This window comes from Streptomyces corchorusii, from assembly GCF_001514055.1.
GTDB lineage: Bacteria > Actinomycetota > Actinomycetes > Streptomycetales > Streptomycetaceae > Streptomyces > Streptomyces olivaceoviridis.
Genome location: NZ_KQ948354.1, coordinates 338,773 through 528,618 on the forward strand (window position 1 = coordinate 338,773; position 189,846 = coordinate 528,618).

170 protein-coding genes, 4 tRNA genes and 1 pseudogene are annotated in these 189,846 nt (G+C 71.9%); 39 read left to right on the forward strand and 136 right to left on the reverse strand.

Annotated elements, in window-relative coordinates; genetic code table 11:
• Window positions 1–2,039, reverse strand: a 2,039-nt coding sequence (locus AQJ11_RS11520) for a condensation domain-containing protein (protein ID WP_159061650.1), incomplete at its 3' end; no start/stop codon positions are given.
• 45 nt (window positions 2,040–2,084) lie between these two features.
• Window positions 2,085–3,134: a 2,3-diaminopropionate biosynthesis protein SbnA gene (sbnA, locus tag AQJ11_RS11525; RefSeq protein ID WP_059262960.1), complete on the reverse strand. Its 1,050-nt coding sequence runs from the start codon at window positions 3,132–3,134 to the stop codon at window positions 2,085–2,087.
• A gap of 230 nt (window positions 3,135–3,364) precedes the next feature.
• On the opposite strand from sbnA, the gene AQJ11_RS11530 reads away from it, so the two are divergent.
• Window positions 3,365–10,573 (forward strand): amino acid adenylation domain-containing protein, encoded by a 7,209-nt coding sequence (locus AQJ11_RS11530; protein ID WP_059262961.1) that lies wholly within the window; start codon window positions 3,365–3,367, stop codon window positions 10,571–10,573.
• A gap of 80 nt (window positions 10,574–10,653) precedes the next feature.
• On the opposite strand, the gene AQJ11_RS11535 is transcribed toward AQJ11_RS11530, so the two are convergent.
• From AQJ11_RS11535 to purN, 13 genes are all read right to left on the reverse strand, one after another.
• On the reverse strand, window positions 10,654–11,334 hold the full coding sequence (locus tag AQJ11_RS11535) for an AfsR/SARP family transcriptional regulator (RefSeq protein ID WP_014674488.1): 681 nt from the start codon (window positions 11,332–11,334) through the stop codon (window positions 10,654–10,656).
• A 212-nt stretch (window positions 11,335–11,546) separates the two neighbouring features.
• On the reverse strand, window positions 11,547–11,837 hold the full coding sequence (locus AQJ11_RS11540; protein ID WP_051009715.1) for a helix-turn-helix domain-containing protein: 291 nt from the start codon (window positions 11,835–11,837) through the stop codon (window positions 11,547–11,549).
• A 245-nt stretch (window positions 11,838–12,082) separates the two neighbouring features.
• Window positions 12,083–14,278, reverse strand: a complete 2,196-nt coding sequence (locus AQJ11_RS11545; protein ID WP_059262962.1) for an MMPL family transporter — start codon at window positions 14,276–14,278, stop codon at window positions 12,083–12,085.
• A gap of 159 nt (window positions 14,279–14,437) precedes the next feature.
• Entirely contained in the window at window positions 14,438–15,244 is an 807-nt protein-coding gene (locus tag AQJ11_RS11550; RefSeq protein ID WP_059262963.1) for a 4'-phosphopantetheinyl transferase family protein, read from the reverse strand.
• 2 nt (window positions 15,245–15,246) lie between these two features.
• Window positions 15,247–16,407, reverse strand: a complete 1,161-nt coding sequence (locus tag AQJ11_RS11555) for an acyl-CoA dehydrogenase family protein (protein ID WP_059262964.1) — start codon at window positions 16,405–16,407, stop codon at window positions 15,247–15,249.
• Window positions 16,404–17,132: a hypothetical protein gene (locus AQJ11_RS11560; RefSeq protein ID WP_059262965.1), complete on the reverse strand. Its 729-nt coding sequence runs from the start codon at window positions 17,130–17,132 to the stop codon at window positions 16,404–16,406. Before AQJ11_RS11560 ends, AQJ11_RS11555 begins: the two co-directional genes overlap by 4 nt.
• Before the next feature lie 7 nt (window positions 17,133–17,139).
• Complete coding sequence (locus AQJ11_RS11565) at window positions 17,140–18,018, reverse strand: hypothetical protein (protein ID WP_059262966.1); 879 nt, start codon at window positions 18,016–18,018, stop codon at window positions 17,140–17,142.
• Window positions 18,019–18,020: 2 nt separating this feature from the next.
• A complete protein-coding gene (locus AQJ11_RS11570) occupies window positions 18,021–18,290 on the reverse strand; it encodes an acyl carrier protein (RefSeq protein WP_014674481.1) in 270 nt (89 codons plus the stop codon).
• Window positions 18,291–18,317: 27 nt separating this feature from the next.
• Window positions 18,318–19,601, reverse strand: coding sequence for a type III PLP-dependent enzyme (locus tag AQJ11_RS11575; RefSeq protein ID WP_059262967.1), 1,284 nt, complete (start codon window positions 19,599–19,601; stop codon window positions 18,318–18,320).
• 2 nt (window positions 19,602–19,603) lie between these two features.
• The gene (locus AQJ11_RS11580; protein ID WP_059262968.1) at window positions 19,604–21,004 is read right to left on the reverse strand and encodes a preATP grasp domain-containing protein; all 1,401 of its coding nucleotides are present in this window, start codon (window positions 21,002–21,004) and stop codon (window positions 19,604–19,606) included.
• An 80-nt stretch (window positions 21,005–21,084) separates the two neighbouring features.
• Window positions 21,085–22,026: a 3-oxoacyl-[acyl-carrier-protein] synthase III C-terminal domain-containing protein gene (locus AQJ11_RS11585; RefSeq protein WP_014674478.1), complete on the reverse strand. Its 942-nt coding sequence runs from the start codon at window positions 22,024–22,026 to the stop codon at window positions 21,085–21,087.
• Window positions 22,027–22,172: 146 nt separating this feature from the next.
• Window positions 22,173–23,735: a bifunctional phosphoribosylaminoimidazolecarboxamide formyltransferase/IMP cyclohydrolase gene (purH, locus tag AQJ11_RS11590; RefSeq protein ID WP_014674477.1), complete on the reverse strand. Its 1,563-nt coding sequence runs from the start codon at window positions 23,733–23,735 to the stop codon at window positions 22,173–22,175.
• Window positions 23,732–24,370 carry a phosphoribosylglycinamide formyltransferase gene (gene purN / locus AQJ11_RS11595; RefSeq protein WP_014674476.1) on the reverse strand — a complete coding sequence of 213 codons (639 nt, stop codon included), beginning with the start codon at window positions 24,368–24,370 and terminating at the stop codon, window positions 23,732–23,734. Before purN ends, purH begins: the two co-directional genes overlap by 4 nt.
• A gap of 295 nt (window positions 24,371–24,665) precedes the next feature.
• Here purN and AQJ11_RS45615 point away from each other — a divergent pair, with 295 nt between their 5' ends.
• Window positions 24,666–25,637: a hypothetical protein gene (locus AQJ11_RS45615; protein WP_079082278.1), complete on the forward strand. Its 972-nt coding sequence runs from the start codon at window positions 24,666–24,668 to the stop codon at window positions 25,635–25,637.
• A gap of 6 nt (window positions 25,638–25,643) precedes the next feature.
• Here the strand turns inward: AQJ11_RS45615 and AQJ11_RS52375 are convergent, their stop codons facing one another.
• Window positions 25,644–27,797 (reverse strand): cell division protein PerM, encoded by a 2,154-nt coding sequence (locus tag AQJ11_RS52375; RefSeq protein WP_341846278.1) that lies wholly within the window; start codon window positions 27,795–27,797, stop codon window positions 25,644–25,646.
• Window positions 27,798–27,893: 96 nt separating this feature from the next.
• Between AQJ11_RS52375 and AQJ11_RS11615 the strand changes: the two genes are divergently transcribed.
• Window positions 27,894–28,769 carry a SigE family RNA polymerase sigma factor gene (locus AQJ11_RS11615; RefSeq protein WP_059262971.1) on the forward strand — a complete coding sequence of 292 codons (876 nt, stop codon included), beginning with the start codon at window positions 27,894–27,896 and terminating at the stop codon, window positions 28,767–28,769.
• 76 nt (window positions 28,770–28,845) lie between these two features.
• On the opposite strand, the gene sucD is transcribed toward AQJ11_RS11615, so the two are convergent.
• The 5 genes from sucD to AQJ11_RS11640 all read right to left on the reverse strand — a co-directional run bounded on the left by sucD (window position 28,846) and on the right by AQJ11_RS11640 (window position 36,458).
• Window positions 28,846–29,730, reverse strand: a complete 885-nt coding sequence (gene sucD, locus AQJ11_RS11620) for a succinate--CoA ligase subunit alpha (protein WP_014674472.1) — start codon at window positions 29,728–29,730, stop codon at window positions 28,846–28,848.
• A 26-nt stretch (window positions 29,731–29,756) separates the two neighbouring features.
• Window positions 29,757–30,935, reverse strand: a complete 1,179-nt coding sequence (gene sucC, locus AQJ11_RS11625; RefSeq protein ID WP_014674471.1) for an ADP-forming succinate--CoA ligase subunit beta — start codon at window positions 30,933–30,935, stop codon at window positions 29,757–29,759.
• Window positions 30,936–31,405: 470 nt separating this feature from the next.
• Window positions 31,406–32,518 (reverse strand): VWA domain-containing protein, encoded by a 1,113-nt coding sequence (locus tag AQJ11_RS11630; RefSeq protein WP_059263097.1) that lies wholly within the window; start codon window positions 32,516–32,518, stop codon window positions 31,406–31,408.
• A 170-nt stretch (window positions 32,519–32,688) separates the two neighbouring features.
• On the reverse strand, window positions 32,689–35,331 hold the full coding sequence (locus AQJ11_RS11635; RefSeq protein ID WP_059262972.1) for a DUF5682 family protein: 2,643 nt from the start codon (window positions 35,329–35,331) through the stop codon (window positions 32,689–32,691).
• Window positions 35,328–36,458 carry an ATP-binding protein gene (locus AQJ11_RS11640; RefSeq protein WP_059262973.1) on the reverse strand — a complete coding sequence of 377 codons (1,131 nt, stop codon included), beginning with the start codon at window positions 36,456–36,458 and terminating at the stop codon, window positions 35,328–35,330. Before AQJ11_RS11640 ends, AQJ11_RS11635 begins: the two co-directional genes overlap by 4 nt.
• A 132-nt stretch (window positions 36,459–36,590) precedes the next feature.
• Here AQJ11_RS11640 and AQJ11_RS11645 point away from each other — a divergent pair, with 132 nt between their 5' ends.
• Window positions 36,591–37,946, forward strand: coding sequence for an SWIM zinc finger family protein (locus tag AQJ11_RS11645; protein WP_059262974.1), 1,356 nt, complete (start codon window positions 36,591–36,593; stop codon window positions 37,944–37,946).
• A gap of 77 nt (window positions 37,947–38,023) precedes the next feature.
• The gene (locus AQJ11_RS11650; RefSeq protein WP_398780747.1) at window positions 38,024–39,817 is read left to right on the forward strand and encodes a DUF5691 domain-containing protein; all 1,794 of its coding nucleotides are present in this window, start codon (window positions 38,024–38,026) and stop codon (window positions 39,815–39,817) included.
• A gap of 419 nt (window positions 39,818–40,236) precedes the next feature.
• Here the strand turns inward: AQJ11_RS11650 and icmB are convergent, their stop codons facing one another.
• Window positions 40,237–40,659, reverse strand: a complete 423-nt coding sequence (gene icmB, locus AQJ11_RS11655) for a coenzyme B12-dependent isobutyryl CoA mutase small subunit (RefSeq protein ID WP_059262976.1) — start codon at window positions 40,657–40,659, stop codon at window positions 40,237–40,239.
• A gap of 220 nt (window positions 40,660–40,879) precedes the next feature.
• Between icmB and AQJ11_RS11660 the strand changes: the two genes are divergently transcribed.
• The gene (locus AQJ11_RS11660; RefSeq protein WP_058081608.1) at window positions 40,880–41,731 is read left to right on the forward strand and encodes an alpha/beta fold hydrolase; all 852 of its coding nucleotides are present in this window, start codon (window positions 40,880–40,882) and stop codon (window positions 41,729–41,731) included.
• A 321-nt stretch (window positions 41,732–42,052) separates the two neighbouring features.
• Entirely contained in the window at window positions 42,053–43,585 is a 1,533-nt protein-coding gene (locus AQJ11_RS11665; protein ID WP_059262977.1) for a M23 family metallopeptidase, read from the forward strand.
• Window positions 43,586–43,654: 69 nt separating this feature from the next.
• Here the strand turns inward: AQJ11_RS11665 and pcrA are convergent, their stop codons facing one another.
• A complete protein-coding gene (gene pcrA, locus AQJ11_RS11670) occupies window positions 43,655–46,135 on the reverse strand; it encodes a DNA helicase PcrA (RefSeq protein WP_058081606.1) in 2,481 nt (826 codons plus the stop codon).
• 1,085 nt (window positions 46,136–47,220) lie between these two features.
• Here pcrA and AQJ11_RS52645 point away from each other — a divergent pair.
• Window positions 47,221–48,141 carry a C40 family peptidase gene (locus tag AQJ11_RS52645; protein ID WP_059263098.1) on the forward strand — a complete coding sequence of 307 codons (921 nt, stop codon included), beginning with the start codon at window positions 47,221–47,223 and terminating at the stop codon, window positions 48,139–48,141.
• 54 nt (window positions 48,142–48,195) lie between these two features.
• On the opposite strand, the gene AQJ11_RS11680 is transcribed toward AQJ11_RS52645, so the two are convergent.
• Window positions 48,196–48,549 (reverse strand): hypothetical protein, encoded by a 354-nt coding sequence (locus AQJ11_RS11680; protein WP_014674457.1) that lies wholly within the window; start codon window positions 48,547–48,549, stop codon window positions 48,196–48,198.
• Window positions 48,550–49,042: 493 nt separating this feature from the next.
• Between AQJ11_RS11680 and AQJ11_RS11685 the strand changes: the two genes are divergently transcribed.
• The gene (locus tag AQJ11_RS11685) at window positions 49,043–50,107 is read left to right on the forward strand and encodes a C40 family peptidase (RefSeq protein WP_208616492.1); all 1,065 of its coding nucleotides are present in this window, start codon (window positions 49,043–49,045) and stop codon (window positions 50,105–50,107) included.
• 44 nt (window positions 50,108–50,151) lie between these two features.
• On the opposite strand, the gene AQJ11_RS11690 is transcribed toward AQJ11_RS11685, so the two are convergent.
• Window positions 50,152–50,895, reverse strand: coding sequence for a LuxR C-terminal-related transcriptional regulator (locus tag AQJ11_RS11690; protein ID WP_058081603.1), 744 nt, complete (start codon window positions 50,893–50,895; stop codon window positions 50,152–50,154).
• A complete protein-coding gene (locus AQJ11_RS11695; protein ID WP_058081602.1) occupies window positions 50,892–52,181 on the reverse strand; it encodes an ATP-binding protein in 1,290 nt (429 codons plus the stop codon). The genes AQJ11_RS11690 and AQJ11_RS11695 overlap by 4 nt, the downstream gene beginning before the upstream one ends.
• Before the next feature lie 221 nt (window positions 52,182–52,402).
• Here AQJ11_RS11695 and AQJ11_RS11700 point away from each other — a divergent pair, with 221 nt between their 5' ends.
• Together AQJ11_RS11700 and AQJ11_RS11705 are read left to right on the forward strand one after the other, a co-directional pair.
• Window positions 52,403–53,848, forward strand: a complete 1,446-nt coding sequence (locus tag AQJ11_RS11700) for a PspC domain-containing protein (protein WP_208616481.1) — start codon at window positions 52,403–52,405, stop codon at window positions 53,846–53,848.
• Window positions 53,835–54,050, forward strand: coding sequence for a hypothetical protein (locus AQJ11_RS11705; RefSeq protein WP_014674452.1), 216 nt, complete (start codon window positions 53,835–53,837; stop codon window positions 54,048–54,050). The genes AQJ11_RS11700 and AQJ11_RS11705 overlap by 14 nt, the downstream gene beginning before the upstream one ends.
• Here the strand turns inward: AQJ11_RS11705 and AQJ11_RS11710 are convergent.
• The 6 genes from AQJ11_RS11710 to AQJ11_RS11735 all read right to left on the reverse strand — a co-directional run bounded on the left by AQJ11_RS11710 (window position 54,041) and on the right by AQJ11_RS11735 (window position 61,535).
• On the reverse strand, window positions 54,041–54,568 hold the full coding sequence (locus AQJ11_RS11710) for a DoxX family protein (RefSeq protein WP_175252240.1): 528 nt from the start codon (window positions 54,566–54,568) through the stop codon (window positions 54,041–54,043). The two genes, AQJ11_RS11705 and AQJ11_RS11710, sit on opposite strands and share 10 nt — an antisense overlap.
• Before the next feature lie 153 nt (window positions 54,569–54,721).
• The gene (locus tag AQJ11_RS11715) at window positions 54,722–55,630 is read right to left on the reverse strand and encodes a hypothetical protein (RefSeq protein ID WP_059262979.1); all 909 of its coding nucleotides are present in this window, start codon (window positions 55,628–55,630) and stop codon (window positions 54,722–54,724) included.
• Window positions 55,631–55,633: 3 nt separating this feature from the next.
• Window positions 55,634–55,999, reverse strand: a complete 366-nt coding sequence (locus AQJ11_RS11720) for a hypothetical protein (RefSeq protein WP_014674449.1) — start codon at window positions 55,997–55,999, stop codon at window positions 55,634–55,636.
• 11 nt (window positions 56,000–56,010) lie between these two features.
• The gene (locus AQJ11_RS11725; protein WP_244218195.1) at window positions 56,011–59,019 is read right to left on the reverse strand and encodes a CHAT domain-containing protein; all 3,009 of its coding nucleotides are present in this window, start codon (window positions 59,017–59,019) and stop codon (window positions 56,011–56,013) included.
• 232 nt (window positions 59,020–59,251) lie between these two features.
• Window positions 59,252–60,532 (reverse strand): hypothetical protein, encoded by a 1,281-nt coding sequence (locus tag AQJ11_RS11730; RefSeq protein ID WP_059262981.1) that lies wholly within the window; start codon window positions 60,530–60,532, stop codon window positions 59,252–59,254.
• Window positions 60,533–60,740: 208 nt separating this feature from the next.
• Window positions 60,741–61,535, reverse strand: coding sequence for a class II aldolase/adducin family protein (locus tag AQJ11_RS11735; RefSeq protein ID WP_014674445.1), 795 nt, complete (start codon window positions 61,533–61,535; stop codon window positions 60,741–60,743).
• Window positions 61,536–61,668: 133 nt separating this feature from the next.
• Between AQJ11_RS11735 and AQJ11_RS11740 the strand changes: the two genes are divergently transcribed.
• Window positions 61,669–62,136 carry a pyridoxamine 5'-phosphate oxidase family protein gene (locus tag AQJ11_RS11740; RefSeq protein WP_059262982.1) on the forward strand — a complete coding sequence of 156 codons (468 nt, stop codon included), beginning with the start codon at window positions 61,669–61,671 and terminating at the stop codon, window positions 62,134–62,136.
• 3 nt (window positions 62,137–62,139) lie between these two features.
• Here AQJ11_RS11740 and guaA read toward each other — a convergent pair whose 3' ends face one another.
• Window positions 62,140–63,720, reverse strand: a complete 1,581-nt coding sequence (gene guaA / locus AQJ11_RS11745) for a glutamine-hydrolyzing GMP synthase (protein ID WP_014674443.1) — start codon at window positions 63,718–63,720, stop codon at window positions 62,140–62,142.
• A 280-nt stretch (window positions 63,721–64,000) separates the two neighbouring features.
• Between guaA and AQJ11_RS11750 the strand changes: the two genes are divergently transcribed.
• Entirely contained in the window at window positions 64,001–64,291 is a 291-nt protein-coding gene (locus AQJ11_RS11750) for a chorismate mutase (RefSeq protein WP_014674442.1), read from the forward strand.
• A gap of 561 nt (window positions 64,292–64,852) precedes the next feature.
• Here the strand turns inward: AQJ11_RS11750 and AQJ11_RS11755 are convergent.
• The 4 genes from AQJ11_RS11755 to AQJ11_RS11770 form a co-directional block, all read right to left on the reverse strand.
• Window positions 64,853–66,631 (reverse strand): GMC oxidoreductase, encoded by a 1,779-nt coding sequence (locus AQJ11_RS11755; protein ID WP_058081597.1) that lies wholly within the window; start codon window positions 66,629–66,631, stop codon window positions 64,853–64,855.
• A 70-nt stretch (window positions 66,632–66,701) separates the two neighbouring features.
• Window positions 66,702–68,315 carry a succinic semialdehyde dehydrogenase gene (locus AQJ11_RS11760; RefSeq protein ID WP_059262983.1) on the reverse strand — a complete coding sequence of 538 codons (1,614 nt, stop codon included), beginning with the start codon at window positions 68,313–68,315 and terminating at the stop codon, window positions 66,702–66,704.
• Between the two features lie 137 nt (window positions 68,316–68,452).
• Window positions 68,453–69,403 carry a serine/threonine-protein kinase gene (locus AQJ11_RS11765; RefSeq protein ID WP_059262984.1) on the reverse strand — a complete coding sequence of 317 codons (951 nt, stop codon included), beginning with the start codon at window positions 69,401–69,403 and terminating at the stop codon, window positions 68,453–68,455.
• A 78-nt stretch (window positions 69,404–69,481) separates the two neighbouring features.
• On the reverse strand, window positions 69,482–69,706 hold the full coding sequence (locus tag AQJ11_RS11770) for an MBL fold metallo-hydrolase (protein WP_059262985.1): 225 nt from the start codon (window positions 69,704–69,706) through the stop codon (window positions 69,482–69,484).
• 27 nt (window positions 69,707–69,733) lie between these two features.
• Here AQJ11_RS11770 and AQJ11_RS11775 point away from each other — a divergent pair.
• Window positions 69,734–69,877: pseudogene (locus tag AQJ11_RS11775) on the forward strand (helix-turn-helix domain-containing protein); the annotation flags it as partial.
• A 45-nt stretch (window positions 69,878–69,922) separates the two neighbouring features.
• Here AQJ11_RS11775 and AQJ11_RS11780 read toward each other — a convergent pair.
• From AQJ11_RS11780 to AQJ11_RS11800, 5 genes are all read right to left on the reverse strand, one after another.
• Entirely contained in the window at window positions 69,923–71,638 is a 1,716-nt protein-coding gene (locus AQJ11_RS11780; RefSeq protein WP_059262986.1) for a protein kinase domain-containing protein, read from the reverse strand.
• A gap of 106 nt (window positions 71,639–71,744) precedes the next feature.
• Complete coding sequence (locus tag AQJ11_RS11785; RefSeq protein ID WP_059262987.1) at window positions 71,745–73,568, reverse strand: serine/threonine-protein kinase; 1,824 nt, start codon at window positions 73,566–73,568, stop codon at window positions 71,745–71,747.
• 162 nt (window positions 73,569–73,730) lie between these two features.
• Window positions 73,731–76,463: a protein kinase gene (locus tag AQJ11_RS11790; protein WP_059262988.1), complete on the reverse strand. Its 2,733-nt coding sequence runs from the start codon at window positions 76,461–76,463 to the stop codon at window positions 73,731–73,733.
• 163 nt (window positions 76,464–76,626) lie between these two features.
• Window positions 76,627–78,684: a serine/threonine-protein kinase gene (locus AQJ11_RS11795; protein WP_107120808.1), complete on the reverse strand. Its 2,058-nt coding sequence runs from the start codon at window positions 78,682–78,684 to the stop codon at window positions 76,627–76,629.
• A 480-nt stretch (window positions 78,685–79,164) separates the two neighbouring features.
• On the reverse strand, window positions 79,165–80,871 hold the full coding sequence (locus tag AQJ11_RS11800) for a glycerol-3-phosphate dehydrogenase/oxidase (RefSeq protein ID WP_041665445.1): 1,707 nt from the start codon (window positions 80,869–80,871) through the stop codon (window positions 79,165–79,167).
• 281 nt (window positions 80,872–81,152) lie between these two features.
• On the opposite strand from AQJ11_RS11800, the gene AQJ11_RS11805 reads away from it, so the two are divergent.
• Window positions 81,153–82,361: a nucleotide sugar dehydrogenase gene (locus AQJ11_RS11805; RefSeq protein WP_059262989.1), complete on the forward strand. Its 1,209-nt coding sequence runs from the start codon at window positions 81,153–81,155 to the stop codon at window positions 82,359–82,361.
• 210 nt (window positions 82,362–82,571) lie between these two features.
• On the opposite strand, the gene AQJ11_RS11810 is transcribed toward AQJ11_RS11805, so the two are convergent.
• The 4 genes from AQJ11_RS11810 to AQJ11_RS11825 all read right to left on the reverse strand — a co-directional run bounded on the left by AQJ11_RS11810 (window position 82,572) and on the right by AQJ11_RS11825 (window position 87,576).
• On the reverse strand, window positions 82,572–83,696 hold the full coding sequence (locus tag AQJ11_RS11810) for a GuaB3 family IMP dehydrogenase-related protein (RefSeq protein WP_014674429.1): 1,125 nt from the start codon (window positions 83,694–83,696) through the stop codon (window positions 82,572–82,574).
• A 136-nt stretch (window positions 83,697–83,832) separates the two neighbouring features.
• Window positions 83,833–85,338, reverse strand: coding sequence for an IMP dehydrogenase (gene guaB, locus AQJ11_RS11815; protein ID WP_059262990.1), 1,506 nt, complete (start codon window positions 85,336–85,338; stop codon window positions 83,833–83,835).
• A gap of 164 nt (window positions 85,339–85,502) precedes the next feature.
• Window positions 85,503–86,090 carry a sigma-70 family RNA polymerase sigma factor gene (locus AQJ11_RS11820; RefSeq protein ID WP_014674427.1) on the reverse strand — a complete coding sequence of 196 codons (588 nt, stop codon included), beginning with the start codon at window positions 86,088–86,090 and terminating at the stop codon, window positions 85,503–85,505.
• A gap of 874 nt (window positions 86,091–86,964) precedes the next feature.
• Window positions 86,965–87,576 (reverse strand): response regulator transcription factor, encoded by a 612-nt coding sequence (locus tag AQJ11_RS11825; RefSeq protein WP_003948568.1) that lies wholly within the window; start codon window positions 87,574–87,576, stop codon window positions 86,965–86,967.
• 381 nt (window positions 87,577–87,957) lie between these two features.
• Between AQJ11_RS11825 and AQJ11_RS11830 the strand changes: the two genes are divergently transcribed.
• Complete coding sequence (locus tag AQJ11_RS11830; protein ID WP_015493322.1) at window positions 87,958–88,287, forward strand: WhiB family transcriptional regulator; 330 nt, start codon at window positions 87,958–87,960, stop codon at window positions 88,285–88,287.
• Between the two features lie 152 nt (window positions 88,288–88,439).
• Here the strand turns inward: AQJ11_RS11830 and AQJ11_RS11835 are convergent, their stop codons facing one another.
• Window positions 88,440–89,354: a LysR family transcriptional regulator gene (locus AQJ11_RS11835; RefSeq protein WP_059262991.1), complete on the reverse strand. Its 915-nt coding sequence runs from the start codon at window positions 89,352–89,354 to the stop codon at window positions 88,440–88,442.
• Window positions 89,355–89,434: 80 nt separating this feature from the next.
• On the opposite strand from AQJ11_RS11835, the gene AQJ11_RS11840 reads away from it, so the two are divergent.
• The 3 genes from AQJ11_RS11840 (at window position 89,435) to AQJ11_RS11850 (ending at window position 91,732) form a co-directional block, all read left to right on the forward strand.
• On the forward strand, window positions 89,435–90,106 hold the full coding sequence (locus AQJ11_RS11840) for an MOSC domain-containing protein (protein WP_014674423.1): 672 nt from the start codon (window positions 89,435–89,437) through the stop codon (window positions 90,104–90,106).
• Window positions 90,107–90,176: 70 nt separating this feature from the next.
• Window positions 90,177–90,950 (forward strand): SDR family NAD(P)-dependent oxidoreductase, encoded by a 774-nt coding sequence (locus tag AQJ11_RS11845; protein ID WP_059262992.1) that lies wholly within the window; start codon window positions 90,177–90,179, stop codon window positions 90,948–90,950.
• Between the two features lie 74 nt (window positions 90,951–91,024).
• Entirely contained in the window at window positions 91,025–91,732 is a 708-nt protein-coding gene (locus AQJ11_RS11850; protein ID WP_014674421.1) for an ester cyclase, read from the forward strand.
• Window positions 91,733–91,826: 94 nt separating this feature from the next.
• Here the strand turns inward: AQJ11_RS11850 and groL are convergent, their stop codons facing one another.
• From groL to AQJ11_RS11870, 4 genes are all read right to left on the reverse strand, one after another.
• Window positions 91,827–93,455, reverse strand: coding sequence for a chaperonin GroEL (gene groL / locus AQJ11_RS11855; protein ID WP_014674420.1), 1,629 nt, complete (start codon window positions 93,453–93,455; stop codon window positions 91,827–91,829).
• Window positions 93,456–93,573: 118 nt separating this feature from the next.
• The gene (gene groES, locus AQJ11_RS11860) at window positions 93,574–93,882 is read right to left on the reverse strand and encodes a co-chaperone GroES (RefSeq protein ID WP_004955293.1); all 309 of its coding nucleotides are present in this window, start codon (window positions 93,880–93,882) and stop codon (window positions 93,574–93,576) included.
• A gap of 219 nt (window positions 93,883–94,101) precedes the next feature.
• Complete coding sequence (locus AQJ11_RS11865; RefSeq protein WP_059262993.1) at window positions 94,102–94,914, reverse strand: polysaccharide deacetylase family protein; 813 nt, start codon at window positions 94,912–94,914, stop codon at window positions 94,102–94,104.
• Window positions 94,911–95,822, reverse strand: coding sequence for a polysaccharide deacetylase family protein (locus tag AQJ11_RS11870; RefSeq protein ID WP_078611981.1), 912 nt, complete (start codon window positions 95,820–95,822; stop codon window positions 94,911–94,913). The genes AQJ11_RS11865 and AQJ11_RS11870 overlap by 4 nt, the downstream gene beginning before the upstream one ends.
• Window positions 95,823–95,912: 90 nt before the next feature.
• Between AQJ11_RS11870 and AQJ11_RS11875 the strand changes: the two genes are divergently transcribed.
• Window positions 95,913–97,133 (forward strand): class I SAM-dependent methyltransferase, encoded by a 1,221-nt coding sequence (locus AQJ11_RS11875; protein ID WP_059262994.1) that lies wholly within the window; start codon window positions 95,913–95,915, stop codon window positions 97,131–97,133.
• Between the two features lie 3 nt (window positions 97,134–97,136).
• On the opposite strand, the gene AQJ11_RS11880 is transcribed toward AQJ11_RS11875, so the two are convergent.
• The 8 genes from AQJ11_RS11880 to tsaB all read right to left on the reverse strand — a co-directional run bounded on the left by AQJ11_RS11880 (window position 97,137) and on the right by tsaB (window position 103,985).
• The gene (locus AQJ11_RS11880; protein WP_014674416.1) at window positions 97,137–98,393 is read right to left on the reverse strand and encodes an RNA polymerase sigma factor; all 1,257 of its coding nucleotides are present in this window, start codon (window positions 98,391–98,393) and stop codon (window positions 97,137–97,139) included.
• 43 nt (window positions 98,394–98,436) lie between these two features.
• A complete protein-coding gene (locus AQJ11_RS11885; protein ID WP_014674415.1) occupies window positions 98,437–98,793 on the reverse strand; it encodes a YciI family protein in 357 nt (118 codons plus the stop codon).
• Window positions 98,794–98,906: 113 nt separating this feature from the next.
• Window positions 98,907–99,962: an LCP family protein gene (locus AQJ11_RS11890; RefSeq protein ID WP_208616482.1), complete on the reverse strand. Its 1,056-nt coding sequence runs from the start codon at window positions 99,960–99,962 to the stop codon at window positions 98,907–98,909.
• A gap of 158 nt (window positions 99,963–100,120) precedes the next feature.
• Complete coding sequence (locus AQJ11_RS11895; RefSeq protein WP_058081569.1) at window positions 100,121–101,152, reverse strand: LacI family DNA-binding transcriptional regulator; 1,032 nt, start codon at window positions 101,150–101,152, stop codon at window positions 100,121–100,123.
• 299 nt (window positions 101,153–101,451) lie between these two features.
• On the reverse strand, window positions 101,452–101,709 hold the full coding sequence (locus AQJ11_RS11905; protein ID WP_059262996.1) for a hypothetical protein: 258 nt from the start codon (window positions 101,707–101,709) through the stop codon (window positions 101,452–101,454).
• Window positions 101,706–102,806 (reverse strand): tRNA (adenosine(37)-N6)-threonylcarbamoyltransferase complex transferase subunit TsaD, encoded by a 1,101-nt coding sequence (gene tsaD, locus AQJ11_RS11910; protein ID WP_014674411.1) that lies wholly within the window; start codon window positions 102,804–102,806, stop codon window positions 101,706–101,708. Before tsaD ends, AQJ11_RS11905 begins: the two co-directional genes overlap by 4 nt.
• Window positions 102,799–103,299, reverse strand: coding sequence for a ribosomal protein S18-alanine N-acetyltransferase (gene rimI / locus AQJ11_RS11915; RefSeq protein WP_014674410.1), 501 nt, complete (start codon window positions 103,297–103,299; stop codon window positions 102,799–102,801). Before rimI ends, tsaD begins: the two co-directional genes overlap by 8 nt.
• A 29-nt stretch (window positions 103,300–103,328) precedes the next feature.
• Window positions 103,329–103,985 (reverse strand): tRNA (adenosine(37)-N6)-threonylcarbamoyltransferase complex dimerization subunit type 1 TsaB, encoded by a 657-nt coding sequence (gene tsaB, locus AQJ11_RS11920; RefSeq protein WP_059262997.1) that lies wholly within the window; start codon window positions 103,983–103,985, stop codon window positions 103,329–103,331.
• A 124-nt stretch (window positions 103,986–104,109) separates the two neighbouring features.
• On the opposite strand from tsaB, the gene AQJ11_RS11925 reads away from it, so the two are divergent.
• Window positions 104,110–104,664: a hypothetical protein gene (locus AQJ11_RS11925; protein ID WP_059263101.1), complete on the forward strand. Its 555-nt coding sequence runs from the start codon at window positions 104,110–104,112 to the stop codon at window positions 104,662–104,664.
• Here AQJ11_RS11925 and AQJ11_RS11930 read toward each other — a convergent pair.
• The 6 genes from AQJ11_RS11930 to AQJ11_RS11955 form a co-directional block, all read right to left on the reverse strand.
• Window positions 104,661–104,858, reverse strand: a complete 198-nt coding sequence (locus AQJ11_RS11930) for a hypothetical protein (protein ID WP_059262998.1) — start codon at window positions 104,856–104,858, stop codon at window positions 104,661–104,663. The genes AQJ11_RS11925 and AQJ11_RS11930 overlap by 4 nt on opposite strands.
• Before the next feature lie 129 nt (window positions 104,859–104,987).
• Window positions 104,988–105,500, reverse strand: coding sequence for a tRNA (adenosine(37)-N6)-threonylcarbamoyltransferase complex ATPase subunit type 1 TsaE (gene tsaE, locus AQJ11_RS11935; RefSeq protein ID WP_014674406.1), 513 nt, complete (start codon window positions 105,498–105,500; stop codon window positions 104,988–104,990).
• Window positions 105,466–106,725, reverse strand: coding sequence for an alpha/beta fold hydrolase (locus AQJ11_RS11940; protein ID WP_014674405.1), 1,260 nt, complete (start codon window positions 106,723–106,725; stop codon window positions 105,466–105,468). The genes tsaE and AQJ11_RS11940 overlap by 35 nt, the downstream gene beginning before the upstream one ends.
• A gap of 118 nt (window positions 106,726–106,843) precedes the next feature.
• Window positions 106,844–108,007: an alanine racemase gene (alr, locus tag AQJ11_RS11945; protein ID WP_059262999.1), complete on the reverse strand. Its 1,164-nt coding sequence runs from the start codon at window positions 108,005–108,007 to the stop codon at window positions 106,844–106,846.
• A gap of 395 nt (window positions 108,008–108,402) precedes the next feature.
• Window positions 108,403–109,842, reverse strand: coding sequence for an NAD(P)H-hydrate dehydratase (locus AQJ11_RS11950; RefSeq protein WP_107120810.1), 1,440 nt, complete (start codon window positions 109,840–109,842; stop codon window positions 108,403–108,405).
• Window positions 109,843–109,894: 52 nt separating this feature from the next.
• Entirely contained in the window at window positions 109,895–110,266 is a 372-nt protein-coding gene (locus AQJ11_RS11955) for a holo-ACP synthase (RefSeq protein WP_041665442.1), read from the reverse strand.
• A gap of 99 nt (window positions 110,267–110,365) precedes the next feature.
• Between AQJ11_RS11955 and AQJ11_RS11960 the strand changes: the two genes are divergently transcribed.
• Window positions 110,366–111,148, forward strand: a complete 783-nt coding sequence (locus AQJ11_RS11960; protein WP_059263000.1) for an SDR family NAD(P)-dependent oxidoreductase — start codon at window positions 110,366–110,368, stop codon at window positions 111,146–111,148.
• Window positions 111,149–111,223: 75 nt separating this feature from the next.
• Here AQJ11_RS11960 and glmS read toward each other — a convergent pair whose 3' ends face one another.
• Window positions 111,224–113,071 carry a glutamine--fructose-6-phosphate transaminase (isomerizing) gene (gene glmS, locus AQJ11_RS11965; protein ID WP_014674400.1) on the reverse strand — a complete coding sequence of 616 codons (1,848 nt, stop codon included), beginning with the start codon at window positions 113,069–113,071 and terminating at the stop codon, window positions 111,224–111,226.
• A gap of 175 nt (window positions 113,072–113,246) precedes the next feature.
• On the opposite strand from glmS, the gene coaA reads away from it, so the two are divergent.
• Together coaA and AQJ11_RS11975 are read left to right on the forward strand one after the other, a co-directional pair.
• Window positions 113,247–114,215 (forward strand): type I pantothenate kinase, encoded by a 969-nt coding sequence (gene coaA / locus AQJ11_RS11970; RefSeq protein ID WP_041665440.1) that lies wholly within the window; start codon window positions 113,247–113,249, stop codon window positions 114,213–114,215.
• Window positions 114,216–114,236: 21 nt separating this feature from the next.
• Window positions 114,237–115,169, forward strand: coding sequence for a DUF389 domain-containing protein (locus AQJ11_RS11975; RefSeq protein WP_059263001.1), 933 nt, complete (start codon window positions 114,237–114,239; stop codon window positions 115,167–115,169).
• Between the two features lie 17 nt (window positions 115,170–115,186).
• On the opposite strand, the gene glmM is transcribed toward AQJ11_RS11975, so the two are convergent.
• The 3 genes from glmM to rplM form a co-directional block, all read right to left on the reverse strand.
• Complete coding sequence (glmM, locus tag AQJ11_RS11980; protein ID WP_059263002.1) at window positions 115,187–116,545, reverse strand: phosphoglucosamine mutase; 1,359 nt, start codon at window positions 116,543–116,545, stop codon at window positions 115,187–115,189.
• A 178-nt stretch (window positions 116,546–116,723) separates the two neighbouring features.
• On the reverse strand, window positions 116,724–117,236 hold the full coding sequence (gene rpsI, locus AQJ11_RS11985; RefSeq protein WP_014674396.1) for a 30S ribosomal protein S9: 513 nt from the start codon (window positions 117,234–117,236) through the stop codon (window positions 116,724–116,726).
• 42 nt (window positions 117,237–117,278) lie between these two features.
• Entirely contained in the window at window positions 117,279–117,722 is a 444-nt protein-coding gene (rplM, locus tag AQJ11_RS11990; protein ID WP_014674395.1) for a 50S ribosomal protein L13, read from the reverse strand.
• Window positions 117,723–117,991: 269 nt separating this feature from the next.
• Here rplM and AQJ11_RS11995 point away from each other — a divergent pair, with 269 nt between their 5' ends.
• A complete protein-coding gene (locus AQJ11_RS11995) occupies window positions 117,992–118,864 on the forward strand; it encodes a hypothetical protein (RefSeq protein ID WP_059263003.1) in 873 nt (290 codons plus the stop codon).
• A gap of 12 nt (window positions 118,865–118,876) precedes the next feature.
• Here the strand turns inward: AQJ11_RS11995 and AQJ11_RS12000 are convergent, their stop codons facing one another.
• The 42 genes from AQJ11_RS12000 to rpsL all read right to left on the reverse strand — a co-directional run bounded on the left by AQJ11_RS12000 (window position 118,877) and on the right by rpsL (window position 151,745).
• Complete coding sequence (locus AQJ11_RS12000) at window positions 118,877–119,620, reverse strand: polyprenol monophosphomannose synthase (protein ID WP_014674393.1); 744 nt, start codon at window positions 119,618–119,620, stop codon at window positions 118,877–118,879.
• The gene (locus tag AQJ11_RS12005; protein ID WP_059263004.1) at window positions 119,620–120,924 is read right to left on the reverse strand and encodes a UDP-glucose dehydrogenase family protein; all 1,305 of its coding nucleotides are present in this window, start codon (window positions 120,922–120,924) and stop codon (window positions 119,620–119,622) included. Before AQJ11_RS12005 ends, AQJ11_RS12000 begins: the two co-directional genes overlap by 1 nt.
• A gap of 37 nt (window positions 120,925–120,961) precedes the next feature.
• Entirely contained in the window at window positions 120,962–122,821 is a 1,860-nt protein-coding gene (locus AQJ11_RS12010) for a glycosyltransferase family 39 protein (RefSeq protein ID WP_059263005.1), read from the reverse strand.
• Complete coding sequence (locus AQJ11_RS12015; protein ID WP_059263006.1) at window positions 122,818–123,837, reverse strand: glycoside hydrolase family 26 protein; 1,020 nt, start codon at window positions 123,835–123,837, stop codon at window positions 122,818–122,820. The genes AQJ11_RS12010 and AQJ11_RS12015 overlap by 4 nt, the downstream gene beginning before the upstream one ends.
• On the reverse strand, window positions 123,837–125,255 hold the full coding sequence (locus AQJ11_RS12020) for a glycosyltransferase family 2 protein (protein WP_059263103.1): 1,419 nt from the start codon (window positions 125,253–125,255) through the stop codon (window positions 123,837–123,839). The genes AQJ11_RS12015 and AQJ11_RS12020 overlap by 1 nt, the downstream gene beginning before the upstream one ends.
• Window positions 125,256–125,641: 386 nt before the next feature.
• Window positions 125,642–126,505 (reverse strand): tRNA pseudouridine(38-40) synthase TruA, encoded by an 864-nt coding sequence (gene truA, locus AQJ11_RS12025; RefSeq protein WP_059263007.1) that lies wholly within the window; start codon window positions 126,503–126,505, stop codon window positions 125,642–125,644.
• A gap of 74 nt (window positions 126,506–126,579) precedes the next feature.
• Window positions 126,580–127,071: a 50S ribosomal protein L17 gene (gene rplQ / locus AQJ11_RS12030; RefSeq protein ID WP_014674387.1), complete on the reverse strand. Its 492-nt coding sequence runs from the start codon at window positions 127,069–127,071 to the stop codon at window positions 126,580–126,582.
• 160 nt (window positions 127,072–127,231) lie between these two features.
• Window positions 127,232–128,254: a DNA-directed RNA polymerase subunit alpha gene (locus tag AQJ11_RS12035; protein ID WP_003966937.1), complete on the reverse strand. Its 1,023-nt coding sequence runs from the start codon at window positions 128,252–128,254 to the stop codon at window positions 127,232–127,234.
• Window positions 128,255–128,397: 143 nt separating this feature from the next.
• Entirely contained in the window at window positions 128,398–128,802 is a 405-nt protein-coding gene (rpsK, locus tag AQJ11_RS12040) for a 30S ribosomal protein S11 (protein WP_003956432.1), read from the reverse strand.
• Window positions 128,803–128,868: 66 nt separating this feature from the next.
• Complete coding sequence (gene rpsM / locus AQJ11_RS12045; protein WP_014674386.1) at window positions 128,869–129,249, reverse strand: 30S ribosomal protein S13; 381 nt, start codon at window positions 129,247–129,249, stop codon at window positions 128,869–128,871.
• A gap of 193 nt (window positions 129,250–129,442) precedes the next feature.
• Window positions 129,443–129,556: a 50S ribosomal protein L36 gene (gene rpmJ / locus AQJ11_RS12050; RefSeq protein ID WP_003998809.1), complete on the reverse strand. Its 114-nt coding sequence runs from the start codon at window positions 129,554–129,556 to the stop codon at window positions 129,443–129,445.
• 60 nt (window positions 129,557–129,616) lie between these two features.
• Window positions 129,617–129,838, reverse strand: a complete 222-nt coding sequence (gene infA, locus AQJ11_RS12055; protein WP_003948620.1) for a translation initiation factor IF-1 — start codon at window positions 129,836–129,838, stop codon at window positions 129,617–129,619.
• A gap of 162 nt (window positions 129,839–130,000) precedes the next feature.
• Entirely contained in the window at window positions 130,001–130,837 is an 837-nt protein-coding gene (gene map / locus AQJ11_RS12060) for a type I methionyl aminopeptidase (protein ID WP_014674385.1), read from the reverse strand.
• Window positions 130,838–130,939: 102 nt separating this feature from the next.
• Window positions 130,940–131,602 (reverse strand): adenylate kinase, encoded by a 663-nt coding sequence (locus AQJ11_RS12065; RefSeq protein WP_014674384.1) that lies wholly within the window; start codon window positions 131,600–131,602, stop codon window positions 130,940–130,942.
• Window positions 131,602–132,915 (reverse strand): preprotein translocase subunit SecY, encoded by a 1,314-nt coding sequence (gene secY / locus AQJ11_RS12070; protein ID WP_014674383.1) that lies wholly within the window; start codon window positions 132,913–132,915, stop codon window positions 131,602–131,604. The genes AQJ11_RS12065 and secY overlap by 1 nt, the downstream gene beginning before the upstream one ends.
• Before the next feature lie 188 nt (window positions 132,916–133,103).
• Complete coding sequence (rplO, locus tag AQJ11_RS12075; protein WP_014674382.1) at window positions 133,104–133,559, reverse strand: 50S ribosomal protein L15; 456 nt, start codon at window positions 133,557–133,559, stop codon at window positions 133,104–133,106.
• 2 nt (window positions 133,560–133,561) lie between these two features.
• A complete protein-coding gene (gene rpmD, locus AQJ11_RS12080; RefSeq protein ID WP_003998814.1) occupies window positions 133,562–133,744 on the reverse strand; it encodes a 50S ribosomal protein L30 in 183 nt (60 codons plus the stop codon).
• A 2-nt stretch (window positions 133,745–133,746) separates the two neighbouring features.
• Window positions 133,747–134,352, reverse strand: a complete 606-nt coding sequence (gene rpsE, locus AQJ11_RS12085) for a 30S ribosomal protein S5 (protein WP_014674381.1) — start codon at window positions 134,350–134,352, stop codon at window positions 133,747–133,749.
• Between the two features lie 36 nt (window positions 134,353–134,388).
• Window positions 134,389–134,772 (reverse strand): 50S ribosomal protein L18, encoded by a 384-nt coding sequence (gene rplR / locus AQJ11_RS12090; protein ID WP_014674380.1) that lies wholly within the window; start codon window positions 134,770–134,772, stop codon window positions 134,389–134,391.
• A gap of 3 nt (window positions 134,773–134,775) precedes the next feature.
• The gene (gene rplF, locus AQJ11_RS12095; RefSeq protein ID WP_014674379.1) at window positions 134,776–135,315 is read right to left on the reverse strand and encodes a 50S ribosomal protein L6; all 540 of its coding nucleotides are present in this window, start codon (window positions 135,313–135,315) and stop codon (window positions 134,776–134,778) included.
• Window positions 135,316–135,339: 24 nt separating this feature from the next.
• Entirely contained in the window at window positions 135,340–135,738 is a 399-nt protein-coding gene (gene rpsH / locus AQJ11_RS12100) for a 30S ribosomal protein S8 (protein ID WP_014674378.1), read from the reverse strand.
• A 211-nt stretch (window positions 135,739–135,949) separates the two neighbouring features.
• Window positions 135,950–136,135: a type Z 30S ribosomal protein S14 gene (locus tag AQJ11_RS12105; protein ID WP_003948630.1), complete on the reverse strand. Its 186-nt coding sequence runs from the start codon at window positions 136,133–136,135 to the stop codon at window positions 135,950–135,952.
• A gap of 5 nt (window positions 136,136–136,140) precedes the next feature.
• Window positions 136,141–136,698, reverse strand: a complete 558-nt coding sequence (gene rplE / locus AQJ11_RS12110) for a 50S ribosomal protein L5 (protein ID WP_014674377.1) — start codon at window positions 136,696–136,698, stop codon at window positions 136,141–136,143.
• Window positions 136,698–137,021 (reverse strand): 50S ribosomal protein L24, encoded by a 324-nt coding sequence (gene rplX / locus AQJ11_RS12115; protein ID WP_014674376.1) that lies wholly within the window; start codon window positions 137,019–137,021, stop codon window positions 136,698–136,700. The genes rplE and rplX overlap by 1 nt, the downstream gene beginning before the upstream one ends.
• Window positions 137,022–137,023: 2 nt before the next feature.
• On the reverse strand, window positions 137,024–137,392 hold the full coding sequence (gene rplN, locus AQJ11_RS12120; RefSeq protein ID WP_003998823.1) for a 50S ribosomal protein L14: 369 nt from the start codon (window positions 137,390–137,392) through the stop codon (window positions 137,024–137,026).
• 104 nt (window positions 137,393–137,496) lie between these two features.
• Entirely contained in the window at window positions 137,497–137,781 is a 285-nt protein-coding gene (rpsQ, locus tag AQJ11_RS12125; RefSeq protein ID WP_014674375.1) for a 30S ribosomal protein S17, read from the reverse strand.
• Window positions 137,781–138,005 carry a 50S ribosomal protein L29 gene (rpmC, locus tag AQJ11_RS12130; RefSeq protein WP_003974259.1) on the reverse strand — a complete coding sequence of 75 codons (225 nt, stop codon included), beginning with the start codon at window positions 138,003–138,005 and terminating at the stop codon, window positions 137,781–137,783. Before rpmC ends, rpsQ begins: the two co-directional genes overlap by 1 nt.
• Window positions 138,005–138,424, reverse strand: coding sequence for a 50S ribosomal protein L16 (gene rplP, locus AQJ11_RS12135; protein WP_009190136.1), 420 nt, complete (start codon window positions 138,422–138,424; stop codon window positions 138,005–138,007). Before rplP ends, rpmC begins: the two co-directional genes overlap by 1 nt.
• Window positions 138,425–138,429: 5 nt before the next feature.
• On the reverse strand, window positions 138,430–139,251 hold the full coding sequence (rpsC, locus tag AQJ11_RS12140) for a 30S ribosomal protein S3 (protein ID WP_014674374.1): 822 nt from the start codon (window positions 139,249–139,251) through the stop codon (window positions 138,430–138,432).
• On the reverse strand, window positions 139,251–139,598 hold the full coding sequence (gene rplV, locus AQJ11_RS12145; RefSeq protein ID WP_006130776.1) for a 50S ribosomal protein L22: 348 nt from the start codon (window positions 139,596–139,598) through the stop codon (window positions 139,251–139,253). Before rplV ends, rpsC begins: the two co-directional genes overlap by 1 nt.
• A gap of 43 nt (window positions 139,599–139,641) precedes the next feature.
• Window positions 139,642–139,923, reverse strand: coding sequence for a 30S ribosomal protein S19 (gene rpsS, locus AQJ11_RS12150; protein WP_041665437.1), 282 nt, complete (start codon window positions 139,921–139,923; stop codon window positions 139,642–139,644).
• A gap of 12 nt (window positions 139,924–139,935) precedes the next feature.
• A complete protein-coding gene (rplB, locus tag AQJ11_RS12155; protein ID WP_041665436.1) occupies window positions 139,936–140,772 on the reverse strand; it encodes a 50S ribosomal protein L2 in 837 nt (278 codons plus the stop codon).
• 38 nt (window positions 140,773–140,810) lie between these two features.
• Window positions 140,811–141,230 carry a 50S ribosomal protein L23 gene (rplW, locus tag AQJ11_RS12160; RefSeq protein WP_030345427.1) on the reverse strand — a complete coding sequence of 140 codons (420 nt, stop codon included), beginning with the start codon at window positions 141,228–141,230 and terminating at the stop codon, window positions 140,811–140,813.
• Window positions 141,230–141,883 carry a 50S ribosomal protein L4 gene (gene rplD / locus AQJ11_RS12165; RefSeq protein ID WP_014674370.1) on the reverse strand — a complete coding sequence of 218 codons (654 nt, stop codon included), beginning with the start codon at window positions 141,881–141,883 and terminating at the stop codon, window positions 141,230–141,232. The genes rplW and rplD overlap by 1 nt, the downstream gene beginning before the upstream one ends.
• 8 nt (window positions 141,884–141,891) lie before the next feature.
• Complete coding sequence (rplC, locus tag AQJ11_RS12170) at window positions 141,892–142,536, reverse strand: 50S ribosomal protein L3 (RefSeq protein ID WP_014674369.1); 645 nt, start codon at window positions 142,534–142,536, stop codon at window positions 141,892–141,894.
• Window positions 142,537–142,552: 16 nt separating this feature from the next.
• On the reverse strand, window positions 142,553–142,861 hold the full coding sequence (rpsJ, locus tag AQJ11_RS12175; protein WP_003948644.1) for a 30S ribosomal protein S10: 309 nt from the start codon (window positions 142,859–142,861) through the stop codon (window positions 142,553–142,555).
• A gap of 446 nt (window positions 142,862–143,307) precedes the next feature.
• The gene (locus AQJ11_RS12180; RefSeq protein WP_398780730.1) at window positions 143,308–146,364 is read right to left on the reverse strand and encodes a glycosyl hydrolase 115 family protein; all 3,057 of its coding nucleotides are present in this window, start codon (window positions 146,362–146,364) and stop codon (window positions 143,308–143,310) included.
• Window positions 146,365–146,475: 111 nt separating this feature from the next.
• Window positions 146,476–147,228, reverse strand: a complete 753-nt coding sequence (locus AQJ11_RS12185) for a hypothetical protein (RefSeq protein WP_279616946.1) — start codon at window positions 147,226–147,228, stop codon at window positions 146,476–146,478.
• Between the two features lie 156 nt (window positions 147,229–147,384).
• A complete protein-coding gene (gene tuf / locus AQJ11_RS12190) occupies window positions 147,385–148,578 on the reverse strand; it encodes an elongation factor Tu (protein ID WP_014674366.1) in 1,194 nt (397 codons plus the stop codon).
• Window positions 148,579–148,734: 156 nt separating this feature from the next.
• Complete coding sequence (fusA, locus tag AQJ11_RS12195) at window positions 148,735–150,861, reverse strand: elongation factor G (protein WP_014674365.1); 2,127 nt, start codon at window positions 150,859–150,861, stop codon at window positions 148,735–148,737.
• 39 nt (window positions 150,862–150,900) lie between these two features.
• Complete coding sequence (gene rpsG / locus AQJ11_RS12200; protein WP_014674364.1) at window positions 150,901–151,371, reverse strand: 30S ribosomal protein S7; 471 nt, start codon at window positions 151,369–151,371, stop codon at window positions 150,901–150,903.
• A gap of 2 nt (window positions 151,372–151,373) precedes the next feature.
• A complete protein-coding gene (rpsL, locus tag AQJ11_RS12205; RefSeq protein ID WP_003948652.1) occupies window positions 151,374–151,745 on the reverse strand; it encodes a 30S ribosomal protein S12 in 372 nt (123 codons plus the stop codon).
• Between the two features lie 425 nt (window positions 151,746–152,170).
• Between rpsL and AQJ11_RS12210 the strand changes: the two genes are divergently transcribed.
• From AQJ11_RS12210 to AQJ11_RS12235, 6 genes are all read left to right on the forward strand, one after another.
• Window positions 152,171–152,887 carry a Crp/Fnr family transcriptional regulator gene (locus AQJ11_RS12210; protein WP_059263009.1) on the forward strand — a complete coding sequence of 239 codons (717 nt, stop codon included), beginning with the start codon at window positions 152,171–152,173 and terminating at the stop codon, window positions 152,885–152,887.
• Between the two features lie 140 nt (window positions 152,888–153,027).
• Window positions 153,028–153,759: a hypothetical protein gene (locus tag AQJ11_RS12215; RefSeq protein ID WP_059263010.1), complete on the forward strand. Its 732-nt coding sequence runs from the start codon at window positions 153,028–153,030 to the stop codon at window positions 153,757–153,759.
• On the forward strand, window positions 153,756–155,873 hold the full coding sequence (locus tag AQJ11_RS12220) for a hypothetical protein (protein ID WP_059263011.1): 2,118 nt from the start codon (window positions 153,756–153,758) through the stop codon (window positions 155,871–155,873). Before AQJ11_RS12215 ends, AQJ11_RS12220 begins: the two co-directional genes overlap by 4 nt.
• Before the next feature lie 26 nt (window positions 155,874–155,899).
• A complete protein-coding gene (locus tag AQJ11_RS12225; RefSeq protein ID WP_059263012.1) occupies window positions 155,900–156,952 on the forward strand; it encodes a hypothetical protein in 1,053 nt (350 codons plus the stop codon).
• On the forward strand, window positions 156,949–157,458 hold the full coding sequence (locus AQJ11_RS12230) for a Pycsar system effector family protein (protein ID WP_014674359.1): 510 nt from the start codon (window positions 156,949–156,951) through the stop codon (window positions 157,456–157,458). The genes AQJ11_RS12225 and AQJ11_RS12230 overlap by 4 nt, the downstream gene beginning before the upstream one ends.
• A gap of 72 nt (window positions 157,459–157,530) precedes the next feature.
• Window positions 157,531–158,523, forward strand: coding sequence for a M48 family metalloprotease (locus tag AQJ11_RS12235; protein WP_059263105.1), 993 nt, complete (start codon window positions 157,531–157,533; stop codon window positions 158,521–158,523).
• A 60-nt stretch (window positions 158,524–158,583) separates the two neighbouring features.
• Here AQJ11_RS12235 and AQJ11_RS12240 read toward each other — a convergent pair whose 3' ends face one another.
• From AQJ11_RS12240 to AQJ11_RS12285, 10 genes are all read right to left on the reverse strand, one after another.
• Window positions 158,584–162,483: a DNA-directed RNA polymerase subunit beta' gene (locus AQJ11_RS12240; RefSeq protein WP_014674357.1), complete on the reverse strand. Its 3,900-nt coding sequence runs from the start codon at window positions 162,481–162,483 to the stop codon at window positions 158,584–158,586.
• Window positions 162,484–162,582: 99 nt separating this feature from the next.
• Window positions 162,583–166,068 carry a DNA-directed RNA polymerase subunit beta gene (gene rpoB / locus AQJ11_RS12245; protein WP_014674356.1) on the reverse strand — a complete coding sequence of 1,162 codons (3,486 nt, stop codon included), beginning with the start codon at window positions 166,066–166,068 and terminating at the stop codon, window positions 162,583–162,585.
• 549 nt (window positions 166,069–166,617) lie between these two features.
• Window positions 166,618–167,007 carry a 50S ribosomal protein L7/L12 gene (rplL, locus tag AQJ11_RS12250; RefSeq protein WP_014674355.1) on the reverse strand — a complete coding sequence of 130 codons (390 nt, stop codon included), beginning with the start codon at window positions 167,005–167,007 and terminating at the stop codon, window positions 166,618–166,620.
• 111 nt (window positions 167,008–167,118) lie between these two features.
• A complete protein-coding gene (gene rplJ, locus AQJ11_RS12255) occupies window positions 167,119–167,649 on the reverse strand; it encodes a 50S ribosomal protein L10 (protein ID WP_014674354.1) in 531 nt (176 codons plus the stop codon).
• 408 nt (window positions 167,650–168,057) lie between these two features.
• Entirely contained in the window at window positions 168,058–168,978 is a 921-nt protein-coding gene (locus tag AQJ11_RS12260) for an SCO4651 family lipoprotein (protein ID WP_014674353.1), read from the reverse strand.
• 167 nt (window positions 168,979–169,145) lie between these two features.
• Entirely contained in the window at window positions 169,146–169,871 is a 726-nt protein-coding gene (gene rplA / locus AQJ11_RS12265; protein ID WP_014674352.1) for a 50S ribosomal protein L1, read from the reverse strand.
• A gap of 100 nt (window positions 169,872–169,971) precedes the next feature.
• Window positions 169,972–170,406 carry a 50S ribosomal protein L11 gene (gene rplK / locus AQJ11_RS12270; RefSeq protein ID WP_014674351.1) on the reverse strand — a complete coding sequence of 145 codons (435 nt, stop codon included), beginning with the start codon at window positions 170,404–170,406 and terminating at the stop codon, window positions 169,972–169,974.
• Window positions 170,407–170,575: 169 nt separating this feature from the next.
• Complete coding sequence (gene nusG, locus AQJ11_RS12275) at window positions 170,576–171,439, reverse strand: transcription termination/antitermination protein NusG (RefSeq protein WP_014674350.1); 864 nt, start codon at window positions 171,437–171,439, stop codon at window positions 170,576–170,578.
• A gap of 80 nt (window positions 171,440–171,519) precedes the next feature.
• A complete protein-coding gene (gene secE / locus AQJ11_RS12280) occupies window positions 171,520–171,807 on the reverse strand; it encodes a preprotein translocase subunit SecE (protein ID WP_014674349.1) in 288 nt (95 codons plus the stop codon).
• 106 nt (window positions 171,808–171,913) lie between these two features.
• Window positions 171,914–171,986 (reverse strand) — tRNA-Trp (locus AQJ11_RS12285).
• A 260-nt stretch (window positions 171,987–172,246) separates the two neighbouring features.
• Here AQJ11_RS12285 and AQJ11_RS12290 point away from each other — a divergent pair.
• Window positions 172,247–173,473, forward strand: coding sequence for a pyridoxal phosphate-dependent aminotransferase (locus AQJ11_RS12290; protein ID WP_014674348.1), 1,227 nt, complete (start codon window positions 172,247–172,249; stop codon window positions 173,471–173,473).
• 124 nt (window positions 173,474–173,597) lie between these two features.
• Complete coding sequence (locus AQJ11_RS12295) at window positions 173,598–174,638, forward strand: adenosine deaminase (RefSeq protein ID WP_014674347.1); 1,041 nt, start codon at window positions 173,598–173,600, stop codon at window positions 174,636–174,638.
• 429 nt (window positions 174,639–175,067) lie between these two features.
• Here the strand turns inward: AQJ11_RS12295 and AQJ11_RS12300 are convergent, their stop codons facing one another.
• Window positions 175,068–175,691 carry a TetR/AcrR family transcriptional regulator gene (locus AQJ11_RS12300; RefSeq protein WP_014674345.1) on the reverse strand — a complete coding sequence of 208 codons (624 nt, stop codon included), beginning with the start codon at window positions 175,689–175,691 and terminating at the stop codon, window positions 175,068–175,070.
• A 114-nt stretch (window positions 175,692–175,805) separates the two neighbouring features.
• Here AQJ11_RS12300 and AQJ11_RS12305 point away from each other — a divergent pair, with 114 nt between their 5' ends.
• The gene (locus tag AQJ11_RS12305) at window positions 175,806–176,438 is read left to right on the forward strand and encodes an NAD(P)-dependent oxidoreductase (RefSeq protein ID WP_059263013.1); all 633 of its coding nucleotides are present in this window, start codon (window positions 175,806–175,808) and stop codon (window positions 176,436–176,438) included.
• Window positions 176,439–176,493: 55 nt separating this feature from the next.
• On the opposite strand, the gene AQJ11_RS12310 is transcribed toward AQJ11_RS12305, so the two are convergent.
• The 9 genes from AQJ11_RS12310 to AQJ11_RS12350 form a co-directional block, all read right to left on the reverse strand.
• Entirely contained in the window at window positions 176,494–177,549 is a 1,056-nt protein-coding gene (locus tag AQJ11_RS12310; RefSeq protein ID WP_059263014.1) for a UDP-N-acetylmuramate dehydrogenase, read from the reverse strand.
• A 208-nt stretch (window positions 177,550–177,757) separates the two neighbouring features.
• On the reverse strand, window positions 177,758–178,138 hold the full coding sequence (locus AQJ11_RS12315; protein ID WP_059263015.1) for a DUF3291 domain-containing protein: 381 nt from the start codon (window positions 178,136–178,138) through the stop codon (window positions 177,758–177,760).
• A gap of 29 nt (window positions 178,139–178,167) precedes the next feature.
• On the reverse strand, window positions 178,168–179,619 hold the full coding sequence (locus AQJ11_RS12320; RefSeq protein WP_078611800.1) for an MFS transporter: 1,452 nt from the start codon (window positions 179,617–179,619) through the stop codon (window positions 178,168–178,170).
• Window positions 179,620–179,702: 83 nt separating this feature from the next.
• The gene (locus tag AQJ11_RS12325; RefSeq protein WP_175252239.1) at window positions 179,703–180,272 is read right to left on the reverse strand and encodes a TetR/AcrR family transcriptional regulator; all 570 of its coding nucleotides are present in this window, start codon (window positions 180,270–180,272) and stop codon (window positions 179,703–179,705) included.
• 167 nt (window positions 180,273–180,439) lie between these two features.
• Entirely contained in the window at window positions 180,440–180,868 is a 429-nt protein-coding gene (locus AQJ11_RS12330) for a MaoC family dehydratase (protein WP_014674339.1), read from the reverse strand.
• A 7-nt stretch (window positions 180,869–180,875) separates the two neighbouring features.
• The gene (locus AQJ11_RS12335; RefSeq protein ID WP_059263016.1) at window positions 180,876–181,328 is read right to left on the reverse strand and encodes a MaoC family dehydratase N-terminal domain-containing protein; all 453 of its coding nucleotides are present in this window, start codon (window positions 181,326–181,328) and stop codon (window positions 180,876–180,878) included.
• A 171-nt stretch (window positions 181,329–181,499) separates the two neighbouring features.
• Window positions 181,500–181,664: a 50S ribosomal protein L33 gene (gene rpmG / locus AQJ11_RS12340; RefSeq protein ID WP_003948671.1), complete on the reverse strand. Its 165-nt coding sequence runs from the start codon at window positions 181,662–181,664 to the stop codon at window positions 181,500–181,502.
• Between the two features lie 90 nt (window positions 181,665–181,754).
• A tRNA-Met gene (locus AQJ11_RS12345) sits at window positions 181,755–181,827 on the reverse strand.
• 46 nt (window positions 181,828–181,873) lie between these two features.
• Window positions 181,874–181,946 (reverse strand) — tRNA-Thr (locus tag AQJ11_RS12350).
• A 335-nt stretch (window positions 181,947–182,281) separates the two neighbouring features.
• Here AQJ11_RS12350 and AQJ11_RS12355 point away from each other — a divergent pair.
• Both AQJ11_RS12355 and AQJ11_RS12360 read left to right on the forward strand, forming a co-directional pair.
• On the forward strand, window positions 182,282–183,547 hold the full coding sequence (locus AQJ11_RS12355; protein WP_059263017.1) for an amidohydrolase family protein: 1,266 nt from the start codon (window positions 182,282–182,284) through the stop codon (window positions 183,545–183,547).
• 497 nt (window positions 183,548–184,044) lie between these two features.
• Complete coding sequence (locus AQJ11_RS12360) at window positions 184,045–184,701, forward strand: NAD(P)H-binding protein (protein ID WP_059263018.1); 657 nt, start codon at window positions 184,045–184,047, stop codon at window positions 184,699–184,701.
• A 117-nt stretch (window positions 184,702–184,818) separates the two neighbouring features.
• Here AQJ11_RS12360 and AQJ11_RS12365 read toward each other — a convergent pair whose 3' ends face one another.
• The 4 genes from AQJ11_RS12365 to AQJ11_RS12380 form a co-directional block, all read right to left on the reverse strand.
• A complete protein-coding gene (locus tag AQJ11_RS12365; protein WP_041665432.1) occupies window positions 184,819–185,031 on the reverse strand; it encodes a hypothetical protein in 213 nt (70 codons plus the stop codon).
• A 61-nt stretch (window positions 185,032–185,092) separates the two neighbouring features.
• Complete coding sequence (locus AQJ11_RS12370; protein WP_030641125.1) at window positions 185,093–185,317, reverse strand: hypothetical protein; 225 nt, start codon at window positions 185,315–185,317, stop codon at window positions 185,093–185,095.
• A gap of 44 nt (window positions 185,318–185,361) precedes the next feature.
• Window positions 185,362–185,718, reverse strand: coding sequence for a DUF6233 domain-containing protein (locus tag AQJ11_RS12375; RefSeq protein ID WP_014674333.1), 357 nt, complete (start codon window positions 185,716–185,718; stop codon window positions 185,362–185,364).
• Window positions 185,719–185,846: 128 nt separating this feature from the next.
• Window positions 185,847–185,928, reverse strand: a tRNA-Tyr gene (locus AQJ11_RS12380).
• A 228-nt stretch (window positions 185,929–186,156) separates the two neighbouring features.
• Between AQJ11_RS12380 and AQJ11_RS12385 the strand changes: the two genes are divergently transcribed.
• Window positions 186,157–186,645, forward strand: coding sequence for a YajQ family cyclic di-GMP-binding protein (locus tag AQJ11_RS12385; protein WP_014674332.1), 489 nt, complete (start codon window positions 186,157–186,159; stop codon window positions 186,643–186,645).
• Between the two features lie 153 nt (window positions 186,646–186,798).
• On the opposite strand, the gene AQJ11_RS12390 is transcribed toward AQJ11_RS12385, so the two are convergent.
• Window positions 186,799–187,065, reverse strand: coding sequence for a GlsB/YeaQ/YmgE family stress response membrane protein (locus tag AQJ11_RS12390; protein WP_014674331.1), 267 nt, complete (start codon window positions 187,063–187,065; stop codon window positions 186,799–186,801).
• Between the two features lie 156 nt (window positions 187,066–187,221).
• On the opposite strand from AQJ11_RS12390, the gene AQJ11_RS12395 reads away from it, so the two are divergent.
• On the forward strand, window positions 187,222–188,475 hold the full coding sequence (locus AQJ11_RS12395) for an APC family permease (RefSeq protein WP_059263019.1): 1,254 nt from the start codon (window positions 187,222–187,224) through the stop codon (window positions 188,473–188,475).
• Window positions 188,476–188,666: 191 nt separating this feature from the next.
• A complete protein-coding gene (locus tag AQJ11_RS12400; protein WP_014674329.1) occupies window positions 188,667–189,068 on the forward strand; it encodes a YccF domain-containing protein in 402 nt (133 codons plus the stop codon).
• Window positions 189,069–189,846: the final 778 nt, after the last annotated feature.

Below are 189,846 nucleotides of genomic sequence, written 5' to 3' on the forward strand. Positions count from 1 at the left end.
AGCTCCCCCGCCACCCGCACCGTGCCACCGACCAGCAGCGGGGCCAGCATCTGCCACACCGAGACGTCGAACGTCAGCGGCGCGTTCTGCACCACCGACTCCCCCGCCACCAACTCCAGATCCCCGACCTTGGCCCACAGGTGGTTCACCATCCCCGAGCGCTGCACCATCGCCCCCTTCGGCCGGCCCGTGGACCCGGACGTGAACATCACGTACGCCAGATCCAGGCCCCCGCCGACGCAGGGGAGTTCGGTGGTGCGGGTGGTGTCGGAGGGGTCGGCGAGCGGCAGGGCGGTCAGACCGGGGTGGTCCGGGGCGTCGTACGCGCCGCCGGTGAGGAGGTGGCGGGCGCCGCTGTCGGCGAGCAGGGACGCGTTGCGGGCCGCCGGAGCCGCCGGGTCCAGCGGCAGATACGCCCCGCCCGCGGCGAGTACGCCGAGCACACCGGCCACGAACGGCACCCCGGGGTCGGCGAGCATCGCCGCCACCGAGCCGGGACGGAACCCGGCGGCGGTCAGACGGGCGGCGACACCGGCGGCCCGGGTCAGCAGCTCCCGGTAGGTGACGCCGGCCGTGCCGTCGGTGACGGCGACGGCGTCCGGGGTGCGGGCGGCCACCGCGCGCACCCGCTCGACCAGGCCCTCGTACCCGGCACGCTCGGCCTCCGGGTCCCAGGTGCCCAGCAGGCCGACCGGCTCGCCGGGCGCGCGCAGGCCGACGCGGGCGAGGGGCTGGTCGGCGGGGAGCGCGGCGAGGTCGGCCAGGAACGCCTCGAACCGGGCCAGGTGGGCGGCGAGTTCGGCGTCGGTGTACAGCTCCGGGTTGCCGTCGAGGTGGATCTCCATCGTGCCGTCGACGGTGTTGAGGACGGTCACGATGAGGTCGTTGACGATGCCGGTGGACAGGTTGACGACCGTGCCCGGGCAGTCGCCGAAGGCCAGCGCCGGGTCCTGGTTGAGGACGTTGATGAAGGGGCCGAAGACGCGCCGGTCGTCGGTGCGCAGGCCGATGTCGCGGCGGATGCGGTCCCCGCGGTACCGCTGGTGCTTCAGGGCGCCGGACACCTCGGTCCAGGCCCGCCGCAGCAGTTGCCGGGCCGTCAGTTCGGGGCGGACGCGCACGGCGAGCGGCAGGTAGTTGGCGAGCATGCCGGGGATCTCGCGGGCGACCGCGCCGGTACGGCCGGTGACCGGGAGGGTGAGCAGCGGCTCGGCGGCTCCGGTGACCCGTTGGGTGTAGGCGGCCATGGCGCCGACCATGAGGACGGGCAGGGTGACCTTGCCGGTCCGGGCGAGGTCCCGCAGCGCCTCGGTGGCCTCGGGGCCGAGCCGGGTGGTGTGGCGCAGGGCGCTGCGGCCGGGGGCCGGGTCGCGGTCGGAGAGCGAGACGAGTTCGGGTGCCGGGCCGTCGCCGGAGGCGGTGAGGCGGCCGGTCCAGTAGGCGCGGTCTCGGTCGACGTGCCGGGACTCCAGGTAGCGGCGTTCGCCGTCCAGCAACCGGTGGAAGGCGGGGATGGCGTCGGCGTCCAGGGCCGCGTCGTCCTCGCCGGCGGCCAGCCGCGTGTAGAGGGCGGCGAGCTTCGGGTAGAGCAGGGCGCGGCTGAAGCCGTCGGCCAGGATGTGGTGCATGCACAGGTAGAGCAGGTGGTGCTCGGGGCCGAGGGTGAGCAGCGCGCCCCGGAACAGCGGGAAGTCGGTGATCCGGAGCGGGTCGGCGTGGTCGGCGCGCATCCAGCGCCCGGCGGCGCCGAGCGGGTCGGGTTCGCCGCTGAAGTCGAGTGTCCGCAGCGGGAGCCGGGCGAGCGGCCGGATGATCTGGCCGGGGGCGCCGGCCTCCTCCACGAACTGCACGCGCAGTCCCTCGGCCTCGTGTCCCAGGCGGTGCAGCGCCCGCTCCAGCAGCCCGGTGTCGAGCGGCCCGCGCAGGTCGATGTAGTCGGCCATGTTGTAGCCGAGCGGTCCGGTGGCGAACTGCTCGTCGAACCAGATCTCGGCCTGCGCCGCGGTGAGCGGGAGGACGGCGCCTCGGTTTGTCGTCATCTCTTTGCTCTCCGTCATTCTCGAAGTCAGCCCCGGCCGGCCCGTTCAGTCCGCGGCGGCGGCAGCGGCGGCCGGCGTGAGCTCGCCCGTGCCGTCCCGGCCGGCCCGGTCCGCCGCCGGCCCGGTCAGCGGGCCGGGGCCGAAGGCACCGCGCACCCACTCGTCGTGGTAGACGGTCTCCATGTAGCGGTCGCCCAGGTCGGGCGAGATGGTGACCGCGGTGATCTGCTCGCGGACTCCGCCGGCCCCGTCGCCGTAGTGCTCCTCCAGCCAGCGCAGGGCGCCGGTCACCGCGGTCCCGGTGGAGCCGCCGACGGGGAAGCCGTGCCGCATCAGCGTCCGGCAGGTCCGCACGGTGGCCGCCTCGGGCACGTGCACCACGGCGTCGACCAGGCTCTCGTCGAGCAGCGCCGGCCGCACGCTGGTGCCGAGGCCGGGGATGTGCCGGGTGCCGGCCGGTCCGCCGAAGGTGACGGAGCCGATGCTGTCGACGGCCACCACCCGCACCGAGGGCCGGCGTTCCCGGAACCAGCGGGCGCAGCCCATCAGGGTGCCGGTGGTGCCGGCGCCGACGAACAGCACGTTCAGGTCGGGGAACTGGCGGGCGATGGCGGGGGCGGTGGTGCGGTAGTGGGCCATCCAGTTGCCGGGGCTGAGGTACTGGTTCAGCCACACCCGGGAGTCGTCGGCGGCGAGCAGTGCCTTGACGTGGCGGATCCGCGCGCCGAGGAAGCCCTCGGTCTCGTGCGGTTCGGTGACGACGTGGACCTCGGCGCCGAGGGACTCCATGGTGCGCCGGGTCACCGCGTTGCAGCGGGTGTCGGTCACGCACAGGAAGCGGTAGCCGCGGCTCGCCGCGAGCAGGGCGAGCGCGACGCCCATGTTGCCGGACGAGGACTCCACGAGGGTGGAACCCGGGCGGAGCCGGCCTGCGGCCTCCGCCTGGGCGACCATCTCGCGGGCGGCCTTGAGTTTGATGGATCCGGCGAAGTTGAATCCCTCGATCTTCAGGAACAGGCGGCGCCCGAACAGCGGCTGAAGATTCACGAAGAGGTCGCTGACATCGAATTCGTGCGACGCGGTGATGACCGGCACTGGCACTCCTGGCCTTCGGCGGCGAATGGGCCTCGCCGGCAAGCCTGTCGACGTGCACTGACCGTGGACTGACGGTTTGCTGACGGTTTCCGGCCATGTCGGCGCGCCCGCGAGGTGTCAGCTGGCGGTCAGTTGTTCGTCAGCGTGCTCGTGAAATCGTCGTCCGGTTGGAATCGTGCGGGCCGGAAATGTTCCCGCGCTCATCCCCGCTCTTCCGTGAGGAGCACGGCTTGAACCGGCAATCCGCCATCAGTGAAGTCCTCCCGCTGTCGCCGCTGCAACAGGGGCTGCTGTTCCTGTCCGCGTACGACCGGGACGCCACGGACGTGTACGCGCTGCAACTGGTGCTCGACCTCGCGGACGTGACCGACGCGGACGCGGAGGCGCTGCGGGGCGCCTCGGGCGCGCTGCTCGACCGGTACCCGAATCTGGCGGCGTGCTTCCGGCACCGCAAGAGCGGCGAGGCCGTCCAGGTGCTGCCCCGGTCGGTGGAGCTGCCGTGGGCCGAGCGGCGGCTGCCCGCCGCCGGGTTCGACCGGGCGACCGGCGAGGAGCGGCTGCGCCGCTTCGACCTGGCCCGGCCACCGCTGCACCGCTTCCTGCTGCTGCGGGCGGACGACGGACGGGCCCGGCTGCTGTGGACGGTCCACCACATCCTGGTGGACGGCTGGTCGATGGCCACGCTCACCCGGGAACTCGCCGAGGCCTTCGTGCGGTTCCGGGACGGCGGCACGCTGCCGGACCGGCCGGCGGCCCCGCCGTACCAGGCCTACCTCGCCTGGCTGGGCACGCAGGACAAGGAGGCGGCCCGAACGGCGTGGCGCCGGGCCCTGGAGGGGGTGACGGAGCCGACGCGGCTGGTGCCGGGGGGCGGGGACACCGGCGGGGCCGCGGCCGCGGGGGCCGGCGGGAGTACCGGGCTGCCGCGGCGGATCACCGTCGACGTGCCGCCCGGGGTCTCCTCCGCGCTGGCCGGCTTCGCCCGGTCCCGGGGGCTGACCGTCGGCGCGGTGGTGCAGGGCTGCTGGGCGCTGCTGCTGTCCCGGCTGACCGGGCAGGACACGGTGGTGTTCGGAACTGTCGCCTCCGGCAGGCCCGCGCAGTTGCCGGACGTCGAGCGGATGGTGGGCCTGTTCGCCAACACGCTGCCGGTACGCGCCGACGTGACCGCCCGGCTGACCCCGGCGGAGCTGTTCGAGCGGGTGCAGCGGGCGCGGACGGGGCTGCTGGCGCACGAGCACCTGCCGCTGGCGGAGATCCAGCAGGGGACGGCGGTGCGCGGTGAGCTGTTCGACACGGTGCTGCTGTTCCAGAACTATCCGATGGGCGGGCCGGATGCCGAACCGGCCCTGTCGGGACCCCGGGTGACCGGCGTGGACATCCGCTCCGCCACCCACTACCCGCTGACCGTGACGGTGTTCCCCGGTGAGCCGTTCGAGCTGGCCGTCGACCATCTGCCGGCGCTCGTCCCGGAGGCCGAGGCGCGCCGTGTCGGACGGTGTCTCGTCCGGCTGCTGGAGGAGACGGTGCGCCGGCCGGACGAGCCGTGCGGCCGGCTGGACCTGCTGGACGCGGGGGAGGCGGGCCGCGTCCTGACGGACCGCAACCGCACGCAGGAGCCGGTGCCGGGGCCGGGGCTGGCACCGCTGCTGGAGCGGTGGGCCGCGCGCACGCCCGACGCCCCGGCGCTGCGCTGCGGCACCGAGCGGCTGACGTACCGGGAGCTGCACGAGCGGGCGGACCGGCTGGCGGCGGCGCTGCGGGCGGCGGGCGCCGGTCCGGAGCGGCTGGTCGGGCTGGCCCTGGACCGGTCGGCCGATCTGGTGGTGGCGGCGCTGGCCGTGCTGAAGGCGGGCGCGGCCTACCTGCCGCTCGACCCGGACCACCCGGCGGAGCGCCTGCGCCTCATGCTGGCGGACGCCACGCCGGTGGTCACCCTCACCCACCACCGGATCCGCCCCTTGCTGGACACGATGGGCACGCCGCTCACGGGGCCCTTGTGGGTGCTGGACGAGGACCCACTGCCCGCCCTCCCGGCCCACCGGTCGAGCCCCGAGACACCCCCCGCCCCCCTCCCGGCCACCCCACCGCCGTCAGCCACCACCGCACCGGCCGCACACCCGGCGCCCCCCGCGGCCCCGGCCCCGGCCACTCCCCCTCCCCCCGCCTCTCCCGCCGGCCCCGCGGACACCGCGCCCCTCCCTCCCCATGCCGACCACCCGGCCTACGTCATCCACACCTCCGGCTCGACCGGCCGGCCGAAGGGTGTCGTCGTTCCGCACGGCGCGCTCGTGAACCTCGTCGCGGACATGGGCCGGCGCTGTGCGGTGACGGCGGCGGACCGGTTCCTCGCGGTGACGACGTTCGGGTTCGACATCGCCAACCTGGAGCTGTTCGTGCCGCTCGCGGCGGGCGCCGAACTGGTCGTCGCCGACCGGGAGACGGTCCGCGACCCGGCCGCCCTGGCGACGCTGATCGGGGACTGCGGTGCCACCCTGCTCCAGGCCACGCCGAGCCTGTGGCAGGCCCTCGCCGGCTCGCACGCCCAGGCCCTCGCCGGCCTGCGGGCCCTCGTCGGCGGCGAGGCGCTGCCCGAACCCCTGGCCCGGTCGCTGACCGCGCACTGCGCGTCGGTCACCAATGTGTACGGCCCGACGGAGACGACGATCTGGTCGACGGCGGCGCCCCTGCCCCCGGTGCCGTCCGGCCCGCCGCCCATCGGCCGCCCCATCGCCAACACCCGGGCCTACGTCCTGGACGCGGCGCTGCGCCCGGTGCCCGACGGCTGCTTCGGCGAGCTGTACCTCGCCGGCGCCGGTCTCGCCCGCGGCTACCTGGGCCGTCCGGGCCTGACCGCCGAGCGGTTCACGGCCGATCCGTTCGGGCCGCCCGGCACCCGCATGTACCGCACCGGGGACGTGGTGCGCTGGTCGCCGGACGGCACGGCCCTGGAGTACGGGGGCCGCACCGACCACCAGGTGAAGATCCGCGGGCACCGCATCGAGCTCGGCGAGATCGAATCCGTGCTGGGAGCACAGCCCGGCGTCGAGCGGGCGGTCGTCACCGCCCGCACCGACCGGAGCGGGGACACCCGCCTGGTCGCCCATGTCGTACCGGCAGGGACCGACCGCGACCGGCTGCGGGAGCGCGCGTCCGCGGTGTTGCCCACGCACATGGTCCCTGCCGTGTACGTCTTCCTGGACGAGCTGCCGCTGACGCCCAACGGCAAGGTCGACCGCAAGGCACTGCCCGCCCCGGCCGAGCGGCGGGCGGGCACGGGCCGGCCGCCGTCCGGAGCGCGCGAGGAACTGCTGTGCGCGGTCTTCGCCGAGGTGCTGGGTCTGGACCGGGTGGGGGCCGACGACGACTTCTTCGCGCTCGGCGGCCACTCGCTGTCCGCGATCCGGGTCGTCAACCGGCTGCGGGCCGAACTGGGCACGGAGGTCCCGCTGCGCACCCTGTTCGACGCCCGCTCGGCCGAGGCGCTGGCACGCGCCCTGGCCGGGGAGCCGGACGGGACCTCGCCGCCGGTCCGGCCCGCGCTGCGCGCGGCGGCGCGCCCGGAGGCGCCGGACGTCCTGTCGTACGCGCAGGAGCGCCTGTGGTTCCTGGACCGGATGGGCGCGGGGGCCGGCTACAACATCCCGCTGGCGGTACGGCTGTCCGGCCCGCTCGACACGGGGGCGCTGGGCGCGGCGGTGGCCGATGTGGTCGCCCGGCACGAGACGCTGCGCACGCTGTTCGTGGCGGCCGGCGCCGGGGCGGCGCCGCTGGTGCTCGCCCCGGAGGAGGCGGACGCCCGCCTTGAGGTCGTACCGGTGCCGGACGAGGACGCCCTGGCCGGGGCGCTGGCCGCCGAGGCGGCCGAGCCGTTCGACCTGGCCGCCCGGATCCCGGTGCGCTCTCGCCTGTTCGCGCTCGGCGACGACACGCACGTACTGGCCCTGACGCTTCATCACATAGCCGCCGACGGGTGGTCGTTCGGGCCGCTCGCCCGCGACCTCACCACCGCCTACGCGGCCCGTCGGGCCGGTCGCGCCCCGAACTGGCCGCCGCTGCCCGTGCGGTACGCCGACCACGCCCGCTGGCAGCGCGCGCTGCTCGGCGCCAAGGACGACCCGGACAGTCTGCTGTCCGCCGAACTCGGGCACTGGACGAAGGCGTTGGCGGGCATGCCGCAGGAGCTGGAGCTGCCGGCCGACTTCCCCCGGCCGGCCCGGTCCTCGCAGCGCGGCGCCGCGGTCACCCGTACGCTGCCCGCCGACGCCCACGCCCGGCTCGCCGAGCTGGCCCGGGACGCCGGTGCAAGCCTGTTCATGGCCGTCCAGGCGGGTCTCGCGGCCGTCCTGACCCGGCTCGGCGCGGGCACCGACATCCCGCTGGGCAGCCCGGTCGCCGGGCGGACCGACGAGGCGGTGCGCGACCTGGTCGGCTGCTTCGTCAACACGCTGGTGCTGCGCACCGACACCTCCGGCGACCCGTCGTTCGCGGCGCTGCTGGAGCGGGTGCGGGAGACGGACCTGACGGCGTACGCGCACGCCGAGCTGCCGTTCGAGCATCTCGTCGACGAGCTGAAGCCGCAGCGGTCGCTGGCCCGGCACCCGCTGGTGCAGGTGGTGCTCTCGGTCACCCCGGGCGACGACCCGCTGCCCGCGCTGCCGGAACTGACGGCCACCGTGGAGCCGGTGCCCTCCCGCACGGCCAAGTTCGACCTGGCCTTCGAGGTGACGGAGCGCCGTGGCGCCGACGGCGGCCCCGCCGGGCTCGACATCCGCCTGGAGTACAGCACGGACCTGTTCACCGGGGCCACGGCGGACCGCCTCGCCGGTGCCCTGGCCGTGCTCCTCGCCGACGCGGCCCGCACCCCGGGCGCGCCGATCGGCGCCCTCGCCCTGCTCACCCCGGACGAGCGCCGCGCCTCGCTGGCCGCGGGGCACGGCCCGTCCCGGCCCCGCCCAAAGGCGACGCTCCCGGCGCTGTTCGAGGCGCACGCGGCGGCGGCACCGGACCGCGCGGCGCTGGCGGTGCCCGGCGGGGCGGAGGTGTCGTACGGGCGGCTGAACGCGGACGCCAACCGGCTCGCCCGGCTGCTGCTCGGCCACGGGGCCGGCCCGGGTGCCGTGGTCGCGCTGATCCTGCCCCGCTCCCCGCTCACCGTGACGGCGCTGCTGGCGGTGCTGAAGACCGGCGCGGCCTATCTGCCCGTCGACCCGGACTACCCGGCCGAGCGCATCGCGTACATGCTCGGCGACGCGGCCCCGGCCGCCGTCCTCACCGTCCGGGAGTCCGCCGGCCGGGTGCCGGACGGCACGGCCCGGGTGGTGCTGGACGACCCGGCCACCACGGACCTCGTCGCCGGCCTGTCCGGCGCCGACGTCACCGACGCCGAGCGGACGCGCCCGCTGTCGGCGCGGGACACCGCGTACGTCATCTACACGTCCGGGTCGACCGGCCGGCCCAAGGGGGTGGCGGTGCCGCACGCGGGCGCGGCCCACCTGGTCGCCCACCACCGGGAGGAGCTGGGGACCGGGCCGGACACCCGGGTGCTCCAGTTCGCCTCGTTCAGTTTCGACGCGACCGTGTGGGAGCTGGCCGCCTCGCTGTTCTCCGGCGGCACCCTGGTGCCGGCCACCGCCGAGAGCCGGCTGTCCGCTCCGCTGCTCGCCGGCCTGCTCAGCGAGGAGCGGATCACCCACGCGCTGCTGCCGCCGACCGTCGTCGGCCGCTTCCCGGACCCGGCCGCCCTGCCCGCGGACCTGTGCCTGATGGTCGGCGGCGAGGCCTGCCCGCCCGCCGTGGTGGAGCGCACGGCGGCCCGCGTGACGCTGCGCAACGCCTACGGCCCGACCGAGATCACGGTGGCCGCCACCCTCAGCGCCCCGCTCGCCCCGGACGGCGGCCGGCCGCCGATCGGCCGGCCCCTGCCCAACGTCCGGGTGTACGTCCTGGACACGGCTCTCGCGCCGGTGCCGGACGGGATCACCGGCGAGCTCTACATCGCGGGCGCGGGTCTGGCCCTGGGCTACCGGGGCCGCCCGGCCACCACGGCGGAACGGTTCGTCGCCGACCCCTACGGGCCGCCCGGCACCCGCATGTACCGCACCGGGGACCTGGTGCGCCGGCGCGCGGACGGCGAGCTGGACTACGTGGGCCGCGCCGACCAGCAGATCAAGCTGCGCGGCTTCCGGATCGAGCCGGGGGAGATCGAGGCCGCGCTCACCCGGCACCCGGTGATCGCGCAGGCCGCCGTGGTGCTGACCCCGGCGGACGGCGGCGGCCGGCTGACCGGGTACGTGGTGCCGGTAGCGGGCGTGGCCGCCGTCGACGTGCCCGTGCTGAGCGCGTACCTCGCCGAGTCGCTGCCCTCGCACATGGTGCCCACCGCGCTGGTGTCGCTGCCCGCGCTGCCGCTGACCGCGAACGGCAAGCTCGACGTCCGGGCCCTGCCCGCGCCCGGCGCCCCGGCGCCCGCGGCCACCGGGCGGGCCCCGCGCACCCCGGCCGAGCGGGCGCTCGCGGAGGTGTTCTGCGAGGTGCTGGGGCTGGACGAGGTCGGTGCCGACGGGGACTTCTTCGCGCTGGGCGGGGACAGTCTGCGGTCGGTGGAGGTGGTCGGCCGGGCCGCCAAGGCCGGGCTGACGCTCGCCCTGTCCGATGTCTTCGCGCACCGCACGGTGGCGGCCCTGGCGGCGGCCGCGACCCCGGCCGGGGCCCGGGAGGCGGTCGCCGTACCGCTGCTGGAGATCCGGCCGCAGGGCACGGCCGCGCCGTTGTTCTGCGTGCACGGCGGGGTCGGCTTCGGGCTGCCGTTCGCGGAGCTGGCCGCGCGTCTCGACCCGGACCGGCCGGTGTACGCGCTCCAGTCCGACGGTGTCGCGGCGCAGCCGGGCGCCTGGGACCGGCCGGCAAACGTGCGGGAGCTGGCGGCGACGTATGTGGAACGGGTGCGGCGGGTCCGGCCGCACGGGCCCTACCACCTGCTGGGCTGGTCGTTCGGCGGGCTGGTCGCGCACGAGATGGCCGTCCTGCTCCAGGCGGCGGGCGAGCGGGTGGCGTTCCTGGCGGCCCTCGACGCCTTCCCGGTGGCGCCCGGCGATCCGAACCCCACCGACGAGGAGATCCGGTCGGCCTTCCTCGCCCACCACGCACGCGGCACGACGGTCGCGGACCGGGACCTGGACCGGCTGATGACGGTGATGCGCCACCACACCGACATCGCGCGGGGGTTCACCCCCGGACGGTTCGCCGGTCCGCTGACGCTGCTCGTGGCGACGCACGGGCAGCCGGCTCCCACCGGCGAACTGGCGGCGCGTTGGCGGCCGTACGTGGACGGCCCGCTCACCGTGCACGAGGTCGCGTGCGGACACGAGGAGATGCTGGGCGGTGCGGCGGTACGGCAGATCGGCGCGCTCACCGACAGCGCGCTGCGGGAGGCGTGAACGCGGGCACGGGAAAGCGCCGGCGGCCTGGGTGGCGCCGGCGCTCCGTCCGTCCGTTCAGCCGATCACCGCTCGTCCGGTCACAGCAGCGAGGGGTCCTGCATCAGGATCGCCTGGTACAGGGTGTGCAGCCGCTTGCTCGGCTTGAGGCCCAGTTCGTCGTCGAGCCACTTGCGGGTGCGGTGGAAGATGTCGACGGCCTCGGACTGGCGTCCGCACCGGTAGAGCGCGATCATCAACTGCTCGCTGAACCGCTCCCGTTCGGGATACTGCGCCAGGAGCTGCTTCAGCTCGGCAACGACGACCCCCGCCTCGCCGGCCTGCAGTTGCGCCTGGATCAGATCCTCCCGCGCGGTCTTGCGCTGTTCGTCCAGCCGCAGGGCCACGGCCCGGCAGCGCGGTCCGTCGCTCACGTCGAGCAGGGCGGGCCCGCGCCACATGGCGAGGGATTCCCGCAGCAGCCGGACGGACTCGTGCGGCTCCCGGGCGACCAGGGTGGCGCCCTGTTCGGCCAGCCGCAGGAAGCGGTAGGCGTCGAGGGCCTCCTGCGGCACGTCGAGCATGTAGCCGTTGTCGACGGTGCGGATCAGCCCCTCCTCCCCGTCCGGGAAGCCGAGTTCGGCCAGCGACTTCCGCATGCGCCGCACATTCGCCTGCAAGGCGTTCCGCGTGTTCTTCAGCGGGGCCTCGCCCCAGAGTTCGTCGATCAGTTCATCGAAACCGACGACTTGACCAGGATTCAGCGCGAGCATGGTCAGCATCACGCGAATCTTCTTCGCCCGCACGCCGATGGTTCTTTGACCATCCCCGATCAGCAGCGGACCCAATATGGAGATGTGCACCAAATTCCCGTCCCTACTCATAAAAACCGGTCACAAGCCCCCACCTCGCGACCCACGGGGCGGCCACGGAACCGTGGGTGGGCGCAATCAGCGGCGCCCGACACAGGGAAACGTCCGAGAGTCAGAACTGATCAATTATCAGTCATATCTGGCCGGTTAGGCACTGTACCTTCGTACATGAGCAGGTGAGCCTGTGCCACGAGACCCACCTGAAGACGGGATTCCACTTTCAGCTTCGCCAGGATGCTCGCCACATGGGCCTTCACCGTGCGTTCCGTCACACGCAACCTGACCGCGATCGCGCGATTCGATAACCCCGCTCCGAGCAACGAGAAGACCTGCCTCTCGCGCTCCGAGAGCGACTCCACCTGGGTGAGCTGATACTGCCAACGAGTCGACGGCAGGCCGTCGTCACCGTGCATAAGGGCCACTCCCCGTGATCGCCCCGCTTCCCCCGTCAGCGTCCGCCGGAAACACTTGGTCGGCTTGTTTCCGTCGAACGCGGGACCGAGTGTAGCGCCCTGGCAACCGAAGTCGCAGACAAAGAACTCCACCGCCGGAATTCACAGGCGAGCCCGGCCCGGACCACGTGAAACGGCCGGGGAGACGGAGTCACCCGTCTCCCCGGCCGTCCCGGGCCGTGGCGCTCACCGCCGAGCGCCCGGCCTCACGACACCGTGGCCCGCCCCGCCACCGTGGCCGGAACGCGCACCGGCCGTGTCTCGTCCTGGCGGGCCAGGCGCGAGGGCCACCAGGTCTTCCAGCCGAGCAGCGTCACCACCGACGGCAGGACGACGATCCGGATGAGCGTGGCGTCCAGCAGCACCGCGCAGGCCATGCCCACGCCCAGCTGCTTCATCTCGATGAAGTTGAGCGAGGCCAGCAGGGCGAACACGCAGACCATCACCACGGCCGCGCTCGTCACCACGCCGGCCGTGCGGGTGATGCCCTGCTCCACCGCCTCCCGGATGCCGAGCCCGCCGCGCGCCGCCTCCCTGATCCGGCTGATCACGAACACGTGGTAGTCCATCGACAGCCCCAGCAGGATCACGAACAGCAGCAACGGCAGCCAGGCCACCACCCGTCCGGTCGACTCGAAGCCCAGCAGACCCTCCGCCCAGGTCCGCTGGAAGATCAGCGCGAGCACCCCGAAGGAGGCCACGGCGGACAGCACGTTCAGCACCACGGTGATCGCGGCCAGCATCAGCGAGCGGAACGCCGCCGCCATCACCAGGAAGGTGAACACCAGCGCCACCAGCAGCACCCAGGGCATCTTGTCGACGACGTTCGCCCGGTAGTCCACGTCGTAGGCGACGTCGCTGCCGCCCACCGCGTACCGGGCGCCCTCGATCCGGCCCACCGTGGCCGGGGCGATGTCGTCGCGCAGCCGGAACAGGGACTCCTGCGCCTGCCGCGAACTGCTGTCGAAGCGCGTGCCGACGGCGATCGTCGCCACCCGCCCGTCCCGCGAGGTGCGCACCTCGGGGGCCGGGGTGTGCACGAACAGACCGTCGTGCCCGACGCGCGTGACGAGCGCGTCGATCCCCTCGGCCAGCTCCGCGCGGTGCCCCGCGGGCACCCGGACGACGACCGTGTGCGTGTCCGCCTGGCTCGGGAAGGACCGCGTCAGCCGCTCGTTGGCCTGCATCGCGGGGATCGACCGGGGCAGGTCGTCGATGCCGGTGGCCTTCAGCCGCAGGTCCAGGGCGGGCACGGACAGGGCGAGCAGCGCGCCGACGGAGAGGACCAGCGCCAGCGCCGGGTGGCGCAGGGCCGGCTTCAGCATCGCCGACCACAGCCGCGGCTTGACGCCGCCCTTCTGGGTGAGCCGCCACACCAGCGGCACCCGCGGCTTGTCCAGGTAGCGGCCGAACTTGGAGAGCATGGCCGGCAGCACGGTCAGCGAGGCGAGCATCGCGATGGCCACCACCAGCACCGCGCCCGTGGCCATCGACTCGAAGGCGATGTGCCCGGCGAGGTAGAGCGCGCCCATGGACGCCATCACGACCAGGCCCGAGATCATCACCGAGTGCCCGGAGGTGGCGGCGGCGATCTCGATGGCGTCGATGTGGTCGGCGCCCAACGCCCGTTCCTCGCGCTGCCGTTTGAGGTAGAAGAGCGAGTAGTCGACGCCGATGGCCATGCCCATCAGGACGATGATGTGGGTCACCGGACCGGGGTCGGGCACCAGCTGCGAGGCCACGCCCCACAGGCCGAGCCCGGCGAGCACCGAGGAGATGCCGAGCAGCACCGGGACGCTGGCGGCGACGATCGCCCCGAACACGAACACCATCACGACCAGCGTCACCGGCAGGCTCAGCACGGTGGCCTTGCCCAGGTCCCGGTCGAGCATGTCGTTCAGGCCCGCCTTGATGGAGCCGGCGCCGACGAGTTCGACGCGTACGTCGGTGTGCGCGTCGCGGACCTTCGCCACCTTCTGGAGCAGCGGCCCCACCCGGTCGGCCGCGGTCTCGGGGTCACCGGCCAGGGTCACGGGCACGAGCAGCGCCGACCCGTCCGGGGCGAAGACGGGCCGGCCGACGGCGGCGACGCCCTCGACGCCCTTCAGGGCGCTGACGGCCTCGCCCGAGGCGCGCTCGGCGGCAGCCTTGTCCAGGCTGCCCCGGTAGGGCGTGACCAGGATGTTCTCCACCGCGCGGCTCTCCAGGCCGCCGCTGCGCGCCAGGGCGGCGGCCCGCCCGGACTGCCCGATGGCCAGATCCGAGTCGGTGGCGGACCGGGTCCCCGTCATACCGCCGACCGCCAGGGCACCGAGCACGAACACCACCCAGAGCGTCATCGCCCACCACGGGTGGACGGCGCTCCACCGGGCGGCCCTGGTGATCAGGTTCCTGCCTGCCACGTCTGCTCTCCCCTCCTGGAAAGAAATACCCGGATCACGGGAAACGGCCGGGGTGTGGGCACCGCCCGGTACATTGGCGCGCTCCTCACTGACAGAAAACTAGTGAGGGCCCGGAGCGCGATCACGGGTACAAGTACTCCGATGTGGGGGGAGTTTCTTCTACTTGACACCCAACGTGTTCCACACGGAGCCGGATTGTTCCGGCGGGATGTGATACCACATCCGGAGTGAAACGGAAAAGGGACCGTCGCCGAGCAGGGCGACGGCCCCCGCATACGCACCGGTGAGCGGTACGTCCTGCACGCGCCAGGTCCCGGGAAGAGATCCCGTGGGATCGCGGACGGCGGCCTGCCCGGAGAACCGTCCCACGGGCAGCGCCATTCCCTGGGCGAGCCGTCCGCCGGCCGCTTTGACGCACGCCTCTTTCCTCGTCCACAACCGGGCGAAGGCACGCCGGCCGTCGCGTGCCACCCAGGCGCTCTCCTCGGCCGGGAAGAACCGCTCGGCCAGGCGCGCCGGGTCCAGTCCGGCACGCGGCCGTTCCACGTCGACGCCCACCGGCCGCGGCGCGAGGGCGAGCAGGGCCAGTTCACCGGAGTGGGACAGGCTGAAGTGCGGCCCGTCGCCCTGCGCGAGCCGCGGCTTTCCCCAGCGGCCCCGGGTGAGGCGCACCGATTCCGGGGCCCGGCCCAGCCGTTCCCCGAGGATGATCCGCAGGGCGGCGTGCGCGATGACGAAACGCCGCCGCATTCCCGGTTCCGTGCCCCGCCGGGCGCGTTCCTTCTCGGCGTCGTCCAGGATGTCCTCAAGTTCCGGCGGATATCCTTCCGGATCCGGCCAGGAGTCCAGCGGAATCCGCCAGATCTCCACCTCGTCGGCACCGGACGCGGATACCGGTGTGCCCCCGGCCGGTTCCGGGTTCACCGGTTCCGGCATGGTCAGTTCCGGCATGGTCAGTTCCGGCATGGTCAGTTCCGGCCCACCTTTCCGGTGTGGAGCCCCTGGAACAGGTTGAGTCTCTGGATGTTCCGGGTGCCTTCCATGAACTCCACGCCCCGGGCGTCCCGGGCCCATTTGTCGAGCAGCGGATGGTCGATGCGGGCGCCGGGGCCGAAGAAGCCCAGGGCGCGCAGCGTGACCTCCTCGGCGACCTCGCAGGCCCTGGCCTTCGCCGCCGACGCCAGATGGCCGGCGGAGGGCCTGCGGTCGACCGCGAGGGCCGCCCGGTACGTCAGCGACCGGGCCGCGTCGATCCGCCGGCCCAGCTCCTCGTACGCCTCCCGCTCCGGACCGCGCAACGACAGCCGGTGCTCGCCGACGTAGTCGTGGGCGGCCCGCGCGATGCCGAGGGCGATGGCGGCGACGCTCGGCCTAAGCCGGTTGAAGACGTGCACGATGCTCCACATGCCGCGCCGGGTCGGCGGCAGATGCGTGCCCAGCACCCGCTCGGCCGGCACCCGCACCCCGTCGAACCGGATCCGGGTGAGCTGGGCGCCGCGCAGCCCAACCGTGGGCAGCGGCTCGGCGTGGAAGCCGGGGTCGGAGGTGTCGACCAGCACCGCCAGCACGCCCAGCCGCTCGGTGCCCGCGACCCGGGCGAAGACGGCGCCCAGGTCGGCGCGGGCGGCGTTGCCGACGTAGCGCTTCTCGCCGTCCAGGACGTACGAGCCGTCGCCCACCGGGGTGAGGGTGCTCGTCATCTCGCCGATGGCCGAGCCCCGTTCGGGCTCGGTCAGCGCGAAGCAGGTCCAGCGGGGACGCTCGGCGAGCCGGCCGTGGACCCACGCGCGCTGCTCGGGGGAGCCCAGCACGCCGAGCAGCACCCCGCACATCGACGCACCCGGTGACGCCAGCATCATCCCGGCGTCGCCGCGGGCCAGTTCCTCGCTCACCAGCACCCGCTCCAGGGTGGCCAGCCCGTGCGCGGGCCCGCTGCCGGGGGCCGCGCTCTCCCGGTCCCAGTCGGCCGGCACCTGGTGGCCGGCGAGGAACCGCACGGCGGGCAGGTCCAGGTGGCGGTGGATGGCGTCCGGGTCCCGGTCCAGCTCCAGGGCGCCCTGCCGGAGGTCGTCGGCCCAGCGGCTCACCTCCCGGTGTGCCGTGGCCAGCGAGGCGGGCAGGCTGATCACGCGTCCTCCCGTGCGGTGCCGGGGCCGGCCGTGCCGTAGGCGTCGGCGAGCAGTTCGGAGGCGTGGGCGGCGGCGCCCGGGCCCTCCGCGGTGAAGCCGTGGGCGCCGAGCAGCCGCAGCAGCGCGCGGTCGACGCGGGTGATCTGCTCCTGGAGACCGGCGAGGTGCCGCTCGTCGTCGGCGGGCCGCAGCGGGCCGAGGGGCCCGGTCCGGCCGGTGGCGAGGTCGTCGAGGACGCCCTCGATCTCCAGGTGTTCCAGCAGGACGTCGGCGAGCGTGCCCTTCACCATCTGCTGCATCAGCAGCGAGGTGCCCTCGCTCTGCCGGGCCGCCAGGTGCGCCAGGCAGGCGTCCCGCAGCCGCTCGGACATGCCGAGCCGCAGCCAGGCCAGGGCCCACCCCCATGCGGGCGGGGCGGCCTCGGCCGCCCGGCCGGGCACGGGCCGCAGCACGGCGAGCCCCGGGAGCGGTCCCGAGTCGTCGGCACCGTTCGTTCCGGCGGGGCTTGCCGCCTCCGGGCGCGCGCCCTCCCGCGTGGCCGCCTCCTCCGCCGCGAACTCCTCCAGGAGTTCCCTCGGCAGCACCGCGTGACCGCGCGGGCCGCGGGGCGGCACCTTCGGGGACAGGGCGCGGACCAGCAGGGTCAGCGCGGGGACCAGGCCGTCCGTGCGCGCGCTCGTCCGGGCCTGCTCGCCGTGCTCCCGCACCTCGGGCGGAACCGTCATCGTCGTCTCACTCCCCCGTCGTCGTCCGCCCCGGCACCCCGAGGTCGAGCGTGCAGTGCGCCAGCACCGCGCGTTGCGGATCGTGCTCGGCCACGACCACCCGGGCCGGTCCGCCGCCCGCGAGGCCGGCCAGCACCGACCACACCGCCGTGGCCGGCTGCCCGGTGCCGGCCCAGGTCGCCCAGGGCCACACCCCCGGCACGGCGGTGCGCACCCCGGCGCCCGCCACCAGCGGCAGCTCCGCGTCCCACGGCACCGCGGCCCCGGGCGCCGGCCAGGGCCGCTGCCCCACGCCGTGCACCGGGTCCGCGCCGCCGCCCCACTCGAACAGCAGCGCCACCGCCACGTCCGCGCGGACGGCCGCGGGATGGTCCGCCGGCAGCGCGAACGGCTGGCTGCTCTGGTCGACGGCCAGCACCAGCAGCCGCCGGAAGGCTTGGCGCCGGGCGTACTCCAGCGCCACCCGCAGCGCGCTGAAGGGGGCCAGCATGCCCTGGTCGGACACGCCGAACGTCAGCGGCTCGCCGGGCAGCATGCCCTGCACACAGGACCCGACCAGCTCGGCGTGCTCGAAGTCCGGGGCGGCCGAGGCCACCACGGCCACCTCGGGTGCCTCCTCGGCGGACAGCGGCCCCAGTCCGGCGAGCGCGCCCCGGGCCAGCTCCACGGAGGTGCGGCGGGGCGCGGCGGCGAACCCGGCACGGTCGAACGGCATCCCGTGCGGGGCGCCGAGCTGCCGGAAGAACTCCTCCCGGTCGGCGGCCGGCACGTACGGCGTGCCGGGCCCGGCGGGCGCGTACCGGCCGGCCCGCAGCAGCCGCGGCATACCGCCCGCGGCACCGGTCGCCGGGGCCGGAGGCCGTACCGGCGCGGTCGCGCGGAACATGCTCAGGCGCCCGCTTCCGCCGCCACGAAGTCGGCGAGCGAACCGACCGTCTCGAAGTGCGTCATCTCCAGTTCCTCGGCGTCGAACTGCACGTCGAGGATCTCCTCGATGGTGATGAGCAGTTCGAGCGCGCTGCTGGAGTCCAGGCCCAGCTCGTCGAAGAGCCGGACGCCCTCCTCGGCGCCGGTGACGTCCTTGTTCAGCACCTCGGTCAGGCCCTGCCGGACGGCGTCCAGGTACCGGCCGCGCTCGGTGAGGGTGTTCTCGGTCATGTCGTTCTCCTTGTGGTGGTGGGGAGTTCAGTGGGCGCCGGGACCGGCGTCGTAGAGCCGCTGGCGGGCGAGCATCGCCTCGCTGTCGTCGCGTTCCCGGATCAGATGGGCGGTGCCGTCCAGGACGAGGACCTCGGCCGGGTAGCCGTGGCTGAGGAAGTGCACCGGCGAGGCGGTCGGGCCGTAGGCGCCGGAGCGCTGCACGCCGATCAGGTCGCCGGCGCGCAGCGGCGGCATGGGCACCTTCTTGCCGATGACGTCGTTCGGGGTGCACAGCGGCCCGGTGATGTTCCACGGGTCGGTGGGCTGCTCGTCCAGCCGTTCCAGCGCGGCCATCGGGAAGTTGCGCTTGACGTACGAGCCGATGCCGACCGCCGCCATGTGGTGGTTGGTGCCGCCGTCGGTGACCGCGAAGTTCTCGCCCATCGAGGTCTTCGTGTAGCGGACCCGGGTGACGTAGGTGCCGGACGCGGCGACCAGGAACCGGCCCAGCTCCATGATCATGCGGGTGTCGGGGTGCCGGGTGCGGAAGGCCTCCACGACCGGGTTGAGCCGGGTGGTCAGCTCGGCGACGTCCAGGTCCTTCTCGTTGTCGAAGTAGGCGATGCCGAGGCCGCCGCCGACGTCCACGGTCTGGAGCGGGAAGCCGATCCGCTGCGCGAGCCGCTCGGCGAGGTCGAGGATGCGCCGGGTGTTGTCCACGACGATGTCCTCGCCGAGGATGCGCGTGCCCAGGTACACCTGGACGCCCATGAGGCGTACGGCGTCGTACCGGGCGGCGAGGCCGGGGCCCGCGGCGAGGAGCTGCTCCTCGTCCATGCCGAACTGGCGGGGCTTGCCGCCCATCGTCAGGCCCGAACCCTTCACGGAGAAGGCCGGGTTGACGCGCAGCATCACCCGCGCGGTGACGCCCCGCTCGCGGGCCGCCCGGTCGATGAGCGCGAGTTCGTCCAGGTTCTCGCAGACGATGGCGTGGATGTCCGCGTCCAGGCAGGCGGCCAGCTCGGCGGCGCTCTTGCCGGGGCCGAGGAAGATGATGTCGTGCGGGGCCACCCCGGCACGCCGGGCGGTGACCAGCTCGGTGAGCGAGGACACCTCGGCGCGGGCGCCGCTGCGGTGCAGCAGGGCGCACACGGAGATGTTGGGGTTGGCCTTCAGGGAGTAGAAGACCTCCAGGGCGGGGTGCAGGCGCGCGCGCAGGTCCCGGAAGCGGCCGGTGATCTCCGCGCCGTCGTACACGTACAGCGGGGTGCCGAACTCCTCGGCGAGCCGGCTGACGCTCAGGCCCTGCACCTCGAAGGCGTCGCTCATGGTCAGCTCCGTTCCGTCAGGGCCGCGAGGCGGCGGGTGATGTCCGTTTCGAGGGCCTCGATCTCCGTGTCGGAGGCGGCGAGGAGCACGCCGTACAGCCGTCCCTCGAAGCCGTTCTCGCCGGCGTCGGCGGCTGCGGCGTTGACCGTGGCGTAGTTGTTGACGAACAGGCCGTGCGGGCGTCCGCCGGGCTGGGTGAGCAGCGTCGGTCCGAGCAGCTCGCGCAGTTCGGCGAAGGGCAGCGGGCGGCGCGGGCGCACGGTGAAGTGGCGGGCGACGGCGACGTCGTCCGGCCCGGCCAGGACCTCGTGCACCACGGCCTGGTAGGTGGACATGTTGTTCCGGGCGTTGATCTCCACCACGGGGTAGAGGCCCTCGTCCGGGTCGACCATCGCGTCGACGCCGACGACCCCGAAGTAGCCGTCCGCGGCGAGGCGTTCGCCGAGCCGGTGCGCGGTCCCGCGGATCTGCGCCACCTGCCGCTCGGTGAGCCGCGCGGGCATGCGGTGGCCCTTGTGGACCCCGCCCTCGGTGAGCAGTTCCTTGACGAAGTCGAAGTGCACGGCGCCGTCGCGGCCCACGGTGAACTGGTAGTTGAGGTCGGCCCGCTTGGCCACCCACTCCTCGATGACCAGCGCGGTGCGTACGGCGGTGCCGGCGGCCCGTGCGGTGCGCTCGGCCTGGGCGGCGGCCATGCGGTGCAGCCGGGCCAGCGTCCGCTCGCTGTCCACCACGACGATGCCCTTGCCGGACACCCCGAACGCGTCCTTGACCACGACCCGGTGCCCGGCGGCGAGCAGGTCGCCGGCCGCGGCGACCGCCGCCGCCAGCTCCTCCGGGGTCTCGCAGGCCCAGCCGCGCGCCTGCCGGATGCCCAGCTCGTCGGCGAGCCGGCGGCTGTAGACCTTGCTGTTGACGTGTTTGCAGCGGTCGGCGGGCGGGGCCGCGAGCCGCAGCCCGGTCCGCTCGGACAGCTCCTCCTCCACCGTGGAGATGCCGTGGGCGGTCAGCCGGGCGCCGTCGGCGGCGAGCGTGGTGAGGGTGCGCAGCAGGGCCGGGTCGGCGAGGGCGTCCTCGCCGACCGTGCGCCGGGGTTCCTGCCCGGCGGCCACGTGCACGGTGGGCAGGGCGAGGCCGAGCCCCTCCAGGTAGGCGCGGTAACCGTCGTCCACGGCGGTCTTCAGCACCACGTGGTCGTCCTTGCCGCCGAGCAGCAGCGCGAACTCGTCCATGCGGTTGACGACGGCGCTGCCCGCGTGCGCGGCGACCCGGGGCAGGGCGGGCTCGCCGAGGGCCCACTGGTTCTCCACCTCGAAGTTCCCGAAGAACACCAGCGGGGTGCCCGCGTCACCGGTGACGGCACGCTTGAGCCGGCCGGTGAAACCGGGGGGCGGTGATTGCATATCGACCTCTTGACTCTCTCGGGTGCGCACGGGCCGGCGGGGCCGCGCGGGCGCACCGGGTTCGGCGCGGGCTCGCGGGCTCAGTGCTCGAAGACCATGGCGGCGAAGGTCGCGCCCAGGCCGACACTGGTCATCAGATAGCGGTCGCCGGGGCGCAGCCGGCCGACCTCGGTGGCTCTCTGCAAGTTGATGAAGGGATCGGCGCAGAAGCAGTGCCCGGTGTGCGGCACCAGGTCGAGGAAGACGCGCTCCAGGGGCAGCCCGAGGGTGCGGCACACGCCGATCCAGGACAGCCGGTTGACGTTGTGCGGCAGGACGAGGGCCAGCTCGTCGAGGGTGCAGCCGGCCTCCTCCAGGGCCGCGGCGATGACCTCGCACAGGCCGGGCCCGTACCGGTCCTGGAAGTCGGCGGCGGCCTCGGCGCCCATGATGAACTCGGTGCCGAACCGGCTGTGGGTGCGGGCGGCGTAGCCGAGCATCCGGTTGCGTCCGGTGCGGTCGGCGCTGACCAGCAGCGCGGCGGTGCCCTCGCCCATGACGGTGACGTCGGGGATGGACTGGTTGTGGCCGGTGCCGGCCTTCTCGCCGGTCAGGACGAGGGCGAGGGCGTCCGGGTCGGGGTCGGCGGCGAGCAGGGTGCCGGCCAGGTCGACGGCGAGCAGACCCGAGGCGCAGGCGTGCTGGGAGACGACGAACGCGGTGGCGTGGCGCAGCCCCAGTTCGTCCTGGACCGGGCCGAGCGAGGTCAGCGGGTACGGCAGCGGGGCGGGCATGGTGCGCGCCTGGAGCACGTACCTGACCCGCTCCTCCTGCCCGCGCAGCTCCGCCAGTTTGGCCACGGCGCGCAGCAGCAGCCGCGTCTCGTCGGCCTGCGGGTCGCGGCACACGTCCGACAGCCCGTAGAAGCGCTGGTAACGCCGCAACTGGACGTCCGTCAGCCCGAGTTCGCGGTGGAACCGGGCGATCGGGATGGTGTCGGGAAGGCAGCTGGAGACTGCCACGATCGACGTCATGCCCACCACCCTCGCGTCCACCGCTGACGATGGACTGAAACATTGCTGACCGTTGCGGGCGGCCGGCGAGGGCGTGCCGGACGGGTGGCGTCCGGATACGGCCGAGTCCCGCCCGTCGGGGACGGGCGGGACTCGGCGGGGTCAGCGGGTGCGGCTCAGTGGAAGAAGTGGCGCGTCCCGGTGAAGTACATGGTCACGCCCGCCTTCTTGGCGGCCTCCACGACCTGCTCGTCCCGGATCGAACCGCCCGGCTGGACGATCGCCCGGACACCGGCGTCGATGAGGATCTGCGGGCCGTCCGGGAAGGGGAAGAAGGCGTCGGAGGCGGCGTAGGCGCCCCGGGCCCGCTCTTCGCCGGCCCGCTCGACGGCCAGCTTGCAGGAGTCGACGCGGTTGACCTGGCCCATGCCGACGCCGACCGAGGCGCCGTCCTTGGCCAGCAGGATCGCGTTGGACTTCACCGCACGGCACGCCTTCCAGGCGAAGGCGAGCTGGGCCAGCTCGTCCTCGTCCAAGGCCTCGCCCGAGGCCAGCGTCCAGTGGGCCGGGTCGTCGCCCTCGGCCTGGAGCCGGTCGGCGACCTGGAGCAGCGCGCCGCCGTCGATCGGCTTGACCTCGACCGGGTGGGCCGGGCCGTCGGCGCAGCGCAGCACGCGGATGTTCTTCTTCTTGGTGAGGGCCTCCAGCGCGCCCTCCTCGTAGTCCGGCGCCACGATGACCTCGGTGAAGATCTCCGCGACCTGCTCGGCCATCTCCTTGCTGACCGGCCGGTTCACGGCGATGACACCGCCGAACGCGGACAGCGGGTCGCAGGCGTGCGCCTTGCGGTGCGCCTCGGCGACGTCCGCGCCGACCGCGATGCCGCACGGGTTGGCGTGCTTGATGATCGCGACACAGGGCTCGGCGTGGTCGTACGCGGCACGGCGGGCGGCGTCCGTGTCCGTGTAGTTGTTGTACGACATCTCCTTGCCGTGCAGCTGCTCGGCCGCCGCGAGCCCGCCCTCGCCGGAGGTGTAGAGGGCGGCGGGCTGGTGCGGGTTCTCGCCGTAGCGCAGGGTGTGCGCGCGCTCCAGGCTGGAGGCGATGAAGTCCGGGAACTGCGAGTCGTCGGCCGGCGCGTAGGAGGAGGCGAACCAGGTGGAGACGGCGATGTCGTACTCGGCGGTGTGCCGGAAGGCCTCGGCGGCCAGCCGCTTGCGGGCGGCGAGGTCGAAGCCGCCGTCCTTCACCGCGGCGAGGACGTCGGCGTACCGCTCCGGGCTGGTGACCACGGCCACCGACGGGTGGTTCTTGGCGGCGGCGCGGACCATGGACGGGCCGCCGATGTCGATCTGCTCCACGCACTCGTCGTCCGAGGCACCGGAGGCGACCGTCTCGCGGAACGGGTAGAGGTTGACGACGACCAGGTCGAACGGCTCCACGCCCAGCTCGGCGAGCTGCTCGCGGTGGCTGTCCAGCCGCAGGTCGGCGAGGATGCCGGCGTGCACCTTCGGGTGCAGGGTCTTCACCCGGCCGTCCAGGCACTCGGGGAAGCCGGTCAGCTCCTCGACCTTGGTGACGGGGACGCCGGCGGCGGCGATCCGCCCGGCCGTCGACCCGGTGGAGACCAGCTCCACACCGGCCTCGTGCAGCCCGCGGGCCAGCTCCTCCAGGCCGGTCTTGTCATAGACGCTGACGAGCGCGCGACGGATGGCCCGCTTGTTGCTCTCGGCGGTCACTGGATAACTACCTTTCGTCCCTCGATGCGATAGCCGTTGCGGGCGAGCCGCCCCACGACCTCGACGAGCAGCCTTCGCTCGACTTCCTTGATGCGCTCGTGCAGCGCGCTCTCGTCGTCCTCGTCCCGGATCTCGACCACGCCCTGGGCGATGATCGGGCCGGTGTCGACGCCGTCGTCGACGAAGTGGACGGTGCAGCCGGTGACCCTGGCGCCGTACGCGAGCGCGTCACGGACTCCGTGGGCCCCGGGAAAACTGGGCAGCAGGGCCGGGTGGGTGTTCACGAACCGCCCGCCGAACCGCGCGAGGAACTCCTTGCCGACGATCTTCATGAAGCCGGCGGAGACGACGAGGTCGGGCCGGTGGGCGGCCACCGCCTCGGCGAGGGCGGCGTCCCACTCCTCGCGGGAGCCGTGGTCCTTGACCTTGCACACGAAGGTGGGGATGCCGGCGCGTTCTGCGCGGGCCAGCCCCTCGATGCCGGTGCGGTCCGCGCCGACGGCCACGACCCGGGCGCCGTACGCCTCGGCGCCGACGGCGGCGATCTCGTCCAGCAGCGCCTGGAGATTGGTGCCGGAGCCGGAGACCAGCACGACGAGGCGCTTGACTGCCGGGCCGGCGGTGGTGGCGGCCACGATGGGGCCCTTTCTGCGGTTGCGATCCGTGTACGGCCGGTTTCGTACGGCTGGTTTGTACAGTCGTACGAATGCTTCACGCCCCCGGATACGGGGAAGTCTACGAAGCGGCCGACCGCCAGCAACGATACCGGCACTCGGGAAGGGGCCCTCGGGACGGGTGGACGGCCGGACGGTAGCGTTCGCAAGGAGACACGAAGGAGCAGCCTCGGGAACCGGGTCGTCGTGCGGTGCGTTCACGGGGTGGAAGCTCATGTCGGACAGCCGTAGCCACCTAGGGGAAGACGCTCTTTTGATGCCCGCTCGCAGCCTGCGACTCCTCACGTTCCCGCCGCGCCCGGCCCAGGGGGGCGAGCGTGGCGCCGCACTGCTGCGGGAGCGCCCGACCTCGCCGCCCACGCAGTCGCCGCGGGGTGGTTCCGGCCAAGGGGGCGCCGGGCAGGGCGGCTCGGGACACGGTGGTTCGGGACAGGGCGGTTCTGGGCACGGCGGCTCCGGGCACGGCGTCTCCGGGGCGGGTGGTGAGCGGCAGGACGACAACCCGTTCGCGCCACCGCCGGAGGGTGCTCCGGACCAGCCGTGGCGCCCGCGCCATCACGGGGATCCGTCCGGCACGGGGCACGGACATGGGCAGGGGCACGGTCAGGGCCACGGTCCGGGGCCGGGCCACGCTCCCGGGCAGGGGCCTGATGGTGGGCAGGGACCTGGTGGTGGTCAGGGGCCTGGCGGCCACTCTCCTTGGGGCAGTCAGTGGAGTGACCGGCAGCCCGGCCGCTCCCCCGACGGCTTCGGCCAGCGCCCGGGCGGCGGCCCGCAGGGCCCCGGCGGACCGGCCGGCCCCGGTATGCGCTGGGACCCGGCGGACCCGGCCCAGCGCCGCGCGCGGTACGCCCTGCTCTCCGGCATGTGGGCGGTCTTCTTCGCCCTGTTCAGCTGGCCCTACGTAGCCCTGCTGCTGGGCGCGCTCGCCCTGTACTGGGGCATCAGCGCCCTGCGCGCCACGCCGCGCCGTCCGTCCCCGGACGCCCCGGCAGCCCCCGGCGCCCCTGCGGCCCCGGCCGGCCGGCCGCAGACGACGGCGGCCGTCAGCGGCCTGGTCACAGCGGGCCTGGCCCTGGTCCTGGTGGCCTCCACCTTCACCGTCCAGCTCGTCTACCGCGACTACTACACCTGCGTCAACGACGCCCTCACCCATGAGGCCAAGCAGTCCTGCGACACCCTGCTGCCCCGTGAGCTGCGGGGCGTGCTGGGCACGCAGAACAGCTGAGGCCCCTCACCCGGAGGAGCCCGCTCGGGGGCCGGGGCCGGGGTCCGCGCTGAGGTAGGGGCGGGACTCGGGGCGCCGGTCGGCGTCCGGCTCCGGCTGAGGCTCGGCGTGCGTCCCAGGGTGCCTCTCGGGGGGCGTCTCGGTGTGGGGCTCCGTGTGGGGGCGGGGTGCGGTGTCGGGGGCGGCGCCCTCGCGGTCGTTCCCGCGGGCGTTCCCCCGGTCGGTCTCGCGGGTGTTCTCCCGGGTTCCTGCCGCCTGCTTCGGGGCCGCCCGGCGGGAGGCGCGGGCGACGTCGCCGGGCCGGCCCGCGGCGAACGGCTCGGGGACCGGATTCCGAACCGGCGCGGGGACCGGAGTCGGGTACGAGGTCGGGAACGCGTCATCGGCGGGAAGGACCTCGTACCGGTCCTCCTCCTCCGCTCCGGTCGCACCGGTCACCGCCCCCGCCCCCGTCCGAGCGGCCGTACCCCCCTTGCCGTCCTGGCTGCGGCCCCACCCCTTGGGCCTGCCCGCCGCGCCCCCGCTTCCCGTACCGCCGGGCCCGCCCTCGCCGCGCCCGGCTTCCCCGGCCGCCCTGCCCGTGTCCCGGCCCGTGACCGCCGCCACCACGGCGTCTTCCACAGCCCCCGTCCCCACTCCGTCTCCCGCCCGCCCCGCCGTCACCGCGGCCGTCGCCGTCACCACCCCGGCACCGTCGCTCCCCGCGGCCGTCAAAGTCACCACCGCGACACCACCGTTCGCCCCGGCCGCCGGCGTCGCCGCCCCCTTGCCGCCCTGTGCCCCCTTCAGGCCCGTGGCCCCCGTCTCCGTGCCCTGGGCCGGGGGGCCGTCGGGGCGCCGCAGCCAGGTGCGCAGCCGCCAGGCCCGGGCGATCAGGGCCACCGGCAGCGCGAACACCAGCGTCCAGGCCCCGGCCGCGCCCCCGGTCCGCCACCACGGCGGGCCGAGGCGGGACAGCGCACCGACGCCCAGGGGACCGCCCGCCAGCGCGGCGAGCAGGGCGAGGGCCGCCGCGCAGACCAGTGCCGTCAGCAGCACCACCCCGGCGGTGCGGCCGGCCGACCAGCGGGCCCGGGGTGGTCCCCCGGCCTCCGTCCGGCGTACGGCCGCCCGCGCCACGAACCACCCCGCCGTCATCCCGGCCACCGCCGGCACCACCCCCGCCGCCCAGTGCCCCGGCGCACCGGCGCCCGGCTCCGGCACCGCGGCCAGCAGCGGGAACGGCGGCAGCAGCGGCGCCGGGTCGGAGGCGAGCGGGCGGACCAGGTGTCCGGCGCCGAGGAGGAAGCCGGGGCCGAGCGCGTAGGAGGCGGCCCAGACGGCCGCGTTGGGGATCAGCGCGATGCCGAGCAGCAGTACGGCGAACCGGCCCGTCCAGCCCTGTGTGAGCTGGAGGAAGGAGGCCCGCGCGGGCTCGCCGTGCCACACCAGTGACACCCCGACCAGCAGCGCGCCGCCCCCGAACAGCACCGTCGTCGCGGCACCGGCGGCGCGTACGGCCGCGCTCAGCCGCGCCCACTCGTCCGTGCCGAACAGCAGCCGCCGCACCGGCCCCGGCACCACCACCAGCGCGCTCAGCACCGGTTCGCGCGGGCGGCCGTACGCCGACCACACCCCGGCACCGGCCGCGCCCGCCGCGACCAGCGGCAGACACAGCGTCACCCAGATCCACCCCGGGCGCAGTTCACCCCGGGCGCAGTACAGCGCCGCGGCGACGCCGACACCCAGATAGCCGAGGACCACGCCCGTCCACGCCGTACGCGCCGGCACCGGTGGCGGGCCGTCCGGTTCTACGGGCGCGTCGGTGGCGTCCCGCGCCGCCCGGTACAGCAGCCACAGCGGCAGGGCGAGCAGCAGCAGCGGGGTGAGGCCGACGGGCATGGGCGCGCCGGAGAGCGTGCCGGTGCGGGTCAGTTCCACACCGTGCGCCAGCAGCCACAGGGCGGCGGCGATGTGCAGCGCGCCGTCCGGCCCGCTGTCCGGATAGGGCGAGCTGACCCACAGGATCATCACGAGCACGGCGAACGAGGCGAGGCCCAGTCCGGCCGCGACGGCACCGCCCAGCAGGCTCGCGCCGAGTCCGGGTGAGCGGTCGCGCATCCGGTTGACCACGGGCGACATCGAGGAGCGGCGAACGGTCGTCTGGATCACGCTGGCCATGCTCCCAACGACACGCGCTTTCCCGTCGTAACAGGCGAACCTCCGAAGTGTCGCTCAATATACGTTTATGTTCTTTTTCGTACAGAAGGGTGCATCGTGACGACACAGAGCCCCGAGTCGACGGCCCCTCAGAACCCTTCGCCCGCGGCGCGCCTGACGACCGGACAGACGCCCTCGCTGACCCCCGCTCAGGCCTTCGACGCGCTGTACGCCTTCTGCGCCCCCGCCCTCGTGCGCCAGACCTATCTGCTCACCGGGCGCCGCGAACTGGCCCGCGAATCCGTGGAGCGGGCCTTCCAGCTCGCCTGGCAGCGCTGGCCCGAGGTGGCCCGGGACCGCGACCCGGCCGGCTGGGTGCGGGCGGTCGCGTACGACTGCGCGCTCTCCCCCTGGCACCGCTTCCGCCCCCGCTACCGCTCCCCGGAACCCCCGCCCGCCGACCCGGCCGACCGGGCCCTGCTGAACGCCCTGCTCGGGCTCCCGGCGTCGTACCGGCGCACGCTCGTGCTGTACGACGGTGTGGGCCTCGACCTGCCGGAGACGGCGGCGGAGACGGAGGCGAGCACACCGGCCGCCGCGAACCGGCTGATCCACGCCCGGGAGGCGGTGGCCGCGCTGCTGCCGGAACTGGCCGATCCGGAAACGCTGCACCGCCGCATGCTCGAACTGTCCTCCAGGGAGCGGCTCCGCGCGGAGAGGTCGACGACGGTGCGGACCGGCTCCGAACGGCGGAACGTCTTCTGGACCCGCGCGGCCATCGCCTTCACCGTGACGATCATCGGCGCGACGACGCTCACGCTCCGCACCGCGCCGACGCGCTACGAGGCCCCGGTCGCACCCGCCCGGGCGGTGCAGGGCGTTCCCCCGCCTGCCGGCCTGGGCCCGCTCTCCCGGCAGGAGCAGGAACTGCGGACGAAGCTCCACCGGTCGGAGGCGAGCGGACCGGAGAGACTGGCACCGGAGCCGAAGTGAGCGGTGGCGCTCCAGGAAACGCCGGTAGGCCCGCCCCGGCGGGGGAACGGGCCTACCGACTGTGGAAAGGGGGAGGTCAGGCGCTCAGGATCTCCCGGGCCAGCTTCGCCGTCTCGGTCGGGGTCTTGCCGACCTTGACGCCCGCGGCCTCCAGGGCCTCCTTCTTCGCCTGGGCGGTACCGGACGAGCCGGAGACGATGGCGCCGGCGTGGCCCATGGTCTTGCCCTCGGGCGCGGTGAAGCCCGCGACGTAACCGACGACCGGCTTGGTCACGTTCTCCTTGATGAACGCGGCCGCGCGCTCCTCGGCGTCGCCACCGATCTCACCGATCATCACGATCAGGTCGGTGTCGGGGTCGTCCTGGAACGCGGCCAGGGCGTCGATGTGCGTGGTGCCGATGATCGGGTCGCCACCGATGCCGACGGCGGTGGAGAAGCCGATGTCGCGCAGCTCGTACATCATCTGGTACGTCAGCGTGCCGGACTTCGACACCAGGCCGATGCGGCCCGGCTTGGTGATGTCGCCCGGGATGATGCCGACGTTCGACTGGCCCGGGGTGATGATGCCGGGGCAGTTCGGGCCGATGATCCGGGTCTTGTTGCCCTTCTTGCCGGCGTACGCCCAGAAGGCGGCCGTGTCGTGCACGGCGATGCCCTCGGTGATCACGACGGCCAGCGGGATCTCGGCGTCGATGGCCTCGACGACCGCGTCCTTGGTGAACTTCTCCGGCACGAAGATGACGGAGACGTTGGCGCCGGTCTTCTCGACGGCCTCCTTGACGGTGCCGAAGACGGGTACCTCGGTGCCGTCGAAGTCCACGGTCTGACCCGCCTTGCGCGGGTTCACGCCGCCCACGACGTTCGTGCCGTCACCGAGCATGAGCTTGGTGTGCTTCATGCCGGTGGCGCCGGTCATGCCCTGGACGATGACCTTGCTGTCCTTGTTGAGCCAGATAGCCATGGTGGTTTGAGTCCTCGTCCTCGTGCTTACTTGGCGGCGGCCAGCTCGGCGGCCTTGTCGGCCGCGCCGTCCATGGTGTCGACGCGCTGCACCAGCGGGTGGTTGGCGTCCGTGAGGATCTTCCGGCCCAGCTCGGCGTTGTTGCCGTCGAGGCGGACGACGAGCGGCTTCTCGACCTTCTCGCCGCGGTCCTCCAGGAGCTTCAGGGCCTGCACGATGCCGTTGGCGACCTCGTCGCAGGCGGTGATGCCACCGAAGACGTTCACGAAGACGGACTTGACGTCCGGGTCGCCCAGGATGATCTCCAGGCCGTTCGCCATCACCTGGGCGGAGGCACCGCCGCCGATGTCCAGGAAGTTGGCGGGCTTGACGCCACCGTGCTTCTCACCGGCGTACGCGACGACGTCCAGGGTGCTCATGACGAGACCGGCGCCGTTGCCGATGATGCCGACCTCACCGTCGAGCTTGACGTAGTTGAGGTTCTTCTCCTTGGCGGCGGCCTCCAGCGGGTTGGCCGCGGCCTTGTCGTGGAGCGCCTCGTACTCGGGGTGACGGAACTCGGCGTTGTCGTCGAGCGACACCTTGCCGTCGAGCGCGATGACCTCACCGGAGGCGACCTTCGCGAGCGGGTTGACCTCGACGAGGAGGGCGTCCGACTTGAGGAAGGTGTCCCACAGCTTGATCAGGACGTTGACGACCTTGTCCGCGACCTCGGCCGGGAACTTGGCGGCCTCCACGATCTCGCGGGCCTTGGCCTCGTCCACACCGTCGATCGGGTCGATCGGGGTCTTGGCGACGGCCTCCGGACGGGTGGCCGCCACCTCCTCGATCTCCATGCCGCCCTCGACGGACGCGATGGACAGGAAGGTGCGGTTGGCACGGTCGAGGAGGAAGGAGACGTAGTACTCCTCGACGATCTCCGGAGCGGTCTCGGCGATCATGACCTTGTGGACCGTGTGGCCCTTGATGTCCATGCCGAGGATGTCCGTCGCGCGGGCGACGGCCTCGTCCGGGGAGGCGGCCAGCTTGACGCCGCCGGCCTTGCCGCGACCACCGACCTTCACCTGCGCCTTGACGACGGACTTGCCGCCGAGCCGCTCGGTGATCTCGCGCGCCGCCTCAGGCGTGTCGATGACTTCACCGGCCAGCACCGGTACATCGTGCTTGGCGAAGAGGTCCCTCGCCTGGTACTCGAACAGGTCCACGCGCTTCCGTCCCTATCAGTGATCTCGCGGTTCGTTGGATGCGTGGGCGTGCCGCGAAGGGCAACGTGACGTCCGCTGTCACTAGGGAAGCGCACACGGTGTCCGAGCGCGCGGCATGTCCGTCTCGCAGGTTATCGCTGCTTGCGGGGGCCCTCTAAATCGCGGGTCACACCTGAGCGGTGATACCTGTCACATGATGCCGGTTTCCCTGGCACAGCGTGCCGCCTCCGCGTGCGGTACGGGCGTTGTGCGAGGCCTCACCGGGCTGGGGTTGACCCGGTGAGACCCCCTGGCGGCCCCGGGTCGCCCCGGGGCCGGGGCGCTTGATCCCCACCCCAATGGGGACCACGCACCCCGTCCGCGAGGCTCCGCCCGGACGAGCCGACGGCTTTCGGCCACCCGGGCCGGCCACCCCGCGGAGCTGTGCGCGCCACCCACTCCGGATACCGGGTGCCCCCTCGGGCCCGGTGTCACGCCGTCTCCGGTATCGGCAGGGGCCGTTTCTCCAGTGCGGCGGCCATCACCTCGGGGAACAGGTCGGGCGTGCAGGCGAACGCCGGTGCGCCGAGCGCGGCCAGCGCCGCCGCGTGGTCGCGGTCGTACGCGGGCGCCCCCTCGTCCGACAGCGCGAGCAGCGCCACGAACTGCGTCCCCGACGCCTTCATCGCCGCGACCCGCTTGAGCATCTCCTGGCGGATACCGCCCTCGAAGAGATCGCTGATCAGCACGACGACGGTCTCGGCCGGCCGGGTGATCTGCGCCTGGCAGTAGGCGAGCGCCCGGTTGATGTCGGTACCGCCGCCGAGCTGGGTGCCGAAGAGCACGTCGACCGGGTCGTCCAGTTGGTCGGTGAGATCGACGACCGCCGTGTCGAAGACGACCAGCCGGGTGCTGAGCGACCGCATCGAGGCGAGGACCGCGCCGAACACCGACGCGTACACCACGGACGACGCCATCGACCCGGACTGGTCGATGCAGAGCACGACCTCCTTCTTCACCGACCGCGCGGCCCGCCCGTAGCCGATGAGCCGCTCCGGCACGACCGTGCGGTGCTCGGGCAGATAGTGCTTGAGGTTGGCCGCGACGGTGCGGTTCCAGTCGATGTCGTGGTGGCGCGGGCGGGTGACGCGGGCACTGCGGTCCAGGGCGCCGGTGAGGGTGGCCCGGGTTCGGGTGGCGAGCCGCTTCTCCAGGTCCTCCACCACCTTGCGCACGACCGCGCGGGCCGTCTCCCGGGTCGTCTCCGGCATCGCCTTGTGCAGCGAGAGCAACGTGCCGACCAGGTGCACGTCCGCCTCCACCGCCTCCAGCATCTCCGGCTCCAGCAGCAGGGAGGCGAGGCCGAGGCGGTCGATCGCGTCGCGCTGCATGACCTGGACGACGGAGGACGGGAAGTAGCGGCGGATGTCCCCGAGCCAGCGCGCCACGGACGGTGCCGAGGCACCGAGCCCCGCCGAGCGGTCCCGGCCCGTCTGCGGCTTGTCGCCCCTGCCATAGAGCGCGGCCAGCGTGCCGTCCATCGCCGCGTCCCGCCCGGACAGCGCGTACCCGGTGCCGTCGGCCTGGTCCCCGCCGAGCACCATCCGCCACCGCCGCAGCCGCTCCCGCGCGGGGTCCACGTCCGCGGCCGACACCGTTGACCCGGCCGCGGCTGCGATCGCGGCGGCCGAGCTGTCCGTCGTGGCCGTCCTGTCCGGCGGGGCTGACCTGCCTGACCTGCCTGACCTGCTGCTCGTCCTGTCCGCCCTGTCCGTCATGCGCCCACCCCCGTGAGGCTGTCGTCGTGCGTGGAATCGGGTGCCGTCTCGTGTGTCGCTTCGCGCGCCGCACTGGGTGGAGGGGTGTGCGCCGGGGCGGGCACCGTGTCGAGGCGCGTGTCCAGGCCGAGCAGCAGCCGCAGGACCGGGACCACGGCATCGGCACGTCCGGTGTCCGGTTCGGCGGCGAAGCCGGGGAGGGTGGCTCCCTGGGCGGTGTCCCCGCCGGGCCGGCCGCCGGGGCCGCGCCGGACCAGTTCGCCGAGGGTTCTGCGCACCCCCGGCTCGTACGCCGCGAAGGTGCGCCGCAGCAGCGGCAGTACGTCCGTGAAGGCGTCCGCCGGAACCCCGGTCAGCCAGGTGTCCAGCAGGGCGAGCAGCCGCTCGTCGTGCACGAGCAGCAGGCCGCCCCCGCCACCGGCGAAGCCCTCCACCCAGGCGGCGGCAGCGGCGGGAGGCGTGCCCGGCGACAGCGCGAGCCCCATCAGCCGGGCCGCCTCCTCGGGTGCCAGCGCCCCGTCGTCCAGCAACAGCCGCACGGCCCGGCCCCGGATGACACCGGGCGCGGTGTCCCGCAGGGCCAGCACCCGCAACACGGCCCGCCAGCGCCCCCGCAGCCCACCGCCTCCGGCAGCAGCACCCGCACCCTCGCCGACCGCCCCGGCGGTCGCGGCCGCACCGATGCCGTTGCCGCACCCTGCCGGAGCCGCACCGGTGCCGTTCCCGCCTTCCGTGGGGCCGGCGGCGCCCCCGTCGGCCGTCCCCGCGGACACCCCGGTCAGGCTCTCCGTCAGGAGCCCCACCGCCGTGTGCACGGCGTCCACGTGGCCGCGCATCTCCTCCGCCGCGTCGGTGTCGAGTGCGACGCAGGCCGGGGGCAGGCCGACGAAGACGCGTTCGGCGAGGCCCGCCGCGACCTCGGCCAGCGCGCCGGTGTCGGTGCCGCGCACGTCGCCGTAGCGCAGCGAGCGGACCAGGGCGGGCAGGGCCTGGGCGAGATGGCCGACGTCGGTGTCCAGGGCCGCCCGGTCGGCGAGCACCCGCATGACCACGGGCAGCGCGTCCGGCAGCCCGGCCAGCAGGCACTGCTCGGCGAGCGCGGTGACCTCGGCGAGTGCCCGCGCCGCCGTCGCGTCCGCCTCCGCCTTGGCCCGTGCCGCCGCGTGGACGGTCGTCCCCCACACGCCCGCCTCGGCGACCCGCACCGACAGCTCGGGCTCCCAGCGCAGCCGCCACGTCTCCCGGAACGTGCCCGTGCTCCCCCGGGACCGGGCCGGCTCGCCCCAGCCGACGCCGAGCAGCCGCAGCCGGTGCAGCAACCTGCTACGGCCGGCGTCGGTGTCCCCGCGCAGATCCAGCTCCAGCTCGCGCTCCAGCGCCTCGGGTTTCAGTCGCAGCGACCGCTGCTGCCGGGCCAGGTCGCGCTGCAACGGCACCGCGGGCGCCGACTCCGGGACCTCGCCCAGGACGTCCCCGACCACCAGCCGGTCGTGCACCAGCGCCAGCGGTACGTCCGAGCCGTCGCACAGCACCGCCCGCACCGCGTCGGTCGTCTCGCCCAGGCCGGGCAGCGGGCGGCCCCGCAGCACGGCCAGGGTCTCCGCGAGCCGTACGGCCTCGATGACGTGCGCGGAGGACACGATCCGGTCCTCCTCGCGCAGCAGCCGGGCCACCTTGGTCAACCACCGCTCGACCGGCCGGTCGGGCGCGTGGAACAGGTGCCCGTACCAACCGGGCGAGTCGATGCCGGCGCCGTAGCCGCCGGACCGGGCCAGCCTGCGGTGGGTCCACGGCACCCAGGTCAGGTCGGTCCTGGTCCGGGGCAGCCCCTTGAGCAGTGCCCGGTCGGCGGTGACGGTGGTCCGCTCGCGCAGCGCGGGCACGTGCCAGGCCCCGCAGACCACGGCCACGGCGTCCCCGAACTCCTTGCGCGCGTCCCGCAGCCGGAGCCGCATGTGTGCCTCGCGGACGAGGTCCCGGCGTCCGCCGGCGCCGTACCGCTCGCGCAGCGCTCCCATGGCCTCCGCCACCGCCGCGAACGGCGCGAAGGGGTCACGGGCGCCCGGCCCCCGGTGTTCCACGACGTCCTCCCACCAGCGCTCGGGATCGTCGTACCCGGCTGCCTCGGCGAGCACGGCGAGCGGGTCGACACGGACCTGCTCACCGTGACCGGAGCCGGGATCGGGTGCGGGCCCGGACTCCCCGGCGTCGTCACCGTCGTCGTCGCCCTCGTCGCCGCCGTCGCCGTCGTCGCCGCCGTCGTGACGGGACTCGTCCGCTTCCTTCTGCCACGCCAGCGTGTGCGTGGCCGGCAGGTCGATGAAGCGGGCCGGGACGCCCTGCTCCAGGGCCCACCGCAGGGCCACCCACTCGGGGCTGAACTCGGCGAACGGCCAGAAGGCCGAGCGGCCGGGTTCGTCCACGGCGTGGGCGAGCAGGGCGACCGGGGGCCGCAGGCCCGGGTCGGCGGCCAGCGGGATCAGCGCGTCGGCCTCGGGCGGGCCCTCGATCAGCACGGCGGCCGGCCGGGCGGCGTCCAGCGCGGTCCGCACCGCGCGCGCGGATCCGGGCCCGTGGTGCCGTACCCCGAGCAGCAGCGGCCCGGAGGCGTACGCCGTCCCCCCGCCGGTACCGGTCATGCGCTCACCTCCCGGCAGGCGCGGTAGAAGTCGGTCCAGCCCTCGCGCTCGCGGACGACCGTCTCCAGGTACTCCTGCCAGACGACCCGGTCGGCCGCCGGGTCCCGGACGACGGCGCCGAGGATGCCGGCGGCGACGTCTCCCGGCCGCAGCACGCCGTCGCCGAAGTGGGTGGCGAGCGCGAGGCCGTTCGTGACGACGGAGATCGCCTCCGCCGTGGACAGCGTGCCGCTGGGCGACTTCAGCTTCGTCCGGCCGTCGGCGGTGATGCCGTCGCGCAGCTCGCGGAAGACGGTGACGACCCGGCGGATCTCCTCGATCCCGTCGGGCGCGGCCGGCAGGTCGAGGGAGCGGCCGAGCTGCTCGACCCGGCGGGTGACGATGTCGACCTCGGCGTCGGCGCTCTCCGGCAGCGGCAGCACGACGGTGTTGAAGCGGCGGCGCAGGGCGCTGGAGAGGTCGTTGACCCCGCGGTCGCGGTCGTTGGCGGTGGCGATGAGGTTGAAACCGCGGACCGCCTGGACCTCTTGGCCCAGCTCGGGGATGGGCAGGGTCTTCTCGGACAGGATCGTGATGAGCGTGTCCTGCACGTCGGCCGGGATGCGGGTCAGCTCCTCCACCCGGGCCGTCATGCCCTCGGCCATGGCCCGCATGACGGGGCTGGGCACGAGCGCGTCGCGGCTCGGGCCGTGCGCGAGGAGCTGCGCGTAGTTCCAGCCGTACCGGATCGCCTCCTCCGGGGTGCCGGCCGTGCCCTGCACCAGCAGCGTCGAGTCCCCGCTCACGGCGGCGGCCAGGTGTTCCGACACCCAGGTCTTGGCGGTGCCGGGCACCCCGAGCAGGAGCAGGGCGCGGTCGGTGGCGAGCGTGGTGACGGCGACCTCGACGATGCGGCGCGGGCCCACGTACTTGGGTGTGATCACCGTGCCGTCCGGCAGGGTGCCGCCGAGCAGGTACGTCGCCACCGCCCACGGCGACAGCTTCCAGCGGGCCGGGCGCGGGCGGTCGTCCTGGGCGGCGAGCGCGGCGAGTTCGGCCGCGAAGGCGTGCTCGGCGTGCGGTCGCAGCGCCTGCGCGGTCTCGTCGCGGTCGGGTGTGGCGGTCGTCGGTTCCACGGACACAGACATGGCTGAGGCCCCCTCCAGCTCGGCCGGTTCGGATCTGCCATCCACCGTGCACCACGCCACTGACAATCGCTCTGACCAGCACAAACGCGCTCGCCGGGCCGATTGTCAGTGGGGGGACCTACCGTCGGGGACATGACTGAGCAGGGGGTGCGCTGGACCGCGGACCAGGTGCTGGCACTGGCGCCTGACGCCGCGTCACGCAAGGCGGGGAGCAAACTCGCCGTGGCCGGGCCGTGGTCCGGGACGGGGAGCGGAGAGGGGACGGTGTGGGGGCTGTGCAAGGGCAGCGGCAGCAGGCCGTACCAGACGGTGGTGGACCTGGCCGGCGCGGCCGGGCCGGCGTACAAGTGCAGTTGCCCGAGCCGTAAGTTCCCGTGCAAGCACGCGCTCGGGCTGCTTCTGCTGTGGGCGGGTGACGACGGCGCGGTGCCGGCCGCCGCGCAGCCGCCGGAGTGGGCCGGGCAGTGGCTCGCGGACCGGCGCGGACGCGCCGAGACCGCACGGGCGCGGGCCGAGGCGGGTCCGGCCGCCGGGCCCGCCGATCCGGAGGCGGCCCGGCGCCGGGCCGAACGCCGGGCCGAGCGGGTCACGGCGGGCGCGAGCGAGCTGGAGCAACGCCTGACCGACCTGCTGCGCGGCGGCCTGGCCGCGGCCGAACACGCGGGGTACGGCCTGTGGGACGAGACGGCGGCCCGCATGGTCGACGCCCAGGCGCCAGGACTGGCCGCGCGAGTCCGGGAACTGGGGGCGGTCCCGGCGTCCGGCGCGGGCTGGCCGGCACGGCTGCTGGAGGAGTGCGCGCTGCTGCACCTGCTCGACCAGGGCTGGCTGCACCGCGACCGGCTGCCGGACGGCCTCGCGGCCACGGTCCGCTCCCGGCTCGGCCTGCCCGCCACGCCGGACGGCCCGCCGCTGCGCGACCGCTGGCTGGTCCTCGCCCAGTACGACACGGCGGACCCGAAACTGACGACGCGCCGGATATGGCTGCACGGCGCCGAGTCCGGCGGTACCCGACTGCTGCTGTCCTACGGAGCGGCGGGCCGGGCACCGGAGCTGTCGCTGCCGGTGGGCCTCGCCCTGGACGCCGAGCTGACGGCGTACCCGGGCTCCGGCCGGTCCCGGGCCGCCCTGGGCGAGCGGTTCGCCCCGCCGGTCCCGGCCGCGTTCCGCCCACCCGGCGTGACGACGGCCGAGGCGGCGGCCCGGTACGGCGAGGCCCTGCGCGACGACCCGTGGCTGGACGCGGTCCCCGTGACCCTGGACCGGGTGACGCCCGTACCGGACGGCGAGGGATGGCAACTGGCCGACGCGGACACGGACACGGCCCTGCCGGTGACCCGGGCCGCCCGCTCACGGCCCGGCCTGTGGCGGCTGGTCGCCCTGTCCGGCGGCGCCCCCGTCACGGTCTTCGGCGAGTGCGGCCACCGCGGCTTCACCCCGCTCACGGCCTGGGCGGAGGGAGAGGGCGAGGCGGTGCCGCTGTGCTGATCCCGGCGGGCGCACGCGGAAGGGAAGAAGGCGGACGGCAAGAAGGCGGAAGGAAAGATGGAGGGGAAGGGAACGTGATGAACGGGGCACCGCCCAGCGACGGGACACGGGCCGACGGGGACGCGGGCGACCCGGGGCACTCCCGGAAGAAGCCGGCCAGCACCGCGGACGACTCGGCCGGCTCCTCCGCACACCCCTCGCAGGCCCCGGCGCCCTCCTGGGAGGAGCTGGTCACCACCGCGCTCCTCGGTACCGACCGGCGTGCCCCGGCGCACGTCGTGCCGGGTCGCCCGGCCCCGATGGCACTGCTCGACGCGGCGGCCGTGGCGACCGTACGGCGGCGGGCCGGGCTGCGGCCTGCGCGGGCGGCGCGGCGGCCCGGTCCGGCGCCCGCCGATCCGCGCCCCGCCCTGCCCGCACCGGCGGCCCGCAGACTCACCACCCTGCTGGCCGACCGGTCCGGGGGCGCGGCCGGCAGCCGGCGGGGCAGCTCCCCCGACCTCATGGAGCTGCTCCCCCAGTGGCTCGCGGCGGCCAACGCGCACGGGTACGCGGCGCCCCCGCAGGTGCTGCCCGCACTGCTGGACGCGGCCCGGGGCCGTACGGACCTGCGCCCGGCGGCGCTGGCCTTCGCCGGTCCGCGCGCGCTGTGGCTGGCCCGGCTGAACCCGGACTGGCGGTTCGCCCTGCGCGCGGCCCCCGGCGGCGGCGCGGCGCTGCCCGATCCGGGGGACGCCGAGGCGGTGCGCCGGCTGTGGCAGGAGGGGCTGTTCGCCGAGCGGGCGGCGCTGCTGGGGGCCCTGCGCGTCCGCACGCCCGCGCTGGGCCGTGAGTTGCTGGCGTCGACATGGGCGGCGGAGCGGGCGGAGGACCGTCTGATGTTCCTCGACTCGCTGCGCACGGGGTTGTCGGACGCGGACGAACCGTTCCTGGAGCAGGCGTTGGGCGACCGTAGCCGCAATGTCCGGGCGACGGCGGCGGAACTGCTGTCGGCGCTGCCGGACTCGGCGCTCGCCGCGCGGATGGCCGTACGGGCCTCGGCGTGTGTGGCCCTGGACCGTACGGGGAGCGCGCCGGCGATCGCGGTGGAGGCGCCGCTCGAATGCGACGCGGGCATGGAGCGGGACGGTGTCGTGGCCGTACCGCCCGCGGGGCGGGGGGAACGGTCCTGGTGGCTGGGCCAGTTGGTGGAGGCCGCCCCGCTCGGCACCTGGTCGCAGCGGCTCGGCGGGCGCACGCCCCAGGAGATCGTCGCGCTGCCGGTGGCGGACGGCTGGCAGGGTGAGCTGCACGCGGCCTGGTGCCGGGCGGCGGTACGGCAGCGGGACGCCGCCTGGTCGCGGGCCCTGCTCGGCTCGCCGTCCGCGCCGGAGGCGGGTGGGCCGGGCGCGGTGTCCCTGGCGGAGCGGGCGAAGCTGCTGGCCGCGCTGGATCCGGCGGAACGCGCCGCGTGGGTCGCCGGGTTCATCGCCACGCACGGCCTGTCGGAGGCGTTCCAGTTGCTCGGGGTGTGCGCGGTCCCCTGGGCTCCCCCGCTGGGCCAAGCGGTCGTGGACGCCCTGAACATCGCTCGGGACGCGGGCAGTTACCCGTGGAGCTTCAGCGGGGTGATGGGGCTGGCGGAGCGCTGCCTGGACCCGGCGGAGGCCGTCCGGCTGGAGGCGCTGCTGGCGGTGCCCGACGAGCGGGAGGACGCCGCGCCGGGGGCCGGCGGGTACTGGGCGGAGGCGTTCCAGCGGCTGGTCACGACCCTGCGGCTGCGGGCGGCGATGACCCGGGAACTGACCCCGCCCACCCCGGACACTCCACCGCCGAGAACACCCGCGCGACCGCCGGAGACACCGCCGCAGCCACGGGAGGAAGCCGCGTGACCCACGAAAGAACCCCTTGGCCGCCGGGGGCAGCCACGTAACGGCCGGGGCAGCCGAGCGCTTGCGTAAGCAGGCGAGTACCAGGCTTGCGCAAGCAGCCGAGCGCTTGCGTAAGCAGGCGAGTACCAGGCTTGCGCAAGCAGCCGAGCACGCGCGACACGCGACTGCGGAACCGCCGGCAGCAGCCGCGAGGCGGCTCGGCAAGGGGCCACCGCTCAACGGCCCGACGAGGGGCCACCGCTCAACGGCCCGACGAGGGGCAGCCGAGGGCAGCCGCAGAGCGGGCGTAAGCAGCCGAGTGACGGCCCGAGGAGAGCCCCTGCCCGGCAGGAGCAGGCCCCCGGCCACCGGGAGCAGGTCGGCAACCCGGAAGTAGGTCGGCACCCCGGCAGCAGCCGCGCAACCGCCGGAGGCAGCCGTCAGCCCCCCGACGCCGCCGGCTGGCGGACGTTCGCGCGGACCCACTCCACGATCGACGCGGTCGTCGCCCCGGGGGTGAAGATCTCCGCCACGCCCTTCTCCTTCAGCGGCGGGATGTCCTCGTCCGGGATGATGCCGCCGCCGAAGACGAGGATGTCCTCGGCCTCGCGCTCCTTGAGCAGCTCGATGACCGCGGCGAACAGCGTGTTGTGGGCGCCGGAGAGGATGGACAGGCCGATCGCGTCGGCGTCCTCCTGGATGGCGGTGTCGACGATCTGTTCCGGCGTCTGGTGGAGCCCGGTGTAGATGACCTCCATACCGGCGTCGCGCAGGGCCCGCGCGATGACCTTGGCCCCCCGATCGTGGCCGTCGAGCCCCGGCTTGGCGACCACCACGCGGATCGGACCGGCTGCCACACCCATCACTGCCTCCATCAAGCGACCACGGAAGCGATCGCTTCCGTCCGTATCGACAAGTACCGCACTTTTGGCGCGTTCCGCCACCGTCGCGAAGTGAACGAACGTTATCTCCAGCATCCCGCAAGCGGCAGTTTTACGGTGCGCTGCGAGGGGGAAATCACATGGTGGGACATGAGGCACACGGGAGTCGAGCCGTCCCCCGGCGTGCCGACAGGAGGTGCCCATGAAGGTCACCGGGGTTTTGCCGCTCTTCTTCCCGCTCTGCCGCCGCCTGTGGCCCGGCAGACTGGCCGGAGTGTCCATGACGCTGCTGCGGGCGACGGCCCTGGAGGCGGCGATCCTGGCGGGCCACCTCCTGCTGTACCCGACCGGCCTGATCCAGGAGCGGCGCTCCGCCGCCCTGCCCGCCCCGGACGGCGCCGCCCGGCTGCCGGTCCGCCCCGCGACACCGGTCGTCCTGCTGCACGGCTTCATCGACAACCGTTCGGTGTTCGTCCTGCTCCGCCGCACCCTCGCCCAGCACGGCAGGCACCGGGTGGAGTCGCTCAACTACTCGCCGCTGACCTGCGACATTCGCATCGCGGCCGAGCTGCTCGGCCGGCACATCGAGGAGATCTGCGAGCGCACCGGCAGTGCCCGGGTCGACATCGTCGGGCACAGCCTCGGGGGTCTGATAGCGCGCTACTACACCCAGTGCCTGGGCGGTGACCTGCGGGTACGCACGCTGGTCACCCTCGGCACCCCGCACTCGGGGACCCGGGTGGCGCCGCTGGCGGACGCGCACCCGATCGTGCGGCAGATGCGGCCCGGCTCCGCGGTGATCGAGGAGCTGGCCCGGCCCGCCCCCGGCTGCCGGACCCGCTTCGTGAGCTTCTGGAGCGACCTGGACTCCCTGATGGACCCCCTGGAGTCGGCCCGACTGGAGCACCCGGACCTGGACGCGCAGAACGTCCGGGTGACCGGCATCGGCCATCTCGCCCTGCCCGTGCATCCCGCCGTGGCGGCCGGGATACGCGAGGCCCTGGACGTCCCGCACCCGGAGGACCGGGCCGCCGACGGCCTGACGGTGGCCTGAGACCCGGCCGCGACCGGAGCGCGGAGCCCGCGCACAGCCGAAGGACCCCCGGCACACAGCCGACGGATTCCCCGACACACAGCCGACAGACCGCCCGACGCACAGCCGGCGCACCACCGATGCACAGCCCGCACCTCACCGCTCGACATCGAACACTCTTCGAACGCAAGGCCAAGGTCGGGTCCTGGAGCCCCGAAACACGGCCGAATGCCCGTTTCCGGCCCACGCGAAACAGGCCGAAGATTGTCGCGCCCAGGTACCGACGGGTACAGTCGCCGCACTGCTCTGGCAGCCCCTGTTGTCGAGGCGAAAGAGAAGTTGGTGAACGACCGTCACCCGTCGGGGACCATGACCACCCCGGCCCCGGCTTCCGACGCCTCCACCGCGCACTACGCGCCGTACGGGGCACAGGAAGCCCCCTACGACGACCTCACCACGTACGGCGGCTACGACGCCACCGGTTTTGCCGGTGAGTCCGGAGGCACCACGGCCTTCCACACCGACCCGCTCTTCGGCAGCCTGCCGGGCGGCGAGCAGAACACCGGCGCGTACGACACCACGCACTGGCAGACCGGCACCGCCCAGACCCCGGGCTACGACCCGTACGCGGCGCAGCACTACGCCGCCTACGACTCCGGCGTCCACGACAGCACCGCCTGGACCGTCCCCGCACAGCCCACCGGGAACGACGTCAGCGGCCAGTGGGACGCCAGCGCCTGGTCGCAGCCGGACCCGTCCGGCGCCGCCGACCCCACCCAGCAGTGGGAGTGGGGCACCCAGACCTTCGACACGGGCGCCTACGACGCCACGCAGTGGAACTCCGCGGGGCACAGCGTGCCGGCGCAGTCCGAGCCGGGTGGCGAACCGTTCGACCAGCAGGCCACCGCGACCTTCCAGGCGGTCGGCGACCCGCAGTCCGGGTTCGAGCACGCGGGCGATCCGCAGGCGACCGCGGCCTTCGAGCAGGTGCCGTACGAGGACACCGCCTTCGAGGAACAGCACGCCGGCGAGGGCGAGTCGGACTCCACCGGCGAACTGCCCGCCGTGAGCGGTCTGCTGGACGACCAGGAAGAGGTCACCCCGGCGCCGACGACCCGCGCGGGCTCACGCGGCGGGGCGCGCTCCCGGCGCCGTACGCCCGCCAAGCGCTCCGCGCTGCTGACCGTCGCCGTGCCGTCGGCCTGTGTGATGGGGGTGGCCGGGATCGCCGCCGCCTCGGTCGGCGCACTGACCGACGACTCCAAGGACACCGCCACCACCGCCTCGGACGCGCAGCCCGTCAAGCCGTCCGTCGCCAACAGCAAACTGGACAGCCAGCTCAAGACGCTCTCCGCGGGCGCCGACGACTTCGCCGACCGGGCGAGCCGCACCCAGGAGCGGATCGACCTCAAGGCGCAGCAGGAGCTGGAGAAGAAGAAGGCTGCCGCGGAGGCCGCGCTCAAGGAGCGGCTGCGGCCGAAGTTCGCGCTGCCGGTCGCGCAGCACGGACTCAGCGCCTACTTCGGCCAGGCGGGCATCAACTGGATGTCGGTGCACACCGGCATCGACTTCCCGGTCTCCTACGGCACCACGGTGATGGCCGCCACCGACGGCACCGTCACCACCAAGTGGAACAGCGCCTACGGCAACATGATGATCGTGACGGCGAAGGACGGCACGGAGACCTGGTACTGCCACCTCTCCAGCTACAGCGTCGCCTCCGGTACGACCGTCAAGGCCGGACAGCCGATCGGCCACTCCGGCAACTCCGGCAACTCCACCGGTCCGCACCTGCATTTCGAGGTACGGCCGGCGGGCGGGGCGGCCATGGACCCGCTGCCGTGGCTGCGGAGCCACGGACTGGATCCCACGTAGACCCATCCCCCGCGGGCACATCCCCCGCAGGCAGCAGGGCCCCGCTCTTCAGCGGGGCCCTTCCTCCTGTTACAGCCTCTCCACCGGCGCGTACCGCAGCAGCAGCCGCTTCGGCTTGGCGTCGCCGAAGTCGATCGTCGCCTCCGCGTTCGCGCCCGTCCCCTTCACGGCGACGACCGTGCCGAGCCCGAACTGGTCGTGGGTGACCCGGTCACCGACGGCCAGCGCGACCACCGGCTTCTCCGACGTGCGCCGTGTGGCGAACCCGGACGCGCCCGAGGCCGAGGAGCGGGAACGGGTCGAGGACAGCGAGGCGGCGATCCCGGACGCCGGCCCGGAGGCCATGGGCGCCGCCGCCCCGGTCCGCTTCCACTCCACGTGGGCGGGCGGGATCTCCTCCAGGAAGCGGGAGGGCGGGTTGTACGACGGCTGGCCCCAGGCGCTGCGCATCGCCGACCGCGTGAGGTAGAGCCGCTCCCGCGCGCGCGTGATGCCGACGTACGCCAGACGCCGCTCCTCCTCCAGCTCCTTGATCTCGCCGAGGGCGCGCATGTGCGGGAAGACGCCGTCCTCCATGCCGGTCAGGAACACGACCGGGAACTCCAGACCCTTGGCGGTGTGCAGGGTCATCAGCGTGATGACGCCGTCGCCGTCCTCCTCGTCCGGGATCTGGTCGGAGTCGGCGACCAGGGCGACCTGCTCCAGGAAATCGGCCAGGGTCGCCTGCTCGTCCTCGCCCCGTTCCTGCTCGAACTCCAGGGCCACGGCCGCGAGCTCCTGGAGGTTCTCGATCCGGGTCTCGTCCTGCGGGTCGGTGGAGGCCTGCAACTCGGCCAGGTAACCGGTGCGTTCGAGGACGGCCTCCAGCACGGTGGCCGGTCCGGCGCCGGACTCGACGATCGTCCGCAGGTCCTCCATCAGCGTGTTGAACCGCTTGACCGCGTTGGTGGAGCGCGCGGCCATGCCGTACGCCTCGTCCACCCGCTTCAGGGCCTGCGGGAAACTGATCTTCTCGCGCTGGGCGAGGGCGTCGACCATCGCCTCCGCGCGCTCGCCGATGCCCCGCTTGGGCACGTTGAGGATGCGGCGCAGCGGCACCGAGTCCTCCGGGTTGGCGAGGACGCGCAGGTAGGCGAGGACGTCCCGGACCTCCTTGCGCTCGTAGAAGCGGACTCCGCCGACGACCTTGTAGGGCAGGCCGACGCGGATGAAGATCTCTTCGAACACACGGGACTGGGCGTTGGTGCGGTAGAAGACGGCGACGTCTCCCGCGCGCGCGTGGCCCGCGTCGACCAGGCGGTCTATCTCCTCGGCGACGAACTGGGCCTCGTCGTGCTCGGTGTCGGCGACGTACCCGACGATCCGGGCGCCCTGACCGGCGTTGGTCCACAGGTTCTTCGGGCGGCGGGACTCGTTGCGCTCGATGACCGCGTTGGCGGCGGACAGGATGGTCTGCGTGGAGCGGTAGTTCTGCTCCAGCAGGATCGTCGTCGCGTTCGGGTAGTCCTCCTCGAACTGGAGGATGTTGCGGATCGTCGCACCCCGGAAGGCGTAGATCGACTGGTCCGCGTCGCCCACGACGCAGAGTTCGGCGGGCGGGATGTCGTACTCGCCGGGCGGGGTGTCCTCATCGTGTTCGCCGGTGCCGACGAGTTCCCGCACGAGCGCGTACTGGGCGTGGTTGGTGTCCTGGTACTCGTCCACCAGGACGTGCCGGAAGCGGCGGCGGTAGTGCTCGGCGACGTCCGGGAAGGCGCGCAGCAGGTTGACCGTCGTCATGATCAGGTCGTCGAAGTCCAGCGCGTTCGCCTCGCGCAGCCGCGACTGGTACAGGGCGTAGGCCTGCGCCAGGGTCTTCTCGAAGCCGTCGGTGGCCTGGGCGGCGAAGTCCTCCTCGTCGATCAGCTCGTTCTTCAGGTTGCTGATCTTGGCGCTGAAGGACTTCGGCGGGAAGCGCTTGGGGTCGAGCTCCAGGTCGCGGCAGACCAGGGCCATCAGGCGCTTGCTGTCGGCGGCGTCGTAGATCGAGAACGACGAGGTGAAGCCGAGCTTCTTGCTCTCGCGCCGCAGGATGCGCACACACGCGCTGTGGAAGGTCATCACCCACATGGCGTTCGCGCGGGGGCCGACGAGCTGCTCGACGCGCTCCTTCATCTCGCCCGCAGCCTTGTTGGTGAAGGTGATCGCGAGGATCTGGCCCGGGTGGACGTTCCGCTCGGCGAGCAGGTAGGCGATGCGGTGGGTCAGCACACGGGTCTTGCCGGAGCCGGCGCCGGCGACGATGAGCAGCGGGGAGCCCGCGTGCGCGACCGCGGCGCGCTGGTTCTCGTTCAGCCCCTCCAGCAGCGCCGCCGCGTCGAGGGCGGGGCGGGGGGCGCCGTCGCGGTAGTAGGCGTCCCGGTCCGGTGGCACGTCGAACTTCCCGCCGAACAGATCGTCCGGAAGCGGCTCCGGAGCGTGATCGTCCTCGGGCGGCGGCGGTGGTTCCTCCTCGTGCCCGCGAGGGGTCTGGAGGTCCGCCAGGAAGCTGTCGTCAAAGAGGCTGCTCATCGCTCTACGAGTCTAGGGCGCCCCACCGACAACCGGTCGCGGTCCCCGGAACATGGCGGCTCCGGGCACGGGTTGATCTTCGTGCCAGGCGGACGGACCCACCCCTCACGCATCGGAAGCGCCTGGTCACACGGACGTGAACCTTCGCGCGCCCCGGGAAAAGGTCACGGAAATGTATCGGACAAACCGCGCACCAACCTTCACAGAAGACACACGAGTTGGCTAGGTTTCCGTCAGGCCGCACGACCCCCCTCCGGCGAACGTCGCCGGGCCGCGCGGCCTCCGCCGAATCCGGCACGCCCCGCGCGGTGCCCGGAGCCGGGGACCCACCGATCCTGGGGTGAATCGGCCGCTCCCGCCCGGGACGACGCCGTAGGGCAACCCTTCCGGGCACCGCCCGAATCCTCCCGGACCCCTGACCAAGGCCTGGGTACCCCCACCGCCGACCCCGGCAGGCGGCAGTACGGAAGGAGTCGCCTCCCTTGGCGTCGCACCGCAAGCCGCGCCCCGGCGGAACCCAGCCGCGTCCCGGCGGAGCAGAGGGAGCGGGCGTCCGCACCCCCGCCCTCGCCACCGCCGCCCTCACCTCCGTGGCCGTGCTCTCCCAGACGGCCGGGGCCGCCCCCTCGGCCGTCCCGGGCCGCCCGAGCCAGGAGGAGATCGAACGCAAGATCGAGGACTTCTACCGCCGAGCCGAATCAGCGACAGAGACGACGACCGCGGGAAGGAACGGGGGCCGGGGCGACCGGGGGGCCGGGCGAGCCGACCGGGGGACCGGACTGGTCGATCGGGGGGCCGGGGGTGCCGACCGGGGCGCTGCGCTGGTCGATCGGGGCGTCGGGGGTGCCGGCCAGGGGATCGGGGGTGCGGACCGGAGGGCTAGACGGGCCGACCGCGAGAGCTGGCGAGCCGAGCGGGGAGCCGAGCGAGGCGACTGGGGCGCCGCGCTGGTCGATCGGGGCGCCGAGGGAGGCGAGCGGGTCGAGTCGGCCGCGACCTCACGACGACCCGCTGACAGCCTCCAGCGGCTCCGGGACGAGGTCGCCCGCCGCGCTCAGCATCGGGGCCTCGCCGGACAGCGTCCCATGATCCCGGCCCAGCGCGGCACGATCAGCGCCCGGGGCGCGGCCATGACGTCGCCCGCCGGGGACACCGCCATGGCCCGCCCTGTAGGGGGTACGGCCATTCCCGCGCCCGTTCCGGACACGGGCGTCGCCGTGCCCACTCCGAGCACGGTCGCCAGCCCGTCCGCCCTGGACATGACCGCTACCCCGTCTGCCCTGGACATGACCGCCACCGCGCCTGTGCCGGACACCCCCTCCGCTCCGCCCACGGACCGTCAGGCGGAAGTGGCCGTGAACGGTCCGAAGGCGGCCAAGGCGACCGTGCAAAAAAAGCTCGCCCACGCGCGCGTGCTGCTGTCCCAGCGGACGGCACAGGCCACTGCCGCGCCCTTCATCGCCACGGCTTCCACTGCCACGGCTTCTACGGCTGCGCCTTTCCCCGCCGCACATGCCACCCCCGCGGCCACCGCCGCCGTACCGCCCAGCACCGTGCCGTTCGCCACGCCGACCCCAGCCACCCCGGCACCAGCCGCCGCCACACCGCCCGCCGCCGTACCGCCCGCCGCCGCACCATCCGGCACCTACGCGACCAAGGCCAGGAAAGCCATCGCCTTCGCCCGGGCCCAGGTCGGCAAGCCCTGCGTGTGGGGCGCAGCGGGCCCCGGCTCCTACGACTGCGCGGGCCTCACCCAGGCCGCCTGGAAATCCGCGGGCGTCACCCTCCCGCGTACCGCGCGCGAGCAGGCCGACGCCGGCACTCCGGTCGCCCCGGCCGACGCCCGCCCCGGCGACCTCGTCTTCTTCCACGACGACGCCGGCCACGTCGGACTCTGCACCGGCGACGGCATGATGATCCACGCGCCCAGGCCGGGTGCGTACGTCCGCGAGGAACCGGTCTCCGGCATCGGGGCGGCCGTCCACAGCGTGGTGCGGCCGGGCTGACCCCGAGCCGCGCCGAGGCTCAGATCCAGAGGCCGGCGAATCCGGAGACGGCGATCAGGTCCACAGGACGGCGATGAAGATGTTGGCCGTGGTCAGCAGGCCGACCAGCCCGAAGAGGCCCTTGTCGATCCGCTCCTCGTCGCGCTTCACGTAGACCAGGCCGAGGATCACGATCAGCAGGGCGAGCTTCACGCCGATCTTGATGTTGTTGACGTGGTGGTCGTCGGCCTGGTTCAGGCCGACCAGCGCCACGCCGGTGACCAGCATCGTCAGCGCGCCGTGCAGCATCCCGGGCACGAACCGGGCCGTGCCCTGGCCCATCGCCTTCATCTGGGTGAGGAAACCGCCGAGCAGCGCGGCGATGCCGATGATGTGCAGGCCGACGAAGAGATGGATGAGTACGTCCATGGAGCCGGAGCCTAACCAGCCCCCTCCGACCCACCCGTCACCGGGCCCACCAACCCCCGCGCCCCTCCGTCACCGCACCCCCGGCGACCCTCCGTCACCACACCCATCCACACCCCCGGCGACCGACGCCCCGGTCCGAGTGATCTTGCATATATGCGCCCCATAGCACCTCACCTCCCCCGCCAGTCCCCCTTTCCGCTCTTCGGTCAGCACGCTCCGTAAAGGTGACGACTCCAGCCCGCCCGCACGGTCACATACGGTCACGTCCCGATCCGTCCGAACCAGTTCCGCACACCGCGTTACCCACTCGTCACCGTCCGGCCTAGCGTCCTCCCCCAGGTGACCGGCTCCCCACCGCCGCCCGGGCCAGGGGCGGCAGTCGGACACCACCGCCGAGAAAGGCCCGGCGGCGGCCCGCTCCCCTGTGCGGGCCGCCGCGGGGCGTACCGACCGCTCGGTCGTGCGAGTCGTACGGAAGGACGTGACGGTCCAGGTGGCAGCGCACCGCAAGCGCCCGCAACGCCCGCTCAGCGGCCATACGGCCCGGACGGCCGCCACTCTCGCCCTGGCGGGCGCGGCCACCGCGACCGCCTTCGACGGGACGGGGCACGCCGAACCACAGCTGACGCCGGCGCAGGTGAAGGCCAGGGTGGAGACGTTGTACCGGGAGGCCGAGGCCGCCACCGAGAAGTACAACGGGGCGAAGGAGGAGGCGGACGCCGGCCAGCGGCGGCTGAGCGCGCTCCAGGACGAGACCGCCCGCAAGCAGACGAAGCTCAACGCGGCCCGGGAAGCACTGGGTTCGATCGCCGCGGCGCAGTACCGGGACGGCGGCATCGCCCCGGCCTGGCAACTGGCCCTCTCCAGCGACCCCGACCGGTATCTGGACGGCGCCGCGCTCGCGGAGCGGGCCGGTGACCGGCAGGCCGCCGCGGTCTCCCGGGTGCGCCAACAGCTGCGGGAGATCGAGCGGTTACGCGGAGCCGCGCGCGTCGAGGTGGCGTCGCTGCGGTCACGGCAGGCGGAGCTGAGACGGCAGAAGAGGACCGTCACCGGCAAGCTGGACGAGGCCCGGCGGCTGCTGGCACGGCTGACTGCGCCGCAGCGGAGCGAGGTCACCGGTGCCGGCGGTACGGGCGCCCGCGCCTCCCGGTCGGCCGCCGGCGCGCGGCAGCCGCTGGTGCGGCCCGGGACCACCGCCGCCCCGACCTCCCGCGCGGCGGCGGCCGTCGCCTACGCCTACAGCAAGCTCGGCAGCCCCTATGTGTGGGGCGCCACCGGCCCGCACGCCTTCGACTGCTCGGGGCTGGTCCAGGCCGCCTACCGCTCCGCCGGCATCTCCCTGCCCCGCACCACCTACGCCCAGATCAACGCGGGCAGGCGGGTCTCCCGCTCCGAACTCCAGCCGGGGGACCTGGTGTTCTTCTACTCCGGGATCAGTCACGTCGGCCTCTATGTGGGCAACGGCCAGATGATCCACGCCCCCAACCCGTCGGCACCGGTCCGTCTCGCCCCGATCGACCAGATGCCGTTCGCGGGGGCGACAAGGGTGGAGTGAGGGCCGGCCGCGGGGAGGGTCGGGGCGGGGCGGGACCGTGGGGGTCAGACCAGCCGGCGCGCGGTCGCCCAGCGGGTCAGTTCGTGCCGGTTGGACAGCTGGAGCTTGCGCAGGACCGCCGAGACATGGGACTCGACCGTCTTCACCGAGATGAAGAGCTGCTTGGCGATCTCCTTGTAGGCGTAGCCCCGGGCGATCAGGCGCAACACCTCGCGTTCCCGCTGGGTGAGGCGGTCCAGGTCCTCGTCCACCGGCGGGGCGTCGGTGGAGGCGAAGGCGTCCAGGACGAAGCCGGCCAGCCGCGGGGAGAAGACGGCGTCGCCCTCCTGGACGCGGAAGATCGAGTCGACCAGGTCGGTACCGGTGATGGTCTTGGTGACATAGCCGCGGGCGCCGCCGCGGATCACCCCGATCACGTCCTCCGCCGCGTCCGACACGGACAGCGCGAGGAAGCGGACCGGCTGCTCGGCGTCCGCCATCAACGCGGCGCACCGGCGCAGCACTTCGACCCCGCCGCCGCCCGGCAGGTGGACGTCGAGCAGGACCACCTCGGGCCGGGTGGCGGTGATGACCGCGACGGCCTGGTCGACGTCCGCGGCCTCGCCGACCACCTCGACCCCGGTCTCGGCGGTCTGGCCGATCTCGGCCTGGACGCCGGTACGGAACATACGGTGGTCGTCCACCAGCACCACCCGTACGTGCCGCCCGCCCGCGCCGCCGCCGGTCCGGCCGGCCTCGGCCGGTTCCGCCGCTCCCGCCGTGCCGTTCGCCTCGGTCGCGTCGCTCATGACGTCTTCTCCGCCCTCTCCATCTCCAGCTCGACCTCGGTGCCGCCGCCCGGCACCGCCCGCAGCCGGGCCGTGCCGCCGTTGCGCTCCATGCGGCCGATGATCGATTCTCTGACACCCATCCGGTCGGCGGGTATCGCGTCGAGGTCGAAGCCGGGGCCGCGGTCCCGCACGGACACGAAGACCGTCCTTCCCTCGACTTCGGCGTAGACCTGTACGGCGCCGCCCTCGCCACCGTACTTGGCGGCGTTCACCATCGCCTCGCGCGCGGCCTGCATCTGCGCACCGGTCTTCTCGTCCAGCGGGCAGTCGCCGACGATCACGACCTCGATGGGCACGCCGTGCTTGTCCTCCACCTCGGCGGCGTTGCGGCGCACCGCCTCGGCGACCGTGTCCGGTTCGTCGGCCTCGTCCTTGCCGGTGCCCTCCGGCTTGTACAGCCAGGTGCGCAGGTCGCGCTCCTGGGCGCGGGCGAGGCGGCGCACCTCGCCCGCGTTGTCGGCGTTGCGCTGGATCAGGGTGAGGGTGTGCAGCACGGAGTCGTGGACATGGGCGGCGACCTCGGCGCGTTCCTGGGCGCGGATGCGCATCAGGCGCTCCTCGGACAGATCCTGGGTCATGCGGACCAGGTAGGGGCCGGCGAGCAGGGTGATGCCGACGAGGACGGCGAGCGCGGCCTGAAGAACGGCGCCGAGGTGGGCGGTCGAGCCCTGGAGGACGAAGATGGCGGAGACGCCGGCCGTGACGAGCAGGACGCCGCCGGCCGCGCGGAGCAGGGTGAGGGTGCGGCGCCGGCGGCCGGCCTCGGCCCAGCGGGCCCGGCGGGCGTTGTCCGCCTGCCGCCAGACCAGGGCGACACCGGCGGCGACGAGCACGGCGGGCACCAGGTACGCCTTGGTGGCGCTGCCCAGGTTCACGCTGCCCACGAAGACCACGGACACGATGACCATGAGGAGCAGCGCGACGATCTGGCCCCGGTCCGGCTTGCGGGCCACCAGTCTGCGGCGGCCGTCCGGCGAGGCCTCCGTGCCCACCAGCGACGGCTTCTGGTCGCCGACGCCGCCGACGCCGAGCGGCACGAAGAACCAGAACGCGGCGTACAGCAGCGCTCCGAGTCCGTCGGCCATGAACAGGCCGACGAAGGCGAGCCGCACCCACACGACGGGCAGCCCGAGATGCCCGGCGAGGCCCCGCGCCACCCCGCCGAGCCAGCGTCCGTCGCTGCTGCGGTAGAGCTTGCGCGGGGGCCGCGGGTCGTCGAGTGGCAGGCTTGCGGCTTCCGGCATGCCAACGATGGTCACACGAGCGGCGGGAGGGGGCATCAGGGTCTGCCCCCGAGACGCCCCTGATCTTCCGTCGGGGCCGGTCCGGGTGGGCGGTTCGGCGGGCGGTGCGCGGCGGCCGGTGCCGCTCGAACGCTTCCCCGCCCCGTCTCAGGGCCGATTTCAGGGTTGGCCCAGGGTCGTCCCGACTGCCGCCGCGGCGGCCGGGCCGTCACCATGGACGCATGACGGATCACGAGCACGCCGCGACGGGTCCGGGACCCGGCCCCGGCCCGCGCCCGGTCCCGGGCACCGGGCCGACGGATGCCGCGCCCGCCGCGACGGACGAGACGGGAGCGGCCGGCGCCGGCCCCCACTCCCCCACGCACGAGCCGGAGCCGCAGGAGGGCGCCGAGGTGCCCGACCGGTTCCGGCGCGACCGCCGGCACAAGATGATCGCGGGCGTGTGCGCGGGACTCGGCCGGCAGACCGACATGGACCCTGTCATCTTCCGGATCACGCTGGCCGTGCTCTCCGCGACCGGCGGTCTGGGCCTGATCTTCTACGGCTTCGCCTGGCTCCTGGTGCCGTACCAGGACGAGGAGGAGAACGAGCTGCGCAAGCTCTTCACGGGCCGGGTGGACGGCCAGGCGCTGGCCGCCGTGCTGTTCGCCCTGGTCGGCTGCGGGATCTTCCTGACGATGCTGAGGAACGGCGGGGTGCTGGCGTTCGCCACGGTGCTCTCGCTGCTGCTCGCCGGCGCGGGGTACTGGTCGCGGCGCCGTGGCGCCCCCGACCCCGACCCCCTGGCCGCGCAGGCCGCGGCCGACGCCCCACCGGAGGCCCAGGCGCCGCCGGTCGTCACCACCTACCCCTCCTGGTGGCGGGACCCGATCGTCAAGGACGGTACCCATGTCGGCGGCACCGGCTATCTGTGGGGGCCCGGTGACGCCCGCGAGCGCGATCTGACCTCGGTCGTGGACGTCGGGGTACCCAACCCCTGGACCCACCCCGGGGCGATACGGACGCCGCCGCACGCCGCGCCCCCGAGACCGCGCGGCCCACGCTGGATCGGCGGCTGGGTGTTCCTGCTCGCCCTGCTGGCGGGCGGCCTGGGCACGGCGCTCGGCTGGGACACGCACCCGCTGGGCACCAGCCTCCAGACCGGACTGGCGTGCGCGCTCGCGGTGTTCGGGCTCGGCATCGCGCTCAGCGCGTTCCTGGGCCGCACCGGGGCCGGCACGGTGTTCCTGGCCCTGGTCACGGCGGGGCTGCTCGCGGGGGCGGCGGCGCTGCCCCGGGACATCACCACCGACTGGCGGGAGACGTCCTGGAAGCCGGTCGCGGCGGCCCAGCTCCGGTCCGGGTACGACCTCGGCACCGGGCGGGGCACCCTGGACCTGACCCGGGTGCACCCGGTCAAGGGGCAGACGGTCGCGACGGACGTCCGGGTGGGCGCGGGACAGCTGAAGGTGATCGTGCCGGCGGGCGCGGCGGTGCGGCTGAGCATCGATGTGGGGGTCGGCGACATCCGGTTGCCCGGGGACAGCGGAAAGGACGTGGACGTGCGGCCCGGAAGGCACGAGGAGGTGACGCTGACGCCGGCCAAGGGCGCCGGGAAGGGCGGCACGCTGGATCTGACGCTCGGCGTCGGAGTGGGACAGGTGGAGGTCAGCCGTGCTGCGTCATGAGTTCCAGCCCGGGAAGCTGGTCGCCGGGCTCTTCCTCACCGCCACCGCGGTGGCCTTCGCGGGAGACGCGGGCGGTCTGTGGGAGACACCGTGGTTCGCGGTCGTCCCGCTGGTCGTGGGCGGGCTCTGCCTGGCCGGCGTCACGGCGGCGCTGGCCCGGGGGATACGCAGACGGGGCGGCGCCGAGGGCGGTCAGCGGTAGCCGCCGGTCATTCGGCGCCGGGCCCGCCAGGCGGCGTCGAGGGAGAGGTAGGGGGTGCCGGCGAGGATCAGGGGGAGCCAGGCCATCAGGTAGGCGAGGTCGTTGCCGTAGTAGTAGGGGGTGGTCGCCCAGCTCACCGTCAGCCAGAGGCTGAGGGAGATCAGCGCGCCGCCGAGTGCGGCCAGCCGGCCGAACAGGCCGAGCAGGACGCCGATGCCGACGGCCAGTTCACCGAGGGCCATGGCGTAGCCGAAGCCGACCGGGCTCTTCAAAGCCAGGTCGACCAGGGCCGGGATGGCGGCGGAGTCGCGGGCCGCGCGCATGGTGTCGCCGATGGAGCCGGTGCCGCCGGACTTCATGAAGGCGCTGTCGGTGAGCTTGTCCAGACCGGCGTAGACGAAGGTGACGCCGAGGAAGACGCGCAGTGGCAGCAGGGCGTAGTGGCTGGCGGTCTCCCGCCAGGTGCGGTGGCCGTCCAGCCCGGTGGTGTGCATGCCCGTCCGCATCCCGTGAGTCATCGCCGCCAGCCGCCTCTCGCCCGCCGAAGCACCCCTCACGTGACCATACGTATGACGAAGGGAGCCCGTTCAATCCTGTCCTGAACCATTTTCCGGAATTCGGGCGTCGACGTGAACAGCGGGGCCGGGCTTCCCGCGGGCCTCGCACCGGTCTCACGTGGCCTTGCGGGCGATGCGGTTCAGGGCGAGACCCAGGCGGCGGTCGGGCGGTCCGTCGGCCAGTCCGGTGAGCCCGATCTCCTCCGCCAGTCGTCGCAGGTGGACGTCGACCGCGGACTCCACGTGCTCGGCGAGTGCCGCCGCGGCCTGCGGCACCCGCTGCCGCGCCAGGAGCCCGGTCACGACGGCGGCCACGGCGGCCGGCCACCAGAAACACCCGAGCACGGCGTAGCAGGCGGCCCAGACGGAGCCCACGACGGCGGTGTCGAAGCGGGTCCGGACGGTGCGCAGTTCGGTCCGCACGTCCTCCGGCAGCACCATCCACAGCCGGGGCCAGCAGGCGGCGAGGTCGATGCCGTACTGGGTGTCCACGCGGACGACGGTGGCCGCGAGGCGGTCGCCGGTGTACGTGGGGCGCGTCGGCCGCGCGAGCGCGATGCGGTCACGGCGGACGGTCAACGCGTCGATCTCCTGGCGGACGTCCGCTGTCCGGTCGCGGGCCGGACGGGGGGTGCGCAGTCGCTCGATGTCCGTCTGGAGATCGTCCCAGCGCCGTGCGCGGCGGGCGGTCAGCCGGTGGGCCGGCGGTCGGAGGGGGCCGGGCCAGTCTCCCGTCCAGATCCGTACGGCGCCGTCGCCGCACGTGCGGACCAGCGTGCCGACGGCCACGGCGGCGAGGATGAGGACCGCCGCGGCGGCGAGTTGTCCGCCAGTGGACCAGTGTCCCGCCGTCGTCGCCCAGTGGCCGGCTCGCCCGCGGAGCAGGGACCAGTCGAGTGCGTGGGTGTGCCCGAGGACGGCGGCGGTGGCGGTGGCTCCCACGAACAGCAGGCCGGGGGCCGCCAGCGCGGTCAGCCACTTCTCGGCCAGCTTCTCGCCGAGTCCGTCGAGGACCGGGGCCACCGGTCAGGCCTCCACGACGCGCAGCGGTCTGTCGTGCAGCCAGCAGCGCCCGCCGGCCGGGATGGTGCCGCTCGGCCGGCGGGGCTCGTTCAGCCCGCACCAGCCTTCGGGGCAGCGGTAGACCTCACCGCCGGCGCGGGCCACGGCGCCGGGGAGGAGGGAGTCACCCGGTTCCCAGCCGCGTACCGCGCTCTCCGGGCCGGTCAGGACGTGCTCCGGCACACCCAGGGCGTCGATCGCCTGCCGTACCGTGGCCGTGCCGTCGAGCACGGACCGCACGGCGGCGCGCAGTGCGGCTGCCTCCTGCTCCTCGGGCAGCCATTCGAGCGCCGCGCAGAAGTCGGCGCGGAGTCTGCGTTCGTCGTCCACCGGGCAACTCCTCACAGTCCGTGGTGAATGACCGAGCCCCAGAACAGCGGATCGCGGTAGCGGGGGTGCTCCCGCAGCACACCGATGGCCCGGTGCAGGGCGACGGCGGCGGGCGGGGTGCCGGGGGCGGCGAGGTGGCGGTACACCTCTGCGGCGAGCAGGGGGCCCATCCGGTCGTCGACGGTCCACAGGCTTCCGATCACCTGCCGGTAGCCGCAGAGCTGGAAGGCGGAGGCCACCGAGATGACCTCGTCGGCCAGTTCCTCGCCGGGTGCGGCGCTGTGGCAGGCGGAGAGGTAGGCGAACCGGGCGTCCGTCAGCCGTTCCCCCGCCAGTTCGCTCAGGGTGAGTTCCCCGCCGTGCAGGAGCAGTCGGCTGCGCGCGGGGTCCCCGGGGTCCCGTACGCCGTGGCAGGCCAGGTGGGCGTGGGTGTGTCCGCGCAGCGCGGCCAGCACCGCCCGGGGCGTGGCCTCGGTGCCGCGCAGCACGTCCCGGCGGCCCGGCAGTCCGCCGGTGACGGCCAGTTCGTCGTCCAGGGCGGCCAGCGGGGGGTGCGCGCCGCCGACGTCCACGGCCACGGCCAGGAGGGAGGCCGGGTTCTCGCCGGTGACCGGCTGGGAGCGGGCGTGCAGCAGGGCGCCCAGGGTCGGGGTGAACGAGGAGACGACCCGGTCGTGGGTGTACACCGGCCCGTCGGGCCCCTCCTCCAGCACGGCGGCGTGCAGCGGGAGGAGGGACAGCACCCCGGTCGGGCACCACCACAGCCGCGGCGGGGGCACGCCGGGGTCCGCCGGGGCGGCCAGGTCCAGGTGAGCGAGGACGGGACGCACGATGCGGGCCCCCAGCCAGCGCAGCGTGTCCTTCAGCTCCCTGTCCGCCCGCAGGCGCTCGCGGCCCGTCGTTTCCCTCAGCCGGGTCACGGCGGCGCGGAAGGCTCCGGCGCGTCGGTCGATGTCGTCCTGGGTGACGTCGAGCGTCAGCGTCTCCACGCGGCCGGGCCGGCCCGGCGGCCGGGTCACGAGCAGCACGAAGCAGCCCCACGCGGACACGTTGACCACGGCCACGGGACCGTCTGCCGCGGCCTCGCTCAGCCGTTCCCAGCCGAGCGGCTCCTGGAAGTCCTGCCACTCCTCCAGGGCGCGGATGTCCCTGACCACCTGGTCGAACTCGGCCGCCGCCGCCTTGCGTTCCTCGGGGCCGCGTTGGCGCGCGACCAGCTCGGCACAGACCCGCTCGAACCGTTCGGCGAGCTCGGGTGAGGCGGCGTAGAGGTCGTCGTGCCGGCCGCGCAGCCGCAGGGCCTGGGCCAGCAGGACACCGCGGCCCTGTTCCAGCCGGACGAGTGCTTCCCGGGGCCGTCCGGCCATGACGGAGGCGGTCGCGGCGACGGTGGCCAGCGAGGACACCTCGCGCAGCCGGGTCTCCTGCGACTCCCGGCCCAGCGCGGGACCGGTCAGCTTGGGCAGCAGGTCGGTCAGCGCCAGGCGGAAGCCCTCGCGGGCGAGGTCCAGGGCGCCCAGCGCGACCGCGTGGACGCCCCACCCGTAGGCGGAGCGCAGCCGGGTGCGGATGTCCTCGGTGGGGGTGAGAGCGGTGGCGCGGTACTGGTCGACGGCGTCGGCGACGTCCCGCTCGTCGTCGAAGAGCGTGCCCCGCTCCGCCAGCAGCTCCGCCAGTTCCATCCGCGCGAGCTGCCGGGTGGGGCCGGTGCCCGGGGAGCCGTCCGCGATCCGCCGCAGGATCTCCTCGGCCCGGCGCAGGTCCGCGGGCCGTCGCCGGTGGGTGCCGCGTCTGCGCAGCGCGACGGCCAGCTTGACCGCCATCACGGGGTGGTCGTGCTGGTCCGGCGGCGTGGCGCTCACGGCGTAGGTCAGGTGCTCGACGGCCTCGTCGAGGTCGGCCTCGCGCGCGTACCGGTCGAAGCGCGCGGTGAGGACGGCGGCCAGGTTGGTCAGCCGCTGGGGGTGGGCCGGCGAGGCGGCCACGGCGGGGTCGCAGCCGTCCCGGACGGCGCTCGTGGCCGCGTCGAGGTCGGCGGGGTCCTGGGAGTGGACGTACCGGTCGAGCTGGGCGAGGCCGAGGAAGGAAGCGACCGACGCCCGGCTCTCGGTGTCCAGCGCCCCGCTCGCGAGTGCGGCCCGCAGCTCGGTGACCGAGGCGTCGAGGTCGGTCAGCTCGCCCGTGCTCTCGAACCGCATCCGCAGCACCTGCCCCAGTTCGGCGCGGCGCAGGCTGTGCTCCGGTTCCCCGGTCGCGGTCGTGGCCAGGGCCGTGCGGAGCCGGTCGACGGCCGCTTCGAGGCGTTCCAAGCCGCCCTGTCGCATGTAGGCGGTCACGTCGGCCGCCAGACCTGCCTCGTCCGGCGCCGGACGCGGGGCCTTGGCCAGCTCCGACGCGAGGGCGGCCAGCATCGCGTCGCGGAACTGGTCGTCGGCGGGCAGCTCGGCGAGGGCCAGGCGCATGAGGGTGATCCCGCGCGCTCGCGCGTCCTCGGGGCCGACGCCGAGGTCGGCCATCGCGACGAGGCCGGTGGCGAAGCCGAAGGCGATGTGCGGCCCGGACTCCCCGCCGCGGGCTTCCTCCCAGGCGTGCGCCAGGAGCACACCGGCCGCCAGGACCGCTTCCGGGTCCTTCCCGGCGGTGCCGGCGGCGAGCAGTGTCCTGCCCACGGCGTGCACGGTCTCGTACGGCGGCACGTCCTCCGGCGGGCGCTCGGCGAAGGCGTCGCGCAGCGGCTGCGGTACGGCGGCGGGCCGCACCGCGTGCACGATCCGTAAGAGGAAGGTGCAGGCGTACCCCTCCCAGCTCTCCCCTTCGGGCAGGTGCTGCAAGCGCTCCAGGTAGTAGGTGGCCGTCAGGTACACGGCGTCGAGGACGTCCGGGTCCGCGGCGGCGTGCGCCGGGGTGAGCCGGTCGCGGTGGTCGAAGACGTGCAGCGCGATGTTGCGGTGGGTCTCCGACGCCAGTACCTCTTCCGGCGCGACGGACGACCACAGCCTCAGCGCGTCCGGTTCGGACATCGCCGCATGGATGATCGCGCGTATCGGCGCGCTCAGTTCCCGCATCCCCGTACCCCCCACCGCGTCCGCGGCGCCGGCCGCGGTTGGCGGCAACTGTAGCGAGGATCACGGAAGGAGCCGGGCGAAAGGACGAAAACCCGTCTCCGGACGGGCCGTTCACTCCGTCACCCGTTCACCCCATCACCCGTCCCCCCGCCCGTTCACTCCCCCACCCGTTCACTCCGTCACCCGTTCACTCCGTCACCTGGACGACGCACCGGTTGGTCGTCACGCCGGCCGCGGTCACCACCTGCACCTCCACCGCGCCGGGCTCCACCTCGGCCGGTACGGGCACGGTCAGGGCGTTGTCCGTGGGGTTGCGGAAGCCGCCCGTGACCGGGACCAGGGGGACGTGCACGTCGACCGCGCCGATGCGGACGACCATGCGGGAGAGCCGGTCGGCGCTCTGGGCGCCGGGCGGTACGAAGCCGCTGCCGCGGATCTCGATGTCGTCGCCGGTGCGGATCGGGCCGTCGAGGTCGCCGGGTTCGCGGGCCCGGACCACCGAGAGGATCACCGGCCGGCCGCCCTCGGCGTACTTGCCGGCCAGGTAGGTCGCGGCCGAGATCAGCACGATCACGCCCAGGCCCCAGGGGAGGTCGGGCAGCTGGTCGGGGCGGCGGGCCAGTCGGACGGCGGCGAAGATCAGGGCGACGGCGCTGATGGCGACGTACTGGATGTCGGTGAAGGCGCCCCGGCCGGAGTCGTCGGTGAGCAGGTCGGCGGCGCGCGGGCGGTGGGCGGGCACCTTTTGCAGCCGCTGGGCGAGGATGCGCAGGCCCACCACCCGGCGGACCAGCACGGCGACGCCGCACACCACGGCGAGGACGGTCACCACGCCGGCGCCGCGCGCCAGGTCGAGGCCCACGAGCAGCGCGTCGCGTTCGGCGTGGTCGGAGGCGGCGGCCAGACGGGCGGCGAGCAGCAGGACGGCGTACGCGACGAACAGGACCCAGCAGGCGGCGACGGTACGGGAGGTGGACAGGCGGTTGTCCTCGCCGATCACCGGTGCGAGCGCTCCGCCGCGCGCCCGGTGGAAGAAGCAGGCGGTGGTGAGCGCGGCGGCGACGGCGAGCGCGGCGAGCAGGGCCGCGGTGCGGGCGCCGGTCCAGCCCGCGCCGATCGCGGTGAGCGCCTCGGCCAGCAGCAGCGCGATGACCGCGCCCCAGACCGCGTACAGCGTGCGCAGCCACAGCCGGGCGAGCCGGGCCGCGCCCTCGGCCCGGCTCTGTTCGGCGACGGCCTCGGCCCGCTGGGTCAGTTCCTCGGAGACCCACTGGCGGGACGCGGAGGCGGAGTGGGCGACGGCCGCGGGCAGTCCCCGGCCGGCGGCGAACTCGTCGCGCCGGCGCAGGAACGCGGCGACGGCCCGCCGGTGTCCCTCGCGGGCGCCGTGCGGACAGTCCCCGCAGACGCAGCCGCCCTCGTGGACGCCGTCGGCATCCGTGTGCCCTCCCGCCTCCTGCACCGCCACGCCCGACGCCCGCCTTCCCCGCGACCTGCCGATCCGGCCGCCGGCCCCGTGGTGGGGTACGACGGCCGGGCAACTCCCCTGTGATGACAGCGAATTGTGCCCTACGCCGGGCCCTCGGCGCGCCGGGGCCGGGTCACCGGGGGTGAAGCCGGTACCGCCGTGTCAACCTGGTGGCGGACCGGTCACGGACCGCACCGCCCGCGGCGCGTCAGCCGAGCAGGTCCGGTTCGCCGCGGCTGATGTCCTGCCACAGGGGCTGGTAGTTGATCCAGGCCACGAGGTCGCCGCCGAGCTGTTCGCGGGTGGCGACGGCGAGCTTGTGGTCGATGGGCACCGGGCGGCCCGCGGCCTTCGCCAGCAGCTGCACCTGGCAGGACCGGTCCAGGGAGAGGAACCACCAGGCCGCCGCGTCGACCGAGTCGCCGACGGTGAGCAGCCCGTGGTTGCGCAGCACCAGGGCCTTGCGGGAGCCGAGCGCGGCGGCGATCCGGCGGCCCTCCTCGGCGTCCACGGTGACGCCGGTGTAGGCGTCGTACAGGGCGAGGTCCTCGTAGAAGGCGCAGCTCTCCTGGGTGATGGGGTCGATGAGGTCACCGAGGGCGGCGAGGGCGCGGCCGTGCACGGAGTGGCAGTGGGCGACGGCGACGACGTCGGGGCGGGCGGCGTGCACCTGGGCGTGCACGGTGAACGCGGCCTGGTTGACGTGGTAGCGGCCCTCGACGACCTGCCCGTCCTGGTTGACGAGGACGAGGTCGCCGACGGTGACGTGCTTGAACGGCATCCCGAAGGGGTTGACCCAGAAGCAGTCGGTGAACTCCGGGTCGCGGGCCGTGATGTGTCCCGACACACCGTCCTCGAACCCCGCCCGCCCGAAGATCCGCAGGGCGCCCGCGAGCCGCTCCTTGCGGTACCGGCGCTCGTCCTCGGGCGAGTCGTGCATCGGCGGCATGGCGAACCGGAGCCGGTCGGTGGGCAGCGGCAGGGGCGGCGTGGGCCCGTGCATGGATCCTCCCGTACGGGGATTGCGGTACGGGCCGGAAGGTACCGCCGTCCGGCGCGAAAGGGCAGAGCCGTGCTGTGAAGATGCCGCGCATACCCGACAGGGGATGTCGGGATTGCCGGTGAGACTGGCGCGTATGAACTGGACAGCCTTCAGCACCGCCGTACCCGGTCTGGCGAGGACCGCCGAGAAGCGCTTCGGCGCCTACCGGCACCATGTCCTCGCGACCCTCCGCAGGGACGGCTCGCCCCGCACCTGCGGGATCGAGGTCCGCTTCCTGGGCGGGGAGCTGTGGCTCGGCATGATGCCGGGCTCGGTGAAAGCCCTCGACCTGCGCCGCGACCCCCGGTTCGCCCTCCAGGCCAACCCGGGCGCGGGCACGGACATGGGCGGCGGGGACGTCCGGGTCGGCGGGCGGGCGTACGAGGTGGAGGACGGCCGGGCCAGGGCCGCGTACGTGGAAGAGGTGGAACCGCCGCAGCCGTTCCACCTCTTCCGCACCGAGCTGACGGAGGTCGTACGGACCTACGTCGAGGACGACACGTATCTGGTCACCCAGGTCTGGAGGCCCGGTGAGCCCCTGCGCACCCTCAGGCGCGCGTAGGGCCTACTCCCACTCGATGGTGCCCGGCGGCTTGCTCGTCACGTCCAGGACGACCCGGTTGACGTCACGGACCTCGTTGGTGATGCGGGTGGAGATCTTCGCCAGCACGTCGTACGGCAGACGCGACCAGTCGGCCGTCATCGCGTCCTCGGAGGAGACCGGGCGCAGGACGATCGGGTGGCCGTAGGTGCGGCCGTCGCCTTGGACGCCCACGCTGCGGACGTCGGCGAGCAGGACCACCGGGCACTGCCAGATGTCGCGGTCCAGGCCGGCCGCGGTCAGCTCCTCGCGGGCGATGGCGTCGGCCTCGCGCAGCAGGTCCAGCCGCTCCTTGGTGACCTCGCCGACGATGCGGATGCCGAGGCCCGGGCCCGGGAAGGGCTGGCGCTGGACGATCTCCTCCGGCAGGCCCAGCTCCTGGCCGACCATGCGGACCTCGTCCTTGAACAGCTTGCGCAGCGGCTCGATCAGCTTGAACTCAAGGTCCTCGGGGAGGCCGCCGACGTTGTGGTGCGACTTGATGTTCGCGGTGCCGGTGCCGCCGCCGGACTCGACGACGTCCGGGTAGAGGGTGCCCTGGACCAGGAACTCCACGGCCGGGCCCTCGTCGGCGATGATCTCGGCCTGCGCCTGCTCGAAGACGCGGATGAACTCCCGGCCGATGATCTTCCGCTTCTCCTCGGGGTCGCTGACCCCGGCGAGCGCCTTGAGGAAGCGCTCCTCGGCGTCGACGACCTTCAGCTGCACGCCGGTCGCCGCGACGAAGTCCTTCTCGACCTGCTCGGTCTCGCCCTTGCGCATCAAGCCGTGGTCGACGTACACGCAGGTCAGCTGGGAGCCGATGGCCTTCTGGACGAGGGCGGCGGCGACGGCGGAGTCCACGCCGCCGGACAGGCCGCAGATCGCGCGCTTGTCGCCGACCAGCTCGCGGATGGCCTCGACCTGCTCCTCGATCACGTTGCCGGTGGTCCAGTTCGGCTCCAGACCGGCACCGCGGTACAGGAAGTGCTCCAGCACCTGCTGGCCGTGCGTGGAGTGCATGACCTCCGGGTGGTACTGGACGCCGTAGAGCTTCTTGTCGTCGTTCTCGAACGCGGCGACCGGGACGACGTCCGTGGAGGCGGTGACCGTGAAGCCCTCGGGCGCGGCGGAGCAGGCGTCGCCGTGCGACATCCACACGTGCTGCTCGGCCGGGGTGCCCTCGAAGAGGGTGGAGGAGTTCCTGGAGACGTGCAGGTCCGTACGGCCGTACTCACGGGCGCCGGTGTTGTCGACCGTGCCGCCGAGGGCCTGCGCCATGAGCTGGAAGCCGTAGCACATGCCGAAGACGGGGACGCCGGCCTCGAAGATCTCACGGTCGAGGGTGGGGGCGCCCTCCTCGTACACGGACGAGGGGCCGCCGGAGAGGATGATCGCCGCGGGGTTCTTGGCGAGCATCTCGGCGACCGGCATGGTGCTGGGCACGATCTCGCTGTAGACCCGCGCCTCGCGGACGCGTCGGGCGATGAGCTGGGCGTACTGCGCGCCGAAGTCGACGACCAGGACGGTGTCGGGGGTGGCGGCAGACTGGGTCGCTGATGACACGGGGTGCCTTCTGGTGGTCGGGCGGGGGTCTGTGCTTCCGATTCTAACGGGGTGGCCGGGGAGACCTTCCGAGGGAAGCCGCCGTGGCATACTGACCGCATGCGCAAGCACTCGACCTTCGTCTTTACCTATGGCACCCGGCCCGCCGGCTGCCATGGTCGTGCTGCTTGAGCTGACGCCAAGCGACTTCCCAGGCGCCCCGGGCCGACAAGGCCCGGGGCGCCTGTCGTTTCTCCGGGCCGTGTCGTTCCGGGGCACTCATCCCAGCGAGGAGCCCGACATGACCACCACCGCACCGGACACCGCACCGGACGCGCAGGACGCCGCGCCGGAGGCGATCATCGCCGACGCCCGTGACCGCATCGACGCGCTCGACGACCGGATCATCGGTCTCGTGCAGGAGCGGATGGCCGTCTCCGCCGTCGTCCAGCAGACCCGTATCGCCTCCGGCGGGCGGCGGGTGCACCTGTCCCGCGAGATGGAGATCCTCGGCCGCTACCGGGACGCGCTCGGCAAGCCGGGCACCGCGCTGGCCATGACCCTGCTGGAGCTGAGCCGGGGTCGTATCTGAGTTCGGTCCCGCTCTCACCCGTACGGCGCGTGACCGGTCCGCGCACCGCTTCGTTGAGGGGGGTGTCCGTGCCAGCCAGGGGCGGGCCCGAAAGAACCACGCGTGGCTCGCTGGAGCGATGAGGCGTACGGGTCGTGCCGTACGCCGTGGGACCTCGCTCCGGGAAGTGACCGGACGGCAGGGGACAGCAGCCCGGTCACCCAAGAGAACGGCCGGCTCCGGGGACGCCCGGGGCCGGCCGGCGGAACACCGACAACCACACACAGGGCACAGGAACCAGCGGCGCGACCCCCGGCGCCGCTCCCCGGCACCGGCGCTGCCCTGACGCCGGTGCTGACCGGAAGAAGGGCCCCGCGGCCTCTCCGTCCCGCGGGGCCCTTCGTCATGCCCACCCCCAGGATGTGACTCAGTTCACACGCGAATCCCGGGTCTCCGGAGCAACCCTTCACGCTTTTCGCTGATCAAACCTGCGGATCAAGAAAACGGTGAGAGGGACCTGCCTTCGGAGGGGGATGCAGGTCCCTCTGTGCCGTTCCGGCCGGCCGGCGGATGCCCGCCCGGTCACTTCTTCGGCGGTACCGCCGGCATCCCCAGGAACGGCAGCCGCAGCGCGCCGAACGCGTCCGCCGGGACCGCCGGGGTCTTCGGCTCCACCGGCTTGAGCCGCTCGTACGCCGCTCCGGGCGCCGGCCGCGGGTCCTCCTCGCCCTTGTTCGGCCAGAACGACATCGCCCGCTCGGCCTGCGCGGTGATCGTCAGCGAGGGGTTCACCCCCAGGTTCGCCGAGACCGCGGCGCCGTCCACGACCGAGATGCCGGGGTGGCCGTAGAGCCGGTGGTACGGGTCGATCACGCCCGTCTCCGGGGAGTCGCCGATGGGGCAGCCGCCGAGGAAGTGCGCGGTGAGCGGGGTGCCCATCAGCTCGCCGACGTTGCTGCCGGCGAAGCCGTTGATCTCGGCGGCGAGCGCGGAGGCGGCCTCGGTCGCGGCCCTGATCTGCTTGGGGTTCGGCGCGCCGTGTCCCTGCCGCGCGGTGAGCAGACCCCTGCCGATGCCGCCGGGCTTGAGGTACGTGGTCAGCGAGTTGTCCAGGGACTGCATGACCAGGCCGATGATGGTCCGCTCCGACCAGCGCCGGTTGGACAGGGAGCGGGCGACCAGCATCGGGTGCCGGGCCGCGTTCGCCAGCCAGGCGAGGACGCGCGAGGAGCCCTCGGCGTAGGGCACCTGGAGGATGGACAGGCCGCCCATCGAGTTGGAGCCCTTGCCGTACCGGACGGGTTCGATGTGGGTGTTCTCGTCGGGGTGGATCGAGGACGTGATGGCGACGCCCCGCGTGAAGTCGGCCCGCGGCGCGCCGGTGGCCCTGCGGTAGCGGCGGTTGTCGGTCTGCGCGCCGACCAGGGCCTCGGAGTTGGTGCGGGTCAGGTCGCCGAGCCGGGCGGACAGGTAGGGCAGCTGGCCGCCGGCCTTCATGCGGTGCAGCAGGGTCTGGGTGCCGTAGGTGCCCGCCGCGAGGACCACCTTGCGGGCGGTGAAGAGCCGGCCCTCGCCCGTCTTCTTCCGGTCCGTCGGCAGGGTCGCCACCGCGTAGCCGCCGCGCGAGTCGTCCGTGACGGACACGACCGTCGTCATGGGGTGCACGACGGCGCCGGCCTTCTCGGCGAGGTACAGGTAGTTCTCGTTGAGGGTGTTCTTCGCGCCGTGCCGGCAGCCGGTCATGCACTCGCCGCACTCGGTGCAGGCCCTCCGGTCGGGGCCGGCCCCGCCGAAGTACGGGTCGCTCACCCGCTCGCCGGGCCGGGCCTTGGCCTTGCCGTCGGCGTCCTCGCCGTCACCGAAGAACACGCCTACCGGGGCCAGGTGGAAGGTGTCGCCGACGCCCATCCGCTCGGCCGCCGCCTTCAGGTGGACGTCGGAGGGGGTCATGGTGGGGTTGAGCCGCACCCCGAGCATGCGCCGGGCCTGGTCGTAGTACGGCCCCAGCTCCTCCTGCCAGTCGGTGATGTGCCGCCACTGGGGGTCCTCGAAGAAGGGCTTCGGCGGCACGTAGAGGGTGTTGGCGTAGTTGAGGGAGCCGCCGCCGACGCCCGCGCCGGCCAGCACCATCACATTGCCCAGCAGGTGGATGCGCTGGATGCCGAACATGCCGAGCCTCGGGGCCCAGAGGTAGTTCTTCAGGTCCCAGGAGTTCTTCGGCAGCGTGGCGCGGGTGAAGCGGCGTCCGGCTTCCAGTACCCCGACCTTGTACCCCTTCTCGGTCAGCCGGAGGGCGGACACCGAGCCGCCGAAGCCGGAGCCGACGATCAGGACGTCGTAGTCGTAGGCGTCTTGCGGCACGTGTACTCCTCGTCGAGTTGCGGCTGCGGGTCGTCGTGGCCGGTCGCGGTTGCCCGCGCCCCCGGGTCGGTCAGCGGAACCGGAATGCCTTCATCAGCTTCAGGCTCGTGCTCATGAAGCGGGCGTAGGACTCGTCGTCCATCCCCAGCGAGGGCGCCATCGGCAGCAGCCGCTGCTGGGCGACGGTCTGGGCCTCCGTGTACTTGAGGAGGCCCTCGGAGCCGTGGCGGCGGCCCAGACCGGAGTCCTTCATGCCGCCCATCGGGGACTGGACGCTGCCGTAGGCCGAGGCATAGCCCTCGTTGACGTTGACCGTGCCGGTGCGCAGACGGGCGGCGACGTCCCGGCCGCGGCGGGCGTCGGTCGTCCACACGGAGGCGTTCAGGCCGTACGGCGTGGCGTTGGCGCGTTCGACGGCCTCGTCGTCGCTCTTGAACCGGTAGATCGAGACCACCGGGCCGAAGGTCTCCTCCTCGCAGACGGCCATGGAGCTCTCGACGCCGTCGAGGATGGTGGGCTCGAAGAAGTAGGGGCCGACGTCGGGGCGGGCCACCCCGCCGGCGATCACCTTGGCGCCCTTGGCGACGGCCTCCTCGACATGCCGCCGCACGGTCTGGAGCTGGCGTTCGCCGACCAGCGAGCCCATGTCGGCGCCGTAGGCGAGGGAGTTGCCGAGCCGCATGGCCTTGGTGCGGGCGGCGAACCGCTCCAGGAAGGCGTCGGCGACCGACTCGTGGACGTAGAGCCGCTCGATGGAGATGCACAGCTGGCCGGCGGAGGAGAAGCAGGCGCGTACGGCTCCGGCGGCGGCCTTCTCGATGTCGGCGTCCTCCAGCACCAGCATGGCGTTCTTGCCGCCGAGTTCGAGGGAGACGCCGACCAGGCGCAAGGCGGCGCCGACGGCGACCTCGCGGCCTGTGCGGGTGGAGCCGGTGAAGGAGACGTAGTCGGCGTGCTTGACCAGCTCCGGGCCGACGACCGGGCCCTCGCCGAGGACCACCTGGAAGACGCCCTCGGGCAGGCCGGCCTCGATGAGCAGGTCACGGGCCCACAGCGCGGTGAGGCAGGTCTCCGTGTCCGGTTTCATCACGACGGCGTTGCCTGCGGCGAAGGCGGGCAGGGCGTCGCCGACGGACAGCTCCAGCGGGTAGTTCCAGGGGACGATCTGGCCCACCACCCCGCGCGGGTGGCGCAGTTCGGTGACCTTCGTCAGCGTCGGCACGGCGCCCGCGTGCCGCCTGGGCTTCAGGTAGGCGGCGGCCCGGCGGCCGTAGTGGCGGGCCGCGACGGCGACGGCCTGCACCTCCTCGTGCGCGTGCAGGCGGGCCTTGCCGGTCTCCAGCTGGATCAGGTCGAGGACCTCGGCCTGCCGCTCCAGCAGCAGGTCGTGGAAGCGGAGCAGGACGGCGGCCCGCTGCCGGACCGGGACCTTCGCCCACACGGCCTGGGCGGCGCGGGCCGCCCCGAAGGCCTCGGCGACGTCCTCCGGGCCGGACTCGGGCAGATCGGCCAGTTTCTCGCCGGTGAACGGGGTGTGGTTGGCGGTGCGGCCGGAGCCGACGACGCCCTTGGTCAGCTGGGCCACCAACTCCGGGGTGACCACGTCGGCGGCGGTGCGGGCGCCTTCGGGCGCGGGCGCGAGCGGGTTGGTACCGGCGGTGTCCGGGGCCTGCGTGTCCGTCATGACGCGCAGGGTATGCCGCGGCGGAGGCTTTGTGTACCCGTCGGTAACGCGGATTCACCGAGTGCTCACACGCTGCCAGTGATCACTGGCAGCGAATGCGCTGATCAGGGCGTTGGGCCGGAGCACCGCACCCCCGATCAGTCGATCTCGGTCTTTCTCGCCAGCAGGAGCCCGAGGGCGGCGAGGGGGGTACGGCGGGGCGCCGGCTCGGGCGCGGTCGCGGGGTCGGGGGCCGGGTCGGGGTCGGATTCCGGGCCGGGGGCGGCGGCCGGTGCCGGCTCGGGGGCCGGCTCGGGGGCCGGGTCGGCGGCCGGTGGGCGGGGTTCGCGCGCCGGTTCCGGTACGGCGGTGAGCCCCAGGCACTCGCGGAGCGCGGCCTCGGCCTCCGCCGCGTCCGGCCGGGCCGCCGGCTCGTCGGCGTGCAGCCGGTCCAGCAGCGGGCCCAGCGGGCCGGGGTCCGTGTCGCCCAGGGTGACCCGGAGCAGGGCGCCCAGGGACCACAGGTCGGAGGCGGGGCCGGCACCGGGCCCCGCCGCCCGCTCGGGCGCGACGAAGCCGGCGGGCGCGTCCTCCGCGTGCCCGTCGCCGATGCCGAAGTCGGTGAGGACGACCCGCCCGGTCCCGGACTCCAGCAGCACGTTGGCCGGTTTGAGGTCCCGGTGCACGATCCCGACGGCGTGGGCGGCGCGCAGCGCGCCGAGCACGGCGAGCCCGATGCGCGCGGCCTCCTCGGCGGGGAGCGGGCCGCGGCGCAGCACCTCGCGCAGGGACTCGCCGGCCACCAGCTCCATGACGATCCACGGGATGCCGTCCTCGGTGACGACGTCGTACACCGTCACGGCCGAGGGGTGCCGCACCCGGGTGGCGGCGCGGGCCTCGTGGTGGAGGCGGTGCGCGATGCGCCGGCTGTCCTCGTCGACGGCAGGATCGCCGGGCAGCAGGGGCTCCTTGACGGCGACCAGCGCCTGCCCCTGTTCGTCCCGGGCGCGCCACACGGTCCCGGACGGCCCGGAACCGAGGCGCCCGGCCAGCCGGTAACGACCGCCGACCAGACGTGCGTCGGGCGGGTGTTCGCCGTCTTCAGTCATGTCACATCAGTACCGTGCGCACCACGCCGTTGTCGAAGCGGGAGGTCGGGGACAGGACCGGGGAGCGGAGGTGGGCGGTCACGCGGCCCACCGGTGCAGGCTGAAGCCGTGCGCGGCCTCGCGCACCTCCACCGCCCCGGCCCCGCCGAAATGCGCCGGGACCACCAACGCCCGTTCCTCCGCCGCCCGTTGCAGCACCCGCTGCCGGGTGCGCGCCGCCTGCCCGGGGTCGAGGCAGAAGCAGCTGCTGCACCCGGGCCGCAGGATCTGCACCGGGCTGTGCAGCAGGTCGCCGACGAACACCGCCCGTTCGCCGCGCGACTCGACCCGGCGACCCGGCTGCGCGAGACGGACGCGCCGCTCGCCACGGTGGCGCGGGAGACGGGGTACGGCAGCCCGTACGCCCTCTCGCACGCGTTCAGCCGGGAGTTCGGGATCACACCGAGCGCGTACCGGGGGCTCAGGGCTGCCTGATCTCCGGGCGGGCGGTCGCCGCCCCGCGCCGGGAGGGCGAACCGGTCACACGCCCGTGAACGAGAACGTGTCGACCGCCACGTCGAAGTACTCCCGCGCCTCCCGCACCTGCCCGACCGGCGCCGACACCCACACGTCGTACAGCCGGCCGTTCTCCTCCCAGCACAGGTCGTAGGTGTGACGCGGGCCCTCCGCCGCGCTGAAGCCGTCCCAGGTGAACTCCCAGAGCGCGGCCGGGTGCCCGTGGTGCGTGGTCCGGATGACCCGGCCGTCGTGGTACCCGGGGTTCGTGGAGGGGCCGTCGGCGGCGGAGCGGTTCATCGCCGCCTCGGGGCCGCCCGGCTGGGACCCGCCGACCCGGATGCCCAGGCGGAAGGTCCCGCCCGGTGAGAGGTAGAAGACGCGCGGCCCCTCCGGGCTGCGGGTGAAGCCCTCCGGCACGGCGAGGGAGAAGCCGGCCGGGTCACGGGCCGTGCGGTAACCGGAGGGCGCGGTGCGCGAGCCGGCGCCGGGGGTGGGCGACGGGGAGGCGGTCGTACCTCCCCGGCCCGTGCCGGTCGGCGACGGGGACACCGCCGTGCCACCCGTGCCGGTCCTGGTCGCCGGGCTCGTCGCGGTACCGCCCGGGGTGCCGCCGCCCCCGTCCCCGTTCCCGTGCAGCAGCAGCGCCGCGGCCGACACGCCGGCCCCGGCCAGCGCGGCGACGAGCAGTGCCGCGACCAGCAGGCCGCGCGGGGAGGAACGCGCCGGGGGCGGTTCGAGCGGCGGCCGGACCTGGCCGGCCGGCGGCGGTCCGCCGTGGGGCAGGTCCCACTGCGTCGGCGTGTACGGTGCCGGGGACCTCGGCGTGAGGCTCCCGCCGATCCGGTGGATGAGCCCGCCGCCGTGCGCCCCGGCCGGGCCCGGGTCGCCCGGCGCGGGCGGCGTCCGGCCGGTCTCCAGATACGTCCACAGCATCCGCTCGGCGTCCGCCGCGCCCAGCCGCCGGTCCGGGTCGCGCTCCAGCAGCCCCAGGACGACGGGCAGCAGCGGCTCGGCCTCGGCCGGCGGGCGGATGTCGTCGGAGACGACGGCGTGCAGGATGCCGCCGAGCGAGTCGCGGCGGAACGGCGACTCGCCGCTGAGCACCGTGCACAGCAGCGCGCCCAGCGACCACAGGTCGGACTCCGGCCCGGTGCGCAGCCCGGACATCCGCTCCGGCGCGGTGTACTCGGGCGAGCCGACGAACGAGCCGGTCTCGGTGAGCGTGGTGGCGCCCTCGACCTGAGCGATGCCGAAGTCGGTGAGGACGACCCGGTCGGTACCCGACTCGATCAGCACGTTCGCGGGCTTGATGTCCCGGTGCAGCACCCCCGCCTCGTGCGCGGTGCGCACCGCGCTCAGCAGGGCGATGCCGATCCGCGCGGCCTCGGCGGCGTCGACCGGCCCGTCCCGGTCGATCCGGTCGGCGAGCGAACCGCCGTCGATCAACTCCAGGACGAGATACGGCCGTTCGTCCTGCTCCACCACATCGTGCACGACGATGATGTGCGGGTGCCGCAACTGGCAGACCGCGCGCGCCTCGCGGAGCGTGCGGTCACGGCGGCGGCGAGCGTCGTCGTCCGGGAGCGCGTCGTCGGGCAGGAGTTCCTTGACCGCCACCTGACGGCCCAGCACCTGGTCGCTCGCCCGCCACACGACGCCCATGCCGCCGCGCCCGATGCGTTCCTCCAGGCGGTAACGGCCCGCGATCAGCCGGAAGCCGGCTCCCTCGGTCCCCATGCGCCCATCATGCCGCAACGGACCCGTGCCCCCCGGGACGCCGACCGGCCAAGACACACCGGTCAGCCTGCCAATTTCGGCCGACTCGGCGGCCGCTGACGCCGGTTCAGCCTTCGTCCGGGGGCTGCCAGCCGCGCAGCACCCAGGTGAACTGCTTGCTGGTCGTGGCCCAGTCCCCGGCCGGCGAGGACATGTAGAGGGCGTACTCGGTGCCCTGCCGCGAGAAGTACGTCTCCTCGACCGCGTGCCGCGGCCCGGGGACGTACGGCGGGTCCTTCTTCAGCGCGGTCCAGGTGTACTCCCACCGGGCGCCCTTGCGGTCGCGGTAGATGTTCTCCCTCATCGTGACGCGCTGGTAGTCGACCAGCCGCTGGAGCTGCTGCTCCAGGTCCTGCTGGTGGGAGAGGGGGTCGGCGAAGTCCGGTGAGCCGTCGATGGCGATGCGGACGAAGTGCTTGCCGTTGTCGGGCGTGTAGTCGATCTGCTTGAGGTCCCCCTGGATGCCGTACACCTCGCGCTTCCAGCCCCTGGGCAGGGAGAGGCTGAAGCCCAGCGGGTCGTGGTACGTCCTCCAGCCGGCGGGGATCGTGCCGTCGGTCCCGGCCGACTCGCTGTCGGCGGGCGCCGGGCTCACCTCGCCGCCGGCCCCGGGCTTCTGCCCGCCCCAGTGCTGGATCGCCACCGCCCCGGCAGCGCCGAGCACCGCGGCCACGGCGACGACCAGCGCGAGGGTGCGCAGCCGCCGGCGGGGCCGGGCGGGCGCGGGTCCCCGGACCGTGAACGCGCCGACGGAACCCGGGTCGTGTCCGGGCACGGGGGCTCCGGGCTCGTACGGGGAGGTGGCGGAACCGGAACCGTACGGGGTGGAACCGGAACCGTACGGGGAAGCGGCGGAACCGGAACCGTACGCGGCCGTCGGGCCGCCGGAGCGGTAGCCCTGGCCGGAGGAGTTCGGGCCGTAACCGGTGGGCGAGGTCCCGGAGCCGTAGCCTCCGCCCGACGTGGGGTCGCCGTGGCCGGGCGGGGTCGTGCCCGGGACCGGGTCCTGGTGGCGGTCGGTGGTTGCCGGGATGCCCGAGCCCTGGGTCGGGACGAACGCCTGGGCCGTGCGCGGCCGGCGGCCCTCCGCCGCCTCGGCGAGCATCTGCTCGGCCTCCTCCGCGCCCGGCCGCCGGGCCGGGTCCTTGCGCAGGAACGCGGCGATGACCGGGGCGAGCGGACCGGCGTGGCGCGGCTCGTCCGCCTCCTCCTCGACGACCGCCTGCATGGTGCTCAGCGGGGAGGTCCGCCGGAACGGCGAGCGTCCCTCGACCGCCGTGTACAGCGTGGCACCGAGCGCCCACAGGTCGGAGGCCGGGCCGGGGTCGTGGCCGCGCACCCGCTCCGGGGCCAGGTAGTCGACCGAGCCGACGACCTCCCCGGTGCGGGTGATGGTGGTGTCGCCCTCGATCTGGGCGATGCCGAAGTCGGTGAGCAGGACCCGGCCGTCCGCGCCGAGGAGGACGTTGCCGGGCTTGACGTCCCGGTGCAGTACCCCGGCGGAGTGCGCGGCGCGCAGCGCCCGCAGCACCCACAGCCCGATCCGCGCGGCCTCCGCCGGCTCCACGCGCCCCCGCTCCTTGACCGCGTCGGCCAGCGAGGCGCCCTCGACCAGCTCCATCACGATCCACGGGCGGCCGTCGTGTTCCAGCACGTCGTGCACGGTGACGACGGCGGAGTGGTTGATGCGCGCGGCGGCCCGGGCCTCGGCCCGGGTGCGGGCGAGCAGCACGGACCGGTCGCTGTCGGAGACGTAGAGCGCGGCGGTCAGCTCCTTGACGGCGACCTTCCGGTGCAGCACCTCGTCGTGGGCGCGCCACACCCGGCCCATGCCGCCGCTGCCGATGGAGTCGGCGAGCCGGTAGCGGCCCGCTATGAGCAGGCCCTGCATCTGATTCACGTTGCCCCGCAATGCTCTTGACAGGGTCAGCGTAAGGACCGGCCTGCCCCCAGGGAACCAGCGGGGTGCCAAGGACACCGCACTGTGACGATGGTCATTTCCGCGCGAGAGAGGGAACCGCGCCGGCAGCGCCCGGCCCCGGGTGCACGCTGCTCAACCGGTGTAGCGATACGTCGCGGTAGCCTCCTCGTACAACCGCGTCACCTCGTCCCGCTCCGCCTCCGGACCCCGCACCTGGACGACGTGGTAGCGGCCGTTCAGCAGCAACGCCATGTTCCGCACGAACAGGTCCCGGCCCTGTCCGTCGGTCCAGGTGAACTGCCCCTCGGCCATGGTCCGTCCGCCCACCTCGATGGTCCGCAGCCCGGTGGCCGTGGCCCAGCTGGAGTCGCGGTACGGCTGGAGTTCGCGCTCCTTGTCCCGCTGATAGACCATCGGATCGCTGCCGTACGCGGACGTGCCGTCCCGTCCCGGTACGACGATGAGCTCGAAGTTCCCGTGCGCGTAGACCGCTTGGCCGCTGCCGTTCTTCGGGCTGCGCTCCCAGCCCTTGGCGACGGCGACCTTGAAGCCGTCCGGGTCCTTGCGCAGGGTGAACCCGTCGGGGACGGCGGGGTCGCCGCCCGTCTGCGTCTCGGTCGCGGGCGCGGAGGCGGAGGCGTCGCCGCCCGGCGCGCTCTGCCCGGTGGAGGGCTGCGGGGTGTGCGAGGGCGCGGTGCCGGTCTGCCCGGCGCCGCCGGCACGGTCGCCGCCCGCCGCGCCGCTCTCGCCCTGTTTCGGCATGAAGAGCATCGCGTAGGCGATCGCGCCGGCCAGCAGGAGCAGGATCAGCAGGAGCAGGGTCCGGCCGAGGCTGCGCGGCGAACCCTCGCCGTCCCGGGCCCGCTTGTGCCGGCCGTGCGGATGGGCCGCGGGCAGTCCGGCGCGCCGCCGGCGCACCAGCTCGCCACGGCGCCGGACGATCGGCAGCCGGCTCGGGTCGGCGGGCGGCGTGGGGACGACATGGGCGCCGGCGTCCGGCTCGGGCGCGGACCGCACCAGCGACCGCAGCCAGCCGCTCAGCTCCTCGACGTCCGGCCGCTCGGTGGGGTCCTGACGCAGCAACGACTCCACGACCGGCCGCAGCGGCCCGCACTCCTCGGCGAAGGCGGGCGGCTCGGCGCACACCAGCTGCACCAGCTCGGCCGTGGACTCCTCCGGGTACGGCGCGTGCCCCTGCACGGCCCGGAACAGCAGGGCGCCCAGCGCCCACAGGTCGGTGGCCGGGCCGATCGGCGCCGCGAGCTGCCAGTTCTCGTGCACGGGCCCGGCCTGCTCCGGCGCCCAGCGCTCGGTCACCGGGCCCACCACGGTCATCCGCACCTGCCGCGCCCGCTCGGCGGCGAGCGCGGTCCCGGGCCCACGGCGCGCGGCCCCGGGCTGATCCCAACCACCCCCACCCGGCGACGCGGAGAGACCGGCACCGGGGGCGGTGCCGGGTGCGGGGGCGGTGCCGGACGCGGGGGCGGGGGACAGTTCGGAGTACGGCGGGGTGGCGCCCGGATAGCCGGCCCCGGATCCCCCTCGCACCTGCCGGCCCTGCTCACCACCCGGCGCCGGCGCACGTCCCGGGCCGTAGCCCTGGCCGGGCGCCGACGCCTGCCGCCCGGCCCCGTACCCCTGACCCGGCACGAACGCCTGCCCGGTGCCGGGGTCCGCCGCGGGCAGGCCCGGCCGTTGGGCCCCGCCGTCCGGGGCCGGGGGCGTGCCGCCGGAGCCGGGGCGCGGTCCGGCGCCGTGCCAGGGGGCGCCGCGCACCCCGTAGGGGTCGGCTATCCGGCCGGGCGGCGCCGTGGGGCCGGCGCCCTCGCGGGAGGGGTACGGCGGTGCCGTGCCGGTGTCGGTGTCGTCGTCGGCGGGTGGCCGCGCGCCCGGCAGGGCGGCGCGTTCGTCCTGCTGGGCCTCGTGCACCCGGGCGGCGGCTCGGGCGCCCGCCCGGTACGCGGCGATGGCCCCGGCCCGGGCGGCGCGGATGTCGGCACCGCTCTCCAGGGCCGGCTGCCCCGCCGTACCGGACACGCCGTTCGCCCCCGGCGCCGGGAGCGCCCCGGCCGCCCGTGCCTGGATGGCGGCCCGCCGCGCGGCCTCGGGATCGACGTCCGCGGCCGGCCCCGCGCCGGCGGGGACCTCGCCGGCTCCCGTTCCGGGGCCGACGCCCAGGGCTCCGCCGCCGACGGAACCCGGCGCGGCGCCGAACCCCTCCCCCGTGCCGCCGTCCTGGCCCTCGGGGGCCGGCACCGGGTCGTATCCGGACAGCGCCTCCTCCGCCGCGCCGGCCGCGAGGCCCGTCAGCATCACGCGGCCGTCGTCGCAGACGAGGACCGTGCGGACGGTGACGTTGCGGTGGACCCAGCCATGGGCGTGCAGCACCCGCAGCGCCATGAGCACGTCGGAGGCGACCTCGGCCGCCCGGTACGGCGTCAGCGGCCTCTCGGCGAGCAGGGCGGCCAGCGGACGCGCGTTCACCAGTTCGCTGACGATCCACAGCGACCCGCCCTCGGCGAACACGTCGAAGACCTGGTCCAGCCGGGGGTGGTCGGGGATGCCGGCCGCCGCCTGGGCGGCCTCGACGGCGCGCCGCACCGCCGGATCGGCGGGCTGCCGGGTGGCGGCCCTCGCCTCCGGCGCCCGGCGGGACGCGCGCTCCCGTGCGGTGAACCCGGCGGGCAGCCCCTCCGCGTCGAGCACCTCGGCCTCGACCACCTCGGGCAACGGCACCTGCCGGACGAGGACTTCCTGACCGCTGTAGGTGTCGAAGGCGCGGGTCTCGGTGAGTTCGTACTCGTCGGACGGCGGCAGTGGCAGGCGGTAGCGGTCGGCGAGCACCCGACCCGCGTAGTCGTCCACTTTGCCTCCCCCGGCCGCCCGGTTGGTCACGTCCGTTCGCCTCACGACCCGTTTCGCACACGCATACGGCCGCGTACGGTCCGCGACACTTCACGATACGTGCCGGAGGCAACCCGCATTGAGAGGATGACGGATTCTCACGAACGAAACCGGCGCGCGGCGCCTACGACTTGGGTTCGAAGGACCTCGTCAACGTCTTCCAGGTGTCCTTGCGCAGTTCGCCGTTCCAGTCGGCGCCCTTCGCGGTGTACATCAGCGCGTAGCCGAGGTGGTCGTTCACCACGAAACCCCGGTCGATCGTGCGGTACTCGGTGCCGCCCTCGACGTACGTGAACTCCCAGTCGGCGGTGTTCCAGTCGCGGTAGTCCACCTGCTCGATGCGGATCTTGTGGTACTGGGAGCGCACCATGTAGTGCTCCTGGTTCCTCCAGTCCGCCACCGGGTCGTCCTTGGGCGTGCCGGTCCAGGCGACGAGCAGCTTCTGCCCGCCGGGCCCGGTGTAGCGGTCGCCGGCGGCCCCGCTGGACCCGTACTTCCACCCCTTGGGCAGCCCGATCGAGTACCCCTGGCCGCCCTTGCGGGTGGTGACCACCGGGGCGCTCCCGCTCTCCTTCGAGCCGGAGGAGCCGTCGGCGGAGTCGGAGTCGGAGTCCGAGTCGGAACCGGTACCGGCGGACCGGCTCGCCCCGGCGTCCTTCGTCGGCCCGGTGGTCGCGGAGGCCGAACCCGCCCCGTCCGTCCGGGTCGCGTTGTCCGTGCCGCCCGTGCCCTTGTCCTGCTTGGCGGACGCGTCGGCACTGGCCGCCGCCTTGGCCCCGCCGCTCTTGTCGTCCTTGCCGTCGTCGCCGCCCAGGGCGAAGGCCAGCACGGTCCCGAGCACCGCGAGCACGACCACCACGGCGATGACCAGCAGCGTGCGCTTCGACACCACATCGGTCAGCGGCGCCCTCGGCACCGGCCGCGTCGGCAGGTCCAGGTCCGGCGGCGGCACCACGGGCCAGCCGGAACCCTGCTTGTTCGCGCTGGAGTTCGGCACACCGGCGGCACCCGACGCCGGACCGCCCGGCCGCGCGGCGGGGACAGCCCCCGGCCCACCGGAGAACCCGGGCCGCGCCCCACCGGGAGCCGCGCCTGCAGCGCCCCCGGCGCCCGCCGCGCCAGCCGTTCCCGGCGCGGACGGCCCGTTCCCGCTCTTGGTCCGCGCGGTCGCCGCCGTGGCCGCCCCGGCCGCCTTGCGGACCGACCGCAGGGCGCCGCGCAGCTTCTCGCCGCCCTCCTCGCCCCGCCTGCCCTCGGGCCCACCGGACTGCGCCGGCAGCGGCACCACCTGCGTGGCGTCCAACGGCTTGGGCTCGGGCGCCTGGATCACGGCGTTGAGCATGGCCCGCGCCCCGGCGTCGTCCAGCCGCTTGGCCGGGTCCTTGGTCAGCAGGCCGTAGATGACGTCCCGCAGCGGTCCCGCGTTCTTCGGCTCCTCCAGGGACTCGGTCATCACCGCGGTGAGCGTGGCGATCGCCGAGCCCTTGTCGTAGGGCGGGGTGCCTTCGACCGCCGCGTACAGCAGGCCGCCGAGCGACCAGAGGTCGGCCGCCGGTCCCGGCTTGTGGCCGCGGGCCCGCTCCGGGGAGATGTAGGAGGGGGCGCCGACGAGCATGCCGGTGGAGGTGATGGACGGGTCGCCCTCGACCTGCGCGATGCCGAAGTCGGTGAGGACGACCCGGCCGTCCTCGGCGATCAGCACGTTGGACGGCTTCACGTCCCGGTGCAGGATGCCCTCCCGGTGCGCGGAGCGCAGCACGTCGAGGACGGCGAGCCCCACCTCGGCGGCGCGCTTCGGCTCCAGCACGCCGTCCTCGCGGATGACCTCGGCGAGGGACTTGCCCTCGACCAGCTCCATGACGATCCAGGGCCGGTCGTCCTCGTCGACCACGTCGAAGACCGTCACCGCGCTGTTGTTGCGGATCCGGGCGATCGCCTTGGCCTCGCGCAGGGTGCGCGTGATCAGGCGCCGCTTCTCCTCCTCGTCGATGTTCGACGGGAACCGCAGCTCCTTGACGGCGACCGTCCGGCCCAGGGTCTCGTCCTCGGCGCGCCAGACCGTGCCCATACCGCCACGGCCCAGCACGTCTCCCAGCCGGTACCGCCCCGCGAGGAGACGCCGCTCGTTCTTGTCCTGACGAGTCTCCTGACGAGATGTACCCGCCCGCTCCGCCTCCGACATGCGTCCCCTCATACAACCCGCCCTGACAGAGCCTCCATTGTCTCTCACCCGGCAAGTGCCCGACGCCCAGGGTGCCCCTGGCCTGCGCCCGCCCCCGCCGCCACGGAAGCCCGCCTGAAGCAGGCGTTCCGCTTACCGGGATGATGGGCCGCAAGGAGGGATGAACCGGCATGCCGACGCTTCGGACAGTGCCGTCCCCACCGATGCCCCCGCGCTGCCGCTCCCCCCGGCCGCCGTCCGGAACACCTCCCGGCGCACCTCCCCGGTGGGGGCGCTGCTCACCCGCCCCAGCGGACTGGCCGACTTCACCCAAGCCACCCAGGACGCTGTGCCCTTGACTGCACCTCAGGCCGTACGCATCGCTCTCTCCCTCCCCCCGGCTGCTCGCCGCCGCGTTCTGCCCTCGCACCTGGTAGAACGGCCGGGATTCGAGCGGAGATCCCCAAAACGGCCACTCGTTCGAGTGAACGTCAGCCGCTGCTACAGCGGCACGATGTCCGGCGCGCCCAGCCTCGCGGCGTCCGCCGTGTGGTCGTCCGGCTGGAGCTGGGACTCCCGCTCGGCCTCCACCCGCTTCTCGTAGTGCTCGACCTCGCGGGCGATCTGGTCCTCGTCCCAGCCGAGGACGGGTGCCATCAGCTCGGCCGCCTCGCGGGCGCTGCGGGTGCCGCGGTCGAAGGTCTCGATGGAGATGCGGGTGCGACGCGTGAGGACGTCGTCCAGGTGCCGGGCGCCCTCGTGCGAGGCGGCGTACACCACCTCGGCGCGCAGGTAGTCGTCGGCGGCGTGCAGCGGCTCGCCGAGCGAGGGGTCGGCGGCGATGAGGTCCAGGACCTCCTCGGCCAGCGAGCCGTACCGGTTCAGCAGGTGCTCCACGCGGACCACGTGCAGTCCGGTGCGCGCGGCGATCCGCGCCCGCGCGTTCCACAGCGCCTGGTAGCCCTCCGCGCCGAGCAGCGGGGTCTCCTCCGTGACACAGTCGGCCACGCGCATGTCGAGCCCGTGCACGGCCTCGTCGACGGCGTCCTTGGCCATCACCCGGTACGTCGTGTACTTGCCGCCGGCCACGACCACCAGTCCCGGCACCGGGTGGGCGACCGTGTGCTCGCGGGACAGCTTGCTGGTGGCGTCGGACTCGCCGGCCAGCAGCGGGCGCAGCCCCGCGTACACCCCCTGTACGTCGTCGCGGCTGAGCGGCACGGCCAGCACCGAGTTGACGTGCTCCAGCAGATAGTCGATGTCGGCGCTGGACGCGGCCGGGTGGGCCTTGTCCAGGTCCCAGTCGGTGTCGGTGGTGCCGATGATCCAGTGCCGGCCCCAGGGGATGACGAAGAGGACGGACTTCTCGGTGCGCAGGATCAGGCCGGTGGTGGAGTGGACGCGGTCCTTGGGCACGACCAGGTGGATGCCCTTGGAGGCGCGGACGTGGAACCGGCCGCGCTCGCCGACCATGGCCTGCGTGTCGTCGGTCCACACACCGGTGGCGTTGACGACCTGCTGGGCGTGGATCTCGTACTCCCCGCCGGCCTCCACGTCCTGCACCCGGGCGCCGACGACCCGCTCCCCCTCGCGCAGGAACCCGGTCACACGCGCGCGGTTGGCCACCTTCGCGCCGTAGGACGCGGCCGTGCGCACCAGGGTGGCGACGAAGCGGGCGTCGTCCATCTGGGCGTCGTAGTACTGGAGGGCGCCGACCAGGGCGTCCTTCTTCAGGCAGGGGGCCACCCGCAGGGCGTGGCGGCGGGTGAGGTGGCGGTGCACGGGCAGGCCCCGGCCGTGGCCGCGGGCCATGGACATCGCGTCGTACAGCGCGACGCCCGAGCCCGCGTACAGCCGCTCCCAGCCCTTGTGCTGGAGCGGGTAGAGGAACGGGACCGGCTTGACCAGGTGCGGGGCGAGGCGCTCCAGCAGCAGTCCGCGCTCCTTGAGGGCCTCGCGGACCAGGGCGAAGTCGAGCATCTCCAGATAGCGCAGGCCGCCGTGTATCAGCTTGCTGGAGCGGCTGGAGGTGCCGGACGCCCAGTCACGGGCCTCGACCAGGCCGGTGGACAGGCCACGCGTGACGGCGTCCAGCGCGGTACCGGCGCCCACCACTCCGCCGCCGACCACCAGCACGTCCAGCTCGCGCTCCGCCATCGCCGCCAGTGCCCCGGCGCGCTGCGCCGGTCCCAGAGTCGCTGTCCTCACCGCTGCCTCCCGCTGTCGCAGACTCGCTCGCGTCGGCCGCACCCGGTGGGCGAAGCCCGGTTCATCCCCTCCTCATGCCCAAATTCTGACCGGGCTGCCCGACTTCAGCCACCACGGACTCCCGCCCTGTGGACAACTTGCGCACAACCCTGGGAAGACACACAAACACAATCACACATAACGGTCATATATGTACCTAGTCTGACAGTGCACTCGCTCGTCTTCTCCACAGCGGTTGCGCACCTGTCCCGCTTCGGCTACTGGGAAGGACGGCCCACGCCATGCCCGCAGACCTCGCCGTCATCGGACTCGGTCCCTACGGCTTGCCGCTCGCCCAGGCCGCCGTCGCCGCCGGTATCCCCACCGTCGGCTATGCCACCGGCCCCGAGGCCGGCTCACTCAGCCCCGCGGAGCTGCGCCGGATGCACTCCGCCGGGTTCCGCCCCGTCACCGACCCCGCCCAGCTCGGCCGGGTGCGCACCGCGGTGATCTGCGCGCCCACCCCGCGCGGCGCCGACGGCGGACTCGACCTCGGCCAGGTCGAGGCCGCCGCCCGCACCCTGGCCGCGCGGCTCCGCCCGCACACCACGGTCATCCTGGAGTCGCCGGTGCTCCCGGGAACCACGGAGGAGTTCCTGCGCCCGCTGCTGGAGGAGGGCTCGGGGCTGCGCGCCGGCCGCGACTTCCACCTCGCCTACTCCCCCAGCCGGGTCGACCCCGGCAGCCGCGACCACACCCCCGCGAGCACCCCCAAGGTCATCGGCGGCCTCACCCCCGCCTGCACCGAGTCGGCCGCCGCGTTCTACGGCCGGCTCACCGACAAGGTGGTACGCGCGCGTGGGCTGCGCGAGGCGGAGACCGTGCAACTGCTGGAGACCAACTTCCGGCACGTCAACATCGCGCTCGTCAACGAGATGGCCGTGCTCTGCCACGAGCTGGGTGTCGACCTGTGGGACGTCATCCGGTGCGCGGAGACCAAGCCCTTCGGCTTCCAGGCGTTCCGGCCCGGTCCGGGCGTCGGCGGGCACGGGGTCCCGCTGGACCTCACCGGGCACGCGACCCGCACCCTGCGCATGGTCGAGCTGGCTCAGCAGGTCAACAGCCGGATGCCCCGGTACGTCGTCCAGCGCGCCGCCACGCTCCTGAACGAACACGGCAAGTCCGCGCGCGGGGCCCGCGTGCTGCTCCTTGGCGTCACCTACAAGCCCGACCTCGCCGACCAGCAGGGCACCCCGGCCCAGGAGATCGCCGTACGACTGATGGGGCTGGGCGCGGCCGTGAGCTACCACGACCCGTACGTGCCCGAGTGGAGCGTCCTGGACCGGCCCGTGCCGCGCGCGGACTCCCTGTACGAGGCGGCGGCCGACGCCGACCTCACGATCCTGCTCCAGCAGCACCGGACGTACGACTTGCAGGGACTCTCGGTGAAGGCCCAGCTGCTGCTGGACACACGGGGGGCCACGCCCACGGGGGCGGCGCATCGGTTGTGAAGGGGGGCGCGTGGAGGTGCCGGGGCTGGAGGCTGGTTCGGAGCCCACCGCAGGGGTCACTGCGGCAGGCTCCTGGAAGTGATCGGAGTGTCCACCCCTGTTCCGTCTCGGGGTGGCCAGTTCCCGTGACCACGCCCGGGCATGCGGAAGGGCCGGTCATCCGCTGGGGATGACCGGCCCTTCCGGCGTCGTGGCGACCGCTTCCGGCGACTACCGCCGGTGCTGGCTGTCCGCCACCGTCACCTCGACCCGCTGGAACTCCTTCAGCTCGCTGTAGCCGGTGGTGGCCATGGCGCGGCGCAGGGCGCCGAAGAAGTTCATCGAGCCGTCCGGGGTGTGGGACGGACCGGTGAGGATCTCCTCGACCGTGCCGACCGTGCCGAGGTCGACCTTCTTGCCGCGGGGCAGCTCCTCGTTGACCGCCTCCATGCCCCAGTGGTGGCCCTTGCCGGGCGCGTCCGTGCCCCGGGCCAGCGGGGAGCCCATCATCACGGCGTCGGCGCCGCAGGCGATGGCCTTGGGCAGGTCGCCGGACCAGCCGACACCGCCGTCCGCGATCACGTGCACGTACCGGCCGCCGGACTCGTCCATGTAGTCCCGGCGGGCCGCGGCCACGTCGGCGACGGCCGTGGCCATCGGGACCTGGATGCCGAGGACGTTGCGCGTGGTGTGCGCGGCGCCGCCGCCGAAGCCGACGAGGACACCCGCGGCACCCGTGCGCATCAGGTGCAGGGCCGCCGTGTACGTGGCGCAGCCGCCGACGATCACCGGGACGTCCAGCTCGTAGATGAACTGCTTCAGGTTCAGCGGCTCGTGCGAGGACGACACGTGCTCCGCCGAGACCGTCGTACCCCGGATGACGAAGATGTCCACGCCCGCGTCCACGACCGCCTTGGAGAACTGGGCGGTGCGCTGCGGGGAGAGCGCGGCGGCGGTGACCACGCCGGAGTCGCGCACCTCCTTGATGCGGGCGCCGATCAGCTCCTCCTTGATCGGTGCCGCGTAGATCTCCTGGAGGCGGCGGGTCGCCTGCTCGGCGGGCAGCTCGGCGATCTCGTCCAGCAGCGGCTGCGGGTCCTCGTACCGCGTCCACAGGCCTTCCAGGTTGAGCACGCCGAGGCCGCCCAGCTCGCCGATGCGGATCGCGGTGGCCGGGGAGACCACGGAGTCCATGGGGGCGGCCAGGAACGGCAGCTCGAAGCGGTAGGCGTCGATCTGCCAGGCGATCGAGACCTCCTTCGGGTCCCGCGTACGGCGGCTGGGGACGACGGCGATGTCGTCGAAGGCGTACGCCCGGCGGCCGCGCTTGCCGCGCCCGATCTCGATCTCAGTCACGTTGGTGGCCTTTCCCTATGCGTTGCAGCGCCTTCCAGTATCGCCGACGGGTACGACAACGGCGGCCCCGGATGCTCCGGGGCCGCCGTGGCAACGAGCCTCACGCGCGCGTGGGCGTCGCCTCTCGCCGCTGTGGTTACTTCTTGCTGCTGTAGTTCGGCGCCTCGACCGTCATCTGGATGTCGTGCGGGTGGCTCTCCTTCAGGCCCGCCGAGGTGATCCGCACGAACCGGCCCTTGGACTCCATCTCCTCGATGGTGGCGGCGCCGACGTAGCCCATGGTCTGGCGCAGGCCGCCGACGAGCTGGTGCAGCACGTTGGCGAGCGGGCCGCGGTAGGGCACCTGGCCCTCGACGCCCTCGGGCACGAGCTTCTCGTCGGCGGTGACGTCGGCCTGGAAGTAGCGGTCCTTCGAGTACGACTTGCCCTGGCCGCGCGACTGCATGGCGCCCAGCGAGCCCATGCCGCGGTACGACTTGAACTGCTTGCCGTTGATGAAGAGCAGCTCGCCCGGGGACTCCTCGCAGCCGGCGAGGAGGCTGCCCAGCATCACCGTGTCGGCGCCGGCGGCCAGCGCCTTGCCGATGTCGCCGGAGTACTGCAGGCCGCCGTCGCCGATCAGCGGGACGCCGGCGGGGCGGGCCGCGAGGGACGCCTCGTAGATGGCGGTGACCTGGGGGACGCCGATACCGGCGACGACACGGGTGGTGCAGATGGAGCCCGGGCCCACGCCCACCTTGATGCCGTCCACACCGGCGTCGATCAGCGCCTGGGCGCCGTCACGCGTGGCGACGTTGCCGCCGACCACGTCGACGTCGACGCTCGACTTGATCTTCGACATCCAGCTCAGGGCGTTGCTGTTGTGGCCGTGCGAGGTGTCGACGACCAGGAAGTCCACACCGGCGGCGGCGAGCGCCTGGGCGCGCTCCAGCGCCTCCGGGCTGGCACCGACCGCGGCACCGACGAGCAGCCGGCCCTCGGCGTCCTTCGCGGCGTTGGGGTACTTCTCGGCCTTGACGAAGTCCTTGACCGTGATCAGGCCCTTGAGGACGCCCTCGTCGTCCACCAGCGGCAGCTTCTCGATCTTGTGCTTGCGCAGCAGTTCCATGGCCTCGGGGCCGGAGATGCCCACCTTGCCGGTGACCAGCGGCATCGGGGTCATGACCTCGTGCACGCGCCGGGTGCGGTCGCTCTCGAAGGCCATGTCCCGGTTGGTCACGATGCCGAGGAGCTTGCCGGCCGGGTCGGTGACCGGGACGCCGCTGATGCGGAACTTCGCGCACAGGGCGTCCGCCTCGGCGAGCGTGGCCTCCGGGTGCACCGTGATCGGGTCGGTGACCATGCCGGACTCCGACCGCTTGACCAGGTCGACCTGGTTGACCTGGTCCTCGATGGAGAGGTTGCGGTGCAGCACGCCGACGCCGCCCAGCCGGGCCATCGCGATGGCCATGCGGGACTCGGTCACCTTGTCCATCGCGGCCGACAGCAGCGGGATGTTCACCCGGACGTTGCGGGAGATGCGGGACGAGGTGTCGACCGCGTTGGGGAGCACCTCGGATGCGCCCGGCAGCAGCAGCACGTCGTCGTAGGTCAGCCCGAGTGTCGCGAATTTACCGGGCACTCCGTCGACGTTTGCAGTCATGACACCTTCCCCAAATGGCCTTGATCGGTGCGGATGTCCATGCTAACGGGAAGCGTCGCTAGCAAATTCCACGGTACGGGGTCGCCTCGGGCTTCGTATGTTCGTACGGAAACGGCGGCGTACCTGTTCAGCGCGGGAGCTACTTCTGGCTCCGCGCAGGGGGTTCACTGTTCGGCGAGCGCCCTCAGGCGGCTCAGGGCCCGGTGCTGGGCCACGCGGACCGCGCCGGGTGACATTCCCAACATCTGCCCCGTCTCCTCCGCGGTCAAGCCCACGGCGATGCGCAGCAGGAGCAGTTCGCGCTGGTTCTCGGGGAGGTTGGCCAGCAGTTTCTTCGCCCACTCGGCGTCGCTGCTGAGCAGGGCGCGCTCCTCGGGGCCGAGGGAGTCGTCGGGCCGCTCGGGCATCTCGTCGGACGGCACCGCGGTCGATCCCGGGTGGCGCATCGCCGCCCGCTGGAGGTCGGCGACCTTGTGGGAGGCGATGGCGAAGACGAACGCCTCGAAGGGGCGGCCGGTGTCGCGGTAGCGGGGCAGGGCGAGGAGGACCGCCACGCAGACCTCCTGGGCGAGGTCCTCCACGAAGTGGCGTGCGTCGCCGGGCAGCCGGGACAGCCGGGTGCGGCAGTAGCGCAGCGCCAAGGGGTGGACCCGGGCGAGCAGATCGTGCGTGGCCTGCTCGTCCCCGTCGACGGCACGATGCACGAGCGCACCGATCGCCCCGTGGGCCGTGCCCGCCTCGTCGTCGCGCATCGGTCCATGGTGCCTTGCGGCCGTCCGGTCCGTCGCATCGTGCTCGTGGTTGTGCACCGAAGCGTTATGAGCAGGTGCGCCGGCACTCATTCCCTGCGCCCTCCCCTTCCGCTCGACCGACTCGTCCCCGAGAGACTCCACACCCTCAAGGATGCGGCATCCGCGCCGAAACGAGCAGCGCGCGTCCGGCGGGCCGTCGCGCACGCGCCACTCGGGGCGTGCGGCGCGGTGGTGCGCCGGAGTGGTCACGCGCCGCGTTCCGCACCGTTGTGCGCCGGGGCGGTTGCCCGTCGACGCGTTCCACCGGCAGACGAGCCCGCCTGCCCACTTCCACGGCGTCCGCCGCCGACTTCCGTGGCGTTTGCCACCGACTTGTACGACGCTCGCCGCCGACCTCCACGACGCCCGCCGCCCACTCGTACGGCGTTCGCCGCCGACTTGTACGACGATGCGCCGCCGACTTGTACGACGATTCGCCGTCCGTCTCCACGACGGCTCGCCCGCCGGTGCGGGACCCGGACGGCTGGTGCGGCCGGGTGACCAGGGCGGGCCGGGGTGACCAGGGCGGACCGGGACGACCGGAATCACCCGGACAGCCCCGTCCATCCGCGGAACGGCACGGCGGCAAGGGCACGACGGCCCGGCGCGCCACCGCCCGCATGACCAACGCCCACACGGCTGACCAGCGCCCCGTACGGCGTCCGCCCGCACACCACCGGCGGGCGCCACGCCCCGGGGCACACGAGACAAGGGGCACCGGGGCACGCCCAGCCGCGCTCGGCGAGCGCGGTCGGCCGCCCACCCGACGGCAGCCGCGGGCGCGGACGGCACCGGAACGCCCCGGCGCCGAGCGGCCCGCCCGGCTTCGCGGTCGCTAGCGGACCAGTCCCCAGCGGAAGCCGAGGGCCACCGCGTGCGCCCGGTCCGAGGCGCCGAGCTTCTTGAACAGGCGCCGGGCGTGCGTCTTGACGGTGTCCTCGGAGAGGAACAGCTCGCGGCCGATCTCGGCGTTCGAGCGGCCGTGGCTCATGCCCTCCAGCACCTGGATCTCACGCGCGGTGAGCGTGGGCGCGGCGCCCATCTCCGCCGAGCGCAGCCGGCGCGGGGCGAGCCGCCAGGTGGGGTCGGCCAGCGCCTGGGTCACCGTGGCGCGCAGCTCGGCGCGCGAGGCGTCCTTGTGCAGGTATCCCCGGGCACCGGCGGCGACGGCCAGAGCCACCCCGTCGAGGTCCTCGGCGACGGTGAGCATGATGATGCGCGCGCCCGGGTCGGCGGACAGCAGCCGGCGCACGGTCTCGACGCCGCCCAGGCCGGGCATGCGCACATCCATCAGGATCAGGTCGGAGCGGTCGGCGCCCCAGCGGCGGAGGACTTCCTCGCCGTTGGCCGCCGTCGTCACGCGCTCGACACCGGGCACGGTCGCGACCGCGCGGCGGAGCGCCTCTCGGGCAAGCGGGGAGTCGTCGCAGACGAGGACGGATGTCATGACCGCCCTCCGCAGCTGATGCGCGTCACCTTGAGCCTCCAGGCTGGTACGGAATCGTCACCTGTGCGGTCGACCGTCTCGGACGCCTGCCCGAGCGCTTGTTTTCTCAACCGCATCCGCACTCTCAACGACGGTCACTCGAAAGAGTTACGGGCCCGCGTGCCGTCTTCGGCACTCTACGTGAGGGCTTCGACACGGTGCAGACATGCTCGACGGACCCACAACTTTTCATCACAACCTATGCCCCATTCGGCCCTTTTTCTTCCCGTTTTGCGGTGTCCGGGGCTAGATTCGCAATGAGTCATATTTTCATCTCCTTAGACCGGAGATGTACGGTCGTTGGCACCGTATCCGCCCAGAACGGCGACAAGGGGTCACGTAATGGCAGATTTCTCCCGCCTTCCCGGACCGAACGCGGACCTGTGGGACTGGCAGCTGCTGGCTGCCTGCCGCGGGGTGGACAGCTCGCTCTTCTTCCACCCGGAGGGCGAGCGCGGGGCGGCTCGGAGCGCTCGCGAGAACTCGGCCAAAGAGGTCTGCATGAGGTGCCCGGTCCGTGCGGAGTGCGCGGCGCACGCGCTGGCGGTGCGCGAACCGTACGGCGTCTGGGGCGGCCTGACCGAGGACGAGCGTGAGGAGTTGATGGGGCGGGCACGCAACCGCCTGGTGGCGGCCTCTACCACCAGCGGGGACACCGCTTCGGAGCACTGAAGGAACGTTTCTGCATCACCATCGGCAAAACATCCGCTTCCTTACCGGGCACGCACGCGCGTGCCCGTGCCTCGTCCGGGCGGCCCCCTCGTCTCCGCGACGCCCTTCGCCTCCGCGACGCCACCGCGGCTCCGTGACCCCCGCCGCTCGGGCTACGCCTGGCCGCGTCCTGCCGCCCGCGCCGCCCGCGCCAGCTGCTCCAGCGTGGCCGACACCGCCGGCACCTGGGCCAGGTCGGGCAGGGTGAGGGCGACGATCTCCCGCCGTACCGCCGGTTCCAGCCGTACCGTGCGCACGCCCCGCGGCCGTACCGACTCCACGGCCAGCTGGGGCAGGACGGCGACGCCGAGACCGGCGCCGACCAGGCCGATCACGGCCGGATAGTCGTCGGTGGCGAAGTCGATGCGCGGGGTGAACCCGGCCCCCTCGCACACCTCGACCAGCTGGCCGCGGCAGCGCGGGCAGCCCGCGATCCAGGGCTCGTGGGCCAGCTCGCCGATGGCGACGCTGTCCGCGCGCGCGAGCCGGTGCCGTTCGGGCACCAGGGCGACCAGACGGTCCGTCAGCAGGGGGCGCACGACGAGGTCGTCCCAGTCCTCGGCGACCGCCGCCCCCTCGTAGCGGAAGGCCAGGGCCAGGTCGCAGTCGCCTTCGCGGAGCAGTTCCACGGACCTCGGCGGTTCGGCCTCCTCCAGCGAGACGCGGGTGCCGGGGTGGCCCGCGCGCAGGGCGGCCAGGGCGGTGGGGACCAGGGTGGAGCTGCCGCTGGGGAAGGAGACCAGCCGGACCCGGCCCGCGCGCAGGCCGGCGATGGCGGCGACCTCCTCCTCGGCCGCGGTGAGCCCGGCGAGGATGCCGGAGGCGTGCCGCACCAGGGCCTCACCGGCCTGGGTCAGGCGCATCTCGCGCCCGGTGCGGACCAGCAGCGGGGTGCCGACCGAGGCTTCCAGGGCCTTCATCTGCTGGCTGACGGCGGGCTGGGTGCAGCCCAGCTGGCGTCCGGCCGCCGAGAAGGAGCCGGTGGTGGCGACGGCGCGCAGGACGCGGAGATGACGGGCCTCGATCACCCGACGAGCATAAGGCAGCCTTGGAAGGAGTGCCCGATAATGCGTCGACGCTTTGGGTCCTGATCGCTTACCGTGCCGGGATGAAGCTTCTCTCGGTCAATCTGGGCCGGCCCCGGCAGGTGCCCTACACGAACCAGCCGGACGGCCTCACCGGCATAGACAAGCAGCCGGCCGAGGGCCCGGTGCCGGTGGCGGCGCCCGGGCCCAAGGGCGTCGGCGCGAGCGGGCTCGCCGGGGACGCGGTGTGCGACACGCGCTACCACGGCGGGGACGACCAGGCGGTGTACGCGTACGCCCGGGAGGACCTCGACGCCTGGGCGCGCGAACTCGGCAGACCGTTGGCCAACGGGAGCTTCGGCGAGAACATCACGACGGACGGTCTGGACGTCTCCGGGGCGCTGATCGGAGAGCGCTGGCGGATCGGTCCCACCGTCGTACTGGAAGTGACCTCCGGCCGCATTCCGTGCGCCACCTTCCAGGGCCATCTGGGCGAGCGCGGCTGGGTCAGGAGATTCACGCAGAAGGGCGCAACGGGTGCCTACCTCCGGGTGATCGAGCCGGGTGAGATCCGGGCGGGCGATCCGGTCGAGATCGTGCACCGGCCGGACCACGGCGTGACGGCGGCGATGCAGTTCCGCGCGGTCACCACCGAGCGGGAGCTGCTGCCCCGGCTGCTCGCTGCGGGCACGGCGCTGCACTCCGAGACGCTGGCGAAGGCCCGGACGTACGTGGCCGAGCACGGAGTCCGGTGACCCGCCGGCAGAGCACCGGCACGGCGTGCGGACCGCTGAGGCTCCCGCTCCGGGTCACTACGCTTGGGCCATGACAACGGCTCTGATTACGGGATCGACCGCGGGGATCGGTGCCGCGTTCGCGCGGCGGCTGGCGGCTGACGGGCATGACCTCGTCCTGGTCGCGCGGGACACCAAGCGGCTGCGCGAGCAGGCGACGGAACTGCACGACCGGCACGGCATCGAAGTGGAGGTGCTGACCGCCGACCTGGCGCAGGACAAGGGCATCGAGACGGTGGCCGACCGGCTCGGCGACCGGAAGAACCCGGTCGACCTGCTGGTCAACAACGCCGGATTCGGCAACAAGGGCCGCTTTCTGGAAGTGCCTATGGCGGACGAGCTCCGGATGCTCAAGGTGCACTGCGAAGCGGTGCTCCGGCTGACGTCGGCGGCGGCCGAGGCGATGCGCGAGCGCGGCCGGGGCGGGGTGGTGAACGTCGCCTCGGTGGCCGCGTTCGTCCCGCGCGGCACGTACGGCGCGTCCAAGGCGTGGGTCGTGCAGTTCACCCAGGGCGTGGCCAAGGACCTGGCCGGCAGCGGGGTCCGGCTGATGGCGCTGTGCCCGGGGTTCGTGCGCACCGAGTTCCACCAGCGGGCCGGGATGGGCACGGACAACATCCCGGGCTGGATGTGGCTGGACGCCGACAAGCTGGTCGCGGCGGCCCTGTCCGACCTCGCGCGCGGCAGGACGGTGTCCATCCCCGACCCCCGGTACAAGGCGCTGATGGGGCTGGCGAAGGTGGCGCCGCGCGGGCTGCTGGGCGGGATCAGCTCCCGGACCGGGCGCAAGTACGGGCCGCGGTAGCGGGCGGGTGGCGCCGCCGTCCCGGTGGGAAAATGGGCGGGACGGTACCGGACCAGGGGGGCCGGAGGCGGCGCATGACCTTCGTACAGCTCATCGAGTGCAGGACGAGCCGGCTGGACGAGATGAACCGGCTCATGGACGACTGGGTCCAGCAGACCAAGGGCAGGCGGACGGCGACGCACGCGGTGATGGGAACGGACCGCTCGGACGCCTCGCACGTCGTCGAAGTGGTGGAGTTCCCGTCCTACGAGGACGCGATGCGGAACTCGAACCTCCCGGAGACCGACCGGATCTTCCGGGGGCTGGTCGCGCTGTGCGACGAGATGCCGACGTTCATCGACCTGGACGTCGTACGGGACGAGAGCCTGTCCGAGGGCATGGTGCGCGGGCTCTTCGAGGCGCTGTGCACCGAGGGCGAGCTGCCGCCGCTCAACGACCTGCTGGACGAGGACATCCACAGCCATGATCCGATGAACCCGCAGGACACCATCGGGCTGGACAACGTCCGCGCCGAGTTCCGGATGTGGCGCGGCGCCTTCGACTTCGCGTTCACGGTCGAGGATGTGCTCACCCAGGGCGACCGGGCCTGCGCGCGGTGGACCTGGTACGCCACGCACCAGGGCGATTTCCTGGGGATCGCGCCCACCGGCAGGCAGGTCACCATGACCGGGATGGCGCTGTTCCGGTTCGGCGACAACGGCAAGATCGCCGAGCTGTGGTGGCAGCACGACCAGCTCGGGCTGATGCAGCAACTGGGCGCGCTCGACGCGTTGGAGCAGTAGCCGCGTCGGAGCAGTGGCCGCTTCGCAGCGGCGGACAGGGCGAAGGCCCGGCCCCCTCACCGGGGTGCCGGGCCTTCGCTCAGGAGCGCTGGGCTCAGTGCGCGTGGCCGTGGCTGTGGCCGTGGCCCGCGGCCTCCGGCTCCTCTTCCTTCTTCTCGACGACCAGGGTCTCGGTCGTGAGCAGCAGGGAGGCGATGGAGGCGGCGTTCTCCAGGGCGGAGCGGGTGACCTTGACCGGGTCGATGACGCCGGCCTTGATCAGGTCGCCGTACTCGCCGGTGGCGGCGTTGTAGCCCTGCCCCTTGTCCAGGTCCTTGACCTTGGACACGATGACGTAGCCCTCCTGGCCGGCGTTCTCGCCGATCCAGCGCAGCGGCTCGACCACGGCGTTGCGGACCACGGAGACACCGGTGGCCTCGTCGCCGGACTTGTCGAGGTTGCCGTCGAGCACCTTGGAGGCGTGGACCAGGGCGGAGCCACCACCGGAGACGATGCCCTCCTCGACCGCGGCGCGGGTCGCGGAGATGGCGTCCTCCAGACGGTGCTTCTTCTCCTTCAGCTCCACCTCGGTGGCGGCGCCGACCTTGATCACGCACACGCCGCCGGCCAGCTTGGCGAGGCGCTCCTGGAGCTTCTCGCGGTCCCAGTCGGAGTCGGTGTTCTCGATCTCGGCCTTGATCTGGGCGACGCGGCCCTGCACGTCCTCGGACTTGCCGGCGCCGTCGACGATCGTGGTGTCGTCCTTGGTGACGGTGACGCGGCGGGCGGAGCCGAGCACGTCGAGGCCGACCTGGTCGATCTTGAGACCGACCTCCTCGGAGATGACGGTGGCGCCGGTGAGGACGGCCATGTCCTGGAGCATCGCCTTGCGGCGGTCGCCGAAGCCGGGGGCCTTCACCGCGACGGCGTTGAAGGTGCCGCGGATCTTGTTGACGACCAGGGTCGACAGGGCCTCGCCCTCGACGTCCTCGGCGATGATCAGCAGCGGCTTGGAGGAGCCGGCCTGGATGACCTTCTCCAGCAGCGGCAGCAGGTCGGCGATGGCGGAGATCTTGCCCTGGTTGATGAGGATGTAGGGGTCCTCCAGGACGGCCTCCATGCGCTCCTGGTCCGTCACGAAGTACGGCGACAGGTAGCCCTTGTCGAAGGCCATGCCCTCGGTGAAGTCCAGCTCCAGGCCGAAGGTGTTGGACTCCTCGACGGTGATGACACCGTCCTTGCCGACCTTGTCCATCGCCTCGGCGATCAGCTCGCCGACCTGCTGGTCCTGGGCGGACAGCGCGGCGACGGCGGCGATGTCGGACTTCTCGTCGATCGGGCGGGCCGAGGCGAGCAGGTCCTCGGAGACGGCCTTGACCGCGGCGTCGATGCCCTTCTTCAGGGCGGCCGGGGAGGCACCGGCGGCGACGTTCTTCAGGCCCTCGCGGACCAGCGCCTGGGCGAGGACCGTGGCGGTGGTGGTGCCGTCACCAGCGATGTCGTTGGTCTTGGTCGCCACCTCCTTCACCAGCTGCGCGCCGAGGTTCTCGTACGGGTCCTCGATCTCGACCTCGCGGGCGATCGTGACACCGTCGTTGGTGATGGTGGGCGCGCCGAACTTCTTGTCGATGACGACGTTGCGGCCGCGGGGGCCGATCGTCACCTTCACGGTGTCGGCAAGCTTGTTGACGCCGCGCTCAAGGGCGCGACGGGCGTCCTCGTCGAACTTCAGGATCTTCGCCATGACAGCGGGAGCCCTCTCGGAAATCTGTGGGTGAAAAGACGCTGCGCCCCGGGCGCCCGGCTTCTTATCGGTCGCGGGGGCCAGGGGCGCAGCTCAAACGGAGAGTCGCTTGAGGTGATTACTTCTCGATGATCGCGAGGACGTCGCGAGCCGAGAGGACGAGGTACTCGTCGCCGTTGTACTTCACCTCGGTGCCGCCGTACTTGCTGTAAAGGACGACGTCGCCGACCTTGACGTCGAGCGGCAGGCGCTCGCCGTTCTCGAACCGGCCCGGGCCCACGGCGAGGACGGCGCCCTCCTGGGGCTTCTCCTTCGCGGTGTCCGGGATGACCAGGCCAGAGGCCGTGGTCTGCTCGGCGTCCAGCGGCTGGACCACGATGCGGTCCTCAAGCGGCTTGATGGCAACCTTGGAGCTGGCGGTCGTCACGATCCGACCTCCCCCTTCGGAGATCTCACGGGGTTAACTGTCTGAGGTGGCGACCAGGTCGATCCGTCGTCGCGGGTGCCGGACCTGCCCGTCGCGTTTGTCTGGCACTCTCCAGGGGGGAGTGCCAGAGCCGAGACTATGACCGCGATTAGCACTCGGTCAAGCGGAGTGCCAATTGCCCGCGGCGCGTCGGCCGGAATCGCGGTGTGCGGCCGGTCCTCACAGGTAGTCCTCAAGGCGCCCGACCGTCAGCCCCCGCCCCTGCACTTCCCTCAGCACCCGTGCCGTGCGTTTCCGCAGGGCCGGCCCCCTCGACTCGTCGGGGCCCACCAGGACGATGTCGCCGGGGCCCAGGCGGTGGGGGCCGTGGGCGTAGGCGAGGCCGGCCGGGGTCAGGGCGGCGCGCCACAGGACGAGCGCGGAGATGCCGCAGTCGGCCGCCGCGCGCAGGGTGGTGCGGTCGTAGGAACCGTAGGGCGGGCGGAAGAGGCGGGGGCGGACGCCGAGGGCGGTGCGGAGGCGGTCCTGCTGGCCGCAGATCTCCGCGCGCTGGCCGGCGTACGGCAGTCCGGCCGGGGCCCGGTGGTCGACGGTGTGGTTCTCGATGCCGGCGCCGAGGGTGCGCAGCCGGGCGAAGTGGCCGTAGCCGGGGGCGGCGACGCTGTCGGTGAGGAACAGGGTGACCGGCAGCCGCAGTTCGCGGACCATGTCGACGAAGCGGGGGTCCCGCTCGGCGCCGTCGTCGTAGGTGAGGAAGACGACCGGGTCGCGGGTGGGGACGCGGTCGACCACGGGGGGCGGGGCGCCGGCCCTCTGGTGCTCGGCGAGCGGGCGGGCCGGGTGCACCGGGGAGCGGGCGAGGGGCCGGGTCAGGCCCCAGGCGCGGTAGCGGTGGTCGGGGGCGGTGGTGTGCGGGCGCACCCCTTCGGCGGCCTTCTTGCCGAGGCGTTCGATGGGGTCGACGGACTGGGCGCAGCCCGTCAGGAGCAGGGCCGCGGCGAGGGCCGCGGCCGGGCCCCGAGCCCGCCTCACAGGTAGTCCTCCAGGCGGGCCACGGCGTAGCCCTCGCGCGTGACCTTGTTCAGGAAGCGGCGCATGTCGTCCACCATCGTGCCGTCCCAGTCGTCCCGGCCGCGGAAGTGGGTGAGGACGATGTCGCCGCGGCGCAGCCGCTTGTCGTCCTCGCGGTACTCCCAGTGGTCGACGAAGACCTCCTCGTTCCAGATCGGCGCGTACTTGATGCCGCATTCCTTCGCGGCGACCAGGGTGTCCTGGTTGTAGTTGCCGTAGGGGGGACGGAAGACGGTGGGCGCCTTGCCGAACTGCTTCTTCATGACGGCCTGCATGCCGCAGATCTCGTCCTTCTGCTCCTCGTAGGACAGGCCCGGCAGGTAGGGGTGGTGCAGGGTGTGGTTGTTGAGGGTGTTGCCGTAGGACCGCATCGTCCGGAAGTAGGCGTAGTCGTCCTTGACCAGGTAGTCGCTGAGGAACGCGGTGTACGGGATCTTGAGCTCGCGCATCATGGCGAGGAACCGCGGGTCCTTCTCGGCGCCGTCGTCGATCGTCAGGAACACGACCTTGTCGCGGGTGGGGACCGTGGTGAAGACGGGGGGCAGGTTCCAGTCCTCCTGGTGGTCCACCTCGAATCCGTCGCGGGCGGTGATCCTCGGCTTCGCCGCGGGGGGCTTCGGAGGCGTGAGCGGGACCTGGTCCAGCCCCCAGCGCCGGGCGGCGGCGGCCAGCCGGGCGTGTTCGGCGGCCCGGCGCGCCGCCGGGTCCTGGGGCCGGGCGGGGCCGCCGTGGCCGGACGCGCCGCGCACGGTTTCGGGCCCGGCGCAGGCGGAGAGCAGGGTGGCGGCGGCCAGCGCGGCGGCTCCGCCCCCGAGGGCCAGCCGCCGGAAACGAGTCCGAATTTTGTCATTTTGTACTACTGCTCGCATGGTGCCGGATCCTCCCAGGCCCCGGCCCGCGACCCCGGACGACACCGCCGCCGGAGGCGCACCATCCACCGACTGGCCCACAATGACCCGGTGAACGACCTCGCTCTGCTCCTCACCCCCGAAGGCCGCGCCCTCCTCGACGAGGTCCGCGACACCGAGCCCGCGCGGGAGCTGGCCGTGGCCACCCGGCTGCGCCGCGACCACCCGGCCGAACTGGTCTCCGCCGCGCTCGGCCAGGCCCGGCTGCGGCAGCGGGCGGTGGCGAAGTTCGGGCCCGAGGACGCCGGGCGCATGTTCTTCACGCCCAACGGGGTCGAGCAGTCGACGCGCGCCTCCGTGGCGGCGTACCGGGCCGGGCGGCTGAAGGAGCTGGGCGTGGCCTGTGTCGCCGACCTGTGCTGCGGGATCGGCGGGGACGCCATCGCCCTGGCGCGTGCCGGGATCCGGGTGCTGGCCGTGGACCGGGACCCGCTGACGGCGGCCGTGGCGCGGGCGAACGCCGAGGCGCTGGGGCTGGCCGGCCTCATCGAGGTGCGCGAGGCCGACGTCACGGAGGTGGACACCGCCGGGTACGACGCGGTGTTCGTGGACCCGGCGCGCCGGGGCGGGCAGTCGACAGGGGCCGCGCGAAGCGCGTCGGTGAGGGGTGGCGGCCGGGCGACGGGCGGGCGCGTGTTCGACCCGGAGGCGTACTCGCCGCCGCTGTCCTGGGCGGTCGCCACGGCCCTCAAGGCACCCCGGGCCGCGCTGAAGATCGCGCCGGGCATCCCGCACGAGGTGGTCCCGGCCGCGGCCGAGGCCGAGTGGATCTCCGACGGCGGCGACGTGAAGGAAGCGGTGCTGTGGTTCGGGACCGGGGCGCCGGGCGCGGTGCGGGCCACGCTGCTGCCGGGCCCGCGCACACTGCTCGGCCGCGGGCTGCCCGATCCCGCGGTGCGGCCGGTGGGGCGGTACCTGTACGAGCCGGACGGCGCCGTGATCCGCGCGCACCTGGTCGCGGAGGTGGCCGAGGAGGTCGGCGGGGGGCTCCTGGACCCGACGATCGCGTACGTCACCACCGACGAGGCCCGGCCCACGCCGTACGCCACCGGCTACGAGATCACCGACCGGCTCCCGTTCAACGTCAAGAAGCTCAAGGCCCTGCTGCGGGAGCGCGAGGTCGGCACGCTGACCGTGAAGAAGCGCGGCTCGGCGGTCGAGCCGGAGGAGCTGCGCCGGAAGGTGAGACCGCAGGGACCGAACGCGGCCACCGTCTTCCTCACCCGCGTCGCCGGGGCACCGACGATGCTGATCGGCCGTCCGCTCGGCTGACGCTCAGCCGCACGCGCGCGCCCTGCGCGACAGCAGCCGCCGTTCCCTCTCGTTGCGGGTCAGGGCCGCCGCCCTGAGGAACTCCTCGCGGGCCTCGGCGGTGCGGCCGAGGCGGGAGAGGAGGTCGCCGCGGACGCTGGGCAGCAGGTGGTAACCGCGCAGCGCGGGCGTGGCGGCCAGGGCGTCCACCAGCCTCAGGCCCGCCGCCGGGCCGTCGGCCATCGACACGGCGACCGCGCGGTTCAGCTCGACCACCGGGGAGGGCGCGCGGACGGCCAGCAGGCCGTACAGGGTGGCGATGGCGCGCCAGTCCGTCTCCTCGTACGTGTACGCGCGCGCGTGGCAGGCGGCGATGGCCGCCTGGAGGGTGTACGGGCCCGGGGGGCCGCTCGCGGTGGCCCCGGCGCGGTCGAGGGCACGGATGCCGCGCGCGATGAGCATGCGGTTCCAGCGGCTGCGGTTCTGGTCCTCCAGCAGCACCGGTGTCCCGTCGGGACCGGTGCGGGCGGTGGCGCGGGACGCCTGGAACTCCAGCAGCGCGGTCAGACCGTGCACCTCGGGCTCCTTGGGCATCAGCGCGGACAGCACCCGGGCCAGCCGCAGCGCGTCCTCGCACAGGCCGGGGCGCAGCCAGTCGTCGCCGGCGGTGGCCGCGTACCCCTCGTTGAAGATCAGGTAGATGACGTCCAGCACGGAGCCGAGGCGGGCCTCGCGGTCGGGGCCGTACGGCACCTCGAAGGCGACGTTCCGCTTCGCCAGGGTGCGCTTGGCACGGACGATCCGCTGGGCGACCGTCGGCTCCGGCACCAGGTAGGCGCGGGCGATCTCGGCCGTGGTCAGGCCGCCGAGCAGGCGCAGGGTGAGCGCGGTGCGGGCCTCCGGCGACAGCGCCGGGTGGCAGGCGGTGAAGACCAGCCGGAGCAGGTCGTCGTCGATGTCGTCCGGGTCGGCCGGTGCGTCGTACGACGGCGGGGCCGTGGCCAGGTCGCGGCCGAGCTCGGCGAGTTTGCGGGCGTAGGTCTCGCGGCGCCGGACCAGGTCGACGGCCCGGTGCCGGGCGGTGGCCATGAGCCAGGCGCCGGGGTTGTCCGGCACCCCGTCCAGCGGCCACCGCTCCAGGGCGGCGACCAGGGCGTCCTGTGCCAGCTCCTCGGCGATGCCGACGTCCCGGACGATCCGGGCGACCCCGGCGATCACCCGGGGCGACTCCAGGCGGAAGACGGTCTCGATGGCGTGCGCCGTGGCGGGCTGTGTCTCCACAGCCCACCATGCAACACCCTGGACGGCGGCGGGCCAAACGGGCTCAGCCCTCGGCGATCTCCCGCAGTTCGCAGGCGAGCTGCCACTCCGGGCCGTGGATCTTCAGGAAGCGCTGCGTCCACTCCAGCGCCTCGGCCCGGTCCTTGCACTGCATGAGCGCGTAGCCGCCGACGACCTCCTTGGACTCGGTGAACGGGCCGTCGGTCACGGACACCTTCTCGCCGTCCCAGTCCATCCGGGCGGCCTCGGCGGACGGGGTGAGCCCGGCGGTGTCGAGCAGCACACCGGCCTTGGTCATCTCCTCGATCAGCTCGCCCATCCGCTGCATCAGCTCCGCGCTGGGGCCCCCGGCGGGGCCGGTGGACTCGTCGATGCGCACGAGGGACAGGTAGCGGGGCATGGTGACTCCTTCGGTCGCGGCGGCGGGTCCGTTCCCGCCGCTCACCCCTTGCGTCGAACGGGAGACACCCGGATCGACACCCCCGCGGAAGAAATCTCCGGGATTTCTCCGGCTCAGCGCAGGGAGGCCCAGAGGTCGTCCGCCGCCGGCTCGCGGGCGACGACCCGGTTGGGGTCGGAGGGTGCCGTGACGACCGGCATGGTCACCGTCCGCACCCGGTCGGCGGTCAGTCCCTTCAGGCTCCGGCCGAGGCTCACCAGCTCGTTCAGGGAGTTCAGGCCGGTGTCGGTGGTGAGGCTCGTGGTGACGGCGTCGGCGACCTGGTACAGCCGGGCCGGGTCGGAGAGCAGGCCGGCACCGGCCATCTGCTCCAGCAGGGCCTTGACCAGCGTCTGCTGGAGCCCTATGCGGCCCAGGTCGCTGCCGTCGCCTATGCCGTGCCGGGTGCGGGCGAGGGCGAGGGCCTGCTTGCCGTCGAGGTGGTGGGTGCCGGCCTTGAGGCGCAGGTGGCTCTTGTCGTCGTCGATGTCCTGGCCGGTGGTGACGTCGACCCCGCCGAGCGCGTCGACCAGCTTGGCGAAGCCGGAGAAGTCGATCTCCAGGTAGTGGTCCATGCGGACCCCGGTGAGGGTCTCGACGGTCTTCACCGCGCACACCGGGCCGCCCACCGCGTAGGCGCTGTTGAACATGGCGCCGTACGCCGGTGCCGTGCTGCCGCCGGAGGTGAGCGGGCAGGAGGGGCGGGTGACGAGGGTGTCGCGCGGGATGCTGACGACGGTGGCCTTCGTCCGGCCCGCGTCGATGTGCACGACCATCGCGGTGTCGGACCGGGCTCCGCCGCTGTCGCCGCCGCCCAGCTCCTGGTTGTCCTTGCCGCTGCGCGAGTCCGAGCCGAGGACCAGGATGTTGAGGGAGCCGGTGGGCAGCGGGGAGGCGTCCGCCGGGGCGGTCGCGGACGGGGTGAGCGCGGCCCTGGCCGGCCGGTCGTCGCCGAGTGCGCTGTCGATGTCGACGCTTCGGATGTTGTGGTCGAGATGCCAGTAGGCCCAGCCGGCCGCCGCCACGCCCAGCACCAGGGCGCCCGTCAGAGTGAGGCCGGCGATCCTCAGCGCTCTCGATCGCCGGCCCGCCTGTCTGCCCGCGTCGCCTTGCTCCTCGTGTCGCGTCACGGCAGGAACATACGTCCGAATGATGAGGGGGCTGTTACGGAGGCCGGTCAGAACCGGTTTTCTTGGGAAATTCTCATCCTGGCGGCACCGAACCGCCGTCCGTCACCAACCGCCGTCCGGCACCGACCCGTTGGAGAGGGCTCCGTCCGCACGCACCGCTAGCCGGCCGGAGGCGCGTCCGTGCTCGACCGCACCACCAGGCTCGTCGCCAGCTCCACCCGGGTCGCCGCCCGCTCCTCCCGCTCGCTGCCCAGCTCCAGCACCAGCCGGGCCGCGGCCTCGGCCATCTCGGTGAGCGGCTGCCGTACGGTCGTCAGCGGCGGGCCCACCCAGCGGGCCACCGGCAGATCGTCGAAGCCGACCACGCTGAGGTCCTCCGGGACGCGCAGGCCCAGCTCACGCGCGGCCTCGTACAGACCGAGCGCCTGGAGGTCGTTGCCCGCGAAGACGGCGGTGGGCCGGTCCGGGCGGCGCAGCAGCTCCAGGCCCAGGCGGTAGCCCGCGTCGTGGTGGAAGTCTCCGGCCACGACGAGGGAGGGGTCGACGGGCAGCCCGGCCGTCTCCAGGGCGGCCCGGTAGCCGTCGACCCGGGCCCGGCTGCACATCATCCGGGTCGGGCCGCTGATCGCGCCGATCCGGGTGTGGCCGAGTTCGACCAGGTGGCGGGTGGCGGCGAGACCGCCCTGCCAGTTGGTGGCGCCGATCGACGGCACGTCCGGGCCCGGGTCGCCGGCCGGGTCCATCACCACGAACGGGATGGAGCGGCTGGTCAGCAGCGCCCGCTGGGACTCGTCGAGTTCGGAGAGCACCAGCACCACGCCGTGCGGGCGGCGGGCGGCGACCTGGTCGGCCCAGGTGCGGCCGGGGGTGAGCCGGCCGGCCGACTCGGACAGGACCACGCTCAGCCCGGCGTCCCGGGCGACGTTCTCCACGCCCCGGATGACCTCCATCGCCCAGGCGCTCTCCAGCTCGTGGAAGACGACGTCGATCAGGGGCGAGCGGGAGGCCTCGGCGCGGCGGCGCCGGTAGCCGTAGGCGCGCAGCAGTTCCTCGACGCGGGTGCGGGTCGCGGGGGAGACATCGGCCCGGCCGTTGAGGACCTTCGAAACAGTCGGAGCGGAGACCCCCGCCTCACGGGCGATCTCGGCGAGGGTCGCCGTCTGCGTTCCGGCGGGCTTCGAGGGCTTCATGCCCGCGATCGTATCCCCGCCGGACCGCTTGACGAAGCCCTCGTCAAGCGAGAGCCCACCGGAAGATTCGAATGATCTAGCGAAACATTCGAGCATGGGTATCCCGTGCAACGCGAACACCCCGCCGCCGGGAACCCGGGGGCGGGGTGTCGAGTGGAGCGCCGGGCAGGCCTTGCACCTGCATCTCCCCGCAGGAAGCGGGGCGTCTTTCCTTGGACCACCAACGCACTGCGTCCGGACCGGTGTTCCGGCCGTTCGCTGTGTGATGATCATAGCGCAGTCGGGGCCGCTTCCCCAACTCAGTCCTCCGCCACCGCCTCGAACCGCCACCGGTGCACCGCCCGGGTCACCAACTCCGGGTCCGGCTCCGGCAGTTCGGGGAGCGGGGCGTCGTACGGCGCGTCCCACCACGTGACGACCAGCACCCGGTCCCGCGGCGCGCGGAAGGTCTCGCGGCGCAACGGCTCGGCGGCGAGGGGCTGTTCGCGCACCCAGGCCAGCAGGTCCGCGCCCCGGCCCTCGGCGGCCCGGGCCTCCCACATCAGGGCGACGGTCACGAGTAGAGGTTCTCCTTGCTGACCTCGTGCACATGGTCGTGGTCGTGGCCGGGCACGTGCGGGTCGGTCACCGGCAGGGAGGAGTCGGCCGACAGGTCCCAACTGGACGCGGCCCGGTTGCGGGCGACCATCTCGGCGCCGAGCGCGGCCACCATCGCGCCGTTGTCCGTGCACAGCTTGGGGCGCGGTACGCGCAGCCGGATGCCGGCCGCCTCGCAGCGCTCCTGGGCGAGCGCGCGCAGCCGGGAGTTGGCCGCCACACCGCCGCCGATCATCAGGTGGTCCACGCCCTCGTCCTTGCAGGCGCGCACGGCCTTGCGGGTCAGCACGTCGACCACGGCCTCCTGGAAGGAGGCGGCCACATCGCGGACCGGGACCTCCTCGCCGGCCGCGCGCCTGGCCTCGATCCAGCGGGCCACGGCGGTCTTCAGACCCGAGAAGGAGAAGTCGTACGCCGGGTCCCGCGGGCCCGTCAGGCCGCGCGGGAAGGCGATGGCCTGCGGGTCGCCCTCCTTGGCGTACCGGTCGATGACCGGGCCGCCGGGGAAGCCCAGGTTCAGCACACGGGCGATCTTGTCGAAGGCCTCGCCGGCCGCGTCGTCGATGGTCGAGCCCATCGGCCGGACGTCCGAGGTGATGTCCGTCGAGAGCAGCAGCGAGGAGTGGCCGCCGGAGACCAGCAGGGCCATCGTCGGCTCGGGCAGCGGGCCGTGCTCCAGCTGGTCCACGCAGATGTGCGAGGCGAGGTGGTTGACGCCGTACAGGGGCTTGCCGAGCGCGTAGGCGTACGCCTTGGCCGCCGAGACGCCGACGAGCAGGGCGCCCGCGAGGCCGGGACCGGCGGTGACCGCGATGCCGTCCAGGTCCTTGGCGCTGACCCCCGCCTCCTTCAACGCACGGTCGATGGTGGGGACCATCGCCTCCAGGTGCGCCCGGGAGGCCACCTCCGGCACCACACCGCCGAAGCGGGCGTGCTCGTCGACGCTGGAGGCGACCGCGTCCGCCAGCAGGGTGGTGCCGCGGACGATGCCGACGCCGGTCTCGTCGCAGGAGGTCTCGATGCCGAGTACGAGAGGCTCGTCGCGTGAGTCAGTCATTGATATCGGTTCCTTGTACTGAGGCGGAGCCCGCGGCCGAGCCGCTGCCGGGTTCCGTGGTCAGGCGCATCACCAGGGCGTCCACATTGCCCGGCTGGTAGTAGCCGCGCCGGAAGCCGATGGGGGTGAAGCCGAAGCGCTCGTAGAGCTTCTGGGCGGGCAGGTTGTCCACCCGGCATTCGAGCATCACCTCGTGGCACTCGAACGCGGTCGCCGCGCGCAGCAGCTCGGTCAGCAGCCGGGCGCCGAGGCCGGTGCCCTGGTGGTCGCGGGCGACGGCGATGGTCTGCACGTCGGCCAGGTCACCGGCGGCGGCCAGGCCCGCGTACCCGACGACCCGGCCGTCGGCGGACTCGGCGACGAGATAGCAGCGGGTGGCCTCGGGGCCCCGGGAATGGGCCAGCTCGGACCAGAACATGCCGCGGGACCAGGCGTCCTCGGGGAACAGGTCCCGCTCCAGCCCCAGGACCGGGTCGATGTCCCACCAGCGCATCTCGCGCAGTCGGGGGGGTGCCGGCTGTGTCACTTGGGGGTGACCACCTTGTAGTTCTTGGGGACCTGGGCGTCCGGCCGGCGCAGGTACAGCGGCCGGGGGGCGGTGAGCTCCTCGCCCGCGGCCAGCTTCTCCGCGGCGAGCGAGGCGAGCGAGGCGGCGGACACGTGCTCGGGCTCGTGGGCGCGCGGGAACGTGTCCGGGTAGAGCAGCGCGCCGGCGCCGACCGCGGGAAGGCCCGCGACCCGCTCGGCGATGTCGGCCGGGCGGTCGACGGCCGGGCCGGTCAGCCGGGTCCGGGAGTCGGCGTACGTGGCCCAGTAGACCTCCTTGCGCCGGGCGTCGGTCGCCACGACGAAGGGGCCCCTCTCGATGTCGGCGGCGTAGGCGAGGCCGTCGAGCGTGCACAGGCCGTGCACGGGGACGCCGAGCGCCAGGCCGAAGGTGTCGGCGGTCATCAGGCCGACGCGCAGGCCGGTGTAGGGGCCGGGCCCGGTGCCGACGACGATCCCGGTGACGGCCTCCAGCTTCAGTCCGGCCTCGGCGAGGACCCGGTCGACGGCCGGCAGCAGCAGCTCTCCGTGCCGGCGCGCGTCCACCTGGCTCGACGAGGCGATGACGTCGGTGCCGTCGTGCAGGGCGACGGTGACGGCGGGTGTGGCGGTATCCAGAGCGAGCAAGAGCACGCGAACAGCCTACGGCGCCCGCGCCGCCCGCAGGGTCGTCCGGGACGGACGGTCACCGACTGCTACGGTCTGTACGAAGTACGACATTTACACCGGATGACGGCACGAGGCAGAGGTGGCGCAGGTGGCAGGGACCAGCTCGGGGATCGTGGCCGCCCTGACCGCGGCGGCGCTGGGAACGGTCGGTTTCCTCGCCTACCGGGCCCAGGCGACCGTCCCGGCGGGCCTGGGCGCGGGGCCGGTGGCGCACGCGACGCCCACGTCCAAGGCGCCCCGGGACCGGCACCACCCGACCGCCCTGCCGAACGGCTCCGGAACGGGTGAACGGGTCGTGTACTCGGTGGACGACGACCGGGTCTGGCTGGTCACCCCCCGCAACCGGGTGCAGCGCACCTTCCCGGTGCGGCCGGGCACCGTCGACCCGCCGGCCGGCACGTACTGGGTCACGTCCCGCTCCAGCACGGCCACCGGCACCGACAGCGTCCCCATCGAGCACGTGGTGCGGTTCACCAGCGTGGACGGAGTGACCGTCGGGTTCAGCGCGCCGGTGAACGGCGGCGCGGAGGGCCTGGCGGCCGACTCCGGCGTCAAGACGGGCGGCATCCGGGAGACCCGGGCGGACGGGGACGCGATGTGGAACTTCGCGACGATCGGCGTGAAGGTCGTGGTGATCCGCTAAGCGCCGTGCCGGGACGCCCTGCCGGACGGCTGCGGGGCCGTCTCGGCCGGGCGCGCCCACGCGGCGTCGGCCATCTGCTCGGCAGGGCCCCGCGCCCCGTCGGGGTGCTCGGGCCGCGGCGGCCTGGAAACCGCGTCCGCCGCAGCGCAGGCCGCCAGCAGATCGCGCATGGACACCGGTCCCACTGTGGGCATGGACGCCTCCTGAACTGCGGGGGCGGACATACTTAGGCAGACCTAAGTACGGGCTGGGTACCATGTGACCACGCCCGGGATGTCCTGCGCAATATCTTGCCGACGGCTTGTCGGAACGTGTCGGCGGCCTCAGCCGGACAGCGGCTCCAGGTCCGTCTCGGACCAGCGTGCGCCCAGGCCGGTCACCGTCACGTGCCGTACCTCGTCCGTGGTGTCGCCGACCGCGCGGTGGATGACCACCTGGAGGCGGTCGTCGGTCAGCTCCTCGACCTTGCCCTCGCCCCACTCCACGACGATCACCGAGTCGGGCAGCGAGACGTCGAGGTCCAGGTCCTCCATCTCGTCCAGGCCGCCGGAGAGCCGGTAGGCGTCGACGTGCACCAGGGGCGGGCCGTCACCGAGGGACGGGTGCACCCGGGCGATCACGAAGGTCGGCGAGGTGACCGCGCCGCGCACCCCCAGGCCCTCACCGAGCCCGCGGGTCAGCGTGGTCTTGCCCGCGCCCAGCTCGCCGGTGAGCATCACCAGGTCGCCCGCGCGCAGCAGCTTGGCCAGTCGGCGGCCCAGCTCCCGCATCTGCTCCGGGGAGGTGACGGTCAGCTGGGTCTCAGCGGGGTTGTGCGGTGCTGCTGGTGCTTCCATAGCCACTTACGGTAGCCCCTGCGGGCACCGCACCCGCGCGGGTGAGCAGGTCGGCGAGGCGGTCGGTGACCACTTCCGGGTGCTCCAGCATCACCAGGTGCCCCGCGTCCGGCACGAGCACCAGCTCGGCGTCGGGCAGCAGGTCGGCGATGGCCTCGCTGTGCTCGCTGGGCGTGACCAGGTCCTGGACGCCGGCCAGCACGAGCACCGGCATGTCGCGGAAGCAGACGAGCGCCCCGGTCTTGTCGTGGTCGGTGAAGGCCGGGTAGAACTCGGCGACCACGTCGATCGGCGTCGACTCGATCATCCGCTCGGCGAAGCGCTCCACAGCCGGGTCGACGTCCCGGCCCGCGAACGAGTACCGCTTGATGATCCCGGCGAACAGGTCGGCGGTGGCCCGGCGCCCCTTCTCCACCCACTCCGCCTGCTGCCCGAGCGCCTTCAGCACCCCGGGGAGGATCCGGCGGACCGCGTTGACGCCGGCCACCGGCAGTCCGAAGTTGACCTCGCCGAGCCGTCCGGAGGAGGTCCCGACGAAGGCGGTGGCGACGACCCGGTCCCGGATCAGCTCGGGGTACTGCGCGGCGAGGGCCATCATGGTCATGCCGCCCATCGAGTGACCGACCAGCACCAGGGGCCCGTCCGGTGCGGCGGCGTCGAGCACGGCCTTCAGATCGCGGCCGAGCTGGTCGATGGTGACGGGCTCCCGGTCCCGGGTCTGGGCCACGCCCCGCCCGGACCGCCCGTGGCTGCGCTGGTCCCAGTGCACGGTCCGTACGACCCCGCGCAGGGCCGCCCGCTGGAAGTGCCAGGAGTCCATGCTGAGGCAGTAGCCGTGGCAGAAGACGACGGTGACCGGGGCGGGCGCCTTGCGGCCGAAGAGCCGGCGCCGGCGCGGCGAGACGTTCGGGCCGGCGTCGGGCTCGGCCTCGTCGACCTCGTAGTACAGCTCGGTGCCGTCGTCGGCGTACGCCTTGCCGGGGGTGCCGCGCAGGGTGCCGTAGGGGCCCGCCGCGTCCAGCGCCAGCCGGGCCCTGCGGCGCATTCCGCGCCCCACCGTCATCCGTTCGATGGCGACACCGGCCGCCGCTCCCGCGGCGAGCACGCCTATCGCGGCACCGGCGAGGCCGGTCGCCCTGCGCCAGCTCCCGGCCGCCCCCGCGGCGGAGGCGGCAGCCGCCGAGGCGACGACGTCCGCCACGACCTCCGCGCTGCTCTCGCTCACGTACCGCTCCTCTTCGCCGTACTGCAGTTCGCCTGGATGGGTGCCGCCGCGGAACGGGTTACCCGGGTTCTTGCGCGTTCACATGAATGCGCTCACATGGACGCGTGACTGGACGCGCTCACATGGACGCGTTGACATAGACGCGGGGAACGCGCGTTCCGATGCGCGTGACGATCTCGTACGCGATCGTGCCGCAGGCCTGCGCCCAGTCCTCGGCCGTGGGCTCACCGCGGTCGCCGGGCCCGAACAGCACGGCCTCGCTGCCCACCGGGGGCTCGTCACCGCCCAGGTCCACCACGAACTGGTCCATGGCGACCCGCCCGGCGATCGTCCGCCACTTGCCGCCGACCAGCACCGGGCCGGTGCCCGAGGCGTGCCGCGGGATGCCGTCCGCGTAGCCGACGGGCACCAGGCCCAGCGTGGTCTCGCCGGGCGTGACGTAGTGATGGCCGTAGCTGACGCCGTGCCCGGCCGGGGTGCGCTTGACCAGGGCCAGCGAGGCGCTGAGCTTCATCACCGGGCGCAGCCCGAAGTCCGCCGGGGTGCCCAGCTCCGGGCTGGGCGACACGCCGTACAGGGCGATGCCCGTGCGGACCAGGTCGAAGTGGGACTCGGGCAGCGTGAGGGTGGCCGGCGAGTTGGCGATGTGCCGCACCTCGGGCCGTACGCCCTGCTCCTCGGCGTACGCCAGCATCTCCCGGAACCGGGTGAGCTGGGCGGCGACGGACGGGTGCCCCGGCTCGTCGGCGCACGCGAAGTGCGACCACACCCCGGTGACGCGCACCAGCCCCTCGGCCTCCGCGCGCAGGGCGGCACCCACCAGCTCGGCCCAGTCCTCCCCCGGCTGGCAGCCGTTGCGGCCGAGCCCGGTGTCGGCCTTGAGGTGCACGCGCGCGGTGCGCCCCGCCGCCCGGGCGGCCTCGACGACCTCCCGCAGGGCCCACATGCCGCTCAACGAGACGTCGATGTCGGCCTCGATCGCCTGCCGCCAGGGTCCGCCCGGCACCCACAGCCAGCACAGGATGCGACCGGGCAGCCCGGCCGCGCGCAGCGCGAGGGCCTCCTCGGCCGTGGCCGTGCCGAGCCAGCTCGCGCCCGCCGCGAGGGCGGCGCGGGCACACGGCACCGCGCCGTGGCCGTATCCGTCGGACTTGACGACGGCCATCAAAGCGGCGCCCTCCGCCCGGGCGCGCAGGGCCCGCGCATTGGCGCGCAGGGCGCCCAGATCGATCTCGGCGCGGGCGCGCAGGGCGGCGGTCGGCACAGCTGGTGTCTCACTCATGGCACCCCCAGTCTCTCAGAGCCGCCCTGCGCGGGGCGGGGGCCGGGTCGGTCCCGCGGTGGAACCTCCGGCCGCCACCGGGCCGCGGGCGCGCGGGGGCGGGTCGCGCAGTTCCCCGCGCCCCAGGGAGTTGCAGCACCGCCGGCCACACCGCACCGCCCTGAACGGCGCCGGTGAACGCCCGCCAACACGAGCCGAGTCGGTCCCGCCATCACACCTCCGGCCGCCACCGGGCCGCGGGCGCGTGGGGGCGCGTCGCGCAGTTCCCCGCGCCCCCAAGGAGTCGCACCACCGCCGGCCACACCGCGCAGCACGCGGATGCGTGGAGCCCGGTCGCACGGTTCCCCCCCCCGGCCCCCAAGGAGTTGCAGCACCCGTCGGCCGCACCGCAGCGCTCAGCCCCGTACGTCCCTCCATGCCCGTGGGATGTGTGACGCGACGTCATGTGCCCCCGTGGGCGCGCCCTGCGCGGCGAACCGTCCCGCCAGGCCGTGCAGGTACGCCGCCACGCTCCCGGCGTCCGGCGCCCGCAGCCCCGCCGCCAGCAAGGACCCCGCCAGCCCGGACAGCACGTCCCCGCTCCCGGCCGTGGCCAGCCACGGCGTCCCCGTGGCGTTCACCCGCACCGGTCCGCCCGCGAAGTCGGCGACCAGTGTCGTCGACCCCTTCAGCAGCACGGTCGCCCGGTACACCGCCGCCAGCTCCCGCACCGCCGCCAGCCGGGCCGCCTCGACCTCCTCGCGCCGCACGCCCAGCAACGCGGCGGCCTCCCCCGCGTGCGGGGTCATCAGCGTCGGCGACGTACGCCGCCGCACCGCCTCCCGGTCGGCCAGCCGCAGCCCGTCCGCGTCCAGCAGCACCGGCACGTCCGCCTCCAGCACCTCGGCGACGGCAGCCGCGTCGTCGCCGGCGCCGGGCCCGACCACCCAGGCCTGCACCCGCCCGGCCTTCGCGGGCCCGGCGTCGGAGACGAGGGTCTCCGGGAAGCGTGCGATGACCGCGTCCCCGGCCGGTCCGACGTACCGCACGGCCCCGGCCCCGCCCCGCAGCGCGCCCGACACCGCGAGCACGGCGGCCCCGGGATAGCGGGCCGACCCGGCGGCGATCCCGACCACCCCGCGCCGGTACTTGTCGCTCTCCCCCGTCGGCAGCGGCAACAGCCGCGCCACGTCGGCGTGTTGCAGAGCCTCCAGTACGGCCTCGGCGGGCGGCGGTTCGAGACCGATGCCGACGAGCCGCACCACGCCCGCGTACTCCCGCGCCGGGTCCACCAGCAGCCCCGGCTTGTACGCGCCGAAGGTGACGGTCAGGTCGGCCCGGAGCGCGGCCCCCCGCACCTCCCCGGTGTCCGCGTCGACACCGCTGGGCAGGTCCACGGCCACGACGGCGGCCCGCGACCGCGCCACCACCCCGGCGAGCCGCTCGGCGTCCGGCCGCAGCCCGCCCTTGCCCCCGATCCCGACGATCCCGTCCACCACCAGGTCGGCTCGCAGGACCAGTTCGTCCACCGCGGCCGAGTCCGCCGTGGCCACCGTGCCGCCCGCCCGCCGCAAGGCCGCCAGCCCCCCGGCGTGGGCCCGGCCGGGCGTCAGCAGGACGGCCGTCACCCCGGCGCCGCGCCGGGCCAGCCGGGCCCCCGCGTACAGGGCGTCCCCGCCGTTGTCCCCGCTGCCGACGAGCAGCACCACCCGGCTGCCGTACACCCGCCCGAGCAGTTCGGCGCAGGCGGCGGCCAGCCCGGCGGCGGCCCGCTGCATCAGCGCGCCCTCCGGCAGCCGTGCCATCAACGCCCGCTCGGCGGCCCTTACCGTCTCCACGCTGTACGCAGTACGCATGGCACCGAGTCTGCCCCGTAACCCCCACCGCCCACACCCGGGCCGGGACCGGTCAGCCCTCGGCGACCACCACGGCCGAGGCCACCCCGGCGTCATGACTGAGGGACACGTGCCAGGCCCGCACGCCCAGCTCGGCGGCCCGCGCGGCCACGGTCCCCTTCACCCGCAGCCGTGGCTGCCCGGTGTCCTCCACGTACACCTCGGCATCGGTCCACTGGAGCCCCGACGGCGCGCCCAGCGCCTTCGCGAGCGCCTCCTTGGCGGCGAACCGGGCCGCGAGCGAGGCGATGCCGCGTCTGTCCCCGCTGGGCAGCAGCAGCTCCCGCTCCACGAACAGCCGGTCGGCCAGGCCCGGCGTCCGCTCCAGGGACGCCCGGAACCTGTCGATCTCGGCGACGTCGATGCCCACCCCGATGATGCTCATGCCGAGCACCCTACGACCCCGGTGACGGGCGGCGCGGCGACACCACGTCGGACGCCGGGCGCCGCACGGCCGCCGGAACGCGCGTTCTACGCTTCCGGCATGACGTCCTCGCATGCCTACCTCTCCGGCCTCTTCTCCCTGGACGGCCGTGTCGCCGTGGTGACCGGAGGCAGTTCCGGTATCGGGCGGGCCATCGCCGGGGCGCTGGCCCGGGCCGGGGCGAGCGTGGTGATCGTGGCACGGCGGAAGACGGAACTGTCCGCCACGGTGGACGAGTTGACGGCGGACGGCTGCCGGGCCGCCTGGGTCAGCGGTGACCTGGGCACCCGCGACGGGGTGCGCGCGGCGGCCGAGGAGGCCGCGGCCGTCTTCGGTGAGCCCGACATCCTCGTCAACTCCGCCGGGATCAACCTCCGCCCGCCGATGGGCGAGCTGGGCGAGGACGTCTGGGACACCACCATGGCGGTGAACCTGGACGCCCCGTTCCTGCTCGGGCAGCGGTTCGGCCCCGGCATGGCCGAGCGGGGCTTCGGGCGGATCATCCACGTCACCTCCCAGCAGGCGCACCGCGCCTTCGTGCAGAGCGGTGCCTACGGCGTCTCCAAGGGCGGCCTGGAATCTCTGGCCCGCTCCCAGGCCGAGGCCTGGTCGCCGCACGGCGTCACCTGCAACACCCTGGTGCCGGGCTTCGTGCTGACCCCGCTCAACAGGCGGCTTCAGTCCGACCCCGAGAAGGTGGCGGCCCTGGCCGCGCGCACGATGGTCGGCCGCAACGGCCTCGCCGAGGACTTCGCGGGCGCGGCCGTGTTCCTGGCCGCCCGCGCCTCCGCCTACATCACGGGCCAGTCGATCCACGTGGACGGCGGCTTCTCCGTCCACTGACGAAGCGGCGCTCGACGAAGCAGCGCTCGCCGAAGCCGCGCTCGGCGCAGTCCTCGCTCGACGAGGCCCGTCCCCTCACTCGACCGTGACCGACTTGGCCAGGTTGCGGGGCTGGTCCACCTCGTTGCCCCGGGCCGTGGCCAGCTCACAGGCGAAGACCTGGAGCGGGACCGTGGCCACCAGCGGCTGGAGCAGGGTGGGCGTGGCCGGGATGCGGATGAGGTGGTCGGCGTACGGGACGACCGCCTCGTCGCCCTCCTCCGCGATCACGATCGTCCGGGCGCCCCGCGCCCTGATCTCCTGGATGTTGGAGACGATCTTGTCGTGCAGGACCGACCGGCCGCGCGGGGACGGGACGACGACGACCACCGGCACGTCCTCCTCGATCAGCGCGATCGGGCCGTGCTTCAGCTCGCCGGCGGCGAAGCCCTCGGCGTGCATGTAGGCCAGTTCCTTCAGCTTGAGCGCGCCTTCGAGGGCCACCGGGTAGCCCACGTGCCGGCCGAGGAACAGCACCGTGTCCTTGCCGGCCAGCGTCCGCGCCAGCGCCCGCACCGGCTCCATGGTCTCCAGGACCCGCTCGACCTCCTCCGAGATGCGCGACAGGTCCTTGATCACCGCCTGGATCTCGTCGCCCCACTTGGTGCCCCGCACCTGGCCCAGGTACAGCGCGACCAGGTAGCAGGCGACGAGCTGGGTCAGGAACGCCTTGGTGGAGGCGACGGCGACCTCGGGGCCCGCGTGCGTGTACAGCACGGCGTCCGACTCGCGCGGGATCGTCGAGCCGTTGGTGTTGCAGATCGCCAGCACCTTCGAGCCCTGCTCGCGGGCGTGCCGCAGCGCCATCAGGGTGTCCATGGTCTCGCCGGACTGGGAGATGGCGATCACCAGCGACCGTCCGTCCAGGATCGGGTCCCGGTAGCGGAACTCGCTGGCCAGTTCCACCTCGCACGGGATCCGCGTCCAGTGCTCGATGGCGTACTTGGCGATCAGGCCCGCGTGGAAGGCCGTACCGCACGCCACGATGACGACCTTGTCGATCTCGCGCAGCTCGGAGGGGCTGATCCGCACCTCGTCCAGGGTCAGCGAGCCGGACGGGTCGATGCGCCCGAGCAGCGTGTCGGCGACCGCCTTGGGCTGTTCGGCGATCTCCTTGAGCATGAAGTAGTCGTACCCCCCCTTCTCGGCCGCCGAGGCGTCCCAGTCCACGTGGTAGGAGTGGACCTCGGCCGGGCGGCCGTCGAAGCCCGTGACCGTGACGCCGTCGCGCCGCAGTTCCACCACCTGGTCCTGGCCCAGCTCGATCGCCGACCGCGTGTGGGCGATGAACGCGGCCACGTCGGAGGCCAGGAACGCCTCCCCCTCTCCGACGCCCACCACCAGCGGGGAGTTCCGGCGGGCGCCGACCACCACGTCCGGATCGTCGGCGTGCACCGCGACCAGCGTGAACGCGCCCTCCAGCCGCCGGCACACCAGCCGCATCGCCTCGGCGAGGTCGGCGGTCGCCGAGAACTCCTCGGCCAGCAGATGGGCGACGACCTCCGTGTCCGTCTCGGAGTTCAGCTCATGGCCGCGCTCGGCCAGTTCCGCGCGCAGCACCGCGAAGTTCTCGATGATGCCGTTGTGGACCACCGCGACCCGGCCCGCGTTGTCCAGGTGCGGGTGCGCGTTGGCGTCCGTGGGGCCGCCGTGCGTGGCCCAGCGCGTGTGGCCGATGCCGGTCGTGCCGGCCGGCAGGGGCCGTTCGACCAGTTCCTTCTCCAGGTTGACCAGTTTCCCGGCCTTCTTCGCGGCGGCCAGCCCGCCGTCCGCCAGTACGGCGACACCGGCCGAGTCGTAACCCCGGTACTCCAGCCGCTTCAGCCCGGCCATCACGACATCGAGCGCCGACTGCGACCCTACGTATCCCACGATTCCGCACATGAGCGGCAGCCTACGGGCCGGCAACGATCCAAAACGGCCTCCGTCTGCCCGAAATCGGAAATTCCCACCGTCGTACGAAGGCCCGTGGCGGCCGGAACGGCGTGCGTGACGGACCCCACCCGCCGTGCCGTTCAGACTCCGTTAACAATGGACTGTGATCTCACCGGTCTCCTCGATGCCCCGGAGCGCCCACCGGCACAGGCCGGAGGCGACTCCCTACGTCGATCTCACCCGCGCCGAGTGGAGCGCGCTGCGCGACAAGACGCCGCTGCCGCTCACCGCCGAGGAGGTGGAGAAGCTCCGTGGCCTCGGCGACGTCATCGACCTGGACGAGGTGCGGGACATCTACCTCCCGCTCTCCCGGCTCCTCAATCTCTACGTCGGCGCCACGGACGGCCTCCGGGGCGCGCTGAACACCTTCCTCGGGGAGAAGGGCTCCCAGTCCGGGACCCCGTTCGTCATAGGGGTCGCCGGCTCGGTCGCCGTGGGGAAGTCCACGGTCGCCCGCCTGCTCCAGGCCCTGCTCTCCCGCTGGCCCGAGCACCCGCGCGTGGAGCTGGTCACGACGGACGGCTTCCTGCTGCCCACCCGGGAGTTGGAGGCCCGCGGCCTGATGTCGCGCAAGGGCTTCCCCGAGTCCTACGACCGCCGGGCCCTCACCCGTTTCGTCGCCGACATCAAGGCCGGCAAGGGCGAGGTGTCCGCGCCGGTCTACTCGCACCTCATCTACGACATCGTGCCCGGCGAGAAGCTCACCGTCCGCCGCCCGGACATCCTGATCGTGGAGGGCCTGAACGTCCTCCAGCCCGCCCTGCCCGGCAAGGACGGCCGCACCCGGGTCGGTCTCGCCGACTACTTCGACTTCAGCGTGTACGTCGACGCGAGCGCCGACGACATCGAGAACTGGTACCTCAACCGCTTCAAGAAGCTGCGCCAGACGGCGTTCCAGAACCCCAACTCGTACTTCCGCAAGTACACCCAGGTCTCCGAGGAGGAGGCCCTGGACTACGCCCGTACGCTCTGGCGGACCATCAACAAGCCCAACCTGGTCGAGAACATCGCCCCCACCCGGGGCCGGGCCACCCTCATCCTCCGCAAGGGCCAGGACCACAAGGTGCAGCGCCTCAGGCTCCGCAAGCTGTAGCGGTACCTGTTGGATGGGGGCATGCTGCATCTGCGCCTGATCACCCCCGCCGAGCGGACCGACGAGGTGGTCCGCCTGATCGAGACGACGGTCGGCACCACCCACCTCGTGGTCCTGCCCGGCGCCGCCCGCGACCCCGCCGGCGATGTCGTGCTGTGCGACGTGGCCCGCGAGGCGGGCGACGAACTCATCGCCGGGCTACGGCGCCTCGGCCTGGACGACACCGGCTCGATCGCCGTGGAGACCATCGACCTCTCCCTGTCCCGGCGGGCCGAGGAGGCCGAGGACGAGGCGCCGGGAGAGGGCGCGGACGCGGTGCTGTGGGAGGGCCTGACCGAGGCCACCCACGAGGAGTCGACGCTGTCGGTCACGTACGCGGCCTTCATCACCCTGGCCACGATGATCGCGGCCTGCGGTGTCGTGCTGGACAACGCGATCCTGATCGTGGGCGCGATGGCGGTGGGACCGGAGTTCGGCCCGCTGGCCGGTATCTGCACGGCCCTCGTGCGACGCCGTCCCCGCCTGGCACGGCGCTCGCTGACCGCGCTGCTGGTGGGCTTCGCGCTGGCGATGGCGGTGACGGTCGGCTTCACCCTGTTCATGGACGCCATCGGGCTCTTCCACCGGGCCGACCTGGAGGGCGAGCGCCCCAACACGGCCTTCGTGTACGCCCCGGACGCCTTCTCGCTCATCGTGGCGGTCCTCGCCGGCATCGCCGGCACGCTGTCCCTGACCTCCGCCAAGTCGGGCGCGCTGGTGGGTGTCGCCATCTCGGTGACCACGGTCCCGGCCGCCGCCAACGCGGCGGTGGCACTGGCCTACGGCGACACGTCCCAGACGAGCGGCTCGACGGCCCAGCTCCTGCTGAACCTGCTGGGCATCATCCTGGCGGGAACGCTCACCCTGCTCGCGCAGAAGTACTTCTGGGCGAGCAGGCGGCGGCGCCCCCGCTGAGGGCGGCGCGGCCGGAACTATCCGAGGGCCGACTTCACGGCGTCGGCGAGCCGCCCGGCGACCGAGCGGGCCTGCTCGATGTCGGCGGCCTCGACCATCACCCGCACCAGCGGCTCGGTGCCGGAAGGACGCAGCAACACCCGCCCGGTCTCCCCGAGTTCCCGCTCGGCCTCGGACACGGCGGCGGCGAGGTCGGCCGACGTGCGCACCCGCGACTTGTCCACGTCGGGCACGTTGACCAGCACCTGCGGCAGCCGCTCCATGACAGAGGCCAGCTCCCGCAGCGTACGGCCGGTCTCGGCGACCCGGGCCGCCAGCAGCAGCCCGGTCAGCGTGCCGTCGCCGGTGGTGGCGTGGTCGAGGATGATGACGTGCCCGGACTGCTCGCCGCCGAGGGCGTACCCGTGCTCCTTCATCTCCTCCAGCACATACCGGTCGCCCACGGCCGTCTGCACGAGCCGGATGCCCGCGCGCTCCATGGCCAGTTTGAAGCCGAGGTTGGACATCACGGTCGCGACGACGGTGTCGGAGCGCAGTGCGGAACGCTCCCGCATCGCCAGCGCGAGCACGGCGAGGATCTGGTCGCCGTCGACCTCCTCGCCGGTGTGGTCCACGGCCAGGCAGCGGTCGGCGTCGCCGTCGTGCGCGATGCCGAGGTCCGCGCCGTGCTCGACGACCGCGGCCTTGAGCTTGCCCAGGTGGGTCGAGCCGCAGCCGTCGTTGATGTTGAGGCCGTCCGGCTCGGCGCCGATCGTGACGACCTGGGCACCGGCCCGCGCGAACGCCTCCGGCGAGACCCCCGAGGCCGCGCCGTGCGCTTCGTCCAGGACGATCTTCAGCCCGTCGAGCCGGTTGGGCAGCACCGCGAGCAGGTGGGCGACGTAACTCTCGAAGCCCTCCTCGTACGACCGCACGCGCCCGACCCCGGCGCCCGTCGGACGCTCCCACGGCTCGCCGTGCCGGTGCGCGTCGTAGACCGCCTCGATCCGGTCCTCCAGCTCGTCGGCGAGTTTGTGGCCGCCGCGCGCGAAGAACTTGATGCCGTTGTCCGGCATGGCGTTGTGGCTGGCGGAGAGCATCACACCGAGGTCGGCGCCGAGCGCTCCGGTCAGGTGTGCCACCGCGGGCGTCGGCAGCACGCCGACGCGCAGGACGTCCACGCCCGCGCTGGCCAGGCCGGCGACCACCGCGGCTTCCAGGAACTCCCCGGACGCGCGCGGGTCCCGTCCGACCACCGCCGTCGGCTTGTGACCCTCGAAGGTGCCCGCCTCGGCCAGCACGTGCGCCGCGGCGACGGAGAGGCCGAGCGCCATCTCGGCCGTCAGATCCGCGTTGGCGACACCGCGCACGCCGTCCGTGCCGAAGAGTCGTCCCACTTGTCCTCCTGAGGAAGCGTCCTTGCTGCCGGGATGATGGCAGACGCCATGACATCCGATCACACAAGCCTTTGAGCGTCTTGTGTCGTTATACGCCCTTGGCGGGGATAAACGAACGCCCCGACGGCACAAGTGGCGTGCCGCCGGGGCGTTCGGAGTACGAGCAGGCAGCTGCTGATTAGCGCTTGCTGTACTGCGGGGCCTTGCGGGCCTTCTTCAGACCGGCCTTCTTCCGCTCGACCGCGCGGTCGTCGCGGCGCAGGAAGCCGGCCTTCTTCAGCGGGCCACGGTTGTTGTCGACGTCGGCCTCGTTCAGCGCACGGGCGACACCGAGGCGGAGCGCACCGGCCTGGCCGGAGACACCGCCACCCGCGATGCGGGCGATGACGTCGTAACGGCCGTCGAGCTCCAGGACCTTGAACGGCTCGTTGACTTCCTGCTGGTGCACCTTGTTCGGGAAGTAGTCCTCAAGGGTGCGACCGTTGATCTTCCACTTGCCGGTGCCCGGGACGATCCGGACGCGGGCGATGGCGTTCTTGCGGCGGCCCAGGCCGGCGGCCGGCTGCGGCTCGCCGAAGCGGGAGGCCAGGGACTCCGAGGTGTACTCGCCCTCGACGGGGACCTCGGACTCGGTGGTGTAGCTGTCGATGTCAAGCTCTTCGAGCGGCTGCTCGGCAGTGGTCTCGGCCACGATTCTCCTCAGATTCTCTTCAGTCTTAGGGGGTGGCCGGACTTACTGCGCGACCTGGGTGATCTCGAACGGCACCGGCTGCTGGGCGGCGTGCGGGTGCTGGTCACCCTTGTAGACCTTCAGCTTCGAGAGCATCTGACGGCCCAGGGAGTTCTTGGGGAGCATGCCCTTGACGGCCTTCTCGATGGCCTTCTCAGGGTTCTTGTCGAGCAGCTCGTCGTAGCGGACGGAGCGCAGACCACCCGGGTAACCGGAGTGGCGGTACGCCATCTTCTGGGTCCGCTTGTTGCCGGACAGGTGCACCTTGTCGGCGTTGATGATGATGACGAAGTCACCAGCGTCGACGTGCGGCGCGTAGATCGGCTTGTGCTTGCCCCGCAGGAGGGTCGCAGCAGTGGTGGCGAGACGGCCCAGGACAACGTCCTGAGCGTCGATGACGTGCCACTGGCGCGTCACATCGCCGGGCTTGGGGCTGTACGTACGCACGGTTCGTAGCCTTCGCTTCGAGTGAATGGTCCTAAACAAGGTCACCGAAACGATCACGACAGCCTTGACCCACGGCGGCGACGCAAACCGCGTGCGTGGGGTCGCTGGTCATCGGCCCGGTGGACCGGTGTAAGGGCCCGTCCCGTGAGAATGAGCAAGCCAATACACAACGAAGAAGTAGGTTACCGGGCAGCCCCCGGACGGGTCAAAACGAGGCAGGCCGACAGAGGGACCCCGCACCACCGGCCCCCCCGTCTAAGATGCGCCCCATGAGTTACGGGCAGGGGGGACCCCAGTCTCAATGGGATCCCTGGAAACCGAATTCCCAGCAGCCGTGGAACAGCGGATCCGACGACGGGACCCCCGACTGGGCCGCGCTCGCCGAGGCCTCGGAGACGCGGAACAAGCGGCGCAAGCTGCTGTTCATAGCCGGCGGCGCGCTCGCCACCGTCGCGATAGGCACCGCGGTCGCCATGGCCGTCGTCTCCGCGAACGGCGGTGACCCGCAGGCCGGTCCCAGCAACCTGCCCGCCAGCGGATCGCTGCCCGGCACGGGCACCGCGACGCCGTCCTTCGCGCCCACCAGCGCGCCGCCGCCGCTGGACCCCACGGACTTCATATCCAGCGCCAAGAAGGACACCGCCCCGCTGAGCCCGGACACCCTGTTCCCGGGCACGCAGCTCACCATGGGCGGCACGGTGTACAAGAAGGGCCCGACGGCCGACACCGAGAGCTGTGCCACCGCCGCCGGCGGCACCCTCCCCAAGATCCTCACCGGCAACGGCTGCACCCGCCTGATGCGCGTGACCTACACGAACGGCGGCATCGCGGTCACCGTCGGCGTCGCCGTCTTCGACGACGCGGACCGGGCCGCCAAGGCCAAGGGCCAGACCGACGACCGGAGCATCGTGCGCTCGCTGTTCGGCAAGGGCGTCAAGCCCTTCTGCGACGGCGCCTTCTGCCGCTCGACGAGGAACGCCTACGGCCGCTACGCCTACTTCACGATCTCCGGCTTCACCAGCGGCAAGGACGTCACGACCAAGGACACCAAGGTGTTCGCCGCCGGCAACGACCTCGCCCAGTTCACCGCCAACCAGATCCACCGCCGCGGCCAGGTCCAGGCCTCGGCCGCCGCCCGGTAGCCGGGCGCGCGCCTACTGCCGCTTCAGCCGGAGCCGCAGCGGCACCACGGCCGACTCCAGCTGGGTGCGCAGGGTCATCTTGGAGGCACCCTCCGTCCGCTCGGCGAACCGGATCGGGATCTCCACGGCCGTGTGCCCGGCGCGTACGGCCTTGTACTTCAGCTCCACCTGGAAGCTGTAGCCCGCGCTGTCCAGGGACGACAGGTCCACGTCCCGGAGCGTCGCCGCCGACCACAGGTTGAAGCCGGCCGTGATGTCCTGGATCTCGGTGCCGAGCACGGCGCGCGCGTACCGGTTGGCGAAGCGGGACAGCAGGACCCGGTGCGCGCCCCACCGCTCGTCCAGCGAGCCGCCCTCGACGTACCGGCTGCCCACGACGAGACCGGCGCCGGAGGCGAGGGCCGCCTCCAGCATGCGGGGCACGGCCTCCACCGGGTGGCTGCCGTCGGCGTCCATCTGGACGACGTACGCGGCGCCCTCCGCCAGCGCGGCGGACATCCCGGCCGTGTACGCCCGTCCCAGCCCGTCCTTCTCGGTGCGGTGCAGCACGCTCATCCGGCGCCGCCCGCCGCTGTTGTACTCCGCCGCCAGCTCCTCGGCGATCCGCCCGGTGCCGTCCGGGCTGGAGTCGTCGACGACCTTCAGGTGCAGCCCGTCCAGCGGCAGCCCCAGCACCGCCTCGGCCATCCCCGGCAGGTTCGCCGCCTCGTTGTACGTCGGCATCACCACGGTGACCGGCAGCTCGTCCTGTGCCATCAGTGTCCCTCCCCTGCGGGCGCCGGAGTGCCCAGCGCCCGAAACCGCCAGCCCGCCGCGGCCCAGCGGTCCGGGTCGAGCACCCCTCGGCCGTCCACGATCCGGGGGCGGGCCACCAGCGCCGCGGCCCGTTCCGGGTCGATCTCCCGGAACTGCGGCCACTCGGTCAGGTGCAGCACCAGGTCGGCCCCGCGCAGCGCGTCCTCCAGGCCCAGCGCGTACCCGAGCGACGGGAACGCCTTGCGGGCATTGTCCATCGCCTCGGGGTCGTGCACGGTGACGTCGGCGCCCTCCAGCCGCAGCCGGGCCGCCACGGCCAGCGCCGGCGAGTCCCGGATGTCGTCGGAGCCGGGCTTGAAGGCGGCACCGAGGACGGTGACCCGGGCGCCGCGCACGTCCGACCCGCACAGCTCTCGGGCCAGCTCCACCACCCGGTCCCGGCGCCGCATGTTGATCGCGTCGACCTCGCGCAGGAAGGTCAGCGGGACGCCCAGCTCGTCGGCGCGGTGCGCGAAGGCGCGGATGTCCTTGGGCAGGCAGCCGCCGCCGAAGCCGATCCCGGCGCGCAGGAACTTCGGGCCGATCCGGTCGTCGTGGCCCAGTGCCTCGGCGAGGGTGCGCACATCGCCGCCGGCCGCCTCGCAGACCTCGGCCATCGCGTTGATGAAGGAGATCTTGGTGGCGAGGAAGGCGTTGGCGGCCGTCTTGACCAGCTCGGCGGTCGGGAAGTCGGCGGTGACGAGCGGGGTGCCGGCGGCGAGGACCGGCGCGTAGACCGCGCGGAGGACCGTCTCGGCTCGGGCGCTTTCCACGCCGAACACGAGCCGGTCCGGCCGCAGCGTGTCCTCGACCGCGAAGCCCTCGCGCAGGAACTCCGGGTTCCACGCGACCTCGGTGGCGTGGTTCCGCGCCAGCCGCTGCGCCGTGCCGACGGGCACGGTGGACTTGCCCACGACCAGCGCGCCGGGCGCCGCGTGCGCGGCCAGGGCGGCGAAGGCGGCGTCGACGTGGCGGAGGTCGGCGGCGCCGGAGTCCGCGCGCTGCGGGGTGCCGACGCACACGAAGTGCACCTCGCCGAAGGCACCGGCCTCGGCGAAGGAGGTGGTGAAGCGCAGCCGGCCGCTCGCGGTGTGCTTCGCGACCAGCTCGGGCAGTCCGGGCTCGTGGAAGGGCACGCGGCCGGCGCTCAGCGCGGCGACCTTCTCCGGGTCGACGTCGACGCCGAGCACGTCATGGCCGAGTTCCGCCATGCAGGCGGCGTGGGTGGCACCGAGGTAGCCGGTGCCGATGACGGTGAGCCGCAAGGGAACGGCCTTTCTTGCTTCGGGTGCTTCGGGTGCGTCAGGCGGTCTTGACCCAGATGCGGTAGTGGCCGGTGCCGCTGGAGTTGCGGAAGGGCAGGTCGGCGAGGAGCCGGTAGTGCGCATTGCCCTTGACCGCGTCCGCGACGACGGCGTCCACCCGCGGGTTGGTGAGACCGTCCAGGACGATCAGGTCGAACTCGCCGTCGCGCAGCGCCGCGCGGTAGGCGGCGTCACCCTTGTGGTACGTGCCCTTCCGGTCCGTGTACTCCAGCGCGAAGACGCCCTGCCACTGCCGGTGGCTGGTCTTGTCGCGCAGGTAGTAGACGGGCACCTCGGGCGTCGAGGCGAGGTAGTGGCCCTTGCGGTCCACGTGGGAGTCGATGACCTGGATCATCTTCGAGGAGTCGGGCCAGACGCCGAAGCGCCAGTCCGCCTGCTGGATGCCGAGGCAGAGCGTCGCCGTCCACAGCATGATGCCGAGCTGGGGGTAGCGGAAGTGCGCCCCGATCAGCCGGGTCACGCCGACACCGGCCATCGGCGCGGCGAACAGCAGGCCGAAACCGACGTGCTTGAACAGCGAGACCACGGTCCCCAGGTGTATCTGGTAGGCGGGTGCGAGCAGCGCGGTGCCGCACAGCACCAGCCCGAGCAGGGCCCGCCAGCGCCAGCCGGGGTTGCCGAGCCGCTGGGCGGCCGGCGACTCGTTCATCCGGCTGCGCCGCACGTAGGAGAGGGCGCCGCCGACGGCCGTGAGGAACATCAGGCCGCCCCACTGGGCCGACCGCTGGAGCAGGAAGGCGGCGCTGTCGGAGCCGTGGGCGCGGTTGGTCGTGGTCTGCCGCACACCGGCGAGCAGGTCGGTGCTGTACATGCCGGCCGCCAGCAGGGCGCCGATGCCGAGCGCGAGGAGCAGCATCCGCAGGAAGGCCCTGCCGCCCTTGTGCGGCCAGCCGGTGAGCAGGGCGAGCACGACGATGGTCGGCAGGTACAGGGCGGCCGCGTACTTCACGCCGACGGCGAGGACGGCGACCGGCGCGGCGAGCAGCACGGCGGCCACGGGGGCCCGGTCGGTGCGCACGACGAGCCAGGTGGCCAGGGCCAGCAGGAACACCGCGGCGGCGTCGTAGGTGGCGAAGTACCCCATGACGACGGTCGACTGGACCACGGCGAAGAGCGCCGCACCGGCCAGCGCGGCCCGCTCGTTGAAGAGCCGCCGGGTGAAGGAGTACAGCAGCGCGGTGGTGCCCAGCATGAAGGCCAGGCTCAGGACGCGGGCCCCGGTGAGCCCGAAGCGGCCGTCGACGGCGGCGGCGAGCACCGGGTACAGCTGCGGCGAGCCGGAGAAGTACGCCCCGTAGTCGATGGGCAGCGGGGTGCCGTGCAGCAGGTGCTGCAACTCGGCGTGTCCGGCGGCCAGGTACAGGGCCTCGTCCTGGAAGGCCGTGTTGGACAGCCGCAGCGAGAGCACCGCCTGGACGGCCAGGACGAACAGCAGCACTGCCCGGCTGACCCAGGCGCGCCGCCGGCTGGCGGCCATGTCCCAGCCGACCTCGGGCGTCTCGGGCACGGTGTACCCGGGCTCGGCGGGCGCCGCCGGCTCGGCCACCGTGTGCAGGGCGTACGTCGGCTGGTCGTCCTGCTGCTGGTACGCAGAGGTCCGGGGGTCGTAGTCGTAGCCCTGGGCGGCGTCGTACCCCTGCGGGACGTCGTGGGCCGCGGGTATGTCGTACCCCTGGGGCGCGGCATGGCCCTGGGGTGTCCCGTGGCCCTCGGCCGTCCCGTAGCCCTGGGACCGGCGCGGGGCGTAGCCGTCGGAGTTGAACCAGCCGCCCTGCGGGTCGTCGTCCGCGTACGGGTCGTACGGCTGCGGGACGTAGTACTCGGGTCGTGAACTCATGACGGCTTCCGTACGTCGAAGCCGAACCGGTCGTCGGCGGCCAGGCGCTTGAACTCCTTCAGCGCCAGCGGGCTCGCCTCCAGCCGCCAGTCGGCGCGCTTCTTGTGGTTGAACCAGATGAAGCCGAGCATGTCGTCGTCGGCCGCGACGCCCGCGAACAGGTTGCGGATGTCGGCCCGCCGCCGTTCGCCGGGCACGGCGCCGGTCTCCAGCAGCAGGATCGGCTTCTTGGTGAAGGTGCGGACCCGGTCGCGGGTGGTCCCGAAGACGCTGTCGAAGGAGTTGTCCTCGCCGGCGGTGAAGTAGCCGATCAGTCCGACCCAGTCGACGTAGGCGTCGCCCGGGTAGTACGGCTTGAGCTTCACGTCCGGGACCGGGTTGACGATGTTGGGCGACCAGGCCCAGATGACGTTGGTGGCGCCCGCGTCCACGAAGGTCTGGTGGATGTGCCGCCAGGCGGCCACGTACTGGGTCGGGGTCGCGTCCTTGGTGCCCCACTTCTCCCAGTGGCCGTTGAACTCGTCCGCGAAGTCGATCACCACGGGCAGGTTCAGCTTGCGGACCGCGGTCGCGTACTTCTTGATGTACGCGTCCGACTCGCCCGCCGCGATGTCGGCGAGCGGGGTGTCGAAGGGCTCCCAGGACATCAGCGTCAGCGCGCCCTCGGCCCAGGCGTTGCGCACCCCGGTGGCGTCGAAGCCGTCGCCCCAGCCGGCGTAGTACTCGACCAGGTTCGGCTGCTTGCCGGTCATCCTCGTGTACGCGTCGACGTTCTTCATGGAGATCGGCGCGCCGGGCACCGACGCGCCGAAGTACTTCTTCGCCGGCTTCAGCAGGGGGGTGACGTCGTAGGGGACGTCCTGGCCGGCGCCGGTCGTGGCGTGCGGGGCGGCGGTGCCGCCGGACGCCGGCGAGTCGCCGGAGTCGGCGCCGAGCAGCGAGCAGCCGCTCAGCGCGAGGACACCGGCGAGGACGCCGGCCGCAGTGCCGATGCGGAATCGTTTCGTCAGTCGCATCAGGCGGTCTCCGCCCCCGAGCGCGGCTGGACCAGGACCCGGCCCACGACCAGCGCGTAGAACAACCCGGAGGACAGGATCAGGGCGAAGTCCGGGGCGTTCATGGTGAACGTCCGGTACACCGCCGCGGTGACCCAGATCAGCGCCGTGCCGCCGCTCCAGGCCCACATGCCGATCCAGAAGCGCCGCGTCTTGTTCTTCTTGGCGCCGGAGGAACCGGTCGGCTGCCAGCCCATCCGGTTCTTGCGCAGGATGTCCCAGATGGCGAAGACGTGCGCCCAGCCGTACATCATGCGGGCCGCCCACGCCTCCAGGCGGTACGGCGCCTTGTGCCACATCGGGAAGACGATCGTGGTGTAGAGGATGCTGGGCACCACCAGGAGCAGGTGCTCGACCTTGAGCTTCTCCGGCATCATCAGCAGCAGCACGATCGGGATGACCGGGGCCGCGAAGGTGAACAGCGCGGTGTGGATGTAGTAGAAGAACCCGGACATGTAGCACAGCCGGCTCGACATCCTGATCTTCGCCTGCCAGAACTTGCGGCTGCCGAGCAGGCTCATCGAGCCCGAGCACCAGCGGTACTGCTGGTTGAAGAAGGCGCCCGCGGTGTCCGGGCACACCCCGGTGGACACCGCGACCGGGACGTACCTCAGGTCCCAGCCGAGCCCGCGCAGGTCGAAGCCGGTGTGCACGTCCTCGGAGTGCTCGATCAGGGTGGTGCCGCCGTTGGTCTCCAGGGCCGCCCGCCGGTAGATCGCGCAGGAACCGACGCAGATGGCGCCGTCACTGCCCTGCCGCGACACCTGCACGGACCGGTAGAACAGCTCCTGCACCGCGCCCGCGCCGCGCTCGATCCAGTTCTGCGAGTCGAGCACCCGGAAGTACTGCGGGGACTGGACGATGCCGATCCGCGGATCGGCGTCCATGTACGGCAGCAGCTCCTCCAGCAGATCGGCGCGCGGGGTGAAGTCGGCGTCCAGGATGAGGATGTACTCGCCGTCGGACTGGGCGAAGCCGAAGTGCAGGTTGCCGGCCTTCTTGAACCAGCCCCGGTTCTCCCGGGTGCCGTAGCGGAACCCGAAGTCCCGGGCCATCGCGGCCAGCTCCGGGCTCGCGCCGTCGTCCAGCACGAACGGCACGCAGACCCCCGGGTACCGGTCGGCCATCGCCCGCACGTGCCGCCAGGTGTTGTGCAGCACCTCGATGGGCTCCCCGCACACCGGCAGGAACACGTCGACGGACGGGTAGACCTCGGGCCGCCAGTTCTGCACCAGCCGCCGGTGGTGGGCGATGTCGAAGTCCCGGGTGAAGCCGTTCACCCGCAGCGACACCAGGTAGTAGACCACCGTGAACACCAGCAGCGGGGTGTAGATCCACAGCACCGGCGTGGACTGGGCCAGCTTGAACTGGCTCACCACCAGACAGCAGAAGCTGACCAGCGAGCTGATGGTCAGGATCCACAGGTGCCGGCGCGCGTAGGAGTACTTCTCCCGGTCCGTCGGCGGCAGCGGCAGCAGTCCGAGCGCGGGGTTACCGCCCCGCCCGGCCCGTCGCCGCCCACCACTGCGGCGCGCCGCGCGACGCCCCCCGGTCCGCACGGAACCCACTGAAGTCATGCCGTTGTCCAACCCCGGGCGTAACCGGCCGCCCGTCGACCCCCCAGCCAACCCCGGCCTCCCCTGTCGAACTTCTGGCCGGGAGGCGCAACTGTATCCGAGAGGTATGGAACGCGTAAGGGCTGGCAAGAGGGGTTACGTCCGGTAAGTCCAGACATGTGGCATAAGATCGACGAAATGCAACGTAACTAACAGGTTTCGCAGCCCGATGCTCCGGGAAGCGACCGCTTGTTCCGCGCCTCCTTGCTCCGGGCCGCCAGCAGTTCGTCGGCCGGATAGCCGACCTCCTCCAGCGTCAGCCCGTGCGGCCGTACGACATGCACGGCGGAGTCCCGCACCCGGGCGGCCAGCACCTTGCCGGGCCACTCCGGCCCCCGGTGCCCGTCCCCCACGAACAGCAGCGCGCCGATCAGCGACCGCACCATGTTGTGGCAGAAGGCGTCCGCGCGCACGGTGGCGGTGATGATCCCGTCCTCCCCCCGGACCAGGCTCAGCTCCTGGAGCGTGCGGATCGTGGTCGCCCCTTCCCGCTTCTTGCAGTAGGCGGCGAAGTCGTGCTCCCCGAGCAGCGTCCGGGCGGCCTCGTTCATGGCGTCCACGTCGAGCGGCCAGTCGTGCCACAGCACATGGCCGCGCAGCAGCGGGTCCACCCCGCCCGGGTTGTCGGTCACCCGGTACGCGTACCTCCGCCACACGGCCGAGAACCGCGCGTTGAAACCGCTCGGCGCCTCCCTGAGGGCCCACACCCGCACGTCCTTCGGCAGCCGGCCGGCGAGCCGCTTGAGCAGCTTCTCGTGATGCTCGCGCCAGACACCCTCGGGCAGGTCCACGTGCGCCACCTGCCCGCGCGCGTGCACCCCGGCGTCGGTCCGCCCGGCGACCGTCAGCTCATAGGTCTCCCGGGACCGGGTCACCGTCCGCAGGGCGTCCTCGATCTCCCCCTGCACGGTCCGCCTGCCACCGGCCTGCTTCGCCCAGCCGTGGAAGCCGGTGCCGTCGTACGACAGGTCGAGACGGACACGGACATGGCCGGGCTGTACTTCGTCACTCACGTACAGATCCTCTCAAGTACGCGAAAGCGGGCCCGCCCCGAAGGGCGAACCCGCTTCCCGCGTCAGGCAGAGCCTCAGGCGTCCTTGGACTCCTCGGCCGGGGCCTCGGTCTCCTCGACCGTGGTCTCCTCGGCCTTGGCCTCCTCGGCCTCCTTGACCGCACGCTTGGTGGCGGCCTCGGCCTCACCGGTCGCCTGCTGGGCGACCGTCAGGGCCTCGACCAGCTCGATGACGGCCATGGGCGCGTTGTCGCCACGGCGGTTACCGATCTTGGTGATGCGGGTGTAGCCACCGGGACGGTTCTCGTACCGCGGGCCGATCTCGGTGAAGAGCGTGTGGACGATGCTCTTGTCCGTGATGACCTGGAGCACCTGACGGCGGTTGTGAAGGTCGCCCTTCTTCGCCTTGGTGATCAGACGCTCGGCGTACGGGCGCAGACGGCGCGCCTTCGCCTCGGTGGTGGTGATGCGGCCGTGCTCGAAGAGGCTCTTCGCCAGGTTCGCGAGGAGGAGCTTCTCGTGCGCGGCGCTGCCGCCCAGACGGGCACCCTTGGTGGGCTTCGGCATGTTCTTTCTCCTGTGTGTCTGCCCCGGCCGTGTCAGGTACCGGGGTCAGTATCCGAGCAGGCGGTCGCCTGTCGGAGACCCCGCGCCCGCGAGGGGCGCGGGGAACTGCGCGACCAGCCACAGCGGGCCGGCAGCCGAAAACGGTCCGGCGGGCCCGAGCTCAGTACTGCTCGGTCTCCACGAACCCGGCGTCCGCGTCGTCATCGGCACCGAACGCGTCCGCGGCAGCGGTCGGGTCGAATCCGGGCGGGCTGTCCTTGAGGGCCAGGCCCATGCCGGCCAGCTTCGCCTTGACCTCGTCGATGGACTTCGCACCGAAGTTGCGGATGTCCAGCAGGTCGGCCTCGGAGCGCGCGACCAGCTCACCCACGGAGTGGATGCCCTCACGCTTGAGGCAGTTGTACGACCGAACGGTGAGCTCCAGCTCCTCGATCGGCAGCGCCAGATCGGCGGCGAGCGCGGCGTCCGTCGGGGACGGACCCATGTCGATGCCCTCGGCGTCGATGTTCAGCTCGCGCGCGAGACCGAACAGCTCGACCAGCGTCTTGCCGGCGGAGGCCATGGCGTCACGCGGACGCATCGCCTGCTTGGTCTCGACGTCGACGATCAGCTTGTCGAAGTCGGTGCGCTGCTCGACACGCGTGGCCTCGACCTTGTACGTGACCTTCAGAACCGGCGAGTAGATCGAGTCGACCGGGATACGGCCGATCTCCTGGCCCACCTGCTTGTTCTGCACGGCGGAGACGTAACCGCGGCCACGCTCGACCGTCAGCTCCATCTCCAGCTTGCCCTTGCCGTTGAGCGTGGCGAGGACCAGGTCGGGGTTGTGCACCTCGACACCGGCCGGGGGCGCGATGTCGGCGGCGGTGACCAGACCCGGGCCCTGCTTGCGCAGGTACATCACGACCGGCTCGTCGTGCTCCGAGGAGACGACCAGCTGCTTGATGTTGAGGATCAGGTCGGTGACGTCCTCCTTGACGCCCGGCACGGTGGTGAACTCGTGCAGCACGCCGTCGATCCGGATCGAGGTGACGGCGGCACCCGGGATCGAGGACAGGAGGGTACGGCGGAGGGAGTTGCCGAGGGTGTAGCCGAAGCCCGGCTCCAGCGGCTCGATCACGAACCGGGAGCGGAACTCGTCGACGACCTCTTCGGTCAACGAGGGACGCTGAGCGATCAGCATGTGTGGATCAGATCCTTCTTTCGTGGACGCCCGCTATTTGACGTCCGACGGAAACCGCGCCCGGAAAAGCGCGGGTACTGCAAGGGTACGGGCGGCACGACCCGAAAGAGCCGTGCCGCCCGCGACCAGCGACCTGGGAAGCGTCAGACGCGACGACGCTTCGGCGGACGGCAGCCGTTGTGCGGGGTCGGGGTGACGTCCTGGATGGAGCCGACCTCAAGGCCCGTGGCCTGGAGGGAGCGGATCGCGGTCTCACGACCGGAACCCGGGCCCTTGACGAACACGTCGACCTTGCGCATGCCGTGCTCCTGGGCGCGGCGGGCAGCCGACTCGGCGGCCATCTGCGCGGCGAACGGCGTGGACTTCCGGGAGCCCTTGAAGCCGACGTGGCCGGCGGAGGCCCAGGAGATCACGTTGCCGGACGGGTCCGTGATCGACACGATCGTGTTGTTGAACGTGCTCTTGATGTGCGCGTGGCCGTGAGCGACGTTCTTCTTTTCCTTGCGGCGCACCTTCTTGGCAGCGCCCTGACGTCCCTTGGGGGGCATCTACAAACTCCTAGAGGGAGGTGGTCGGTCCTACAGCGAAGACCGTGGACAGGTGTCCGCTGCGGACTACTTCTTGCCCGGCTTCTTCTTGCCGGCGATGGCGCGACGCGGGCCCTTGCGGGTGCGGGCGTTGGTGCTGGTGCGCTGACCGCGGACGGGCAGACCGCGACGGTGACGGAGACCCTGGTAGGTGCCGATCTCGACCTTGCGGCGGATGTCGGCCTGGATCTCGCGACGGAGGTCACCCTCGGTCTTGATGTTGTTGTCGACGTACTCGCGGATCGCGACCAGCTGCTCTTCGGACAGGTCGCGAACGCGGGTGTTCGGGTCGACGCCGGTCGCAGCCAGCGTCTCCTTCGAGAGGGTCCGGCCGATGCCGAACACGTAGGTGAGGGCGATCTCCACGCGCTTGTCGCGCGGGATGTCGACACCGGAAACGCGTGCCATTCAATGGCTCCTGGTGAATCTTCGGAGGTCTTCCACAGAACCGGCTCCCGGCCGCCGTACTAGGTACGAACCGGGTCCCCGGCCTCCGAACCGGGGGTGTCGAGCTGGGTGGCTCGGGCTCTGCGTATGAACATATTCAGCTCGCGTCGCGCGAAGACTCTGCGATAGAGGTGCAGAGGGTGATGGTCGTGCGTCAGCCCTGGCGCTGCTTGTGGCGCGGGTTCTCGCAGATGACCATGACCCGGCCGTGACGGCGGATCACCCTGCACTTGTCGCAGATCTTCTTGACGCTCGGCTTGACCTTCATGGGGTGAGGTTCTCCGGGTCAGTGCCATCGCACCGGGCGGGCCCGGGGCGCGGGCAAGATCTACTTGTACCGGTAGACGATCCGGCCACGCGTCAGGTCGTACGGAGACAGCTCCACCACGACCCGGTCGTCAGGGAGGATGCGGATGTAGTGCATACGCATCTTGCCGCTGATGTGTGCCAGGACCTGGTGGCCGTTCTGGAGCTCGACCTTGAACATGGCGTTCGGCAGAGACTCGACGACAGTGCCCTCGATCTCGATGGCACCTTGCTTCTTGGCCACGCTTCGCCCTTCGAATCGACTACCTTGATCGACTCTCAGGCGATCCCTGGGATTCCCCTGCGGGAGCATGCGGACATGCGGGTGCACGAGAGCCGACGAGTCAGTCTACGTCGGCGCACCCGGAAAGGCGAATCGATGAAGTCTGCCCCATCAGGGTGATCCCTATGCGAGCGGGTCGGGAGCGGCCGTGATGCCGTACTCGGCCAGCTTGGCCTTGCCGCCGTCGGGGGCGGTGAGGACCAGCGGACCCTGCTCCGTCAGGGCGATGGAGTGCTCCCAGTGGGAGGACCAGGTGCCGTCGGTGGTGATGACCGTCCAGTCGTCCGACAGGACCTCGGTGCGCGGGGTGCCCAGCGACACCATCGGCTCGATCGCGAGGCAGAAGCCCGGGACCAGCTTGGGGCCCTTGCCGCGCCGGCGGTCGACGTAGTTCAGCAGGTGCGGGTCCATGTGCATCTCGGTGCCGATGCCGTGGCCGCCGTAGTCCTCGATGATCCCGTACCGGCCGCCGCCCGGCTTGGGCTGGCGGCGGATGTACGTCTCGATCGCCCGGGAGATGTCGACCAGGCGGTTGCCCTGCTTCATGGCCGCGATACCGGCCCACATCGACTCTTCCGTCACCCGGGACAGCTCGATCAGCTCCGGGGCGTGACCGGAGCCCACGAACGCGGTGTAGGCCGCGTCGCCGTGCCAGCCGTCGACGATCGCGCCGCAGTCGATGGAGATGATGTCGCCGTCCTTGAGGACGACGTCGTCGGAGGGGATGCCGTGGACGACCACGTCGTTCACGGAGGTGCAGATGGTGGCGGGGAAGCCGCCGTAACCCAGGAAGTTCGACTTGGCGCCGTGCTCGGCGAGCACCTTGCGGGCCACCTCGTCCAGGTCCTTGGTGGTGGCGCCCGGCACCGCGGCCTCGCGCGTGGCCGCGTGGATGGCGGCTACGACCAGGCCCGCCGCCCGCATCTTCGCGATCTGCTCGGGGGTCTTGATCTGCACCATGGGGGGCCTGCGCTCTCCGTCACTCACATCGACTGGGGGTACCTGTACAACAGTACGGCCGCGGCGCCCTCGGCAGGGCACCGCGGCCGGAAGGGCCGGGAGCTACTTCTCGGCCTTCTCGCGCTTGAGGGCCTCCAGCGCCCGCCGCGTGATCTCGTCCACCGGACCCAGGGAGGAGATCGTCACGACCAGGCCCTGCGCCTTGTAGTAGTCGATGATCGGCTCGGTCTGCGTGTGGTAGACCTCCAGCCGCTTGCGGACGGTCTCCTCGGAGTCGTCGTCGCGCTGGTACAGCTCGCCGCCGCAGACGTCGCAGACGCCCTCCTGCTTCGGCGGGCTGTACGTCACGTGGAAGACGTGGGAGGAGTCGTTCCGGCAGATGCGCCGGCCGGCGATGCGCTTGACGACCTCGTCCTCGGGGACCTCCAGGTCCAGCACGGCGTCCAGCGTGATGCCCTCGGTCCGCAGCAGCTCGTCCAGCGCCTCCGCCTGCGAGACGTTGCGCGGGAAGCCGTCCAGCAGGAAGCCGTTCTCCGCGTCCGGCTGCTCCATGCGGTCCTTGGCCATCGCGATCGTCACCTCGTCGGGCACGAGGTTGCCGGCGTCCATGTAGGACTTCGCGAGCTTGCCCAGCTCCGTCTGCCGGCTGATGTTGGCCCGGAACAGGTCGCCCGTGGAGATGTGCGGGACACCCAGCTTCTCTGCGAGCCGGACGGCCTGCGTTCCCTTACCGGCACCCGGCGGCCCGACGAGGACGATACGCATCAGCGGAGGAACCCTTCGTAATTGCGCTGCTGGAGCTGGCTCTCGATCTGCTTCACCGTCTCAAGCCCGACACCCACGATGATCAGGATGCTGGTCCCGCCGAAGGGGAAGTTCTGGCTTGCCCCGAAGCCCACCAACGCCATTGTCGGTACGAGAGCGATCAGACCCAGATACAGCGAACCCGGCCAGGTGATCCGGTTGAGCACGTAGCTCAGGTACTCAGCGGTCGGTCGGCCAGCCCGGATGCCCGGGATGAAGCCACCATACTTCTTCATGTTGTCGGCTACTTCTTCGGGGTTGAAGGAGATCGCCACGTAGAAGAACGCGAAGAAAACGATGAGCAAGAAGTACGAAACGATGTAAATCGGGTGGTCGCCCTTGGTGAGGTTCTGCTCGACCCAGGTCTTCCAGCCCGACTTGCCTCCCGCGAACTGCGCCACGAGCGCCGGGATGTAGAGCAGCGAGGAGGCGAAGATGACGGGAATCACACCCGCCTGGTTCACCTTGAGCGGGATGTACGTGGACGTGCCGCCGTAGGAACGGCGTCCGATCATGCGCTTCGCGTACTGCACCGGGATGCGGCGCTGGGCCTGCTCGACGAAGACGACGAGCGCGACCATGACCAGGCCCACCGCGATGACGGTGCCGAACTCGATCCAGCCGCCGGCCAGCGTGCCCTGCTTCTTGATGGCCCACAGCGCGGACGGGAAGGTCGCGGCGATCGAGATGAACATCAGGATCGACATGCCGTTGCCGATGCCGCGGTCCGTGACCAGCTCGCCGAGCCACATCACGACGGCCGTGCCCGCGGTCATGCAGATGACCATGGTGATCGTGGTGAAGATCGCCTGGTCCGGGACGATGCTCGTGGCGACCGAGCAGCCGCTGAAGAGCGCGCCGCTGCGGGCGGTGGCGACCAGGCCGGTGCCCTGGAGGATGGCGAGCGCCACGGTGAGGTAGCGGGTGTACTGCGTGATCTTCGCCGTGCCGGCCTGGCCCTCCTTCTTCAGGGCTTCCAGGCGCGGGATGACCACGGTCAGCAGCTGAAGGATGATGCTGGCCGTGATGTACGGCATGATGCCGAGCGCGAAGACCGTGATCTGGAGCAGCGCACCACCACTGAACATGTTCACGAGGCCGAACAGGCCCTGGTTGCCCTGGGCCTCGTTCACACAGGTCTGGACTGCCTTGTAGTTCACGCCGGGGATCGGGATGTGGGTACCGACCCGGTAGACCACGATGATGCCCAGCGTGAAGAGCAGCTTCTTGCGCAGGTCGGGCGTCCTGAACGCCCGGGCGAACGCGGTGAGCACGGTGCCTCCTGCGACCCCCGCGCAACTGCGTCAAGGGTGACGGTCTGAGTTCGACGAATACGAAAAAGAACAGTGCAGGCCACCTTACCGGCGACACTGCCCCCCTAGGAACGACCAACCGGGGATACCTCATTGTGAGGTATCCCCGGTCGGGATCGTTTACGTCATCGAGAAGTCGTCCGAAGGACTCAGACGAGCTCGGTGACCGTGCCGCCGGCGGCGGTGATCTTCTCCTTGGCGGAGCCGGAGACGGCGTCGACCGTCACCTGGAGCGCCACGGAGATCTCGCCCTGGCCGAGGACCTTGACGAGGCTGTTCTTGCGAACGGCACCCTTGGCCACCAGACCCTCGACCGTGACCTCGCCACCCTCGGGGTAGAGCGCGGCCAGCTTGTCGAGGTTCACGACCTGGTACTCGGTCTTGAACGGGTTCTTGAAGCCCTTCAGCTTCGGGAGGCGCATGTGGAGCGGCATCTGGCCACCCTCGAAGCGCTCCGGAACCTGGTAGCGGGCCTTGGTGCCCTTGGTACCACGACCGGCCGTCTTACCCTTCGACGCCTCACCACGACCGACACGGGTCTTGGCGGTCTTGGCGCCCGGGGCGGGACGGAGGTTGTGGATCTTCAGCGGGTTCTGCTCCGCCATGATCAGTCGACCTCCTCGACCGTCACGAGGTGGCGGACGGTGTGCACCATTCCGCGGAACTCGGGGCGGTCCTCCTTGACGACCACGGTGTTGATCCCCTTGAGACCAAGCGACCGCAGGGTGTCACGGTGGTTCTGCTTGCTGCCGATGTAGGACTTGACCTGCGTGATCTTGAGCTGCGCCATGATTACGCACCCACCCCGGCACGCGCACGCAGCAGGGCCGCGGGAGCGACGTCCTCAAGCGGCAGACCGCGGCGGGCCGCGATCTCCTCGGGACGCTGCAGACCCTTCAGGGCCTCCACGGTCGCGTGCACGATGTTGATGGCGTTGTCGGAGCCGAGCGACTTCGACAGCACGTCGTGGATACCGGCGCACTCCAGCACGGCACGCACCGGACCACCGGCGATAACACCGGTACCCGGGGACGCGGGCTTGAGCAGCACGACGCCGGCAGCCTTCTCACCCTGGATGGGGTGCGGGATGGTGCCCTGGATCCGGGGGACCTTGAAGAAGTGCTTCTTGGCCTCCTCAACACCCTTGGCGATGGCGGCCGGCACCTCCTTGGCCTTGCCGTATCCGACACCCACGGTGCCGTCACCGTCGCCCACCACGACCAGCGCGGTGAAGCTGAAGCGACGACCACCCTTCACAACCTTGGCGACGCGGTTGATCGCGACGACGCGCTCGACGTACGCGGTCTTCTCGGCGGCAGCAGCGCCGCCGTCACGGCCCTTCCGGTCCCGCCGCTCGCCGCCACCGGCACCGCTTCCGCGGCGCTGGGGTCCAGCCATTGGATTACCTCTCTCTTTCCGCTAGCTACAAGCGGCTCAGAACTTGAGCCCGGCTTCGCGGGCGGCGTCCGCCAGGGCGGCGATGCGCCCGGCGTACTGGTTGCCACCACGGTCGAACACGACGGCCTCGACACCGGCGGCCTTGGCACGCTCGGCGACCAGGGCGCCGACCTGCTTGGCCTGCGCGGACTTGTCGGCCTCGCCGCCACGGATCGACGCGTCCAGGGTGGACGCCGACGCCAGGGTGTGGCCCTTCAGGTCGTCGATCACCTGCGCCACGATGTGGCGGTTGGAGCGGGTCACGACCAGACGGGGACGCTCCGCCGTACCGGAGATCCGCTTGCGGATCCGGATGTGACGGCGCTTGATCGCGGCGCGCTTGTAGGCGTCGCCCTTGAGGATCTTCTGCCCGTATGCCATGGCTTACTTACCCGCCTTTCCGACCTTGCGGCGGATGACTTCGCCCTCGTACTTGACGCCCTTGGCCTTGTACGGGTCGGGCTTGCGCAGCTTGCGGATGTTGGCCGCAACCTCGCCGACCTTCTGCTTGTCGATGCCCTCGACCGAGAAACGGGTCGGGGTCTCCACCTTGAAGGTGATGCCCTCGGGGGCCTCGACCAGGATCGGGTGGCTGTAACCGAGAGCGAACTCCAGGTTCGAACCCTTGGCGGTCACTCGGTAACCGACACCGCTGATTTCGAGCTTCTTCACGTAACCCTGGGTCACGCCGGTGATCATGTTCGCCACCAGCGTGCGGGAGAGGCCGTGCAGGGCCTTGCTCTGACGCTCGTCGTTCGGGCGGGTCACCTGGAGGGTGCCGTCCTCGCCCTTAGCGATGTCGATCGGCGCGGCAACGGTGTGGGTCAGCGAGCCCTTGGGGCCCTTGACCGAGACCGTCCGGCCGTCGATGGTGACGTCCACGCCGGCGGGAACCGCGATGGGGAGCTTGCCGATGCGCGACATAGCTGTTTCCTCCGTTCCCTTCTGCTACCAGACGTAGGCGAGGACTTCCCCACCCACGCCCTTCTTGCCGGCCTGCTTGTCGGTGAGGAGCCCGTGCGACGTGGAGATGATCGCCACGCCGAGGCCGCCGAGCACCTTCGGCAGGTTGGTGGACTTCGCGTACACCCGGAGACCGGGCTTGGAGATCCGCTTGATGCCCGCGATGGAGCGCTCACGGTTGGGGCCGAACTTCAGCTCCAGGACGAGGTTCTTGCCGACCTCGGCGTCCTCGACCTTCCAGCCCGTGATGAAGCCCTCCTGCTGGAGGATCTCCGCGATGTGCGACTTGATCTTGGAGTGCGGCATCGACACCGAGTCGTGGTACGCCGAGTTCGCGTTCCGCAGACGCGTCAGCATGTCTGCGATCGGATCAGTCATGGTCATGAATTGGCCTGTGGCCTTTCTCGCCGGGGTTTCCTATATGCGCCATCCCTCTCCCCGTACATGGACGGGACGGGTGCGGCGCGGGGACCTACGGCGTAGTAAGTCGTTCAGGGCGGCAGAGGCCCAACCCTCCTAGCCTAAGCCATGAGGGCAGGCGCCCCTGCCGTCCCGGTTGCTTACCGAGAGGTCCAGGAATCCCTAAAAGTCGGGATTACCAGGAGCTCTTGGTCACGCCCGGCAGCTCGCCACGGTGAGCCATCTCACGAAGGCACACGCGGCACAGGCCGAACTTGCGGTACACGGAGTGGGGACGGCCGCAGCGCTGGCAGCGGGTGTAGCCACGCACACCGAACTTGGGCTTGCGAGCAGCCTTCGCGATGAGAGCCTTCTTCGCCATCTCGCTCACGCCTCCTTGAACGGGAAGCCGAGGTGACGGAGAAGGGCACGGCCCTCTTCGTCGTTGGTCGCCGTGGTCACCACGGTGATGTCCATACCCCGGACACGGTCGATCTTGTCCTGGTCGATCTCGTGGAACATGACCTGCTCCGTGAGACCGAAGGTGTAGTTGCCACGGCCGTCGAACTGCTTGGGGGACAGGCCGCGGAAGTCGCGGATGCGCGGCAGCGCGAGCGACAGGGTGCGGTCCAGGAACTCCCACATGCGGTCGCCACGAAGCGTGACGTGGGCACCGATCGGCTGACCCTCGCGCAGCTTGAACTGCGCGATGGACTTGCGGGCCTTGGTGACGGCCGGCTTCTGACCGGTGATCGTGGTGAGGTCGCGGATGGCGCCCTCGATCAGCTTGGAGTCGCGGGCGGCGTCGCCCACACCCATGTTGACCACGATCTTGACGAGGCCCGGGACCTGCATGACGTTCTCGTACTTGAACTCGTCACGCAGCTTGCCCGCGATCTCCTCGCGGTACTTCGTCTTCAGACGCGGAGTGGTGGTGGTAGCCATCAGATGTCCTCACCCGTCCGCTTGGCAACGCGGATCTTGTTGCCCTCTTCGTCGAAGCGGTAGCCGACACGCGTGACGACCTTCTGGCCGTCCTTCTCCACGACCAGCTGAACGTTGGACACGTGGATCGGGGCCTCGGTGGTCACGATGCCGCCGGCCTGGGAACCGCTGGCGGTCGGACCGGCCTTGGTGTGCTTCTTGACCCGGTTGACACCCTCGACCAGGACGCGCTCCTCGCGCGGGTAAGCGGCAATGACCTTGCCCTGCTTGCCCTTGTCCTTGCCGGTGATGACCTGGACCAGGTCGCCCTTCTTGATCTTCATGCTTACAGCACCTCCGGAGCCAGCGAGATGATCTTCATGAACTTCTTCTCGCGCAGCTCACGCCCGACCGGGCCGAAGATGCGGGTGCCGCGAGGGTCGCCGTCGTTCTTCAGAATGACGGCGGCGTTCTCGTCGAAGCGGATGTACGAGCCGTCCGGGCGGCGGCGCTCCTTGACGGTGCGAACGATGACCGCCTTGACGACGTCACCCTTCTTCACGTTGCCACCGGGGATCGCGTCCTTGACGGTGGCGACGATGACGTCACCGATGCCCGCGTAGCGGCGACCGGAGCCACCGAGCACACGGATGCAAAGGATCTCCTTCGCACCAGTGTTGTCGGCGACACGCAGTCGCGACTCCTGCTGGATCACGTCTATCTCCTGATCGTCTGCCGGTTCCCGGCAGGGGCTGCCCTCTCAGGGGGAGCCCCTGCCGAGCCTGGCGGAACTGACCTGCGGGGTCTGCCCCGCAGGAATTACTTGGCCTTTTCGAGGATCTCGACGACGCGCCAGCGCTTCGTCGCGGACAGCGGCCGGGTCTCCATGAGGAGGACCCGGTCGCCGACGCCCGCAGCGTTCTGCTCGTCGTGGGCCTTGAGCTTGTTCGTACGGCGGATGACCTTGCCGTACAGCGCGTGCTTCACACGGTCCTCGACAGCGACGACGACGGTCTTGTCCATCTTGTCGCTGACGACCAGACCCTCACGGGTCTTGCGGAAGCCTCGGGCTTCGGTGTTCTCAGTCACGTTGCTCTCGCTCATCAGGCGCTCTCCACCGTCTCGATGCCCAGCTCGCGCTCACGCATCAGGGTGTAGATCCGCGCGATGTCCTTGCGGACGGCCTTCAGCCGACCGTGGTTCTCAAGCTGGCCCGTCGCCGCCTGGAAGCGGAGGTTGAACAGCTCTTCCTTGGCCTCGCGGAGCTTCGCCAGAAGCTCCTCGTTGCCCAGCTCGCGCAGCTCGGACGCCTTGGTACCGGCCGACATCACGCTTCACCTGCCTCGCGCTTGACGATCCGGCACTTCATCGGCAGCTTGTGGGCCGCACGCGTCAGCGCCTCACGGGCGATCTTCTCGTTGGGGTACGACAGCTCGAACATGACGCGTCCGGGCTTGACGTTGGCGATCCACCACTCCGGAGAACCCTTACCGGAACCCATGCGGGTCTCGGCAGGCTTCTTGGTGAGGGGACGGTCCGGGTAGATGTTGATCCAGACCTTGCCGCCACGCTTGATGTGGCGGGTCATCGCGATACGAGCCGCCTCGATCTGGCGGTTCGTCACGTAGGCCGGGGTCAGCGCCTGGATGCCGTACTCGCCGAACGCAACCTGCGTCCCACCCTTGGACATACCGTTGCGCTTCGGGTGGTGCTGCTTGCGGTGCTTGACCCTACGGGGGATCAGCATGACGGTCAGGCCTCCGTTCCGGTGCTCTCAGCCGGAGCGGCGGCGGGAGCCTCGGCCTTGGGGGCCTCGGCGCCGGCAGCCTGCTGCGGCTTACGACCGCGCCGCTCGCCACCGCGGCCACCACGGGCCGGGCGGTCGGCGCCACCGCGGGCCGGGCGGTTACCCGCACGGGCGGCAGCGTTCTCGGCGCGGACCTCGGCGATGTTCTTGACGTCGCCCTTGTAGATCCAGACCTTCACACCGATGCGGCCGAAGGTCGTCTTGGCCTCGAAGAAGCCGTAGTCCACGTTCGCGCGGAGCGTGTGCAGGGGCACACGGCCCTCGCGGTAGAACTCCGAGCGGGACATCTCGGCGCCGCCGAGGCGGCCACCGCACTGGATCTTGATGCCCTTGGCGCCGGCCTTCATGGCGGACTGCATGCTCTTGCGCATGGCCCGACGGAAGGAGACGCGGGAGGAGAGCTGCTCGGCGACGGCCTGGGCCACGAGCTGAGCATCCGTCTCGGGGTTCTTGACCTCAAGGATGTTCAGCTGGACCTGCTTGCCCGTGAGCTTTTCGAGGTCACCGCGGATGCGGTCGGCCTCGGCGCCACGGCGGCCGATGACGATGCCCGGACGAGCGGTGTGGATGTCCACACGCACGCGGTCACGGGTGCGCTCGATCTCGACCTTGGAGATGCCGGCGCGCTCCATGCCGGACGTCATCATCCGACGGATGGCGACGTCTTCCTTGACGTAGTCCTTGTACAGCTTGTCGGCGTACCAACGCGACTTGAAGTCGGTCGTGACACCGAGCCGGAACCCGTGCGGGTTTACCTTCTGGCCCATTACCGGGTTCCTTCCTTGCTGCTGACGACCACGGTGATGTGGCTGGTCCGCTTGCGGATCCGGTAGGCACGGCCCTGGGCACGCGGACGGAACCGCTTCAGGGTCGGGCCCTCGTCGACGTAGGCCTCGGAGATGAAGAGGCTGTCGACATCGGTGTGGTCGTAGTTGTGCGCGGCGTTGGCAATGGCGCTGTCGAGCACCTTGCCCACCGGCACCGAGGCGGCCTGCGGAGCGAATCGCAGGACGGCCTGGGCCTCCGTGGCGTCCATGCCACGGATGAGGTCCACCACGCGGCGGGCCTTCATGGGCGTGACGCGGATGTACCGCGCCTGGGCCCTGGCTTCCATGGTTGTCCCTTCAGTTACTTACGTGTCTGAATGCGATCCGCTACTAGCGGCGCTTCGACTTCCGGTCTTCCTTGACGTGGCCCCGGAAGGTGCGGGTCGGCGAGAACTCGCCGAGCTTGTGGCCGACCATCGACTCGGTGACGAACACCGGGATGTGGGTCTTGCCGTTGTGCACCGCGATCGTGTGGCCGAGCATGGCCGGGACGATCATCGAGCGACGGGACCAGGTCTTGATGACGTTCTTGGTGCCGGCTTCGTTCTGCGAGTCCACCTTCTTGATCAGGTGGTCGTCGACGAAGGGCCCCTTCTTCAAGCTACGAGGCATCTCAACCCGTCCTTAGCGCTTCTTGTTCGTCTTGCGGCGGCGGACGATGTACTTGTTCGACGCCTTCTTGGGCGAACGAGTACGGCCTTCCTTCTTGCCCCACGGGGACACAGGGTGGCGACCACCGGAGGTCCGGCCCTCACCACCACCGTGCGGGTGGTCAACCGGGTTCATCACGACACCACGGACGGTCGGGCGAACGCCCAGCCACCGCTTGCGGCCCGCCTTGCCCCAGTTGATGTTGCTCTGCTCGGCGTTGCCGACCTCGCCGACGGTGGCGCGGCAGCGCGCGTCCACCATGCGGATCTCACCGGACGGCATACGGAGGGTCGCCATGGCGCCCTCACGGGCGAGCAGCTGCACCGAGGCACCCGCGGAGCGGGCGAACTTGGCGCCACCACCGGGACGGAGCTCGATCGCGTGGATCGTGGTACCGACCGGGATGTTGCGGAGGGCCAGGTTGTTGCCCGGCTTGATGTCGGCCCCGGGACCGTTCTCCACGGTGTCGCCCTGCTGGAGGTTGCGCGGGGCGAGGATGTAGCGCTTCTCGCCGTCGGCGTAGTGCAGCAGCGCGATGCGCGCGGTGCGGTTGGGGTCGTACTCGATGTGCGCGACCTTCGCCGGCACGCCGTCCTTGTCGTGACGACGGAAGTCGATCACACGGTAGGCGCGCTTGTGTCCGCCACCCTGGTGGCGAACGGTCACACGACCGGCGTTGTTACGGCCGCCCTTGCTGTGCAGGGGACGGACCAGCGACTTCTCCGGCGTGGACCGCGTGACCTCGACGAAGTCGGCGACGCTGGCGCCACGACGGCCCGGCGTAGTCGGCTTGTACTTGCGGATTCCCATTTCTCAGTCCTCGTCCGATATCGGACGATCCGACCCGCTTACGCGGTCGGACCGCCGAAGATGTCGATACGGTCGCCCTCGGCGAGGGTCACGATCGCGCGCTTGGTGGCCGCGCGCTGGCCGAAGCCGGTGCGGGTCCGCTTGCGCTTGCCCTGGCGGTTGATCGTGTTGACCCCGGTGACCTTGACGTCGAAGACCGCCTGGACGGCCTGCTTGATCTGGGTCTTGTTGGCGTTCGGGTCGACGATGAACGTGTACTTGTTCTCGTCGAGGAGCGCGTAGCTCTTCTCGGAGACGACCGGCTTCAGCAGGACGTCACGGGGGTCCGTGTACGACTTGCTGAGCGGGGTCTCGACGGTGTTCTTGCCCTCGGTGGCGTGACGGCGCGCCTTGGCGACGCGCGCGGCCTTGGCGGCCTTGGCGGCCTTCGAGGCGATAGCGGGGTGACGGATAGCCATCAGGCCTCGCTCCCTTCGGTGTCGTTGGCCTTCGGGCCGGCGACGAAGGACTCGAAAGCGGCCTGGGTGAAGACCACGTCGTCCGAGACGAGAACGTCGTACGTGTTCAGCTGGCCCGGCTCCAGGATGTGGACCTGGGGCAGGTTGCGGGCGGACAGCCACGCGGCCTCGTCGGCGCGGTCGACGACCAGGAGCAGGTTCTTGCGCTCCGAGATCTTGCCGAACAGCGACTTGGCGGCCTTGGTGCTGGGGTTCTCGCCCTCGACCACGCCGGAGACGACGTGGATGCGGTTGTGGCGCGCCCGGTCGGTGAGGGCACCGCGCAGGGCGGCGGCCTTCATCTTCTTCGGGGTGCGCTGCGAGTAGTCGCGCGGCACGGGACCGTGCACGACGCCACCACCGGCGAACTGCGGCGCGCGGGTCGAACCCTGGCGGGCGCGACCGGTGCCCTTCTGGCGGTACGGCTTCTTGCCGCCACCACGGACTTCACCGCGGGTCTTGGTCTTGTGCGTGCCCTGGCGGGCAGCGGCCAGCTGCGCGACGACGACCTGGTGGATCAGCGGAACGCTGACCTTGGCGTCGAAGATCTCCGCGGGGAGCTCGACGGAACCGGCCTTCTCGCCCGCCGGCGAAAGGATGTCAACAGTGCTCATCGGTTACCTCAGGCCCCCTTGGCCGCGGTGCGGACCAGGACGAGGCCGCCGTTCGGACCGGGAACCGCGCCCTTGATGAGCAGCAGACCCTTCTCCGCGTCAACGGCGTGGACGGTCAGGTTCTGGGTGGTGACCCGCTCGTTGCCCATGCGACCCGCCATGCGGAGGCCCTTGAACACACGGCCCGGGGTGGCGCAGCCACCGATGGAACCGGGGGAGCGGTGCTTGCGCTGGGTGCCGTGTCCGGCGCCGAGGCCACGGAAGTTGTGGCGCTTCATGACACCGGCGAAGCCCTTGCCCTTGCTCTTGCCGGTGACGTCGACCTTGACGCCGGCCTCGAACACCTCGGCGGTGATCTCCTGGCCGAGGGTGTACTCGCTGGCGTCAGCGGTACGGATCTCGACGAGGTGGCGGCGCGGGGTGACGTCGGCCTTGGCGAAGTGGCCCTTGAGGGGCTTGTTCACCTTGCGCGGGTCGATCTCGCCGAAGGCGATCTGGACCGACTCGTAGCCGTCGACGTCGTTCGTACGGACCTGGGTGACGACGTTGGGGCCGGCCTTGACGACGGTGACCGGAACAACACGGTTGTTCTCGTCCCACACCTGCGTCATGCCGAGCTTCTCGCCCAGGATGCCCTTGATCTGCTTAGCCATTCTCAGCCCACCAGCCTCAGAGCTTGATCTCGATGTCGACACCGGCCGGGAGGTCGAGTCGCATCAGAGAGTCAACGGTCTTGGGGGTCGGGTCGAGGATGTCGATCAGGCGCTTGTGCGTGCGCATCTCGAAGTGCTCGCGCGAGTCCTTGTACTTGTGCGGCGACTTGATGACGCAGTACACGTTCTTCTCAGTGGGCAGCGGCACCGGGCCCGCGACCGACGCACCGGTACGGGTCACCGTCTCGACGATCTTCTTCGCCGAGGAGTCGATGACCTCGTGGTCGTAGGCCTTGAGCCGGATGCGGATCTTCTGTCCCGCCATGGCTACTCAGTAGTCCTGTCTCTTCTCACGCTCTGGAACCCGGTGGTTCCTGCTTCCTCGTTCTCCGACCCACGCGGTCGGGCGTGTCGCACTCCCGCTGACACAGATGCCCCTTGTTCGAACATCCCCGCGGGATTGACACGGCCCTTCCGGAACCGCGGACCGGGGACCTCGGGCCCACCGGGCGCCTGGCCGGTGCCGCGCCCACGCTTCCCGGAAGATTCCCGTACGTCCGTCCCAGTGCTGCCCGAGGGCAGTTAGGACGACGAGTACTGTGGGACTCGCTTCCGGTCCTCCCGGCGGGAGGCGCGCAGCATCAACACTCGACCGAGCAACTCGGACAGTCTGCCATATGGGGCAGCACCTCCGCCAATCGAGCCGAAGAGATTACCCCGAAGGTGACGTAGGTCAAACCGGGGTCGGCGTGCACGGCCGGTCCAGCCGCGCTACGCGTGCTCGTCCCCCGCCCGCATGCTCTCCAGCGGCCCCAGGTACAGCTCGGGCAGCCCGCCCGTGTCGATCAGCAGGCGCTGCACCACCACCGTCGGGTCCACCATCCAGACCTTCAGCCGGTGGACACCCGGCTCCGTCACGGTGTGCGTGGTCGCCGTCGCGTTGACGTTGTCCGAGGTGTGCCGGGCCCAGACCGTGTTCAGCGCGCCGTCGTCCGCGCCCGCCGTGATGTCCACGGTCCGGATCGGACCGTCGTCCAGCGAGACGCCGTAGCGCAGGCCGGAGACACCGGGGACGGCCGGGTTCCGGGGGGACAGGTGGGCCCAGACCGTCACCTCGCCGGGGGCGGACAGCAGCGTCACCTCGTACTCCAGGCGGGGTGAGTCGCCGCCCGGGGTACGGCTCGGGGACGTCACCGGCCACGGGGTCATGCCCGCGCCGGTCCGTCCGATGCCGTCGATACGGCGCCAGGGTCCGACCGCCCGGTCGTAGTGCCCGGCGTCGATCGCCACGTAGCCGCCGGCCTCCACGAAGCCCCGCGGCCGCACACCCGACGGGCGCTGAGCCACGCACCGCACCGGCACCGACGTCCCCGCTCCGCGCACCGTCAGGGTCGCCTCAGCGCGGTCGGCGGGCAGGCGTGACCAGTCCACCCGTACCTCCAGGCGGACCTGCTGGTCCACCCGGCCGCGCGGGCGGTCCACCCGCAGCCAGGGCGCCGAGACCGAGACCTCGTACGGGAAGGGCGTACGGCCCCGGTTGAAGATCTCCACGTACTGCTGGGGGCGGGTCTGGTACGGGCTGAACGGCGGCAGGGACGCGGCCGAGGAAGAGCCTCCCGGCCACCACTCCCCCGCGTCCTGCGCGCCGTCCACCGACACGCCCAGCTCCGCCGCCCCGGGCACGTCGATGCGCCGTACCGCCGGGAAGAGGACGTCGGGCAGGGCGACGTTGTCCTTCTCCGGCTGCTGCCAGCCCGCGTTGGGGCCGTAGCGGTCGACGTCCCCGTAGTCGATGTGGGGCTGGGTCTGGAAGCCCTGCCACTTGCCGTCGGCGACACGGGAGTTGAAGCGGTCGGCGAGGGCGAGGTCCTGGCCGAGGGCGGCTTCCGCCTGTGCCGCGCGGTCGTTGGTCGCGGCCCGGCCCTGCGCCGCGTACAGCAGGTTCGTGAACTCCGCTTCCCGCAGCGCGTACAGGTTCGCGGTCGCCGTGACCGCGTAGCCGGCCAGTTCGAACCACGCGTCCCGCAGCCGCTCCGGCAGTCTGCGCTCGACGCGTTCCGCGCGGCGGCCCAGCGCGCGCCACTCCTCGGTGACCCGCTCCAGTTCCCGGTGCGCGAAGTAGTACGGGCTCTGCCGGTCGTCGTACACGACCTGGTCGCCGGAGAGGGTGATCCGGCGGTTCAGCAGCTCCGGCTTGCGGCGGGCCTGGAGCCGGCCGTAGGCCGCCAGCAGCGACGCGATCTCCTTCGCCTGCGCCTCGCCGAAGTTCTGGCGGGCGTAGCGCTCCTCCCACGCGCCGAGGCGCTCCAGCGGCCAGGCGTCGGGGTTCCAGGCGTAGTCGAGGAAGAACTCCGTCGGCAGCTCGTTGCCCTTCAGGTCGCCGACGTTGACCACCCACAGGCCGTGGTTGCCGTAGGCGTGGGCCTGGTGGAGCTGGTCCCAGACGTTCCTGAGGTTCGCGGTGTCGACCCACTTGTAGTTGCGGCCGGCGCCGACGTAGTCGAAGTGGTAGTAGAGGCCGTACCCGCCGGCGCGGGGGCTGTCCGGGTGCTTGCGGATGTTGCCCCAGTTGTCGTCCGTGAGGACCACGGTGACGTCGTCCGGGGCGCGCAGGCCGCGGTCCCAGTAGCGCTGGACCTCCTTGTAGAGGGTCCACACCTGGGGGGTCTCGGCCGCCGGCCTGCCGGTCACCTCCTCGATGATGCGGCGCTGGTCGGCGATGATCTGCTCCATCAGTTCGATGCCGTCGCCGTCGGGCAGGCCGGTGTCGCCGTTGCCGCGCATGCCGAGGGTGACGACGCCCTCGAAGCCCTGGTCGACCATGCGCTGGATGCCGGCGCGCCAGTACGCGCGGACCGCCTCCGGGTTGCGGCGGTACGACCACTCCCCCGTGCCTCCGTAGGGGTCGGTCCCGGAGCCGGCGTGCCGGTTCCACTCCTCGATGCCCCGCATCATCGGCGCCTCGTGGGACGTGCCCATGACGATGCCGTACTCGGCCGCGCGCCGGTGGTTGTCCGGGTCGTCCTCCGCGAACGCCCGGCCCCACACCGCCGGCCACAGGTAGTTGCCCTTCAGACGCAGCAGGACCTCGAAGACCTTCGCGTAGAAGTCGGCGGTGAAGCCGCCCGGGTAGCCCGGTGCCTTCCCCTGGCCGAAGTAGGCCGGTGCCCAGGTGCCGAGCGCCGGGTTCTCGTCGTTGATGAAGACGCCCCGGTACTTCACCACCGGAGTCCCCTGGGTGAAGCGGCCGGGCTTCACCCAGACCGCGTCGCGCCGGGCCGGCGGTACGTCGTCCCACCAGTGCCAGGGCGAGACCCCGATGCCGTACGAGACGTCGTACGCCCCGAAGATCGTGCCCCGCGGGTCGCTGCCCGCGATGACGAACGCCCGCTCCACACCGGGCATCGGGTGCTCCACGACCGTCTGGAGCGAGGTCTCCCACCTGCCCCGCACGCCCGTGACGTCGAGCTTCCCGGACCGGATCAGGCCGTCGACGAGCGGGCTGCGGCCGATCGTGCCGAGCAGGACCGGGTAGCGGCCGATCGTCGTGCCGGGTCGGACGCCGGTCACCCGCGCGAGGTCGTCCCGGAGGTCCCCGGCCACCCGCACCACCCCGGGGTGGTCCTCCGCGCTCACCACCACGGGCGCGCCGACCAGGGAGAACACCCCGCCCGTGAACGAGATGTACGCCCCCGGGTCCGTCACCCGGAGCCCGTCCCCCGCGGCGGCGGACGCGGCCCCACAAGCCCCCACGGGCATCGTGGCCAGCCCGGCGCCCAGGACCGTCCCGCCGAGCACCGTCCTACGGCTGACGTGCGCAGACGACATACCTCACCCCTCCAGCCCCTCCGGCATCTATTTGCTCACCGGCATGACAAATAGTGGAGGGACGCGGGGGCAGGGGGAACGGGTCGTACGCGCCGAATAGTTTCGAAGCCGTCAGTACGCCGTGCCCGCGAGCATGAAGCCGTCCTCCGGCACCAGATTGTTGGCGCTGAGCAGGCTGCCGCCCAGCGGGAGGCCGAGCGACCTGCGCTGCGCTCCGATCGCCGGGTCACGCACCGACACGGTCAGGGTGTAGGCCGGCTGCCCGGTGATGGTGTTCGAGGAGTCGATCGGCGCCTGGAGCCTCTGCATCACGTCCCTCGCGTCCTGCCCGGGGCACAGCGCCTCCAGCGGCAGGGACACCTGGGCGCTGTCGCGCGTGCCCGACTTCGTGGCGGAGTCCCAGGTGACGGGCAGGCCGTGCGCTCCGCCGACCAGCCCCCGCGGGCCCTCGATCTCCACGGCGACGCCCTCGCCGCCCAGGGTCCGCGACAGCTCCAGCGATCCCTTGGGGCCCGGTGCGAAGAGCAGGCCGATGGTGAAGCGGCCGGGGGCGCGGGACGGCTTCTCGTAGCCGTAGGAGCCGAGGACGAGCCGCGGGCCGGGCACCGGGGCCGGGGACTCCGCCGCGGGGGGTGCGGACGCGGACGCGGGCAGCGGGAAGTAGTGGTAGCCCTCGGCCCCGCACCGGCCGCCGTCGGAGAAGCCGCCTCCCGGCAGCGCGATCGTGCGGGCCGGGCCCGTCACGGCCGAAGCGCCCCAGGAGAACAGGCCCTGCTGCCACGCCATGGCGATCACCACGGCCGCCACGGCCAGCCAGGGGACGACGGTTTGCAGCCCCGCGTGTATCAAGGTCCTCTTCCTCACCCGGAGAACCGTATGCGGTTACGGGTGGGACGTACGAAGAGGGCCGTGGACATACGAAGAGGCCCGTACGACCGGAGTCGTACGGGCCTCTCGCAGGTCGAGACCTTCGGGTCAGGAACTGACCCTCAAGCCATCAAGCCCGCAAGCAAGCGGAACTTACTTGACGATCTTGGTGACCTGGCCGGCGCCCACGGTGCGGCCACCCTCACGGATGGCGAACTTCAGGCCCTCTTCCATGGCGACGGGCTGGATGAGCTCCACCTTCATCTCGGTGTTGTCACCCGGCATGACCATCTCGGTGCCCTCGGGGAGGGTCACCACGCCGGTCACGTCCGTCGTACGGAAGTAGAACTGCGGACGGTAGTTGTTGAAGAACGGCGTGTGGCGGCCACCCTCGTCCTTGGACAGGATGTAGGCCTGCGCCTCGAACTCGGTGTGCGGGGTGACCGAGCCCGGCTTGATGATGACCTGGCCGCGCTCGACGTCCTCGCGCTTGATGCCACGGAGGAGCAGACCGACGTTCTCACCGGCCTGGCCCTCGTCGAGCAGCTTGCGGAACATCTCGATGCCGGTGACCGTGGTGGTGGTCTTCTCGGTCTTGATGCCGATGATGTCGACGGTCTCGTTGACCTTGAGGACACCACGCTCGATACGGCCGGTGACGACCGTACCGCGACCGGTGATCGTGAAGACGTCCTCGATCGGCATGAGGAACGGCTTGTCGACGTCGCGCTCCGGCTGCGGGATCGACTCGTCGACGGCCTTCATCAGGTTGAGGACGGAGTCCACCCACTCCTGCTCGCCCTCAAGGGCCTTGAGCGCGGAGACCTTGACGACCGGGACGTCGTCGCCGGGGAACTCGTACTCGGAGAGGAGCTCACGGACCTCAAGCTCAACGAGCTCCAGGATCTCCTCGTCGTCCACCATGTCGGCCTTGTTCAGGGCGACGACAATGTACGGAACGCCGACCTGGCGGGCCAGGAGCACGTGCTCCTTGGTCTGCGGCATCGGGCCGTCGGTGGCGGCGACCACGAGGATGGCGCCGTCCATCTGCGCCGCACCCGTGATCATGTTCTTGATGTAGTCCGCGTGACCCGGGCAGTCGACGTGGGCGTAGTGACGCGCCTCGGTCTGGTACTCGACGTGCGCGATGGAGATGGTGATACCGCGCTGACGCTCCTCAGGAGCCTTGTCGATGTTGTCGAACGGGGTGGCCTCGTTCAGGTCCGGGTACGCGTCGTGCAGCACCTTGGTAATGGCGGCCGTGAGGGTCGTCTTACCGTGGTCGATGTGACCGATGGTGCCGATGTTGACGTGCGGCTTAGTCCGCTCGAACTTCGCCTTCGCCACTGGGGTCCTCCTGTGGAGTGGTTCTGTACGCCTTACTTCATCGGCGCCAGGTGATCTTTGCTGTAAAGGCCCGGAACCCGGGGCAAACGCTCACGATTGCGGACGTTTGCCCCTGGAGGCTCCGGAGTCAAGCCTACGGCGTGTGAACGCGGTGCGTTACTCGCCCTTGGCCTTCGCGATGATCTCCTCGGCGACGTTCCGCGGAACCTCGGCGTAGGAGTCGAACTGCATCGAGTAGCTTGCGCGACCCGACGTCTTGCTGCGGAGGTCGCCGACGTAGCCGAACATCTCCGACAGGGGCACGAGGCCCTTCACGACGCGGGCACCAGCCCGCTCCTCCATGGCCTGGATCTGGCCACGGCGGGAGTTGATGTCGCCGATGACCTCACCCATGTAGTCCTCGGGCGTGGTGACCTCGACGGCCATCATCGGCTCAAGGAGCACGGGCGAAGCCTTGCGCGCGGCCTCCTTGAAGGCCTGCGAACCGGCGATCTTGAAGGCGAGCTCGGAGGAGTCGACCTCATGGTAGGCACCGTCGTGCAGGATCACGCGGACACCGGTCATCTCGTAACCGGCGAGGATGCCGAACTGCATGGCCTCCTGCGCACCGGCGTCCACCGAAGGGATGTACTCCTTCGGGATGCGGCCACCGGTCACCTTGTTCACGAACTCGTACGAGGTGTCGCCACCCTCGATCGGCTCGATGCCGATCTGCACCTTCGCGAACTGACCGGTACCACCGGTCTGCTTCTTGTGCGTGTAGTCGACGCGCTCGACGGCCTTGCGGATCGTCTCGCGGTAGGCCACCTGCGGCTTGCCGACGTTGGCCTCGACCTTGAACTCGCGCTTCATGCGGTCCACGAGGACCTCAAGGTGAAGCTCGCCCATACCGCCGATGACGGTCTGGCCGGTCTCCTCGTTGGTGTGCACCTGGAAGGAGGGGTCCTCCTCCGCGAGACGCTGGATGGCGACACCCAGCTTCTCCTGGTCACCCTTGGACTTGGGCTCGATCGCGACCTCGATGACCGGCGCCGGGAAGTCCATGGACTCCAGGATCACCGGGTTCTTCTCGTCGCTGAGCGTCTCACCGGTGGTGGTCTGCTTCAGGCCCATGACGGCGACGATGTCGCCGGCGCCCACCGAGTCGATCTCCTCACGCTTGTTGGCGTGCATGCGGTAGATCTTGCCGATGCGCTCCTTGCGGCCCTTGACGGAGTTCAGCACGGCGGTGCCGGACTCCAGGCGGCCGGAGTACACGCGGACGAAGGTGAGCTTGCCCAGGTGCGGGTCGCTCATGATCTTGAACGCCAGCGCCGAAAGCGGCTCGTCGTCGGACGGCTTGCGCTTGACGACCTCCTCCGGGTTGTTGACCGCGTGGCCTTCGATGGCCTCGATGTCGACCGGGGACGGCAGGTAGCGCACGACCGCGTCGAGCAGGGGCTGGACGCCCTTGTTCTTGAACGCGGTACCGCAGAACACGGGGGTGACGGTGGTGCCGTCGCCCTTGCCGGAGGCGATGGTGATCCGACGGATCGCGGCGTACAGCTGCTCCACGGAGGGCTCCTCGCCCTCCAGGTACAGCTCCATGATCTCTTCGTCGTTCTCGGCCACGGCCTCGATCAGCTTGCCGCGGTACTCCTCGGCAGCCTCGGTGTGGGTGTCCGGGATGTCGACGATGTCGTACATCTCGCCCTTGGTGGCCTCGGCGGACCACACGAAGGCCTTCATCGTCACCAGGTCGACGACGCCCTTGAAGTCCGCCTCGGCACCGATCGGCAGCTGCATGACCAGCGGCTGCGCGCCCAGACGGTCGGAGATCATGTCGACACAGCGGTGGAACTCGGCACCGGTGCGGTCGAGCTTGTTGACGAAGCAGATACGCGGGACGCCGTAGCGGTCCGCCTGACGCCACACCGTCTCGGACTGGGGCTCAACGCCGGCGACGCCGTCGAACACCGTGACAGCACCGTCGAGCACGCGCAGGGAGCGCTCCACCTCGACGGTGAAGTCGACGTGACCCGGAGTGTCGATGATGTTGATGGTGTGGTCGACGTCTTCCAGCGACCAGTGACAGGTGGTGGCAGCAGAGGTGATCGTGATGCCACGCTCCTGCTCCTGCTCCATCCAGTCCATGGTGGCAGCGCCGTCGTGGACCTCACCGATCTTGTAAGACACACCGGTGTAGAACAGGATCCGCTCGGTGGTGGTCGTCTTGCCCGCGTCGATGTGGGCCATGATGCCGATGTTGCGCACCTTGGCCAGGTCAAGTGAAGTGGTAGCCATAAGGCTTCAGTCTTCTCTCGGTCTCGATGTGGGTAGCGACTACCAGCGGTAGTGCGCGAAGGCCTTGTTGGACTCGGCCATCTTGTGGGTGTCCTCGCGCTTCTTCACGGCCGCACCGAGGCCGTTGGAGGCGTCGAGAAGCTCGTTGAGGAGGCGCTCGGTCATGGTCTTCTCGCGACGGGCGCGGGAGTAACCGACCAGCCAGCGCAGCGCCAGGGTGTTGGCACGGCCGGGCTTGACCTCGACCGGAACCTGGTAGGTGGCGCCACCGACACGGCGGGACTTGACCTCAAGGGTCGGCTTGATGTTCTCAAGAGCGCGCTTGAGCGTGATGACCGGGTCGTTGCCGGTCTTCTCGCGCAGGCCCTCCATGGCGCCGTAGACGATGCGCTCGGCGGTGGAGCGCTTGCCGTTCAGCAGCACCTTGTTGATCAGGGAGGTCACCAGAGGAGAGCTGTAGACCGGGTCGATGATGACCGGACGCTTCGGGGCGGGGCCCTTACGAGGCATTCTTACTTCTCCTTCTTGGCGCCGTAACGGCTGCGAGCCTGCTTGCGGTTCTTGACACCCTGGGTGTCGAGCGAGCCGCGGATGATCTTGTAGCGAACACCCGGCAGGTCCTTCACACGGCCGCCGCGCACGAGCACGATGGAGTGCTCCTGCAGGTTGTGTCCCTCACCCGGAATGTAAGCGGTGACCTCGATGCCGCTGGTCAGACGCACACGCGCGACCTTGCGGAGGGCCGAGTTCGGCTTCTTCGGGGTGGTCGTGAACACACGCGTGCAGACGCCGCGACGCTGAGGGGAACCCTCAAGTGCGGGCGTCTTGTTCTTCTCGACCTTGTCCTGCCGGCCCTTGCGGACCAGCTGCTGGATCGTAGGCACTACTTCTCCGGTTTCTGTGTGCCGATGGGTACAGCTAACCTGGAACGTCGCCGACCCACGCGGTCGGGTGTGTCGAATCCGCCAGACTCCCGCCGCAAGGCGAAAAGGGCGCAGATTACGGTGGCCGGTCACGGCTCGCCATGCGGTTTGCAGGCACGCACAGGAGCCAGGGCACACCCCAGGCACAAGGTCTGAGCGTACCTACCTCATTCGCTGCGGTCAAAACAAATGGGGTGCGGGGGTCTCCGGCTGCGTGTGCTGTCAAGCCCGCGTGGCCTAGGTGATCTTCGAATCCACGCTCCGGACCGGGGACCGGCCCGTCGTCGGCCCGCGCGGCTGATTGTCGCGGGTCGCCCCCATGAGCACTTCAAGTACGTTGGCTGGTTGCTTCAACGCAGCGGGTCGGCGGGGCACGGGAGGGTGCGATGGCCGGGGGGCGCACACGCGCGTGGGAGGACGACGGATTCGACGACGCCGTGCCCTTCCTCGCACGACTGGAGAAGGAGGACCGGGTCGCCCTGCTGGCGACCGGCCGACCGTTGCGGTACCAGGCTCGTGCCGTCCTCATGCACCAGGCCGAGCCTTCCACCCATGTCGTGCTGGTGCTGCACGGCTGGACCAAGGTGACGGCCACCGCGGCCAACGGCTACGAGGCTCTGCTCGCTCTGCGCGGGCCCGGTGACATCCTCGGCGAGGGTGCGGCGCTGAGCGGCCGGTACCGTGCGGCGACGGTGACGGCTCTGGAGCCCGTGGAAGCGGTGGTGATCGATCAGGGGCGCTTCACCACCTTCCTGGCGGAGAACCCACCCGTGGCCCTTCAACTGCTGAGCCTGACCACCGACCGGCAGCGATCCACCGATCGGCACCGACTGCAATGGGCCGCCCTCAGCGTGCGCGAACGGCTGGCCGTCCTGCTGCTCGAACTGCTCCGCACGCACGGCACCCGAACCGACGAGGGGATCGAACTCACCATCGGTCTGAGCCAGCAGGAGTTCGCCGGCTCGGTCGGCTCGTCGAGAGAAGCGGTGGCCCGGCTCCTCAAGGAACTGCGTACCCGGGAGGTGCTCGTCACTCGGCGGCGGCGCATCGTCGTGCTCCGTCCCGATGTGCTGCGCCGCATCGCCGGCGAGGGCGCCGGCTGACACGGACGCACCGTCCCCTGACGCACGCCTGGCGCGGCCTGTCTGTGCACACGGTCACACTCCGTCCGCGTCATCCCCCCTCCGTCGCACGGCCTCGGACCGTCATCGTGCCGGTACACACACGAGCACGAGAGGCCGAGATGACCGATCCCGTGTACCGCACCATCCTGCTCTTCGACATCGAACAGTTCGGCTCACGTGACGACGTGGAGCAGGCCTACCTGCGCCGGGTCCTCTACGACGTCGTCGACGCCACCCTGGCCGCCGCCGACGTGGACGAGACGGCCTCCCTGCGCGCCGACCGCGGTGACTCCGTCATGGAACTCATCGACGCCCGGGTCTCCGTCCCCGCCCTGCTGAAGACCCTCCTCACAGAGACGCCCTCCCAGCTCCACAGCAAGAACCGCCTGCTCGCCAGCAGCGCCCGGATGCGCCTGCGCATCGTTCTCTCCTCCGGTTACGTGGCCGTCGACGAGCTGGACGGCTGGGTCGGATCGGACCTCAACCACGCGGTACGCCTCCTGAACGCCGACGTCCTGCGGGCCGCCCTCGAACAGCGGGACGGCGACTGCGTGCTGTGCGTGTCCGACGGTGTCCACAGCGGCGTCGTCCGGCACGGTCCCCTCGGCGTCCGCCCCGGCGACTTCCACCGCATCACGGTGGACACCAAGGAGGGGCCGTCGGTGGCCTGGCTGCACGGCGCCCCGGCCCGGGCCGCCGCGCCGGGCGCGCCCGGTACCCGCTCCCCCGACGCCACTGCAGGCGCTCCGGTGTCTCACACCAGCGTCGCCGGGGACCAGTACGGCGTCACCGGCGGCTTCGTGAACGGCGACCTCCGCTTCGACCGCCCCGGCCGGGGTGACCGCGGATGAGCCAGGAGACGGCAGCTCCCGCCGCACCGGCCGAGGAACAACCCCCACGGGATGGGGAGAATCAGGAGGACCAGGCCGAGGAGACACCGGAACGGCAACGGCAGGAGGCCTGGGCCGCGCGCAAGGCGCTGATCCAGCACGGTCCGTCGTACGTCATGTCCCTGGACCGCACCGCCTCCGCCACTCAGGTCGGCCGCGACCAGTTCGGCGTCAGCGGCGGCACGGTCCACGGCAATGTGAACAACTACTTCGGTCCTGCCGCCGAACACACCGAGCACTTCGCCGGTGTGGTTCCGCCGGAGAGGACGGCGGAGCTGGCGGACGTCTTCCGTGGCTGCCCGAGCTTCGACGAGGCGCTCGACCGGCTCCGCACCGACAAGGTCGTGGTCCTGTCCGGCGGGCGGGACTCGGGCCGCCAGTCCGCCGCCCTGATGCTGTTGCACCGGGTGGCGGGCGGGACCGTGCGCAATCTGGTCCAGCCCGGTTCGCTGCCCGCGCTGCTCGCCCGTTTGGACAGCGCGGACGGATACCTCCTGCTGAACTTCGCCGCCCCCAGGAGCAACCCGCTGCGCGAGTCCCACCTGCTCGGCCTGCGTGACCGGCTGGTGCGCTCGGGGGGCCACCTGGTGATCACGGTGGAGCCGTCGGCGGCCCTGGACGACGTTCCGTTCGTCCGGTGGGAACCACCGCCCGCCGAGGAGATACTGCACGCCCACGTCACCTCGCGGGTCGGAGAAGCGGCGTGGCCGGAGCTGTGCGGGCTGGCCGCGGTGAAGGAGTTCGTCGCCCGGCAGCACCCGCCGGCCGCGATCGAGCAGTTCGCCCAGCGACTCGTCGCCGTGCACCGCGGTGAGGCCGGCGAGCAAGCCTTGGCCGCCTTCAGCGAGCAGGCCGTGGAGGCGCAGGTCACCCGTTGGCTCACGGATGACCAGCGCGAGCTGCGCGACAAGGCGTTCCTGATCTCGCTCGCCGTCTTCGACAAGGCGCCGTACGCGGTGGCCGCCGAACTCTCCGACGTGCTCTACGCCGGGCTCCAGCACACGGCCGACCCCCGCCAGTTGCCGGTCATCCCGGTGTTCGGAAGTTCCCGCGAGGACCGGCTGGCCCTCGCCCACGCGCGGGGCTACATGGGCACGGAGGTCACCGAGTGGGGCGTGCTGGGCCAGTTCATCGCCGAGTTCCGTGAGGAGCGCACGGCCAAGGCGCTGCTGGCGGCCGTGTGGAACCTCCATCCCTCCGCCCGGACCGCCCTCGTCAAGTGGATCAGACGGCTCGCCGAGGACGGTCGCCCCCTCGTACGCACCCGGGCGGCTTCGGCGACCGCGCTGCTCGCCGAAGCCGACTTCTCGTCCACCATGGCCCACCTCATCGAGCCATGGGCGGACGATCCCGATCCCGGCTCCTGGCTCACCGCGGCCAATGCCCTCACCCTGGCCCACCTGCTGGAGGTCGAGACCGTCCTGCCGGTCCTGCGGGAATGGTGCACCGGGGAAGTCGAACGACGCCGCTGGACGGCGATCCGGGCCTACGGCCTGCTGGGTCCGGTGGTGCCGGAGGAAACCCTGGACGTCCTTCTGCACGCCGTCCAGTCCAACCCCGACCCGGTCGACGAGGACGGCAAACCAACGGAAGCCGGCCGGCAGTTCGCCGACGCCCTCGAACTCTTGCTCCTCGCGGTGCGGGAACAGGTGCTGGGCGCGCTCGCCGAGCGCTTGGACAGCGAACGCACGGTCCGCACCTACGCGTGCCTCGCCTTCCTCCAGGCCTGCAAACAGACCGAAGAGCCCGGCGACCGCCCGTTGGTCCTGCACTGGTACGCGGACGCCGTCACCGCGGGCGACACGACCACGGCCCGGCACCTGACCGCCTTCTGGAAGGCGCTGCTGGCCGACCGCGTGTGCGGCGAACAGGCCCTGGACGTTCTCCGCTCCTGGGTGCGCAGGGCCGACGGCATGCCGGAGACCGAATCGGCTCTTGCCGTCCTGCTGCGTCACATCACCGAGCTGCCCCCCAACGATCACCGCGTCGGCCACCTCCTGCGCACGCTCCGCGACTCCCGGGTGGCCCCCTCACCAGCCGCCGCCCGGCTGCTGGACCACCTGTCAGCCCACTGATGCCACGCAAGCGAAGGAGACCGACCATGGAAGCGCCCGGCGAGCCCGTACGCCCCGCTGCGACCGAACCGTCGGCAGCCGCCCCCGAGCGGCTCGACTGGTTCCGTCAGCAGCCCGAGCACCCCGGTCCCGAGCATCCGCACCCCGATCCGGTCCGTACGGTCTGGCAGCTCCCGCGCTTCCGGCTCGGCAGCCGGCGGTTCACCGGGCGGATCGACCACGCTCTGGTCTGCGCCACCCGCAGGGGAACGTACGACACCTTCCTCCCGCCCGACCGGCCCACGTCCGTGCGGCGCTACGTCGCCTTGTACGAGGTGAGTACCGATCCGCACAGCTTCCGCTTACAGGTGCCGTTGCCCAGCCTCGTCAACAGTTTCGAGTTCGAGGTCACCGCCGACGTGACATGGCGCGTCGTCACTCCGGAGTGGTTCGTCAGGAGCCAGGAGCGGGACGTGCCGGGCCTCGTGTCCCGGAAACTGCTGCCGGAGATGCGGGCCGCCTCACGCAGGCACCGCATCGAGGAGAGCGCCGCGGCCGAACGGGCCGTGCAGGAGGCGGTCGGCGACGCCTCGTGGATCGGCAGGGACGAGGGGCTGCGGGTCGACTGTGCCGTACGGCTGCGGAGAGATGCCGCCGAGCGGTCCCACCAGGCGAGGCTGCGCACCGCTCGGCACGAGGCCGAGGCCGTGGGGTCGGAGCACAGGGCGGCCCTGATCCGCGAACAGCTCGAAGCCACGCGCCGGGCCGAGAGGATCGCGTTCTACGAGGAACAGCTGGCCAAGGGTGGCCACGCCGCTCTCGCCCTGCACCTGGCCGTGCACCCCGACGACACCCCGAAGGTCCTGGCCCATCTGAGCGAGGAACAGACGAAGCTGGTGGACCACCAACTGAGTCTGATCGGCCAGGTACTGGAGAAGGGGCGGCTGGAGGACTACCTGATGGCAGGCCCTCACCAGGAGATCGCCGCTCGGATGACAGCCCTGCTGCGGGCCACGGCCCTTTCCGATCAGGCCGCTCAGGCGACCGCAGAGGCACCGAGGCAGCCACTGGCCGAGAAGCGACCGGAGCCGTACGCATGAGGCCGGCACGGTCCGCTTGGAACAGCCCCGAGGTACAGGCGGGCACACGGCTGCTCGCCGACCTGCGTGCCGAAATCACTCGGGCGGATGCCAAGGCCGCCGTCCTCGTCGGTGTGCTCGGCCTGACGAGCGGTGCCCTCGCCGTGCTGCCGGCCAGGCGCGCGCACCGCGCACCGCCGGCCGTCGCCCTCCTGTGGTGGACCGGAGCCGCCTGCCTGGTCATCGCGCTCTTCGCGCTGCTCCTGGCGGTCGTCCCCCGTGGCACAACCCACCAGTGGGAGTCGGGCCGCCCACTGACCTATTTCGGAGACATTCAACGTGCGGTGCGGACCGGTGAGCTGACCACGGCATTGGCGGAGACCGGCCGGGATCCCTTGCGGGCCGTGCTCCTCTCCCTCACCGAGGCCAGCCGCATCGCCGCGCGCAAACACCTGTGGATCCGGCGGGGTCTGATCGCTTTCGCCGCTGCCGCGCTGCTGCTTCCCGGCTCACTGCTCTTCGCCTGACGCCCTCGTCCCCGCGCTCGTCAGCCTTCGGAAGGAAGCGCCTTGCCCGTTCCCCACGAGGCGGAGGAATCCGTGCCTGTCCCGTCCGGCGACCCCACGGAGACCGCCTCCGCGCACGCACACGACGATCCTCTGTTCCGCACCGGCCGCGTCCACATCGCCGCCCGTCAGCGCGGCGCCGACGTCACGGCTCTGGTCGGCCTGGTCCTGCACGTCCCCCACATCCTCGCCAGCCTCGCCGTGGTCTTCGCCGTCGCGTACGCCGTCGACGTTCTCGGTGGCCCGCCCTGGTCGATACCTCTCGCCGCCTGGGCACTCAGCGGCGTCCTCGTCTTCCACCGTCCCTGCGAGCGCCTCATGGCACGCCGGTTGTTCGGCTTACGCCACCCCACACCGCAGGAAGCGGTGACGCTGCGAGCCGTCTGGCGTGCGGTGACCGCCCGGGCCGGGGTCCACGGCGGTGCCTACCAACTGTGGGTGGAGGAAAGTCACGACATCAACGCCATGGCGACGGCGGGTCACATCGTCGGCGTGACGAGCCACGCCCTGCGCACCCTTCCGCCGGCCCAGCTCGCCGGTGTCCTCGCCCACGAGCTGGGCCATCACACGCGGGGACACACATGGGCCTCACTCCTGAGCTTCTGGTACGCGTTGCCCGGCCGGCTCGCCTGGCGGCTTCTGCTCCGGCTGGCGAGACGCGTCCAGCACCTCTCGGTGGGTGCCACGATCCTCGTCGTAGCTCTCCTCGGGGCCGCCCTGGTCGCTCTGACCACAGCGACCTATGGCCTGATACTTCTGCCACTGGCCACGCCCTACCTGGCGGCTGCCGTCTCACGGCGCGCGGAGCTGCGGGCCGATGAGCACGCTGCGGGTCTGGGCTTCGCAGCGCAGCTCATGGTGGTGCTCGGCCAGGAGTACGAGCGGACGAGCAGACAGGATGCCGCTCGCGCGATGCACGGCGCCCGGGCCGAAAAGGTGTCGATCATCGCGCGGTTGCTCGATGGTCACCCGGATGTGCACACCCGGCTGCACCACCTCCAGAACTGGCTGGAGAGCCGGCACTGAAACGCCGAAGGGCGGCCACCCCCTCTCGGGAGTGACCGCCCTTCAGTTCAAGCTGCCCGCTTACTGGTTGTACGGACCGTAGTCGTAGTCCTCCAGCGGCACGGCCTGGCCGGAGCCCGTGCCGAACGGCGAGTAGTCGATGTCGTCGTAGCCGACGGCCGAGTACATCGCGGCCTTGGCCTCCTCGGTCGGCTCGACCCGGATGTTGCGGTAGCGGGACAGGCCCGTACCGGCCGGGATGAGCTTACCGATGATGACGTTCTCCTTGAGGCCGATGAGCGAGTCCGACTTGGCGTTGATCGCCGCGTCGGTGAGGACTCGCGTCGTCTCCTGGAAGGACGCCGCCGACAGCCAGGACTCGGTCGCCAGCGAGGCCTTGGTGATACCCATGAGCTGCGGACGACCGGAGGCCGGGTGACCGCCCTCCTGGACCACACGACGGTTCTCCTGCTCGAAGCGGGAGCGCTCGACCAGCTCGCCGGGCAGCAGCTCGGCGTCGCCGGACTCGATGATCGTCACGCGGCGGAGCATCTGCCGGATGATGATCTCGATGTGCTTGTCGTGGATCGACACACCCTGCGAGTTGTACACCTTCTGGACCTCGCCGACCAGGTGGACCTGGACGGCACGCTGACCCAGGATGCGCAGCACGTCGTGCGGGTTGGTGGCACCCACGGTGAGCTGCTGGCCCACCTCGACGTGGTCGCCCTCGCGGACCAGGACCTTGGCACGCTTCGAGATCGGGTACGCCGTCTCGTCGCTGCCGTCGTCCGGGGTGACGACGATCTTCTTGGTCTTCTCGGTCTCCTCGATCCGGACGCGGCCGGAGGCCTCGGAGATCGGGGCGACGCCCTTCGGGGTACGGGCCTCGAAGAGCTCGACGACACGCGGCAGACCCTGGGTGATGTCGTCACCGGCCACACCACCGGTGTGGAAGGTACGCATCGTCAGCTGGGTACCGGGCTCACCGATGGACTGGGCGGCGATGATGCCGACCGCCTCACCGATGTCGACCAGCTTGCCGGTGGCCAGCGAGCGGCCGTAGCACATCGCGCAGGTACCGACGGCGGACTCGCAGGTCAGGACCGAGCGGGTCTTGACCTCCTCGACGCCACGGCCGACGAGCTCCTCGATGAGGACGTCGCCCAGGTCGGTGCCGGCCGGGGCCAGCACCTGGCCGTCGACCACGATGTCCTCGGCGAGGCAGCGCGCGTACACGGACGTCTCGACGTCGTCCGCCTTGCGCAGCACGCCGTCGGCGCCGCGGTCGGCGATCCGCAGCCGCAGGCCGCGGTCGGTGCCGCAGTCCTCCTCGCGGATGATGACGTCCTGGGAGACGTCGACCAGACGACGGGTGAGGTAACCCGAGTCGGCGGTACGCAGAGCGGTGTCCGCCAGACCCTTACGGGCACCGTGCGTGGAGATGAAGTACTCCAGCACGGACAGACCCTCACGGAACGAGGCCTTGATGGGCCGCGGGATCGTCTCGTTCTTCGCGTTCGACACCAGACCACGCATACCGGCGATCTGCCGCATCTGCATCATGTTTCCTCGGGCACCCGAGTCAACCATCATGAAGATGGGGTTCGTCTTGGGGAAGTTCTCGTTCATCGCCTCGGCGACCTCGTTGGTCGCCTTGGTCCAGATCGCGATGAGTTCCTGAGTGCGCTCTTCCTTGGTGATGAGACCGCGCTCGTACTGCTTCTGGACCTTCTCGTCCTGCGCCTCGTAGCCGCGGACGATCTCCTTCTTCGCCTCGGGAACGACGACGTCGGAGATGGCCACGGTGACACCGGAACGGGTCGCCCAGTAGAAGCCGGCCGCCTTCAGGTTGTCGAGCGTCGCCGCCACGATGACCTTCGGGTAGCGCTCGGCGAGGTCGTTGACGATCTCGGAGAGCTGCTTCTTGCCCACCGAGTAGTCCACGAACGGGTAGTCCTCGGGCAGCAGCTCGTTGAAGAGCGCGCGGCCCAGGGTGGTGCGCAGGCGGAAGGAGTCACCCTGCTGCCACTCGGGCTCGCCCTCCTCGCGCGCCGGCGGGGTCCAGCCGCGCGGCGGGATGGTGCCCACCGGGAAGCGGATGTCCACGGCCGACTGAAGCGCGAGCTCGCCGGCGTCGAACGCCATGATCGCCTCGGCCGTGGAACCGAACGCGCGGCCCTCGCCCTTGGTGTCACGCAGCTCGCCGTCGGTGGTGAGGAAGAACAGACCGAGGACCATGTCCTGGGTCGGCATCGTCACCGGACGGCCGTCGGCCGGCTTGAGGATGTTGTTCGAGGACAGCATCAGGATGCGGGCCTCGGCCTGCGCCTCCGCGGACAGCGGCAGGTGCACGGCCATCTGGTCACCGTCGAAGTCCGCGTTGAACGCGGTGCAGACGAGCGGGTGGATCTGGATGGCCTTGCCCTCGACCAGCTGCGGCTCGAAGGCCTGGATGCCGAGGCGGTGCAGGGTGGGCGCACGGTTCAGCAGCACCGGGTGCTCGGCGATGACCTCTTCGAGGACGTCGTACACGACGGTGCGGCCGCGCTCCACCATGCGCTTGGCGCTCTTGATGTTCTGCGCGTGGTTCAGGTCGACCAGGCGCTTCATCACGAACGGCTTGAAGAGCTCCAGCGCCATGGCCTTGGGCAGACCGCACTGGTGCAGCTTCAGCTGCGGGCCGACGACGATGACGGAACGCGCCGAGTAGTCGACTCGCTTGCCGAGCAGGTTCTGACGGAAGCGACCCTGCTTGCCCTTCAGCATGTCGGACAGCGACTTCAGCGGACGGTTGCCGGGGCCCGTGACCGGGCGACCACGACGGCCGTTGTCGAAGAGCGCGTCGACGGCCTCCTGGAGCATGCGCTTCTCGTTGTTCACGATGATCTCGGGGGCACCGAGGTCGAGAAGGCGCTTCAGGCGGTTGTTGCGGTTGATGACACGGCGGTACAGGTCGTTCAGGTCGGAGGTCGCGAAGCGGCCACCGTCCAGCTGCACCATCGGACGCAGGTCCGGCGGGATGACCGGGACGCAGTCCAGGACCATGCCCTTGGGGCTGTTGGAGGTCTGGAGGAACGCGGAGACGACCTTCAGCCGCTTCAGGGCACGGGTCTTCTTCTGGCCCTTGCCGGTGCGGATGATCTCGCGGAGACGCTCGGCCTCCTCCTCCAGGTCGAAGGACTCCAGGCGCTTCTGGAGCGCCGCGGCGCCCATCGAGCCGTCGAAGTAGGTGCCGAAGCGGTCGCGCAGCTCGCGGTAGAGCAGCTCGTCGCCCTCCAGGTCCTGGACCTTGAGGTTCTTGAACCGGTTCCACACCTCGTCGAGGCGGTCGATCTCGCGCTGCGCGCGGTCGCGCAGCTGCTTCATCTCGCGCTCGGCACCCTCGCGCACCTTGCGGCGCACGTCGGCCTTGGCACCCTCGGCCTCCAGCTCGGCCAGGTCGGACTCAAGCTTCTTGGCGCGGGCCTCCAGGTCGGCGTCCCGGCGGTTCTCGATCTGCTGACGCTCGACCGAGACGTGCGCCTCCAGGGAGGGCAGGTCGCGGGTACGACGCTCCTCGTCGACGTACGTGATCATGTACGCGGCGAAGTAGATGACCTTCTCAAGGTCCTTCGGCGCCAGGTCCAGCAGGTAGCCGAGGCGCGAGGGGACACCCTTGAAGTACCAGATGTGCGTGACGGGAGCGGCCAGCTCGATGTGGCCCATCCGCTCACGGCGCACCTTGGCACGCGTGACCTCGACGCCACAGCGCTCGCAGATGATGCCCTTGAAGCGGACGCGCTTGTACTTGCCGCAGTAGCACTCCCAGTCCCGGGTCGGACCGAAGATCTTCTCGCAGAAGAGTCCGTCCTTCTCGGGCTTGAGGGTGCGGTAGTTGATGGTCTCGGGCTTCTTGACCTCGCCGTGGCTCCACTGACGGATGTCGTCAGCGGTGGCCAGGCCGATCCGGAGCTCGTCGAAGAAGTTGACGTCGAGCACTATGCGTCAATCCCTCTCAGGGTCGTTAAGTCTGTGGTCTGAAACGGGGGCCTGGGGGTCGGCGGGGCCCTTGTGGGTCAGGGCCCCGCCGGACTCCCGTCAGACCTCTTCGACGCTGCTCGGCTCGCGCCGGGACAGGTCGATACCGAGCTCCTCCGCAGCGCGGAAGACGTCCTCGTCGGTGTCGCGCATCTCGATGGACATACCGTCGCTGGACAGCACCTCCACGTTCAGGCAGAGCGACTGCATCTCCTTGATGAGCACCTTGAAGGACTCGGGGATGCCGGGCTCGGGGATGTTCTCGCCCTTGACGATGGCCTCGTAGACCTTCACGCGGCCGGTGACGTCGTCGGACTTGATGGTCAGCAGCTCCTGGAGGGCGTACGCGGCGCCGTAGGCCTCAAGGGCCCACACCTCCATCTCACCGAACCGCTGGCCACCGAACTGGGCCTTACCACCCAGCGGCTGCTGGGTGATCATCGAGTACGGACCGGTCGAGCGGGCGTGCAGCTTGTCGTCGACCAGGTGGTGCAGCTTCAGGATGTACATGTAGCCGACCGAGATCGGGTCCGGGAACGGCTCACCGCTACGGCCGTCGAACAGCCGCGCCTTACCGGTCGGGAGCACCATGCGCTCGCCGTCCCGGTTCGGGATGGTGTGCTGGAGCAGACCCGCCAGTTCGTCCTCACGGGCACCGTCGAAGACCGGGGTCGCGACGTTGGTGCCGGGGGCGACCTGGTCGGCGCCGATGGCCTGGAGGCGCTGGGCCCACTCCTCCGCGAGGCCGGAGACGTCCCAGCCGCGGCTGGCGAGCCAGCCGAGGTGGATCTCCAGGACCTGTCCCGGGTTCATTCGGGACGGCACACCCAGCGGGTTGAGGATGATGTCGACCGGGGTGCCGTCCTCCAGGAACGGCATGTCCTCGATCGGCAGGATCTTGGAGATGACACCCTTGTTGCCGTGACGGCCGGCGAGCTTGTCACCGTCGGTGATCTTGCGCTTCTGCGCGACGTAGACGCGGACCAGCTGGTTCACGCCCGGCGGCAGCTCGTCGCCCTCCTCGCGGTCGAAGACGCGCACACCGATGACCTTGCCGGTCTCGCCGTGCGGCACCTTCAGCGAGGTGTCACGGACCTCACGGGCCTTCTCACCGAAGATCGCGCGCAGCAGGCGCTCCTCCGGCGTCAGCTCGGTCTCACCCTTCGGGGTGACCTTGCCGACGAGGATGTCACCGGCGATGACCTCGGCACCGATGCGGATGATGCCGCGCTCGTCCAGGTCGGCGAGGACCTCCTCGGAGACGTTCGGGATGTCCCGGGTGATCTCCTCGGGGCCGAGCTTGGTGTCACGGGCGTCGACCTCGTGCTCCTCGATGTGGATCGAGGAGAGGACGTCGTCCTGCACGAGGCGCTGCGACAGGATGATCGCGTCCTCGTAGTTGTGACCCTCCCACGGCATGAACGCCACGAGCAGGTTCTTGCCGAGGGCCATCTCGCCGTTCTGGGTGGCCGGGCCGTCGGCGAGGACCTGGCCCTCGACGACACGGTCGCCCTCGTTGACGATGACCTTCTGGTTGACCGAGGTGCCCTGGTTGGAGCGGGCGAACTTGGCCAGGCGGTACGTGATGTACGTGCCGTCGTCGTTGGCGGTGGTGATGTAGTCCGCGGAGACCTCCTGGACCACACCGGCCTTCTCGGCCTTGACGACGTCGCCGGCGTCGACGGCGGAGCGGTACTCCATGCCGGTACCGACGAGCGGGGCCTCCGACTTAATCAGCGGAACGGCCTGGCGCATCATGTTCGCGCCCATGAGGGCACGGTTGGCGTCGTCGTGCTCAAGGAAGGGGATCATGGCGGTCGCGACCGACACCATCTGGCGCGGCGAGACGTCCATGTAGTCCACGTCCTCGGGGCCGACGTAGTCGACCTCGCCGCCACGACGGCGGACGAGCACGCGGCTCTCCTCGAACCGGAGGTCGTTCGTCAGCGGCGCGTTGGCCTGCGCGATGACGAAGCGGTCCTCCTCGTCGGCGGTCAGGTAGTCGACCTCGTCGGTGACCTGGCCGTCGATGACCTTGCGGTACGGGGTCTCGACGAAGCCGAACGCGTTGACCCGGCCGTAGGAGGCGAGCGAGCCGATCAGACCGATGTTCGGGCCTTCCGGCGTCTCGATCGGGCACATACGGCCGTAGTGCGACGGGTGCACGTCACGGACCTCGAAGCCGGCCCGCTCACGGGAGAGACCACCCGGGCCAAGAGCCGACAGACGGCGCTTGTGGGTGAGACCCGACAGCGGGTTGTTCTGGTCCATGAACTGGGACAGCTGACTGGTGCCGAAGAACTCCTTGATGGAGGCGACGACCGGCCGGATGTTGATCAGGGTCTGCGGCGTGATCGCCTCGACGTCCTGGGTCGTCATCCGCTCGCGGACGACACGCTCCATACGCGCCAGACCCGTGCGGACCTGGTTCTGGATGAGCTCGCCGACGCTGCGCAGACGACGGTTGCCGAAGTGGTCGATGTCGTCGGTCTCGACGACGACCGTCTCGCCGTTGTCACCGGTGGTCTCGGTCTCGCCGGCGTGCAGCTTCACCAGGTACTTGATCGTCGAGATGATGTCCTCGACGGTCAGGATGCCCGCGTCCAGCGGGGTGTCCGTACCCAGCTTCTTGTTGACCTTGTAGCGGCCGACCTTGGCGAGGTCGTAGCGCTTGGGGTTGAAGTAGAGGTTCTCCAGCAGCGTCTGCGCGGCCTCACGCGTGGGGGGCTCGCCCGGGCGCAGCTTGCGGTAGATGTCGAGCAGCGCGTCGTCCTGGCCCTGGGTGTGGTCCTTCTCCAGGGTGGCGCGCATCGACTCGTAGTCGCCGAACTCCTCAAGGATCTGCTCGGTCGTCCAGCCGAGCGCCTTCAGCAGCACGGTGACCGACTGCTTGCGCTTGCGGTCGATACGGACACCGACCATGTCGCGCTTGTCGATCTCCATCTCCAGCCAGGCACCCCGGGACGGGATGATCTTGGCGGAGAAGATGTCCTTGTCGGACGTCTTGTCGATGCTGGAGTCGAAGTAGACACCGGGGGAACGGACCAGCTGCGACACCACGACACGCTCGGTGCCGTTGATGACGAAAGTGCCCTTGTTCGTCATGAGCGGGAAGTCGCCCATGAAGACGGTCTGGGACTTGATCTCGCCGGTCTCGTTGTTGGTGAACTCGGCGGTGACGAAGAGCGGGGCGGCGTACGTGAAGTCGCGCTCCTTGCACTCGTCGATCGAGTTCTTGGGCGGCTCGAAGCGGTGGTCCCGGAACGTCAGCGACATCGACCCGGAGAAGTCCTCGATCGGGGAGATCTCCTCGAAGATCTCCTCCAGACCGGACTTGGTGGGGACGTCCTGACCGTTCTCAAGAGCCTCCTCGACCCGAGTCTGCCAAGCGGTGTTGCCGAGCAGCCAGTCAAAGCTCTCGGTCTGCAGCGCGAGCAGGTTCGGAACCTCAAGGGGCTCCTTGATCTTTGCAAAGGAGATGCGCAGCGGGGCGGTGCTGGCGCCGTTGTTCGTATTCGCGGTCGAGGCAGTGCGCGAGGCGGCCAAGAGGGGGTCCTTCCGAGGGCTCGGACTCACTACGCGCGTACCGGTCCCTCTCCCTACACAGGGACGGAAACCCCAGGTCAGGGGGGCTTCGGTCGACTGTGCTCAAGTGAGGGCAGACCCCTGGTGACGGGCAGGGGACAGCTAACAGGCAGCGCAAAGGGTCAGTGTAGCCACTTGGCACACTGATGTCCAGTGCGGGTTTTCGAAGACCCTCGTTGTCCTCAACGCCCTTGTCAACGCCCTCGGCATGCCTGCCCTCAACGCACGTTGATACTGCCCTCTTCGTCGCCGATCCATGCCTCGGATTCGGATCCTTGTGACGACGCGTCCTGAGAATTGCGCGCTGCGTGCGGTTCGTCAAGGGTTCCTTGCCCGAACCGGAGCAACGGGAGACACGACGAAGATCACCTTACCCCTCACGAACAGAGGTGCAAGGCAGCCGAGGCCGGACCCCGGGGAACGCCGAAGGGCGACCACCCGGATGGATGATCGCCCTTCGGTGCGTTCGCGTTACAGCCCTAGTGGGCCGTTTCGACGGTCGCGAAGGTCTTACTTGACCTCGACGGACGCGCCGGCGCCCTTGAGGGCCTCGGCGGCCTTGTCGGCCTGCTCCTTGTTGACCTTCTCAAGGACCGGCTTCGGGGTGCCGTCGACGAGGTCCTTGGCCTCCTTCAGACCCAGGGAGGTCAGCTCACGCACGACCTTGATGACCTGGATCTTCTTGTCGCCGGCGCCGGTGAGGATGACGTCGAACTCGTCCTTCTCCTCCTCGGCAGCGGCCTCGGCGCCACCGGCGGCACCGCCGGCAACGACGACCGGGGCAGCGGCGGCAGCGGTGACGTCGAACTTGTCCTCGAAGGCCTTCACGAACTCGGAGAGCTCGATGAGGGTCATCTCCTCGAACTGGGCAAGCAGCTCGTCCTGGGTGAGCTTCGCCATGATGGCGGTCCTTCCACTCAAATCGGCAGGTGCCGGATGTACTGGATAAGGCGGGCGTACGTCGGCCCGCTGCGACCCGCGCCGTTGGTGCGGGTCAGAAAGCGAGCCGAATTACTCGGCACCGCCCTGCTCGGCCTGCTTGGCGCGCAGCGCGTCCACGGTGCGGACGAGCTTCGACGGCAGCGCCTGGAAGACGGAGGCAGCCTGGGACTGCTTCGCCTTGAAGGCACCGGCCAGCTTGCTGAGCAGAACCTCGCGGGACTCAAGGTCCGCAAGCTTCTTGATCTCGTCGGCGGAGAGGGCCTTGCCCTCAAGGACACCGCCCTTGATGACGAGATTGGGGTTGTCCTTGGCGAAGTCACGCAGACCCTTCGCCGACTCCACCGGGTCACCGGTGACGAAGGCGACGGCCGTCGGGCCAGCGAAGAGCTGGTCCTCCAGCGTGATCCCGGCCTCCTTGGCCGCAATCTTGGTCAGCGTGTTCTTCACCACGGCGTACTGGGCGTTCTCACCGAGCGACCGGCGCAGCGTCTTGAGCTGCGCCACGGTGAGACCGCGGTACTCGGTCAGCACGGCGGCGTTGGAGCTGCGGAACTTGTCCGTCAGCTCCGCAACCGCGGCAGCCTTGTCGGGCCTCGCCATAGAGCCTCGGCCTCCTTCCGGGTGATTCGGACCGCGCGGACCCGAAGGAGGACTGGGGAAAACGAAACGCCCCGGCGCAGGCGCATGGGGCGGACTCGACCGGCCGCACACGCGCTCGGCGCGCGCACTCCGGGAGTTCTTCCACTGTCACCTGCGCGGGTCGCCCACTTTTCAGCGGATCCTTCGGCCACCGCACCCTCGTACGAGCGCACGGCAACGACCAGCGGTCTTTGGCTTCTCGAAGAGAGTACGGGACGGGGGCTCCATCGAGCAAATCGGCCGTTTACGACCGCTCAGGCCGGGGCACGGCAGGCTCCGCCGACCAGGGCGGGCAGGTGGCCGGCAGGCCCTCCGAGGGGCGCTGAGGGCGCCTCGGAGGGCCGTGAGGGCCGCCGGGTGAGGAGAAGGTCAGGAGGTGGCGCCGGTGCCGCCCGTCAGCGTGCCGCCGGACTTCAGCATGTCCGCGAAATCCTTGGTGTCGCCGGCCGGGGGCGCCTCGGCGGTCACCTTCACGCCGTAGTCGCTGTAGAAGGAGGTGTTGGTCATGGCGCCGTTGGCCGTGTCGGCCTTCTCGGTCTTCTTGACCAGCAGGTCCTGGTCGTTGATCCAGATGTCGACGGTGTCGGTGGTGACGCCGGCCTGGCTGAGCTGCTTCTTCAGGGCCGACAGCTGCTCGGCGCTGAGGTCGCTGGTCTTGCCCGCGAGGTCGGCGACGTTCAGCGTGCCCGAGTAGTGGGTGGTGTGGACGCCGGAGATCGTCTCCTCGCCCACCTTCTTGACGTCGCCCGAGGCCAGCAGCATCTTCACGGACTGGTTCGGCGTGGCGTTCTGGATCTGGTCCTTCATGTACGAACCGGAGGCGCCGCCGAGCTTGGCGAGGTCGTCGTAGGAGTACTTGATCCAGTGCTTGCCGCCGCCCGCCTGCTGGGCGTAGGTGTCGCTCATGTGCGCGTAGTAGGCGTCCGGCAGGTACCGGGCCTCCATCGACTGCGTGCCGGCCTTCTTCATCAGCTCGGCCATCTGGCCGCCGGTGTACGTGATGGTGAGGTTGCCCTTGAGGCCGTCGCCCCAGGTGAGGGCGCCGTTCGCGGTCATCGACATGAGGTCGCCGATGGACGTGGTGGAGCGCACCTTGGCGGAGTCGGCCTTGTCGGTGGACTTCTCGGCGGAGCGCAGGGCGGCGATGGGGCTCACGTGCGCCGCGGTCTTGCCGGCCGCCTTGTCACCGCCGTCCTTCCCGGAGTCGGAGGAGCCGCACGCGGCCACTCCGGTCAGCGCGGCCACCACGGCTGCGGAAAGGGCCACCCGGCGCACGGTCGTGCTCATCATCTGCTCCCACCCCTGATGCGTTGTCCTGTGCCTGCACGGTATGCCAGGCCACTGACAGTCGTGCGAAAAGTCGCACAAAGAAAGGACGGGCCCGGAACCTCCGAGGTTCCAGGGCCCGCCCTTTTCTTTACGCGTACCTGACGCGGCTACCGGGCTGAGCTACGGGCTCAGACGGCGGCCGGGTCCTCCTCGACGAGGAGGTTGCGGGTGCGGTTCGGGTCGACCGGGATGCCGGGGCCCATGGTGGTGCTGACCGCGGCCTTCTTGATGTAGCGACCCTTGGCGGCGGACGGCTTCAGACGGAGGATCTCCTCCAGCGCGGCGCCGTAGTTCTCCACCAGCTTGGAGTCGTCGAAGGACGCCTTGCCGATGATGAAGTGCAGGTTCGAGTGCTTGTCGACGCGGAACTCGATCTTGCCGCCCTTGATGTCGGTGACGGCCTTGGCGACGTCGGGGGTGACGGTGCCGGTCTTCGGGTTCGGCATCAGACCACGCGGGCCGAGGACGCGGCCGAGGCGGCCGACCTTGCCCATGAGGTCCGGGGTGGCGACGACGGCGTCGAAGTCCAGACGGCCCTTCGCCACCTCGTCGATCAGTTCGTCGGAGCCGACGATGTCGGCGCCCGCGGCCTCCGCGGCCGCAGCACGGTCACCGGTCGCGAAGACCAGGACCCGGGCGGTCTTGCCGGTGCCGTGCGGAAGGTTCACGGTGCCACGGACCATCTGGTCGGCCTTGCGCGGGTCGACACCCAGACGGAAGGCCACCTCGACGGTCGCGTCGAACTTGGTCGTGGAGGTCTCCTTGGCCAGACGGACGGCTTCGAGCGGGGCGTACAGCTTCTCCCGGTCGACCTTGGCGTCCGCAGCGCGGAGAGCCTTGCTGCGCTTGCTCACAACTTGCTCCTGTGTGTTCTGAAGGAGTCGTGGTCCCTGGGCCGAGCAGGCCCTGCCACGTGCGACCGGCTACGGCCGCATGACTGCTGGGGGGTTGGGGTCAGCCCTCGACCGTGACGCCCATGGAACGCGCGGTACCGGCGATGATCTTCGCGGCGGCGTCCAGGTCGTTCGCGTTCAGGTCGGCCATCTTGGTCTGGGCGATCTCGCGGACCTGCGCCTCGGTGATCTTGGCGACCTTGGTCTTGTGCGGCTCGCCGGAGCCCTTCTCGATGCCCGCGGCCTTGAGGATCATCTTCGCGGCCGGCGGCGTCTTGGTGATGAAGGTGAAGGAGCGGTCCTCGTAGACCGTGATCTCCACCGGGATGACCCAACCGCGCTGCGACTCGGTCGCGGCGTTGTAGGCCTTGCAGAACTCCATGATGTTGACGCCGTGCTGACCCAGCGCCGGGCCGACCGGCGGAGCCGGGTTGGCGGCGCCGGCCTGGATCTGGAGCTTGATGAGCCCCGTGACCTTCTTCTTCTTGGGAGGCATAGCTCTCCGGGTCCTTTCGGTTCGGGTCCTGCCCGCCTCCGGGGACCACCCGGATGCAGGCATACCGCACAACGATAACGGGTATAGATGCGCGGCCAAAAACCGTGCAGGTCAGGAGGGCTGAACCAGCCCGCCTGACCTGCACGGAAGCGGTACGTCCAGAAATGAACTAGTTCTTCTGGATCTGGTCGAAGGAGAGCTCGACCGGCGTCTCGCGGCCGAAGATCTCCACCAGGCCCTTGACCTTCTTCGAGTCGGGGTTGATCTCGTTGATGGTCGCCTGGAGCGTGGCGAACGGGCCGTCGGTGACGGTGACCGAGTCGCCGACCTCGAAGTCCAGCACCTGGACCTCGACCTTGCGCTGCGGGGCGGGCTTGCCCTCGGCCTCGGCGGCCTCGCGAGCGGCCTTCTCCTCGGCCTCCGGGGCGAGCATCTTGACGATCTCGTCCAGGGTCAGGGGGTACGGGTCGTAGGCGTTGCCGACGAAGCCGGTGACGCCCGGGGTGTTGCGGACGACGCCCCAGGACTCGTTCGTCAGGTCCATGCGGACCAGGACGTAACCCGGCAGCTTGTTCTGCTTGATCGTCTTGCGGTCGCCGTTCTTGATCTGGACGACCTCTTCCTGCGGCACCTCGGCCTGGAAGATGTAGTCCTCGACGTTCAGCGAGACGGCGCGCTGCTCCAGGTTGGTCTTCACGCGGTTCTCGTAGCCGGCGTAGGTGTGGATGACGTACCACTCGCCGGGCAGGGTGCGCAGTTCCTCGCGCAGGGCCTCGACCGGGTCCACCGGAGCGGCGGGCTCTTCCTCGGCGGCCTCCGCGACGGCGGCCTCCTCGTCGGCCTCGTCGGCCTCTTCGTCCTCGTCCTCGGCGTGCAGGGCGGCCTCCTCGGCCGGCTCACCCGCCTCGGCCTCGGCAGCCTCGAACTCGTCCTGCTCGTCCGCGCCCTCGACGATGTCGAGCTCGTCGTCCACCGTCTCGGCAGCCAGCCCTCGGGGCTCGGTGGCGTCGTCGTTCAGGTTCGGGTCAGACACGATGGCTGCTTCTTCCTGGATACATAGGGGTGGAACATGCGAAAACGGGCGCCGGTACCACGGCGCCCTTCGCTCTTGGCTCAGCCGAAGACGTACTTGGCCGCGTGGTTGAGCCCATAGTCAATCACGGTCACCAGGGCGATCATGATGGCGACGAAGAAGATCACCACGGTGGTGTACGAGGTGAGCTGGTTGCGCGAGGGCCAGACGACCTTGCGGAGCTCCGCGATGATCTGCCGGTAGAAGGTGGCCAGGCGCTTGAGCGGGCCCTTCTTGGCGCGCTTGCCGCCCTTGCGAGCCCTCTTCTTGGACTCGGACACCTCGTCCTGGGCATCAGGCGTGTCGATGGAGCCCACGGCGTCCGTCATTGTCCTCACCTGATCCCGGGTCGTGGCCGTGCCGCGCCCGGTTTCTGAGCCGCACGGCGGTGCATTGCTGTACGTACATGCGCACACATCCTGGCGGTGTGTGTAGCAGGGCCGGAGGGACTTGAACCCCCAACCGCCGGTTTTGGAGACCGGTGCTCTACCAATTGAGCTACGACCCTTTGTGTGTCCCCCAACGTACCGCATCCGACCGGGTGCCCGGTGTGCACCGGCTCGGCGGCGGCTGCTGAAGGCCAACGAGGTGAGAGTGTACGTGGTCCGGGCCCCGGCGTCGAACAGAAAGTGCCAGTCCGGGGCCGCGTGACCAGAGATCGTCCTGGCCGGGGCCCGGATTCGGACCCGTGTTCACGCCTCGACCCTTCCTGTTCAGTCTGTGAAACCCGTGTGCCAGGGTCATTTCCGGTCTGGAACGATGGGCCGCATGAGCGCTGCAACCCCTCCCACCGAGCGCCGGGTCTCCGCCCGAGTCGGCGCGATCTCCGAGTCCGCCACCCTCGCCGTGGACGCCAAGGCCAAGGCCCTGAAGGCCGCCGGGCGTCCGGTGATCGGCTTCGGCGCCGGTGAGCCCGACTTCCCGACCCCGGACTACATCGTCGAGGCGGCCGTCGAGGCCTGCAAGAACCCCAAGTACCACCGCTACACCCCGGCCGGCGGCCTCCCCGAGCTGAAGGCCGCCATCGCGGCGAAGACGCTGCGCGACTCCGGCTGGGAGCCCGACGTCTCGCAGATCCTGGTCACCAACGGTGGCAAGCAGGCCATCTACGAGGCGTTCGCCGCGATCCTCGACCCGGGCGACGAGGTCATCGTCCCCGCGCCGTACTGGACGACCTACCCGGAGTCGATCCGCCTGGCCGGCGGTGTCCCGGTCGAGGTCGTCGCCGACGAGACCACCGGCTACCGCGTCACGGTGGAGCAGCTGGAGGCGGCGCGCACGGAGAAGACGAAGGTGGTCCTCTTCGTCTCCCCGTCCAACCCGACCGGCGCGGTGTACTCCGAGACCGAGACCGAGGCGATCGGCCGCTGGGCCGTCGAGCACGGCCTGTGGGTGCTCACCGACGAGATCTACGAGCACCTGGTCTACGGCGAGGCCGCCGCCGTGTCCCTGGCGGGGCTCTTCCCCGAGCTGCGCGACAAGTGCATCGTGGTCAACGGTGTGGCGAAGACGTACGCCATGACCGGCTGGCGCGTGGGCTGGGTCATCGGCCCGAAGGACGTGGTCAAGGCCGCGACGAACCTCCAGTCGCACGCCACCTCGAACGTCTCCAACGTCGCCCAGGTGGCCGCGCTGGCCGCCGTCTCCGGTGACCTCGACGCCGTGGCGACGATGCGCGAGGCCTTCGACCGGCGCCGCAAGACCATCGTGCGGATGCTCAACGAGATCGACGGCGTGCTCTGCCCGGAGCCGGAGGGCGCCTTCTACGCCTACCCGTCGGTCAAGGCGCTGCTCGGCAAGGAGATCCGCGGCAAGCGCCCGCAGGACACCGTCGAGCTGGCCGCGCTGATCCTGGAGGAGGCCGAGGTCGCGGTCGTCCCGGGCGAGGCCTTCGGCACGCCGGGCTATCTGCGGCTGTCGTACGCGCTCGGTGACGAGGACCTCGTCGAGGGCGTGAGCCGCATCCAGAAGCTGCTGGCGGAGGCCAGGGACTGAGTCGTCCATTCCTGGACAGGGGTACTTCTGGATTCCCGGAGGTGCCCCTGTTCGTTTGTGCGAGCAAGAGCACGTAAGGGGAAACGGCTACCGGGACAGCGGGGACATACGGCAGGATCTGGGAATGGAGCGTGTACGTGATCTCTCTGAGCTGCCGAAAGCCCATCTGCACCTGCACTTCACCGGCTCGATGCGACCGGGCACCGTCCTGGAACTGGCCGACAAGTACGGCGTCCGGCTGCCCGACGCGCTGACGGAGGCGCTGACCAGCGGGGAACCGCCCCGACTGCGGGCCACGGACGAGCGGGGCTGGTTCCGTTTCCAGCGGCTGTACGACGCCGCGCGCTCCTGTGTGCGCGAGCCGGAGGACATCCAGCGCCTGGTCCGGGAGGCCGCCGAGGAGGATCTGGCGGACGGCTCGGGCTGGCTGGAGATCCAGGTGGACCCGACGTCGTACGCGCCCCGGCTGGGCGGTCTGATCCCGGCCCTGGAGATCATCCTGGACGCGGTGGACACGACCTCGCGGGAGACCGGGCTCGGCATGCGGGTGCTGGTGGCCGCGAACCGGATGAAGCACCCGCTGGACGCGCGCACGCTGGCCCGGCTGGCGGTGCGCTACGCGGACCGGGGCGTGGTCGGCTTCGGGCTCTCCAACGACGAGCGGCGGGGCATGGCGCGGGACTTCGACCGGGCCTTCCACATCGCGCGGGAGGGCGGTCTGCTGTCGGCCCCGCACGGCGGCGAGCTGACCGGCCCGGCGTCGGTCCGGGACTGCCTGGACGACCTGGACGCCACGCGGATCGGGCACGGGGTGCGGGCGGCGGAGGACCCACGGCTGCTGAAGCGGCTGGCCGACCGGGGCGTGACCTGTGAGGTGTGCCCGGCGTCGAACGTGGCGCTCGGCGTGTACGAGAAGCCGGAAGACGTGCCGTTGCGCACGCTCTTCGAGGCGGGCGTCCCGATGGCGCTGGGCGCCGACGACCCGCTGCTGTTCGGCTCCCGGCTGGCCGCCCAGTACGAGATCGCCCGCCACGCCCACGGCTTCACGGACGCCGAAGTCGCGGAGCTGGCCCGGCAGTCGGTGCGCGGTTCGGCCGCCCCGGAGGACGTCAAGAAGCGGCTGCTGGCCGGCGTGGACGACTGGCTGGCGCGCCCGGCGGCCTGAAGTGGGCGCACGGCGGACAGGGCTTGAAGCAGTACGCCGTGCCCTTCGCCGGCACGGTTCCGGTACGGCCTCCGGCCCTCCGCGTCCGCGAAGCGGGTGGCCGTCTCGGCGGACACCTGCCGGTGACTGAAGAGGAAGACACCTGCCGGTGGCTGAAGAGGAAGAAGGTACGCGCGTGCGTGGCGTGCCGCAGGTCGCCCCGGAAGTCCGCCCGGTCCCGGCGCCCGCTCCGGGCGGCGGCATCCCGCGCAGGTCGGGCCACTGGCTGGGGCGCAGGCCGAGGCGTTCGTGGACGAGGACGAGGTCGACCGGCTCGCCGACGCCCTCGTCGGGCGGGACACCGTCGCGCAGCGGCACGTGGACGACGGTGTGCGGGAGCGGGTGGCGAAGGCGCGCACGGGGATGCCTCATGTGCGGTGCCTCATGGCGTCAGGGTCGTGGGTCGTCCGGCGTGTCCGCAACGGAGATTCCGCCCACCAGGGTCGCCGCCAGGCGGGCGGCGAACTCGTCGACGGGCGGGCGTTCGCGGGTCTCGGTGGCGTCGTAGGCGAACGCGCGCTGGGCGCAGGCGCCGAGGAGGAGTGAGGCGGCGGCGTAGGTGTCGGCGTCGGCGCGGACCCGGCCGGCGGCCTGTTCGGCGCGGAGGTAGGCGTCCAGTCCCTCGATGGGCAGGTGCGGGCCGGAGCCGATCGCGCGCAGCGCCTCGTCGTGGCGGCGTTTGAGCTGGGTCTCGGCGTACAGGGAGGCGGCGATCGGGAAGCTCTGCTCGTAGAAGAGGGCGGCCTGGCGGGCGATCTCGGTGAGGTTCCCCGCGAGCGTGCCCTGGCCCGGTGCGGCGGCGAGACCGCTGAGCAGCGGGGTGAGCCGGGGCAGGCGCTCGGTGAGGACCCGTACGAACAGCTCCTCCTTGCTGTCGAAGTACTTGTAGAGGGCCGCTTCGGAGCAGCCGGCCGCGCGGGCGATCTCCTTGGTGGTGGCGCGGGCGAGTCCCACCGTGAGCATGAGCTCGTGGGCCGCGTCGAGGATGCGGACACGCGCGGGCTTCGTCTCCATGGGGCTCCGATCGGGGCTTGACGGGCGGGTGAGTGTTTACCCACCCTAGAGGCGGCATAGGGTGAGTGAGCACTCACCCACCACGTCCGCGGACGAGGGGAGTCGGACGTCACCATGAAGCTCACTGTCTTCGGCGCCACGGGAGGGATCGGCCGGGAGCTGGTCGGCCAGGCCCTGAACGCCGGTCACGAGGTCACCGCGGTCGTACGGGACCCGGCCCGGCTCGCCGTCAGCGGCGACCGTCTGGAGGTCGTCCGCAGCGGCCTGACCGATCCCGAGGAGCTGCGGTCCGCCGTACGGGGCCGGGACGCCGTCCTGTCGGGCCTGGGCGCGCGCAGCCGCAAGGACGCCGGGGTGGCCGCCCGGCTGACCCGTACGGTCCTGGCCGCCATGGAGGCGGAGGGTGTACGCCGGCTGCTGGTGGTGAGCGCCGCGCCGGTCGGCCCCGCCCCGGCGCAGGACGGCCCCTTGGACCGAGGGGTGCGGCACCTGGTGTCGGCGGTCCTCAGGGACGTCTACGCCGACCTGCGCGAGATGGAGGCCGAGCTGGCCCGCAGCGGCACCGACTGGACGTCCGTACGGCCGCCCCGGCTCCAGGACAAGCCGCTCACCGGCCGCTACCGCACCGTCGTCGGCGGCTTCCCGCCCCGGGGCCGCTTCATCGCGCGCGCGGACGTCGCGCACGCGATGCTGTCGATGATCGACGCGAGGGAGACCCTGAAGCAGGGGGTCGGGGTGGCTTACTGAGCCCGCGCTCCCCGAAGGCTCCTGTAGCCGCCCCCAGCGCCTCCCGGAACCGCTCCTAGAGGCTGACGCCGATGGTCACCGGCTCGTTGACCAGGGTGACCCCGAACGCCTCGCGGACGCCGGCGACCACCTCGCGGGCCAGGGCGAGCAGGTCCTCCGTGGTGGCGCCGCCCCGGTTGGTGAGCGCGAGGGTGTGCTTGGTGGAGATGCGGGCGGGGCCGCTGCCGTAGCCCTTGGTGAAGCCCGCCTTGTCGATCAGCCAGGCCGCGGAGGTCTTCGTACGGCCCTCCCCCGCCGGGTAGGCGGGCGGCTCGGCGTCCTCGCCCAGCCGTTCGCGCACGCGCGCGTGGAACGCGGCGAACTGCTCGTCGGTGAGGATCGGGTTGGTGAAGAAGGAGCCGGCCGACCAGGTGTCGTGGTCCTCGGGGTCGAGGACCATGCCCTTGCCGGCGCGCAGCTTCAGCACGGCCTCCCGGGCGTCGGCCAGCGGCACCCGGTCCCCGGGCTCCACACCGAGGGCTCGGGCCGCCTCGGCGTACTTGACCGGCGCGGACAGCCCGCCCGCGTCCTCCAGCTCGAAGCGGACCCGGAGCACGACGTAGCGCTCGGGGTCGCCCTTGAAGCGGCTGTGACGGTACGAGAAGGCGCACTCCTCGTTCGTCAGCGTGACAATCTCGCCGGCCCGGCGGTCGTAGGCGATCACCTCGGTGATCGTCGAGGAGACCTCCTGGCCGTAGGCGCCCACGTTCTGGATCGGGGTGGCGCCCGCGGATCCGGGGATGCCGGCCAGGCACTCGATCCCGGCGAGCCCGGCCTCCACGCTGCGGGCGACGGCGTCGGTCCACACCTCGCCGGCCGCGAGCTCCAGGGTGGTGCCGCGCAGCTCGACCCCGCGCGTGGCGATGCGCAGGGCGGTGCCGTCGAAGCCCTTGTCACCGATGACCAGGTTCGATCCGCCGCCGATGACCAGCAGCGGGGTACCGCTGTCGTCGGCCTCGCGGACGGCGGCGATCACCTCGGCGTCGGTGGCGGCGGTCACCAGCCGCGTCGCGGGACCACCCAGCCGGAAGGTGGTCAGCGGGGCAAGGGGGGCGTCGTGGAGTACCTGCACGGGCCCAAGACTACGAGACGGGTCGACGGGGGCCGCGCCGGCAGGAGGGCGGGGAACGCGGCACGCGCGCGTACCGGTCCCTCCCCCGCTCCGCCGCCGTGTGCACACGCGTCGCCGTGCCCGAAAGCACGCACGAAAAGCACGCACGCGCGCGTGGACCTCCCTGCGGGGTGTGGGTCCACGCGCGCGTGCGGTGCCGTTCCGGCGGCTACGTCAGTCTCCGCGTCGCTTCCTCCCAGCTCACCGGGAGTTCACCGGCGCAGGCCTGCCACGTGGCGAACCGGACGTCCCGCATCTGGTCCGCCAGGGCCCGGGACGTCGGCCGGTGGGCTCCGGAGCGGGCGAACTCCTTGAGCGCGGCGGCCGACTCCCAGACGGACAGGGTCCAGAAGGTCCGCCGCAGGGGCTGCGCCCTGAGGGTGGCCCCGTAGGCGCCGGGCGCGCGGCCGGCCTGCCGCCGGACGGCCGGTGTGCGGGCCAGGAAGCGCAGTGCGCCCCACAGGGTGCGGGTCTCGAAGCGCGAGGCGAAGACGTGCGCCTCGGCGCCGGCCGGCGGGGAGTTCGGCACGGTCCAGGAGAGCGTGGGCATCGCGGGCTCCTTGCGCGGGGGGTGGCGGGTCAGCGGGAGGCGGTTTCGAGGACCGGCGCGGACGCCTCCCCGGCCGCGAGGACGGCGCCCCCGCGGCCGGGGATCACCAGGGCCGCGACCGCGGCGAGGACGACCACCGCGGAGCCGGTGACCAGGGCCGGCCGCAGACCGTCCACGAAGCTCTGCGCGGACTCGTAACCGCCCCGCGCGGAGAAGATCGACGACATCACCGCGATGCCGAGCGCGCCGCCCACCTCGCGCAGCGCATTGTTCGCGCCGGAGGCGATCCCCTGCTCCTGCGGGCGGACGCTGGCCATGACCAGGCTGGCGGCCGGCGCGAAGTACAGGGCCATGCCGACGCCGCTGACGATGAGACCGGGCAGCTGGACGGCGTAGGAGGCGTCCGTGGTGACCACCCAGGACATGTAGCCGAGCCCGGCGGCCTGGAGGAACAGGCCCGCGGCGACGACCGGCCGGCCGCCGATCCGGTCGGAGAGGAGCCCGGCGACGGGCGCGACGAGCATCGGCATGCCGGTCCACGGCAGCATCCTCAGCCCCGCCTCGGTGGGCGAGTAGCCGAGGACGCCCTGCATGTACTGGCTGAGCAGGAAGATCGATCCGAACATGCCGACGAACATCAGCAGGCTGGCGGCGTTGATCCCGGAGAAGGCCCGGGAACGGAACAGCCGCATGGGCAGCATCGGGTGCGCCGCGCGGGAGCTGTAGCCGACGAAGCCCGCGAGCAGCGCCCCGCCCGCGCCGAGCGCGGTCAGCACCACGGAGTCGGTCCAGCCGTCGGCGGGCCCGCGGACCAGGCCGTACACGATTCCGAAGAGCCCGCCGCTGGCGAGGAGCGTGCCGGGAAGGTCGAGGCGGGTGCCGGTGCCGTGGGACTCGGCGAGGCGCAGCCGGGCGAGCGGCAGCGCGGCGAGGCCCAGAGGGACGTTCAGCCAGAAGATCCAGTGCCAGGAGACGTGTTCGGTGAGGCTGCCGCCGATCAGCGGCCCGGAGGCGACGGCGAGTCCGTTCACGGCGCCCCAGATGCCGTACACCGTCCCGCGCCTGGCCGCGGGCACGGCCGCCGTGAGCAGGGTCAGCGTGAGCGGCAGCATCACGGCCGCGCCGACGCCCTGGACCGCGCGGGCGGCGATCAGGGAGTCGATGCCGGGTGCCATGGCCGCGGCGGCGGATGCGCCGGTGAAGACGGCGAGTCCGGCGATGAACATCCGCCGGCGTCCGAAGCGGTCGCCGAGCGCGGCGCCGAACATCAGCAGGACGGCGAAGGTGAGCGTGTACGCGCTCACGGTCCACTCCAGGTCGTCCAGCGCCCCGCCGAGGTCCTCGCGGATGGAGGGCAGGGCGGTGGTGACGACGAGGTTGTCCAGGGACGCCATGAATCCTGCGACGCTCGTGATGACGAGGGCCCATACCGCGCTCGCGCGCGACGGGGTGGTGTCGGGTGGTGCTGTCTGCTGTGCCATCGCTCCCCCAGGGGTCTTAGTTAGTTATTGATGACTAACTTTCTTGGACATGCCAGTGCCTGCCAGGCGACAGGGCCGGGCCCCTACACCTCCAGGCGGCCCGTGACCCGGGCCGACGGATAGAGCCCCTCCCATACCCGGTGCTCGGGCGGGAATCCCATGGCCACCAGGCAGTTGATGAGCATGCCGTGGGCCAGGAAGGAGGTCGTCTCGTCGACGTCCGCGCCGAGCGCCAGCCGCACGGTGTCCCACAGCCGCATCCAGCCGGCCCGTACGCTCTCGCCGAACTCCCGGTCGCCCTCCTGCTCCGCGGCGGCCACGGCGATGTACATCTGCATCTGCATCATCAGCCACTCGGGCCGCTCCGCGATGACCTTGGTGTACGCGTTCGCCATGGCGTGCAGGGCCTCCTCGCCCCGCAGCCCCTCCGAGGCCTCCTCGAAGGTCCGGATGGTGTCCTCCACGCAGCGTTCGGCCGCCGCCAGGAAGATCGCCTTCTTGCCCGGGAAGAGCCGGAAGAGGTACGGCTGCGAGACACCGACCCGCTTGGCGATGGCCTCCGTGGAGGTGCCGTGGTACCCGCCGCGCGCGAACTCGGCGGTCGCCGCGCGGATGACGCTCTCGCGTCGCTCCTCTGCGCTCATCCTGGGCATGCCGAGAAAGTTAGTACTCAATCACTAACTTCGTCAAGGCGGGGTCTGTGCGCCGGGAACGGCATGCGTAAGGGCGGCCCCACATGCGTCTACGTAAGGGCGTCCCGCACATACGTAAGGGGCGCCCCGCATGGGAGGACGCCCCTTACACACACCGCTTCGGGCCGTCAGGCGAGCCGTACGACCGCCCGGGACATGCCCAGCACCTTCTGGCCGGCGCTCATCGCCGTCAGGTCCACCCGGACGGTGTTGTCGTCCAGCTTGGCCCCGACCTTGCCGCTGACCTCGATCAGGGCGCCCTGGTCGTCGTTGGGGACGACGACGGGCTTGGTGAAGCGGACGCCGTACTCCACGACCGCACCCGGGTCGCCGACCCAGTCGGTGACCACGCGGATCGCCTCGGCCATGGTGAACATGCCGTGCGCGATGACGTCCGGCAGGCCCACCTCCTTGGCGAACTTCTCGTTCCAGTGGATCGGGTTGAAGTCCCCGGAGGCGCCCGCGTAGCGCACGAGCGTGGCGCGGGTCACGGGGAAGGTCTGCGCCGGCAGCACGGTGCCGACCTCGATCTCGTCGTAGGCGATCTTCGCCGTCATCGGGTTCTCACGCCTCCTCGGCCGCGCGGGCCACGAGCTTGGTCCAGGCGGTCACGACGTGCTCGCCGGCCTCGTCGTGCACCTCACCGCGGATGTCCAGGACGTCGTTGCCCGCGAGGGACTTGATCGCCTCGATCGTGGAGGTGACCGTGAGCCGGTCGCCGGCGCGCACCGGGCGGGCGTAGGCGAACTTCTGGTCGCCGTGCACCACGCGGCTGTAGTCGAGCCCCAGCTGCGGGTCCTCGACGACCTGGCCGGCGGCGCGGAACGTGATGGAGAACACGAAGGTCGGCGGGGCGATCACATCGGAGTAGCCGAATGCCTTGGCGGCCTCGGGGTCCGTGTACACCGGGTTGGTCTCGCCCACCGCCTCGGCGAACTCGCGGATCTTCTCCCGGCCCACCTCATAGGGCGCGGTGGGCGGGTAGGTCCGTCCCACGAAGGACTGGTCGAGCGCCATGGCCCGGCACCTCCTGATGTCTGCTGTGGCTGGCCCCAAATTAGCGGGAAACCGGTCGCGGGACGCGCACGGGGGCGGCGCGGCGGGCGGGTGCGGCGGGCTGGGTGCCGAGCCGGTGAAACGCCGTGAGGCCGCCCCCTCGGAAGGGGACGGCCTCACGGACGAGCCTGTTTATCGCGTCTCGCGGTGCGCGGTGTGCGCGTTGCAACGCGGGCAGTGCTTCTTCATCTCAAGACGGTCCGGGTTGTTACGCCGGTTCTTCTTGGTGATGTAGTTCCGCTCCTTGCACTCCACGCAGGCCAGCGTGATCTTCGGGCGGACGTCGGTGGCAGCCACGTGAGTGCTCCTAAGACGAACGGGTGGACTGATTCAACGCAAGAAAGAGTAGCCGATCGAAGGACCGACCCCGCAATCGGCTACTGTCAGTAGCGGTGACCGGACTTGAACCGGTGACACAGCGATTATGAGCCGCTTGCTCTACCGACTGAGCTACACCGCTTTGATGCGATCGGGTCCCGCCTCGCGACGGGAACCTCTCACACCAGAGCCCCAATACGGAATCGAACCGTAGACCTTCTCCTTACCATGGAGACGCTCTGCCGACTGAGCTATTGGGGCGAGCGATGAAGACATTACACGGTCCGCCGCCGTTCACCCAAATCCGTATCCCGCCGCCCCCGCAACCCTCCCCCCAGCCCGCTCGGCAGTCCCCTGAGCCCCGGTAGGCGCCCGGTGGGCGCGACGCGATCGCCGCCGCCACACGCGCGTGCGGGCGTGTGGGCGACGCGTGTGCCCCGTGGGGCGGGCCACGCCGGTACGACTATTGCGCTCCTGCGCGGCTCGCGCGGCTCGTCGCCCTAGGCTCGACTCACTCTGCGTGATCTTGGGGCGGTGGACGGCCCCCCGATTCCCCACGCCGGCCCGCCCGCCCCCCGGCCCCACCCTGGAGCGCGATGCCCGACAGCCAGCCGCAGCCGCAACCGCCGTCGAACTCGTCGGGGTCCTCCGGACCGTCCGACCAGGCCGCGCTCCTGCTCTGCGGGGCGCGCCTCACCGACGGCCGAACGGTGGACGTACGGCTGGGCGGCGGGCGCATCGAGGCCGTGGGCACCACCGGCAGTCTCACGCCGGGTCCGGCCCGGACGAGCGCCACGCGCGTGGACCTGAGCGGCTACCTGCTCCTGCCGGCACCGGCCGAACCGCACGCCCACGGCGACACCGCCCTGTCGGCCGAACGCCCCGGCCCCGCGTCGTACGCCCCCGAGGACGTCCAGCGCCGGGCCACGGAGGCGGCCCTGCTCCAGCTCGGGCACGGCGCGACGGCGGTGCGCGCGCACGTGCGCGTGGGCGACGTCCAGGGGCTCGGCGCGCTGGGCGCGGTCTTGCAGGCGCGCCGGTCGCTGCGTGGGCTGGCGGAGCTGACGGCGGTGGCGATGCCGCGGCTGCTGACCGGGGTGGCCGGGGCCGACGGGCTCGCGATGCTGCGGGACGCGGTGAAGATGGGCGCCTGTGTGGTGGGCGGCTGCCCGGACCTGGACCCCGATCCCACCGGCTACGTGGAGACGGTCCTGGAGGTGGCCTCCGAACAGGGCTGCCCGGTGGACCTGCACACGGACGCCACCGACCCGGCCCGGCTCTCCCGGCTCGCGGCCATGGCGGGGGGCCTGCGCCCCGGCGTGTCGATCGGACCGTGCGCCGGTCTCGCGCGCCTGCCCGCCGAGGCCGCCTCCCGCGTCGCCGACCAGCTCGCGGCGGCCGGAGTGACGGTCGTGTGCCTGCCCCAGGGCGGCTGCGGCGGCGCCGACCGGCGGGGCACGGCGCCGGTACGGCTGCTGCGTGCCGCCGGGGTGCGGGTGGCGGCCGGCAGCGGTGCCCTGCGCGACGTGTCGAACCCCGTCGGCCGAGGCGACCCGCTGGAGGCCGCCTACCTCCTCGCCTCCGCCCACGGTCTGCGCCCCGAGGACGCCTACGACGCCGTGTGCGCCTCGGCACGCGCGGTGCTGGGCCTGCCGGAGGTCCGCGTGGAAGCGGGCTTCCCGGCCGAACTGCTGGCCGTACGCGGTGACCACCTCCCCGGTGCGCTGTCCCTGGCCTACAGCCGGATCGTCGTCCACCGCGGCCGAGTGGTGGCCCGCACGAGCGCGGTCCGCGAGTACTGCAACTCGGCGGCGACAGCGGAACTGGACCTGCCGCGACAGGGGCGGGGGGAGCTGTCGTGAGCGGCGAGGCAGCGCCGGGGGCCGGTGGCGGTGGGGGTGGGGTTGGCGTGGGGCGGTGCGGGAGCCGGCTGGGGCGGTGAGACCTCGTGGAGGCGGCGGGGCACTTCATGGTGGCGCGGGTGTGCGGGGCCGTGACGCGGCGTCGGCGGGTGTGCCTGGGGCGCGCAGGGGGCGTGTGCGGGCCGCGGAACGGGGTGCCCGGGGGCATGCGGGCCGTGGAACGGGGGTGCCCGGTCGGTACGTGATCGTTCCCGTTGGCGGCGGGCTCGCTCCGCGCGCGGGATCGTTCGCTGCGTGCCGGGCGGGCGTCGGGGAGCGGTGCCCACCGCGCGAACGGCCCCTTCGCACACCGGCACCCGTCCGCGCGTACGCCCCGAGCGGCGCTCTTGCGCGTCCGGGAGTGAGCGGGCGCGTGCGCGTACGCGCCTTCGGGGTGCTCCGGACGCGGCGGTCAACTCGTGCGGCGGATGCGGCTCTCCGGGCGTACGGTCGGTTGCATGCGCATTGTCATCGCTGGTGGTCATGGTCAGATCGCGCTGCGGCTGGAGCGTGTGCTCTCCGCGCGCGGGGACGAGGTGGCGGGCATCATCCGCAGAGCCGAGCAGGGCGACGATCTGCGCGCGGCCGGTGCCGAACCGGTCCTGCTCGACCTTGAGTCCGCCTCGGTGGAGGAGGTCGCGGCGCACCTCCAGGGCGCGGACGCGGCGGTGTTCGCGGCCGGCGCGGGCCCGGGCAGCGGCGCGGCCCGCAAGGACACGGTGGACAGGGGCGCGGCGGTGCTGTTCGCGGACGCGGCCGTACGCGCGCGCGTGCGCCGCTTCGTGGTGGTGTCCTCGATGGGCGCGGATCCCGCGCACCAGGGGGACGACGTCTTCGACGTGTACCTGCGTGCCAAGGGCGAGGCCGACGCCTACGTCACCCGGCAGGAGGCGCTGGACTGGACGATCCTGCGCCCGGGCGCGCTGACGGACGAGGCGGGCACCGGCCTGGTCCGGCTGGAGGCGCACACGGGGCGCGGCTCGATCCCCCGGGACGACGTGGCGACCATCCTCGCGGAACTGGTGGACACGCCGGCGACGGCCGGTCTCACGCTGGAGCTGATCAGCGGTTCGACGCCGGTGTCGGTGGCGGTGAAGTCGGTCGCCGGGAACTGAGCCGGGCGGCCGGCCGTTGACCGGTCAGGCCCGCCTCGCCCCTTCCAGACCGTCACCGCCCGCCTACTGACGAGCCGTAGGAGACTTAGACCCGTCCCTCTGTCGGCCCGTCAGGGCTCAGAACAGCGGCAGTTGCCCGGGGAATTCGGGCACGGCGTAGCCGTCCAAGGACGGTTGCACCGCCCCGAGTTGCGCCGGCTGTCGCGACCCGGCGCAGGAGACGAGTTCCCCGTTCTCCCGCGCCCCGGGCGGGTCGTGCCGTGCGAAGCGGCCCGCGACGACGGCGATGTCGCGGTGGCACACGGGACAGGTTCTGCGTCGGGAGGACATGCCGCCAGTGTGCCCGAGCGGGCGGTCGGCGCACCTCTCCCGGCCGACGGCGGCGGCGTGATCAGGTCCGGGTCTCCGCCTCCCACCGGTCGGGGCCCACTCCGCGCCAGTCGATCAGCGGTGAGTCGGCCACCTCCTCCGGTTCGATCTCCAGCCCCGCCCGGCGGAGGAACTCCACCAGGTCCCGCACGTTGTGCGCGAGGCCGAGGATCTCGCCGTCCACCCGTACCCGGCGACCGCCGGTCGGTGACGGCAGGTGCACGATGATGGGACGTTTCCCGGCCATGGCTCCAGCATCATCCGGACCGGCCGGGCCCGCACCCGGGCCGGTCATTCGAGAATCCCCAGCGCGGTGTCCGGCCGGCACAGCGGGCACGCGGGGACTCCTTCTTCGGTGAGGGCCCGTACCGCCTGTTCCCGGCCGACGCCTTTCGCCCGCCCGCCGCCGGCGCCCGTACAGCCGCCGACGTGGACGTACACCGCGCTCCGGCCGCTGAGACCGCGCTCGACGGCCCACTCCGCGGCGGCCTTGCGGGCGCCGAGGCGGCGTTGCCGTTCGGCCTCCCGGCGTTCCTCGTCGGCGATCCACCGGTCCATCAGCGCGAGCTGCCTGGCGGCCTGGTGTTCGACGACGCGGCGGGCGAAGCGCAGCATGTCGAGACGCGTCAGCGGACGGTCCTCGTTCACACGTTCGATTCTAATGAGGTGCGGGGGTGCAGCGCGACAGCGGTACCCCGGTCCCGCCGACGGCGGCCGGAGACAACGACGAAGGCCCCGTGACCTGCTCTCGCAGATCACGGGGCCTCGCTCCCGTGTGGCGGCGCCAGGATTCGAACCTGGGAAGGCTGAGCCGGCAGATTTACAGTCTGCTCCCTTTGGCCGCTCGGGCACACCGCCGGGTAGTGCTGCCGCTTCGAACCCGCTTTCGGCGGTGTTCCCCCGGCAACGACGTAAACAATACCCGATGCCCGGGGGTGCTTCGCCACCCGATTGATCTCCACCTGGCGGGGCGCGGGGTGGCTAGGCTGGTGCGGATGCGGCCCGGTACTCCACCGGGCCCGGCGGTCGCCGCCGCGCACGCCGGCACGCACCCGATACGCACCCCGATACAAGGAGCCACAGGACATGGCCGACTCCAGTTTCGACATCGTCTCGAAGGTCGAGCGGCAGGAGGTCGACAACGCCCTCAACCAGGCCGCCAAGGAGATCTCGCAGCGCTACGACTTCAAGGGCGTGGGGGCCTCGATCTCCTGGTCCGGTGACAAGATCCTCATGGAGGCGAACTCCGAGGACCGGGTGACGGCCGTCCTCGACGTCTTCCAGTCGAAGCTCATCAAGCGCGGCATCTCGCTGAAGGCGCTGGAAGCGGGCGAGCCGCAGCTCTCCGGCAAGGAGTACAAGATCTTCGCGTCGATCCAGGAGGGCATCTCCCAGGAGAACGCGAAGAAGGTGGCGAAGATCATCCGCGATGAGGGCCCCAAGGGCGTGAAGGCCCAGGTCCAGGGCGACGAACTGCGCGTCAGCTCCAAGAGCCGCGACGACCTCCAGACCGTCATCGCCCTCTTGAAAGGCAAGGACTTCGACTTCGCGCTCCAGTTCGTGAACTACCGGTAAGAGGCAGGCCGGTAAGAGGTACGAGAGAGAAGGGTGGGCATCCCGCGCCCCGCGGTGCGCAACCGTGCGGTGCGGAACCGTGCGGTGCGCAACCGTGCGGTGAGGTGCCCACCCTCGCGTTGCCGCGTCTCCCGTGCCTGCCGCGCCGCGCGCTCAGTCGCGTGAGTTGCCGAACAGGATCCGGTAGACGATCAGCAGTACCAGGGAGCCGCCGACGGCCGCGGCCCAGGTGGCGCCGTCGTAGAAGTGCTTGCTGATGGGGTGGTCCAGCCAGCGGGCCGATATCCAGCCCCCGATGAACGCGCCCGCGATGCCGATGAGGGTCGTACCGATGAAGCCGCCGGGGTCGCGTCCCGGCAGGAGGACTTTGGCGATGGCTCCGGCCAGCAGTCCCAGGATGATCCAACCGATGATGCTCATGCCGTGAACCTGCCCTTCCGCGCTGTGTCCGCACTGTCGGTTCCGTGAGAGTTCGCTCCCGGGCCCGCTGCGCGTCGCGCGCGTGTTCGTGCCGTGTCGATGAAGAGGACGTCACAGGTCCACCCGCCGGTTGCCGCGATCAGTAGGGTGCGGCGCATGACACGTACCGACGCCGGGCTGCGCCGGACCCTGGGCGTGCGGGACGCCGTGGTTGTCGGCCTCGGCTCGATGATCGGCGCCGGCGTCTTCTCGGCCCTCGGGCCGGCCGCGCGGGCGGCCGGGTCCGGGCTGCTGCCCGGCCTCGCCCTCGCCGCCGTGGTGGCCTACTGCAACGCCATGTCCTCGGCCCGGCTCGCCGCCCGTTACCCGGCCTCCGGCGGGACGTACGTGTACGGCAGGGAGCGGCTCGGCCGTTTCTGGGGATACCTGGCCGGCTGGGCCTTCGTGGTCGGCAAGACGGCCTCCTGCGCGGCCATGGCGCTCACCGTGGGCGCGTACGTGTGGCCGGGGCAGGCGCACGCGGTGGCGGTCGCGGCGGTGGTGGCCCTGACCGCCGTCAACTACGGCGGCATCCAGAAGTCCGCCTGGCTGACGCGGGCGATCGTCGCCGTCGTCCTGGCCGTTCTCGCGGCCGTGGTCGTGGTGTGCCTGGTCTCCGGGCAGGCCGACGCGGGGCGGCTGGACATCGGGCTGTCGGCGGGTGCCGACGGGGTGCTCCAGGCGGCCGGGCTGCTGTTCTTCGCGTTCGCCGGGTACGCGCGGATCGCCACCCTCGGGGAGGAGGTGCGCGATCCGGCGCGCACGATCCCGCGGGCGATCCCGCTGGCCCTGGGGATCGCGCTGGCGGTGTACGCGTGCGTGGCCGTCGCCGTGCTCGCCGTCCTCGGCGCGAACCGGCTCGGGCAGTCGGCGGCGCCGCTGGCCGACGCGGTGCGGGCGGCCGGGGTGCCGGGGCTCGTGCCCGTGGTGCGGACCGGAGCCGCGGTGGCCGCGCTGGGCTCGCTGCTCGCGCTGATCCTCGGGGTCTCGCGTACGACGCTCGCCATGGCCCGGGACGGGCACCTGCCGGGCGCCCTGGCAGCCGTGCACCCACGCTTCCGCGTGCCGCACCGGGCGGAACTGGCCGTGGGCGCGGTGGTCGCCGTACTGGCCGCGACGGTGGACGTCCGCGGCGCGATCGGCTTCTCGTCCTTCGGTGTGCTGGCCTACTACGCCGTCGCCAACGCCTCCGCCTGGACGCTGAGCACGGCCCCGCGCTCGCGGATGGTGCCCGCGGTGGGCCTGCTGGGCTGCGCCACGCTGGCGTTCGCGCTGCCCCCGGCCTCGGTGGCCGCGGGCGCGGGTGTCCTCGCGGTGGGCGGGGCGGCCTACGGCGTACGGCGGTGGTGGGCGGGGCGTTACGCGGGGTGACGTACGCAGGAAGGGGCGAACCTCGGGCCCTCGGCTCAGTGCGCCGTCAAGCGCGGCCCCGCCTGCGCCCGAGGATCGACAGGAGCGCGCACCGCTCCGCGCGAGAGCGCTCCGCTTCCTCCTGAGCGCGTGATCCGCTGATACTGGCGGTAGCAGGCATGCCGATCGAGCTGCCTGGAGAGGTACCGGTCATGAAGGTGTTCAACCTGCTGCTCAACATCTTGTGGCTCGTCTTCTGCGGGCTCTGGATGGCGCTCGGTTACCTGGTCGCCGCCCTGATCTGCTTCGTCCTGATCGTCACCATCCCGTTCGGCATCGCGTCGCTGCGCATCGCCGGGTTCGTCCTCTGGCCGTTCGGTCGGACCACCGTGCAGCGGCCCGGCGCCGGGGCGCCGTCATGCGTCGGCAACGTCATCTGGGTCGTCTTCGCGGGCTGGTGGCTCGCACTGGCCCACCTGATCACGAGCATCCCCCTGTTCCTGTCGATCATCGGGATTCCCTTCGGCTGGGCGAACCTCAAGCTCATTCCCATCTCGCTCATGCCGTTGGGACAGGAGGTCGTGCCCACGGACGAGGCATTCGGCGGACGCTGAACTCGCCCCCTCATTGCCTCGGCCTTCCCTGCCGCGGTTCAACTGGATTCAGCCCGAACAGTGTCCGACAATGGGTTTATGTGGTGGCTCAGTTCGACCCGTACGGCTGCACAGCGCACCAAACACCTCTTCACGGTGTTCACGCTCATCCTTCTCCTGGCCGGCGCCGCCGTGTCAGGCGCGGCGGAAACCGCTTCGACGGCAGCCCCGGCGCACGCCCCCTCGCATTCCCACGAGTTGGACCGCGGCTGCGACGAGGTCTGGGGGGGCGGCGGCTGTGACACCTAGGGGGACACGGTACCGCTGGGGTGAATCTCATTCAGGCTGTCCACGAGAATCACGGGCGGCGGATGAGGAGGCTTGGGCACCTGAACGAGAAAAGGTACGTAGACCATTTCGCCGTGCCTGAACTCCGCCTTCCAGGAATTCCGGTAGCACACGACATCGTTCGGGTCGCCCCGCGTCGCATAACACCGAGTCGTCGAATCAGCGGGTGAGCCACCTGCTTCACTTGTCGCGGCATCCCATGCACCGAGGGCGGTACAGCAGGTCGCCACCGCTACTGCAAGGATGCCTCTGCGCAAGGCTGCTTTCCGCATTGTCATCACCCTGAGAGTCGCGGGCAGGCGGAGCTCCACGAGGCGTGAACGCGACAGTCCGGCGGCCAGGGAATTTCGGACACCCGGCCGCCGAACCCTCAAGTTCAGCCGTTGTTGTTGTTATTGTTGTTGTTCCCGCCACCGCCGTTGTTGTTATTATTATTGTTGTTGTTGTTCCC

Bases quoted from the DNA above. Each gene is read 5' to 3' on its own strand.
- AQJ11_RS11535 (WP_014674488.1), bottom strand. From the start codon at position 11,334: ATGCTGACCATGCTCGCGCTGAATCCTGGTCAAGTCGTCGGTTTCGAT.
- AQJ11_RS11540 (WP_051009715.1), bottom strand. From the start codon at position 11,837: ATGCACGGTGACGACGGCCTGCCGTCGACTCGTTGGCAGTATCAGCTC.
- AQJ11_RS11550 (WP_059262963.1), bottom strand. From the start codon at position 15,244: ATGCCGGAACTGACCATGCCGGAACTGACCATGCCGGAACCGGTGAAC.
- AQJ11_RS11560 (WP_059262965.1), bottom strand. From the start codon at position 17,132: ATGACGGTTCCGCCCGAGGTGCGGGAGCACGGCGAGCAGGCCCGGACG.
- AQJ11_RS11565 (WP_059262966.1), bottom strand. From the start codon at position 18,018: ATGTTCCGCGCGACCGCGCCGGTACGGCCTCCGGCCCCGGCGACCGGT.
- AQJ11_RS11570 (WP_014674481.1), bottom strand. From the start codon at position 18,290: ATGACCGAGAACACCCTCACCGAGCGCGGCCGGTACCTGGACGCCGTC.
- AQJ11_RS11575 (WP_059262967.1), bottom strand. From the start codon at position 19,601: ATGAGCGACGCCTTCGAGGTGCAGGGCCTGAGCGTCAGCCGGCTCGCC.
- AQJ11_RS11580 (WP_059262968.1), bottom strand. From the start codon at position 21,004: ATGCAATCACCGCCCCCCGGTTTCACCGGCCGGCTCAAGCGTGCCGTC.
- AQJ11_RS45615 (WP_079082278.1), top strand. From the start codon at position 24,666: ATGCCCGCTCGCAGCCTGCGACTCCTCACGTTCCCGCCGCGCCCGGCC.
- AQJ11_RS52375 (WP_341846278.1), bottom strand. From the start codon at position 27,797: ATGGCCAGCGTGATCCAGACGACCGTTCGCCGCTCCTCGATGTCGCCC.
- sucD (WP_014674472.1), bottom strand. From the start codon at position 29,730: ATGGCTATCTGGCTCAACAAGGACAGCAAGGTCATCGTCCAGGGCATG.
- AQJ11_RS11630 (WP_059263097.1), bottom strand. From the start codon at position 32,518: ATGGTGCTCGGCGGGGACCAGGCCGACGGCACCGGGTACGCGCTGTCC.
- AQJ11_RS11635 (WP_059262972.1), bottom strand. From the start codon at position 35,331: ATGACCGGTACCGGCGGGGGGACGGCGTACGCCTCCGGGCCGCTGCTG.
- AQJ11_RS11640 (WP_059262973.1), bottom strand. From the start codon at position 36,458: ATGTCTGTGTCCGTGGAACCGACGACCGCCACACCCGACCGCGACGAG.
- AQJ11_RS11645 (WP_059262974.1), top strand. From the start codon at position 36,591: ATGACTGAGCAGGGGGTGCGCTGGACCGCGGACCAGGTGCTGGCACTG.
- AQJ11_RS11650 (WP_398780747.1), top strand. From the start codon at position 38,024: ATGAACGGGGCACCGCCCAGCGACGGGACACGGGCCGACGGGGACGCG.
- icmB (WP_059262976.1), bottom strand. From the start codon at position 40,659: ATGGGTGTGGCAGCCGGTCCGATCCGCGTGGTGGTCGCCAAGCCGGGG.
- AQJ11_RS11660 (WP_058081608.1), top strand. From the start codon at position 40,880: ATGAAGGTCACCGGGGTTTTGCCGCTCTTCTTCCCGCTCTGCCGCCGC.
- pcrA (WP_058081606.1), bottom strand. From the start codon at position 46,135: ATGAGCAGCCTCTTTGACGACAGCTTCCTGGCGGACCTCCAGACCCCT.
- AQJ11_RS52645 (WP_059263098.1), top strand. From the start codon at position 47,221: ATGATCCCGGCCCAGCGCGGCACGATCAGCGCCCGGGGCGCGGCCATG.
- AQJ11_RS11680 (WP_014674457.1), bottom strand. From the start codon at position 48,549: ATGGACGTACTCATCCATCTCTTCGTCGGCCTGCACATCATCGGCATC.
- AQJ11_RS11690 (WP_058081603.1), bottom strand. From the start codon at position 50,895: ATGAGCGACGCGACCGAGGCGAACGGCACGGCGGGAGCGGCGGAACCG.
- AQJ11_RS11695 (WP_058081602.1), bottom strand. From the start codon at position 52,181: ATGCCGGAAGCCGCAAGCCTGCCACTCGACGACCCGCGGCCCCCGCGC.
- AQJ11_RS11700 (WP_208616481.1), top strand. From the start codon at position 52,403: ATGACGGATCACGAGCACGCCGCGACGGGTCCGGGACCCGGCCCCGGC.
- AQJ11_RS11710 (WP_175252240.1), bottom strand. From the start codon at position 54,568: ATGACTCACGGGATGCGGACGGGCATGCACACCACCGGGCTGGACGGC.
- AQJ11_RS11725 (WP_244218195.1), bottom strand. From the start codon at position 59,019: ATGTCCGAACCGGACGCGCTGAGGCTGTGGTCGTCCGTCGCGCCGGAA.
- AQJ11_RS11735 (WP_014674445.1), bottom strand. From the start codon at position 61,535: ATGCACGGGCCCACGCCGCCCCTGCCGCTGCCCACCGACCGGCTCCGG.
- AQJ11_RS11740 (WP_059262982.1), top strand. From the start codon at position 61,669: ATGAACTGGACAGCCTTCAGCACCGCCGTACCCGGTCTGGCGAGGACC.
- AQJ11_RS11750 (WP_014674442.1), top strand. From the start codon at position 64,001: ATGACCACCACCGCACCGGACACCGCACCGGACGCGCAGGACGCCGCG.
- AQJ11_RS11760 (WP_059262983.1), bottom strand. From the start codon at position 68,315: ATGACGGACACGCAGGCCCCGGACACCGCCGGTACCAACCCGCTCGCG.
- AQJ11_RS11765 (WP_059262984.1), bottom strand. From the start codon at position 69,403: ATGACTGAAGACGGCGAACACCCGCCCGACGCACGTCTGGTCGGCGGT.
- AQJ11_RS11780 (WP_059262986.1), bottom strand. From the start codon at position 71,638: ATGGGGACCGAGGGAGCCGGCTTCCGGCTGATCGCGGGCCGTTACCGC.
- AQJ11_RS11785 (WP_059262987.1), bottom strand. From the start codon at position 73,568: ATGCAGGGCCTGCTCATAGCGGGCCGCTACCGGCTCGCCGACTCCATC.
- AQJ11_RS11795 (WP_107120808.1), bottom strand. From the start codon at position 78,684: ATGTCGGAGGCGGAGCGGGCGGGTACATCTCGTCAGGAGACTCGTCAG.
- AQJ11_RS11805 (WP_059262989.1), top strand. From the start codon at position 81,153: ATGCCCGCAGACCTCGCCGTCATCGGACTCGGTCCCTACGGCTTGCCG.
- guaB (WP_059262990.1), bottom strand. From the start codon at position 85,338: ATGACTGCAAACGTCGACGGAGTGCCCGGTAAATTCGCGACACTCGGG.
- AQJ11_RS11820 (WP_014674427.1), bottom strand. From the start codon at position 86,090: ATGCGCGACGACGAGGCGGGCACGGCCCACGGGGCGATCGGTGCGCTC.
- AQJ11_RS11825 (WP_003948568.1), bottom strand. From the start codon at position 87,576: ATGACATCCGTCCTCGTCTGCGACGACTCCCCGCTTGCCCGAGAGGCG.
- AQJ11_RS11830 (WP_015493322.1), top strand. From the start codon at position 87,958: ATGGCAGATTTCTCCCGCCTTCCCGGACCGAACGCGGACCTGTGGGAC.
- AQJ11_RS11840 (WP_014674423.1), top strand. From the start codon at position 89,435: ATGAAGCTTCTCTCGGTCAATCTGGGCCGGCCCCGGCAGGTGCCCTAC.
- AQJ11_RS11845 (WP_059262992.1), top strand. From the start codon at position 90,177: ATGACAACGGCTCTGATTACGGGATCGACCGCGGGGATCGGTGCCGCG.
- AQJ11_RS11850 (WP_014674421.1), top strand. From the start codon at position 91,025: ATGACCTTCGTACAGCTCATCGAGTGCAGGACGAGCCGGCTGGACGAG.
- groL (WP_014674420.1), bottom strand. From the start codon at position 93,455: ATGGCGAAGATCCTGAAGTTCGACGAGGACGCCCGTCGCGCCCTTGAG.
- AQJ11_RS11870 (WP_078611981.1), bottom strand. From the start codon at position 95,822: ATGCGAGCAGTAGTACAAAATGACAAAATTCGGACTCGTTTCCGGCGG.
- AQJ11_RS11885 (WP_014674415.1), bottom strand. From the start codon at position 98,793: ATGCCCCGCTACCTGTCCCTCGTGCGCATCGACGAGTCCACCGGCCCC.
- AQJ11_RS11895 (WP_058081569.1), bottom strand. From the start codon at position 101,152: ATGAAGCCCTCGAAGCCCGCCGGAACGCAGACGGCGACCCTCGCCGAG.
- tsaD (WP_014674411.1), bottom strand. From the start codon at position 102,806: ATGACTGACTCACGCGACGAGCCTCTCGTACTCGGCATCGAGACCTCC.
- rimI (WP_014674410.1), bottom strand. From the start codon at position 103,299: ATGCGCTGGTGGGACATCGACCCGGTCCTGGGGCTGGAGCGGGACCTG.
- AQJ11_RS11930 (WP_059262998.1), bottom strand. From the start codon at position 104,858: ATGCCCACAGTGGGACCGGTGTCCATGCGCGATCTGCTGGCGGCCTGC.
- tsaE (WP_014674406.1), bottom strand. From the start codon at position 105,500: ATGGAAGCACCAGCAGCACCGCACAACCCCGCTGAGACCCAGCTGACC.
- alr (WP_059262999.1), bottom strand. From the start codon at position 108,007: ATGAGTGAGACACCAGCTGTGCCGACCGCCGCCCTGCGCGCCCGCGCC.
- AQJ11_RS11950 (WP_107120810.1), bottom strand. From the start codon at position 109,842: ATGCGTACTGCGTACAGCGTGGAGACGGTAAGGGCCGCCGAGCGGGCG.
- AQJ11_RS11955 (WP_041665442.1), bottom strand. From the start codon at position 110,266: ATGAGCATCATCGGGGTGGGCATCGACGTCGCCGAGATCGACAGGTTC.
- AQJ11_RS11960 (WP_059263000.1), top strand. From the start codon at position 110,366: ATGACGTCCTCGCATGCCTACCTCTCCGGCCTCTTCTCCCTGGACGGC.
- glmS (WP_014674400.1), bottom strand. From the start codon at position 113,071: ATGTGCGGAATCGTGGGATACGTAGGGTCGCAGTCGGCGCTCGATGTC.
- coaA (WP_041665440.1), top strand. From the start codon at position 113,247: ATGCCCCGGAGCGCCCACCGGCACAGGCCGGAGGCGACTCCCTACGTC.
- AQJ11_RS11975 (WP_059263001.1), top strand. From the start codon at position 114,237: ATGCTGCATCTGCGCCTGATCACCCCCGCCGAGCGGACCGACGAGGTG.
- AQJ11_RS11995 (WP_059263003.1), top strand. From the start codon at position 117,992: ATGAGTTACGGGCAGGGGGGACCCCAGTCTCAATGGGATCCCTGGAAA.
- AQJ11_RS12000 (WP_014674393.1), bottom strand. From the start codon at position 119,620: ATGGCACAGGACGAGCTGCCGGTCACCGTGGTGATGCCGACGTACAAC.
- AQJ11_RS12010 (WP_059263005.1), bottom strand. From the start codon at position 122,821: ATGAGTTCACGACCCGAGTACTACGTCCCGCAGCCGTACGACCCGTAC.
- AQJ11_RS12015 (WP_059263006.1), bottom strand. From the start codon at position 123,837: ATGCGACTGACGAAACGATTCCGCATCGGCACTGCGGCCGGCGTCCTC.
- rplQ (WP_014674387.1), bottom strand. From the start codon at position 127,071: ATGCCGAAGCCCACCAAGGGTGCCCGTCTGGGCGGCAGCGCCGCGCAC.
- AQJ11_RS12035 (WP_003966937.1), bottom strand. From the start codon at position 128,254: ATGCTGATCGCTCAGCGTCCCTCGTTGACCGAAGAGGTCGTCGACGAG.
- rpsK (WP_003956432.1), bottom strand. From the start codon at position 128,802: ATGCCCCCCAAGGGACGTCAGGGCGCTGCCAAGAAGGTGCGCCGCAAG.
- rpsM (WP_014674386.1), bottom strand. From the start codon at position 129,249: ATGGCACGCGTTTCCGGTGTCGACATCCCGCGCGACAAGCGCGTGGAG.
- rpmJ (WP_003998809.1), bottom strand. From the start codon at position 129,556: ATGAAGGTCAAGCCGAGCGTCAAGAAGATCTGCGACAAGTGCAGGGTG.
- map (WP_014674385.1), bottom strand. From the start codon at position 130,837: ATGGTGCAGATCAAGACCCCCGAGCAGATCGCGAAGATGCGGGCGGCG.
- AQJ11_RS12065 (WP_014674384.1), bottom strand. From the start codon at position 131,602: ATGCGTATCGTCCTCGTCGGGCCGCCGGGTGCCGGTAAGGGAACGCAG.
- rplO (WP_014674382.1), bottom strand. From the start codon at position 133,559: ATGGCGGAGCAGAACCCGCTGAAGATCCACAACCTCCGTCCCGCCCCG.
- rpmD (WP_003998814.1), bottom strand. From the start codon at position 133,744: ATGGCGCAGCTCAAGATCACGCAGGTCAAGTCCTACATCGGCAGCAAG.
- rpsE (WP_014674381.1), bottom strand. From the start codon at position 134,352: ATGGCTGGACCCCAGCGCCGCGGAAGCGGTGCCGGTGGCGGCGAGCGG.
- rplR (WP_014674380.1), bottom strand. From the start codon at position 134,772: ATGGCATACGGGCAGAAGATCCTCAAGGGCGACGCCTACAAGCGCGCC.
- rplF (WP_014674379.1), bottom strand. From the start codon at position 135,315: ATGTCGCGCATCGGCAAGCTCCCCATCGCGGTTCCCGCCGGCGTGGAC.
- rpsH (WP_014674378.1), bottom strand. From the start codon at position 135,738: ATGACCATGACTGATCCGATCGCAGACATGCTGACGCGTCTGCGGAAC.
- AQJ11_RS12105 (WP_003948630.1), bottom strand. From the start codon at position 136,135: ATGGCGAAGAAGGCTCTCATCGCGAAGGCTGCTCGCAAGCCCAAGTTC.
- rplE (WP_014674377.1), bottom strand. From the start codon at position 136,698: ATGGCTACCACCACCACTCCGCGTCTGAAGACGAAGTACCGCGAGGAG.
- rplX (WP_014674376.1), bottom strand. From the start codon at position 137,021: ATGAAGATCAAGAAGGGCGACCTGGTCCAGGTCATCACCGGCAAGGAC.
- rpsQ (WP_014674375.1), bottom strand. From the start codon at position 137,781: ATGAGCGAGAGCAACGTGACTGAGAACACCGAAGCCCGAGGCTTCCGC.
- rpmC (WP_003974259.1), bottom strand. From the start codon at position 138,005: ATGTCGGCCGGTACCAAGGCGTCCGAGCTGCGCGAGCTGGGCAACGAG.
- rplP (WP_009190136.1), bottom strand. From the start codon at position 138,424: ATGCTGATCCCCCGTAGGGTCAAGCACCGCAAGCAGCACCACCCGAAG.
- rpsC (WP_014674374.1), bottom strand. From the start codon at position 139,251: ATGGGCCAGAAGGTAAACCCGCACGGGTTCCGGCTCGGTGTCACGACC.
- rplV (WP_006130776.1), bottom strand. From the start codon at position 139,598: ATGGAAGCCAGGGCCCAGGCGCGGTACATCCGCGTCACGCCCATGAAG.
- rpsS (WP_041665437.1), bottom strand. From the start codon at position 139,923: ATGCCTCGTAGCTTGAAGAAGGGGCCCTTCGTCGACGACCACCTGATC.
- rplB (WP_041665436.1), bottom strand. From the start codon at position 140,772: ATGGGAATCCGCAAGTACAAGCCGACTACGCCGGGCCGTCGTGGCGCC.
- rplW (WP_030345427.1), bottom strand. From the start codon at position 141,230: ATGGCTATCCGTCACCCCGCTATCGCCTCGAAGGCCGCCAAGGCCGCC.
- rplD (WP_014674370.1), bottom strand. From the start codon at position 141,883: ATGAGCACTGTTGACATCCTTTCGCCGGCGGGCGAGAAGGCCGGTTCC.
- rplC (WP_014674369.1), bottom strand. From the start codon at position 142,536: ATGGCTAAGCAGATCAAGGGCATCCTGGGCGAGAAGCTCGGCATGACG.
- rpsJ (WP_003948644.1), bottom strand. From the start codon at position 142,861: ATGGCGGGACAGAAGATCCGCATCCGGCTCAAGGCCTACGACCACGAG.
- AQJ11_RS12180 (WP_398780730.1), bottom strand. From the start codon at position 146,364: ATGTCGTCTGCGCACGTCAGCCGTAGGACGGTGCTCGGCGGGACGGTC.
- fusA (WP_014674365.1), bottom strand. From the start codon at position 150,861: ATGGCTACCACTTCACTTGACCTGGCCAAGGTGCGCAACATCGGCATC.
- rpsG (WP_014674364.1), bottom strand. From the start codon at position 151,371: ATGCCTCGTAAGGGCCCCGCCCCGAAGCGTCCGGTCATCATCGACCCG.
- AQJ11_RS12210 (WP_059263009.1), top strand. From the start codon at position 152,171: ATGGCCGGGGGGCGCACACGCGCGTGGGAGGACGACGGATTCGACGAC.
- AQJ11_RS12215 (WP_059263010.1), top strand. From the start codon at position 153,028: ATGACCGATCCCGTGTACCGCACCATCCTGCTCTTCGACATCGAACAG.
- AQJ11_RS12220 (WP_059263011.1), top strand. From the start codon at position 153,756: ATGAGCCAGGAGACGGCAGCTCCCGCCGCACCGGCCGAGGAACAACCC.
- AQJ11_RS12225 (WP_059263012.1), top strand. From the start codon at position 155,900: ATGGAAGCGCCCGGCGAGCCCGTACGCCCCGCTGCGACCGAACCGTCG.
- AQJ11_RS12230 (WP_014674359.1), top strand. From the start codon at position 156,949: ATGAGGCCGGCACGGTCCGCTTGGAACAGCCCCGAGGTACAGGCGGGC.
- rplL (WP_014674355.1), bottom strand. From the start codon at position 167,007: ATGGCGAAGCTCACCCAGGACGAGCTGCTTGCCCAGTTCGAGGAGATG.
- rplJ (WP_014674354.1), bottom strand. From the start codon at position 167,649: ATGGCGAGGCCCGACAAGGCTGCCGCGGTTGCGGAGCTGACGGACAAG.
- AQJ11_RS12260 (WP_014674353.1), bottom strand. From the start codon at position 168,978: ATGATGAGCACGACCGTGCGCCGGGTGGCCCTTTCCGCAGCCGTGGTG.
- rplK (WP_014674351.1), bottom strand. From the start codon at position 170,406: ATGCCTCCCAAGAAGAAGAAGGTCACGGGGCTCATCAAGCTCCAGATC.
- secE (WP_014674349.1), bottom strand. From the start codon at position 171,807: ATGACGGACGCCGTGGGCTCCATCGACACGCCTGATGCCCAGGACGAG.
- AQJ11_RS12290 (WP_014674348.1), top strand. From the start codon at position 172,247: ATGAGCGCTGCAACCCCTCCCACCGAGCGCCGGGTCTCCGCCCGAGTC.
- AQJ11_RS12295 (WP_014674347.1), top strand. From the start codon at position 173,598: ATGGAGCGTGTACGTGATCTCTCTGAGCTGCCGAAAGCCCATCTGCAC.
- AQJ11_RS12300 (WP_014674345.1), bottom strand. From the start codon at position 175,691: ATGGAGACGAAGCCCGCGCGTGTCCGCATCCTCGACGCGGCCCACGAG.
- AQJ11_RS12305 (WP_059263013.1), top strand. From the start codon at position 175,806: ATGAAGCTCACTGTCTTCGGCGCCACGGGAGGGATCGGCCGGGAGCTG.
- AQJ11_RS12315 (WP_059263015.1), bottom strand. From the start codon at position 178,138: ATGCCCACGCTCTCCTGGACCGTGCCGAACTCCCCGCCGGCCGGCGCC.
- AQJ11_RS12320 (WP_078611800.1), bottom strand. From the start codon at position 179,619: ATGGCACAGCAGACAGCACCACCCGACACCACCCCGTCGCGCGCGAGC.
- AQJ11_RS12325 (WP_175252239.1), bottom strand. From the start codon at position 180,272: ATGCCCAGGATGAGCGCAGAGGAGCGACGCGAGAGCGTCATCCGCGCG.
- AQJ11_RS12330 (WP_014674339.1), bottom strand. From the start codon at position 180,868: ATGACGGCGAAGATCGCCTACGACGAGATCGAGGTCGGCACCGTGCTG.
- AQJ11_RS12335 (WP_059263016.1), bottom strand. From the start codon at position 181,328: ATGGCGCTCGACCAGTCCTTCGTGGGACGGACCTACCCGCCCACCGCG.
- AQJ11_RS12355 (WP_059263017.1), top strand. From the start codon at position 182,282: ATGCCCGACAGCCAGCCGCAGCCGCAACCGCCGTCGAACTCGTCGGGG.
- AQJ11_RS12360 (WP_059263018.1), top strand. From the start codon at position 184,045: ATGCGCATTGTCATCGCTGGTGGTCATGGTCAGATCGCGCTGCGGCTG.
- AQJ11_RS12365 (WP_041665432.1), bottom strand. From the start codon at position 185,031: ATGTCCTCCCGACGCAGAACCTGTCCCGTGTGCCACCGCGACATCGCC.
- AQJ11_RS12370 (WP_030641125.1), bottom strand. From the start codon at position 185,317: ATGGCCGGGAAACGTCCCATCATCGTGCACCTGCCGTCACCGACCGGC.
- AQJ11_RS12385 (WP_014674332.1), top strand. From the start codon at position 186,157: ATGGCCGACTCCAGTTTCGACATCGTCTCGAAGGTCGAGCGGCAGGAG.
- AQJ11_RS12390 (WP_014674331.1), bottom strand. From the start codon at position 187,065: ATGAGCATCATCGGTTGGATCATCCTGGGACTGCTGGCCGGAGCCATC.
- AQJ11_RS12395 (WP_059263019.1), top strand. From the start codon at position 187,222: ATGACACGTACCGACGCCGGGCTGCGCCGGACCCTGGGCGTGCGGGAC.
- AQJ11_RS12400 (WP_014674329.1), top strand. From the start codon at position 188,667: ATGAAGGTGTTCAACCTGCTGCTCAACATCTTGTGGCTCGTCTTCTGC.